This window comes from Variovorax endophyticus, from assembly GCF_025376855.1.
Lineage (GTDB): Bacteria > Pseudomonadota > Gammaproteobacteria > Burkholderiales > Burkholderiaceae_C > Variovorax.
In genome coordinates this window covers 1-171,140 of record NZ_JAHUTH010000017.1, presented here as the reverse complement: position 1 = coordinate 171,140, position 171,140 = coordinate 1, and the positions used below count along the sequence as shown (strand labels likewise).

Sequence of the window (171,140 nt, the reverse complement as noted above, 5' to 3'; positions counted from 1 at the left end):
GAACAGCGAGAGGATCAGGAGGCCGGCGATGGCGATGTCACTCATGGCGCAAGGCCTCCCCGTCGGCGCGCTGCGGGCGGCCGTTCCATTCGATGAAGAACTCGTCCACCGCCGCGACGGCGAACACCAGCGCGCCGAGCGCCATCGACAGCTGCGGAATCCACAGCGGCGTGGCGTCGTTGCTGGTCGACACGTCGTGGAAGGCCCAGGACTGCCACACCAGCCGCACGCAGTAGAAGGCGAACAGCGCCGCCAGCAGCGCACCGGCGCCCATGGCCCAGCGCTCGAGCCAGCGGCGCGCGCCGGCGCCGAGGCTGGAGAGCACCAGCGTCACGCGGATGTGCTCGCCGCGCTTGAGCGTGTGCGCCAGCGCGAGAAAGCCGCTGGCCGCCATCATGTAGCCCGCGTAGGCATCGATGCCGGGCACGTTGAAGCTCAGTTGCCGCCCGAGGATGGACAGCAGCACCATCACCAGCAAGGCGAACAGGAAGAACGCGGCCAGGGCGGCGGCGCTGTCGTAGAGGAAGTCCAGGGACCTGCGCATCGAGGCCGCCCCGGAGGCCGGCGCACTGGCCCGCATGGTGTTCGCATTCATCGGTGCAGCCCCGCGCGCTCACATCTTCCGGTAGGCGTCGACCACGGCCTGGCCCTCGGGGCCGGCCTTCTCGACCCATTCCTTGAGCATCGTGTCGCCGACCTTCTTGAGGTCGTTCTTGAGCTGTTCGGAAGGCGCGAGCACGGTCATGCCGTTCTTCTTGAGCAGGTCGAGGTACTCGACGTTCTTCTTCTTCGACAGCTCCCAGCCGCGCTTCTCGGCCTCGGCCGCCGCCTTCAGCAGGCCGTCCTGCACGGGCTTGTCGAGGGCCTCGAAGGCCTTCTTGTTCACCAGCACCGCGTTCTTCGGCAGCCAGGCCTGGGTGTCGTAGAAGTTCTTGATGTACTCGTAGGTCTTGGTGTCGTAGCCGGTGGAGCCCGAGGACATGTACGACTCGATCACGCCGGTGGCCATGGCCTGCGAGAGCTCGGCCTGCTGCACGGTGACGGCCTGCGCGCCGACCAGTTCGCCGATGCGCGCGGTGGCGGGGCTGTAGGCGCGCCACTTCACGCCCTTGAGGTCGGCGGCCGAGGCGATCGGCTTCTTCACGAAGATGCCCTGCGGCGGCCAGGCCACCGTGTAGAGCAGCTGGATGCCCTGCTCGGCGAGCTTCTTGTCGAGCACGGGCTTCTGCGCCTGGTAGAGCTTCCAGGCCGCGTCGTAGCTGTCGGCCAGGAAGGGAATGCCGTCGGTGCCGAACACCTGCCATTCGTTCTGGAAGTTCACCAGCAGGATCTCGCCGAGCTGCGCCTGGCCGCCCTGCACCGCGCGCTTGATCTCGGGCGCCTTGAACAGCGAGGCGTTCGAATGCACCGTGATCTTGAGCTTGCCGCCGGTCGCCGTGTCGACGTCCTTGGCGAACTGCGCGATGTTCTCGGTGTGGAAGTTGTTGGACGGATAGGCGGTGGGCAGGTCCCACTTGGTCTGCGCGAGCGCGGAAGCGGCCAGGCAGGAAAGCGCGACGGCGGCAAGAGACGTTCGGAACATGGAAAAAGATCCTCCAGGAAGTGGCATGGCCGGGTTGATGGAAAACGGTGCGACGTGATCCAGGCGCGGTACCCCGGCCTGCCCACCCCGATGCAAGCCTCGTGCCAAATAGATGAACAATTTCAAACTATGGAGGCATGCCGTTCACACGAATTGTTGAACAATGCTAGTGCGCATGCCCAACAATGATGCATGCTGAAAACCCGAATACGTGCGGACGGACCGCGGCGGCGCCTCGGCCGCGGCCCTGACATTTGCTAAGGGAAACCCCGTCCTGCCGCCAGGGGAGCCGCTTCGATACTCCAGTGGTCGTTCCCCCTCGGCGCGCCCCGCGGCCGCCTCCCGCAGCAGCACAACATCCAGACCCATGGCAGGCAAGAACTCGCTCCACCCGATCCCCCATCCCGCCAAGAAGCCCTTCGTGGGCAACCTGCTGTCGATCGGCTCCGACTCCCCGGTGCTGGACATGTGGAAGATCGCCCAGGAGCTCGGCGGCATCTACTGGCTGGACATGCCGGGCATGCCGGTGATCGTGGTGTCGTCGCCCGCGCTGGTCGACGAACTCTGCGAGGAGGCGCGCTTCGACAAGAGCACGCGCGGCGCGCTGCGCCGGCTGCGCGCCGCCTCGCACGGCCTGTTCACCTCCGACACCCACGAGGAGACCTGGTCGAAGCCGCACAACATCCTCTTGGCCAACTTCAGCCAGCGCGCCATGCAGGCCTACCACCCCATGATGCTGGACATCGCGGGGCAGCTCGTGACCAAGTGGGAGCGGCTGAACTTCGACGAGGAGGTCGACGTGGTGCGCGACATGACCGCGCTCACGCTCGACACCATCGGCCTGTGCGGCTTCGGCTACCGCTTCAACTCCTTCTACCGCGAGGGCTTCCATCCCTTCGTCGACGCGATGGTGCGCACGCTCGAGACGGTGCAGAACCGGCGCGGCCTGCCGCTCGAGGAGCTGATGCTCAAGAAGGAGCTGGCGCAGCAGCGCAAGGACATCCGCTACATGCACAAGATGGTGGAGGACATCATCGAGGAGCGGCGCGCGAGCGGCGCCGACATCGCGACCAAGCCCGACCTGCTGAGCTACATGATCGCGGGCGTGGACAAGAAGAGCGGCGAGCAGCTCACCGACAAGATGATCCGCGACGAGTGCATCGAATTCCTCATCGCGGGCCACGAAACCACCAGCGGCCTGCTCTCGTTCGCCATCTACTTCCTGCTGAAGAACCCCGAGGCGCTGGCCAAGGCGCAGGCCGAGGTCGACAACGTGTTCGGGCCCGACACCTCGCTCAAGCCCACCTATGCGCAGGTCAACCGGCTGCAGTACGTGATGCAGGTGCTCAAGGAGTCGCTGCGCATGTTCCCGACCGCGCCCGCGATCTCGATGCGCGCGAAGGAGGACACCAAGATCGGCGGCCAGTACACGATCAAGAAGAACAACATGGTCATCATGCATGCGCTGGCGCTGCATCGGGACAAGGGCATCTGGGGCGAGAACGCCGACCAGTTCGATCCCGACAACTTCAGCCGCGAGGCCGAGCGCGAGCGCCCGGTCAATGCCTTCAAGCCCTTCGGCAACGGCCAGCGCGCCTGCATCGGGCGCCAGTTCGCGCTGCAGGAGGCGGTGCTGACGCTGGGCATGATCCTGCAGCGCTTCACCCTGGTGGACCACACTGGCTACAAGCTCAAGATCAAGGAAGCGCTGACCATCAAGCCCGAGGGCTTCCGGATCAAGGCGCTGCTGCGCGACCCGGCGACGCGCCCGCGCGGCAACATCAACGACGCGGCCGCCGCGCCGGCGCAGCCCGTGCAGCCGGCGGCGCGCAAGCCGCAGGCCGCGCGCCACGGCACCTCGCTGCTGGTGCTGCAGGGCTCCAACCTCGGCACCGCCGAGGACCTGGCGCGCCAGCTCGCCGAAGCCGGCGAGGCACGCGGCTTCTCGACCCAGCTGGCCTCGCTCGACGACTACGCCGAGCGGCTGCCGGCCAGCGGCGCGGTGGCCATCGTCTGCGCCTCGTACAACGGCGTGGCGCCCGACAACGCGGCCGAGTTCCACCGCTGGCTCGACAAGGCCGACGACGCGCTCAACGGCGTGCGCTTCAGCGTGTTCGGCTGCGGCAACACCGACTGGGCCGCCACCTACCAGGCGGTGCCGCGGCGCATCGACGAGCGGCTCGAGGCGCTGGGCGCCACGCGCGTGCATCCGCGCGGCGAGGGCGATGCGCGCGAGGACATGGACGGCGCCTTCCAGGACTGGAGCGACGCGCTGTGGCCCGAGCTGGTGAAGGCCTTCGGCATCAAGACCGGCGCCGACACGCCCGCGCAGAGCGAGCCGCTCTACACGCTGGAGGAACTGCCGCCGCCGCAGAACAACGCCATCGTCGACGCGCTGGGCGCGGTGGCGCTGCGCGTGATCGAGAACCGCGAGCTGCAGCACGGCGCCGGCGGCGAGGCCGGCCGCTCCACGCGCCACGTCGAGCTGATGCTGCCCGAAGGCCTGGTCTACCGCGCCGGCGACCACCTGAGCGTGGTGCCGCGCAACAGCCCGAAGCAGGTCGAGCGCGCGATGGCGCGTTTCGGCTTCGACCGCACCGCCCATGTGCGGCTGCATGCGATCGCGGGCCGCAAGCCGGCGCTGCCGGTCGAGCAGGTGATCGCGGTCGACCGCCTGCTGGGCGACTACGTCGAGCTGCAGGACGTGGCCACGCGCAAGCAGATCGCCACGCTCGCGGCCTACACCGAGTGCCCGTTCACCCGGCCGAAGCTGGTGGCGCTGTCGGGCAGCGACGAGGCCTCGCAGGCGGCCTACAAGGCCGAGGTGCTGCACAAGCGCAAGTCGCTGCTCGACCTGCTCGAGGAGCACCGCGCCTGCCAGGTGCCGTTCGCCGTGTTCCTCGAGATGCTGTCGCCGCTGTCGCCGCGCTACTACTCGATCTCCTCCTCGCCCACGATGACGCCCGGCAAGTGCAGCGTGACGGTGGGCGTGGTCAGCGGCCCGGCCAGGTCGGGCCTCGGCACCTTCGAGGGCGTGTGCTCCAACTTCCTGGCGCGCGCCGAGGCCGGCGACACGGTGCACGGCGTGGTGCGCGAGACCACGGCCGAGGGCTTCCGCCTGCCCGAGGACGCGCGGCGCCCGCTGATCATGATCGGCCCGGGCACCGGGCTGGCGCCGTTCCGCGGCTTCCTGCAGGAGCGCGCGGCGCAGGCCGAGGCCGGCACCGCGCTCGGCGAGGCGCTGCTGTTCTTCGGCTGCCGTCATCCCGAGCAGGACTTCATCTACGCCGAGGAGCTCAAGGCCTGGTCGCACCGCGGCCTGATGAAGCTGCACACCGCCTTCTCGCGCGCGGGCGAGCGCAAGGTCTACGTGCAGGACCTGATCCGCGAGCAGGCGGCGCAGGTGTGGGCGCTGCTCGAAGCCGGCGCCGTGGTCTACGTCTGCGGCGACGGCTCGCGCATGGAGCCCGACGTGCGGCGCGCGCTGTCCGACATCGCGCGCGAGCACGGCCAGGACAGCGCCGCGTGGATGGACCGGATGATCGCGGACCAGCGCTACGTGCTCGACGTCTGGGCCGGCAGCTGAGGCACCCCTCGCCACGCGAAAAAAGTTGGAGCAGTTGGACTAACTTTCCGCCGGTTCTGGTTTTTCACGCCTAGACCCTACCGCTGAAGATCGGAGGCTCGCGAGATCCACGGGATCCGCGATCCGATCAACAACCGGGAGGCATGGGGCATGCTCAGGGCAGACGAACCGCCGCGCGCGGCGGTGGTGGACGGCGATGCCGTCCGGGGTGCGGCGCTCGCGCAGCGCATGGCGCGGCGCGGCTACGGCGCGATGCCGTTCCATGGCGCCACCGGCCTGCTCAAGGCATTGCAGGGCGGCTGGCGCTTCGACCTGCTGCTGCTCCATCCCGAACACGAAACCGCCTGGGCCGACCTCTCGGCCGCCTGCCGGCTGCGGCGCATGCCGGTGCTGCTGCTCGCGGAAGATTCGGCCTGGCGCACGCCGCCCGCGGTCGAGGCGCTGTGCCATGGCCACGGCCTGGTCGACTTCGCGCCGCTGCCGCTGGCCGACCACGAACTCGAATGGCGCCTGCGCGCGCTGTTGTCGCGCTCGCGCACGCCGGCGCGGCCGGGCGCCGAAGCGCGGGAGCTGGTCTGCGGCGACTACCGCTTTCTCGAGGACGAACGGCTGGTGCTGCGGCGCGGGCGCGAGGTGCGCCTCGATCCGCGCGAGTTCGACCTCGCGCTGATGCTGTTCCGCCATCTCGGCCAGCTGCTGACGCGCGAGTTCCTCTGGATCGCGCTGTGGAAGCGGCCGCCGCACGAGGGCGCCCGCGCGCTCAACATCGCGGCGGCCAGCGTGCGCAAGAAGCTCGCGCTGCAGGAGGATGGCGCTCTGGTGCTGCGCGCCGCCTACGGGCGCGGCTACATGCTGCAGGAAGTGCGCTCGCAGGCCGAGTTCGCCTGCGAGCCGGCGGGCTACGCCGAGGCCTGAAGGCCCCGGCGGCGGGCCTCAGTTCTGGCGATCGGGATCGGGATAGACCAGCGGCCCCAGCAGGCCGCGGTCGAACGGCTTCCAGCCGCCCTCGGGCTGCGACAGCCGGTCGGCCAGCGCATAGAGCACCGCGGGATGCGCGCCCAGGCCCAGATGGCTCGCGATGACCTCGATGTTCTCGGACTTCGGCCCGGTCTTCTCGATGCTGCAGCGCCAGGCCACGACACCGTCGGTGCGGCTGAAGATCGAGGTGGTGGGCACCGAGGGCGTGGGTTGCACGAACTTCATGCGGCGCGGGTCGTGCGAGCTCTGGCCGCTCACGCCTTCGTAGACGCGCCAGGCATTGGTGGCACGCGGGCTGCCCGAAAACGGGCTGCCCAGCGTGACCACGCTGCGCACCACACCGGGATGCGCCGACGCCAACAGCCGCGCATACACGCCGCCCAGGCTCCAGCCGACCAGGCTGACCTTCTGGCCGCTGTCGTCGTGCAGCTTGTGCAGCAACTCGACCATGCCGTCCTCCACGCCTTCGCGCGGACCGAAGTTGCGGCCCAGGCCCCAGCCGTGCGCGTCGTAGCCGCGGCTCGCGAGATAACGGCGCAGCACCAGCGTGGAGGCATCGCCGGCCACCAGGCCCGGCAGCACCAGCACTGGATGACCATCGCCGCGCGGCGTGAGCTGCAGCAGCGGCCACATGGCGAGGCCCGCGCCGGTTTCCCAGAGCGCGCGGCCTTCGGCCAGCAGCAGCAGGCGCGAAGGCGGCGAGATGTGTTCACGGGTGGCGGTGGTCATGAGCGGGTCCTTTCTTGCGTGTCTCTGCGCTTCTGTTGGTTCTTCGTTGCAGTCTGGGGTTCCGCCACGCGGCCCCCCGTCGGACGGTGTCGTCTGTTATCCGAGGTATTTGGCCCTCAGGTAATCGAGGTAAGCCCTCGATTCGCCCGAAACATACGGGGAAACCAGGGTCAGCGTGTAGAAGGCCGCCAGTCCCGGATCGGCCTGCGCCAGCGCGTCGCGGCCCGGCACCAGCCGTTCGAACGACAGCCAGCAGGTGGTGGTGAACACCATCTGCAGCGCGAGGATGCGCGCTTGCTCGGCGCTGGTCTCGATCACGCCCGAGGCCACCAGCCCTTCGCACAGCGACTGGGCCGCCAGCAGGTTCTGCGCGGTCAGGGCCTGTGCGCGCTGGCCCAGCACCGGGTACTCGCTCGCGAGGAAGGCCATGTCGCGATAGATGAAGCGGTACTCGTTGATCGCCTCGAAGCGCAGGTGCAGCGCGAGCCACAGGTCGTCGATGGCCGCGATGCCGGCCGAGGAGCCGTTGAGCGATTCGAGCCGCTGTTCGAAGCGCCGGAACAGCCACTCCACGATCAGCTGCTTGGCCTTGAAGTGGTAGTGCAGGTTGCCCGGGCTCATGCCGAGCTCGGCCGCGATCTTGTGGGTGGACACCGCCGCGAGCCCCTGCGCGTTGAACAGCGCGAGGCTGGTCAGCAGGATGCGGTCGCGCGTGGTGTTGGAGCCGGCCACTGGCGGTTCTGCGGGTCGTGCGGGGATCAGCGCTTGCCGCCGCGCGCGGCCTTCTCGAGCCGATCGAGCCGCTCGGCGAGCGCCGCGATCTGCGACTGCAGCGCCTGCACCTCCTCGGCCGTGGGCATGCCCAGGCGCTGCAGCGCGGTGGCCACGCGCTGGTCGAACACGTCCTCGAACTTGCGGATGCCGAAGCTGTCGAGGCCCGGGAAGCCGCGCGTCAGCACGGCCTTGGCGCCGCTCGCCTCCTCGCCGCCCTTGCCGCCGATGCCCAGCAGGCCTTCGATCACGTTGGTGACGCTGGCCTGCCGCTTGGCGACGTCGTTGCGCACGGTGTCGAGCGCCTTGAGGCCGGCGCGCAGCAGGCCTTCGCCGGAGGATGCGGGCTTGGCCTTGGCGGCGGTGCGCTTGCGCGGCGCCGCCGTTTTTCTCGCCGCGGTCCTGGCGCCGGCGGTCTTCTTCGCAGGCGTCGCCTTCTTCTTCAGTTCTGCGGGTTCATCGCGGCGGGTCGCCATGCATCGCTCCAGGGGAACTCGGTACCTTCGACGGTACCGCAAAAGAAAAAGGCGCCCGAAGGCGCCCGCGGAACTCAGGCCGCCTTGCGGGCGGCAGCGCGGCGAACCGGCTTCTTGACCGCGGCGGCCTTGGCCTTCACGGTGCGCACGGGCTTGGCTTCCTCGCTGCCCGCGACGCGGACTTCGATCTGCCTGGCACCGGCGGCGATGCGGTCGGCGATCTGCACCGACACGGTCGCGAAGGGCTGGTTCACGGCCGACAGGGCGTTGATCACCGAGGTGGCGACCGGCGACTCGACCTGGGCCACGCGGTTGGCAACCGATTCGATGCCGCTGGTGGTGCCGGTGGCGACACGGTCCATCACCGAGACGATGCGGCCGGTGTCGATCTCGAGGCGGTTGGCCAGGAAGCCGTTGACCTTGGCTTGCGCGCCGATCAGGTTGGCCTTGATCTTGTCGTTCACCAGCGGCAGCTCGCGCTGGCCGAGGAAGTCGCTGTAGCGCGAAGCGGCGCCGTCGAGCAGGCGCTGCACGCCGGTGCGGTAGGCACCGACCAGGGTCTTGCCGGCGTCATTGTACTGGCCGATGACGTGGACGGCGGCGGAAGCGATGGAGGTTTGCGAGGTGGACATGGTTTGTTCCTGGAAGTTGATCGGTCGCGGGATTCGCGATGGGGTGATCTTCTTCCCGAGGGCCTAGGCCTGGAAAACTAGAAGCGTCGGAAAACTAGTCCAACTGCCCCAATTTTCCGGACCCGGGCGGTCCTCAAGCGGCGGCGGCCGCGGCGCGTGGCGCGCTCTTGCGCGCGGGAGCCTTGCGGGCGGGGGTCTTGGCGGCGGCCTTCGGAGCGGCCTTGGCAGCCGCCTTCTTCGCGGGCGCCTTCTTCGCCACCGGTGCCGGCGTCTTCTTCGCCGCGGCCTTGCGCGCCGGGGCCTTCTTCGCGGCAACCTTGACCGCGGGCTCCGCGTCGGCGGGCGCCTCGACGACGGCCGCGGGCTTCGGCGCCGGCGCACCGGCCACCGACGGATGCTTCTGCGTCAGCTCCATCAGCAGCTTGTGCTCGGCCAGCAGGTAGTCGCCGATCTCGGTGATGTCGGGCACGGCGCGGCGGCAGGCGATCAGGCCGTAGTCCATGCGGCCGTTGTAGCTCTGCACCGTGACGTTGAGCGCCGTGCCGTGGCTCGCGATCGACACCGGGTAGTAGCAGGTGACCAGCGCGCCCGCGAAGTACATCGGGAACGGCGCGCCCGCCACGTTGGAGATCGCCACGTTGGCGGCCGGCGGCAGCATGTTGACCAGGCCCGAGCGGCCCACCATCGACGCGATGCCCGACACCAGCCAGGGCGCGGCGAAGGTCGGGAAGTCGTCGAGGATCACGGCCTTGAAGCGGTTCATGGTCGACTTCGAGGCGGTCGACGAGGCATTGATGGCCTTGAGCCGCTGCAGCGGATCGGTGATGTCGGTGGCCAGGCTCACGAGGATCATGCTGGCCTGGTTGTTGGCCGTGTCGTCGCCGGCCTCGCGCAGGCTCACGGGCACGCCCGCCACCAGCGGCTTGGCCGGCAGCTCGTTGTTGTCGGCCAGGTAGTGGCGCAGCGCGCCGGCCACGGTGGCCATCACCACGTCGTTGAGCGACACGCCGAAGTGCTTGGCGATGTACTTGGTCTCGGCCAGCGAGATGGTGCGGCCCGCGAAGGTGCGCTGGTTGGTGATCGAGACGTTGAGCGAGGTGCGCGGCGCGAAGAGGTTGAACTTCTTCGGCGCCGTGGTCGTGAGCTTCTCGGCCGCCTTCTCGTCGGGCTTGGCGAGCCCGCTGATGGCGCGCACGATGGCCGGCGCCATCTTGAACAGCTTGACGTACTGCTGCGCCGTGTTGCGCAGCGCGGCGCTCGCGAGCTCGGCCATGCCGAGCTGGTAGCCGCTGCCGCGCGGACGCGAGCGCGGCGGTTTCACCACGCGGCCCGTGGCCTCGAGGTCGAAGATGGCCTTGCCCACTTCCACGCCTGCCTGCCCATCGATGCCCGCGTGGTGCACCTTGGTGTAGAGCGCGACCTGGCCGCTCTTCAGGCCGTCGATGATGTAGAACTCCCACATCGGCCGGCTGCGGTCGATCAGCGAGGAATGCAGCCGTGCGACGTACTGCTGCAGCTGCCGGTTGGTGCCGGGCCGCGGCAGCGAGATGTGGCGCACGTGGTAGTCGAGGTCGATATCGTCGTCCTCCACCCACACCGGGTTGGTCATGTCGAAGGGCATCAGCGCGAGCTTGCGCGTGAACACGTCGGCCAGGTGGATGCGGCTGGCCATGAACTGCTTGGCGTCCTCGTAGAAGTCGCCCTTGTAGCCCTTGGGCAGGTCGAGCACGTTGAGCGAGCCCACGTGCATCGGCATCTCCGGTGTTTCCAGATGCAGGAAGGTGGCATCGAGACCGCTCAGGTGTTTCATGTGTTGTGTCTCCTAGGTCGTGGAATGCCGTCGCATTCGGCTTCGGCAGGATACCGTGCGGCCGCTGCGCCGGGGGGCCGCGCCCTTCAGTGTTTCCACCGGGGAGCGCACCCGGGTTTGCACCGAGCGATGTTCTGGGACCGGCCACGGGTAATGCGAAAGGTCCATCCGACCCGGGGCCTTCACGGTGCGTTCGTACACTGTGCCCATGACCTCTTCCCCCCGCCCGCAAGCGCAAGACCAAGACCCCTTCCTCTGGCTCGAGGACATCGACGGCACGCAGTCCCTCGACTGGGCCAAGGCCCGCAACGCCGAGACGGTGCAGCGCCACGCGCAGTCGGCGCGCTTCAAGCAGATCGAGCAGGGCCTGCTCGAGGTGCTCGACTCCGACGACCGCATCCCGATGGTCTACAAGGTCGACTCCCTTTACTACAACTTCTGGCGCGACAAGGCCCATCCCAAGGGCCTGTGGCGCCGCACCACGCTCGCCGAATACCGCAAGCCGCAGCCGGCCTGGGAGACGGTGCTCGACCTCGACGCACTGGCCGCGGCCGAGGGCGAGAACTGGGTCTGGCACGGCGCCGACTGGCTCTACCCCGGCTATGGCCGCTGCCTGGTCTCGCTCTCGCGCGGCGGCGCCGATGCCGACGTGGTGCGCGAGTTCGACCCGGTGCGCAAGGCCTTCGTCGAGGGCGGCTTCGCGCTGCCCGAGGCCAAGAACACGGTGGCCTGGAAGGACATCGACCACCTCTACGTGGCAACCGACTTCGGCCCGGGCTCGATGACCACCTCGAGCTATCCGCGCATCGTGAAGGAATGGAAGCGCGGCACGCCGCTGGCCGAGGCCGTCACGGTCTACGAGGCCGACACCGAGGACCTCTCGGCCTCGGGCTGGCGCGATGCCACGCCGGGCTTCGAGCGCGACTTCGTCTCGCGCGCCATCGACTTCTACGACAGCGAGACCTGGGTGCGCGCGGCCGACGGCACGCTCGCCAGGATCGAGGTGCCCGACGACGCGGTGGTCGACGTCACGCGCGAATGGCTGCTGATCGAGCCGCGCAGCGACTGGGAGGTGGGCGGCGCCAGCTACAAGGCCGGCTCGCTGCTGGCCGCGAACTTCGACGCCTACATGGCCGGCGCGCGCGAACTCACGCTGCTGTTCGAGCCCACCGACACCAGCGCGCTCGACAGCCATTCATGGACGCGTCATCACCTGATCGTGAACGCGATGCATGACGTGGTGAACCGCATCGAGGTGCTCACGCCGCCAGCGGACGGCAAGGGCCCGTGGCAACGCGAGAGCCTGGGCGGCGCGCCGGCGCTGTCGACCATCGCGGCCGGCGCCATCGACGAGGACGAGAACGACGACTACTTCCTCACCGTGAGCGGCTTCCTGCAGCCGACCACGCTCTACATCGGCACCCTGGGCCAGGGCGAGGCCGAGCCGCTCAAGCACAGCCCGGGCTTCTTCGACGCCTCGCGCTACACGGTCAGCCAGCACTTCGCGCGCTCGCTGGACGGCACGCGCGTGCCCTACTTCGAGATCGCGCCCAGGGACCTGGTGGCCAACGGCCGCAACCCCACCCTGCAGTACGCCTACGGCGGCTTCGAGATCTCGCTCACGCCCAGCTACAGCGGCGGCATCGGCCGCGCCTGGCTCGAGCAGGGCGGCGTGTACGTGGTGGCCAACATCCGCGGCGGCGGCGAGTACGGCCCGCGCTGGCACCAGGCCGCGCTGCAGCAGAACCGCCTGCGCAGCAGCGAGGACTTCGCCGCGGTATCGCAGGACCTGATCGCGCGCGGCATCACCTCGCCCGCGCACCTGGGCGCCATGGGCGGCAGCAACGGCGGCCTGCTGATGGGCAACATGCTCACGCGCCATCCGGAGCTCTATGGCGCGATCGTGAGCGAGGTGGCGCTGCTCGACATGCGCCGCTACACGCAGCTGTCGGCCGGTGCCTCGTGGATCGCCGAGTACGGCGATCCCGAAGTGCCCGAGGAGTGGGAATGGATCCGCCACTTCTCGCCCTACGAGAACGCGAAGCCCGGCGCCAAGTACCCGCCCTCGCTGTTCACCACCTCGACGCGCGACGACCGCGTGGGCCCGGTGCATGCGCGCAAGATGCATGCGAAGCTGGCCGCGCAAGGCCACGACACGGCCTTCTACGAGAACCTCGAGGGCGGCCACAGCGCGGCCTCGGACAACAAGCAGTCCGCCTTCATGGACGCGCTGGGCTACGCCTACCTCTGGGACCACATCGCCTGAGCGGCGACGCGCGTCAGCCGCTGTCGCGCAGCGACTCGCCCAGGCCGTAGGGCCGTTCGTCGCGCCACGGGGGCAGGCGCCGCTCGCGGCGCTCCAGCCGCTCGCGCAGCTCGGCGCAGGTCATCGGCCGGCCCGTGCTGTAGCGGCCATCCCGGCAGGGATCGCTGCGCCAGCGCTCGGAGCGGCGCAACGCCTCTTCGCGGTCGAGCTGGCGCAACAGCTCGCCGCAGCTCATCGCGCGGCCCTGGCTGTAGCGGCCATCGTGGCAGGGGTCGTGGACGGGCGGCGGCACGTCGAAACCCGACACCACCTCGGCCGCCGCGACCGAGGCGAGCATCAGCGACAGCGCCAGGACGATCGCCTCCGGCAGCAGGGTGGTCTGGACATGAAGGACATGCATGCGGTGCTCCTTGGCAGATGACCCGCGACCGCGGGCCTGACGCCAGCATCGACCGCCAACATGGAGCCAGCATTGCGTCGCGCGGGGTGCGCGCACGCAACACTCGCGCAATCCAGCCTCCCTACAGTGCGGCACGCCGGAGCTCCGGCGCCGCCCTGAAAGGAACACGCGCGTGCGCATCCTGCTGCTGGAAGACGAACCCGAAATGGCCTCGGTGCTGCTCACCGCGCTGCACCGGCGCGGCATCCTGGTCGACCATGCCGCGACGCTGGCCGACGGCGCGCGCCATGTCGAGGCCACGCCCTACGACGCGCTGGTGCTCGACCGCCGGCTGCCCGACGGCGACGGCCTCGCGCTGGTGGCGCGGCTGCGCGCCGCCGGCGATCCCGTGCCGGTGCTGATGCTCACGGCACGCGATGCGCTCGACGAGCGCGTGCGCGGCCTCGACGCGGGCGCCGACGACTACCTGGGCAAGCCCTTCGCGGTCGAGGAACTGCTGGCGCGGCTGCGCGCGCTGCTGCGGCGCCCGGCCGAAACCCGGCAGGAGCTGCTGCAGGTCGCGCGCCTGTGCTTCGACCTCGCGCACCGAGAAGCCAGCGTGGCGGGGCATCGCATGGAGCTGCCGCGACGCGAGCTGCTGGCGCTGGAGCTGCTGATGCGCCGCGGCGGCCGCACCGTGCTGCGCGAGGCGCTGGAACGCGCGGTGTTCGGCTTCGACGTCGAGATCCAGTCGAACGCGCTGGACACCCACGTCTCGCGGCTGCGCCGGAAGCTCGCGGACACCGGCGCCGGCGTGGAGATCTGCGGCATCCGCGGCGTGGGCTACCTGCTGCGGGCCGTGCCATGAGCACAGCGGCGAACGCGGCGCCCTCCTCACTGAAGCGCCGCCTGGTCCGCCGGCTGGTGCTGCTGCAGGCGGCGATCCAGCTGCTGGTGATCGGCGCCCTGGTGGCCACGGGGCACCTGATCAACTTCAGCTCGCTCGAGAACACCGTCGAGATACTGCAGGAGGCGGTGATGCGCGGGGCCGACGGCCGCCTCTCGATGCGCGCGACGCCGCGGCTCGCCGCGCTGCGCGAGGCGCAGCCGCCGCTGTGGTTCTCGGTGCGAGATCGCCAGGGCGGCCGGTTGGTCGAGGGCCGCATCCCGGACGAATTCGCCCACATCGGCGCCACGCTCGACGGCGTGGGGCAGGCCCGGCTGGGCTGGAACATGGGCGATCCGCCGCGGCAGTCGGCGCGCATGCGCTGGGTCGACTCCGCCGCCGGCCCGGTGCAGATCCTCACCGGCGCCGACAGCCCGATCACCTGGCGCAACCTCGGCCTGTCGCTGCTGCTGGTGCTGCTCGAGGTGGTGCTGCCGATCCTGGCGATCACCGTGGCGGCCACGCTGCTGGCCAGCCACGTGGTGGTGCGGCGCACGCTCTCGGGCCTGCACGCCATCGTGGCGCGCGCCGGCCAGATCGACGCCGAGCAGCGCGGCGTGCGCCTGCCGCTGGCCGAGGTGCCGGCCGAAGTGGCGACGCTGGTGGGCGCCTTCAACGATGCCCTGCAGCGGCTGGACGACGGCCATGCGCGGCAGGAGCGCTTCCTGGCCGACGCGGCGCACGAGCTGCGCACGCCGATCGCGATCCTCCACACGCGCATCGAGAACCTGGCCGAGGGCGCCGAACGCACGCGGCTGCTGGCCGATGCCGCGCGGCTGTCGGTGCTGGCGGGACAGCTGCTCGACCTGCAGCGAATGAAGGTCCATGGCACGGGACGCCAGCGCATCGACCTGGTGGCGCTGGCGCGCGAGGTGGTGGCCGAGATGGCGCCGCTGGCGCTCGCCGCGGGCTACGAGGTCTCGTTCGAGCCGCTGGCCGCGCGCGTGGAGATCGAAGGCGACCGCGACGCGATCGCGCGCGCGCTGGCCAACCTGGTGCGCAACGCGATCGAGCACGCGGGCGGCATGGGGGCCGTGACGGTGCGGGTGATGCCGCCGGGCGACATCGAGGTCATCGACGACGGCCCCGGCATCCCGGCCGCGCTGCGCGAACAGATCTTCAAGCCCTTCCACCGCGGGCATGCGACCGGGCCCGGCGCCGGGCTCGGCCTGAGCCTGGTGCAGGAGATCGCGCGCCTGCATGGCGGCGAGGTCACGGTGCACGACGCGCCGGGCGGCGGCGCGCTGTTCCGGCTGCGGCTGCGGCCCGGGCGAAGCGGCGAGGCGCCGGCATGAAGGCCGCGCGCCGCTGGCTGCCGTGGCTGCTGTGGCCGGCGCTCTACGCCGCGGGCCTGCTGGCCGCGGCGGCGGCCTTCGCGAGCGCGGCGCCGCTGGCGTGGTTCAACGCGGCCTACCTCTCGCTCGCGCTGGCCATCGCGCTGCTCGAACGCTGGCTGCCGCACGAGCCGCGCTGGCTCGCGGACGACGGCCAGACGCCCTGCGACCTGGCCCACACGCTGCTGACCAAGGGCGCGGCCCAGGTCGTGGCCGCGCTCGCGGCGAGCCTGCCGCTGGCCGGCGCGATGGCGCTGCGGCCCTCGGCGCACGGCACGGCCTGGCCCCTGCACTGGCCGCTGGCCGCGCAGGCGGTGCTCGCGCTCGCGGTGGTGGAACTGGGCCTCTACATCGCGCACCGCGGCGCGCACGAATGGCCGCCGCTGTGGCGCTTCCATGCGCTGCATCACGGCGTGCGGCGGCTGTGGGTGGCGAACACCGGCCGCTTCCACGTGGTCGACAGCGCCTTCAAGGCCCTGCTCGGGCAACTGCCGCTGTACCTGCTGGGCGCGCCGCTCGCGGTGTTCCTGTGGGTGGGCGCGGTGACGGCCGTCACGGGACTGCTGACCCACTGCAACATCGAGCTGCGCACCGGCTGGCTCGACCGCGTCTTCAGCACACCGGCGCTGCACCGCTGGCACCATTCGCGCTCGCCGGCCGAGGGCAACCGCAACTACGGCGAGAACCTGGTGCTGTGGGACCTGCTGTTCGGCACCTGGTACCGCCCGGCGCGGCGGCCGCCGGCGGACATCGGCATCGACGGCGAGATCGCGGCCGGCTTCCTGGCGCAACTGGCGCAGCCCTTCACCGCGTCGGGCACGCGGCGGATCATGGGCCTGTCACCGGTTCCTCGGCACAATGGTCCGCCGAGCCCCCCGGATGCCGGGGACCGGATCGGCAGGACATGAAGGCCCACGCATGAACCTCACCCTCGAACTGATCGGCGCTCCCACCGACGTCGGCGCCAGCGTGCGCGGCGCGGGCATGGGCCCCGACGCACTGCGCGTGGCGGGGCTGGCGGAGGCGCTGGTGCGCCAGGGCTTCGCGCTAGTCGACCGCGGCAACCTCGCGGGCCCGGCCACGCCCTGGGCGCCGCCGGCCAACGGGCTGCGCCATCTCGACGAGGTGATCGCCTGGAACCGCGCCGTGTACGCGGCGGTCGACGAGGTGCTGGGCGCGGGCCACGTGCCGCTGATGCTGGGCGGCGACCACTGCCTGGCGATCGGCTCGATCAGCGCGGTGGCCTGGCATGCGCGCAAGCGCGGCCGCAAGCTGCGCGTGCTGTGGCTCGACGCGCACTCCGACGTCAACACCGAGACCACCAGCCCCAGCGGCAACCTGCACGGCATGCCGGTGTCGTGCCTGCTGGGCCACGGGCCCGCGGTGCTGACCGGCTGGAGCGGCGAACGCGCGGCGCTGCCGCCCGAGGCGATCCGCTTCATCGGCATCCGCAGCGTCGATGCCGACGAGAAGGAGGCCATCCGCACGCTGGGCCTCCACGTGTTCGACATGCGCCACATCGACGAGCACGGCATGCGCACCACCATGACCGAGGCGCTGCAGGACGTGGACGAGGACACGCACCTGCACGTGAGCTTCGACCTCGACTGCCTCGACCCCAACATCGCGCCCGGCGTGGGCACCGGCGTGCGCGGCGGGCCGACCTACCGCGAGATGCAGCTGTGCATGGAGATGATCGCCGACACCGGCCGGCTCGGCTCGGTCGACGTGGTCGAACTCAATCCCGCGCTCGACGTGCGCAACCAGACGGCCGAGATCGCGGTGGAGCTGATCGAGAGCCTGTTCGGGAAGTCGACGCTGGTGCGTTAGGCCGCGGCGCGCGTGGCCTGCAGCGCGCGCAGATCTTCCAGCAGCAGCGCGAGCGGTGCCGCCAGCAGCGGCCGGGCCGCGTCGTCGCGCGACGCATGGCGCGCCGCGAGCCGCTCGAGCACCGAGAGATCGGGCGCCATGCCCTTGCCTTCGAGCGCATCCGCCAGCGCGGCGAGCGCGCCGGCCGAGGCGCGCGCGGCCTTCGCGGTCTCGTCGTGAGAGGCCGGCTGCTGCTGGCCGATCGCGCGGCCGAGCAGCGCCACGTCCTGCATCAGCCGCGCCATGGTGCGCGCGCGCTGCCGGTGCGCGTCCTTCGGCGCACCGACCGTGCGGTGGCGCCAGGGCCAGCGCGATTCGAGGTCGGCGCCGCCCGCCAGCACCGTGAGCCGCGCGAGCGCGGCGCGGGCGCGCTCGCCGTCGCCCTCGGCCGCGTCGCCCGCGGCCAGCGCCAGCAGCCGCTTCGCCATGCCGCGCAGCAGCGCCGCGCAGCCCGCGTCGAAGCGCGCGCCGGCCCGGTACTCGGCCGTCACCAGCGCCATCGCGAGCGCCACGCCCACGCCGATGCCCATCTGCGCCATGCGCAGCAGCGCCACCTGCAGCGCCGAATGGCCCGGCAGGCTGCCGGCCGAGAGAATGATCAGCGCCGCCACCGGCGCGCTGCGCAGCCCCGGCACGGCGGCGCCGACGAAGGCCAGCAGCAGCACGATCGCGAGCGCGTCGGCCTGCATCGGCACGCCATGGTGCGCGAGCCACACGCCCGCGAGCCCCGCCAGCGCGCCCGCGAAGGTGCCGCGCACGCGGTCCCAGCCGGCCTCGAGCGTGGAGCCGGCGCTCGGCCGCATCACGATCAGCACGCTCATCACCGCCCAGAAGCTCTCGGGCAGCCCGATCCCGCGCGACACGCCCCAGGCGATGGCCACCGCCGCCGCGAGCTGCGCCCCCGCGCGCCAGCGGCCGGGCTCGCGCAGGAAGGCCAGGCGGTCCGCGAACGGGAGGGTGGCCATGGGTCAGCCGCGGTTGGGCGACGAGGGCACCGGAAAGGTGGTGGCCGGGCCCGGGGTAGCGGCGGGTGCCGGCGGCGCGGGTTCGGGCAGGTCCTCGGGCTCTTCCGCGCCCGGCTCCTGGCCTTCGAGGAAGCGGTCGAGCAGCGCGAAGAAGCGGTCGTAGAAGCGCTCGTCGGTCAGCGTCTGGCTCGCCACCTTGACCATCGCGTCGTCGCTGCCCGTCAGCGGCAGCGACAGCGAGCCGAAGGCGCCCACGCCCAGGCTCGCCGAGTTGTTGACCTTCTTGAGGCCGTAGCGGTCCTGCAGCGCGGTCGCGAAGGCCACCGTGCTCTTCGGCCTGGCGCCCTTGCCGCCCCGGCCGCCCTCGGCCGCGCAGACCACGCGGAACTCGACCTCCACATGCACCTCGGCCGCGGGCTGGAAGCTCTTGCGGGCCGTGACCAGGTCGGCATTGGCGGCCGTGACCATGTAGCCCTGGCTCAGCAGCGCGCGGCGCGCGGCCTCGCAGGTCTGGGCCTCGGTGGCCTCGTAGCTGCGCGTATGGGTGGTGGTGGAGTCGAACTCCTCGGTGTCGTAGGAGACGCGGCGCGAGCCGCCGCTGCCGCAGCCCGCGAGCACCAGCGCCGACAGCAGCGCCAGGACGAGGACGGAAGGACGGGGGCGAAGGGAGATCGAAGGCAGGGTCGGCATGGCGTGGCGGATGCTAACCGGCGGGCTGCCGGCCCGGCTTCGAGCGCGATGAGCAGCCGCGCGTTCCCGGGGATCAGCCAGCGGTCAGGAAAGCACGACGACGTGGTGTGCCCGCGCGCGCGTGGCCGCGATCAGCCGCGCGTTCGGCGCATCGGTCTGCGCCACCCACGCGCGCGCCGCCTCGGCGCTGCGGCCGAACTGCTCGTGCCGGCGCACCAGCCGCGCCTCGCGCAGCGCATCGTCGATGTCCACGTACCAGACCTCGTCGAGCAGTGCGGCCGCGCCGGCCCAGGGCCCGCCGTCGTGCAGCAGGTAGTTGCCCTCGGTGATCACGAGTTGCGTCTCGGGCAGCACCGCGATCGCGCCCGCCACCGGCTCCTCGATCTCGCGCCGGAACTCGGGCGCATAGACGATGTCGCCGCCGAGCCGCTGTTCGCGCAGCCGCCGCAGCAGCGCCACGTAGCCGGCGCTGTCGAAGGTGTCGGGTGCGCCCTTGCGGTCGGCGCGGCCGAGCCGGCGCAGCTCGACGTTGGCGAGGTGGAAACCGTCCATCGGCACCACCTGCGCGCGCTCGGCGCCGAGCGCGTCGCGCAGCAGCGCCGCGAGCGTGGACTTGCCGGCGCCGGGGGCGCCGACCAGGCCGAGCAGCTTGCGCTGGCCGCCGGCCGTGAGGGACCGCAGACGCGCGAGGCTGTCGGCGGGGAGCGAGAGAGGAGGCTGCGAAGGGGAAATGCTCATCCCCCGAGCGTAGCCGCGCGCGCCGTCAAAAAAACATCAGGGATACAGGCCGCGCTCCTGGCGCGCCATCAGGATCCGCTCGCAGGCCACCGCGTAGGTCGCGGTGCGCAAGGTGATCTTGTGCTTGTCGGCCGTGTCCCAGATCTGGTTGAGGGCGTTCATCATGATGCGATCGAGGCGCACGTTGATCTCGTCCTCGTCCCAGAAGAAGGACGAGAAGTCCTGCACCCACTCGAAGTAGCTGACGGTCACGCCGCCGGCATTGCAGATCACGTCGGGCACCACCAGCACGCCGCGCTCGGCGAGGATGTCGTCGGCCTGCGGCACGGTGGGGCCGTTGGCGCCCTCGAGCACCAGCTTGGCGGTGGTCTTCTTCGCGCGCTCGGCCGTGATCTGGCCTTCGAGCGCGGCGGGGATCAGGATGTCGCAGCCGACGCTCCAGAAGTCCTCGTTCGGCACGATGTCGCCGCCGGCCTTGAAGCCGACCACGCCGTCGGTGCGCGAGATCGGCACCAGCTTCGCGAGGTCGAGACCCTTGTCGTTGACGATGGTGCCGGTGTGGTCCTGCACCGCGACGATCTTCGCGCCGGCCTCGGCGAACAGTTCGGCCGCGACCGAGCCCACGTTGCCGAAGCCCTGCACCGCGATGCGCGCACCGCGCAGGTCGAGGCCGAGGCGGCGCGCGGCTTCGCGGCCGGTGACGAACACGCCGCGGCCGGTGGCCTTGACGCGGCCCAGCGAACCGCCCAGGTGCAGCGGCTTGCCGGTGACCACGCCGGTGGCGGTGCCGCCGACGTTCATCGAGTACGTGTCCATCATCCACGCCATGATCTGGCCGTTGGTGTTGACGTCGGGCGCGGGGATGTCGGTGTGCGGGCCGATGATGATGCCGATCTCGCTGGTGTAGCGGCGCGTGATCTTCTCGAGCTCGTTCTGCGACAGCTTCTTCGGATCGACGCGGATGCCGCCCTTGGCGCCGCCGTACGGCAGGTTGACGGCGGCCGTCTTGATGGTCATCCAGGCCGACAGGGCCATCACTTCCTCGAGCGTGACGTCGGGGTGGAAGCGCACGCCGCCCTTGCCCGGGCCGCGGCTCATGTTGTGCTGCACGCGGTAGCCCTCGAAGTGGGCGATGGTGCCGTCGTCCATCTCGATCGGCACGTCGACGATCAGCGCGCGCTTGGGGCGCTTGAGGGTTTCGACCCAGCGGGCGAGCGGGCCCAGGTAGGGCACCACGCGATCGACCTGCGACAGGTAGGTGCCCCAGGGGCTGTTGGCCGTCGGCGCGACGAAGGAGAGTTTTTCGCTCATGAGAGTCCCTTGGTTGGAATGATGGGCGAACGATAGTCCCGTCCCGCGCGCCGCGCCATGGCTTATGCATGCCGCGACGGGCGGTTATGCAAGAGTCGCTTGACGCCCCCGCGCGGGGCTTTCCTGCTGCGGTGCGGCAGATGACGAAATCGTCATCAACGGGTTATCGATCGCCGGTTTGCGTTCCCTAGAGTCGGTGGCAAGGAAAGACGAAGACCACGCGGCCCACCGGCCCGCTTCGCTCCCACCGGGTTCAACCACCACGTCCCACCACTGAAAGGAACGACGACATGAAGACCTCGCAACACCGCACCGTCCGCACCACCCGCCTGCTGGGCACGGCCGCCTTCGCCGCGCTGCTGGCCGCCGCCGCCGCGCCGAGCTTCGCGGGCAACTACGCCGAGGGCGATCCGCGCCCCGCATCGTTCAGCTCGTCGACGACGCGCGAAGCCGTGACGGCCGAAGCGCGCCAATGGCTCAAGACCGCGCCCACGCAGGGCTACACCGACGGCACGCCGCAGCAGCAGGTGGCCACGGTGTCGGCCAACAGCCGCGCCGCGGTGGCCGCCGACACGCGGCTGTGGATGCAGTCGGGCCTGGCCGCGAAGCAGTCGGGTGAAGCGGGTGCCGACCCGACCCGCGCGGGCTATCGCCAGGCGCAGGCCGAATACACGCGGCTGCGCGCCAGCCCGGCCTACGGCGCGCTGATCGAGCAGCTCGATCGCCAGGCCGCCGCGCACGGCCAGAGCACGGTGCGCTGAGGTCGCGCGGTGGCGTGGCGCGACGGCGCTACGCCACCGTGCTCAGCAGGGCCGCATTGCCGCCCGCGGCCGCCGTGTTGACCGTCACGGTCTGCTCGGCGCAGAAGCGCGGCAGGTAGTTCGGCCCGCCCGCCTTGGGCCCGGTGCCGCTGAGCCCTTCGCCGCCGAAGGGCTGCACGCCGACCACCGCGCCGATGATGTTGCGGTTGACGTAGACATTGCCCACGTGGGCACGCACGGCCAGCGCCTGGGCGCGCGAATCGATGCGCGTCTGGATGCCGAGCGTGAGGCCGTAGCCGAGCGCGTTGATGCGCTCGATCACCTCGGCCGGATCGCTCAGCGCGCCCGAGCCCCAGCGCACGATCTGCAGCACGGGGCCGAAGATCTCGCTGCGCACGTCCTCGATGGCACCCACTTCATAGGCCGCCGGCGCGATCAGGGTGGACGATGCGTCGTCCGTTGCGGCTGGCGCCAGCACGCGCTTCGCTTCGCGGTCCAGCCGCGCCAGATGGCGGCGGATGTTGTCGGCCGCCTCGCGGTCGATCACCGGGCCGACATCGGTCGCGAGCAGCGCGGGGTCGCCGGCCGACAGCTCGGCCGCCGCGCCGCGGATCATCTCGATCGTGCCGTCGGCGATGCCCTCGTGCAGCACCAGGAGCCGCAGCGCCGAGCAGCGCTGGCCGGCCGAGCGGAAGGCGCTCTGCACGACGGCATCGGCCACCTGCTCGGGCAGCGCGCTCGAGTCGACCAGCATCGCGTTGATGCCGCCGGTCTCGGCGATCAGCGGGACGATCGGACCGTCCTTGCCCGCCAGCGCGCGATGGATGATCTTCGCCACCTGCGTCGAGCCGGTGAACACCACGCCGGCCACGCCGGGCGCGGCCACCAGCGCGGCACCCACGGTCTCGCCGGGACCGTGCAGCAGCTGCAGCGCGTCGGCCGGAATGCCCGCCGCATGCAGCAGCGCGACCGCTTCGCGCGCGATGGCCGGCGTCTGCTCGGCGGGCTTGGCGAGCACGGTGTTGCCGGTGGCGAGCGCGGCCGCGACCTGGCCCGTGAAGATGGCCAGCGGGAAGTTCCACGGGCTGATGCAGACCCAGGGTCCGCGCGCGGTGAGCCGCAGCTCGTTGCGCTCGCCGGTCGGGCCGGGCAGCAGCACCGGCTGCATCAGGCGCTCGGCCTCGTCGGCGTAGTAGCGCAGGAAGTCGATCGCCTCGCGCACCTCCGACACCGCGTCGCCCCAGGTCTTGAAGGCCTCCTTGACGAGCAGCGCGCACAGGCGCGGCAGTTGCGCCTGGAAGGCATCGGCCGCGCGGCGCAGCGCGGCGGCGCGCGTTGCCACCGGCGTGTTGCGCCAGGCGCGGGAGGCCGTCGCGCTCGCGGCCACGGCGCGCGCGGCGCTCGCGGGATCGGCCTCGGGCACGACCGGCACCGCGGTCGCGGCCAGCGCCGCGAACAGCGGCGCGCGCATGGCGTCGACCGTGAGGTCGAGCCCGTCGCTGTTGCGCCGCGCGGGCGCCGGGCCGTAGAGCAGCGGCGGCAGCGGCAGTTGCGGGCTCTCGCGCTCCAGCCACAGCGGCGAGACCAGCAGCGTGGCGATGGGCACGCCGGGGTCGCCGAGCTGGTTGACGAAGGAGGAGTTGGCGCCGTTCTCGAGCAGGCGGCGCACCAGGTAGGCCAGCAGGTCCTTGTGGCGGCCGACCGGCGCATACACGCGCACCGAGGCGCCGGTGTGCTTCATGACCTCGCGGTAGACGCCCTCGCCCATGCCGTGCAGCCGCTGCAGCTCGAACGGCGCGCCCTGGCGCTGCGCCATCTGCAGGATGGCCGCGATGGTGCCCGCGTTGTGGGTGGCGAACTGCGGATAGATCGCGTCGGGCGCGGCCAGCAGCGCCCGGGCGCAGGCCAGGTAGCTGACGTCGCTGTGGTGCTTGTGGGTGAACACGGGGTAGTGCGGCAGGCCGAGTTCCTGCGCGCGCTTGATCTCGGCATCCCAGTAGGCGCCCTTGACCAGCCGGCACATCAGCCGCAGGCCGTAGCGGCGGGCGATCGCGGTGACGTGCTCGATCAGCTCGAGCGCGCGCGTCTGGTAGGCCTGCAGCGCGAGGCCGAAGCCACGCCATTGCGGATGCTCGGCGGCGACACGGGCCGCGAGCGCGTCGAACACGTCGAGCGAGAGCTCGAGCCGGTCGACCTCCTCGGCATCGATGGTGAGGTTGAGGTTGGCCGCGGCCGCGCGCTCGCACAGCAGCCACACGCGCGGCACCAGCTCGCGCAGCACGCGCTCGCGCTGCGCGTCCTCGTAGCGCGGATGCAGCGCGCTGAGCTTGATCGAGATGCCGTCGTTGCGCTCGGGCGCGGCGGCGGGATCGGCGCCCTGGGCGATCGCGGCGATGGCGCGGGTGTAGCTCTCGAGGTAGCGCAGGGCGTCCTCGTCGGTGCGCGCGCCCTCGCCGAGCATGTCGTAGCTGAAGCACAGGGCGGACTGCTTGCGGTGCGCGGCACGGGCCTCGTCCATCGCCTCGGCGATGGTCTGGCCCAGCACGAACTGCCGGCCCAGCAGTTGCACCGCGCGCAGCGTGGCGGCGACCACGGTGCGCGCGCCAAGCCGGGCCATCAGGCCCGGCGGATGGTCGGCCTCCGGCAGGAAGCGCTTGGACATCGCGATCGCGGCCGACGACAGGCGCGACAGCGTGGAATCGGCCGCTCCCTCGAAATCGGCGCGGCCGAGCTGGTCGGCCGTGAGCGCGATGGCGGTCTCGGCATCGGGCACGCGCAGCAGCGCCTCGGCCAGCCGCATCAGCGCGAGGCCTTCGGCGCTCGAGATCGGGTATTCGCGCAGCAGGCTCTCCATGGCCCAGAACGGCGGCGGATGGTCGCGCACCGCCTGCACCCAGGGCGTGGCGACGGTCGAGGCCGCGGTCCAGTCGAGCGCACCCTCGAGCAGGGCGAGTCGATGGGCGACGACCTCGGGCTCGGGTCGGTAGGGGTCGGGCAGGCGCATGTCTTCTCCTTGGTTGGATTGGCTATGGTCCATGCCTCGATGGCGAATCTTTCACCAAAATTCGACGTCAATTCCGGATAATTCACCAGAACCCTTGCCATCCCACATTCCATGACCGACCTGGACCGCGTCGATCTCCGGCTGCTCAAGATTCTTCAGGAAGACGGCCGCATCACCAACCTCAAGCTGGCCGAGGCGGTGGCGCTGTCGCCGACGGCGGTGCTCGCGCGCGTGCAGCGGCTCACGCGCGAGGGCTTCATCCAGGGCTACGAGGCGCGGCTCGACGCCGAGCGGCTGGGTCGCGGCTTCACGGTCTTCGTCGAGGTGCTGCTGGACCGCACCACGCCGAACGTGTTCGACCAATTCAAGGCCGCGGTGCAGGTGCGCGAGGAGATCGTCGAATGCCACATGGTGGCCGGCGGCTTCGACTACCTGCTGAAGACGCGCATGGCCGACATGGCGGCCTACCGCGACTTCGCGGGCACGGTGCTGTGGCAGCTGCCGGGCGTGCGCGAGACGCGCACCTACGCGGTGATGGAGGAAGTGAAGAGCAGCGCGCGGATCCCGCTCGGGATCTGAGCCGCGCCGCTCAGGCCGCCTTCTTCGGCCGGCCGCCGAAGATCGCCGTGCCGATGCGCACCATCGTGCTGCCCGCGCTGACCGCCGCCTCGAGGTCGGCGCTCATGCCCAGCGACAGGGTGTCGAGCGCGATGCCCGCGTCGCGGATCTGGTCGAACAGCGCCGTCGCGCGCAGGAACAGCGCGCGCTGGGCCTCGAAATCGGGCGCCGGCTCGGGGATCGCCATGAGCCCGCGCAGCACCAGCTGTGGCAACGCCGCCACAGCGCGCGCCAGCGGCAGCGCGTCCTCGGGCGTCACGCCGGACTTGTTGGCGCCGCCGTCCACGTTGACCTGCAGGCAGACCTGCAGCGGCGGCAGGTGGGCCGGGCGCTGGGCCGAGAGACGCTCGGCGATCTTGAGCCGGTCGACGCTGTGCACCCAGTCGAACTGCTCGGCCACGGGCCGCGTCTTGTTGCTCTGCAGGGGGCCGATGCAGTGCCACTCGAGGTCCGCGCGCAGGTCGGCCAGCGCGGCGATCTTGTCCAGGCCTTCCTGCACGTAGTTCTCGCCGAAGGCCGCCTGGCCGGCGGCATGCGCCTCGCGCACCGCCTCGGGCCCGAAGGTCTTCGATACCGCCAGCAGCCGCACCGCGCCGGGCGCGCGGCCGGCGTCGGCGCAGGCCGTCGCGATCCGCTGCCGCACATGCTGGAGGTCGTCGCCAATCATCGTCATAATCGTCCAAATTCGTATCAAAACGTCACCGAAACCCGTTCGAGGAGCCCCGTGGACATCACCCAACTGCTCGCGTTCAGCGTCAAGAACAAGGCCTCCGACCTGCACCTGTCGGCCGGCCTGCCGCCGATGATCCGCGTTCACGGCGATGTGCGCCGCATCAATGTCGATGCGCTGGACCACAAGGCGGTGCACGCCATGGTCTACGACATCATGAGCGACACCCACCGCAAGCACTACGAGGAGTTCCTGGAAGTCGACTTCTCGTTCGAGATCGACGGCCTGGCGCGCTTCCGCGTCAACGCCTTCAACCAGGCGCGCGGGGCGGCCGCGGTGTTCCGGACCATCCCCTCGAAGATCCTCACGCTCGAGCAGCTGAATGCGCCGAAGATTTTCGGCGAACTCGCGCTCAAGCCACGCGGCCTGGTGCTGGTGACCGGCCCCACGGGCTCGGGCAAGTCGACCACGCTGGCCGCGATGATCAACTACCTCAACGAGAACGAGTACGGCCACATCCTCACGGTGGAAGACCCGATCGAGTTCGTGCACGAGTCGAAGAAGTGCCTGATCAACCAGCGCGAGGTCGGGCCGATGACGCTGTCGTTCTCGAACGCGCTGCGCTCGGCGCTGCGCGAGGACCCCGACGCCATCCTGGTCGGCGAAATGCGCGACCTCGAGACCATCCGCCTCGCGATGACCGCGGCCGAGACCGGCCACCTGGTGTTCGGCACGCTGCACACCTCGTCGGCCGCCAAGACCATCGACCGGATCATCGACGTGTTCCCGGGCGAGGAGAAGGAGATGGTCCGCGCGATGCTGTCGGAGTCGCTGCAGGCGGTGATCTCGCAGACCCTGTGCAAGACCAAGGACGGGATGGGCCGCGTGGCGGCGCACGAGATCATGTTGGGCACGCCGGCCATCCGCAACCTGATCCGCGAGGCCAAGGTGGCGCAGATGTACTCCACCATCCAGACCGGCCAGGGCCAGGGCATGCAGACGCTGGACCAGAACCTCACGGACCTGGTGCGGCGCAATACGATCTCCGCCGCGGAAGCCCGCAGCAAAGCGAAGATCCCCGAAAACTTCCCCGGCTGACCCCCCAGCCCTCCGGAGCCCCCATCATGGAACGCGATCAAGCCAGCCAGTTCATCAACGACCTGCTCAAGCTCATGGTGAGCCGCAACGGCAGCGACCTGTTCATCACGGCCGACTTCCCGCCCGCGATCAAGGTCGACGGCAAGGTCACCAAGGTCTCGCAGCAGGCGCTGGGCGCGCAGCACACGCTGGCGCTCACGCGCTCGGTGATGAACGACCGCCAGACGGCCGAGTTCGAGCGCACCAAGGAGTGCAACTTCGCGATCTCGCCGACCGGCATCGGCCGCTTCCGCGTCAACGCCTTCGTGCAGCAGGGCAAGGTCGGCATGGTGCTGCGGACCATCCCGGCCAAGCTGCCGACCATCGACGACCTGGGCATGCCGCAGGTGCTCAAGGACGTGTCGATGACCAAGCGCGGCCTGTGCATCCTGGTGGGCGCCACCGGCTCGGGCAAGTCGACCACGCTGGCCGCGATGATCGACTGGCGCAACGAGAACTCCTTCGGCCACATCGTCACGGTGGAGGACCCGGTGGAGTTCGTGCACCCGCACAAGAACTGCGTGGTGACGCAGCGCGAGGTGGGCATCGACACCGACAGCTGGGAGGCGGCGCTCAAGAACACGCTGCGCCAGGCGCCCGACGTCATCCTGATGGGCGAGATCCGCGACCGCGAGACCATGGAGCACGCGGTGGCCTTCGCCGAGACCGGCCACCTCTGCATGGCCACGCTGCACGCCAACAGCGCCAACCAGGCACTCGACCGGATCATCAACTTCTTCCCCGAGGAACGCCGCGCCCAGCTGCTGATGGACCTGTCGCTGAACCTGCGCTCGCTGGTCTCGCAGCGCCTGGTGCCGACCGAGGACGGCCTGGGCCGCGTGGCGGCGGTCGAGATCCTGCTGAACACGCCGCTGATCTCCGACCTGATCTTCAAGGGCGAGGTCGGCGAGATCAAGGAGATCATGAAGAAGAGCCGCAACCTCGGCATGCAGACCTTCGACCAGGCGCTGTTCGACCTGTTCGAGGGCCACGCGATCAGCTTCGAGGATGCGCTGCGCAACGCCGACTCGGCCAACGACCTGCGGCTGCAGATCAAGCTCAACAGCCAGCGCGCGCGCAGCACCGACCTGGCCGCGGGCACGGAGCACTTCGCGATCGTCTGAATTCGGGATCGGACAGCCGAACGCACGAGAAGGACAAAGCGCGCAGAAGTCGCAAAAGGAGAACCAAAAATTCTGGCTGTTCCTTCTGCGACTTCTGCGACTTCTGCGTAACCTTCGCGCCCTCTGCGTCCGGCTGTCCGCTTCCGCTTCGGTCAGTCGATCTGCCGCTGCCAGGCGGCGAACACGCCCGCCGCGAGCGCGACCACGGCGATCGCCGTGAAGCCGTCGAGCGAGGCCATGAAGGTGGCCTGCTGTTCGAGCGTGCGCCACAGGGTGCCGAGCGCCATCGCATGCGCCTCGCCGGCCGCATGGCCGAGCGCCGCGAAATTCCGCGTCAGCCCCTCGAGCGCCTGCATGAAGCCCGCGTTGCCGGCGTTGGCCGATTCGGCGAGCCGGGTCTCGTGCAGCGCGAGCCGGTGCTGCTGCAGCGCGATCACGCTCGAGGTGGCGAAGGAGATCGCGAGCTGCCGCACCAGGTTCTTGAGCCGGTAGCCGTGCGCGAAGTCCTCGGCCGCGAAGGGCCGGAAGGTGAGGTTCGCGACCGGCAGCACCACGAACAGCATCAGCAGGCCGCGCAGCAGCAGCGGGCCGACCAGTGCCTCGCGCCCCGACTGCGGCGTGACGCGCGCGAGCCAGGCGGACGCCAGCGCGGCGATCGCGAAGCCCGCGACGATCAGCCACTTCTTGCGCGCGAGGCGCGCCGAGTAGCGCAGGTAGACGAACACCAGCAGCCCGGTGGCGAGCGACATCGCGCCCGTGAAGTAACCGGTGTTGCCCACGCTGAAGCCGAGCCCGCCTTCCATCAGCCGCGGCAGCAGGTAGCTGAAGCCGGTCGACAGGTAGTAATAGACGACGTAGAGCGCGAGCCCGACGCGAAAGCCCGGCTGCCGCAGCGCATGCAGCCGCACCAGCGGCGCGGGATGGTGCCACTGGTGCCAGCCGAACCACGCGAGCCCCGCGAGGCCGGCCAGCGCCAGCCCCACGAGCGCGGGCGAACCGGTGAACAGCTCGAAGTGGGTGCGCGTGAGCACCACCTGCAGCGCCGCCTGCGCCAGCGCGAACACCAGGTAGGGCGCATGGTGCGGCGCGGTGCGCTCGTGCGGCTCCACGTCGCCGAGGTCGGGCAGCGCCCACAGCACCAGCAGGCCGATCAGCACCGCCGCCGGCACGGTGCAGCCGAACAGCCAGCGCCAGTCGAAGTTCGAGACCAGGAAGGCACCCGCCACCGGCGCCAGCGCGCCGCCGAAGACGATCAGCACCATGAAGGCCTTGAGCGCCCTGGCGCGGCGCTCGGCCGGCATGCCGATCTGGATCAGGATGCGGCAGGCGCCGAGCATCGGCCCCACGAAGTAGCCCTGCACGCCGCGCGCCAGCGCGAGCTGGGTGGAACTGTCGGACCAGGCGGCGCCGAGGCCGCCCGCGGCGAAGGCAAACATGCACAGCGCGAGGTAGCGGCGGTAGCCGAGCCGCTCGATCCACGCATGCTGCTGCAGGATGCCGAGCACCGCGCCCAGCGCGTAGGCGCTCGAGGCCCACACCAGTTCGTCGGGCGAGGCGTTGACGCCGCCCGCGATGTAGCTGGCGAAGAACGCGAACAGCGCGTTGTCGAAGTAGTCGACCGCCGTGACCAGCCCGATCGCCCAGGGCATCCACGCCATGGCCGAGAGGCCGTGCGGTTGCCGGGCGAGGGCCGGTGCGTTCATGACGCCGGACGCTCCGCGCGCCGCTGCGCGAGAGCCTCCTCCACCGGTTCGCCGGCCAGCCGGCGCTCGACGTAGTCGAGGTCGCGGCGCAGCTGGGCCTGCAGGGCCGCGGCTTCCTTGAGCTCGCGCCGCACCTGGGCCACGCGGGTGTCGAGCGTGGCGAGCTGCGCGCCCAGCGTGTCGCGCAGCGACTTGAGCGAGGCATTCGACAGCCGCGGCCGGCCGCCCTCGGCCGGCGCCTCCATCGGCTGGCGCAGCATCTCGGTGATGGTGGTGAGCGAGAAGCCCAGCGAGCGCATGCGCAGCACGCGCGCCAGCCGCTCGAGGTCGGCCGGTTCGTAGAGCCGGTAGCGGCCCTCGCTGCGCACCGGCACCACGATGCCCAGTTCCTCGTAGTACTTGAGCGTGCGCGGCGTCACGCCGAGCTGCGCCGCGGCATCGCGAACGGTGAGGGACTTGGGCGGGGGGGCCGGGGAGCTCATGGGTTGATTCTACTCCAACGTGTACGTTCACGTACAGGTTTGGGCCGGCACGGCCATGTCCCCCGAGTGCAGGCTGTCGCCGAATGGCTTTAAGCTCGGGCCCATGAGCAGCATCAACCCCCGCACCTACGAATCCGTTCCCGCGCAGACCGTCGCCTTCCTGGGCCTCGGCGTCATGGGCGGGCCGATGGCCGGCCACCTGGCCAAGGCCGGCCACGGCGTCACGGTCTACAACCGCACCGAGGCCAAGGCCCGGGCCTGGGTCGACGAGTTCGGCGCCCCCGGCCGCCATGCCGCCACGCCGCGCGAAGCGGTGGCCGGCGCCACCATCGTGTTCTGCTGCGTCGGCAACGACGACGACCTGCGCTCGGTGGTGCTCGGCGACGACGGCGCCTTCGCCGGCATGACGAAGGGCGCGGTCTTCGTCGACCACACGACCGCCTCGGCCGACGTGGCGCGCGAGCTCTCCAAGGCCGCGCTCGAACGCGGCCTGCAGTTCATCGACGCGCCGGTGTCGGGCGGCCAGGCCGGCGCTCAGAACGGCGCGCTCACCGTGATGTGCGGCGGCGACGCGGCCGCCTTCGATCGCATCAAGCCGGTGGCCGCGGCCTTCGCGCGCGCGGTCACGCTGCTCGGCGAGAGCGGCGCGGGCCAGCTCGCGAAGATGGTCAACCAGATCGCGATCGCGGGCCTGGTGCAGGGCCTGTCGGAGGCCATTGCCTTCGGCCAGCGCGCGGGGCTCGACATGCGGGCGGTGCTCGAGGTCATCGGCAAGGGTGCCGCCCAGAGCTGGCAGATGGACAACCGCGGCAAGACCATGATCGAGGGCAAGTTCGACTTCGGCTTCGCGGTCGACTGGATGCGCAAGGACCTGGGCCTGGTGCTCGACGAGGCCAAGCGCAACGGCGCGCGCGTGCCCGTGACCGCGCTGGTCGACCAGTTCTATGCCGACGTGCAGCAGTCGGGCGGCACGCGCTGGGACACCTCGAGCCTGATCACGCGGCTGAAGTAGCAAGCCCCTGGCTCACCCGGAAACGAACAAGGCCCCGTCGAGGGGCCTTGTTCGTTGGTGGGCGGAAAGACTTCAGCGGATCGGGCTGGTCGTCACGCCACCGGCCGGCGCGGGCGCCGGTGCCGGCAGCGGCTCCATCGGCGGCAGCGGCACGCGCGACGAGGTGCCGGGCTGCGGCTGCGAAGCCGGCGCCACGGGCGCGGGCGCGGACACGCCGGTGCCGCCGCGCTGCGCGCCGCTCAGGTCGGCCTCGCTCACCACCTCGACCACGCGCACCACCTTTTGCACGCCGGTCACGCTGCGCACCACCTCGGTCGCGCGGTCGGTCTCGCGGCGCGTGGCGATGCCCATCAGGTAGACCGTGCCGCGCTCGGTCACGACCTTGAAGGAGTTGGCGAAGATGTCCTTGGCATCGAGCAGCGAGGCCTTGACCTTGCCGGTGATGTAGAGGTCGTTGGAGCGGTCCTGGAAGGTGCTGGGCGCGCCCAGCGTGATTTCGTTGACCACCGAGCGCACGTTGTCGGCGCCGCGCACCACCTCCTCGACGCGGCGGCGGTCGGCCTCGTTGCCCACCGCGCCGGTCAGCAGCACCTGGCGGTTGTAGCTGGTCACGCTGACGTACATCTGGTCGTTGGCGATGTCGCGCACGCGGGCCGCGGCGCGCAGTTCGATGCCCTGATCGTCGAGCTGCGCGCCCGAGCTGCGGCGGTCGGTCGCCACCATGCCCACGCCCACCGCCGCCGCGCCGCCGACCACCAGCGGCACGCAGGCCGAGAGGCCCGCGACCAATGCCGCACCCGAGGCGAGTGCGAATACGAGGCGGTGCATGGCGCGAGGCGTCGAGGCGGTCTTCTGCATGTGTGATTTCCCTGGAATGGAGGTGCGAGACGGGCGCTGCCGCGAGGCCCTGGCCCGGGTTCGCGGCGAGTTTAGCCCAGCGGATTCGCCGCTCCGTTACGGCTTGTTGGTAGAAATGAAGACGGCCGCGGAGTTCCCGAGGGAACGCCGCGGCCCGCGCCGGATGCGGCCGCCGCCGCTTCTTCAGTTCGTCTTCAGCTCACGGCTTCGCGAGCGACAGCAGGAACACCTGCTGCGTCGGATCGCGCTGCAGCCGCTGCGCGTTGCGCGTGCTGGCGAACGCCACCTGCCCGCCCGCGGTCACGGGCCAGCTGTTGTTGCCGCGTGCCATCAGCAGCGTGCCGGGCTCCCAGCCGCTGTCTGGGCGGAACACCGCAGTCATCACGCGCCAGCGCCAGTCGGCCGAGCGCGAGTCGTACCAGACCGCGCGCACCGCACCGTCGGCATCGACGCCCAGGCGCGGCCGCTCGCTCATGGTCTTGTCGTCGGCGCCGACCACCACCGGCGCCGCGAAGGACCTGCCGCCGTCGCCCGAGACCGCGGCGCGCACCGAGAGGTTGCGCCCGCTCGCGGCGAGCTCCTTGCTCTCCCAGACCGCGACCAGCTCGCCCTTGGCGCCGAACGCGATCTGCGGATGGCGATCGGCGCGGTCCGAGGTGCCGATCTCGGCCGGCTTCGCGGCCCAGGCGCCACCGGCTTCGCGCACCAGCACCTGCACCTGCCAGTCGTCGGGCGTGGTGCCCTCGCCGTAGCTCGCGGCGCCGGTCCACAGCGGATCCTTGTCGCTGCGGTCGTCCTGCCAGGCCACGGCGACGCGGCCGTCGGCCGCCACCGCCACCGAGGGCAGCACCGAGGCCGGATAGCGCGGGGTGCGCGTGTCGCTGGCGATGCCGGGATCGGTCACCTTGCCGGCGGCCGACAGGTTGCGCGGCTGGACATCGGTGCCGATCTCCTGCGCCATGATGTCGAAGGCCTGATGGGCCGCGATCTCCTGCCATGCGAGCACGGGCTTGCCGCCGGCCGACAGCGCGATCGCCGGATGCTCGGCGCGTCCCTCGACCGCGCGCACGGTCACGGTGGCGTCCCAGTTGGCGCCGCCGTCGGCCGAATGCCGCAGCTTGATCTCGGGCCGGTGCGGCACCTGCACCGCGTCCTCCTCCCAGGCCACCCAGACCTCGTTGCCGCGCGCGGCCACGCGCGGAAAGCGCGCCTGGCCCTGGCCGCTGAGCGTGCGGCCCGCGTCGCGCCACACGCCCTTGGCATCGCGCTGGCGATAGACCACGGTGCTGCTCGAGGCGCCATGCAGCTCGGCCACGAAGTGCAGCGCGCCGTCGGCGACCGCGATGTCGGGGAAGCCCGCGAAGCCGCCGCGCGCACCCGCCACGCGCAGCGCGCCGTCCTCGGTGCCGGCATCGGCGGGAATCGGCGTCGCGGGCTTGGCCTCGACCGGCGCGGGCGAGACGAAGATCGGCGACACGGTGGCCTTGACCTCGTCGACCGACACCGGCGCCCAGGGCTGCGGCGTGCTCATGCCGCGCACCTCGGCGCGGTACCAGTCGGGCTTGTCGCCGGCAGCGATGTCGACGATGAAGCTCTCGGCATCGGTCTTGGGCTTGAAGCTCTTGAGCGGGCCGGCGCTCTTGCCGGGCGCGCGGTAGACGAACACGTCCAGGCCCGCGGCGCGGCGCACGTCGATGCGCAGGTGGCCGGCGGTGCCGGCCGGCACGAACACCTCGTCGCCGCCGATCGCGGTGTAGCCGCCGCCGCGCAGGTCGGTGGCGATCGAGACGAAGGGACCGTTCGGGTCGTACGAGAGGCTGGTGTGGCCGCGCTGCAGCGCCTGCACGATGGCACGCTCGTTGTAGGCCCTGGACAGCAGCTGCGTGGCCGGCATGCCGGGGTTCGAGATCGGATAGACCGTGCCCTCGCCGTCCCACAGCTCGCGCATGTGGCTGTCGCTCGCGCCCGCGATGCCGAAGCGGAAGCCCGCGTTCCACAGCTTCTCGGCATAGGCGTCGGCCAGCACGGTCTCGGGGCTCGGCGTGCCGTTCCAGGTCTCGACCAGGTCCACGCCCTGCACGTTGGCATAGGCATTGAACGAGCCGTCGGCATTGGTCTCGCCGTCGTTGGGATGCGCCACGGTCCAGTTCGCGCCCTGGCTGTGCGCGTCCCAGATCGACTGCTGCAGGTGCGTGAAGGGCTGGCGGTCGGCGCGCGCGGCGCCCTGCACGATCGAATCGACGCCGCCCTGCACCGTGGCGTGCGGGCTGCCGTTGGCTTCCTCGCCGCGCACCAGCAGCAGCGAGGGAGACTCCCAGTTCCAGTCGTAGTGCTGGTCGTAGGTGCGGTGGTCGGTCAGCGGCATGAACTCCAGGCCCATGCGCGTGCCCTGCCCGATCTGGTCGGCGATGCCGGTGTTGCCCGGACCCTTGTCGTCGTTGAGCTGGCGCGCCGCGCTGCCGTCGGACGAGTGGTCGTCGTGCACGTGCGTGTCGCCCTTGAGCCAGGTGCCGGCGGGGATCGACGGCGCGGCTTGCGTGAACTTCGCGGCGATGCGCTGCGCGGCCTTCACGGTCACGACGCAGCGCGTGTCGCCGCCCTCGCACGAGGTGCCCTGCCAACCCGCGAACACGAAGCCGTGCGCGGGCGTGGCGTTGAGCGTGACGGTGCTGCCTTCGGCGTAGTCGGCGCTGGCGCCGGTGCAGCTGCCGGGGCCGCAGGCCAGCCTGGCGTCGAGCGATTCGACGTCGCCGCTGCCCTCGACCGCGAGCGACAACGCGAAGCTCGCGGGCTGCGTGCCGCCGTCCTGGCCGTTGTCGCCTTGCGCGGGACCGCCGCCCGAGGGCGGCGCGAAGCCGAAGAAGCCGCCGCCACCACCGCTGCCGCCGCCGCAGGCACTCAGTGCCAGCACGCAGACGGCGCTCAGGGTGGCCAGCGCGGCGCGTGACGTGCGGCGCGTGGAAGGGGCCGATGACAGCCTGCCGCGGACCGCGGGCAGGGAGGGAAAGTTCGGGAGTTTCATGGGGGGCGGCGCGCCGGAGAGTTGAGGAGCGAGCGCGCTCGGCCGCGATGCTAGGAAGCCGTCATGTCAATCACATGAACTTTGTTCAACACATTTATGAAATCATTCTGAGAAAAACTCAGGCCCCGGCGCAGCAAAACGCATACCCCCGCGCGCCGGGGAGCGCCATGCGTGAAGGGTTCAGCTCGACGGCGACAGCACGTCGCTGTCGGGATCGCCGAGCAGCTGCGCGTCCACGCCGTCGCACAGGCAATGCAGCGCGAGCAGGTGGATCTCGTGGATGCGCGCGCCGCGCTCGTGCGGCACGCTGATCTGCACGTCGGTCTCGCGCAGCGCGCGGCCGATCACGCCGCCCGTGCCCGGCGCGGCCGAGGCGCCCGCGTTGGCATTGCCGAGCAGCGCCACCACGGTCATGTCGCGCTCGTGCGCCGCGTGCACCGCCGCGAGCACCGGGGCCGACTGGCCGCTGACGCTGAGCGCGAGCAGCACGTCGCCGGCCTGGCCGAGCGCGCGCACCTGGCGCGCGAAGCGGTCGCCGTCGACGGCATTCGCGCCGTCGGCCGCGGGGTCGGTGCTGTCGCCGGGCAGCGCGATGGCCGCGAGCTCGGGCCGCTCGCGCTCGAAGCGGCCGACGAACTGCGACGCGAACTGCGTGGCCAGCAGGCCCGACACGCCCGACCCGCAGGCCAGCACCTTGCCGCCGCTGGTCACGCACGCCAGGATCGCCTGCATCGCCTGCGAAATGGGTTTGCTCAGAATCGGGCCGGCCTGGTACTTGAGGTCGGCGCTGTCGATGAAGTGCTGCTGAATCCGTTGCTCGAGCATGGGGCGGGATGATAACTGCGGGCATCGCGGCCGAGCCGCGCCGCTCAGTCCGCGTCGAAGGCCGCGCGCAGCCAGGTGATGCGTTCCTCGACCAGCACCACGTCGAAACGGCACGGCGGCGGCTCGCGCAGACGCGCGAGATAGTGGCGTGCCGCGAACACGATGCGCCGCTGCTTGGCCGCGGTGATGCTGCCGGCCGCGCCGCCATGGCCGCCCGAGCTGCGCTGGCGCACCTCGACGAACACCAGCGTGCGGTCGCGCGGATCGCGCATGATCAGGTCGATCTCGCCGCCGCCGCGGCCCGGCGTCCGATAATTGCGCGCGACCAGCCGCAGCCCCGCGCGTTCCAGGTGCGCCAATGCGGCGTCCTCGGCCGCGTCGCCGCGGCCCTTGGTCGTGACGGCCGATGCCGTCGTCGTGGTCTTCATGACCGCTCCCTGTTCCCGTTTGTTCTTGTGTCGACGTCCCTCGGAGAAAAGCGCTTGGCCTCACTCGCACCCGCCTCTTTCGGTGCCGCCCTCGGGGCCGCGCGCGACGCCGCCGGTGCGCAGCATTATCCGCAGGGCACCCTCTACGTGGTCGCCACGCCGATCGGCAACCTGGCCGACATCACGCTGCGCGCGCTGCACGTGCTGCAACTGGTCGACGCCATCGCCTGCGAGGACACGCGCCACACGCAGAGCCTGCTGCGTGCCTACGGCATCGACCGCCCCGGCGCGCAATTGCTCGCGCTGCACCAGCACAACGAGGCCGAGGCCGCGCAGGCCGTGGTCGCGCGGCTCGCGCAGGGCGAGCGCATCGCCTACGTCAGCGACGCCGGCACGCCGGGCGTGAGCGACCCCGGCGCGCGGCTGGTGGCCGCGGTGCATGCCGCCGGCCTGCGCGCGCTGCCGCTGCCGGGCGCGAGCAGCGTCACCACGCTGGTCGGCGCGGCCGGGCTGGTCTCCGATGGCAGTGGCGACAGCGCGAGCAGCGCCTTCGTGTTCGCGGGCTTCCTGCCTAGCAAGGCCGGCGAGCGCGACAGCGCCGTGCAGGCGCTCGCGCGCGAGCCGCGCGCCGTGGTGCTGCTCGAGGCCCCGCACCGCATCGAGCCGCTGGCGCGCGCGCTGGCCGTGCTCGGCGAGCGCCGCGTCACCGTGGGCCGCGAGCTCACCAAGCAGTTCGAGGAGATCGCGACGCTGGCGGCCAGCGCCCTGCCCGGCTGGTTCGCGGCCGAGCGCGACCGCACGCGCGGCGAGTTCGCGCTGGTGCTGCATCCGGTGGCGGTGGCGGCCGACGACGGCGCCGAGGGCGAGCGCGTGCTGCGCCTGCTGCTGGCCGAGCTGCCGGTGAAGACCGCCGTGAAGCTCGCGGCCGAGATCACGGACGCGCCGCGCAACACGCTCTACGACATGGCGCTGCGGATCCGCAACGCATCGGACGAAGACGCCGACTAAGCGCGCTTCTTGAACAGCGCCGAGGCCCCGCTCGCCGTGGCCACCTCGGCCGCCGCCTGCATCAGCGTGGGCCCGAGCGTCTCCATGCGCTGCGCCGTCAGCCGCACCGCGGGGCCGGCGATGGTGATGACGCCGATCGCCGGGCCGGTGGGGCCGAAGACCGGTGCCGCCATCGCGGTCATGCCCGGTGCGAACACCTCGTTGATCAGGCTGAAGCCGCGCTGGCGCGCCGCCTTCACGTAGACCATCACGGCCTTGAGCGTGGTCGGCGCCTTGGGACCGAAGTCCTCGGGCTTGCCCAGGCCCTTCTTCGCGACCAGCGCCATCGCGTCGTCCTCGGGCAGGGTCGAGAGCCAGGCATGGCCGGCCGCGCTGCACGACAGCGCCACCGACAGGCCCATGTCCGGGTCGTAGCGCAGGCCGTGGGTCGCGCCCTGGGCCTTGGCCACGAAGGTGAGTTCGTCGCCGTCGACCACCGCGAGGCGCACCAGCTCGCCGGTGGCCTTGGCGAGCTGGTCGAGCAGCGGCTGCGCGACGTCGACCACGCCCGAGTTGCTGAGGAACGAGAGGCCGATCGACACCAGCTTGATGGTCAGCACGTAGTGGCCGTCGCGCTGCTCCTGTCGCACGTAGCCGTAGCGGATCAGTTCCGTCAGCAGGCGGTGCGAGGCGCTCAGCGGGATCTGCAGATCGCCCGCCAGCAGGGACAGGGGCACGCCCTCGGGATGGGACGCCAGATATTCCAGCACCCTGAAGCTGCGTCCCAGCATTTCGCTCATGTCAGTACTCCCGGTTCATGTCGCGGACCGATGCGACAGCCGAACTCTAGCAGAACAAGGGAAGGGATTTCCATAGTGGAAAGATTTTCCGATTCAATACAGAATCCGCTCCATCGCTTCGGCCCTGCCGACTTCCGTCCCTCCCTGGAGCCCTTCCGTGAAACTTCTCCGCACCTTCGCCCTCGCCAGCCTCTGCATCGGCCTCGCCGCGCCCGCCCTGGCGCAGCAGGAACGCACCATCCGCTTCGGCCACCTCAACAACACCGACCATCCGGTGAGCCTGGGCGTGAAGCGCTTCGCCGAGCTGCTCGCGGCCAAGAGCGGCGGCAAGATGAAGGTGCAGGAGTACCCGGCCAACCAGCTCGGCAACGAGATGCAGCAGCAGTCGGCGCTGCAGGGCGGCGTGCAGCAGATGTCGGCGCCCGCGACCACCTCGCTCGCGGGCATCGTCAAGGAGTTCGGCCTGGTCGACTTCCCGTTCGCGGTCGCCAGCTTCGAGCAGGCCGACCAGCTGCTCGACGGGCCGCTGGGCCAGGCGCTGATCGCCAAGCTGCCCGAGAAGGGTCTGGTGGCGCTCGGCTACTGGGACCTGGGCTTTCGCAACGTGACCAACAGCAAGCACCCGATCGCCAGGGCCGAGGACCTGCAGGGCCTGAAGATCCGCGTGATCCCGAACCCGGTGTTCCTCGACACCTTCAAGGCCTTCAAGGCCAACCCGGTGCCGATGCCCTTCGCCGAGCTCTACGGCGCGCTCGAGTCGAAGGCGGTCGACGGCCAGGAGAACCCGTTCGCCGTGATCCTGTCGAACAAGTTCTACGAGGTGCAGAAGTTCGTGAGCGCGACCAACCACGTGTACGCGGCCAACATCGTGCTCGTGAGCAGGAAGTTCTGGGACCAGCTCTCGCCGACCGAGCAGAAGTGGATGCGCGAGGCCGCCGACGAGGCGCGCGGCTACCAGCGCCAGGCCAGCCGCGCCGCGGCGCAGAAGGCCGTGGGCGAGCTGCAGGCCAAGGGCGCGCAGTTCAACGAGGTGGCGCCGAAGGAGCAGGTGCGCATGCGCGAGATCGCGCAGCCGGTGATCGACAAGTTCGCGGCCCAGTACGACCCCGCCATCGTCAAGCTCTACAACGACGAGCTCGCGCGCATCCGCGGCGGCAAGCAGTGAGTGCAAGGGAACCGCGAGCATCCATCATGAAGTTCCTCGTCCTGCACGGCCCCAACCTCAATCTCTTCGGCCGCCGCGAGCCGCACATCTACGGCCGCACCACCCTGGCGGAGATCGACGCGCGCATCGACAAGCTCGCGCGCGAGCTCGACATCACGGTGGCGACGATCCAGTCCAACCACGAAGGCGCGCTGGTCGACTTCCTGCACCAGCACATCGACGAGGCGCAGGGCGCGCTGGTCAATCCCGCGGGCCTCACGCAGCACGGCGTGCCGCTGCACGACGCGATCAAGGCCATGCCGTTCCCGACCATCGAGGTCCACATGTCGAACATCGCGGCGCGCGAGGCCTGGCGCGCGCACTCGATCATCTCTCCGGCCGTGCGCGGCACGGTGCAGGGGCTCGGTCCGCAGTCCTATCTCGCGGCGCTGCGGGCGCTGGTCGAGATCGTGCGCGACGCCAGGCAGTGAGCCCGCGCGTGCGCCCGTGCACGGCGCACGCCCCCCGACCGGATTGAAGAGGACGACATGAATCGATGGATCGATCGCGCCTGCCGCGTGGTGGAGGCGCTGATCGCGACCTTCCTGGCCGCGATGGTGGTGCTGGTGTTCGGCAACGTGGTGCTGCGCTACGGCCTCAACTCGGGCATCACCGTGTCCGAGGAGGTCTCGCGCTGGCTGTTCATCTGGATCACCTTCCTGGGTGCGCTGGTGGCGCTGCGCGAGCATGCCCACCTCGGCGTGGACATGGTGGTCGGCAAGCTGCCGCCGCTGGGCCGCAAGCTGTGCCTGGGCGCCAGCCACCTGCTGATGCTCTACATCCTGTGGCTGCTGTTCCAGGGCAGCCTGGCGCAGACGCGGATCAACTGGGACGTGGAGGCGCCGGTCACCGGCGCCTCGATGGCCGTGGTCTACGCCTCGGGCCTGGTGTTCTCGGTGCTGGCCGCGGCGCTGCTGCTGATCGAGCTGCTGCGCCTGGTCACGGGCCGGCTCGCCGACGACCAGCTGGTGGCGATCCAGGAATCGGAAGAAGCCGCCGCGCTCGCGCAGGTGCTCGACCACGAACGGGAGCGCCGCGCATGACGATCGCCGTCTTCCTCGGATCGCTGCTGCTGGCCATGGCGCTGGGCATGCCGATCGCCTTCGCGCTGCTGGCCAGCGGCGTGGCGCTGATGTGGCAGCTCGACCTGTTCGATGCCCAGATCCTGGCGCAGAACCTGATCGGCGGCGCCGACAGCTTCCCGCTGCTGGCCGTGCCCTTCTTCATGCTCGCGGGCGAGATCATGAACGCGGGCGGCCTGTCGCGCCGCATCGTCGCGCTGGCGCTCGCGCTGGTGGGCCACGTGCGCGGCGGCCTGGGCTACGTGACGATCATGGCGGGCTGCCTGCTGTCGGCGCTGTCGGGCTCGGCCGTGGCCGACGCTGCGGCGCTGACCGCGCTGCTGCTGCCGATGATGGTCTCGGCCGGCCACGACCGCGCCCGCGCGGGCGGCCTGATCGCGGCCACCGGCATCATCGGCCCGGTGATCCCGCCGAGCATCGGGCTCGTGATCTTCGGCGTGGCGGCCAATGTCTCGATCTCCAAGCTCTTCCTCGCGGCGATCGTGCCCGGCCTGCTGATCGGCGGCGCGCTGTGGATCACCTGGGCCTGGCTGGTGCGGCACGAGAGGATCGAGCCGCCGCCGCGCCAGTCCGGCCGCCAGATCGCCAGCGCCGCGCGCGAGGCCGGCTGGGCGCTGATGCTGCCGGTGATCATCCTGGTGGGCCTGCGCATGGGCGTGTTCACGCCCACCGAGGCGGCCGTGGTGGCCGCCGTCTACGCGCTCTTCGTGGCCACGGTCATCTACCGCGAGCTGCGCTTTCCCGATCTCTACAAGATCTTCGTGAGCGCCGCCAAGACCAGCGCGGTCGTGATGTTCCTGATCGCCGCCGCGATGGTCAGCGCCTGGCTGATCACGGTGGCCGACCTGCCCGCGAAGGTGGTCGCGCTGCTCGAGCCCTTCATGGGCAACAAGATCTTGCTGATGATCGCGATCATGCTGCTGGTGATGGCGGTGGGCACCGCGATGGACATGACGCCGACCATCCTGATCCTCACGCCGGTGCTGATGCCGGTGGTGGCGGCGGCCGGCATCGACCCGGTCTACTTCGGCGTGATGTTCATCATCAACAACTCGATCGGGCTGATCACGCCGCCGGTGGGCGTGGTGCTCAACGTGGTGGCGGGCGTGGGCCGCATGCGCATGGACGAGGTCACGCGCGGCGTGCTGCCCTTCATGGCGGCGGAGTTCGCGATCATGTTCCTCATGGTGCTGTTCCCCCAGCTGGTGACGGTGCCCGCCAGATGGTTCGGCGGCTGATGCGCGCGCCCACCCTTCGGCCCGCGCGCTGCCGGCTGCGCGCGCTGTGCGCGGCGCTCGCGCTCTTCGTTCCGCTGGCGGCATCGGCGCAGGACCCGGCGCGCGACGTGCTGCCCGAGCAGCTGCAGCCGCGCGCCTTCGTCGGGCCGACCGGCCTGGTGCGGCTGGGCCCGCGCGTGCTGTTCTCGGCCTTCCACGTGACCACCGGGCAGGAGCTCTGGAGCAGCGACGGCACCACCGCCGGCACCGTGCTGCTGAAGGACATCCGCCCCGGCTTTCGCGGCGCCTTCCCGAGCTGGCAGACGCGCTTCGGCGCGCACGTCTACTTCACCGCCACCGACGGCGAGCACGGCCTCGAGCTGTGGCGCAGCGACGGCACCGCGCGCGGCACGCAGCGCGTGACCGACCTCAACCCCGGCGAGGCCGACGCCATGCCGGCCGAGCTGACGGCCTGGCGCGACGCGCTGTACTTCGTCGCCAACGACGGCCGCCACGGCTTCCAGCTCTGGAAGACCGGCGGCGATGCGCGCAGCACGCGGCGCGTGTCCTCGGTCGACGCGGGGCCGGGCGCGGTGGTGCGCCAGCTCACCCCGGCCGGCCGGCGGCTGTTCTTCACCGCCACCAGCCACGCCCATGGGCACGAGCTGTGGGTCAGCGAGGGCACGCCCGAGACCACGCGGCTGGTGAAGGACATCCGGCCCGGCGCGGAGGACGGCAACCTCGAGAACCTGGTGGCGACCGGCGAGCGGCTCTGGTTCACCGCGAGCGACGGCCGGCATGGCATCGAGCTCTGGACCAGCGACGGCAGCGAAGCCGGCACGCGCATGGTCAAGGACATCCGCCCCGGCGAGGCCGCGTCGCGGCCCGCGCATCTCACGGCCGTGGGCGCCACGCTCTACTTCGCGGCCGAGGACGGCACGCACGGCATCGAGCTCTGGCGCAGCGACGGCACCGAGGCCGGCACGCAACTGGTGAAGGACATCCGCCCCGGCGCCGCGAGTTCGGTGCCCGGCCCGCTCGCGGCCTTCGGCGGCCGGCTCTACTTCGCCGCCACCGACGGCGAGACGGGCGCCGAGCTCTGGACCAGCGACGGCAGCGCGGCCGGCACCCGGCTCTTGAAAGACCTGGGGCCGGGAGCCGGCAGCGGCTCGCCCGCGCGCTTCGCGCAGGCCGGCGGCCGGCTGTGGTTCTCGGCGAACGACGGCGTGCACGGCGTGGAGCCCTGGTCCACCGACGGCAGCGCGGCCGGCACGCGCCTCGCGGCCGATGTCGCGCCCGGACCGCGCCATGCGATGCCGCTGGGCTTCGTCGCGCTCGGCGGCGCGGTGCTGTTCGTGGCCGACGACGGCCTCGGCAACGAGCGCCTGTGGTCGCGCAGCACGAAGGGCGGCGCGCGCCGCGCCACATTGATCGGCGATCCGCTGCGCGAGCGGCTGCGCTGAGCCGCGCCGGCTCGCCGGCTCCTTTCCCGCGCCAACGAAAAAAGGCCCCGGTTCGCACCGGGGCCTTCTTGCATCGCGCGCGGGCTCAGTACACGACGATCTTGCCGGTCGGTCGCGCGCTGTGGCAGTCGTTGTAGAAGTACTCGCCGGGCGTGTCGAAGCGGTGCTGCGCCGACTGGCCCGGTGCGAGCTTGAAGTCGAAGCGGCCCTCGAAGAACTGCGTGGCGCAGTGCAGGTTGGCGTTGCCGGCGGGGTTGGTGAAGGTCACGGTGGTGTTCGCGGGCACGCGCATCCAGGTCGGCGTCATCGCGTTGACCGCGGTGCTCTCGCTGGTGCCGGGCGCGTTGGCCGCGGTCTGCACGCGCGCGAGGAACACGGTGTTGGGCGTGGGCAGCGCCGCGCCTTCCACCGCCTGGCCCGACACCGGCCGGCGCACCTCGGGCGGCTTCGGCGTGGCCGCCGGCGCCACCGTGCCGCCGACCTTGAAGGCCCAGAGGTAGTCGCCGCGCGGCGCCGAGTCGCCGTAGGGGATGCTGGTGCCGCCCGCATACACCGCGATGTACTGTTCGCCGTCGACCTCGTAGGCCACCGGGCTCGCGGCGATGGCCGCGCCGGTCTGGAAGCGCCACAGCTCGCTGCCGTCGCCCGCGTCGAGCGCGAGCAGGTTGCCGTCGGGCTGGCCGATGAACAGCAGGTCGGCGGCCGTGCTCAGGATGCCGTTGCCGTGCGCCAGCGAATAGGGCATGGGCTTCTTCCACCTGACCAGGTTGGTGCTCGGGTCGACCGCCACCACCGCGCCCGTCATGTAGGTGCCCGGCGGGCGCAGGCCGTTGCTCGACTCGGTCAGCGAGTGCGCGGCCGAGACGTAGCCCATGCCGGTGTAGACCAGGCCGGTGCGCGGGCTGAAGGACTGGTGGTTCCAGTTGGCGCCGCCGCCGTGGCCCGGGATCGACAGCAGCGGCACGTCCCAGTGCGCGTCGTAGAGGCAGCCCTTGAGGTAGTTGGGCACGGCGCGGTTCGGGTCGCCGGGGATCGCGGTGCCCAGCGGCTGGTCGACGATGCAGGTCTCGGTCCAGGCGCCCTGGCGCGGGAAGGGCTGGGTCGGCCAGCTCGCCTGACGGGCGTCCTGCTTGACCGGCATCTCGTCGATGCCCAGCGGCGCGCTGCCGTCCTTGCGATCGAGGATGTAGTACATGCCGGTCTTGCTGCCGTAGATCACGACCTTGCGCTCCTGGCCCGCGATCCTCACGTTGGCCAGCACGGGCGACATCACGTTGTCCATGTCCCAGATGTCGTGGTGCACCGACTGGAAGTGCCACTTGTACTCGCCGGTCTTGAGGTCGAGCGCGACGATCGAGTTGGCGAACAGGTTCAGGCCCGGCCGCGTGGAGCCGTTCTGCGAGGAGCCGCCGCGCACGTTGCCGAAGGTCCAGTAGACGAGCCCCAGCTCGGGATCGACCGCGGGATGGATCCACGGCGTGGCGCCGGTGCGGTCCGACTCGGGCGCGCCGCCCCAGGTGTCGTAGCCGCGCTCGCCCACGCGCGGCACGCCCCAGAAGGTGGAGAGCACCTTGCCGGTGGCCGCGTCGGCCGAGAAGGCGGCGCCGCGGTTGCCGTCGTTGGTGCCCACGTACAGGCGCTTGTCGTGATAGACCAGCGCCACCTTCTGCACCGCGCCCTGGTAGTCGGCGTCGGTGGCGCTGCTCGGGTACTGCTTGATCCAGACCGGCTTGCCGGTGTTCGTGTCGAGCGCCACCAGCCGGTTGCCCGTGGCCACGGTGTAGACCAGGCCCAGGTCCTTCGCGACCGCCGCGCCGCGGCGCGTGATCGCGCCGTAGGGCGTGGTCCATTTCCACTTGGTGACCCCGGTCTTGCCGTCGACCGCGATCAGGTTGCCGAGCGCCGACTCGATGTAGATCACGCCGTCGACCACCACCGTGGTGCTCTGGCTGTTGCCGGTGTTGGTGCCGCCCTCGATGCGGTTGAGCCAGGCGCCGCCGAGCTGGCCGACGCGCGCCTTGTCGATCTTCGCGAGGCTCGAGTAGTTCTGGTTGCCGAGGTTGCCGCCCACCTTGGGGAAGTCGCGGTCGCCCGCGGTGCAGCAGTCGGCGAGCGCGGCGGCCGAGGGACCGGCCGCGGGCGGTGCCGGCGGCGGGGCCGGCGGGTTGGATGCCGGCGGGGGCGCCGAGAACCAGGGGAAGGCGCCGCCGCCCGAGTCGCCGCCGCCGCAGCCGGCCAGCAGCAGGGGTGCGCCGATGGCGCCGCAGGCGAGCAGCGTCGCTGCCAGTGATGTGAGTCGCATGGTGAAGATCTCCGCTCCGAAGAAAAGGTTGTCCGCGATGGGAAGGAGGAACGCGGCGCGCAGGGCTGCGCGCACGGCGCCAAGGCACCGTGCGGGCCGCGAGGCCGGTCGGGTCAGCTCAGGGCGTGGTGCAGAAGGGCGTCAGGCCCATGGCCGACTTCACGCCCTGCACCACCAGCTTCTGGAACTGGTCGGCGCCGGGTCCGGTCGAGCTGGCGCTGAACGAGTGGTCGTTGTGGCCCAGCGTGCTGAGCCAGGCGCGGCCGCCGTCGTAGTACTGGCACCAGGCCACGGGATGGAAGTCCGCATGGCCCGGATGCGGCGGCGAGGTCAGCGGCTTGAGCGTGGAGGTGTCGACCTTGGCGAGGAATTTCACGTTGGTCGGGAAGGGCGCGAGGTTGTACCACTCGTCCTGGAAGGTGAAGCGCCTGGGCAGGTCCACGGTGGAGGGGTCGTCGGCAATGATCTCGACGTCGCCCGAGCGGTTGGGCCCGTGGTTGTAGAAGTTGGCGTTGCCCAGCAGGCCTTCGTAGTAGGGCCAGTTGTATTCGGCGCCGAAGGCGTTGTGCAGCCCGACGAAGCCGCCGCCGCGGCGCATGTAGTTGCGCAGCGCGGTGCGCGCGGCATCGTTGCTGGTCGTGACCGCGCCGTTCCACAGCGTGTCGCGGTTCGAGCTCGCGAAGATCACGGCCTTGTAGTTGTTGATGCGGCTGCCGAGCACGGCCACGTCCTCGGTCCAGTCGGCCGCGATGGCCGCGTCCTTGAGCATGCGCACCAGGCCGGCCTGCATCACGTTGTCGGGATTCATGACGGGGTTGAGGCCCGGGCCCATCGGCGTGCCGAGGTTGGCGTGGCGCGGCCCGGCGGTGCGCGAGTAGATCAGCACGCGGTCGGGCGTGGTGGCGAAGGCGCCCCAGTCGTTGTAGCACTTGGGGTCGGTGCCGCGGCAGACGTTGTAGTAGGTGTCGAAGCTGTTGTCGGGCGCCTCGGCCACGGGATCGGTGGGCCGGTCGTCCACCGGTTCCTCGGGCGCAGCGGCCGGCGGCGGCGGTGGCGGCGCCACCGCGATCGGCACGAAGCCGCCACCGCCGCCGCTGCCGCCGCCACAGGCGGTCAGGACCAGGGCGAGCGCCGCGCTCGACACGAGGCCGAGGGTCAGGGAATGAGCTGGTTTCAACGAAGTCTCCTACTTGTAGTCGTGGCCGGGACCGCGCGGGCGCGCCCTGCCGGGATGGCTCGACTGCTTCCGATGGCCGGGGAAGCAGCCGACGAAGCACCAAGGAATGCCGGCCTCAGACGGGAAGGAAAGCGACGCCCTGCTTCGATCGGGTGCGGCAGGCCGCCCTCCCTCGGCGAGCGAAGGAAGCTGCGGTTGCGACGACGGAAGCAGGCGCGAAGGACGCGCGGGGCGCGGGCGAACGCTCAGGACGGCGCGTTCGGCACGCGCCGCAGATCGGACACGGACAACGGACGAGGCAGTGGCACGGATCGTCTCCAGGACTGGGAGTCGGGGCCGAAGGGCCCGCTGGGAGGAATCATAAGCAGAACTGGAAAATATTTCCAGTATAGAAATCCATTCCTCTCTCAAGGCTTACCCTCCTCCGCCCGGGAGGCGGCGGGCGGGAGCACCTCGGCCGCGGCCGCCTCGCCTCCTCGGTGTCGCGGGTCGCCCGTTCGAGGCCGCGGGCGGGCACGCGAAATTTCTTTATGGAATGAATTCATCGGCGAGGCCGATTGGTCAGCCGCCGGCCATTTCGCCCACTCATGCAATTCGGGATTCTTGAAATTCAATCCTCCAGGAATTGAATCGATTGCGTAAGAAGACCGTCAGCCGATCGCCAAAGACTCCCGGCTTCCAAAGGCCGCATCTTTCAAAAAATCAAAAAAAACGGCCCGCCGTATTGATCGGTAGCAAAAGGAGGCAAATCGTGAAATCACTGCGAAATATTCTGGCCTGCGCGGCCGCATGCCTGGTCCTCGCGGGATGTGGAGGCGGCGATACGAACACGCGCTTCGTCCCCGTGCCCGTTGCCGTGGCGCCCAATGGCGGCGACACCCGGGGGCCCGGGCCGGGAGGCGGCACGACGACCGATCCGGCGGTGCCGGAGACTTCCGCCGAAACCGGGTTCGACGTCTTCCTGCTCGCCGGCCAATCGAACATGGTCGGCTGGGACAAGAACTTCGATCCGGTTCTGGACGCACCGGACCCGCGCATCCTGCAATTGGGCTTCTGGAACGATCACCGCAATTTCGTCATTCCCGCAATCGATCCGCTCGACCATCCTCAGCGCGACAACGGGGTGGGTCTGGCCATGCAGTTTTCCAGGGCCTATCTCGATAACCTCCCCAAGGGGCGAGGCATCCTGCTGGTGCCCTCGGCTTTCGGCGGCACCGGCTTCTATCAACAGCGCTGGAATCCCGGAAACGACCTGTTCGAACAAGCCGTGGAGCGAGCCAATGCGGCCATGGCCACGCATCCGAACAACAGGTTCGCGGGCATCCTCTGGCACCAGGGCGAGGACGATGTCCGCTTCTGGGGCTCGCAGCCGGCGCGCTACGCGGCGGCGCTGGATGCGGCGATCTACGGGTTCCGGGCTCGCATCGCCGGGGCGGCTTCGGCACCGATGATCCTGGGGAAGTTCACCGACAGCTGGGGACTGGTCGACACGACGTTCAACGCGGCCGGCGAAACGACGGCGGCCAAGGCGAACATCATGCAGGCCATCGACGAGACGACCCAGCGCGTTCCATTCACCGCCGTGGCCTCGTCCACCGGTTTGCCGTCTCCTCCCGGCGACCCGATTCACTTCAGCGCGGCGGGCCAACGGGAACACGGGCTGCGCTATTTCGCGCAACTGCCCCATGCCCTGGCCAATGCACCGACGGCCTTCGCGCCGCCTTCGGCACCGACGGCCTTGAGCGCCACCTCGGGAGCCAGCTGGATCGAGCTGCGCTGGACTGCGCCGGCCCTCTCGGGCCGCAACGCCATCACGGGCTACCGGATCGCCTACCGCCTGTCCGGCGAGGCCGCGTGGACCGACACGGGATTCGCCACCAGCCTGGCAACCTCCATCATGCTGAGCGGCTTGAAACCCGACGCGAGCTATTCGGTGCGCATCGCCGCCGTGGGCCAGGCCGGCCTGGGCACCGCGGCCCAGCTGGATGCCGTCGCCACCTTGCCGGCGCAGACGGTCCGCGTGCCGCCGGCGGCTTTCGAATACGCCTTCGAGGCCGGCGACCTGGCGAACACCGGTTCGCTGGGCACCGCGATGAATGGCACGGCCGCCGGCAAGGGGGTCGGCTTCGTGGACGATGCCGTGCGCGGCAAGGTCATGCGGCTGTCGCAGGACACCGGCGCGCCGGGCTGGGTCACGGTGCCACGGGCGATCAATGCCACGGCCTACACCAAGTCGGTGTGGGTGAAGCTCGGCACCTACACGGGCGCCCAGAACCTCGTGTCGAGCGACAACCAGGGGCGAACGGCCGGGCAGCACACCTTCTTCCTGCCGCAGGGCAAGCCCGTGTCCGCCGGAGGACATGGCCAGGGCTTCGAACTGGTCGCGGACCCCTCCGGCCCTCCCGAGCTCGACACATGGCACCACTTCGCGGTCACCTATGACGCAGCGGTATCCGGTGGCGTGCTGAAGCTCTACAGGAACGGCGTGAAAGTCTCGGAGAGGGCCGGGGTCCCGGCCCTGCGCGACCAGGCCAGCTTCTTCACGATCGGCGCCTTCATGGGCGGCAATGGCTTGAACAACGGATTCCTCGACAACGTGCGCATCTACGACAGCGCCCTCGACGCCGGCACCATCGGCGATGTCCACGCAAAGGAACGCCGGCCCTGAGCCGCGGCGCGCGGCAAGAAAAAAGGCCGGCTCCCTGGAGAGCCGGCCCTTGCTTGCGAAGGAAGTCCCGTCGGATCAGAACGGAATGTCGTCGTCCATATCGTCGAAGCCCGACGAGGACTTGGCCGGTGCCTGGCGCGGCGCGGGCGCCGGTGCGCGTGGCGCGGCGGCCGGCGCGCGCGCCGGCGCGGGGGCGTAGCCGCCACCGCCGCCACCACCACCTTGCGAGTAGCCGCCGTCGTCGTAGCCGCCGCCCGCCGGGGCGCCCTGGCCCTGGCGGCTGCCGAGCATCTGCATCTGGTCGACGCGAATGTCGGTCGCGTACTTCTCGACGCCGTCCTTGTCGGTGTACTTGCGCGTGCGGATCTGGCCTTCGACGTAGATCTGCGAGCCCTTGCGCAGGTACTGCGCGGCGATTTCGGCCAGGCGGCCGTTGAACACGAGACGGTGCCACTCGGTGGCTTCGCGCATCTCGCCGCTTTGCTTGTCCTTCCACTTGTCGGTGGTCGCGAGGGTCGCGTTGCAGACCTGGTCGCCGCTCGGGAAGGTACGGGTTTCGGGATCGCGGCCGAGGTTGCCGACGAGGATGACTTTGTTGACCGATGCCATGTGCGCTGCCCCTGATGAATGAGTAAGAGGAGGTTTGAAGGAAAAAGAAGGACACGCATTGTGCCCGATGGACCGCGCGACGCGGCCTCCGCTGGCAAGGCATCCCGCTACCGCGCGGCAGAATGGCGGGCTGGACCGATGAATCACGAGCCCGACTTCCTGCAGAACCTGCGCGCCGAGTTTTCGGGCTGGCGCCTGTGGATCGACCGCGCCATCGTGCTCGGCTACGCGGTGCTCGCGGGCCTGTTCGTGGTCGGCTTCACGCACGCGGCCGAATGGGCCTTCGCGCTGTTCGAGGGCCTGTTCCACCGCCATCCCTGGGCCGTGTTGCTGTGGACGCCGGCGCTCACCGCCGCCATCGTCTGGGCCACGCGGCGCTGGTTCCCGGGCGCGGCGGGTTCGGGCATCCCGCAGATCAAGGCCGCGCTCGACCCCGAGCTGCCCTCGGAGCGGCGTGGCCTGTTCGCCTCGCTGCGGCTGACGCTGGCCAAGATCGGGCTCGGCGCCGCGGGCTTCGCGGCCGGCCTGTCGGTGGGGCGCGAAGGGCCTTCGGTGCAGGTGGCGGCCGGCGTGATGCAGCACGCGAAGCGCTGGCTGTCGCCCGGCAGCACGATCGACATGCGCGCGCTGCTGGTGGCCGGCGGCGCGGCCGGCATCGCGGCCGCGTTCAACGCGCCGCTCGCGGGCGTGGTGTTCGCCATCGAGGAACTGTCGGGCCGGCTGGAAGCACGCGCCAGCGGCGTGATCATCACCGGCATCGTGCTCGCGGGCCTGGTGGCGGTGTCGGCCTTCGGCAACCTCAGCTATTTCGGCGTGATCCGCGTGCCGCACCTGGACTGGAGCCTGCTCGGCCCGGGCCTGGCCGTGGCGCTGCTCAGCGGCGTGGCGGGCGGGCTGTTCGCGCGCCTGCTGATCGCCTCGCTGACCGGCGCGCCGCAGCGCCTGAACCACTGGCGCCGGCGTTACCCGGTGCGCTTCGCGGCGGCCTGCGGGCTGGCCGTGGCCGTGATCGGGCTGGCCACGGGCGGCGTCACCTACGGCGCGGGCTCGGAGGCGGTCAAGCAGATGCTGCATGGCGAGGCCCCGCTCTCGCCGCTCTATACGCTGCTGAAGTTCGTCGCCACCTGGCTCACGGCCTGGAGCGGCGCGCCGGGCGGCATCTTCGCGCCCTCGCTGTCGATCGGCGCCGGCATCGGCGATGCCATCGCCCGGCTCGCGAGCCCCGAGTTCGGGCCGGCGCTGATCGCGCTCGGCATGGCGGGCTTCCTGGCCGCGGTGACGCAGGCCCCGCTGACGGCCTTCATCATCGTGATGGAGATGGTCGACGGCCACGCCATGGTGCTGAGCCTGATGGCCTCGGCCATGCTCGCGAGCCTGGTCTCGCGCATGATCAGCCGGCCGCTGTACGAGACGCTGGCCGAGCACATGGTGGGCGTGGCCACCGGGCGGCTCGCGGCGCAGCCGCAGGAGCCCGTCGCCCGCGAGGAACCGCCCCGCTCGCAATGAATTCCCCGGCGGTCTATCATGTCCGGTTGCCCTCGGACGATCGCCCCTTGAATTCAAAAGCCACCGAAGACACTGCGAACGCAGAAGCCGAACGCGAAAGCGAGCGCGACGCCCAACGCGAAGCCTACCTGGGCGCCGTACTGGCCCAGCAGCGCATCAGCATCCGCGGCGCGCGCACCCACAACCTCAAGAACGTCGACCTCGACATCCCGCGCAACAAGCTGGTGGTGATCACCGGCCTGTCGGGCTCGGGCAAGTCGAGCCTGGCCTTCGACACGCTCTATGCCGAGGGCCAGCGGCGCTACGTCGAGAGCCTGTCGGCCTATGCGCGGCAGTTCCTGCAGCTGATGGACAAGCCCGACGTCGACGTGATCGAGGGCCTGTCGCCCGCGATCAGCATCGAGCAGAAGGCCACCAGCCACAACCCGCGCTCCACCGTGGGCACGGTGACCGAGATCCACGACTACCTGCGCCTGCTCTATGCGCGCGCGGGCACGCCCTTCTGCCCCGACCACCACCTGCCGCTGCAGGCGCAGACCGTCTCGCAGATGGTCGACGCGACCCTAGGCCTGGGCGAGGAGCCGCGATTGATGATCCTCGCGCCGGTGGCGCGCGAGAAGAAGGGCGAGTTCGTCGAGCTGTTCGCCGAGATGCAGGCCGCGGGCTACATCCGCTTCCGTGTCGACGGCCAGACCTACGAATACAACGACCTGCCCAAGCTCAAGAAGACCGAGAAACACGACATCGACGTGGTGATCGACCGGCTGCGCGCGCGCCCCGACATGCAGCAGCGCCTGGCCGAGAGCTTCGAGGCCGCGCTGCGCCTGGCCGAGGGCCGCGCGCTGGTGCTCGAGCTCGGCGCCGAGGGCCAGCCCGACCGCGAGCACCTGTTCAACGCCAAGTTCTCCTGCCCGATCTGCCACTACTCCCTGGCCGAGCTCGAGCCGCGGCTGTTCTCGTTCAACTCGCCCGTGGGCGCCTGCCCGAGCTGCGACGGCCTGGGCCACAGCGAGGTGTTCGACGCGGCGCGCGTGGTGGCCTTCCCCTCGCTGTCGCTGGCCAGCGGCGCGATCAAGGGCTGGGACCGCCGCAACGGCTACTACTTCAGCATGATCGAGAGCGTCGCGAAGCACTACAAGTTCGACGTCGACGCGCCCTTCGAATCGCTGCCGGCCTCGGTGCAGCAGGTGCTGCTGCACGGCTCCGCGGGCGAGGAGATCAAGTTCAACTACACCATGGAGTCGGGCAACTTCGCGGGCAAGAAGCTCACGAAGAAGCATCCCTTCGAGGGGATCATCCCGAACATGGCGCGGCGCTACCGCGAGACCGATTCGGTGATGGTGCGCGAGGACCTCGCGCGCTACCGCAGCTTCCAGCCCTGCCCCGAATGCGGCGGCTCGCGGCTGCGGCGCGAGGCACGCAACGTGTTCCTGGTCGACGAGTCGGCACGCCCGGCCGATGGCGGCGAGCCGCCGCGCATGGCGATCTTCGAACTGAGCCGCCTCACCCTGCGCGACAGCCTCTCTTGGTTCCAGCGCCTGCAGCTGCGCGGCGCCAAGGCCGAGATCGCCGACAAGGTGGTGCGCGAGATCGGGCTGCGCCTCAAGTTCCTCAACGACGTGGGCCTCAACTACCTGAGCCTGGACCGCAGCGCCGAGACGCTGTCGGGCGGCGAGGCGCAGCGCATCCGCCTCGCCTCGCAGATCGGCTCGGGCCTGACCGGCGTGATGTACGTGCTCGACGAGCCCAGCATCGGCCTGCACCAGCGCGACAACGACCGCCTGATCGGCACCCTCAAGCATTTGCGCGACATCGGCAACAGCGTGATCGTGGTCGAGCACGACGAGGACATGATCCACGCCGCCGACCACGTGATCGACATGGGCCCGGGCGCCGGCGTGCACGGCGGCCGCGTGATGGCGCAGGGCAGCTTCGCGCAGGTGGCGGCCAACCCCGAGTCGCTGACCGGCCAGTACCTCTCGGGCGCGAAGAAGATCGAGGTGCCGAAGCGCCGCACCCCGTGGCTGCCGGTGGTGAAGAAGGAGGCGCCCGCCGAGCCGCGCAAGGCCTCGCGCTTTCCGCAGAGCCCCGCGGCCGAGCGCCGCGCCGCGCGCGAGGCCGCGCACCTCGCCTCGCAGACCGCGCTGCAGGAGATCCGCGTGGTCGGCGCCAGCGGCAACAACCTCAAGAACGTGAGCGTGGCCTTTCCGGTCGGCCTGCTGACCTGCGTCACCGGCGTCTCGGGCTCGGGCAAGTCCACGCTGGTCAACGACACGCTCTACAGCGCGGTTGCGCGCACCCTCTACCGCGCCCACGAGGAGCCCGCGCCGCACGAGGCGGTCGAAGGCATCGAGTACTTCGACAAGGTCATCAACGTCGACCAGAGCCCGATCGGCCGCACGCCGCGCAGCAACCCGGCCACCTACACGGGTCTGTTCACGCCGATCCGCGAGCTGATGGCCGAGACCAACACCGCGCGCGAGCGCGGCTACGGGCCGGGCCGCTTCAGCTTCAACGTGGCGGGCGGGCGCTGCGAGGCCTGCCAGGGCGACGGCGTGGTGAAGGTCGAGATGCACTTCCTGCCCGACGTCTACGTGCCCTGCGAGGTCTGCCACGGCCAGCGCTACAACCGCGAGACGCTCGAGGTCCAGTACAAGGGCCGCAACATCGCGCAGATCCTCGACATGACGGTCGAGGTCGCGCACGAGTTCCTGAAGGCCGTGCCGACCATCGAGCGCAAGCTGCGCACCCTGCTCGACGTGGGCCTCAGCTACATCAAGCTCGGCCAGTCGGCCACCACGCTGTCGGGCGGCGAGGCGCAGCGCGTGAAGCTCGCGCTCGAGCTCAGCAAGCGCGACACCGGGCGCACGCTCTACATCCTCGACGAGCCGACCACCGGCCTGCACTTCGCCGACATCGAGCTGCTGCTCAAGGTGCTGCACCAGCTGCGCGACGCGGGCAACACCATCGTCGTGATCGAGCACAACCTCGACGTCATCAAGACCGCCGACTGGCTGATCGACATGGGCCCCGAGGGCGGCGCCGGCGGTGGCACGGTGGTGGGCGCGGGCACGCCCGAGGACCTGGCGGCGAACGAGGCGAGTCATACGGGGCATTACCTCAAGCGGCTGCTGCCGGCCTGAAGGCGGGACGCGCGGGCCCCTCCGCCTGCACGAAGCGCCGTGGCGCGCCACAATCGCGCCCCATGCCTTCCTTCACCCCGCGCCAGTTCGTCATCCTCGTCCTGCTGACCCTCGCCTGGGGCCTCAACTGGCCGGTGATGAAGCTCGGCGTGGCGGACTATCCGCCGCTGGCCTTCCGCGCGATCTCGATCTGGCTCGGGCTGCCGGTGCTGGGCCTGGCGCTGGCGTGGATGAAGGTGCCGTTCCGCGTGCCGCGCGGCGCCTGGCCCGAGCTGCTGTGGCTGGGCGCCACCAACATGTTCGTCTGGCACGCCTGCATCATCCTCGCGGTGAAGGCGCTGTCGGGCGGGCGCGCGGCCATCCTCGGCTACACCATGCCGGTGTTCTCGGCGGTGATCGGCGCGCTGCTGTTCTCGGCCGCGCTCTCGCGCCGTGCCTGGACCGGCGTGGGCGCCTGCGCGATCGGCGTGGGCCTGCTGCTGTGGCACGAGCTCACCGACTTCGCGGGCCGGCCCGGCTACGTCGCGCTCGCGCTGGTGGCGGCCGCCACCTGGGCGCTGGGCACGCAACTGCTGCGCCACACGCGCATCGGGCTGCCGACGCTCACGCTCTCGTTCTGGATGACGGCGCTCACCGCGGTGGTGATGACGGTGCTGTCGGCGCTGTTCGAACGCGACCAGTGGCGCTGGCCCGGCAGCGTGACCTGGGGTTCGATCCTCTACAACGCGGTGCTGATCTTCGGCTTCGCGCACGCGGCGTGGTTCTATCTCGCGCGCGGGCTGCCGCCCGTGGCCTCCACGCTCAGCGTGATGTTCATCCCGGTGCTCGGCGTGTTCAGCGGCGCCGTGTGGCTCGGCGAGGCGGTGCACTGGCAGGACTGGGTGGCGGTGGCGCTGATGATGGTGGCGATCGCCTCGGTGCTGTGGCCCTCGCGCGCCGCGCGGACCTGAGCGATCGCCGCGCGCGCATGACCCGCGAGGTCATGGACCCGGTGCAGTCGATGCGGGACAGTACGTCCAGGCATCAACCACTGGAGAAAGCACCATGAACGGCTTCAACATCCTCCCCCTCGCGGTCGCCCTGCTGATCGGCATCGCGGCACTGGGTTCGTGCATCGGCATCGCGCTGGTGGGGCAGAAGTTCCTCGAAGGCACGACGCGCCAGCCCGAGATGGTCGACACGCTGCAGACCAAGTTCTTCCTGGTCGCGGGCGTGACCGACGGGGCCTTCATCATCGCCACCGGCATCGGCCTGTGGTTCGCGACGGCCAGCCCCTTCGGCTGATCGGCGCGAGGAAAGCGGCGCACCACGCAGGCGCCGCGCCCTCTTCGAGGGCATCGCAGGCGGCATCGATCCAGGTCGATGCCGCTTCTTTTTTTGGGGACATCGGGGCCGCGCACGAGGCGGCCACTGGCACCATTCGTGCTAGCACCGTTGACACCGAATTGTTTACGGCTAAAGTATTTAGCTATCAACGGTTCGATGCCGTTTCACCCCCATCCCTGCCGGAGAACCCGATGAGCCAACCGTCCCCGAAATCGTCCGCGCTGCCGCGCACCCTGCTTTCGCTGCTGCTGTGCGGCGCCGCGGCCTCGGCCATGGCCGCGCCGGTCAAGGTCGGCCTCGCGCTCGACATCTCGGGCCCGTTCGCGGCGCTGGGCGCCGAGGCGCGCGACGGCTTCGCGCTCGGCATCAAGCAGCTGGGCGGCAAGCTCGGAGGGCAGGAGGTGGAGTTCGTGCAGGCCGACATGGCCGGCAGCCCCGACCAGGCCAAGCAGCTGGTCGACCGCATGATCCAGCGCGACAAGATCGACCTGTTCAGCGGCCCGATCGGCTCCAACGTGGCGCTGGCCGTCGGCCCGACGCTGTTCAACGCCAAGGTGCCCTACCTCTCGGCCAACGCCGGCCCGAGCCAGTTCGCGGGCGCGCAATGCAATGCCTACTTCTTCGGCACCGCCTACCAGAACGACCAGTTCCACGAGGCCGCCGGCAAGTTCGCGCAGGACCGTGCCTTCAAGAAGATCGTGCTGATCGCGCCCAACTATCCCGCGGGCAAGGACGCGCTCGGCGGCTTCAAGCGCCAGTTCAAGGGCCAGGTGGCCGACGAGCTCTACACCAAGCTCGGCCAGATCGACTACGCGGCCGAGCTCGCGCAGCTGCGCGCCTCCAAGCCCGACTCGATCTACTTCTTCCTGCCCGGCGCGATGGGCATCAACTTCATCAAGCAGTTCGTGGGCGCGGGCCTGTCGAAGGACATCACGCTGGTCACCAGCGGCTTCTCGGCCGACGAGGACGTGATCGGCGCCGTGGGCGAGCCGATGCTGGGCCTGTTCAACACCTCGCACTGGGCGCACGACCTCGACAACGCCGCCAACAAGGCCTTCGTGGCCGCGTTCCGCAAGGAATACAACGGCCGCTACCCGTCGGTCTACGCCGCGCAGGCCTACGACGCCATCCTCGCGATGGACGCCGCCGTGAAGCAGGCCGGCGGCAACGCGCAGAACCGCGAGGCCGTGATCGCGGCGCTCAAGAAAGCCAACTACGCCTCGACGCGCGGCAACTTCAAGTACGCCAACAACCACTACCCCATCGAGAACTTCTACCTGCGCGTGATCGGCAAGGATGCGCAGGGCAAGGTCACGAACAAGCTGATCAACACCGTCTTGACCAACTACGGCGACAGCTACGCCGACAAGTGCCCGATGAAGTAAGCGGCGCCCGCGCCATTCGGATTCCCGAACTTCCGGACGCAGAGGACGCGAAGAATCCGCGAAGGACGCGAAAGAGACAGGGGAAAACTTTCGAGGTTTTCTTTCGCGTCCTTCGCGAAACCTTCGCGCCCTTCGCGTACGGCTGCCCGCATTCCACTCTCATCCAATGACCCCCATCCTCGTTCTCGAGCAGCTGCTCAACGGCCTCGGCTACGGCCTGATGCTGTTCCTGCTGGCCGCGGGCCTCACGCTGGTGTTCGGCATCATGGACGTGCTGAACCTCGCGCACGGTTCGCTGTTCATGGCCGGCGCCTACGTCGCGGCAGAGGCGCACACGCGCACCGGCTCGTTCGCCGCGGCCATCGTCATCGCGGTGGCGGTCACCGTGGTGGTGGCGCTGCTGCTCGAGGTGCTGCTGATGCGCCGCCTCTACACGCGCGACCACCTCGCGCAGGTGCTCGCGACCTTCGGCGTGATCCTGGTGGCCGACGACCTGGTCAAGATGATCTGGGGCCCCTCGCCGGTGATGGCGCCGACGCCCGCCGCGCTCTCGGGGCCGGTCGAGCTGATGGACGGCCTGCCCTATCCCTCGTACCGGCTGGTGATCCTGGTCGGCGGCATGCTGGTCGCGCTGGCGCTCTACCTGCTCGTGAACCACACGCGCATCGGCATGCGGGTGCGTGCGGGCGCTTCCGACCGGCCGATGGCCGAACTGATGGGCGTGCGCGTGGGCCGCGTCTTCAACGGCGTGTTCCTGCTCGGCGCGGCACTCGCCGCGCTGGCCGGCGCGCTGATGGGCCCGATCGTCGCGGTGCAGGTCGGCATGGGCGAACAGATCCTGATCCCGGCGCTGGTGGTGCTGGTGATCGGCGGCATCGGCTCGGTGCGCGGCGCCTTCGTGGCCGCGCTGCTGGTGGGCATCGTCGACACCATCGGCCGCGCCTTCGTGCCGATGCTGCTGCGCGCCACGCTGCCGCCGGCCACCGCGGCCGACCTCGGCCCGTTGGTGGCAGAGGTCGCGATGTACGCGCTGATGGTGGCGGTCCTTCTCTTCAGGCCCTCGGGCCTCTTCTCGGCACGCGCATGAAAACCCGTCACATCGGCCTCGGGCTGCTCCTGCTGCTGCTCGCGGCCTTTCCCCTGATCGCACCGCTGTTCGGCCTCGAGTTCTACATCGGCTTCGTGCGCCGCGTGCTGATCGTCGCGCTGGCCGCGGCCAGCCTCAACTTCATCCTCGGCTTCGGCGGCATGGTCGCGCTCGGCCATGCGGGCTTCATCGGCGTGGGTGCCTACACGGTGGTGGCGCTCAGCGACGCCGGCACGACCTCGGCCTGGGTGCTGTGGCCCGCGGCCGTGGTGGCGGCCGGCCTGGCCGCCGCGCTGATCGGCACGGTGGCGCTGCGCACGCGCGGCGTCTACTTCATCATGACCACGCTGGCCTTCGCGCAGATGCTGTACTTCGTCGCGGTCTCGCTGCGCAAGTACGGCGGCGACGACGGCTACACGCTGATGAGCCGCCCCACCCTGCTGCCGGGCCTCGACCTCGGCAACGAGAGCAACTTCTACTGGGTGGTGCTGGCGTTGGTGGCGCTTGCGCTGTGGTGGCTGCAGCGCGCCACGCAATCGCGCTTCGGCCATGCGCTGATGGGCATCCGCGACAACGAGACGCGCATGCGCGCGCTCGGCTACCCGGTGTTCCGGCTGCAGCTCGCGGCCTTCGCGATCGCGGGCGCCATCGCCGGCCTGGCCGGCGCGCTGCTCGCGGGCGGCAACGGCTTCGTGAGCCCGGCCACCATGCACTGGACGCAGTCGGCCACGCTGCTGGTGATGGTGGTGATCGGCGGCCTCGGCCGCAGCTGGGGCGGCCCGGTCGGTGCCGCCGTGTGGCTGCTGCTCGAGGAGGCGCTCAAGCAGCACACCGAACACTGGCACATGCCGCTGGGCCTGCTGCTGATCGCCGTCGCCCTGTGGGCGCCCCAGGGACTGGCCGCGCTGTCGCGCCGCCGCGCACCGCTTGCAAAGGCCGCGCCATGAGCCTGTTCAGGATCGAAGGACTGGTCAAGCGCTTCGGCGGCCTGCTGGCGACCGACCATGTGAGCCTCACGGTGGAGCGCGGCGAAGTGCATGCGCTGATCGGCCCCAACGGCGCGGGCAAGACCACGCTGGTGAATCTCATCACCGGCCTGCTCAAGGCCGATGCGGGCCGCATCCTGCTCGACGAGAAGGACATCACCGGCTTCAAGGACCACCAGCGCGTGGCCGCGGGCATGTCGCGCTGCTTCCAGGTCACGCGCGTGTTCGCCAAGGACACGGTGCACGACAACCTGATGCTGGCCGCGCAGGCGCACGCGGGCAGCAGCCTGCGCTTCCTCGCGCCGCGCTCGCGCGAGAAGGACCTGGCCGACCGCGCCGCCGCGCTGGCCGAGCGCGTGGGCCTGGCGCGCGAGCGCGACCGCATCGCCGGCACGCTGCCGCACGGCGCGCAGCGCGCGCTCGACGTGGCCCTCGCGCTCGCGGCCGAACCCAAGCTGCTCTTGCTCGACGAGCCGATGGCCGGCATGGGCCCCGACGAGTCGGCTCGCATGGTGGACCTGATCGAGTCGCTGCGCGCCTCGATGGCGATCCTCCTGATCGAGCACGACATGGACGCCGTGTTCCGCCTCGCCAGTCGGCTCACGGTGCTGGTGCAAGGCCGCGTGCTGATGAGCGGCACGGCCGACGAGGTGCGCGGGCATCCCGACGTGCAGGCGGTCTACCTGGGCACCGAAGCGGAAGGTCACGCATGAGCTCGACGACATTGTTGGAAGCCAGCGCCATCGAGGCCGGTTATGGCGCGAGCCAGGTGCTGTTCGGCATCGACCTGCGCATCGGCGCGGGCGAGGTGCTCGCGCTGCTGGGCCGCAACGGCATGGGCAAGAGCACCCTGCTCAAGGTCATCACCGGCATGCTCGCGCCGATGCGCGGCGAGCTGCGCTTCGGCGGCGCGGCCATCGGTGGTCACAAGCCCGATGCCATCGCGCGCCGCGGCGTGGCCATCGTGCCCGAGGGCCGGCACGTGTTCCCCAATCTCAGCGTCGACGAGCACCTGCGCGCCTTCGCGCGCCCGCGCCCCGGCAGCGCGCCGCGCTGGACCGTCGAGGCGCTCTACGGCCTGTTCCCGCGCCTCGCGGAGCGCAAGGCCAACGCGGGCAACCAGCTCTCGGGCGGCGAGCAGCAGATGCTGGCGATCGCGCGCGCGCTGTCCACGCATCCGCGCCTCTTGATCCTCGACGAGGCCACCGAAGGCCTGGCGCCCGTGATCCGCGAGGAGATCTGGCACTGCATCGCCACACTCAAGTCCGAGGGCGAGGCGATCCTGGTGGTCGACAAGTACGTGCAGCGCCTGCTGCCGCTGGCCGACCGGCACGTGATCCTCGAGCGCGGGCGCGTGGTGTGGCAGGGCGACTCGGCCGCGCTCGATGCCGACCGTTCGCTGTGGACGCGCTACCTGGGCGTGTAGGCGGCGTTCATCCGCGCGGACGGCAGGCCAGGAAGCTGGCCCAGCGCACGTCCTCGCGGCCGATCCACTGCCGCTCCCAATCCAGTCGCAGCCCGGTCGCCGCGAGCTGCGCGGCGAACCGGTCGCGGTCCCAGTACACGGTCTGGTAATCGCCGTTGGTCTCGCCCTCGCCGATGCGCATGCCCGCGAGGAAGACGCCGCCGGGCGCGAGCGCGTCGAACACCTTGTGCAGCACCGGCGCGATCTGCGCGCGATCGACATGGATCAGCACGGCCATCGCGAGAATGGCGTCGTAGGGCCCGCCCAGCGGGTCGGTGACCACGTTGAGCAGCGCGCCCTGCTTGCCGCGCTCGGCCTGCAGGTCGAGAAAGGCCTGCGTGGCATCGGTGCGCCGCACGCTCGCGCCCAGGGACTCGACGAAGTCGGCATCGCGCCCCGTGCCCGAGCCGACCTCGAGCACGCTGCCGCCCGCGGGCATGCACGCCACCATGCGGCGCAGCGCGTCCTCGATCTCGGGCGGCGGATGGTCCGCCACGATCGCGTCGTAGTCGCGCGCGGATGCCTGGTAGGACTGGAGGGTTCGCTGCATGCTGTCGAGCACCGGGGCGGGGATGTCCATGGGAGCCTTTCCGGTCCATCGGGCGCCGACGGAACGCGCAAAGGCTAGGCCCAAGGCCGCACCTTGCTCACGGGGCAATCACTTAGAACCCCTGCATGACACCGGGCACGCGCCGCACCGGCGGCAGGGTGCGCAAGGCCAGAGTCAGCACGACCGCCGCGCAGCCGGCGATGCCCGCCACCATCGGCAGCGGCGTGCCGTCGGCGAACGGCGCGACCAGCGCCACCATCACCGCGCCGCCCGCGAAGTTCATCGTGCCGATCAATGCCGAGGCCGTGCCCGCGAGCGCGGCATGGCCTTCCATCGCGAGCACGAAGGCCCCGGGCACGATCAGGCCGTTGAGACCGAAGCCGATCATCAGCAGCGCCACCAGCACGGCGAGCCGGTCCACGCCCGCGAGCGTGAGCGCCAGCAGCAGCCCGATGGTGGCGGCCTGCGCGATCACCGCGGTGCGCAGCACGCGCCGGATGCCGAAGCGCGCCACCAGCCGGCCGTTGGCCTGCGACAGCGCGAGCAGAGACACGGCATTGAGCGCGAACAGCACCGCGTACATGCGCGGCGAGACGCCGAAGTGCGTGCTCATCACGAAGGGCGAGTTGGCCACGTAGACGAAGAAGCTCGAGACGGTGAACGAGGCCATGAAGGCCAGCGCCATGAAGTGGCGGTCGCGCAGCAGCACGCCGTAGCCGGCCATGGCGCTGCGGAAGTTGCTCGACAGCCGCGCGGTGGCGGGCCGGGTCTCGGGCAGCAGGCCCAGCAGCATCGCGAGGCCCGCGAGTCCGACGGCGGCAACGGCGACGAACACGGCGCGCCAGCCCAGGCTCTCGGCCACGAGGCTGCCGGCCAGCGGCGCGAGGATCGGCGACACGCTGTAGACCATCAGCAGCAGCGACATCATCCGCGCCGCCTCGGGCCCGGTGTACAGGTCGCGCACCACGGCGCGCGGCGTGACCATGCAGGCGCAGGCGCCGAGCCCCTGCACGAAGCGCAGCGCGACCAGCACGCCCACGTTGGGCGCGAAGGCGCAGCCGATGCTGGCGAGCATGAACAGCACGAGGCCCGCGACCATCGGCCGGCGGCGGCCGAACATGTCCGACAGCGGGCCCGCGACCAGCTGGCCGGCGCCGACCGCGATGAAGAAGGCCATCAGGCTGGCCTGCATCGCATGCGGATCGGCGCCCAGCGCGCGCCCGATGGCGGGCAGCGCGGGCAGGTACATGTCGATGGCGAAGGGGCCGATGGTGGTGAGCAGGCCCAGCACGACGGCGTGACGGAAAACTGGAGCGTTCGAGGAGGACATGCCCCGATGGTCGCGCGCAGCCGTGAATGATTGAATAATCATCAGCACGCATTTCCTATTCATTCGTACAGAATCATGGATCCCTTGTCCGATGTGCTGGCCATGCTCACGGTGAGCAGCACGCTCTCGTCGCGCTTCGAGGCGCGCGGCCGCTGGGCCTTCCGCTACGGGCACTACGCCTCGCACATCAAGCTGGGCTGCGTGCTCGAGGGGCGCTTTCGCATCGAGGTCGAGGGCACGGCCGCGCCGGTAATGCTGGAGGCCGGCGACTTCTTCCTGCTGACCAACGGCCTGCCCTTCTCGGCCGCGAGCGATCCGCCCGGGCCGCTGCAGGACGGCACGCGCCTGAGCCGCGAGCAGCGCGGCCCCGACGGGGTGCTGCGCCACGACGGCCTGGACGCGAGCGACGCGACGCGCGTGGTGCTCGCGAGCGGACGCTTCGCACTCTCGGGCGAAGCCGGCGAACTGCTGCTGCGCCACCTGCCGCCGCTGATCCACCTGCGCGCGAGCGATCCGGGCGCGCGGCCGCTCGAGGGCCTGCTCGACCTGATGGGCTGGGAAACGGCCGAGCTGCGCCCGGGCTCGACCCTGGCGCGCACCAACCTCGCGGCGCTGGTGCTGGTGCAGGCGCTGCGCGTGCATCTCGCGAACGCGCCGCAGCCCGAGGGCTGGCTCGGCGCGATGACCGATGCGCGCATCGGCGCCGCGCTGTCGCGCATGCATGCCGACATCGCGCAGCCCTGGACGGTGGAGCGGCTGGCGCAGACGGCCAGCATGTCGCGCACGGCCTTCGCGCTGCGCTTCAAGGCGCTGACGGGCTCGACGCCGCTCGACTATCTCGGCGGCTGGCGCATGACGGTGGCGCGCCATGCGCTGCGGCACGGCGACGAGGGCATCGCGCGCATCGCCGAGCGCGTGGGCTACCAGTCGGAGACGGCCTTCAGCGCGGCCTTCCGGCGCGCGGTGGGCGAAAGCCCGGGGCGCTTTCGCAGCCAGGTGCGCGCCGAGGCGGCCGCCGAAGTCTGAGCCGGCTCACTCGGGCGCCGCGTCGAGGCGCAGCACGAGGTCGCGGCTGGCCTGGTTCATGCCGCTCACGTCGACCGCGCTGCCGTGCTTGCGCAGCCGCTCGACCACCTTGCGCAGCGCCGCCACGGCGGTCACGTCCCAGAAGTGCGCCTGCGAGACGTCGATGCGCACCGGCGCGCCGTCGATCTCGCGCACGTCGAAGGCATCGACCAGCATGTCGGCCGAAGCGAAGAAGACCTGGCCGCTCACGGCGAAGCGCCAGGCGCCCTCGTCGTCCCGCCGCCCCTGCACCCGCAGCAGCCGCGCCACCTTGAAGGTGAAGAAGACGCCGCTGAGCAGCACGCCGATGCCCACGCCCGCGGCCAGGTTGTCGGTGGCGACGGTGACGGCCACGGTGGCGAGCATCACGACGCTCGACAGGCGCGGATGGCGCACCAGCGTGCGCAGCGAGCCCCAGTCGAAGGTCGAGGCCGAGACCATCACCATGATCGCGACCAGCGCCGCCACCGGCACCTGCGACACCCAGGGCTTGAGCAGCACCATGAGGATCAGCAGGAAGGCCCCGGCGAACAGGGTCGAGAGCCGGCCGCGGCCGCCATAGCGCACGTTGCTCACGGTCTGGCCGATCATTCCGCAGCCCGCGATGCCGCCGAAGCAGCTGGCCGCCACGTTCGCGAGGCCGAGGCCGCCGCACTCGCGGTTCTTCGAGCTCGGGGTGTCGGTGAGTTCGTCGACCACGCTCGCGGTCATCATCGATTCGAGCAGGCCGACCATCGCGATCGCGAAGGCGGGCAAGGCGATGATGCGCAGGGTCTCGAGGGTCAGCGGCACGGCGGGCAGCGCGAACATGGGCAAGGCATCGGGCAGCTGGCCGAGGTCGGCCACGGTCTTGAGCGGCAGGCCGAGCCACTGGCCCGCGAGCGTGACCACCACGATGCACACCAGCGGCGACGGCACCGCGGTGGTGAGGCGCGGCAGCAGGTAGATGACCGCGAGCCCGAGGCCGACCATCGCCCAGGTGGCGGCGTTGGCGCCGATGAAGTGGGGCATCTGCGCCGCGAAGATCAGGATCGCGAGGGCGTTGACGAAGCCGGTGCGCACCGACGACGACACGAAGCGCATCAGCACGCCCAGGCGCAGCAGCCCGAAGGCGATCTGCATCGCGCCCGCGAGCAGGCCGGCCGCGAGCAGATAGGCCAGGCCGTGCGCATGCACCAGCGGCGCGGCCACCAGCGCCACCGACCCGGCCGCGGCCGAGACCATGGCGGGGCGCCCGCCGGTGAAGGCGATGACGATGCCGATGACGAAGGAGGCGAACAGGCCCACCGCGGGATCGACACCGGCGACGAAGGAAAAGGCGATGACCTCGGGAATGAGCGCGAAGGTGGCGACGGCGCCGGCCATCAGTTCGCGCGGAATGCTCGGGCACCACTCGGTGCGCAGGCGGCTGTAGCGGGAAGACATGGAGAAAACGGAAAGCAGCCCGCGTGCCGGCAAGGCATCGCGGGACGTTGGAAGGCATCGCGCCGGCTGGCGGCGCAAGGGAGAAAGCGGCGGGCGCTGCCGCCGCGCTTCATTCAATGCGCCAGGATCAAGGGGGAGTCAGCCGCGAGCAGCCCGATTGCCGGGACTGGCTGTCGCGCGCGATGCGAGCGAGCGCATAGCAGGAGGCGCGCCGGCGGGCATGCCGGCTGAAGAGAAGGACGTCCGCGCGAAGCTTGTTGGGATGGCGGGACGTCCTCGGGCACATGGGCGCCGATTGTAGGCAGCGCCCATGACCGCCTCAGACGGAGCGCGTGATGCCCCCGTCGACGCGCAGGTTCTGGCCGGTGATGTAGCCCGCGCCATCGGAAGCGAGAAAGCCGATGGTGGCGGCGATCTCGTCGCTGCGTCCGTAGCGGCCCATGGGAATGCGTTCGCGGAACACTTCTTTCTCGGGCAGGCTGTCGATGAAGCCGGGCAGCACGTTGTTCATGCGCACATTGTGCTCCGCATACTGGTCGGCAAAGAGCTTGGTGAAGGCGGCGAGGCCGGCGCGGAACACGCCCGAGGTCGGAAACACGGGATCGGGTTCGAAGGCGGCGAAGGTCGAGATGTTGATGATGGCGCCGCCCCCCTGCTTGACCATGTGCGGCGTGACGAGGCGGCTGGGCCGCACGGCGCTCAGCAGGTAGACGTCCATGCCGCGGTGCCAGTCGTCGTCGGTGATTTCCAGAATGGGCGCGCGCGGGCCGTGGCCGGCGCTGTTGACGAGCACGTCGATGCGGCCCCACTCGGCGATCACGCGGTCGACGAGTTGCTTGAGGTCGTCGTTCGACTGGTTGGAGCCGGTCACGCCGATGCCGCCCAGCTCCTTCGCGAGGGCCTCGCCCTTGCCCGAGGAGGAGAGGATGGCGACACGAAAACCGTCCTGCGCGAGCTTGCGGGCCGCGGCGGCGCCCATGCCGCTGCCGCCTGCGGTGACGATGGCTACCTTTTTTTGCTCAGAAGACATTCGGGGTCCTTGGTTTCTTGCGGAGGGTGGCATTTAGCCAAGGAATTGGTTGTCTTGCCAGGTTGGGCGTTTTTTGTTCGGGGCGCGTGCACAGGACAGCGGGTACTTCCCTCCGCGAATGTCCCCCGCCTTCGGCTCCTCCTTTATTTCGCTGCGGGAAGCACCCACTGCCCTGTGCACGGAGGCGCAGCAGTGGTGCCAGCCGGTTCAACCGACCTGCTCCAGACTCACGTCGATGGGGTACTCCCCGCAGCGAAATCAAGGAGGAGGCCGAAGGCCGGGGGACATTCGCGGAGGGGAGTACCCCGTCGGCGTGAGCCCGCTCCAACCTCAAGCAGTAGGCAACGTCGCCTGCATGGAGGCCCGCCGATTGAACGCTTCGAACCACTCAGCGCTGCGAGGCGCCTGAGCACGCCAATCCACATCCGGAAACCGGAAGTCCATGTACCCCAGCGCACAGCCGAAGGCGATGGTCCCGATGTCCACCCGTTCACCGAATCCGGCCGCTTCCTTCTCGAGCCATTCGAGCCCCGTGCGCACCTTCGCGAGCTGGCCGTCGGTCCAGTCGGCCCAGCGGAATTCCTGCGGACGCAGCACGTTCTCGTAGCGCGCGAGCAGCGCGGCGGCGGTCATGCCGTCGGCCAGCGAGAGTTCGGTGAGACGGGCCCAGCGCTCCTTGCCCGAGGCGGCGAACAGCGTGCCGCCCTGCTGGTCGTTGAGGTACTCGCAGATCACGCGGCTGTCGAACAGCGCCTGGCCATCGTCGGTAAGGAAGGTCGGCACCTGGCCCAGCGGGTTGGTCGGCAGGATGGTCGCGTCGCGCTTCACCGGGCCGGCCGCGCTCGGCAGGCGCTCGATGCGCTCGGCGATGCCGAGCTCGTGCGCGACGACCATGCATTTGCGCACGAAGGGGGAAGCGGGGGAATAGAAGATCTTCATGATGGGTGTGAAGTGGGTGGGGTCAGGCGTGTTCGTCATGGCCATGGGCCAGGTGCATGCCGGCGGCCCAGCCGAAGGTCAGGGCCGGTCCGAGCGTGATGCCGGGCGCAGGATACTCGCCCCCCATCACCGAGTGCATGTCGTTGCCGGCCACGTACAGGCCCGCGATCGGCGTGCCGCGCGTATCGAGCACGCGCGCATGGCCATCGGCGCGCACGCCCAGTGCCGTGCCGATGTCGCCGGGATAGACCTTGACCGCGTAGAAGGGTGCCTTCGCGACCGGCGCCACGCAGGCATTGGGCTGGTGCTCGGGGTCGCCGAGGTAGCGGTTGTAGGCCGTGCTGCCCTTGCCGAAGGCCGGGTCCTCGCCGCGCGCGGCCGGTGGGTTGAACGCGGCCACGGTGCGCGCGAAGCCGTCGGAGTCGACGCCGGCCTGGCGTGCCAGTGCCTCGAGCGTGTCGGCGCGGTACAGGTAGCCGGCGCGCACCAGGTGCTCGCGCGAGCGCCCGCCCGGCAGCGCGAGGCCCAGGCCCCACTTCTCCATGAAGTCGCTGTCGCACACCAGCAGCGCCGGAACGCTCGTGCCGGCCTCGTTGGCCTGGTACATGCCGCGCACGAACTCGTGGTACGAGCTAGCCTCGTTGACGAAGCGCTCGCCGCGCGCATCGACCGCGATCAGCCCGGGCTTGGCGCGGTCCCACACCAGGTGCGGATAGCGCAGCATGCTGCCGTCGGGGCGCTTCATCATCGACACCGGTGCCCACAGCGCCGGGCCCGTGTGGCCGGTGCCGAGCACGCCGCCGGCCTGCCGCGCCATCGCGATGCCCTCGCCGACATTGCCCTGCGGCGACATCGAGTAGGGCCCGGTCGGCGCGGGATAGTGCTCGGCGCGCATCTGCGCATTCCACGGAAAGCCGCCGGTCGCGACCACCACGCCGCGCCGCGCCTGCAGCACGATCTCGCGGCCATCGCGCTTCACGCGCACGCCGGTCACGGCACCGCCCGCATCCTGTTCGAGCGCCAGCGCGGGCGTCTCGAGCCAGAACGGGATCTTCTCCTTCAGCAGCCCGTGGAACAGCCGCCCCGCGAGCGCATTGCCCAGCAGCAGCCGCGTGCCGCGGTGGTGGCCGCCCAGGCGGTCGGCGAAATAGCGCAGCACCAGCTTCATGCCGTGCTTCCACGACGCGAACGAGCGCGTGACCGCGAGCAGGTGCTTCACGTCGGTCATGTTGACCATCATCCCGCCGAGCACGCAGAACTCGGGCAGCGGATCGCGCAGGGTGCGGAAGTGCGGGCCGAGCAGCCGGCCGTCGAACTCGATCGGATCGAGCGAGCGCCCGCCCATCGCGGCGCCCTCGCGGTCGGGGTGGTAGTCGGGCGAATAGGTGCGCGCGGCGAGCTGCACGTCGGTGCGCTCGCGCAGGTAGCGCAGCGCGCGCGGTCCGGCTTCGAGGAAGGCATGGCGCAGCGCCTCGTCGCCGGCCGCGCCCACCGTGTTGCGCAGGTAGGTCAGTGCCTTCTCGGGCGTGTCGGGATGGCCCGCGGCCTCGGCCTGGTCGTTGAGCGGCACCCACACCGCGCCGCCCGAGATCGCGGTCGATCCGCCGATGCGGTCGGTCTTCTCGATCACCAGCACGTCGAGCCCTTCGAGCTTCGCCGTGAGCGCGGCCGCGAGCCCGCCCGCGCCGCTGCCGATCACGACCACGTCGTACTCGGTCTTCTCCTGCGATGGCGCCATCACGCCCCCGAGCCGCCGAGCGACTTGCCGCCGTCGACGAACAGCACCTGGCCCGTGACGAAACCTGTGGCCGGCGAGGCGAAGAAGGCCACGGCCTGCGCGATGTCCTCGGGCCGGCCGGCCGCGCCCGTGGGCTGCAGCGCGAGCTGCGCGGCGCGGCGCTCGGGCGTGAGCGCGCGCAGCAGCGGCGTGTCGATCAGGCCCGGCGCGATCGCGTTCACCAGGATGCCGCGCGGCGCGAGCTCCATCGCGCTGGCGCGCGTGTAGCCCACCAGCGCGGCCTTCGAGGCCACGTAGTGCGGATGGTTCTTCGCGCCCAGGTAGGCGCGCGAGGCGATGTTGACGATGCGCGCGCCGTCGGCCATCTTGCGCGCGGCCTCCTGCGTGAGCGTGGCCACCGCGAGCAGGTTCACCTCGTACATGCGACGGAAGTCGGCCGAGCTCACGTCCATGAAGGCGCGCTCGTCGAAGATACCGGCGTTGTTCACCAGCGCGGCGAGCGGCGGCAGCGACTGCACCATCGCGCGCACCGCGGACTCATCGGTCAGGTCGATGGCGCGGTAGTCGACGTCGAGGCCGGCGGCGCGCAGCACCTGGGTCTCGCGCTCGGCCAGCGCGCCGTTGTAATCGGCCATCACCACGCGCCAGCCGTCGCGCGCCAGGCGCTCGACGATGGCGCGGCCCATGCCGCTGGCGCCGCCGGTCACCAGGACCAGCGGCTTGTCTTCACTGCTGTCGTTCATCGTTGTTCCTTGAGAAGTTCAGGAAGCCAACAGCCGGACGCAGAGGACGCGAAGGTTCCGCAAAGAACGCGAAAAAGAATCCAGAGACATCTTCTTGAATTTCCCTTTTGCGACCTTCGCGGAACCTTCGCGTCCTCTGCGTACGGCTGTCCGCATTCGCGTCATGCCGCCAGATAGCCGCCATCGACCGGCAGCACCACGCCATTGACGTAGCTGGCCATCGAGGAGGCGAGGAAGACCACCGGCCCGGCGATCTCGTCGGCCTCGCCGTGGCGCTTGGTGAGCACGCGGCTCATGTACCAGTCGGTGCCGTGCTCGGTCTCGCGCTGGCCGGCCGTCATGTCGGTCACCATGAGCCCGGGCGCCACTGCGTTCACGCGCACGCCCCAGGGCGCGAGGTCGCGCGCCAGCACCTGCGTGAGCGAACGCACGCCGCCCTTGGCCACCACGTAGCCGGCCGAGGAGATGCCCGCGCCGAAGGCCACGATCGACGACAGGTTGACGATGCTGCCGTGCGTGCGCTTGAGGGCGGGCACGAAGGCCTGCGTGACGTTGAACACGCCCTGCAGGTTGACCGACAGCACGCGGTCCCAGGCCTCGCGCGCGCCGGGCTCGTCGAACTTCGAGCGCGCCGAGATGCCGGCGTTGTTCACCAGCACGTCGATGTCGCCGTGCGCCGCGGCGATGCGCGCGGCGAGCGCGTCGACCGCCGCCGCGTCGCTGACGTCGACGCTGTCGGCATCGGCGCGCCCGCCCGCGGCGCGGATCGAGGCCGCCACCCGTTGCGCGGGCTCGAGGTCGCGGTCGACCGCCAGCACGTGCGCGCCTTCGGCCGCCATGCGGCGCGCGATGGCCTCGCCGAGGCCGCGCGCGGCGCCCGTGACGAGCGAGAGCTTGTCCTTCAGAAGCATGGGAATTCCTTTGCGAAAGCGGCGCCGTTCAGACGCCGAGGTAGGCGCGGCGCACGGCCTCGTCGTTGGCCAGCTGCGCGGCGGGGCCGTGCAGCGAGATCTCGCCGTTCTCGAGGATGTAGCCGTAGCTCGACACCGCGAGCGCGAGCTGCACGTTCTGCTCGACCAGCAGGATGGTGATCTTCTGTTCGCGGTGCAGCCGCTCGATGATCTCGAACATCTGCTCCACCAGCAGCGGCGACAGGCCCATCGAGGGCTCGTCGAACAGCATCACGCGCGGGCGCGCCATCACGGCGCGGCCGATCGCGAGCATCTGCTGCTCGCCGCCCGAGAGCGTGGCCGCCATCTGGCCCTGGCGCTCCTTCAGGCGCGGGAACATCGCATACACGGCCTCGAGGTCGTTGCGGATGCCCGCGCGGTCGCGCCGCAGGTAGGCGCCCAGGTCAAGGTTCTCGCGCACGCTCATGTCGCGGAACACCTGCCGCCCCTCGGGCACCTGCACGATGCCGCGCTTGACCAGCGCGTCGGAGCCCAGCCGGTCGATGCGCTCGCCGGCCAGCCGCACCTCGCCCTCGGTGCAGTCGACGATGTTCGAGATGCAGTTGAGCGTGGTGGTCTTGCCCGCGCCGTTGCTGCCGAGCAGCGCGACGATCTCGCCCTCGGGCACGTCGACCGAGACATGGCTCAGCGCCTGGATGCGGCCGTAGGCGGCCGAGATGGCGCGCAACGACAACAGCGATTCAGCCATGCGCGGCCCCCTTTGCACTTCCCTTGCCCAGATAGGCCTCGATCACGCGCGCGTCGCTGCCGATCTGCGCGGGCGTGCCCTCTGCGATCTTCTCGCCGAAGGCCATGACGGTGATGCGGTCCGAGATCGACATCACGAGCTGCATCACGTGCTCGACCAGCAGCACCGTGATGCCGTCGCGCGCCACCAGCTCCTTGAGCAGCCGGTCCAGGCTCTCGATCTCGCGGTTGCGCAGGCCGGCCGCGGGCTCGTCGAGCAGCAGCAACTTGGGGCGGATGGCCAGCGCGCGCGCCAGCTCGAGCAGCTTCTGGCGGCCGAAGTCGAGGTCGCGCGCGGGCTGGTGGCGCTCGTCGGCCAGGCCCACGCGCTCGAGCAGGTGCAGCGCGAAGTCCTCGGTCTCGCGGTCGGGGCGGCGCAGCAGCCGGCCCAGCGTGCCGGTGCCGCGCGCATGGGTGCCGAGCAGCACGTTCTCGAGCACTGAAAGTTCGGCGAACAGCTCGAGGTTCTGGAAGGTGCGCGCGATGCCCAGCGAGGCCATGCGGTAGGGCGACACGCGCGTGAGTTCGCGGCCCTCGAAGACGACGCTGCCGCTGCTGGGCGTGTAGAAGCGCGAGATGCAGTTGAAGGTGGTCGACTTGCCCGCGCCGTTGGGCCCGATCAGCGCGTGGATGCGGCCCTGCTCGACCTGGAACGACAGGCCGTTGACCGCCTTGAGGCCGCCGAACACCACGCTGATGTCGCGCACGTCGAGGAAAGCGGCGGCATTGGTCGTGCTCATCGCGCGCCTCCCGCCGGGGCCGCGCGGCGCGTGGCCTTGCGTGCCGCGAACAGCGAGGCCATGCCCTTGGGCAGGAACATCATGAACAGCATCAGGATGCCGCCGTAGATGATCTCCTGGTAGGACGGTGCCTGGCGCAGCAGCTCCGAGGCCAGGCCGAACACGATGGCGCCCGCCACCGCGCCGCGCACCGAGCCCAGCCCGCCGACCACCACCATGGTGAGGATCAGGATCGTGGTCTGGAAGCCCAGGCTCTCGGGATGGATGAAGGAGGTGAACAGCGTGTACATGCCGCCGGCCACGCCCGCGAAGGCGGCCGACAGCACGAAGGCCGTGACCTTGACCGCGCGCGTGTTCACGCCCATCGCGATCGCCGCCACGTCGCTCTCGCGCACCGCGCGGAACGACGAGCCCAGCCGCGAGCGCGACAGCGCCACCGTGAGCCACAGCATCAGCGCCGCGATCGCGACCACGAAGGGATAGGCCTGCAGGTCGTTCATCAGCCGCAGGCCGCCGAGCGCGGCCGGCTTCATCTGCAGGCCGTTCGAGCCGTTGGTCACTTGCTCCCAGTTGAGGAACACCCATTGCATCGCCTCGCCGAAGGCGAAGGTGGCGAGCGCCAGGTAGATGTCGCGCATGCGCAGCGCCAGCAGGCCGATGACCCAGCCCAGCGCGGCCGCGAGCAGCGCGCCCGCGAGGATCGACACCACGAACGGCGGCTGCCACTGGTTGTTGATGAGCCCGGCCGTGTAGATGCCGATGCCGAAGAAGGCCGCGTGCGAGAGCGCGAACTGGCCGGTCTCGCCGATCACCAGGTGCATGCCGAGCGCGAGCACGCTGAACACCATCAGCAGGTTGACCACGTACAGCACGTAGCCGCTGGCCGCGAAGGGCAGCACCGCGAGCACCACGGCCATGGCGATCAGCACGCCGCGATCCCACCAGGGAGAAGTGGTCTGCATGCTCATACCTTCTTCACCTGCGGCTTGCCGCCGAACAGACCCTGCGGCCGCACCAGCAACACCACCATGATCGCGACGAATGGCGCGACCACGATGGCGTTGGACGAGATGAACAGCCCCACGAGGTTCTCGACGATGCCGATGACGAAGCCGCCGACCACCGCGCCCGGCAGGCTGGTGAAGCCGCCGACGATGGCGGCCGCATAGGCCAGGATCGCGATGTGGCCGATGTCGGGCGTGATCAGGATCTTGGGCGTGATCAGCAGCGCCGCGATGGCCGAGAGCAGCCCGGTCAGGGCCCAGATCTTCATGCGGATGGTGCCCAGCTTCACGCCCACGATCTGCGCGCCGCGCGGGTTCATGCCGACCGCGCGCATGGCCTGGCCGGTGCGGGTGCGCGTGAACATCAGGTACAGCAGCACCATCACCACCACGGCGGTGCCGAAGATCGCGAGGTCGAGCAGCGTGAGCGAGGCCTGGCCGATGGTGATCGGGTCCTGCGGCACCAGCGAGGGCAGCGAACGCGGCGTGTCACCCAGCCCGGTCTTGCGCACCAGGCCCTTGAGCAGGTAGGCGAAGCCCAGCGTGGCGATCACGAGCTGCACGCCGACGCCGCGCGAGGCGGTCACGCGCTGCATCACCACGCGCTGGAACAGCGCGGCCACGAGCGCCGTGACCGCGAGGCTCGCGAGCACCGCGCCCCAGTAGGGCCAGCCCCACACCACCAGCGGGAACAGCGCGAGGTAGCCGCCGGCCATGAAGATCTCGCCCTGCGAGAAGTTCGGCACGTCGGTGGTCTTGAAGACCATGACGATCGCCACCGCGAGCAGCGCGTAGACGCTGCCGGTGACGATGCCGGACAGCACGCCCTGCTGCACGAACAGCCAGATGTCGGAAAGGCTCATGGGATTGCAGCCGCCCTCAGGGCTTGTACTTCCACACGCTCTTGTAGCTGCCGGGCACGAGCGTCATGTTGGTTGCGTCGAACTTGATGTAGATGGCCGCCTCCTGCGCCGCGCGGTCGTCGGGGCCGAACTCGATCGGGCCGGCCATCACGCCGGAGTCGAACTTCATGGTCGACAAGGCCGTGAGCACCTTCTCGCGCGTGGGGCTGGGGCCGGCCGCCTTCAGCGCATTGACCACCGCCATGGCCGAGGGAATGCCGTAGGGCATGTAGGTCTGCGGGTAGCCGGGCTTGGCGGCCAGCTCGGGATAGGCGGCCTTGTACATGTCGTAGACCCACTTGAGCTTGGGGCCGCCGGGCACGTCGGCCAGCACTTCCTGGATGTAGACGTTCTTGAAGGCGTCCTTGTTGCCCACGTTCTCCACCAGCTGCTTGAGGTCGGCGGTGGAGTTCACGGCCAGCACGATCGGCTTGTTGAAGCCGAGCTCGAAGGCGCGCTTGACGATCAGGCTCACGGGCCGCGCGTAGGTGGTCAGCAGCAGCACGTCGGGGTTGGCGGCCTTGATCTTGAGCATCGGCGCCGTGACGTCGGTGATGTTCGGGTTGACCGACTGCACCTGCAGGTCGACGCCGCCGAGCGCCTTGGCCTGCGCCTGGGCCGACTCGAGGTTCCAGCCGCCGTAGGCGTCGTCGTGGTTGATGTAGCCGATCTTCTTCGCCTTCAGGTGCTCGCTCGCGAACTGCACCATCGAGCCGCCCACCGCATGCTGCGAGATCGAGAACGCGCCGTAGATGTACTTGGAAGGCGGATACAGCGCGCCGTCGCCCGAGGCGTTGAGCATCACCAGCGGGATCTTCGCGCGCTCGACGTATTCGCGCGCGCCGACCACGGCCGCCGAGCAGGAGCCGCCGTTGAGCAGGAACACCTGGTCCTGCTCGGTGAGCTTCTTGACCGCGGCCAGCAGGTCGTTGGCGTTGCAGCGGTCGTCCTCCACCACGAGCTCGATCTTGCGGCCGTTCACCCCGCCTTCCTTGTTGATCTTGTCGTAGTACATCTTCGCGGCGTTGATGACGTCGAAGCCGTAGTTCATCGACGCACCCGACATCGGCGAGAACATGCCGATCTTGATGGTCTTGTCGGTCAGGCCGGGCTCGGCCTGCGCGGCGGCGGTGCCCGCCAGGGCGCACAGCGCGGCGCCGAATGCCAGGGCGAGAAAGTTCTTCTTCATGACGTGTCTCCGTTGGTATGGGTGAGTGAAAGGCGCCGCCCGGTCGCTGGCGCCGGGCGTTACTGCATGCGGTAGCCGCCGTTGACGTCGATCACGTTGCCCGTGATGTACGCCGCCTGCTCCGACACCAGGTAGTCGACCGCGCCGGCCACGTCGTCCACCGTGCCGATGCGCCCGAGCGGGATGTTGGCGGCCGCGGCCGTCAGTGCGCCGCTGCTCTGCACGGTGCCGCGCAGCATCTCGGTGTCGATCAGGCCCGGCGCGACCGAGTTGACGGTCACGCCCAGGTGCGCCGACTCGCGCGCCATGGCCTTGGTCAGGCCCAGCACCGCGGCCTTGGCGCCGATGTAGGTCGCGCTCGAGCGGTAGCCGCCGAGCTGCGCGGCCACCGAGCCGAAGGTGACGATGCGCCCGTGCGCCACCGGCCGCGCCTCGCGCCGGCGCAGGTAGGCGCGGCCGCAGAGGAACACGCCGCGCGCGTTCACGGCGAAGGTGCGCTCCCAGTCCTCGAGCGAGGTGTCCTTGATCGGCGAGCGTTCGCCGCCGGGCATCAGCAGCAGGCCGGCCACGCAGACCACCACGCCGACCGGCCCGATGCCGGCCTCGATGTCCTCGAAGGCAGCCTCGACCGCGGCCTCGTCGCTCACGTCGAATTGGCGCGCATGGTGGCCCGCGCCGAGCGAGGCGGCCACGGCGCGCGCGTTGTCGCCGTCGATGTCGGCCACGACGACGCGCAGGCCGCTGGCCGCGAGGCGCCGGCACACGGCCTCGCCGATGCCGCGGCCGCCGCCGGTCACGAGGGCCAGCCGGCCGGGGGCTTGTGCATGATGTTCCGCCATGGGATGCGAGGTCTCCGAAGCCGCGTCGGATGCGGCGTGAAAGTGAATCGAGGACCGCATTGTGTATACATGCCCATCTTTGCACGCCCTCGTTTTCCCTTATTCGACGACTATTGAACCAGTTTCCACGGCATCATGTATACCTGACATGGACACACTCTCCCAACAAGTCACCGAGACGCTGCGCACCTGGATCCTGCACGGACGGCTCACGCCGGGCACGCGGGTGGAGGAGGTGCCGATCGCCGAGACCCTCAAGGTGTCGCGCACGCCGGTGCGCGCCGCGCTCGCCGCGCTGGCGATGGAAGGGCTGATCGATCATCAGCCGAAGAAGGGCTATCTGGTGCGCGCCTTCGCGCTCGAGGACATCCTGGCCGCCTACGAGGTGCGCTCGGTGCTCGAGGGCCTGGCCTGCCGGCGCTTCGCGGCGCTCGGCGTGGACGACGCGACCGCCGCGCTGCTGCGCGACTGCCTGCGCACCGGCGACGAGATCCTGGCCAAGGGACAACTGCTGCTCGACGACCTCGCGCCCTACCAGCAGATGAACGTGACGCTGCACAACGCGCTGATGCAGGGCGCGCGCAACCCGTGGGTGGTGCGCTTCGGCGCGCAGGCACAGGCCGTGCCCTTCGCCTCCGACCGCATCATGCTGTGGCACGACCACGGCGTGATCCTGCGTTCGCACGACGACCACCACCGCATCGTGCAGGCCGTGATCGACGGCGACGCGGCGCGCGCCGAGCAGCTGATGCGCGAGCACGTGTACTACGCGGGCATCCTGCTGCGCGACAACTACCAGCGCGTGCTCGACGAGCGCGCGGGCAGCGCGGTCACGCAGGATCCGCCGCTGGCCCTGAGCAGCGGCGCCTAGGAGGCGCCCGCGTTCACGAGGACTTGGCCGCCGGCTTGCCCAACACCGCGCCCACGCCGTCGAGCAGGCTGGCCACGCTGGCCTGGATCACGGGTTCGATCTCGGGCACCGGCAGGCCGTAGACCCACTGGCGGATGCCGTGGTACTGGATCTTCTCGACCACCGTCTTCGCGAGCTCGATCTCCTGCACCGCGAAAGACTGGCCATCGCGGCCGGCGCCCGTGTACTGGCGCAGCGAGAGCGCGATCGGTTCGTAGACGCGCTGGCGCATGACACGGAAGTACGGCGACATGTCCCAGCCGTGCAGGGCGAAGAACAGCGACAGTCGCACGCGCTCGCGCCGCAAATGCACGCGCGCGAAGTCGCGGTGGAAGTCGAGCAGGCGCTGCGCGACCGCCTGCTCGGGCGCGAGGATCATTTCCTCCCACAGCGGATTCCAGTTCGACAGGAAGGTCTCCTGGAACACGCGCTCGATCAGCGCCTCCTTGTTCTGGAAGTAACGGTAGAGCAGCGGCTGCGCCACGCCGAGCTGACGCGCCAGGCCCGTGGTGTCGCCTGCGAAGCCGACGTCGGCGAAGTACTGGATCGCGCCCTGCACGATCTCGCGCTCGCGGTCGGCGCGCCGCAGGCGCACGACGCCGCCGGTTGCGGGGGCCGCGGAATCCGAAGGGCTGGAGGCGGAAGGAGCGCGTGGCATGCGAGGTCGCTGGGAAGGTGGCCGGTGCCGGTGCGGCGGGAGCCGGCACGATACCAGTTCACCCGGGCGCGCCCGCCGCCTCCGCATGGGCCCGCGTGACCAGGTAGCGGCCGCCGCCGAAGGCCAGGCCCTCGGAGGCCGAGCGCTCGAAACGCTCGATCAGCCCGAGGAACACCGCGTGGTCGCCGCCGGGCCAGGTCGTGACCTTGCGGCATTCGAAATGCGCGCAGCAGTCCGCGAGGACCGGCAGGCCGCCGATGCCCGGGCGGCAATCGACGCCGGCGAACTTGTCGGCGCCTGGAATCGCGAAGCGCTGCGAGAGCTCGAGCTGGTGCTTCGCGAGCACGTTCACCACGAAGCGCTCGTGCCGGCTGAAGGCGGGGAAGCTGCGCGCATTGAGCGCCTGGCTCCAGAGCACCAGCGGCGGATCGAGCGACACCGAGCTGAACGAGTTGGCCGTCACGCCGCAGGGGCGCCCCTCGGCGTCGAGCGTGGTGATGACGGCGACGCCCGTGATGTAGGCGCCGAAGACGTCGCGCAACTGCCGGCGGTCGACGGCGGAAGTGGTGGCTGCGTGCATGGCGTGACGGCTCAGCGGTAGTTGAGTTCGATCGAGATCCCGTTGGGATCGGTGACGAAGATCTGCCGCAGGTCCAGCGCCGCGACCAGGCGCTCGCGGTACGACACGCCGAGCGCCCGGCAGCGCGCGATGGTTTCCTCGTAGCCCTCGGCCAGCAGCGCCACGTGGTCGATGGCGCCGCTGCCCTGCAGCGAATCGGGATCGCGCGGGCCCAGGTATTCGTCGATCCATGCCAGCCGCTGCGCGTCGTTGCGGTCGAAGGCCGTGACGTGGACCACGGGCACGTCGTCCGCGTCGTAGAGCCAGGCGCCGGTCGCGCGCGGCGGATTGCCGGGCCGTGGCCCGTCGCGCAGCAGCAGCACGCGCGTATAGAAATCCAGCGTGGCCTCGAGCCGTTCGGTGCGGATGTTGAAGTGTTCGAGTCTGCGAATGCCCATGAAGAACTCCTGTGAGTGGCCTGGGGCGCGATTGCCGGCCTCGGTCGATCGTATCGATCGGTTGTTTTATTATTTATAGGGTTATCACCAAAATTCCATGACGCTGTTCATTGCATCGGCAAGTTTGGCTGCCACTATGGCGTTAATGATTGATTAAGGATGCGTTGGATGCCCGCACGCATGGTGATAACCCTATCAATAAATGATAGTTCTATCACTAGCATTCGGTCGCAATGACTCACCACCCGCCGCATCCGACCATGCAAACACAGGCCCTCCTCCGCACTTCATCCGAAGCCGTCGCCAGCGAACTGCTGCGGCGCGCGCGCGAACTCCAGCCCGTGCTGCGGCAACGCGCCGCGCAGGCCGAGCGGCTGCGCCGCGTGCCCGACGACACCGTCGCCGACTTCCATCGCGCGGGCCTGTTCCGCGCCCTGCAACCGGCGCGCGTGGGCGGCGCTCAGCTGCATCCCGCCGAGTTCTTCGACATCTGCGCGGAGATCGCGCAGGGCTGCGCGTCGAGCGCCTGGGTGCTGTCGAACCTGGCCTATCACCACCAGTTCCTCGCGCTCTGGCCGGACGAGGCGCAGCAGGAGGTCTGGGGCCCATCGCCCGACACGCTGGTCGGCTCCTCGTACATCTTCGCGCGCGGCACGGCGCGCCAGGTCGACGGCGGCTACGAGCTCGAGGGCCAGTGGCCGTTCTCCAGCGGCATCGATCCCTGCGGCTGGTGCGTGCTCGGCGCCATGGCCAGCGACGCGCCCGGCGAGCCGCCGCGGCCGCGCTACTTCCTGCTGCCGCGCGAGGACTACGAGGTCATCGACACCTGGCACGTGGTGGGCCTGCGCGCCACCGGCAGCAAGGACGTCGCCGTCGGCAAGGCCTTCGTGCCCGGCTACCGCAGCCTGTCCTTCGACGAGGTCGCCGCCGCGCAGGCGCCGGGCCTGGCCCTCCACGCGGCGCCGCTGTTCCGCGTGACCATGCAGGGCGTCGGCGGCTTCGTGCTGCTGCCCGTGCTGCTCGGTGCCGCGCGCGCGGCGGCCAACGAGTACGTCGAACGCACGCGGCAGCGCAAGACCACGGTCGGCGCGCGCAGCCAGGCCGAGCTGCCGGGCGTGCAGGACCGCGTCGCCCATGTCGAGGCGCTGCTCGACACGGCGCAGCTCGTCGCGCGGCGCAGCTGGTGCGATGCGATGGATTCGCTCGAGAGCCATCCCGCCATCCCCGGTGCCCTCGGAGCGCGCCTGCGCCGCGACTCGGCCTTCTGCGCGCGCCTCGTCACCCAGGCCGTCGACCTGGTGTTCGCGGGCACCGGCGGCGCCGGCCTGCAGGAGGCCGATCCGATCCAGCGCATGTGGCGCGACGTGCATGCCGGCGCCGCGCAGTTCGGCCTGCAGTGGGACGTGTCGGGCCCGGCCTACGGCCGCGTGCGGCTGGGCCTGCCGAGCGGCATGCCGGGGCTGGGCGTCTAGACCTTCGATCCATCGATTCATCCCGACCGGCAGCCTCGATGCGCCGGCAACCACAAGGAGCAGGAGACATGATTTCTTCGACGCAACGCCGGGGCTGGCTTCGCGCCGGTCTCACGGCACTCGCGCTCGGCCTTCCCCCGCTGGGCTGCTGGGCCCAGGCCTACCCGGCCAGGCCCGTACGGCTGATCCTGCCGTTCCCGGCCGGCGGCACGGCGGATGCGGTCACGCGCCACTTCGCCCACAAGATGAGCCTGGCGCTCGGCAAGCCCTTCGTGGTCGACAACGTGGTCGGCGCGGCCGGCACCATCGGGTTGGCCCAGGGGCTTCGCGCCGCGCCCGATGGCTACACGATCACGCAGATCTCGAACACCAACACGGTGGCGGCGCTGCACATGTTCAAGCGCCTGCCCTTCGATCCGCGCAAGGACATGGTGCCGGTGGCGAGCCTGTTCCAGATACCGTCGGCGGTCGTCACGAATCCGCGAGGCAGCGCGTTCGGCAGCTTCGCCGAGATGCTGGCCCACGCCCGCGCGAACCCGGGGAAGCTGTCGTACGCCTACTCGCATGCCACCGGCGCGGTGGCGGGCGCGAGCGCGAAGCAGGCCGCGGGCATCGACATCGTCGCCGTGCCCTACAAGAGCGGCCCGCAGGCGGTGGTCGAAACCCTCTCGGGCGAGATGCCGCTGCTGTTCACCGACCTCGGCGCGGTGCTGCCGCAGATCCGCGCCGGCAAGCTCAAGGCGCTGGCGGTCACCTCGGCGCGCCGCTCCGCGTTGCTGCCCGAGGTACCCACCCTGCGCGAAGTGCTGCCCGGCGCCACCGAGTTCACGGGCTGGAGCGGCTTCGTCGTGCCGGTCGGCACCCCGAAGGCCGTGGTCGACAAGCTGCACGAGACCCTGCAGCAGATCCTCGCGAGCGAGGACACCGCGAGCTTCCTGCGCGGCCTCGGCGGCGAGCCGATGCCGATGTCGAGCGACGAGTTCGCCCGCTTCATCCGCGAACAGGAACCGCTGTGGGCCAGGGCACTGGCTGCGGCCGGCATCGCGCCCGAATGAACAACCCCATCCCCCACGAACCCCACCTCGGAGACCTCCATGCATCGCAAGTTCGTCGACCTGTCCATCTACCTCGAGAACGACGTGCTCTCGGACCCGCCCGGCAAGGGTCCGAAGATCGAGTACTTCCACCACCAGAACTCGCACCACCAGCTCGGCAACTTCTTTCCCAAGCTGCGGAAGGAAGATCTGCCCGACGGCGAGGCGTGGGCCGTGGAGCGCGTGTCGCTGTCGACGCACAACGGCACGCACCTCGATGCGCCCTATCACTTCCACAGCACGATGGACAAGGCGCTCGGCGAGCCCCGGCCCTCGATCACCATCGACGAAGTGCCGCTCGAGTGGTGCTTCCAGCCCGGCGTGAAGCTCGACTTCCGCCACCTGCCCGACGGCTACGTGGTCCAGCCCCAGGACGTGGAGGCCGAGCTGGCGCGCATCGGCCATGCGCTGCGGCCGCTCGAGATCGTGATGATCAACACGCGCGCCGGTGCGCTCTACGGCGATCCGGTCTACGTGAGCTCGGGCTGCGGCATGGGCTACGAAGCCACCATGTACCTGCTGGAGCGCGGCATCCGGCTCACGGGCACCGACGGCTGGAGCTGGGACGCGCCCTTCGTCCACACCGCGAAGAAGTACGAGGCGACCGGCGACGCGGGCCTGATCTGGGAAGGCCACAAGGCCGGCCGCGACATCGGCTACTGCCACCTCGAGAAGCTGCACAACCTCGAGGCACTGCCCGCCGACGGTTTCCACGTCGCCTGCTTCCCGCACAAGATCCGCAGCGCCTCCGCCGGGTGGACCCGCGCCGTCGCGATCTTCGACGAACGCCTGAACGCGGGCTGATCGTCGTCCACGCACCGTCCATCCACTCCAGCGAGGATTCCATGGCACTCGACTTCACCCACGATCCCGCACGCCGCTGCATCGTCGCGTCCGCGCATGCGCCCGGGTGCGACTTCACGTTGCAGAACCTGCCGTTCGGCGTGTTCCGCCGCAAGGGCGGCAACGGCCCGTTCCAGGGCGGCATCGCGATCGGCGACCAGGCCCTGTGCCTGGCCGAGGCGCAGGCGCGCGGCTGCTTCGACGGCCTGGCCGGCCAGGCCGCGAGCGCCGCGGGCGGCTCGACGCTCGACGAACTGCTCGCGCTGGGTCCGCTCGCGTGGCGCGCGCTGCGCCATGCGCTGGTGCGCCTGCTTGATGCGCAGGAGCCGCATCCGAAGGCGGCGGCGCTGCAGGCCGCGCTCGTTCCGCTCGCTGACATCGAGCATACGCTGCCGATCAGCGTCGGCGACTTCACCGACTTCTACACCTCGATCCACCATGCCGAGAACGGCGGCCGCCTGCGCAATCCGCCCGCGGCCCTCGCGCCCAACTTCCAGTGGATGCCGATCGCCTATCACGGCCGCAGCTCGTCGCTGGGCGTGAGCGGCGAGCGCATCCATCGCCCGTGGGGCCAGGCCAGGCCCTCGAGCGACGAGCCGCCGGTGCTGCGGCCCTGCGAGATGCTCGACTACGAACTCGAGCTCGGCGTGGTCATCGGCCGGGGCAACGCGCGCGGCACGCCCGTTGCGCTGGCCCATGCGATGGACCATGTGTTCGGCCTCACCCTGCTCAACGACTGGTCGGCGCGCGACGTGCAGGCCTGGGAGATGACGCCGCTGGGCCCGTTCCAGGCCAAGAACTTCGCGACCACGCTCTCGCCCTGGATCGTCACGCTCGATGCGCTGGCGCCGTTCAGCGTGCCCTGGCGCCGGCCGGCCGATCATCCGCAGCCGCTGCCCTATCTCGAGTCGGCGGGCCATCGCGCCGCGGGCGCGTTCGACATCGAGCTCGAGGCCTGGCTCGAGCCCGCAGGCAAGCCGGCCTCGCGCCTGAGCCGCACCAACTTCCGCCACCAGTACTGGAGCATCGGCCAGATGATCGCGCACCACACGGTGGGCGGCTGCAACCTGCGCGCGGGCGACCTGATCGGCACCGGCACGATCTCGGGGCCGACCGCGCCCGAGGCCGGCAGCCTGATCGAGCTGGGCCGGCGCGGCCGCGAGCCGGTCGTGCTGGCCGACAGCGGCGAACGGCGCGCCTTCCTGCATGACGGCGACCGCGTGATCCTGCGCGGTTGGTGCGAGGCGCCGGGGCGCGCGCGCGTGGGCTTCGGCGAAGCGGCCGGCACCGTGCTGGCCGCCCATCCGGCGGGGAGCCTCTGACATGGCGCGCTATGCACGCGTGACGCCCGCGGACGGCGTCCTCCAGTGGGCGGTAGAACGCCATGGCGAACTCTGGGGCCTCGGCGCCGAGGTGCCGGCCGGCGCGCACGACACGGCCTGGCAGGACCTCGTGGCCTCGGGCCCGGGCGCGGCCATGCTGTCGCGCGCCACCCTGCTCGACCCCGCGCGGGTGCGCTGGGAAACGCCGGTGGCGCGCCCCGGCAAGGTGATCTGCCTGGGCCTGAACTACGCCGCGCACGCGGCCGAGGGCGGCAATGCCGCGCCCGACTATCCGAGCTTCTTCCTGCGCGGCGCCACCTCGCTGATCGCGCACGAGGCACCGCTGGTGCGCCCGCGCGTGTCCGACAAGCTCGACTTCGAGGCCGAACTGGCCGTGGTCATCGGCCGCCGCGCCCGGCACCTCACGCTCTCGCAAGCACTCGACGCCGTGGCCGGCTACGCCTGCTTCAACGACGGCACGCTGCGCGACTACCAGCGCCGCACCGCGCAATGGACCATCGGCAAGAACTTCGACGGCACTGGTGCCTTCGGCCCGTGGCTGGTGCCGGCCTCGGCGCTGCCGCCCGGCGCGAGCGGGCTGCGGATCGAATCGCGCCTCAACGGCGGCGTCATGCAGAGCGACCGTACCGACCACATGCTCGTGACGGTGGCGCAGGCTCTGGTGCTGCTGAGCGAGGCGCTGACGCTCGAGCCCGGCGACGTGGTGGCCATGGGCACGCCCTCGGGCGTGGGCTATGCGCGCAACCCGCCGGTGTGGATGAAGCCCGGCGACCGCATCGAGATCGAGATCGAAGACGTGGGCCTGCTGTCGAACCCGGTGGCCGCCGAGGCCGCGCCCGGATGAAGGCCCGCGCCTTCCCGAAGCCGGAACCCTAGCGCCGCGCAGGCGCCGCCTTCCCCACCCACGGCCCGCGGGCCGCGAAGAACAGCACCCCAGGGGCCCATCGCCCCTGGGCGGAGCGCTGTCGCCCATTCCACGCCACCCCAAGGAGGAGATCATGAAGTTCGGAGCTTTCCGGTTCGCGCTGCCCTTGTGCGCGGGCCTTGCATCGCAGGCCCATGCGCAGTCGTCGCTCACGCTTTACGGCATCGTCGACGCGGGCTTTCGCCACGTGAGCAACAGCGGCGTCGGCTCGATCGACAGCCTGTCCAGCGGCGGCTACCGCACCAGCCGCCTCGGCATCCGCGGCTCGGAGGACCTCGGCGACGGCCTGCGCGTGGGCATCAAGCTCGAGACCCTGGTCGGCGTCGACACCGGCAATGCCGGCTCGACCAGCATGCCGGGCCAGTTCTGGAACCGCGGCTCCTACGTGGAGATCCTCGGTCCCGGCTGGGGCACGCTGCGCCTGGGCTACGACCTCCATCCGGTCTACGTCACCTGGATGGAGAACGATCCCTGGCTCAACATCGGCATGGGCAGCTCGGGCAACCTCTACGACACGCTGCAGAACGGTCCGCTGCGCTCGGTGTTCGGCCCGCTCTCGAAGAACGACACCACGTTGCATTACGCGCGCAACATGCTGCAGTACTTCAGCCCCAGGGTGAACGGCTTCTCGGGCACGCTCGCCCTTGCCCTGCGCGAGAACGAGGTCGTCGCCACCGGCGCGGCGCGGCTGCGGCAGATCCGGCTCGCCTACAACGCCGGCGGGCCCTTCAGCGCGGCGGTCGCGCACTCGGTCTCGGACGTGCAGCTGCGCGCCGGAACGCCGACGAACCGGCTCGACGATTCGGTCGCCACCCTGGCCTGGGACTTCGGTGCCGTGCGGCTGGCCGGCACTTGGCGCCAGTTCCGCGCGGCCGGCAGCCGGCAGGCGAACTGGATGCTGGCCGCGACGGTGCCGGTCCAGACCGGCAAGGTGCAGCTCTCGCATGGCCGCACGCGGCTGTCGGGCGCGGTCACGACCCAGCTCGCGCCCGGCACCGTGGCCGGTCCCGTCGACGGCAACGGCGGTGCGATGTGGGTGGTGGGCTACGCGCACTCGCTGTCGAAGCGAACCACGCTCTACACCCAGGCGGCGCGCATCGAGAACCGCGGGCGTTCGTTCATGGCGCTGCCCGGCGGGCCCGCGGTCAACGCGGGCAACTTCGCGGGCGGCCGGTCGACGGGCTTCGAGCTCGGCATCGCCCACACCTTCTGAGGCTGGGGTCTACCCCTTCTTCAGCGCCCTGATGCGCAGCATGCCTTCCTGCGCCGTCGAGGCCACGAGCCGGCCGTCGCGCGTGTAGATGCTGCCGCGGCACAGGCCGCGCGCGCCACTCGCGCTCGGCGAGTCGAGCACGTAGAGCAGCCAGTCGTCGAAGCGGAAGTCGCGGTGGAACCACATCGCGTGATCGAGGCTCGCGGGCCGCACCTGGCCGGTCATGAAGCTCAGGCCGTGCGGCAGCATCGCGGCGCGCAGCAGGCCGTGGTCGGAGGCATAGGCCAGCAGCGCGCGGTGCACCATCGGGTCGTCGGGCAGCGGCGCGATCGCGCGCATCCAGATCGCGCTGTCGGACGCGGGCCGCGGCACCGGCGCGAGCAGGTCGTCGGGCTGGACTCGGCGGTACTCGATGCCGTGCGGCTCGATCGCCTTGCTGCGCCAGGGCTCGGGCAGCCGGTCGCCGAGCGCGATGCGCTGGTCGAGCTCGCTGACCAGGCCCTCGGGGCCGGCCACCTCGGGCATGTCGATCTGGTGCTCGACGCCCTCGTCCACGGTCTGGAACGAGGCCGACATCTCGAAGATGATGCGCTCCTGCTGGCGCGCCACCACGTGGCGGGTGGTGAAGCTGCGGCCGTCGCGCACGCGGTCCACGCTGTACTCGATGGGCGCATGCTCGCCCGGCAGCAGGAAGTAGGCGTGCATCGAATGCACGGGCCGGTCGGCGCCGACCGTGAGGTTGGCCGCCATCAGCGACTGGCCCAGCACCTGCCCGCCGAACACGGCCGGCGTGCCGATGTCCTCGCTCTGCGCCAGGAAGCGGTCGCCGCCCAGCGGTTCGAGCTGCATGAAGGCGACGAGGTCTTGGACGAGGCGGGCGGCGGTGGCGGGATCGGGGGTCATCGGAAGCGGTCTGGACGGGAAAGAACCGCAAACGATAGCAAACATGGGGCCAGGGGGCTGTCGCGCAGGAAGCCCGAAAGCGGGAACCGTACGCAGAGGACGCGAAGGTTTCGCGAAAGACGCGAAAGAACAGCCGAAATGATGTGGGCCGCGCCCGATCGACCGCGGCGCCCCGAGCAAGGCTCGCCTCGAAGGGAGCGCGGCGGCGCCTCGACGACAGCCCACCTTTTTCAGGTTTCTTTTTTGCGTCCTTCGCGAAACCTTCGCGCCCTCTGCGTCCGGCTGTCCGATCCCGCTCCCTCAGCGATCCAAATCGACCCCGTCCGCCGCCAGCTTCGCCTGCAGCGCGGCCACGTCCACGTTCGCAAACGCTCCGCTGCCCAGCGACGCGGCCGCCGTGCCCGCGGCCTGTCCCATCACGAAGCAGCCGCCGCTGGCGCGCGCGGCCGACTGGCCCTCGTGCGTCATCGAGGCGCAGCGGCCCGCCACCAGCAGGTTGGCGACGGTGCGCGGCACCAGCATGCGCCAGGGCAGGTGGTTGTAGGCGTTGTCGGCATCGCGCGGGAAGGCCCACTCGATGCGGCCATCGGCATGCATCTCCATCGGCCAGGCATTGAGGCCGATGGTGTCGTCGAACTTCGCCGACGACAGGATGTCCTCGCGCTCGAGCGCGTACAGGCCCTGGATGCGCCGCGTCTCGCGCAGGCCGACCTGCGGCGCGATCTCGACGATGGCCGACTGCGCGAAGCCCGGCACCTCGGCCTTGAGAAAGCGGAAGTACTCGGCGATCTGGCGCCGGCCCTCGAGCTCGCCCTCGGTGAGCTCGCGCGCATCGACGCCGTTCATCGCGCGGCCCTCGGCATTGCGGATCTGCGTGACGTTGGCGCGCCATTCGCGCGGGTCCTTGTTGGGCCGCAGGATCGCGCCCTCGCGCGGGAAGCGGTAGGCGCCGGGCTTGCTCGCCTCGGCGCGCGCCATGAAATCGTTGATGGCCTTGAACTCGCCCACCGCCTCGAGCGCGGCCGGCGCGTCGACCTGGCCGATGCGGAACATGGTGGTCGGGAACAGGCCGCTGCCGTGGCCGTCGCCGACCTCGAAGGGCACGCCCGCGAAGGCCGCCACGTCGGCGTCGCCGCTGGCGTCGACGAAGGCATTGGCGCGGATCGCCTGCCGGCCCGACTTGGTCTCGACCACCAGCGCCGCGATGCGCTCGCCCTCGAGGATCACCGAGGCCGCGAAGGCATGGAACAGCAGCTTCACGCCGGCCGCCTCGAGCAACTGGTCGGCCGCGAGCTTGTAGGCCGAGGTGTCGTACGAGCGCACGCGGATGCGCCCGCCCATGCCGTCCTGCGGATCGTTCATGCCGTTGAGCGCGGCGATGCGCTCGACCAGCTCGTCGACCACGCCGCGCACCAGCTGCGTCATCTGGCCGCGCCGCTTGCCGTACAGGCCCGCGAAGTTGGTGACGCCGCCCGCCGTGCCCATGCCGCCGAGGAAGCCGTAGCGCTCCACCAGCAGGGTGCTCGCGCCGTGGCGCGCGGCGCTCACGGCGGCGGCGATGCCGGCGGGACCGCCGCCGACCACCACCACGTCGTAGCTGCCGAACACCGGCAGCGAACGCGACGGCTCGGCCATCGTCATTGCAGCCGTCATTGGAGGGTGATGCCCTTGGTCGAGATGATCTTGGTCATGATCGCGGCCTCGTCGTTGACGCGCGCGCGCATGCCGTCGGGCGAGGTGCCCACGGCCTGCCAGCCCTGCTCGAACAGCTTCTGGCGCACCTCGGGCTGCTTCATCACGGCCTCGAGCTCGCGCCCGATGCGCGCCTGCGCGGTCTTCGAGAGGTTGGCCGGGCCCAGGAGCGCCACCCACACCTCGAGGTTGAAGTCGCGCACGCCGGCATTGGCCAGCGGCGGCACCTCGGGCACCAGCGCGCTGCGGCCGGCGGTCAGGCCGATGGCCTTGAGCTTGCCGGCCTTGACCTGCGGCATGGCCACGCCAGGCGGGATCAGGCCCATCTGGATCTGGTCGCCGAGCATGCCGGTGATGACCTGCGGATTGCCCTGGTAGGGCACGTGCTCGGGGTTGAAGCCCGGCACGCGGCTCTTGAGCAGCTCCATGCCCAGGTGGCCGACCGAGCCGATGCCCACCGAGCCGTAGTTCCACTTGTTGCCCGCCTTGCGGCCGGCATCGAAGAAAGCCTCGCCCGAGGGCAGGTTGTTCTGCGCCACCAGCACCAGCGGCGCGGTCGCGAGCAGCGAGAGGTAGGTGAAGTCCTTGGCCGGGTCGTAGGGCAGCTTCGGGTAGAGCAGCTTCGACGAGGTCAGGTTGCCGTTGATGACGACGCCCAGCGTGTGGTCGTCGCTGGCCTTGGCCACCGTGTCGGCCGCGATGTTGCCCGAGGCACCGGGCTTGTTGTCGACCACGATCGGCTGGCCCAGCGCCTTCGACAGCGGCTCGGCGATGGTGCGCGCGGCGATGTCGGGCGTGGAGCCCCCGGGGAAGCCCACGAGCAGGCGGATGGGCTTGGTGGGCCAGGCGGGCGTCTGCGCGCTCGCGGCCAGCGGCAGCGAGGCGGCAGCCAGGCCGCAGGCGATCAGGAGGGCTCTCTTGGTGGCGTGCATGGAGGAAGAAATGTCAAAAAGTGTCAAAACAGGCGGGCAGCTTAACTGCCCCAAGCAAGGCACGGGCCGCTATTCGAGGCTGATGTTGCCCCTGCGCACCAGCTCGCCGTAGACCTTGGACTTGGCCTCGGCCTGGCGCTCGATCTCCTCGGGCGACCAGGCCAGCGGCTCGAAGGCGAAGGTGTCGAAGCGGGCGCGGATCTCGGGGTCGGCGATGACCTTCGCCACGTCGGCGTTGATCTTCGCCTTGATGGCCGCCGGCACGCCCTTGGGCGCGAGCAGCGAGACGAAGGAATTGACCTCCAGCCCGGCCGGGCCGCCGGCCTCGGCCATGGTCGGCACGTCGGGCATCTGCGGGATGCGCTTGGGCGCGGCCACGGCGATGTAGCGCAGCTTGCCGGCCTTGTAGATGCCCTGGCTCGAGGGAATGCTCGCGAAGGCCCACGGCACCTCGCCGGTGCCCACGTTCGAATACAGCTGCGAGACCTCGCGGTAGGGCGCGTGGCGCATGCGGATGCCGCTCAGCGCCTCGAGCTGCTGCGCGCCCAGGTGGCCCGGGCTGCCCACGCCCCAGGAGCCGTAGACGATGGCGTCGGGGTCGGCCTTGGCGGCGGCGATCAGGTCGCCCATGGTCTTCCACTTGGAATCGCTGCCCACGGCCACGAAAAAGGGCGTGCGGAACAGCGAGGCCACCGGGTCGAAGTGCTGCAAGGTCACGAAGTTGCGCGACTTGTACAGGTGCGGCAGCGCGGCCACGTGCTCGCTGTCGAGCTGCAGCAGGGTGTAGCCGTCGGGCGCGGCGCGCCGGGCCTGGTCGATGGCGATGAAGCCGCCGCCGCCGGGCCGGTTGTCGATCAGCACGCGCTGGTTCCACAGCCGCGAGAGCTTGTCCGAGACCAGCCGCAGCACCGCGTCGGGGCCGCTGCCGGCCGCGAAGGGCGTGACCAGGGTCACGGGCTTGTTCGGATAGTCGCCGGCCTGGGCCGCCGCGCCGCCGGCCATGGCCAGCGAGGTCAGGGCGAGAAGGCCGGTCAGCAGTGCGCGCGGGAAGTTCATGGTCGTTTGTCTCCGGTGGGCCTGGGGCCTCGATGGTTGTGGATCTTGAAGGCGTCGGGTGTCAGTGCGGCGAAAGCGCGGTGGCCTGGGGCCGCAGCGCCTCGGGCGCGTCGCCCAGGCAGCGCTCGGGCCGCCAGGCATAGAGCCACTCGACCGCATCGTAGAAGCGCTCGGGCGTACGGCCCGGCCAGAGGCTGTTGCGCACCAGGCGCTCCACGCCCTTGGCATGGTAGAGCCGGCCCATCTCGCGCACCGACAGCACCACGCGGGCCGTGCGCGCCACGCGCGCCGCCTCGTAGAGCCGGAAGGCGGCCGGCAGGTCGAAGTCGCAGGCCTTCACGGCCTCGCCGAGCGTCACCGCGTCCTCGAGCGCCATGCAGGCGCCCTGCGCCAGGTACTGCATCATCGGATGCGCGGCATCGCCCAGCAGCGTGGCAGCGCCCTCGCTCCAGCGCTCGACCGGATCGCGGTCGGCGGTGCTCCAGCGGCGCCACGAGGTCGGGCGATCGAGCAGCTGGCGCGGGCGCGCATGCACGCCCTCGAAGTACGACAGCACCTCTTCCTTGCTGCCGTCGGTCACGCCCCATTCCTCGCGCTCGCGGCTGTGGAAGGTGACGACCAGGTTGTATTGCTCGCCATGGCGCAGCGGGTAGTGCACCAGGTGGCAGTTCGGGCCGGCCCAGACCACGGGCGCGTTCCAGCGCAGATCGGCCGGCATGTCGGCCGCCGGCACCACCGCGCGGTAGACCACGTGGCCCGAGACGCGCGGCGCGTCGCCGATCAGCGCGGCGCGCACCACCGACTTCACGCCGTCGCAGCCGACGATGGCATCGGCCTGGAAGCGTCGGCCGTCGCGCGTGACTGCCACCACGCCCTGCCCCCGGGTGTCGAGGCTCTCGACCTGCGCCGAGGTGTGGAAGCGGATCAGCGGATGCTGCTTCACGGCCTCGTGGATCGCGCCGTGCAGGTCGGCGCGGTGGCTCACGGCATAAGGGTTGCGAAAGCGCGCGCGGAAGGCCTCGCCGACCGGCACCGAGGCCACCTCCGAGCAGTCGACCGCGTCCATCATCACCAGCCGGTCGGTGAACACCGAGCCCCGGCGCACCGCCTCGCCCACGCCCAGCGCGTCGAGCGCGGCGAAGGCATTGGGGCCGAGCTGCAGGCCGGCGCCGATCTCGCCGATGGCGGCGCTCTGCTCGAGCAGGTCGATCGACACGCCCAGGCGTGCCAGCGCCAGCGCGGCGGCCATGCCGCCGATGCCGCCGCCGACCAGCAGCACGGTGGGGGAAGGGGTCGGGCTCATGCGCGGCTCGCTCAGTCGATGCGAACGCGGAGCGACGGCAGCCGCTCGATGCTGACCTTGATCGTCTGGCCGGCCTTCACCGCGCCCACGCCCTCGGGCGTGCCGGTGAAGATCAGGTCGCCGGGCTGCAGTGCGAACAGGGTCGACAGGTTGGCGATCACTTCGTTGACCGACCAGATCAGGTGCGTGATGTCGCTCTTCTGGCGCACCTCGCCGTCGACCTCGAGGCGGATCTCGCCGGCATCGATCTCGCCCACCTCGGCCAGCGTGCGCAGCGGCGCGATCGGCGCCGAGAAGTCGAAGGCCTTGCCGATCTCCCAGGGCCGGCCCTGCTCGCGCATCTTCATCTGCAGGTCGCGGCGCGTCATGTCGAGGCCGACGGCATAGCCGTGGATGTGGCTCGCGGCCTGTTCCACCGGGATGTCGCGGCCGCCCTTGCCGATGGCCACCACCAGCTCGGCCTCGTAGTGGTAGTTGGCGGTCAGCGCCGGATAGGGAATGGCGCCGGTCGCGCCCTCGGCCACCGGCACCACCGAGGCGTCGTCGTTGGGCTTGCAGAAGAAGAACGGCGGCTCGCGGTCGGGATCGAAGCCCATCTCGCGCGCATGGGCCGCGTAGTTGCGGCCCACGCAGTAGACGCGGCGCACGGGGAACTGCTTGTCGCTGCCGACGATGGGCAGGCCGACGATGGAAGGGGGCGTGAAGACGAAGGACATGAGGGCTCCTGCCGCGTGGGGCGGCAACGGTCGAGGGAAAGAAAAAAACGAAAAGGGCCGGGACTCAGGCGTTCTCGAGGAAGGCTTCGCGCAGGATCCCCATGGCCTGCTGCACCGGCCGGTCCGAGAAGCTGAAGAGCACGCAGTCGCCGTTGGGCGCGTGCAGCCGCAGCGGCGCCCACGAGGGCACGACGAAGGTGTCGCGCGGCCCGAACTCGAAGCGCTGGCCCGCGATCTCGGCGCTGCCATGGCCTTCGACCACGCTGTAGACGCTGCCGTCGGTGGCACGGTGCGTCTTGCCCGCGAAGCCCTTGGGCAGCAGCTGCAGGTTGGTCGAGATGGTCGGCATCGGCGAACCGCCGGTCAGCGGGTTGATGTAGCGCAGCTTGTGGCCCAGCCAGGCATCGGGCGCTTCCTGCTTCTGCAATTGCGCCAGCGCCTCGCGGCTGCGTGCATAGGGATAGTTGAAGATCGGCGAGGTCTGCGACGCGTGGTCGTGCCGCACCGGCACCATGTTGTGGCCGAAGCGCGCGAGGCTGTGGCCCTCGGGCCGCGCCACGTGCTGCACCTTGGCGTCGTCGTTCTCGGCGAAGCCGGCGTCGAAGAAGCGCAGCATCGGGATGTCGAGGCCGTCGAGCCAGACCACCGGCTCCACCACGCCCTCGATGCCCTCGTTGCCATGGTCGTGCCAGGCCCACGAGGGCGTGATGATGAAGTCGCCCGGGTACATGGTGGTGCGCTCGCCGCCCACGGTGGTGTAGGCCCCCTGGCCGTCGACGATGAAGCGCAGCGCCGACTGCACGTGGCGGTGCGAGGGCGCCACCTCGCCCGGCATGATCAGTTGCAGCCCGGCATAGATCGACTGCGTGATCGAGGAGTTGCCCGGAAGCGCCGGGTTCTCGAGCACCAGCACGCGGCGCACGGCCTCCTCGGCCGTGATCAGGTCGGCCGACTCCATCAGCAGCGGGCGGATCTCGTCGTAGCGCCACAGCGCGGGCACGCAGGGCGTCTGCGGCTCGCGCGGCACCAGCGCGTGCAGCGATTCCCACAGCGGCGTGAGGTGCAGCGGGCGGATGCGGTCGTAGTAGTCGCGGCGCTCATCCGCATTGGAGGGCGCTGCGCGGGCGGTGGAGGGGTTCATGGCGTGTCTCTCGCGGTGCATGGCGCGGCGACGACATGGGGCGCCGGCCTTCTGGTTAGAACTTCCGAATCAACGGGATCATCCGCCCGCACTACTATTGGCGCAATGGGGGACCGGCGATAGCTCCGATCCTGTTTTTCGATAATGGTGGCCCGCGGGCCGCACACCGCGAGGGCCGCGCCCATGGCACAACTCGATCTGGAATGGCTGCTGGTGTTCGACGAGGTCTACAAGACCGCCAACGTCTCGAGCGCCGCCGAGCGGCTCGGCATCTCGCAGTCGGCCGCGAGCACGGCGCTCGCCAGGCTGCGCACCCACTTCGGCGACAAGCTGTTCGTGCGCACCTCGCGCGGCATGGAGCCCACGCCCTATGCGCGCCAGACCCAGCCGCTGGTGCTCGACATCCTCGACCGCCTCAACCGCGCCAAGGGCGGCCGCGCGGTGTTCGACCCCGCCACGGCCGAGCGCAGCTTCCGCATCTGCATGACCGACATCAGCGAGGTGGTGCTGCTGCCGGGCCTGCTCGGCCACCTGCGGCAGGTGGCGCCGGGCGTGCGCATCGAGACCGAGATCATCTCGACCGAGAGCGGCCGCCGGCTCGAGGATGGCGCGGTCGACCTCGCGGTGGGCTTCATGCCGCAGCTCGAGGCCGGCTTCTACCAGCAGACGCTGTTCATGCAGAACTTCGTCTGCCTGGCGGCGCGCAACCATCCGCGCGTGGGCGCCCGGCTGACGCGCAAGCGCTTCGAGGCCGAGGCGCACGCGGTGGTGGCCTCCTCGGGCACCGGCCATGCGATCGTCGACAAGACCATCGCGCGGCTCGGGCTGCGGCGCCACGTGGTGACGCGGCTGTCGAGCTTCCTCAGCGTGGCGCGGATCGTGGCCCACACCGAGCTGCTGGTGGTGGTGCCGCGCATCCTCGGCCAGGTGCTGGCCACGCAGGAACCGGTGCAGCTGCTCGAGCCGCCGTTCGAACTGCCCTCGTACGCGGTCAAGCAGCACTGGCACGAGCGCTTCCATGCCGACGCCGGCAATGCCTGGCTGCGGCGCACGCTGGCGCAGTTGTTCAACGAGGGCGAGGCGGCGGGCCCGGCCTGAGCCGATGGCATGGCGCTTGCAGCCCGGCGGGCATGCCGGGACGACGGGCGGCGGTCGAACCGTCATGCGCGCCCTCGCATAATCGCCTCCCCCCGTTCCGGCCCCCACGGCCCCTTCCGAAAGCAAAAGGCACAGCATGTCTTCCATCACCCTGCGATTCCTCGCCGAGCCCAACACCGTCAACTTCGGCGGCAAGGTCCACGGCGGCACGGTCATGAAGTGGATCGACGAGGCCGGCTACGCCTGCGCCACGAGCTGGGCCAAGCGCTACTGCGTCACCGCCTTCATCGGCAGCATCCGCTTCCACCGCCCGATCATGATCGGCGACCTGGTCGAGGTCGAGGCGCGCATGGCCTACACCGGCAAGACCAGCATGAACATCTCGGTCGAGGTGCGCAGCGGCGACATGAAGGGCGGCGCGATGGAGAAGACCACCGAGTGCCTGATCGTCTTCGTCTCGGTCGACTCGCACGGCCGGCCGCTGCCGGTCGAGGCCTACGTGCCGGGTACGCCGGGCGAGATGGCGCTGGCCGAGCGCGCGCGGGCGCACCTCGACGCGAGTCGCGCGGCCTCGGGCACGCCCTGAGCGGTCCGCCAAAGACCTGAATAGGCAAAAGGCTCTAACCGCGCGCGGCCCGCGCGGCTAGAGTTCGGCGGTTTCCGGCAGACCGCCCCTCCCCCTCCCTCCTCCATTCGGACCGCACATGGCCACCCAGGACGACGACCGCTTCGACAAGACCTCCGACCGCATCAAGGATTCCGCGCAGCAGATCTGGCTGGCCGGCCTCGGCGCCTTCGCCAAGATGCAGCAGGAGGGCAGCAAGGCCTTCGAGTCGCTGGTCAAGGACGGCGCCGGCATGCAGAAGCGCACCCAGCAGGCGGCCGAGGAAACCCTGTCGCAGGCCCAGGCCCGCATGGCCGGCTTCGCGAACGAGTTCGGCACCAAGGCCGCGGGCCAGTGGGGCAAGCTCGAGAACATCTTCGAGGAACGCGTGGCGCGCGCGCTCGACAAGCTCGGCATGCCGCCGCCGGCCGAGGTGGCCGCGCTGCAGGCGCGCGTGACGGCGCTCGAGGCCGAGCTGGCCGCCCTGCGCGGCGCCGCGAAACCCGCCGCCAGTCCGGCGCGCGGTGCCCGCGCCGCGCGCCACGCCAAGTCGGCCGAGACCCCGGCACGCAAGGCCACGGTGCGGCGCAGCAAATCGAGCGGCACCGAATAAAGCCGCTTTCCGGCCTCGAAGCGGCCGATTCCGGCGCCGAATGCGCGAAGAGGCGTTGCACGACGCCATGCGCATGCGGCACTGCACAAACGCAGTGCCTCGCAAATCAATGTCCCCCTGCGCGCTTCGCGCGGCGTTCCTGCGCTAGAGTGTTTCCAAGAGACAACCCGGGAGCACCGACATGGCCAGGAAAGCGCCACGCCGCACTGCACAACGCATTCTCGAAGCCGCGCTGGACCTGTTCAACCGCTTCGGGGAGCCGAACGTCTCCACCACGCTCGTGGCCGGCGAGCTCAACATCAGTCCCGGCAACCTCTACTACCACTACCCGGCCAAGGAAGAGCTGATCAACAAGCTCTACGAGGGCTACGAGACCGAGCTCGGCGAGCTGCTCCATGCGAGCGAGGGCATCCACGACGTGGAGGACGCCTGGTTCTTCATGCACAGCCTGTTCGAGCTGATCTGGCGCCACCGCTTCCTCTACCGCGACCTCAACGACCTGCTGAGCAAGAACCGGCACCTCGAGACCCAGTTCCAGCTCGTGCTCAAGCACAAGGTGCGCGCCATGCGCCAGCTGATCGCGGGCCTGGGCCGCGCCGGCCACCTCGAGATCGACGCCCACGAGGTCGACACGCTGGCGCAGAGCATGGTGGTGGTGCTGACATACTGGCTCAGCTACGAGTACGTGCGCAACCCGCGCCAGGCGCTCGAGCCGGCCCATGCGCAGGCCGCGCTGCTGCGCGGCGCCCGCCACACCCTGCACCAGCTCGCGCCCTACCTGGGCGCCGAGCAACGGCGCCATTTGCTGACACTGGGCCGGGCCTACGGCGGCGAAGATGCCGCCAGCAGCCCGCCCACCGCGACCCCCGCCGATCTGGCTGCCTGAACCATGTCCCCCCACGATTTCAAACCGCTCCCGCCGACGTCCGCCGCGCCCGCCGGCGGCGCCTCCGGCCACGCCGGCCCGTGGGCGCCCCTGCCCTACGCCGACGTGCCGCGCTTCGATGCCAGCAGCCTGATCGCGCACTGGAGCCGGCTGCATGCCGGCCACGCGATGCCGGCCCCCGAGCACAACGCGGCACTGGCCGAAGGCTGGGCGCTCTATCACAGCGGCGAATTCGAACGCGCCGCGGCCATCGGCCTCCTGCACGGCGCCGAAGGCCTCGCGCTGGCCAACCAGGCGACCGCGATCTACGCCAACTACCTCGAGCCGCGCGAGGCGGTGCGGCTCTCGATGTTCCGCCAGGTGGTGGAGCGCGCGGGCGCGCGGGCCGCGGCCGAGCCCGACGACTGCCAGGCCCTGTACTGGCAGGCCTACGCGATGGGCCGCTACAGCCAGGGCATCAGCGTGGCGCGCGCGCTCGCGCAGGGCCTGGGCACGCGGCTCAAGGAGGCGCTCGAACGCGTGATCGCGCTCGAGCCGCGCCATGCCGACGCCCATGTCGCGCTGGGCGCCTTCCATGCCGAGGTGATCGACAAGGTCGGCGCGCTGGTCGGCCGCATGACCTATGGCGTGCGCGCCGAGACCGCGGTCGAGCTGTTCGAGCACGGCATCGCGCTGCATCCGCATTCGGCCAGCGCGCTGATGGAGTACGCGCGCGCGCTGCTGATGCTGCATGGCGACGCGCGCATGGGCGAGGCCACGCGGCTCTACGAGAAGGCCGCGGCGCTCCAGCCGGCCGACGCCAAGGAGCGGCTGGACGTGGAGCTCGCGCGCGCCGGGCTCTCCGAATAGGTTGCGGCCACGGGCAGGGGATCCAGTCGGCTCGCTGCCGCGTACTGCCCGGATGACCCGCCTTCCACACCCCCACCCCGAACGCGCCCCCGCGGCGCGCCCCAGGCACCCGCTCGGCTGGCTCGCCCTGTGCGCGTGCGCCGCGCTCACGGCCTGCGCCACGCCGGCACCGACGATCGCGCCGCTGCCGGCGGTCGACATCGCGCGCTTCATGGGCGACTGGTACGTGATCGCGAACATCCCGACCTTTCCGGAGAAGAACGCGTTCAACGCCGTCGAGTCCTACGCGCTGCGGCCCGACGGCCGCATCCAGACCGACTTCCGCTACCGCGACGGCAGCTTCGAGGCGCCGGTCAAGACCCTGCATCCGGTGGCCACCGTGCGGCCCGGCACCGGCAACGCGGTCTGGGGCATGCAGTTCATCTGGCCGATCCAGGCCGAGTACCTGATCGCCGACGTCTCGCCCGACTACCAGAGCACCATCGTCGCGCGCAGCAAGCGCGACCACGTCTGGCTGATGGCACGCACGCCCGAGCTCGCGCCCGAGGCCTACGCGCAGGCGCTGCGCAAGATCGAGGCCCTGGGCTACGACCTCGCGAAGCTGCGCCGGGTGCCGCAGCGCTGGCCGGAACGCTGACCCGGCCGTCGGCGCGCCGGGGTTCGCGAGGCCTGGGCACAATCGCGGGCATGCACAGTCCGCTCGTCCCCGGGATCGCCTACAGCGTGCGCAACTACGCGGGCGAATACGCCGGCCACGACCATGCGCACGCGCAGATCATGTTCGCGCTCGACGGCCGCATGGAGCTGGAGATCGGCGGCCGCGCCGCCTTCACCGACACCTCCTGCGGAATGATCATTCCGGCGGGCGTGGCCCACACCTTCATGTCGCCGCGCGGCGTGCGCATGGTGGTCATCGACACGCCCCCCGCCACGGGCGTCGACCGCATCCGGCGCTTCGCGGTCACGGCCGCCTGCAGGAACGACGTCGATCCGGCCCGGGCCGCGCAGCACCTGGCGCACGTGCTCGAGGCGCCCTCCATCCTCGCGCGCCGCGGCATCGACCTGGCACGGCTCGACACCGCCCTCGGCGGCGCGCTGCACGAGCCCTGGAACACCGCGCGCATGGCGGCCCTGTTCTTCCTGAGCCCGCAGCGCTTCCATGCGCGGCTGCTCGAACTGACGGGGCTGTCGCCGCAGGCCTACCTGCGCGCGCGCCGGCTCGACGCCGCCCAGCGCCTGCTGCGCGGCGGCCTGCCGCTCAAAGCGACCGCCCTGCGCACGGGCTACCGCTCGGCCAGCGCCCTCGGCTTCGCACTGCGACGCGACCGCCAGTCGGGCGCCCGGCACGCGCGCGCGGGCTGACGAGGTCGAGAGTCTCTCGACAGTTGCCGCGGTCGCGGCGCTGGAGGATGCGCGCATGACAAAGCACGCTTCCCTCACCGGCGCCGCCATGGTGCTTGCCGCCGCCGCGCTCTGGGGCACGACCGGCACCGCCCAGAGCTTCGCGCCCCTGGACACGTCGCCCTTCTGGATCGGCACGCTGCGCATGGCGATCGCCACGCTGTTCTTCGCGGCCTTCATCGGCTGGCGACGGCAGCGCGGCGAGCGCGTCGCGCTGTCGATGGCGCGGCCGACGTGGCGCTGGGTGCTGCTCGCGGGCCTGTGCATGGCCGGCTACAACCTGAGCTTCTTCGCGGGCGTCAGGGCCACGGGCGTGGCCATCGGCACCGCGATCGCCGTGGGCAGCGGGCCGGCCTGGGCCGGATTGCTGCAGGCGCTCGTGTCTCGCACACCGCCCGCGCCGGCCTGGTGGGCCGGCACGCTGCTCGCGATCGGCGGTGGCGGCCTGATGGTGATGTCGGGATCGGGCGATGGCTCGCGCGTCGACCTCGGCGGCCTGGCGCTGTGCCTGGGCTCGGGGCTCTGCTACGCGACCTACACGCTGGTCAGCCAGCGCCTGGTGCGCCGGTCGCCGCCGGCGACGGTCACGCTGTGGCTCTTCGCGACGGCCTCCGTGGCGGCCATGCCGGCCGCGCTGCTGATCTCCGGCCCCTTCTCGGCCACGCCCGCGGGCTGGGTCCTCGTGGCCTACCTGGGCCTCGTGTCGACCGGCATCGCCTACCTGCTGTTCAGCCATGCGCTGCGGCACATCTCCGGCGCCTCGGGCGTCACGCTGGCACTGGCCGAGCCCGTCACCGCCTTCGGGCTCGCCCTGGTAGTGCTGCACGAGCGCCCGGGCCCCTGGGCCTTCGCGGGGCTCGCGATGGTGCTGGCCGGCCTGCTGATCGTGGTGTGGACCGAAGCGCGCAGGGTGCGGTAACACCGCCCCCGCGCGCTACCGGCCGCCCGCTCAGGGCAGCTGGGTCCAGTTCTGGTTGTTGCCCCCGTTGCAGGTCCAGGTGATCAGCGCCGTGTCCTGCGTGGTGGATCCGTTCGGGACGTCGAGGCAGGATCCGGAGGCGCGGTTGCGCAGGGTCGAGCCGACCACCGTCCACTGCGTCGCGTTGCCGGCCGTGCAGGCCAGCTGCACCACCGCCGCGTTGGTGGTCGCGTTGCCGCTCTGCGCCAGACACAGGCCGCTGTGCTGCGCCACGAACTGCACGTAGCCGCCGCTGCTGGTCACGGTGAACTTCTCGTTGGCGTCGTTGCCGCAGGGCCACTGCACCGCGGTGGCGCCGCTGGCGGTCGACACGCCCTTGATGTTCACGCACAGGTTGCTGCTGTCCGAGCGGATGCGCGCGACCAGCGGCGGCGCGGTGTCGAGCGAACGCACGTACTCGCGCAGCGCCACCACGTCGGCCGGCGGCAGGCCGTTGGCGTTGCCGTGGCCGCTGTCGAGCACCGCCTGCAGCGAGGCGGCCTGGCCGTTGTGGAAGAACGAGGTCACGCTCCAGGTGCCCGACAGCGTCGGCGTGTCGAAGCCCACGCCCGCCAGCGGCTGGTTGCTTCCCTTGCCCGACGAGAGCTGGATCGTGCCCACGTCGTGCCGCTGGCCGTCGCGGAAGGTGCCGCCGGTGTGGCAGGTCGCGCACTGCGCGGTGTTGAACACCGTCTGGCCGCGCGCGGCCTCCACGCTGAGGTTGCCGTCGGCCGTGCGGGCCGGGCTGCGCATGAACTTGTCGAGCGACGACAGGTAGGCCGCGAGGTCGTCGAGCTGCGCGTTGCGTCCGGCCTTGGGCGTGCCCAGCGGATTGGAGGTGGCCGCGTAGTCGGCATTGCTCAGGAAGCCGGTGCCGCCGAACTCGTTGCGGATGTCGTTCTCGAAGTCCTGCACCTCGTCGAAGTTGGCCGTCCAGTGCAGCTTGCCGTGGCTCGTGCCGCGCCGCCCCTGCAGGCTGATGGTGCGGCGCAGGCCCTCGCCGCGCTGGGTGAAGTCCCACACCATGCCGTCGTCGCCGCCATCGGCATGGCAGCTCGCGCACGAGATGTAGTTGTCCTTGCTCATGCGCCGGTCGGCCGCGTTGTAGAACACCTGCTTGCCGCGCAGCGCGGCCGCGGCCAGCGGCTCGGTCGCCACGGTCTGCACATTGCGCAGAAAGGTCGCCGCGTTGCTCTCCGAGGCCAGCACCGCCGCCACGTCGTGCACCGACACCGAGCGCGCGAGGAAGTTGTTGACGTAGAGGCGCTTGCGCGCGGCATCGAGGAACAGCCCGTGCGGCGCGCTGCTGGTGTCGATCTCGCCGCGCACCGAGCGCGTGTAGGAATCGACGATCGCGACCCGGTTGCCTTCCATCTGCGCCACGAAGATGTAGTCGCCCGCGGGCGAGAACAGCGCGGCGCGCGCCGGCGCGCGGTCGTCGAAGTCGATCTGCTCGCCGGCCACGTGGGCCGCCGACTGCAGGTCGACCTGCGACAGGATCGAGCGCACGGTCTGGTCGTGCACCAGGTCGCGGCCGTCGCGGAAGCGGCCGCGCACGATGTTGTCCTTCTTCGAGGGCAGGATGGCGCGCTTGCCGTCGGGCGAGATCACGACCTGGCTCAGGTAGTTGGCCACGCCGCGCGCGCCGGCCTCGGTGTCGACGGTGGTGGTGTCCACCGGCAGCGCGATGGTCGGCAGCGTGCTCATCGAGGCCAGGTTGACCTTGTAGAGCTCGCCGCCGGTCATCTTCGACTTGAAGCGCGTGACGTAGGCGATCTGCGCATCGCCGGTGACCGCGATGCCGCGCACCGTGCCGTCGAGCGGCAGGGTGGCCGTGACCGCCCCGGTGGAGGGATTGAAGCTCACGAGGCGCGACTTGCTCTCCAGCGTCAGCAGGCCCTTGGTGCCGTCGGGCGTGAAGACCACGCCGTAGGGACCGCTGCCGTAGTCGAAGGGCACGGTGACCGAGACGCTGCCGTCGGCGGCGTTGAGCGCCACCAGCTTGTCCTCGCCCTGCACCGCGACCCAGACCCGGCCGTCGGGACCGAGCGCCAGCGTCTTGGCCTCGCTGCCCACCGACACCTCCCACAGCTTGGCCAGGCTCTGGGCGTCGATCGCCGCCACCGTGCCGCTGTCGGGATTGACCGCGTAGACCCGGTTCGCGTCGCCCGCGATGTTGCCGGTGTGCCGCGGCGCGCTCGCGGTGACGGGCGCAATGATGGTCACGTTGTAGGTGTAGTAGGTCTCGCGGCCCGCGCTGTCCTTCACCGTCAGGGTCACGGTGTAGTGGCCGGGCGTGGTGTAGGTGTAGCTGTAGCCGGCCTGGCTCGAGAAGGCCGTGACGGTGCCGTTGCCGAAGTTCCAGCGGAACTGCGCGCCGCCGCTGCCGAGCGTTGCCGGGTTGAAGTTCAGCGCGCCGTTGACCACCTTGGGCCCGCTGCCGATGCCGGGGTCGCCGATGACCGCCTGGCCGCGCAGGGTCGCGACCTCGGCGTCGCCGAGCACGCGGCTGAACACCCGCACGTCGGCCAGCGTGCCCTTGAAGAAGTCGGCATTGCCCTGGATCTGGCCCAGCCACTGGAACTTGTTCGCGAGGCCCTTCACGCCGGTGAGGCCGGTCGAGCTGGTCTTGGCGCCGTCGATGTACATGGTCTGCGCGCCCGAGCCCGCGTCGCGCGTGAGCACCACGTGGTGCCAGTTGCCGTCGTTGACCGGCGAGGTCGAGCGCGTGCCCGGGTTGTTGGTGGCCGCGTTGGCCACCGACAGGTTGAGCCGGCCCGTGTTGTCGAGCCAGCCCCAGAACACGTCGTCGGCGCCGCCGGACTGGTCGCGCCCGAAGATGCCGGGCGCGGTCCAGGCATTGGCGCTGCCGTTCTGCGTGGTCTTCATGTAGAAGCTCAGCGAGGCGGTGCCGCCCAGCACGGTGGCCACGCCGTCGTTCTTGAGCTGCACGCCGCCCGCGCGGTTCGCGAAGTTCAGGCCGATGCTCTCGAAGGCGTCGCCGGATGCCGGCGTGCCGTCGTTGTTCGAGATCGGGTCGCTGAGCTTGCCGTTGAGCGCCCAGTGATAGCTCAGGCCCACCTCGGCCGCGTTGCCGGTGTTGAAGGTGGACTTGAAGTCGGCGCCGATGGCGTTGCCCGCATAGTCCTTCACGCCGTTGGCCGGCAGGAACACCTCGTAGCTGGTGCCCGGCTGCAGCGGCTGCGTCGGATGGAAGTTGACGATGCCGAGCTGCACGCTGTAGGTGCCGGCCAGCGTGTTACCGCCCACGGGCCGCACGATGAAGGTATTGGCGTTGACGCTCTCGGGCCGGATGTTGTCGGTCATGCCCAGGCCGATGCGCGAGGTCAGCGCCTGCTGCTTCGCGCCGTTGGCGGGGGAGACCTGCTTGACCTCGGGCCGGGTGGTGTCGGGGTCGACCTGGTGCACGACGAATCCGCTGCCCGAGCCGTGGTCGTTGCCCACGAACACGAGGTTGCCGAACATCGCGACCTGGCCGTTGTCCGAATGCGAGAAGTTCGGATCGTCCTCGCGCAGGATGCTGCCGCGGCCCACCTCCACGTGATTGAGCGGATTGCTCACGTCGACCTTGTGGATGCGCGTCTGCGCGCCCTGGATCACGTAGTGGTCCTGCGTGGCGCAGTACAGCTGCTCGTCGATGACCAGGCGGTTGTCCTCGGCCACGAATTTCGAGCGGTCGCTCAGGTCGTAGCTGTACATCTTCGCGCCGCTGTTGCGGGTGGAGACATGCAGGTTCCGGCCGTCGAAGCAGGTCGCGTAGTAGAACGGCGTGCTGCCCACGATGGAGTCGAGCACCTTGGGATTGAGCGGATCGGAGATGTCGAGGCTCGCGAAGCCGCCGTTGCTCTCCATCGCGGTCAGCACCATGTGGTTGCCCATCGTGAAGATCGGGCCGATGCGAAAGCCGCCGAGTTCGCCGGTGGACACCGGGTTGGACTTGCCGGCGCCGCGGTTGGCGAGCACGGCGTTCGCGGGGTCGGCGGCATCGACGATGAAGATGCCCCGGCCCGCCGAAGCCACGTACAGATAGGGCGCCTGCCACCAGAGCTGCCAGGCGACGTTCTCGTAGTCGCCGCCATTCACGCCGGGCAGCGCCAGCTTCTTCACCTGCTTGATGTCGTTGACGTCGGTGAAGTCCCAGAACTCCACGCCGTTGATGCTGGGCAGCACCACGTAGGTCTTGTCGCCGATCTTCGCGGTGCCGAAGGAGTGGGTTTCGCGGAACTCCTTGGTGCGGGCCTCGGGCTCGTAGATCTTCTTGACGAGCTTGATCTGGCGCGGGTTCGACACGTCGTACAGCAGGAAGCCGCCCGGGCCGAGGCCGCTGTCGGGAGCGAAGGACGTGAGGAAATAGCCGTTGACCATGATGCCGGCGTTCATGCCGTAGTCCTTGCGGCCCGGATAGGTGGCGGGCACCTCGCGCGACTCGTAGGCGTTGCTGTGCGCGGGGTCGAGCGGATGCGCGGGGCTGGTGATCATCGACACCGGCTTGAACAGTTCCTCCGAGGTGTAGGTGAGGTTGCCCAGCCCCGGCCCCTGCAGCGGGAGGGGATCGGCGACGGCCTCGGACACCGCGGTCGCCATGTTGCCGAGGGTCGTCATCGGACTGACCCCGGTGATCGCCGCGTGCGTCAACAGGGTGACGAACGGCACCATCAATGCCATCAGGTAATACCGGATCTTCATCGTTTGCCTCCAAGTGTTGTTGGAAGTTCGCAGGGGAATCTGCTGGCTCGTTCTTCTCTGGCTCGAATCACGACATGCGCGCGCAGCGCGCACCCCGGCGGGCGACGGGCATCGCCTGCCGTGGCAAAAAAAACCTGTTCGCCGGAAGCCGCGCGAAAGCCGCGCAGCCTTTGCGCTATGGGCTTCGCGCCGCGCCGCCCGATTCGTACAGGGCCCAGGCCGCTTCCGCGCTGGCGCCCTCGTGGATCATCGCCATCAGCGCGCTCACCACCGCGGACGGGTTGGCGTGCTGGTAGACGTTGCGCCCGTAGACCATGCCCACCGCGCCCTGGTCGAGCAGCACGCGCGAGCGCGCGAACACCTGCTGCAGGTCCTCGCGGCCGCCGCCGCGCACCAGCACCGGGCAGCGCGCGGCCTGCACCACACGGTGGAAGTCCCTGGGGTCGCTGGTCGGGTCGGCCTTGACGATGTCGGCGCCCATCTCGCGCGCGAGCCGCACCAGGGTCACGATCTTCTCGGCATCGCCGTCGACCATGTAGCCGCCGCGGCCCGCGCCGTGCGCCTGCATCACCAGCGGCTCGATCATCAGCGGCATGCCGTAGCGGTCGCAGTCGGCGCGCACGCGCGCGATGTTCTGCACGCACTGGCGGAACAGCTCGGGCTCATCGGGCAGCATGAACAGGTTGACGACCACGCAGGCTGCGTCCATCTGCACCGCGGGCAGCACGGGGTCGTGCTCGTTCTGCAGCACGGCCCACATCGAGCGGTGGCGCGTGGCGTTGTAGGGATTGCCCATGTCCAGCCGCATCACGAGCGCCGGCCGCTCACGGCCCGGGCGCAGCTGCAGCAGGTCGGCCTGGCCGTAGTTGAGCTGGATCGCATCGGGCGCCGCGGCCACCAGGCGGTCGATGACGCCCGGCATGTCCTCGAGCCCGTCGAGGAAGCTGGGCTCGTTGCACACGCCGTGATCGAGCGCGATGTCCAGGCCGCGGCCGGCCTTCAGCAGGCGGGCGATGCGGACCTCTTTGCCTTTCGACATACGAAAGAACTCCTTGAAGGTGGAAGATGGTTCGAGGGGGCGGGACGCGTCTCAGCCGAGCGCGCCCAGGTGCCGCTTCGCGGCGGTGTCGATCTGCAGCAGCGCGTCGGCGCCGAGCGCGACCGAGCCGGCCGCGGCGTTCTGGATCGCCTGCTGCCGGTTGCGCGCGCCGCACAGCGACAGCGAGACGGCGCCGTGCTCGAGCGTCCAGGCGATCATCATTTCGGAGAACGAGCAGCCCAGCGCGGCGCGCAGCGGTTCGAGGTCGGCGAAGAAGGCCGCGAGCCGCGCGCGGTTGTCGGCGCTGAAGCGCGGATTGCTCGCGCGCTGGTCGTCGCCCGTGAAGGCGCGCGCGGGATCGATCGGCCCCGCGAGCAGGCCCAGCGCGAGCGAGGAATAACCCATCACCGCCACGCCATGCTCCTTGCACAGCGGCACCAGCGTGGCCTCGATCTCGCGGTCGATCAGGCTGTAGCGCTCCTGCGCCGCGTCGACCGGACCGTGGCGCAGGTACTCGGCGAGCGTGGCGGCGTCGATGTTGCTCACGCCGATCGCGCGGATCTTGCCCTGCTTCTTCAGGTCGAGCAGCGCGCCCATGGTCTCGGCCACCGGCGTGGTGGCGTCCTGCCAGTGCGTGATGTAGAGGTCGATGTAGTCGGTCTGCAGGTTCGCGAGGCTCTGCTCCACCTCGTACGCGATCGCATCGCGGCCGAGGTAGCGGTAGACGGGGTGGCCGTCCTCCTCGAAGAAGTGCGTGCCCTTCTGCGTATGCCACACCAGCCCGCACTTGGTGGCGATCACGGCCTCGTGGCGCCGGCCCTTGAGAGCGGTGCCCACCAGCCGCTCGGAGCGGCCCAGGCCGTAGGCCGGCGCGGTGTCGATCAGCGTCACGCCCGCGTCGAGCGAGGCCTGGATCGCCAGCGTCGCGCCCGCGTTGTCGCCGCCACCCCACATCCATCCGCCCATGGCCCAGGTTCCCAGGCCGATCGCCGAGCAGCGTATGCCCGACGGTCCCAGCGTCGTCGTCTTCATCTCTTGGTCTTCCTCACGTTGAGCAGGTGGTCGATGGTCACGGCCACGAGCAGGATCAGTCCCTTGATCACGTCCTGCCAGTAGGGCGAGACGTCGAGCAGGATCAGCGAGCTCGTCACCACCGACAGCAGCGCCAGGCCGAGCACCGCGCCGAGCACGGTGCCCGAGCCGCCCTTGAGGCTGGCGCCGCCGATCACGGCGGCGGCGATCACGTTGAGTTCCATGCCCATGCCGAAGGTGGGTGTGGCGGCGCCGAAGCGCGCGGTGTAGATCACGCCGGCCAGGCCGGCCGAGGCCGAGCACAGCACCGTGACCCAGAACTTCACGCGGCCCACGCGGATGCCCGAATAGAGCGCGGCCTTCTCGTTGCTGCCGACGTAGAACACCTTGCGCAGCAGGGTGGCGCGGCGCAGCACGAAGTCGCTGATGGCGACGATCGCGACGAAGATCAGGATCACGGCCGGGATGCCGAACAGCGTGCCCTGGCCGATGAACTTGAACTCGGCCGGCAGCGAGAACAGCGACTGCGGCGTGCCCTGCGTGAAGGCCAGGCACAGGCCGCGCACGATCACCATGAAGGCCAGCGAGGCGATGAAGTGGTTCAGCCCGATGCGCGTGACGCAGCCGCCGATCATGGCGCCGATCATCGCGCTGGCGCCGATCGCCATCGCGCTCGCGAGCCAGGGGTCGACGCCCATGAGGAACAGCTTGCCGGTGATCACCATCGCGAGGCACACCACCGAGCCCACCGAGAGGTCGATGCCGCCCACGATCAGCAGGATGGTCATGCCGACCACCACGATGCCCTCGATCGAGAACGACAGCAGCATCGCGCGGATGTTCTCCCAGGTGAGGAAGTACGGCGACGCGAAGCTCATGCCCACGCACAGCACCGCGATGATCAGCAGCAGGCCGGCCTCCCGCATGCTGCCGAGTCGAAAGGGTAGGTTCACGGCGTCTCCTTTGGCCCCCGCCGCCGTGCCGGTGCCGGCGGTGCTCGCGGGGTTGGTGCCGTCCATTCTGAATTGGTAGCTCACTGCATCTCCTGTTCGCCCAGTCCCGAGGCCAGCCGCAGCAGGCCCTCTTCCGTCATCTCGGCCGTGCCGAGCTCGCCGGCCAGCCGGCCTTCGCGGATCACCAGCGCGCGGTCGCACAGGCCGATGATTTCCGGCAGTTCCGACGAGATCACGATCACCCCCACGCCCTGGTTCGCGAGCGCGCGCAGGATGTGGTGGATCTCGGATTTCGCGCCCACGTCGACGCCGCGCGTGGGCTCGTCCATCAGCAGCACCGATGGCTTCGTGGCCAGCAGCTTGGCGATCGCCACCTTCTGCTGGTTGCCGCCCGACAGGCTCGCGACCTCGATCGCCACGCCGTCGGACTTGAGGTTGAGCTGCGCGCCGAGGTCCTGCGCCAGCTTGCGCTCGGCCGCGCGTTCCATCAGGCCGAAGCGCGAGCTCACGCGCCGCAGCGCCATCGCGCAGACGTTCTGCGCGATCGGCAGGTCGAGGAACACGCCCGCGGCCTTGCGGTCCTCGCTGAGGTAGGCGATGCCATGGCGCAGCGCGTCGGCGTACTTGCGGATCGCGAGCGTCTTGCCGCGCAGGCGCACGCTGCCGCGCCGCGCGGGCCGCAGCCCGCACACCGTTTCGGCCAGCTCGCTGCGCCCGGCGCCCATGAGGCCCGCGATGCCGAGGATCTCGCCGCGCCTGAGCGCGAAGGAGATGCCCTGCACGCGCTCGCCGTCGGCGATGTCGTCGACCTGCAGCAGCGTCTCGGGCGCCTCGGGCAGCGTGGCGCGCGGCGGGTAGTAGTTGCCGAGGTCGCGGCCCACCATGCGGCGCACCAGCTCGTCGGGCGTGGTGCCGGCGAGCGGGCCGCAGTGCACGTTGCGCCCGTCGCGCAGCACGGTGGCGCGGTCGCAGTTGGCGAAGATCTCGGCCATGCGGTGGCTGATGTAGATGATGCCGATGCCCTGCGCCTTGAGGTCGTGCAGCACTCGGAACAGCGCGGCCGACTCGAGCTCGGTGAGCGCGGCCGTGGGCTCGTCGAGGATCAGCACCTTGCAGTCGAGCGTGAGCGCCTTGGCGATCTCCACCAGTTGCTGGCTCGAGATGCCGAGCTCGTCGACGCGCGCGGCCGGGTCGATGTCCTGGCCGAGCCGGCGCAGCACCTTCGCGGCGCGCGCGTTGAGGCCGCCGTAGTCCATGAAGGCGCGGCCGCCCGCGTTGATCTCGGGCATGAAGATGTTCTCGGCGACGGTGGCGTCGCCGCACAGCGCGATCTCCTGGTGCACCAGGCCGATGCCCAGCCTCATGGCATGGGCCGGGCCGTCGATGCGCACATCCAGACCGTCGAGCGCGATCGTGCCCTCGTCGGGCTGGTGGATGCCGTCGATGATGTTCATCAGCGTGGACTTGCCGGCGCCGTTCTCGCCGCACAGGGCGTGGATCTCGCCGGCACGCAGCGAGAAGTCCACGCCCGCGAGCGCGCGCGAAGCGCCGAAGCGCTTGCTGATGCCGCGCAGCGAGAGCAGCGGCTTCGGGTCGTCGCTCACTCGCCGATTCCCTTGGTGCCGCGGCGCGCCAGGTACTTGTCCCAGTAGAAGTCGTCGGCGTTGGCCTTGCTCACCACCGACAGGCCGTTGTCGAGGAAGGGCACCGACATCGGGTTGGTGCCGTTGCGCTTGGCGTCGTTCATCGGGTCGATGAGCTGCGGGTTCTTGGCCAGGAACAGCATCATCATCCCCATGTAGCCCTGCATGCCCTGGTTGGGATTGATGGCGCCGAACACGTCGCCGGCCTTGATCATGTCGAGGATCTTGGCGTTGACGTCGCAGCACATCACGCGGATGTTCTTCTTCGACTCGATCTTGGCCTGCGCCGCGCCGAGCGCCGAGTTGGCCTCGGGCATGAACAGCGCGCCCAGGTTCGGGTTGGCCTGCGCCAGGCTCAGCACCGCCTGGTAGGCCTTGCTCGGGTCCTGGTTGCTGGCCGCGCGGCCCGCGAGCTTCATGCCCGGGTGCTTGGTCTTCATGCGATTGACGAAAGCGGCGATGCGGCGGTCGTGGTTGTCCTGGCCCGGGTTCTCGAGCACCGCGTACTCGCCCTTGCCGCCGAGCGCGGCGGCGATCGCGTCGGCCGCCTGCGTGCCCTCGCGGTCGTTGTCGGAGGTGATGAACGAGGCGCGCTTGGAGTTCGGCGAGTCGGCCGCGAAGGTCACGACCGGGATGCCCGCCGCCACCGCGCGGTTGATCGGCTCGATGAACGGGTCGGGGTTCATCGGGTGCAGCAGGATGCCCGCGGGCTTGCGCGCGAGTTCCTGCTCGAAGGACGCGAGCTGCTTGTTCACGTCGTACTCGGGCGTGCCCGTGTAGCGGGTGCGCACGCCCAGCGTGCGGCCCAGCTGTTTCATCATTTCGTAGACCGGAAACCAGTACTCGACGCCCGAGACCATCACGTTCATCACGTAGACGTCGTTCGGGTTGCCGCGCAGGCCGGTGGCGGCCGGTGCGGCGGGCTGCTGGGCGAAGGCGCTGGAGCCGGCCAGGCCCAGGCCGGTGGTGGCTGCGGCGGCCGCCGCGGACTTCAGGAAATCTCTTCTCACTTCTGTCTCCTCGTGTTGCTCTGACCTGGCAGATGGGCCGCCTTGGCGGGTGGCTTTGGATCTCTAGTCGTCATGCACGTTGTCATGACAGGTCAGAATGTATGCGGCTCGTTTTGCCCAGAATACTAGGGGAAACGCTACTGCGATCTGAACCAAATTGCCCGAAGCTGTTATGACATGACAACGAACATCTACCTGGGTATAGACATGGGGTCGAGCAGCCTGAAGGCGCTCGCGCTCGATGCCGACAGCGGCCGCACGGTGGCGCTGGCGCGCGCCGCGCTGCCGCACGACCGGCGCCCCGGCGGCGGTTGCGAGGTGGCGGAGGCGGCGATCCATGCGGCGCTGGGCCGCGTGCTCGGCGCCATCGCGGGCCAGCTCGGCCCGCTGGCCGCCGCGGTGCGCGCCATCGGCTGCACCGGCCACGGCGCCGGCCTCTATGCGCTCGACGCGACCGGCCGGCTGGTCGGCGGCAGCGCGGTCGCCTCCACCGACCAGCGCGCCACCGCGCGTGCCCTGAAGCTCGCACGCAGCCACGGCGCGGCGCTGTTCGACGACGTGGGCTGCGGGCCCTGGCCCGGACAGCCGACGCTGATCGCGGCCGAGCTGTTCGGCCACGACGCGGTGCAGCGCGGCGAGCTGCAGCGCCTGCTGTTCGCCAAGGACTACCTGGGCTTCCTGCTGACCGGCGAGGCCGCCACCGACCTCAGCGATGCGAGCACCGCCGGGCTGGTGTCGCTGGCCAGCGGCCGCTGGTCGCAGCAGGCCTTCGACGCAGCGGGCCTGTCGGACCTGTCGCCGCGCACGCTCGGGCGCATCGTGCCCAGCGGCGAGGTGTACGGCCGGCTGCTGCCCGCGCAGGCCGCGGCCTGCGGCCTGCCCGCGGGCGTGCCGGTGGCCATGGGCGCGATCGACCTGCTGGCCTCGATGACCGCGATCCGCGCCGAGGCGCGCGGCCATGCGGTGGCGGTGTTCGGCACCTGGAGCGTGAACGCCGCGATCGGCCCGGCCACGCCCGCGGGCGCGCCCAAGCCGCCGGTGGCCGCGGTGGTGAACTTCGGGCCGGCCGAGCGCCGGCTCTACATGGAGAACAGCCCCTCGTCGATGGCCAACATCGCCTGGGCCGCCGAGGCGCTGGGCTTCGGCAGCGAGCAGGCCGTGATCGATGCCGCCATGGGCTCGCCGCTGGGCGCGCACGGCGTGCGCTTCCTGCCCTTCGTCAACGGCGGCAGCGCGCCGCCGGGCGCGAGCGCGGGCTTCGTGGGCCTGCGCAGCCACCATGGCCGCGCCGACATGGCGCGCGCGGTGGTCGACGCGGTGGTGGCGCTGCATGCGCGCCACCTGGGCCGGCTCGCGGCGCACGGCCTGCTGCCCGAAGCGCTCACCATGCTCGGCGGCGGCGCGCGCGACGCGCGGCTGGCGCGGCTGCTGGCCGGCTTCCTCGGCCGGCCGGTCGCGCGCTGCGGCGACGACGAGACCGGCGCGCGCGGCGCGGCGCTCTACGCCGCCATCTCGCAGGGCCTCGATCTCGACGCGAGCGCCAACGCCCATCTGCTCGCGCCCTGCGAGACCCTCGCGCCCGAAGCGGGCGACATCCCGGCCTGCGCCGATTTCCTGGCCGGCTTCGATGCGCTGCTCGACAGCCTCGCACCGGCCTTCACCCTGACCACCGGCACCACCCGCATGCCGGATTCCGCACGATGAGCGCCTGGCAACTGCCCTTCACCCGTCCCGCCTCGCTCGCCGGACGCCATTTCTCCACCGTCATCGTCGGCGCCGGCATCAACGGCGTGGGCGTGTTCCGCGACCTCTCGCTGCAGCGCGTGGATTGCCTGATCGTCGACAAGGGCGACTTCGGCGCCGGCGCGAGCAGCGCGCCCTCGCGCATGATCCACGGCGGCCTGCGCTACCTTGAGAACGGCAGCTTCTCGCTGGTGGCCGAGGCCACGCGCGAACGCAACCTGCTGCTGCGCAACGCGCCGCACCTGGTGAAGCCGCTGAAGACGGTGGTGCCGCTCGCGAGCCTGTTCGGCGGCATGCTCGGCAGCGCGCTGCGCTTCCTCGGCCGGCCGGCCTCGCCGCGCACGCGCGGCCTGCTGGCGGTGGCGCTGGGGCTGCGGCTGTACGACCTGCTGGGCCGGCGCCAGCGCGTGATGCCGGGCCACCGCATCGACCGCGTGCCGCCGCGCGACCGCCAGCTGTTCCGCGCGGCGATCCGCTGGACCGCGACCTTCTTCGACGCCTGGATCAGCCATCCCGAATGGCTGATCCTCGAGCTGATCGCCGATGCCTGCCGCGACCAGCCGCGCTCCACCGCCGTCAACCACTGCCGCGTGATGGGCTGCGCGGGCAACATCCTCACCCTGCGCGACGAGATCACGGGCGAGCTGGTGCGCGTGACGGCCGACACGGTGGTCAATGCCAGCGGCGCCTGGCTCGACCGCAGCACCGCGGTGCTCGGCGGCAGCGGCCCGCGCGTGATGGGCACCAAGGGCTCGCACCTGGTGCTCGACCATCCCGCGCTGCGCGACGCGCTCGACGGCCGCATGGCCTACTTCGAGGCGATGGACGGACGCGTGTGCATCGTCTATCCCTTCCTCGACCGCGTGCTGGTCGGCTCGACCGACATCCCGGTGGAAGATCCCGACCAGATCGCCACCGAGCCGGAGGAGGTCGACTACCTGCTCGAGGTGCTGCGCGAGGTGTTCCCCAACCTCGCCTTCGACCCGGCCGACGTGGTCTACACCTATGTCGGCGTGCGGCCGCTGGCGCGCTCCGATGCCGACAAGCCGGGCCAGATCTCGCGCGACCACTCGGTGGCCGTCGATCCGCCGAACGCCACGCGCGACATCCCGATCGTCTGCCTGGTGGGCGGCAAGTGGACCACCTTCCGCGCGCTGGCCGAGGAGGCCACCGACGCGGTGCTGCGCCACCTCGGCCGCGCGCGCACCGCCTCCACCGACATGCTGCCGATCGGCGGCGGCGCCGAGTTCCCGGCCGACGCGGCCGCCACCGAGCGCCTGCTCGAGCGCCTGATGGCCACCGGCGCGAGCCGCCGCCGCGCCCAGGCGCTGTTCGCGCGCTACGGCGCCAAGGCGCTGCCGCTGGCGCAGCGGCTCGCGGCCTCGGGCGACGTGCCGCTGCGGCATGCGCCCGACTACTCGGTGGCCGAGCTCGGCTACCTGTGCCTCGAGACCGGCGTGATCCACCTGTCGGACCTGGTGGTGCGCCGCACCCTGCTGGCGATCCGCGGCCAGGTCACCGACGCCGCGCTGGCCGAGATCGCCGGCATCGCGGCCGAGGCCCTGGGCTGGGACGCGCAGCGCCAGCGCGAGGAGCTCCATGCCTGCGCCACCGCGCTGCGCGAACGCCACGGCGTGCGCCTGCAGACCGCCGCCCCGGCAGCGGACTCCCCTTTGGATGCATCATTGATGGCCTCGAAGCCCGTCCTCACGTGAACAGCCCGACCTTGACCGCGCCCGCCCTCGACCGGAATTCCGAATCGCCCCTGTGGGCCCAGTTTCGCGACGCCGTCCGCCTGCAGATCCTGCAGGGCGAACTGCCGATCGGCGCCAAGCTGCCGTCCGAGGCCGAACTCGGCGACCAGTACGGCATCTCGCGCATCGTGGTGCGCGAGGCGCTGGCCGACCTGGTGCGCAACGGCCTCATCTACAAGATCAAGGGCCGCGGCGCCTTCGTCGCGGCGCGCGAGCGCGACGAGGACTTCGTCTCCACCGTGCTGGGCTTCTCCGACGAGATGGAGCGCAAGGGCCGCTCGGTGCGCACCCAGATCCTGACCCAGGAGCTGCGCCTGCCCACCACCCTCGAGGCCGGTGCGCTCGGCCTCACCGAAGACACGCAGGTGGTCGCGCTCAAGCGCCTGCGCAGCGTGGACGGCGAGCTGCGCCTCCTGGTCGAGACCGTGGTGCCGGCCGACATGGCGCCGGGCCTGCACCGCATCCGGCTGGAAGACCGCTCGCTCTACGACGTGCTGCGCCGCCAGTACGGCCTGCGCCTGGTGCGCGCCGAGCGCTGGATCGACGCCGTGCTGCCCGACGCCCAGACCTGCGAGCTGCTGAACCTGCCCGCGCCCGAGCCGCTGCTGCGCATCGAATCGATCGCCTACGGGCTCAACGGAAGGCCGCTCGAGCACTACCGCGCGCTGCACCGCTGCAAGTCGAGCCGGCTGCACGTGCAGACCACGACCTGAGGCCCTTCACGCGGCGCGGGCTCGAACGCGGGTGACTGTCGGGTCAGTAAGATGCCCGACTCCTTCCACCTACCTACGTATCCCCCGCCATGTCCGACCTCGACGAACGCTTCCAGACCGCCCAGGCCAATTCCAAGCTGCTGGCCGAGCGCCCCGACAACCCCACGCTGCTGAAGATCTACGGCCTGTTCAAGCAGGCGACCGAGGGCGACAACACGGCCAAGAAGCCCAGCTTCAGCGACATCGTCGCGCGCGCCAAGTGGGATGCCTGGACCTCGCGCAAGGGCCTGAGCGGCGACGAGGCCAAGGAACAGTACATCGCGCTGATCGAGTCGCTGCGCGGCTGAGTGCCGGCTCCCCTCACGCCCCGCCGATGATCCCGCGCTCGCGCAGCGCCGCGATCTGGCCGGCGGTCAATCCGATCTCCTCGAGCACCGCGTCGGTGTCCGCGCCCAGCGCGGGCGCGTTCAGCCGGTGCGCGGCCGGCGTGCGCGAGAGCTTGGGCACGAAGCCCGGCACCGACAGCTCGCTGCCGTCGTCCATGCGCAGCCGCTGCAGCATGCCGCGCGCCGCGTAGTGCGGGTCGGCCGCGATGTCGGCGATGGTGTAGATGCGCCCGGCCGGCACGTGCGCGGCATCGAGCGCGGCCAGCACCTCGTCGACGGTGCGGCTGGCGGCCCAGTCGCCGATGGCGGCGTCGAGCACTTCCACCCGAGCCACGCGGCCGGCGTTGTTCGCCAGCGCGGGATCGGCCGCCAGATCGGGCCGGCCGATGCAGCCCATGAGGCGGCGGAAGATGCTGTCGCCATTGCCCGCGACGATCGCGTAGCCGCCGTCGGCGCAGCGGTAGGCATTGGTCGGCGCGATGCCCGGCAGCGCGCTGCCCGCGGCCTCGCGCACCGCGCCGAAGGCGCCGTACTCGGGCAGCAGGCTCTCCATGCAGTTGAAGACGGCCTCGTAGAGCGCCACGTCGACCACCTGGCCCAGGCCCTTCGGATGCTCGGCGCTCACGGTGGCATGGCGATGCTGCAGCGCCATCAGCACGCCGACCACGCCATGCAGCGAGGCCAGCGTGTCGCCGATCGACACGCCCACGCGCACCGGCACGCGGCCCGGCTCGCCCGTGAGGTGGCGCAGCCCGCCCATGGCCTCGGCCACCACGCCGAAGCCGGGCCGGTCGCGGTAGGGACCGGTCTGTCCATAGCCGCTGATGCGCAGCATCACGAGCGCGGGATTGGCCGCCAGCAGCGCCTCGGGGCCCAGGCCCCAGCCCTCCATCGCGCCGGGGCGGAAGTTCTCGATCAGCACGTCGGCCTCGGCCGCGAGCTGGCGCACGATGGCCTGGGCCTCGGCCTCGCGCAAGTCCAGCGCCAGCGAGCGCTTGTTGCGCGACTGCACCTGCCACCAGACCGAGGTGCCGTCCTTCATCAGCCGCCAGCTGCGCAGCGGATCGCCCGCGCCGGGCGGCTCGATCTTGACCACCTCGGCGCCGAAGTCGGCCAGCGTGCGGGCCGCGAAGGGGCCGGCGATCAGCTGGCCGAGCTCGATGACCTTGAGGCCGGCGAGCGGGCCGGCGGCGGGAACGGAGGAGGAAGCAGTGGATGTCGTCATGGCCTGCGAGTGTGCCGCGCGCCGCGCCGGGGCTTGCGGGGCGGGAAAACACCTATGAATTCTTGACGCCCGCACGGCCTCGAGACGCCCGGCTTTCCGCAGCGCAGCAATCCGGGCCGTCGCGGGCCGTTTCCCTCGGGGAGAAAGCTTCTTGCTGCGCCGCAGCGCGGATCGCGGTGCGCCCCGCGCGCCCGACACCGCGCATCAAAAAAGTATCGATTCGGGCCGCCATCTCTGGTTGTTGGCGTCGGGAGCGGTTCGTACAGTCCGCCCCACGCTGTCACGCACCATCCGAACACTGCCCGAGGAACAACGAGCGCCATGCAACCCGATCTGGAAATCGTCGAAGTCCGCGGTGACGAATCCTTCGCCTGCTGGGCCCACGGCTACCCCTACCGCACCGTGCGCTGGCACTTCCATCCCGAGTACGAGATCCAGCTCATCGTCGAGACCCAGGGCGTGTACTTCGTGGGCGACCACGTCGGCCACTTCGAGCCCGGCAACCTCGTGATGATGGGCCCCGACCTGCCGCACAACTGGATCAGCGACGTGCCCGCGGGCCAGAGCGTGGAGCGGCGCGGCATCGTGATCCAGTTCCCGGCCGGCCTGGTGCGCAACATGGCCGCGAGCTTCCCCGAGTTCGCGCGCATCGCGCCGCTGATCGCCGAGTCGGGCGCGGGCCTGCTGTTCTCGGCCGAGACCGCGGCCGCCGCCAAGCCGCTGATGGAGGCGCTGCTCGAGGCGCGCGGGCTGCGCCGCGTGATCCTGCTGCTGTCGCTGCTCGAGCTGCTGGCCGCGAGCCAGGACCGCCAGCGGCTCGCGAGCCCGGCCTTCAAGCCCGATCCCAAGGCCTTCATGTCGCACGCCATCAACAACGTGCTGGCCCACATCGCGGCCAACCTCGGCGACGAGCTGCGCGAGCCGATGCTGGCCGAGCTGGTGGGCCAGAGCCCGAGCGCCTTCTCGCGCGCCTTCCGCAAGCACACGGGCCAGTCCTTCGTGCGCTACGTGAACCGGCTGCGCATCAGCCGCGCCTGCGAGCTGCTGACCAGCAGCGAGAAGCCGGTGCTCGACGTCTGCATGGACGTGGGCTTCAACAACGTGTCGAACTTCAACCGGCAGTTCCTGCTGCACAAGCGCATGCCGCCGACCAAGTTCCGCAACTTCCACCGCATGCAGGCGGCGCAGGCCGCGCACCTGCGCGGCGCCAGCCCGCCGTAGGCGGCGCGCCCCCGTTTCCCGCATCGCCATCGGCGCGGGCCCGTTCGGGCACCGCGCGGGGCGAAGCCTTGCCCGCGTCCTTTCCACCGTCATCACCCAAGGAGACATGCCATGAAGAAGAACATCCTCGCCACCGCCACCCTCGCCGCGCTGCTGTGCGCCGCCTCCGCCGCGCAGGCCCAGGCGCCGAAGCAGCCGCTGCGCATCGGCATGAGCTTCCAGGAGCTCAACAACCCCTACTTCGTGACCATGAAGCAGGCGCTCGAGGAAGCGGCCGCGAGCATCGGCGCCAGCGTGGTCGCGACCGACGCGCGCCACGACGTGGCCAAGCAGATCGGCGACGTGGAGGACATGATCCAGAAGAAGGTCGACATCCTGCTCTTGAACCCGACCGACTCCACCGGCGTGCAGTCGGCGGTGCGCTCGGCCAAGAAGGCCGGGCTGGTGGTGGTGGCGGTCGATGCCAACGCACAGGGCCCGGTCGACTCCTTCGTCGGCTCGAAGAACACCGACGCGGGCCGGCTGGCCTGCGAGCACCTGGCCAAGGCCATCGGCGAGAAGGGCGACGTGGCGATCCTCGACGGCATCCCGGTGGTGCCGATCCTCGAGCGCGTGAAGGGCTGCCGCGAGGCGCTCGCCAAGTACCCGGGCATCAAGGTGGTGAGCACGCAGAACGGCAAGCAGGAACGCGCCACCGCGCTCACCGTGACCGAGAACATCCTGCAGGCCAACAAGGACCTGAAGGGCATGTTCAGCGTCAACGACGGCGGCGCGATGGGCGCGCTCGCGGCCATCGAGGCCAGCGGCAAGGACGTGAAGCTCACCAGCGTCGACGGCGCGCCCGAGGCCATCAAGGCGATGCAGAAGCCGGGCTCGAAGTTCATCGCCACCACCGCGCAATACCCGCGCGACCAGATCCGGCTGGCCATCGGCATCGCGCTCGCGAAGAAGTGGGGCGCCAACGTGCCGGCGGCGGTGCCGGTCGACGTGAAGCTGATCGACGCAGAAGGCGCGAAGAGCTTCAGCTGGTAAGGCGCGGACGGACCCTGGCCGTGACCATGAACGACACCGCCGAGATGCTGCGGCTGGAGGGCGTCTCGAAGCGCTTTCCCGGCGTGCAGGCGCTCTCGGGCATCGACCTCTCGATCCGCAAGGGCGAGGTGCATGCACTGCTCGGCGAGAACGGCGCGGGCAAGTCGACGCTGATGAAGATCCTCTGCGGCATCCACCAGGCCGACGAGGGCCGCATCTACATCGACGGCAGCGAGCGCCGCTTCGCGGGCTATGCCGACGCCATCGCGGCGGGCGTGGGGATCATCTTCCAGGAGTTCAGCCTGATCCCGCACCTGGACGCGGCCGAGAACATCTTCCTGGGCCGCTACCCCACGCGCCGCTTCGGCCTGATCGACCGGGCCGCGATGCGGCGCGCGGCGCGGCAGCTGTTCGACGAGCTCGGCGTGCGCATCGACCTGCGCGTGCCGGTGTGCCGGCTCTCGGTGGCGCAGCAGCAGTTCGTGGAGATCGGCAAGGCGCTGTCGCTGAAGGCGCGCCTGCTGGTGCTCGACGAGCCGACCGCCACGCTCACGCCGAACGAGGCGGACCACCTGTTCCGCATCATGCGTTCGCTGCGCGAGCGCGGCGTGGCGATGATCTTCATCTCGCACCACCTCGACGAGATCTTCGAGGTCTGCGACCGCATCAGCGTGCTGCGCGACGGCGCCAACGCGGGCCATGCGGAGGTCGGCGCGACCGACATCGACGCGCTGGTCGAGATGATGGTGGGCCGGCGCATCGAGCAGAGCTTTCCGCCCAAGCCGCAACCGGCACCGCATGCGGCCGGCGCGCGCAAGCTGCTCGAGGTGCCCGCCATCCAGCTCGCGAAGGGCGGGCCGGTCAATGCCTTCGAACTGCATGCGGGCGAGATCCTCGGCTTCGCGGGCCTGGTCGGCTCGGGCCGCACCGAGCTCGCGCTCGGCATGATGGGCGCCGACCGCGCGCACCGCAAGACGGTGCTGCGCAACGGCAAGCCCGTGCGGCTCGACGATCCCACGCAGGCGCTGGCGCACGGCATCGGCCTCCTGCCCGAGAGCCGCAAGGTGCAGGGGCTGATCACCGACTTCACGATCCGCTTCAACATCACGCTCAACAACCTGGGCCGGCACCGCCGCGCGGGCCTGGTGCGCGAGGGCGCCGAGAAGCGCGAGGCGGCCGAGCTCGCGCGCCGCGTGGGCGTGAAGGCGCCGGACCTCGAGACCCGCGTGGCCACGCTCTCGGGCGGCAACCAGCAGAAGGTGGTGATCGCGCGCTGGCTCGGCCACGCCTGCGAGGTGCTGATCTTCGACGAGCCCACGCGCGGCATCGACGTCGGCGCCAAGGCCGAGATCTACGCCCTGATGCGCGAGCTCACGCGCCAGGGCAAGGCGGTGCTGATGATCTCGAGCGAGCTGCCCGAGATCGTCGGCATGTGCGACCGCGTCGCGGTGTTCTCGGGCGGGTCCATCGTGGCCACGCTCGAGGGCGACTCCATCCACTCCGGCGACATCATGCGCCACGCAACCACAGGGGGTTCGCCATGAACGCCACCGCCAGCCATCCCGCGCCGCCCGCTCCCGCCGGTGGATTCCTCACCGAGCTGCGCCGCTCCACGGCCTTCCTGCCGCTGGTCGGGCTGGTCGCGATCTCGGTCTTCATGATCGTCGCGACCGACAACTTCCTGTCCTGGGGCAACCTGCAGAACATCGCGCTGCAGTCCTCGATCAACGCCATCATCGCGGTCGGCATGACCGCGGCCATCCTCACCGGCGGCATCGATCTCTCGGTGGGCGCGGTGGTGGCGCTGTCGGGCACCTTGGCCTCGGGGCTGATGGTGCAGTTCGGGTTGCCGCCGCTGCTCGCGGTGCCGCTGGGCCTGGCCGTGGGCGCGGTCATCGGCCTGTTCAACGGCTACTGCGTGGCCTACCTGCGCATGCCGCCGATCATCGTGACCCTGGCCACCATGGGCATCGCGCGCGGCATCGCGCTGATCTACACCGGCGGCTACCCGATCGACGGCCTGCCCGAGTCCTTCGCCTTCCTCGGCGGCGGCACGCTGGCGGGCATCAAGGTGCCGATCCTGCTCATGCTCGCCACCTACCTCGCGGCCTACGTGCTGCTGAACATGGCGCCCTTCGGCCGCTACGTCTACGCCATCGGCGGCAACGAGGAAGCGACGCGGCTGTCGGGCGTGCGGGTGGCGCGCTACAAGCTGCTGGTGTATGCGCTCAGCGGCTTCACGGCCGCGGTCGCCGGCATCGTGCAGGCCTCGCGCGTGACCAGCGGCCAGCCCGGCGTGGGCGTGGGCTTCGAGCTCGACGCCATCGCCGCCGTGGTGATGGGCGGCACCTCGATCGCCGGCGGCCGCGGCGCGATCGTCGGCACCCTCGTCGGCGCGCTGCTGCTGGGCGTGCTCAACAACGGGCTCAACATGATCGGCGTGTCGCCGTACCTGCAACTGATCATCAAGGGCGGCATCGTGCTGCTCGCGATCTTCATCAGCCGGGAAGCGAAGCGCTAGCCCTCCCTCTTCTGCCTTGCTCCTTCCCCCTCCCCCCACAAGGAACCCATGTCTTATCAAAAGCTCCAGTCCGGCAGCACGGGCGCCATCGCCCGGCTCGCCATGCAGGCCGTCGTCTGCCACGGCCCCAAGGACTACCGCCTCGAAACCGTCGACGTACCCGCCATCGGCGCCAACGAACTGCTGATCTCGATCGCGGCCTGCGGCATCTGCGCCTCCGACTGCAAGTGCCACTCGGGCGCGAAGATGTTCTGGGGCGGCGACGGCCAGCCCTCGTGGGTCAAGGCGCCGGTGATCCCGGGCCACGAGTTCTTCGGCTACGTCGAGGCGCTCGGCGAAGGCGCGGCCGAGCACTTCGGCGTGAGCAAGGGCGACCGCGTGATCGCCGAGCAGATCGTGCCCTGCGGCAAGTGCCGCTTCTGCACCTCGGGCAAGTACTGGATGTGCGAGGTGCACAACATCTTCGGCTTCCAGCGCATCGTGGCCGACGGCGGCATGGCCGACTACATGCGGCTGCCGCCGACCGCGCGCGTGCACAGGATCCCCGACGGCATCCCGCTCGAGGACGCGGCCATCATCGAGCCGCTGTCGTGCGCGATCCATACCGTGAACCGCGGCGACATCCAGCTCGACGACGTGGTGGTGATCGCGGGCGCCGGCCCGCTCGGCCTGATGATGACGCAGGTGGCGGCGCTCAAGACGCCCAGGCAGCTGATCGTGATCGACCTCGTGCCCGAACGCCTCGCGCTCGCGAAGCAGTACGGCGCCGACGTCGTCATCAACCCGAAGACGGAGAACGCCGACGCCATCGTCAAGGGCCTGACCGAAGGCTATGGCTGCGACGTCTACATCGAGACCACGGGCGCGCCGATCGGCGTGACGCAGGGCCTGGAGATGATCCGCAAGCTCGGCCGCTTCGTCGAGTTCAGCGTCTTCGGCTCGGAGACCAGCGCCGACTGGTCGATCATCGGCGACCGCAAGGAGCTCGACGTGCGCGGCGCCCATCTCGGGCCCTACTGCTACCCGATCGCCATCGACCTGCTGGCGCGCGGGCTCGTGACCTCGAAGGGCATCGTCACGCACGACTTCCCGCTGACCGAATGGGAACGCGCCTTCGCGCTCGCCAACTCGCTCGACTCGATCAAGGTGCTGCTCAAGCCGCAGCCACGGACCGCCCCATGAAGTGCGTGATCGGCGTCGACATCGGCACGCAGAGCACCAAGTGCCTGCTGGTCGGCATCGACGGGCGCGTGCGCGCGCAGGCCGGCGTGGCCTACCAGCCCGAGACGCCGAAGCCGCTGTGGGCGCAGCAGGACTGCGCCGTGTGGTTCGATGCCGTGTGCGAGAGCGTGCGCGCCTGCGTCGCGAAGAGCGGCATCGCGCCCGCCGACATCGCCGCGATGTGCGTGAGCAGCCTCTATGGCGGCGCCGGCATCCCGGTCGACGAGGCCATGCAGCCGCTGCACCCCTGCCTGATCTGGATGGACCGGCGCGCCACCGCGCAGGTCGATGCGGTGAACGCGACGGTCGACGTCCAGAAGCTGCAGGCGATCACGGGCAACGGCGTGGACAGCTACTACGGCTACACCAAGATGCTGTGGATCCGCGAGCACCGGCCCGAGGTGTGGAACAGGACGCGCTGGTTCCTGCCGCCCAACAGCTACGTCAACTGGCGGCTGACCGGCGAGCTCGCGGTCGACCACAGCTCGGCCGGCAACATCGGCGGCGTCTACGACGCGGCGCGGCGCGGCTGGTCCCACGAGGCGCTCGGCATGCTGGGCATTCCGGCGCGCATGATGCCGCCGCGGTTGGTCGAATCGAGCGACGTGGTCGGCGGCCTGAAGGCCGAATGGGCCGCGCGGCTCGGCCTCGCCGAAGGCATGCCCCTGATGGGCGGCGGCGTGGATGCCGCGGTGGCCACCTTCTGCGCGGGCGTGACCGGCAGCGGCGACCACGTCGCGATGATCGGCACCAGCATGTGCTGGGGCTTCGTGAGCCCGAGCGTGGACGCGCGCCACCGGCTCATCGGCATGCCGCACGTGTACCGCGGCGCGGACCGCAGCTACGTGTTCGGCGGCGCCATCGCCGCGGGCGCGGCCGTCACCTGGTTCCGCGAGACCTTCTGCCAGGCCGAGCTGACCGAGGCCGCGCGCACCGGCGAGGACGCGCATGCGCTGATCGAGCGCCAGGCCGTCGACGTGCCGCCCGGCGCGCAGGGCCTGGTGTTCCTGCCCTACCTGATGGGCGAGCGCAGCCCGATCTGGGACGCGCAGGCCAAGGGCGCCTTCATCGGCCTCTCGCTCGCGCACGGCCGTGCCCACCTCTACCGTGCCGTGCTCGAGGGCGTGAGCTTCGCGCTGCAGCACAACATCGAGGCCGGGCGCCAAAGCGGCCAGCCGCTGGACCCGCGCCTGATCGTGGTCGGCGGCGCGGCCCACTCCGACCTCTGGATGCAGATCGTGGCCGACATCACGGGCTACCCCGTGTTCACCATCGAGGAAGAGGTCGAGGCTGCCCTCGGCGCGGCAATGCTCGCGGCGCTGGGCGCGGGGCTGGTCGATGCGGCGACGGCCGAACGCGGCTGGGTCACGCTGGTGGAACGCGCAAGGCCGGAGCCCCAGGCGCAGGCCGTCTACCGCGAGCGCTTCGATATCTACAAGTCCCTCTACCCCGCATTGCGCGATGCGATGCACCGGCTGAAATGAACGCACAACCACGGCACCGGCCGCACACCCCGGCGTATCCAGTGCACAGGGCAGTGGGTGCTTCCCGCAGCGAAATAAAGGAGGAGCCGAAGGCGGGGGACATTCGCGGAGGGAAGTACCCGCTGTCCTGTGCACGCCCCCCGAACAAGAGCCACCCGACATGACCCTCACCTTCGATTTCAGCAACCGCAAAGCCCTGGTCACCGGCGCCAGCAGCGGCATCGGCCACGCCGTGGCCACGCAGCTCGCGCGCTCGGGCGCCGCCGTGACGGCCGTGGGCCGCGACGCCGAGGCGCTTCAGAAACTGGCAGCGCAGACAGGCTGCACACCGCGAGTGCTCGACGTGGCCGCCCCCCAAGCCCTCGACCAGGCATTCGCCGAGCTCCCCGCCTTCGACCTCGTGGTGAACTGCGCCGGCATCGCGCTGCTCGAACCGGCGCTCGAACTGCAGGCCCACAGCTTCGATGCCGTCATGGCCGTCAATGCGCGTGCCGCCGCGCTGGTCGCCGCGCGCTGCGGCAAGGCGATGGCCGCGGCCGGCGTGCGCGGCAGCATCGTCAATGTCTCGAGCCAGGCCGCGCTGGTCGCGCTCGACGACCACCTCTGCTACTGCGCCTCGAAGGCCGCGCTCGATGCGATCACGCGCTCGCTGTGCCTCGAGCTCGGGCCGCACGGCATCCGCGTCAACAGCGTCAATCCCACCGTCACGCTCACGCCCATGGCCGAGCAGGCCTGGGCCGATCCGGCCAAGAGCGCGGCCGCCATCGCGGGCATCCCGCTCGGGCGCTTCGCGCGCGTGGAGGAAGTGGTCGCGCCGATCCTCTTCCTGCTGAGCGAGGGCGCGTCGATGATCAGCGGCGCATCGCTGCCGGTGGACGGCGGCTACACCATCGCCTGAAACGGCCGCGCTTCAGGCGAAGCGGTTGCCGCCCTCGGCCGGCCCCAGCAGCGCATCGAGGTTGCGGCTGATCTTCTGCTCGATCATTTCGCTGAAGCTGCTGAAGAGGAAGCCCAGCGTGGCATCGAAGGTGAGCGTCTGGGCCGTCACCTCGACCGTGCCGTCGATGCCGGCGCGCGTGAAGGTCGCCACGTCGCGCTCCTCGCCCTCGGTGTAGACGCAATCGAGCCCGAACTCCTGCTCGGCCTGCCGCACCCACTTGCGTGCCACCTGGCGTGCGCGGGCGATGCCCAGGGTGTGTTGGCGTTCGATATGGATGTCAGGCACCGTCGTGTTCTCCGTTGTTGTCGTGGCCGCGGCCGCGCCGCGTCTGCAGGATGCCGCTGGCCGTGGCGAGCGCCTGGCGGCGCTCCTCCATGGTCGGCAACCGGCCGATGCGGCGGACCTCAGTGTAAAAGCGCGGCCAGCTCCGGCCCTCGCGTTCGAACAGCGCCTCGAAACTCGGCACCAGGTCGTCGTAGGCGCCCTGCGCGCCGAAGGCCGCGTTGTTGGCGCGCGCCACCCAGCCGTCGTAGGCATGCTGGCGCGGGCCGGCCCAGCCCTCGCGCAGCGCCGCGTAGCGGGCGCGGAAGTCGTCCATCGCGGCCTGCTTCATCGCGGCCACGGCCTTCCAGTCCTGGGCCTTGGCCTCGGGCGATTCGTAGACCCGCGTGAGCGCGCGCCGGGTGTCGAGCGCGAGCGCGCGGAACTGCTGGCGCTGGGCATCGAACTGCGCGTACTCACGGCGCGCCGGCTCGCCGGCCTCGCGCTGCAGCCACAGCGCGCCGCCGATGCGCTCGACCGCCGTCGCATAGGACTCGTTGAACACCGTGTCGCCCGCCACGTAGAGCACCTGGTGCGCGAGCTCGTGGAACACCAGCCGCGCGAGCTCGCCCTCGGGGTAGCCGATGAAGGTCGACAGCAGCGGATCGCCGCCGGCCCAGTTCATCCAGCCCAGCGTGGAGTAGGCGGGCACCGGGTAGACCGAGACCTCGAGGTCCTGCCGCTTCTGCGCCTCGGCCTCGGCCTTGGCCGCCTCCTCGCTGTAGTAGCCGCGGTAGCCCACGCAGCCCGCCACGGGGAAGCACCAGCTCTTGAGCGTGAGCGAATACGGCGGCGCCGCCACCACGTTCCACACCGCGGCCGCGCGGTGCAGGTCGGCGTAGGCGGTGTAGCTGGGGTTGTCGGGCAGCCCCAGCTCGTCGCTCGCGAAGCGGCGGATGCGCTGCGTGAGCTCGAGCTTGGCCTTGAGGGCCGCGGGCACCGCCGGATCGGCCAGCCAGTCGGGCACCGGCTTGGCGGCGCGCATGATGCCGATGTGGCCGCTGGCCGACTGCCAGTAGTAGCGCAGGTCGGCGCAGCCGCCGAGCAGCAGCGCGCCGGCCAGCGCCACGATGGAGGCGGCCTTCACGCCGCCGCCGCCTGCGCGCCGGCCACGCGCTCGACCTCGACCAGGCAGTCGTAGAAGGTCGGGCCGCGACCGATGTCGGTCAGGCGCTGGCTCGTGAGCTGGTTGACGTTGGTGCCGTCCATGCCGAGCTTGCGCCACCAGATGCCCATGCCGTTGACCACGCCGGGGCGCGCGCGGCGCGAGACCTCGGCGCGGCAACGGTGCTCGCCGCGGCCGTTGAACACGCGCACCAGCGCGCCGTCCTCGATGCCGCGCACGGCGGCGTCGTCGGCATGGATCTCGAGCAGCGGCTCGACCTCGATCGCGCGCAGGCTGGTCACGTTGACGAAGGTGGAATTGAGGAAGTTGCGCGCCGGCGGCGAGATCATCGCGAGCGGGAATTCGGTGGAGCTGCCCGCCGGCTCCCAGTTGGGCACATGGTCGGGCAGGCCGTCCATGCCCATGGCCGCCAGGCGCGCGCTGTGGAACTCGCAGCGGCCCGAGGGCGTGGGGAAGCAGCCCTCGGCGAACGGCGCCTCGGCCAGCTTCACGCTGGTGAAGCCCTGCGCCAGCAGCTGCGCGAAGTCGATGCTCCCCTCGGCGAAGGCGGTGCGGCACAGCGACTCGTCGCTCTCGGCGAAGCAGGGCTCGTCGAAGCCCAGGCGGCGCGCCAGCTCGCGGAACACCCAGGCATTGCTGCGCGCCTCGCCGCGCGGCGCCACGGCCGGGCGGTTCAGCAGCACGTCGGTGTGGCCGTAGCTGCAGTGGATGTCCCAGTGCTCGAGCTGCGTGGTGGCCGGCAGCAGGTAGTCGGCGTAGTCGGCGGTGTCGGTGCGGAACTGCTCGAGCACCACGGTGAACAGGTCCTCGCGCGCGAAGCCCGCCGCCACCTTGGCCGATTCGGGCGCCACCGCCACCGGGTTGCTGTTGTAGACCACGATCGCCTGGATCGGCTTCGCGGTGTCGAGCAGCGCGTCGCCGATGGTGCTCATGTTGATGGTGCGCGGCCGGCGGCCGGCCAGCAGGTCGGGCCGCTGCAGCGCGGCGCGGTCGACCGGGTAATGGCCCGAGCTGCTCAGCAGCAGCCCGCCCGCACGGTCGCGCCAGGCGCCCACCAGCGCCGGCAGGCAGGCGACCGCGCGCGCCGCGTTGCCGCCGCCGCGCACGCGCTGCATGCCGTAGTTCAGGCGGATCGCGGCCGGCTTCGTGGTGCCATAGGCCCGGGCCAGCGCCACGATCTGTTCCTCGGGCACGCCGCACACGCGTGCCGCGCGCTCGGGCGGCCATTGCAGCGCGCGCTCGCGCAACTGCTCCCAGCCCAGCGTGTGGTTCGCGATGTAGTCGTGGTCGAGCCAGTCGTGCACGATCAGCTCGTGCATCAGCGCCAATGCCAGCGCGGCATCGGTGCCCGGCAGCAGCGCGATGTGCTCGTCGCACTTGTCGGCGGTCTCGGTGCGCCGCGGGTCGATGCACACCAGCCGCGCGCCGGCGCGCCGGGCCGCCTGGGCGTGGCGCCAGAAGTGCAGGTTGCTCGCGATCGAGTTGCTGCCCCAGATCAGGATCAGCTTCGCCTCGGCGAAGAACTCGATGCGCATGCCGACCTTGCCGCCCAGCGTGTGGACCATGGCCTCGCCGCCGGCCATCGAGCAGATGGTGCGGTCGAGCAGGCTGGCGCCGAGCTTGTGGAAGAAGCGCCGGTCCATCGATTCGCCCTGCACCAGGCCCATGGTTCCCGCATAGCTGTAGGGGAGAATGGCCTCGGGATCAGCCTGCAATGACCGAAGATGCGCGGCGATGCCGTCGAGCGCGGCCTCCCAGCTCACCGGCTCGAAGCGGCCGCTGCCCTTGGGGCCGACCCGCTTGAGCGGCTGGACCAGCCGTTCGGCATGGTCGTTGCGTTCGATGTAGCGGGACACCTTGGTGCACAGCACGCCGCCCGTGTGCGAATGGGCCGGATTTCCCTGCAGCTTGACCGCCACCCCGTCCTTGACGGTGGTGACGAGCGCGCAGGTGTCCGGGCAGTCGTGGGGGCAGGCGCCGAGCACCGTGGCGGCAGTGGCGGGCGAGGAGTCGTGGGGGGTGTCGTTCGAGGCGTGGGCCATCGGGCGAGTCTAAAGTTTTTAAGGTTTTCGGGGCATGCACGGGGTCCGTCGCATGACGCATGACAGGAGGGGGTTTTCGCCATGATCAATCGCAGGCATTTCTCGCTGGCGGCCGGTGCCGCCACGCTCGGCGGTTTCGCCGCCGTCGCCCGGGCCCAGGGCGATGGCCCGATCGTGCTCGGCCAGTCGGCGCCGTTCACCGGCCCGGCGGCGCAGCTGGGCATCCAGTTCCACCAGGGTGCCAAGGTGTTCCTCGACGCCTACAACGCCCAGTCCGGCCGCCGCCCGGTGCAGATCAAGACGCTCGACGACGGCTACGAGCCCGAGCGCTGCGCCGCCAACACGCAGAAGCTGATCGACGAGGACGTGTTCGCGCTGTTCGGCTACATCGGCACGCCCACCAGCCTGGCGGCGCTGCCGCTGGCGGTGAAGGACAAGGTGCCGTTCGTGGCGCCCTTCACCGGCGCGATGGCGCTGCGCGAGCCCTTCCACAAGAACGTGTTCCACCTGCGCGCCTCGTACAACGACGAGACCGCGCTGATGGTCAGGCAGCTCACCCACCTGGGCCTGAAGAAGATCGCGGTGTTCCACCAGAACGACGCCTACGGCAAGGCCGGTCTCGACGGCGTGACGCTGGCGCTCGCCGAGCAGCAGCTCAAGCCGATCGCGCAGGCCACGGTGGAGCGCAACTCGGCCGAGGTGGCGCCGGCCGTGAAGACGCTGCTGGCGGCGCGGCCCGACGCGGTGGTCCAGGTCGGCGCCTACAAGGCCTGCGCGGCCTTCATCCGCGAGGCGCGCAAGGCCGGCTTCGGCGGCACCTTCTTCAACCTCTCGTTCGTCGGCACCCAGGCGCTGTCGGACGAGCTCGGCAAGGAGGCCGCGGGCGTGCTCGTGACCCAGGTCGTGCCCTCGCCCTACAGCCAGGCCAACGCGATCGCGCGCGAGTTCACCGAGGCGGTGCGCAAGGCCGGCAACGGCGCCAGCGCCAATTTCTCGAGCCTCGAGGGCTATCTCGCGGCCAAGGTGCTGGTCGAGGGCCTGCGCAAAGCGCCGGGCAAGCTGTCGCGCGAGGGGCTGATCACCGGCCTCGAGAGCATCGACCGGCTGCAGCTCGGCGGCTTCGAGGTCTCGTTCTCGGCGAAGAACCACGTGGGCTCGAAGTTCGTCGAGCTCTCGATGCTCACGGGCGACGGCAAGGTGCGGACCTGAAGCGGGTCCGCCCGGCTCGAGCGGCTCAGCGCCCGCTGAGTCCGTCGGCGGCCTGGAACATGGCCTGCCGCGCCTGGCTCACGATCTGGCCGCGCCAGGCATCGGTGTCGGTGTAGAAGGCCTCGAGCGTGCGCCGGCGGATCGCGTCCGACAGGTCGGCCGGCGCCTCGGGATGGCGATGCAGCCAGTGGTCGCCGCGCAGCGCGGTCAGCACGTCGAGCACCGGCACCGTGCCGTACTCCATCGCGATGCCCGTGTACTCGGCCTGCGGGCATTCGTCGTAGACGGCATCCCACATCAGGCCGCGCAGCAGCGCCGAGGTCGAGGAGCCGTCGTAGATCGAGGTGACGGGCGCCGCGTCGGCCTGGCCGGCACCGTTGCCCCACCAGGCGTTGGCGCGCTCGTAGGCGGTCTTGTCGTCGCGGCAGGCGAAGATGCGCTCGCCGATGCCGTTCGGTCCCAGGCCGGTGTGCAGGTCGATCCAGGCCAGCCGGCGCGTGCGCCGCGTGTGGCGGCGCAGCACGGCGCGGATCATCCGGTGGCTCCAGGTCGGGGCCTTGCCGCCGAAGAACAGGCCGTCCTCGAACTGGTACTGGCCGCCGCTCACCGCGGTCTGGTAGGCACCGATGCCGTTCTTCTCGATCCAGGCCTGGACCGCGGCCTGGTTCTCGGCCGTGGGCGGCCAGGTGTCGGGCACCAGCAGCGCATGCAGCTCGGCATAGGCGGCATTGACCGGCAGCGGCTGCGTGAAGTCGACGAAGTTGCGGTTCAGGTCGACGTTCTCCTGCGTCACGCGGCGGCCGAACGAGAAGCCGTGCGGATTGAGCGCATGCACGTAGAGCACCGCCACGCCGGCCGAGCGCGCCTTCTCGCGCCACTCGGCGTCGTGCAGCGCGAACACCTGCACGCCGCTGCCGCAGTGGCCTTCCACGCCGTGGCAGCCGCTGCTGAGGATCAGCAGCCGGTCGGCGTCGGGCGCGCCGTCGAAGGCCACGTCGCACGAGAGTTCCTCGCCGTCGCGCCCGCGCATCGGCAGCAGGTGGGGTTCCACGGTCAGGCCCGCGCTCAGGCAGGCCTGCAGGAATTTCTGGCGCGCCTGCGCATAGCGCGGCGCGAATGCCTCGCCGATGCCGATCATTTCTGCACGGCGCCGGTGGCGAGGAACTGCTCGGCGATCTGCACCCAGCAGGTGGCGCCCAGCGGGATCAGGTCGTCGTTGAAGTCGTAGCTGGCGTTGTGCAGCGTGCACGGGCCCTCGCCGTGGTGCACGTCGCGGTGCGCGCCGTCGCCGTTGCCGATGAAGGCATAGGCGCCGGGCTTGGCCTGCAGCATGAAGGCGAAGTCCTCCGAGGTCATGGCGGCTTCCTGCTTGAGCACGTTCTCGGGACCGACGATGCCGCCCATCACGCGGCGCGCGAAGTCGGCCTCGGCCTCGGTGTTGATGGTGGGCGGGTAGTAGCGCTCGAAGCGGAACTCGCAGGTGGCGTCGTGCGCCGCGCAGATGTGGTCGCAGATCTGCTTCATGCGCGCCTCGATCATGTCGAGCACCTCGAGCGAGAAGGTGCGCACCGTGCCCGACAGCTCGCAGTTGTCGGGGATCACGTTGTTGGTTTCGCCGGCATGGATGGTGGTGACCGAGATCACGGCCGAGTCGGTCGGCTTCATCTTGCGCGTGAGGATGGTCTGGAAGGCCTGCACGATCTCGCAGGCGATCGGCACCGGGTCGATGCCGGTCTGCGGCAGCGCCGCATGGCCGCCCTTGCCCACCACGTTGACGTAGAACTTGTTGCCCGAGGCCATCACCGGGCCCGGGCTCACCGCGAACTGGCCGGCCTTCATGCCGGGCCAGTTGTGCATGCCGAACACGGCGTCCATCGGGAACTGCTCGAACAGCCCCTCCTTGATCATCTCGCGCGCGCCGCCGCCACCCTCCTCGGCCGGCTGGAAGATCAGGTAGACGGTGCCGTCGAAGTTGCGGTGCTTCGCCAGATGCTGCGCCGCGGCAAGCAGCATCGCCGTGTGCCCGTCGTGGCCGCAGGCGTGCATCTTGCCGTGGTGCTTGCTCGCATGCGCGAAGGTGTTGAGCTCGGTGACCGGCAGCGCATCCATGTCGGCACGCAGGCCGACCGCGCGGTTGCTGGTGCCGTTCTTGACGATGCCCACCACGCCGGTCGTGCCGAGGCCGCGGTGGATCGGGATGCCCCATTCGGTGAGCTTGCCCGCGACCACGTCGGCGGTGCGGACTTCTTCGAAGCAGAGTTCGGGGTGGGCGTGGAGGTCACGTCGGACGGCGGCGATGCCGGCCGCCTGCGTGACGAGCGAATCGATGAGTTTCATGGCTTGCTCTCAAAACGCCAGTCTATCCACTAAGCCATTTCCGGGCACGCCGGAAAACACCGATCCACGGGCTTCAGTGGCCGTCGGTCCAGAAGCCATGGTGCGGCGCGGCGGCCTCGTCCTCGAGCAGCGGTCCGATCACTTCGATGCGGCGCTGGCCGCGCACGAAAACCTCGCGGCAGGGCAGCGAAAAGGTCGGGTTTTCCGGATGGTCGCCCGTGAGGCCGAGCAGTGCGTGCTCCGACAGCGCATAGACCACGCGGCCGATGTTCGTCCAGTAGATCGCGCCGGCGCACATGCAGCAGGGCTCGGCGCTGGTGTAGAGCGTGCAGCGCGCGAGCGCTTCGGGCGCGAGCAGCCGCGCCGCCTGCGCGGCCGCGACCAGCTCGGCATGCTGCGTGGGATCGCCCTCGGGCGGCATCGAGTTGTTGCCGGCCGTGACGACGACCTCGCCATGCTCGTTCGCCACCAGCGCGGCGAAGGGATGACGACCGCGGGCCTTCGATTCCCCGGACAGCGCGATCGTCATGCGCAGCAGTTCGAGGTCGCGTGGGGACAGGGAGGGAGCTGTGTTCATGTGGGTCGAATTCATTGTGAAGGTCTGGGATCAGTGAGTCGCGTTCGCCGGCGCTTCCTGCTCGGCGGCACCGCGGTTGAGCAGCAGGTTCAGCAGCACCGCCGTGATCGCGGCCAGGAAGATGCCGCTCTCGAGCACCAGCTTGAGCGGCCCGGCGGCCTGCGCGAACAGCGCCGGGAACGACATCGGCAGCACGCCCACGCTGACCGACACCGCCACCACGATCGCATTGCGCGTGCCTTCGAAGCGCACGCGCGAGAGTTCCTGGATGCCCGCCACCGTGGTCATGCCGAACATCACGATCGCGCAGCCGCCGAGCACCGGCCGCGGCACCGAGGCGATCAGGGCACCGAGCTTGGGAAACAGCCCCATGAGCACCATGATCGCGCCGGCCGAGGCCACCACGTAGCGGCTCCTGATGCCCGACAGCGCGATCAGCCCGGTGTTCTGCGTGAAGGCGTTGTACGGAAAGCTGTTGAAGACGCCGCCGATCATGGTCGACAGCCCGTCGGCGCGGAAGGCGTTGCCGAGCGTGGCCGGCGTCGCGGGGCGGCCGACGATCTGGCCGATGGCCAGGCAGTTGCCGGTGGTCTCGGCCATGATGACCATCATCGCGAGCGTCATGATCAGGATCGGTGCCAGCCCGAACGCGGGCAGGCCGAAGGCGAAGGGCGCGCTGAATTCGAACCATGCCGCGTGGCCCACCTGCGCGAAATCGGTGAGCCCGAAAACCGCAGCAATCGCCGTGCCCGCCACCAGCCCGAGCAGCACCGCGAGGTTGCCGACGAAGCCGCCGAAGCGCGCATAGATGCCCAGCGTGATGGCGACGGTGGCGAGGCCCAGCAGCAGGTTCGGCGCGCTGCCGAAGTCGGGCGCGTCGGGGTTGCCGCCGCCGAGCCAGATCGCGGCGGCCGGCATCAGCGAGATGCCGATCACGGTGATCAGGCTGCCGATCACCACCGGCGGGAAGAAGCGCAGCAGCCGGCTGATGGCCGGTGCCAGCAGCACCGTGATCGCGCCGCCCGCGATGACGGCGCCGAACACGTGCGGCAGCCCGTATTCCTTGCCGATCATGATCATCGGCGCCAACGCGATGAACGAGCAGGCCTGCACCAGCGGCAGCCGCGCGCCGAACTTCCAGAAGCCCAGGGTCTGGATCAGGGTGGCGATGCCCGAGGTCAGCAGGTTGGCGTTGATCAGGGTCACGACCTGCGCGGGCGTGAGGCCGAGCGCGCCGCCCAGGATCAGCGGTACCGCCACCGCGCCCGCGTAGAGCACCAGCACGTGCTGCAGGCCGTAGCTGGCCATCTGCTGCGGGGGCAGCACTTCGTCCACGGGGTGGACGCCGGAAGAGGGGGTCATCGAAAAGTCTCCGCGTTGGTGTTGTGGGTCGGGTCGCGGCCGGACGATCGATTTCCTCCGTCATGGGTCAAAGTTAATATCAATCGTTTTTTTCGATGGAAGACGGACCGTGCGCTATTCGCTGGACCAACTCGAGACCTTGGCGGCCGTGGCGCGCGCCGGTTCCTTCTCGGCGGCGGCGCGTCAGCTCGGCAAGACGCAGTCGACCGTGAGCGCGGCCATCGGCAACCTCGAGGTCGACCTCGGCGTGGCGCTGTTCGACCGCGCGACCAAGATCCCCGCGCTGACCGAGGCCGGCCGCCGCCTGCTGCGCGAGGCCCACGGCGTGCTCGACCGCTGCCTCGCGCTCGAGGGCCATGCGCAAAGCCTCGCCGACGCGGTCGAGCCCAGCCTCACGCTGGCGATCGAGATCCCCTACAACGTGCTGATGCCGGTGTTCTCGGCCTTCGCCGAGCGCTTCCCGCATGTCGACCTCGAGGTGCGGCATCCGCTGCACGGCGACGTCAGCGTGCTGGTGCGCCAGGGCGAGGCGCAGCTGGGCATCGGCTTCGCGCAGCCCGGCTATGCGCGCGAGCTGGCGTTCGTGCAGATGGGCAAGCTGGTGATGGCGCACGTCGCGGCGCGCACGCATCCGCTCGCGGCCCTGCCCACGGTGAGCTTCGGCGAGCTGCACCGGCACCGCCGGCTCGCCTTCAGCGCGCACAGCGAGCGGCTGCCCACCACCGAGTACCTCGACGCCACGCGCTGCTGGCGCGCCGAGAGCTACCTCGCGCTGCTCGAGATGACGCACGCGGGCCTGGGCTGGGCCACGCTGCCGCGCCTGCTGGTGCGGCGCGAACTGGCCGCGGGCGAGCTGGTCGAGCTGCAGCTCGAGGCCTACCCGCACACCGACTGGCTGCTGGGCGTCGACCTGCTGTGGAACAAGGCGCGCCCGCTGGGCCGGGCGGGCGGCTGGCTGCGCGACGAGCTCGCGCGCCTCAAGGTGTCGGAGACCGACAGCGGCGGCCATCCGACCGCTTTCTGAAGCCTCCGGCGCCGAGTTCCGGGACAATGCGCCGCATGTCCCTCACGCTTTCCCCCCGCAGCCTGGAACTGGCCCAGGCCCTGGTGCGCATGAACACCATCAGCGCCAACAGCAACCTCCAGCTGATCGAGCTGGCCCAGTCGCATCTCGCGGCCCTGGGCGTCAAGAGCCGCATCACCTACAACGCCGAACGCACCAAGGCCAACCTGTTCGCCACGCTGGGCGAAGGCAAGCCGGCCGGCGTGATCGTCTCGGGCCACACCGACACGGTGCCCTGGGACGGGCAGGACTGGAGCGTCGATCCGCTCTCGGCCACGGTGCGCGACGGGCGCCTGTACGGCCGCGGCTCGGCCGACATGAAGAGCTTCATCGCGGTGGCGCTGGCCAACGCCGAGCGCTTCCTCGCGAGCGAGGCGCCCTTCGCGGTGCACTTCGCCTTCAGCTACGAGGAGGAGATCGGCTGCTTCGGCGTGAAGGAGCTGATCGCAGACATGCGCGACGCGGGCATCAAGCCGCTGGCCTGCATCGTGGGCGAACCCACGAGCATGGTGCCGGCCATCGCGCACAAGGGCGTGTACCGCTACCGGTGCTGCGTGCGCGGCAAGGAGGCGCACTCCTCGCTCACGCCGAAGTCGGTCAACGCCATCGAGATGGCCGCGCGCGTGATCGGCAAGGTGCGCGACATGGCCGAGGGCTTCGAGCGCGAAGAGCCGCGCTACGAGGGCTTCGACGTGCCCTTCAGCACCGCCAGCGTGGGCCAGTTCCACGGCGGCATCGCCGACAACGTGGTGCCGCGCGACGCCGAGTTCCGCTACGAGTTCCGCGACCTGCCGACCGCCGACGCGAAGCGCATGCAGCAGGAGGTGCTGGCCTATGCGGGCTCGCTCGAGCCGGCGATGAAGAAGGTCGCGCCCGAGGCAGGCTTCAGCTTCGACACCATCTGCGAGATCCCGAGCTTCCTCGGCAGCGCCAATGACGCGATCACCAAGCTGGCCCAGCGGCTCTCGGGCGAGGAGCGCACCACGCTGGTGGCCTTCGGCACCGAAGCGGGCCTGTTCAAGAACGCCGGCATCCCCACCGTGGTGTGCGGCCCCGGCAGCATCGAGCAGGCGCACCAGCCCGACGAGTACGTGAGCCTCGAGCAGCTCGCACGCTGCGAACTCTTCATGCACCGCCTGGCGTCCTCGCCGGCCATCGGCTGAACAGGCGCTCGTTGACGACCCCGGCGGCCGAGGGCGACGACGCGCTGCGGCGCATGAAGCGCGTGGCGCTGGGCCTGCTGTGCGCCGCCGCGGCGCTCTATGCGGTCGCCACGGTGCTGCACGACCGGCATCCGGTGTTCGGCTACCTCGCGGCCTTCGCCGAGGCCGCGATGGTCGGCGCCATCGCCGACTGGTTCGCGGTGGTGGCGCTGTTCCGCCATCCGCTGGGGCTGCCGATCCCGCACACCGCGATCATCCCGAGCAACAAGGACCGCATCGGCGCCAAGCTCGCGGGCTTCATCTGCAACAACTTCCTGAGCACCGCGCAGGTGCTCGCGAAGCTGCGCGAGTTCGATCCGGCCGGCCGCATGGCCGAATGGCTCGCGCGGCCGGCCAGTGGCGAGCGGCTCGGCGAATGGGGCGTGGCGGCCACGCGCTACGGGCTCTCGGCCTTCGACGACGCGCGCGTGCGCGACTTCATCGGCAAGGCCGCGGCCGCCGGGCTCGAGAAGATCGACCTGTCGCAGCTCATGGGCCAGACGCTGGGCGCGCTGACCGCGGGCGGGCGCCACCAGGCGCTGCTCGACGGGGTGCTCGAACAGATCGCGGGCGTGCTCGACGGCGAGGAGGTGCAGGCGCACATCACGGAGGCGATCGCGCGCGAGATCAAGACGCTGCGCTTCGTGGGCCTCGACCAGGTGGCGGCGCGCCTGGCCACGCGCAAGATCGTGGCGGCCGTGGCCCACACCATCGCCGAGCTCGCGGCCGAGCCCGAACACCCCATGCGGCGGCGCTTCGATCATTTCGTCGACGACTTCATCGTGCGGCTGCAGCACGACCCCGAGTTCCATGCGCGCGGCGAGCGCATCCGCGCCGAGCTGATCGCGCACCCCGCGCTGGGCGACTACCTGCACGGGCTGTGGGGCGAGCTGCTGGCCTGGCTGCACGAGGACCTCGGCCGCGGCGATTCGACGATCCGCCGGCGCATCGCCTCGATGGCCGCCGCGCTCGGCCAGCGCCTGCAGGGCGACGAGGCGATCCGGCGCTGGATCAACGAGCAGATCGAGGCCGCGGCGCCGCTCGCGATCGAGCGCTACCGCGAGGACATCCGGCGCTACATCGTGGAGCGCGTGGCGCAGTGGAACACCGAGGAGATGACGGCCGAGCTCGAGCGCAACATCGGGCGCGACCTGCAGTTCATCCGCGTCAACGGCACGCTGGTGGGCGGGCTCGTGGGGCTGCTCATCCACGCGGCGACGCAGCTTCTGCGCGCCTGAGCGGCGAGCTTCAGAAGGTGTGAAGGAACCGTCGCGAGCGCCCCGAGGTCGCGTCGAGGACCGGAGCCGTACTGACGTACGGCGAGGACCGCAGATGCGAGATCGGGGCGCGCAGCAGGTTCATTCACACCTTCTCAGCCGGCGCGCTGCTGCGCGATCACCAGCAGCCCGTCCATGATCAGGCTCTCGACCAGCTCGAAGTGGCCGTTCATCACGGGCGCCATCTTCCAGCCCGCGCCGCCGGTCATGTAGCAGGCCGGCTCGGCGCCGCAGTGCGAGCGCACGTGCTGCACCATGCGCTCGACCGCGCCGGCAATGGCGTAGGTGCCGCCGCTGGTCAGCGCGTCGCTGGTGTTGGTGGGGAATTCGCGCACCTCGCCGGTGGGCACGTGCAGGCCCGCGGTGCCCGACTCGAGCGCGCGCAGCATGATGCCGTGGCCCGGCAGGATCAGGCCGCCGAGGAACTTGCCGTCGGCATCGACGGCCTCGACGGTGACCGCGGTGCCGATCAGCACCACCACCATCGGCCGCGGCGCGCCTTCGCCCAGCATGCGGTGGCGCGCGCCGATCATGGCGACCCAGCGGTCGGCGCCGAGGCGCGTTGGATGGTCGTAGCCGTTGACGATGCCGGCCTCGGCGAGGCTGGGCATGACCCAGCGTGGCGTGCAGTCGAAGCGCTCGACCACCTGCTCCTCGGCACGGCGGCGCAGTGCGTCGCCGGCCACGACGCAGCCGAGCATGCTCGACGGCGATGGAAGATCGGCCCAGGGGCCGTCGGCGAGCCGCTCGATGTGATCGAGGAACTCGGCACCCTGCGCCAGCAGGGCGGCGCCGGGGCGAGCCGCATCGTAGAGCGCCCACTTGAGGCGCGTGTTGCCGATGTCGATCGCGAGGAAGGGAGCGGTGGCTGCGGACATGCGCGGCATTATTGCGACTTTGTGACTATTCCTGCTGTCGCGGTGTTGTCGGTCGCGGTCCGGGACTACGCGGGGCGCCCATGGCGCGCCGCTACATTCGCGGATTCCATCGACCACCCGATCAAGGAGAGAACCATGGGATTGCTGAGTTTCATCAAGGAAGCGGGCGAGAAGCTGTTCGGCGGCTCGTCGGCCCAGGCGGCCGAACCCGATGCCAACGACAAGGCCGCGGCCGCCATCAAGACCTACATCGAGACGCAGAACCTCGGCCTCACGAACCTCGTCGTGACCTATGTCGCGAGCACCGGCATCGTGACGCTCGCGGGCAATGCGCCCTCGCAGGAAGCCAGCGAGAAAGCCTCGCTCGCGGCCGGCAACGTGGCCAACGTGACGAGCGTGGAGAACAACCTGGTCGCCCCCGCCGCACCACCCGCGCAGTACCACGACGTGGTCAAGGGCGACACGCTGTCGGCCATCTCCAAGAAGTACTACGGCGACGCCAACAAGTACAACGCGATCTTCGAGGCCAACAAGCCGATGCTGTCGCATCCGGACAAGATCTATCCGGGGCAGAAGCTGCGGATTCCTCCGTTGAACTGATCTTTCGCGACTCGTACAGGAAAAGGCCTGCGGCTTGCCCGCGGGCCTTTTTACTTGGGCTCGACGACTTGCCGAATGTCGCCTCAATAGCAACAATCGTCGCCCAATGAGCAACGATTCTTCCTTGATGGACCTGCTGTTCCCCGCCGCGCGGCAGCGCGTGCTGGCGGTGCTGCTGCTGCAGCCGCAGTCCGCATTCCATCTGCGCGAGCTGGCGCGCCTGACCGACAGCCATGCGGGCACGCTCGCGCGCGAGGTGGACAAGCTGGCGCGCACCGGCCTGCTCAAGCGCAGCGAACAAGGCAACCAGGTGCGCTACAACGCCGACACCCGCCATCCCCTGTTCGAGGACCTTGCGGCGATGTTTCGCAAGACACATGGCGTGGTGCCTGCCGTGCGCGAAGCGCTGGCACCGCTGGATGCGCAGATCCGGTTCGCACTGGTGTTCGGCTCGATCGCGCGCGGCACGCCGTCTCCGGGCAGCGACGTGGACCTGCTCGTGCTGGGCAGCGTCGACTTCATGACGCTCGCGCAGGCGGTGTTCCCCCTGCACGCGACGCTGGGCCGCGAAGTGAACACGGTGCTCTACACAACCGAGGAATTTGCACGGCGCGCACGCGCCGGCGATGCCTTCGCACGCGACATACTCGCCAAACCCAAACTGCTCGTGAAGGGAGGAGCGGATGAGCTTGCAGAACTTGCAGGCGATCGGGCGGCTGCAGGTCCATCAGTCTGACGCCGCGGGCATCGCCAAGCTGCTTCAGGCGGCGCGTCGCAACCTGGCCGACGCGCATGTCGCACAGGTCAGCACCGACAACCGCTTCGATGCGGCCTACAAGTGCATCATGCAATGCGCGATGCTGGGCCTGTGGGCCAATGGCTACCGCACGGCCACCAGCCAACCGGGCCATCACCAGACGGCCATCCAGAGCCTGGGGCTGACGATCGGCGTGGCGCAACCGGACATCATCGTGCTCGATGCGCTGCGCCGGCAACGCAACGTGAGCGACTACGAGGGCGACCCGATCTCCAATGCCGCGCTCCAGGCCTGCATCGACCAGGCCGCGCAATTGCTGGCCGGTGCCGAGGGTTGGCTGCGCGCTCACCGGCCCGATCTGCTGCCCCCTTAGCAGCTCAGTTCTGCTTCCAGGGCAGCCCCCGCTTGCGCCACCCCCCGATAAAACCCCGGTGCCCGTTCTCGTCCGGATTCCCCTCGAACCCCTCGAGGATGTTGTAAGCCTCCACCCCCAGCTCAGTCGCCCGCTTCGCCGCCGCGATCGAACGCACCCCGCTGCGGCACAGCAGCACCACCTTCTTCCCACCCTCGCCAGCCGCGCGCACGCCCTCGTCGAAGCCCGGGTTCAGCGCCATCCCCGGCCACTGCTTCCACGCCAGCGGCACCGCGCCCGGCACGAAGCCGACCCACTCGCGCTCGGCGTCGGTGCGCACGTCGACCAGCACGGCCTCGCCGCTGGCCATCCATTGCGCCGCCTGTTCGGGCGTCACGTCGCCGGCATAGCCTTTTTCACCCACGGGTTCGGTCATCTTCTGCGTTCCTTCCAATTCGATCGATGGCAAGAGGGTTCCCACGAAGCGGCAGCATCTTTACCGGTTCCCGGTGGCCGCCGGATGGTGGAATTTTTCACCGGTTCGTGAAAACCCTGTTTGTCGTGTTTTGCTGCGCGCCAAAGATGGCGGCTTGGGCCTGTCAACCATAACTCCAAGACGGCGGCCTGGGATTTCCCCAGTCAGACCTATGGAGAGAGACAACATGACAGACAGCAAATCGACCCGCCGCCGCAGCCTGCTCAAGGGCGCCGCGGTGGCCGCGGGCGCCATGTCGGCGCCGATGGTCGCCATGGCCCAGACCACCACCCTGCGCTTCCAGAGCACCTGGCCAGCCAAGGACATCTTCCACGAGTACGCGCAGGACTACGCCAAGAAGGTCAACGACATGGCCGGCAACCGCCTCAAGATCGAGGTGCTGCCCGCGGGCTCGGTGGTGCCGGCCTTCCAGCTGCTCGACGCGGTTGCCAAGGGCACGCTCGACGGCGGCCATGGCGTGGTCGCCTACTGGTACGGCAAGAACTCCGCGCTCGCGCTCTGGGGTTCGGGCCCGGGCTACGGCATGGACGCCAACATGATCCTGGCCTGGCACACCTACGGCGGCGGCAAGGCGCTGATGGACGAGATCTACAAGAGCCTCAACCTCGACGTGGCCTCGTACCTCTACGGCCCGATGCCCACGCAGCCGCTGGGCTGGTTCAAGAAGCCGGTGGCCAAGGCCGAGGACATGAAGGGCCTGAAGTTCCGCACCGTGGGCCTCGCGGTCGACGTGTTCACCGACATGGGCGCGGCCGTGAACCCGCTGCCCGGCGGCGAGATCGTGCCCGCGCTCGACCGCGGCCTGATCGACGCGGCCGAGTTCAACAACGCCTCGAGCGACCGCGTGCTGGGCTTCCCCGACGTGGCCAAGAACTGCATGCTGCAGAGCTTCCACCAGTGCGGCGAGCAGTTCGAGGTGCTGTGGAACGGCCCCAAGCTGCGCGCGCTGCCGCCCGAGCTCAAGGCCGTGATCGAGTACGCGACCCAGGCCGCGAGCGCCGACATGAGCTGGAAGGCGATCGACCGCAATTCCAAGGACTACGAGGAGCTCAAGAAGAGCGGCATCAAGTTCTACAAGACGCCCGACTCGGTGCTGCGCGCGCAGCTCGCCTCGTGGGACAAGACCATCGCGAAGAAGTCGGCCGAGAACCCGCTGTTCAAGAAGGTGCTCGACTCGCAGCGCGCCTTCGCCGAGCGCGCCGGCCAGTGGCAGAACGACTACTCGGTCGATTTCAAGATGGCCTACAACCACTACTTCGGACGGCAGGCGAAGAAGACCTGAGCGGGTCTTCCGGCCAGAGAAAGAACGCGAGGGCACCCCGAGGCGGGTGCCCTCTTCTCATTCCCGATTTCGCCCGGCGCGGGCCGCGCACGACGCGCGCCGCGCCCGGCGAGGAGTTCGTCCCGATGCAATCCTTCCTGTTGGCGGTCGACCGGTTCTCGACATGGATCGGCAAGACTTTCGCCTGGTGTGCCCTGCTGCTCACGCTGCTGATCAGCTGGGAGGTGTTCTCGCGCTACGTGCTCAACCGGCCGCATGCCTGGGTACTCGACGCGCAGATCATGCTCTACGGCGCCATGTTCATGACCGCCGGGGCCTACACGCTCTCGAAGAACGGCCACGTGCGCGGCGACGTGCTCTACGGCTTCTTCATGCCGCGCACGCAGGCGCTGGTCGACCTGGTGCTCTACATCGTCTTCTTCCTGCCCGGCATCGTCGCGCTGACCTGGGCCGGCTGGATCTACGCGAGCGAGGCGCTCGCGATCCGCGAGCAGACCTTCTCGGCCGAGCCGCTGCCGCTGTACCCGTTCAAGTTCATCATCCCGCTCGCGGGCTTCACGCTGCTCCTGCAGGGCATCGTCGAGATCATCCGCTGCGTGCAGTGCATCCGCGACGGCGCCTGGCCTTCGCGCGAGCAGGACGTCGAGGAGGTCGACGTCGAGAAGCTCAAGGAGATGGTGCACGTGAAGGACGCCGACATCGCCGCGCTCGACCGGGTGGTGGTCGCCAACGAGGCACGGGAGGGCGCGCGATGAAGATCCGCCGCGAACTCTGGTTCGGCCTCACCTTCATGGCGCTGATCGTGATCGCCGGCGCCGCCATGCTGCTGAGCGCCGAGACCATCACCAACGGCCACCTGGGCCTGCTGATGCTGTCGCTCGTGGTGGTGGCGATCATGCTGGGCTTCCCCACCGCCTTCACGCTGATGGGCATGGGCATGCTCTTCACCTTCCTGGCCTACGAGCGCGACTGGCACCGCACGCTCGACCTGATGGTGCAGTCGGCCTACAAGACCATGGCCAACGACGTGCTGATCGCCGTGCCGCTGTTCGTCTTCATGGGCTACCTGGTCGAGCGCGCCAACCTGATCGAGTCGCTGTTCAAGAGCCTGCACCTCGCGCTCGCGCGGCTGCCGGGCGCGCTCGCGGTCGCCACGCTCGTGACCTGCACCATCTTCGCGACCGCCACCGGCATCGTCGGCGCGGTGGTCACGCTGATGGGCCTCTTGGCGCTGCCCGCGATGCTGCGCGGCGGCTACAGCGTGCCGCTGGCCGCGGGCGCGATCACGGCGGGCGGCTGCCTCGGCATCCTGATACCGCCCTCGGTGCTGCTGATCGTCTATGGCGCCACCGCCGGCGTGTCGGTGGTGCAGCTCTACGCGGGCGCCTTCTTCCCGGGCCTGATGCTGGCCGGCCTCTACGTGCTCTACGTGATCCTGATCGCGAAGCTCAAGCCGCAGTGGGCACCGCCGCTGTCGGCCGCCGAGCGCGTGGTGCCGCTGCCGCCGCTGACGCAGCGGATCGCCGCCAGCCCGTCGGCGCATGCGCTGCTGGGCCTGCTCAAGGGCAAGCGCAATGCCGAGGTGCCGCTCTCGCACGTGCTCAGGCAGCTCGGCATCGTGGCGCTGCCCGCCGTCGTCTACGCGCTGCTGGCGCTGGGCAGCTACAAGGCCGTGACCACGGTCGAGGCCGAGGCACGCTACGACATCGAGGAGATCGGCGCATCTAGAAGCAGCAGCGGTGGCAGCTCGAGCGGATTGCAGGAACCTCCCGCCGAAGGTGGCCTGCAGGAGCCGCCGAGCGAAGGCGGGCTGCAGGAACCGCCGGGCGAGGAGCCCGCGGCCGGTGCCGTCGCCGAACCGCCGGGTGCCGAAGCACCACCGGCGGCGCCCGCGCCCGCCACCGAGACCGCGCAGACCGCGCCGGCCGGCGCCACCACCAAGCCGCCGCCCACCTGGTGGGTCGCGACCTTCTCGGTGCTGGGCGCGCTCACGGCGCTGTTCTACCTGTTCCTGAGCTTCGCGCGGCTCGAGATCTTCAAGATGCTGCTGGCCTCCTTCTTCCCGCTGGTGCTGCTGATCCTCTCGGTGCTGGGCTCGATCGTGCTGGGCCTGGCCACGCCCACCGAGGCCGCGGCCATGGGCGCGCTCGGCGGCATGCTGCTGGCGGCGGCCTACCGGCGGCTCAACCTCGCGGTGCTCAAGGAGTCGGTGTTCCTCACCGCCAAGACCTCGGCGATGGTGTGCTGGCTGTTCGTGGGCTCGGCCATCTTCTCGGCCGCCTTCGCGCTGCTCGGCGGCCAGGCGCTGGTCGAGGAATGGGTGCTGAGCATGAACCTCACGAAGGTGCAGTTCCTGCTGCTGAGCCAGGTGATCATCTTCCTGCTCGGCTGGCCGCTCGAGTGGACCGAGATCATCGTGATCTTCATGCCGATCTTCATCCCGCTGCTCGACAACTTCGGCGTCGATCCGCTGTTCTTCGGCCTGCTGGTGGCGCTGAACCTGCAGACCGCCTTCCTGTCGCCGCCGGTGGCGATGGCGGCCTTCTACCTCAAGGGCGTGAGCCCGCCGCATGTCACGCTGAACCAGATCTTCCTCGGCATGCTGCCCTTCATGGGCATCCAGATCCTCGCGATCTTCCTGCTCTACATGTGGCCGCAGATCGGCCTGTGGCTGCCGCAGCTGCTTTACAAGTGAGGAAGACGACGGCGGAGGGGAAACGCATGGCGGCGGCCGACCACCGGCCGCCGCCATGCGCGCGGGCTCACTCGCCCTCGATCTTCGCGGCCTCGACCACCTTGCCCCAGCGCAGGTACTCGGCCTTGCTGTAGTCGGCGAGCTTCTGCGGGTTCATGTAGTCGGCCGTGGCGCCGAGCTCGGCGGCCTTCTGCTGGAAGGCCGGCGTGGCCACCACCTTGGCGATCTCGGCGCTGAGCTTGTCGATCACGGGCTGCGGCGTCTTCGCGGGCGCGAACACGGCGAACCACGAGGTCGCGTCGAGGTTCGGCAGCCCGACCTCGGCCGCGGTCGGCACGTTCGGCAGCGAGGCCACGCGCGCCTTGCCGGTGACGGCCACCGCGCGCAGCTTGCCCGACTGGATGAAGGGCATGAACGGCGGCGGCGTGCCGAAGGTCATGTCGACCTGCGCGCCCAGCAGGTCCTGCAGCGCCGGGCCGGTGCCCTTGTAGGGGATGTGCGTGAGCTGGATGCCGGCCTGCTGCTCGAGCATGGCGCCGGTCACGTGCTGCAGCGAACCCGGGCCCGAGGAGGCATAGGTCAGCTTGCCCGGGTTGGCCTTGGCATAGGCGATCAGCTCGGCCATGGTCTTCACCGGCAGGCCCTCGCGCACCACCACCACCTGCGGCGCGCTCAGCACGTTGGCCACGGCGCGGAAGTCCTCGGGCACCCACTGCGCCTTCTGCTTCGTGACGTGGGGCGAGATCACGTGATAGCCCGAGTACTGCATCAGCAGCGTGTGGCCGTCGGCCTCGGCGCGCTTGACCGCCACCGCCGCGATCACGCCGCTGGCGCCGCCGCGGTTGTCGACCACCACCGGCTGGCCCAGCGCCTTGCCCAGCGGGTCGGCGAGCATGCGCCCCGCGATGTCGGTGGTACCGCCGGCGGCCGTGGGCACCAGCATCGTGATCGGCTTGGAGGGATAGGTCTGGGCCAGGGCCGGGCCGGCGAGCAGCGCGGCCGCGGCCAGCGCGGCGATGAAGCGAAGGGGTTGCATGCGAATGTCTCCTGGTCTTGTGGGATGAAAGGGAAGCAAAGCGGTCTCAGTGCGCGCGCGCGGCCTCGCGCGCCAGCGCGCGTTCGCGCGTGGCCTCGAAGTCCGCGGGCGGCGCATGCAGGTCGAGCCGGCGGCCGGCCTTGACGATCTGGCTCGGGATGTCGTGGCCGATCAGTGCCGGCAGCCGACGCGCGGCATCGATCACGCGCTCGAGGTCGACGCCGGTGTCCCAGCCCGAGAGCTCGAGCGCATGCACGATCTCCTCGCTGCAGACGTTGCCGGTGGCGCCCGGCGCATAGGGGCAGCCGCCGATGCCGCCGATCGAGGCATCGAAGCGGCGCGCGCCGGCGTCGATGCCGGCCAGCACGTTGGCCAGGCCCATGCCGCGCGTGTTGTGGAAGTGCAGCGTGAGCTCGGTGCCGGGCCAGCGCTGCAGGAAGGCGCGCGCGAGCCCGTGCACCTGGCCGGGCCAGGCCATGCCGGTGGTGTCGCACAGCGTGACGCCGCCGGCGCCGAGCTCCTCGACGAAGCGCTCGCACCAGCCGAGCACGCCGGCCTCGGGCACGTCGCCCTCGATCGGACAGCCGAAGCTGCACGACAGCGAGACATTGACCGCCACGCCGGCCTGGCGCGCGAGCGCCGCCACCTCGGCCAGCGCGCGGAACGACTGCTCGCGCATCATGCGCAGGTTGGCGAGGTTGTGGCTCTCGCTGGCCGACATCACGAGGTTCATCTCGTCCACGCGCGCATCGATCGCGCGCTCGGCGCCGCGCACGTTGGGCACCAGCGCGGTGTAGGCCACGCCGTCCACGCGCTCGATCTCGCGCAGCACCACCTCGGCGTCGCGCAGCGCGGGAATGGCCTGCGGCGAGACGAAGGCCGAGACCTCGATCTTCGCCATGCCGGCGCGCGAGAGCGCGTTGCACAGCGCGATCTTGTCCTCGGTCGGCACGAAGGCCGCCTCGACCTGCAGGCCGTCGCGCAGGCCCACCTCGCACATCCGCACGCGGCGATCGCCATCGAATGTTCTTCCGTTCCAGACCGCGTCGTTCATGCAACCACCTTCCTGCCGCGCAAGGCGGCGATGTCTTCCGATGTGAATCCGATCTCGCCGAGCACCGCGTCGGTGTCGTCGCCCAGCCGCGGCGCCGAGGAGCGCACCGTGCCCGGCGTGCCCATGAGCTTGGGCACCACGCCGGGCACCTCGATCTCGTGGCCGTCGCGCGTGGACTGGCGCAGCAGCATCCCGCGCGCGCGGTAGTGCGGGTCCTCGGCGATGTCCTTCGCGGTGTAGACCTTGCCCGCGGGCACGCGCGCCGCGCCGAGGACCTCGAGCACCGTCGCCACCGACTGCGGCAGCGTCCAGGCCTCGATCGCCTGGTCGATCTCGGCCACGCGCGCCACGCGGCCCGCGTTGTTCGCGAGCGCGGGATCGGCGCCGAGGTCGTCGCGGCCGATGCTTTGCATGAGCCGGCGGAAGATGCTGTCGCCGTTGCCCGCGATCAGCACGTAGCCGTCGGCGCAGCGGTAGGCGTTCGAGGGCGCGATGCCCGGCAGCGCGCTGCCCGCGGCCTCGCGCACCGCGCCGAAGGCGCTGTACTCGGGCACCAGGCTCTCCATCACGTTGAACACCGCCTCGTTGAGCGCCACGTCGATGACCTGGCCCTGGCCGCCGTTGACCTTGCGGTGGTAGAGCGCGGTCAGCACGCCGATGGTGCCGTGCAGCGCGGCCAGCGTGTCGCCGATCGAGATGCCGCAGCGCACCGGCACCCGGCCCGGTTCGCCCGTGAGGTGGCGCAGCCCGCCCATGGCCTCGCCGATGGCGCCGAAGCCCGGCAGGTCGCGGTAGGGGCCGGTCTGGCCGTAGCCCGAGATGCGCAGCATCACCAGGCCCGGGTTGCGCTCGCGCAGCACCTCGTAGCCCATGCCCCAGCCCTCGAGCGTGCCGGGGCGGAAGTTCTCGATCAGCACGTCGGCCTCGGCGATCAGCCGGCGCGCGATCTGCTGGCCCTCCTCGCTGCGCAGGTCGAGCGCCAGCGAGCGCTTGTTGCGCGACTGCACCTGCCACCAGACCGAAGTGCCGTCCTGCAGCAGGCGCCAGTTGCGCAGCGGGTCGCCGCTGCCGGGTGGCTCGATCTTGATCACGTCGGCGCCGAATTCGCCGAGCGTCTTGCCGGCGAAGGGGCCGGCGATCAGCTGGCCCATCTCGATGACGCGCAGGCCTTGCAGCGCGCCGGGACTCAGGGGAAGGTTCATGGCTTGGAGGCTTTCTCGGCGAAGGCGACGGCGGACGCATGCAGCGCGCCGCTCGCGGGGGAACGTGAAGCGGCCGATGGACGCGGCTCGCGCCGGCGCAGCGATTCGGGCAGCGCGAAGGCCAGCAGCGCCGCGCACAGCAGCGCCAGCGCGCCGATGACGTAGAGCGCGGGCGTGGTGCTGCCGCTCAGGTCCTTGATGCGGCCCACCATCACCGGGCTCACGATGCCGCCGAGCTGGCCCAGCGTGTTGATCAGCGCGATGCCACCGGCCGCGGCGGCGCCGCTCACCAGCTTGGGCGGCAGCGCCCAGAAGGCCGGGATCGAGGCGATCACGCCCGCGCCCATCACGGCCAGCGCGAGCACCAGCAGGTCGGTGTGGTGGTCGAACAGGCCGGCCGCGAAGAAGCCGATGGCCGCGAGCAGCAGCAGCGCGATCACGAAGCGGCGGCGCTCGCCGCTGCGATCCGACAGCCGCCCGACCACCACCATCGCGATCGCGCCGCACAGGTAAGGCACGGCCGTCAGCAGGCCGATCGCCGTGGGATCGGTGCTGCCCGAGGCGCGGATCAGGTGCGGGGCCCAGAAGTTCAGGCCATAGGACGCGACCTGGATCAGGAAGTAGATCAGCCCGAGCATGAGGAAGCCCGGCGTCTTCAGCGCGTCGAGCAGCGAGCCATGGGCGCCGGCCGCGCCGCCCTGCTCGGCGATGCACAGCGACAGCCGCGTGCGCTCGCCGGGCGTGAGCCAGTGCGCGTCTTCGATGCGGTCGTCGAGCCGCACGAACACCAGCAGGCCGAGCACGATGCACGGCAGCCCGCCGACCAGGAACAGCCAGTGCCAGCCGGCCATGCCGAGCAGGCCGTCGAAGTGCGCGAGCACCAGGCCCGCGGCCGGCGCGCCGAACAGGCCCGCGAAGGCCGAGGCGAGGAACAGCATCGAGGTGATGCGGCCGCGATGCGCGGCGGGGAACCACAGCGTGAGGTAGAACAGCACGCCGGGCGCGAAGCCCGCTTCCATCGCGCCGATCACGAAGCGCAGCGCATAGAACTGCCACTCGGTCTGCACGAACATCATGAGCGCGGTGGCCACGCCCCACGAGACCATGATGCGCGCGATCCAGCGCCGCGCGCCGACCTTGTAGAGCATCAGGTTGCTCGGCACCTCGAACAGCACGTAGCCGACCACGAACAGCCCGGCGCCGAAGCCGTAGGCGGTGTCGCTCAGGCCCAGGTCGCTCTGCAGCGCGAACTTGGCGAAGCTGATGTTGATGCGGTCGAAGAAGGCGAAGAGATAGCACACCATGATGAGCGGCATGATTCGCCACGCGACCTTGCGCACGATGGCGCCGTCGTCGTCGAGGAGGGAGGTGGGGGTAGCCATGGGAGCCTTTGTCTGCGCGGCTCGCCAGCACGACGCCGCATTCGTTGCCCGGATTCTGGGCAGCGCGGCCGCGCGGGAGAACGACAAAGGCGAGCACGCAGCTTTCGCGGAACGCGAAAGCGCTCGAGGGTTAACCCTGGCAAAGGTGGTCGATCAGGGTGCGCACGTGGCGCGGCACCACGCCGGCGTCGCGCAGGCCGATCAGCAGCCGGCGCTCGGCCCAGGCGTCGTCGAGCGCGATCTCGCGCAGGCCCATCGAGCGCAGGTGCGGCTGGATCGCCGCGTGCGGCAGCACGGCCACGCCCATGCCGGCGGCCACCATCTGGCACACGGCATCGAAGCTGCGCACCTGGATGCGCAGCCGCAGCCGCCGGCCCAGCGCCTCGGCCGCGGCCTGCAGCCGCTGCGCGAGCGAGGTCTCGGCCGGCAGGCTCACGAAGTCGTACTCGGTCGCCTCCTCGAGCCGCACGCTGCGCCGGCGCGCCAGCGGATGGCCGCGCGGCACCACCATCACCAGCCGGTCGACGCGGTAGTTGACGATGTGCAGCCCGAGGCTCGGCGTGCCCTCCGCGAAGATGCCCGCGTCGGCGCGGCCGTCGAGCACCGCGAGCACGATCTCGCTGCTGTTGCGTTCCTCGAGCTCGATGCGGATGCCGGGATTGGCCGCCACGAAGCCCGACAGCCCGCGCGGCAGGAACTGCGTGACGGCCGAGGTGTTGACCCACAGCCGCACCACGCCGAGCACGCCCGAGGCGTAGTCGGACAGGTCGGCCGCGAGCTGGTCGACGTCGTCGAGGATGCGCTGCGCATGGCGGTGCAGCGCATCGCCCGCTACCGTGAGCGTGACGCCGCGCGAATGGCGCTCGAGCAGCGGCGTGCCCACGGCGGCCTCGAGGTCGGAGATGCGCTTGCTGGCCGCGCCCACCGCGAGGTGCGCGAGCTCGGCGCCCTTGCTGATGCTGCCGGTGCGCACCACCAGGTTGAACAGCGACAGCGAGACCAGGTCGAGGCGGTGCAGGTTCATGGCGCCGGTCCCTGCTTCAGCGGCGGCGCTCGACGTAGGGCCGCGCCTGCAGCAGCACGATGCGCTCGCCCACGGTGGCCCATTCGATGTCCTGGTCGACGCCGCCGAAGCCGCGCTTGACCGCCGCGCCGACGTTCGCGAGCCGCACCACGAGTTCGTCGGTCAGCACGCTGCGGCCGGCCTCCAGCGGCACCTCCTTCACGCCACCGTCCTTGTCGAGCTGCAGCGCGCTGTCCTCGGCCGAACGGCTCAGCACCTGGATCGCCTTCGACCAGCTCGAGTACATGAGCTGCTCGGCCACGCGCCGGCCCTCGACCACGCGGATGCCGATGCCGCGCTTGGCCGAGATGTAGGTGACGTGCGGATGGCCCGCGTCGAAGGGGTCGCGCGTGATCATCACGCCCGCGCTGGTGGCATCGATCGCGGTCTGCACGAACACGCCCATCAGCACCGACTCGGCGCCGAAGCCCGCGGCGCCGCGCGCCTCCCAGGCCTCGGCATTGAAGACCGAGGCCCAGACCTTCTTCACCGCGAGCTCGAGCGCGTCGCCGCTCTTCACGTTGGGCACGGTGGTGTAGAGGCCGGCGCCGCTGAAGCCCGGCAGGTCCTCGGAGTTGGACGAGCTGCGCACGAACACGCCGCCGCCGCCGAGCTGCGACTGCCAGGCCGCACGCCACGCGGCCGCGGTGGCGGGATCGACCGGCCACTGCACGATCTCGGCGCGCAGCGCCTCGAGCGCGCGCTGGCGCACCAGTGGATCGGCCGCGAAGCCCGGCGCTTGCTGCATGCGCGCGATGCGCTCGGCGAGGCCGTGGGCGCGCATGAAGCGGTCGTAGTGCGCGAACGGGATGCAGAAGCCGTCGGGCACGCTGGTCGACGGGATGCGCGCGGCCTGCAGCGCGCCGAGGTTGGCCGCCTTCACGCCGCACTGCGCGCTGTGGCGAGCGCGCAGCGAAGCCAGCGGCAGCAGCCGCGCCTCGCGCAGGTCGGGCCGCACGGCCGCGGCGCCACCCGGCGCGGCCGCACCGCGGCCCATGGCGGCCGTGCGCGCGGCGCGCGTGGGCAGCGCCGCGATCTCTTCCGGCGTGAGCGGGCGCACCTGGTAGCCCGAGGCCGCGACCTTGAGCGCCACCCACTGGCCCGCATGCGCGCGCAGCGCCTCGGCCGCGTCGCGCACGTAGGCGTTGGGAATGCCCCAGCCCTTGGCCAGCAGGTTGACGTGCGACAGCGCCGTGGACGGCCGCTCGGTCAGCACGCCCGCCACCGGCGGCAGCGCGATCGGCACCTGGCGCAGCACCGCGATGTCCTCGGGCAGCAGCGCGTTGACCGCGCCCTCGTCCTCGACGATGCGCACCCGGCCGCTGGCCGTGCCGAGGTTCATCGGCAGGTAAGGCTGCTCGCGGATCAGCGCCTCCTGCGTCACGAAGTCGACGCCGGCCTCGCGTGCCACGCGTTCGTGCAGCGTGGAGTTGGTCTTGAACTTCACGGGCGCGAAGAAGCTGGCCTTCACCGCGCGATCGGCCTCGCGCAGCAGCGGCGCGGTGAGGCGGTCGCCTTCCCAGAATTCGTAGCCGAAGCCCGCGACGTTCTGCTGCCAGCTCAGCGTGCCGAACAGGAAGCGGCGGTCGGGCACGAGGTAGTTGCGGTCGATCTCGCGCTTGCCCGCGTGGGGCGCCAGGCCGGTGTCGCGCACGAAGCGCACATGCAGCTGCCAGCGCGGCGTGTCGAGGTAGTACACGCGCGGCGCCGGCTTCGCGCGCCGGTCGATCACGAACAGCACGTGCGGCAGCGCCATCGGCGTGCCGGCGTCGTAGGTGCGCGCGAGCGCGTCGAAGTCGGCGCGGCTGGCGAGCGCGGGCAGCGACGAGGCACCGCCGGCGGGGCGCACGGGCGAGGCCGGCGCCTCCACGCGCTTTTGCGCGTCATAGAACGAGGGCTTGCGCGCGAGCTGCGCATCGGCGGGCAGGGGCGCGAGAACGGACAGGCACGCCACGAGCAGCGCAAGCCGGCGCGCGACCGCGCCGCGTGGAAGGTGCCTGGGGTCGTTCTTCATGCGCTTGTCTCTGTCCTTCGATGCCGACAAGCGCGGATTCTCGCTCCACCGCCGCCGGCGCGCGCGACGCCTCGCAGAGTGTTCCAAGCCCCGTACCCGGCAGCGGTCATCGACGCGGGCTACAGTGCGCTCGCAAAGGAGCGCCTTTATTCCATGTCCACCCCTTACGACTTCGATCTCTTCGTCATCGGCGGCGGCAGCGGCGGCGTGCGCGCCGCGCGCATGGCCGCGCAGACCGGTGCCCGCGTCGGCCTGGCCGAGGCCGCCGAACTCGGCGGCACCTGCGTCAACGTCGGCTGCATTCCCAAGAAGCTCTACAGCTACGCGGCCGGCTATGCCGAGTCCTTCGAGGAAGCCGCGGGCTACGGCTGGCAGCTGCCCGGCGAGCCGGTGTTCGACTGGTCGCACCTGAAGTCGCAGCGCGCCAAAGAGATCTCGCGGCTCAACGGCATCTACGCCTCGCTGCTCAAGAACGCGGGCGTCACGCTGGTCACGGGCTGGGCCCAGCTCGCCGACGCCCACACGGTGGAGGTCGACGGCAAGCGCTACACCGCGCGCCACCTGCTGGTGGCCACCGGCGGCATGCCCTTCGTGCCCGACATCCCGGGCCGCGAGCACATCGTGACCTCCGATGCGATGTTCGACCTTGACCCGTTCCCGCGCCGCCTGCTGGTGGTGGGCGGCGGCTACATCGCCTGCGAGTTCGCCTCGATCTTCAACGGGCTCGACGCGAAGGTCACGCTGCTGCACCGGCGCGCGCACCTGCTGACCGGCTTCGACGACGACGTGCGGCAGTTCCTCGCCAACGAGATGGGCAAGGCCGGCGTCGACGTGCGCCTGAACTGCGAGGTGGCCTCGGTCACGCGCACCGCCGACGGCCTGGTGGCCACGCTCGCGCGCGGCCAGCAGATCGAGGCCGACACGGTGCTGTTCGCCACCGGACGCGTGCCCAACACGCAGGGCCTGGGCCTCGAGGCCGCGGGCGTGGCGCTCGACGAGCGCGGTGCGATCGCGGTCGATGCGCACTACCGCAGCTCGGTGCCCTCGATCTATGCGGTGGGCGACGTCTCCACGCGCGTGCAGCTCACGCCGGTGGCGCTGGCCGAGGCGATGGTGGTGGTCGACGAACTGTTCGGCAAGGGCAAGCGCCGGCTCGACTACGAGTTCATTCCCACCGCCGTGTTCACGCACCCGAACATCGGCACCTGCGGCTACGGCGAGCTCGACGCGCGCGCGAAGTTCGGCCAGGTCACGGTGTTCTCGAGCGAGTTCAAGTCGCTGCGCCACACGCTCTCGGGCCGCAGCGAGCGCACCTTCATGAAGCTGGTGGTCGACACCAAGAGCGACCGCGTGGTGGGCCTGCACATGGTGGGCGCCGACGCGGGCGAGGTGGTGCAGGGCTTCGCGGTCGCGATGCGCGCGGGCGCCACCAAGGCGATGTTCGACAGCACGGTGGGCATCCACCCGACCGCGGCCGAGGAGTTCGTGACGATGCGCGAGCCGATGCCGGGCTGAGGCCCGGTTCAGGCCCGCGCCGGCTTGTCCTCGAGCAGCCGCACCAGCGTCCACAGCAGCCGGTTGGCCGGCACCGGCACGCCCAGCGCCTCGCCGCGGCGCAGCACGAAGCCGTTGAGATGGTCGATCTCGCTGCGCTTGCCGCGCGCGAGGTCCTGCGCGGTCGAGGAGAACTGCGCGGGCATGGTGCGCGCGATGCCCGCCACCGCGGCATCGATGTCGCCCGGGATCGTCACGCCCTCGGCCCGCGCGACCGCGAGGCATTCGGCCACCACGTCGCGCAGCACGCCGGGCACGCCCTCGTTCTTCACCAGCACGCCGTAGGGCAGCTGCGTGATCGCCGACAGCGCGTTGTAGGCGCAGTTGAGCACCAGCTTGGCCCACAGCGCGCCACGCACGTTGTCGGAGATCTCGGTCGGCACGCCGGCCGCGCGCAGCGCCTGCGCGACTTCCTCACCGCGGGCCGAGGGCGCGATCACGAGTTCGCCGCGGCCGTTGTGCTTGACGTGGCCCGGGCCCGCCATGCCGGTCGCGACATAGACCACGGCCGCGGCCACCTCGTGGTCCCGCAGCACGGAGCGCGCGCGCTCGTCGTTGTCCACGCCGTTCTGCAGCGTGAGCACCAGCGCGCCGGGCGCGAGGTGCGGCGCGATCTGCGCGGCGGCGGCCTCGGTGTCGGTCGACTTGACGCAGAACAGCACGAGGTCGGCGCCCCGCACGGCGTCGGGCTCGGTGCTCGCGGCCATGGGCACGTGCTCGTCGAAGGTCTGGGCCTCGAGGCGCAGGCCGCGGGCCCGCACGGCCTCCACGTGCGCGGGCCGGCCGATCAGCACCACCTCGTGGCCCGCGCGCGCCAGCATGGCGCCGTAATAGCAGCCGACCGCGCCGGCGCCCATGACTGCGACTTTCATCGATGCATCGTCCTTGTCGTGAGAAGGGATGGCGAGCGTAACCACTCGCGCGTTTTCATGCCTCGGCCTCCACGCCGCGCGACTTCTGGCCCTCGTCGAGCAGCCAGGCGCGAAAGGCCGCGAAGGCCGGCAGGTCGAGCCGGTCGGGCCGGTAGCAGAGGTAGTGGCCCTGGTTCACGCCGACCGGCGTGCCGCAGGGACTGAGCAGCGAGCCCTCGGCGAACTCCTCCTGCACCAGCAGCTTCGGCACCAGGCCGATGCCCAGGCCGTTGAGCGCGGCCTGGATCAGCGCCGAGTACTGCGCGAAGCGCGGGCCGGCCACGGTCTGCACCTCGGGCACGCCGTGCTGCGCGGCCCATTGGCGCCACGCGGTGGGCGCGCCCTCGTGGTGCAGCAGCGTGTGGCCGAGGATGTCGGCCGGCTGCGCGATGCGGTGCCGCCCCTCGACCAGCGAGCGCGCCACGATCAGCACGAACTCGCGGCCCGCGATGTATTCGGACACCACGCCGGGCCAGCCGTCGGGGCCGTAGCGGATCGCCGCGTCGACCCCGGCCGGGATGCCGTCGCTGGGCTCGAGATGGCGGCTGAAGCTCAGCATGACGTGCCGGCTCTTCTGGCTGAAGGCCGGCAGCCGCGGGATCAGCCACTTGGTGAGGAAGGTGGGCACGCTCGCGAGCGTGAGCAGGCCGGCGCCGGCATCGCCCGAGCGCGCCTCGAAGGTGGCGGTCTCGATCGCGCGCAGGCCGCCGGCGATCTTCTGCCAGTAGACGCGGCCCTGCGGCGTGAGCTGCACGCCGCGCCCGTTTTTCTGCAACAGGGCGCGGCCGAGGAAGGCCTCGAGCCCCGCGATCTGCTTGCTGACCGCGCTCACGGTGATGCACAGGGCGCCGGCCGCGAGCGTCAGGCTCTCGTGGCGCGCCACCGCGTCGAAGGCCAGCAGCTCCTGGATGGTGGGGCAGTCGCGCTTCATGCATGGCTCCGGTTGATGAAAGTTCGGTGAAAAACAGTTGCCAACAGCTCAAGTGTCGTCATCCAACTTTCACCCATGAATACCAAGGCGCTTCCTAGAATTCAGGCCGATGCGGCGGAGGACCCGACGCAGACAGTAGCGCATCCGGAAAGTATGCCGGCCGCGCATGACACGGAGACATACCCTTGGTTCGCGGCATCTCGCTCCTCTACGGCCTGTACCTGCTGCTGCCCATCGCCCTGCTGCTGGTCGGCAGCGTGGGCGGCAACTGGACCAACACGCTGCTGCCCACCGGTCTCACCGGGCAGTGGTATGTCGACCTCTGGCTCGACACCTCGTTTCGCAAGGCCTTCGTAAGCAGCCTGGTGGTGGCGCTCTCGGCCTGCGCGATCAACACCGTGCTGGCGCTGCCGCTGGCCTATGCGCTGTATCACGGCGCGCGGCGCGGCGGCAGCCTGGCGGCGCGCATCGTGAGCGCCACGCCGGTGGCGGTGCCGGCGATCACGCTGGCCTTCGGCTACATGATCGTGTTCAACACCGACCTCGCGCCCTGGCTGGGCTCGATGCCGCTGTTGATCGCGGCGCACGCGATCCTCACGCTGCCCTACCTCACGAACACGCTGCTGACCGACCTGCGCCACCTCGACCTGGACCGGCTCGAGCAGGCCGCGGCCACGCTCGGCGCCACGGGCTGGCAGCAGTTCAGCGGCATCGTGCTGCCGAGCCTGCGCCAGAGCCTGATCAGCGGGCTGGTGATGGTGGCGGCGATCTCGGTCGGCGAGTTCGGCGTGTCGAACCTGCTCACCAGCTTCCAGAACCGCACCTACCCGGTGGTGCTGCTGCAGGCCTTCTACGGCGCCACGGGCTTCGCCTGCGCGGCCACCGTCATCCTCCTGGTGCTGGCGAGCGCGTCGGCGCTTCTTTCCTCCTCCCTGGTGAAGCAACGCGCCGTCACGCCATGAGCCTCCTCCTCGACACGGTCAGCTACAACTACCCCGGCAGCACGCACGGGCTGCACGAGGTCTCGCTCGACGTGCGCACCGGCGAGCTGGTCGCGGTGATCGGGCCCAGCGGCTCGGGCAAGTCCACGCTGCTCAAGCTGGTGTCGGGCCTCGAGACCGGCCACACGGGCCGCATCGCGCTCGACGGCGAGGACATGTCGCGCACGCCGGTGCACCGGCGCCACATCGGCATGGTGTTCCAGAGCTATGCGCTGTTCCCGCACCTGAGCGTGCTCGACAACGTGGCCTACGGCCTCAAGCTGCGAAAGGTGGCGACCGCCGAGCGCCGCCAGCGCGCGCAGGCGCTGCTCGACACCGTGGGGCTGGGCGAGTACGCGCGGCGCGCCGTCGCGCAGCTCTCGGGCGGGCAGCAGCAGCGCGTGGCGCTGGCGCGCGCGCTCGCGATCGACCCGCGCGCGCTGCTGCTCGACGAGCCGCTGTCGGCGCTCGATGCCAGCGTGCGCGGCCACCTGCGCGACCAGATCCGCGCGATCCAGCAGCGCTTCGGCGCCACCACCTTGCTGGTCACGCACGACCAGGAAGAGGCGCTCGCCATGGCCGACCGCGTGGCGATGCTCAAGGATGGGCGGCTGCTGCAGATCGCCACGCCGCGCGAGATCTACGAAGAGCCCGCGAGCCGCGCGGTGGCCGAGTTCGTCGGGCTCTCGACGATCCTGCCGGCCAAGGTGGCGGGCCTCAACAAGCTGGACCTGGGCTTCGCCCAGCTCGCGGCGCCCACCGGCATGCGCGCGCCCGGCACCGCGCTGCACGTGCTGGTGCGGCCCGAGCACATCGCGGCCGATCCCGCGCCCGGCACGCCGAACCGCATCGCGGGCCGCTGCGGCGCGCAGCGCTACCTGGGCTCGCTGACGCGCTACGACTTCGAGGTGCCGGGCGCGCCCAGGCCCTTTCTCGCCGAATCGGCGCGGCCGGCCACCGAGGCCATCGCGATCGCGCCCGAACACCTTCGCCTGCTCGACCACTGACATCCCTTCCTCCCAAGGAGCCACTTCCATGCAACGCAGACATCTGATCCAGGCCGCCGGCGCCCTGCCCGTGCTGGCGCTCGCGCGCACCGCCTTCGCCTTCGACGGCCCCGAGCTCTACGCGGGCGAGAAGGCGCTCTATGCCGAGGCGCAGAAGGAAGGCCTGTGCGTCTCCTTCGACACCGGCCCCGAATGGGCCAACTGGAAGTCGCTGTTCCGCGACTTCAAGAAGCGCTATCCCGAGATCGAGCTGACCTACAACGACATCGGCTCGGCCGCCACCGTGGTCGCGCTGGAAAAAACGAAACGCCGCCCGCAGGCCGACACCGCCTACTACTTCGCGGCCTCGGCCGTCGATGCCGCGAAGAAGGACGTGGTCGCGCCGTTCAAGCCCGTCAACTTCGACAAGCTGCCGGCCGTGTTCCGCGAGGCCGAGGGCCGCTGGTTCACCATCCACACGCTCAACATCGCGTTCCTCGTGAACAGGAAGCTGGTGAAGAACGTGCCCACCGGCTGGGCCGACCTGCTCAAGCCCGAGTTCAAGAGCACGGTGGTCTACCTCGACCCGCGCTCCACCGGCATCGGCCAGGTGCTGACCTTCGCCGCGGCCTATGCCAACGGCGGCGGCGTCGACAACGTGCAGCCCGGCACCGACTACCTCGGCAAGCTGCATGCGGCCGGCAACGTGCTGCGCGTGGAAGGCACCACGCCGTACGCCAAGTTCCTCAAGGGCGAGATCCCGGTCTGGATCAGCTACGAGAACGACGGCCTCAAGGCCAAGCATGTCGACGGCATGGGCGACGCGGTCGAGGTCGTGATCCCGAAGGAGGCCAGCGTGGCCGCGCCCTATGCGATCAGCCTGGTGAAGAACGGCCCGAACCCGAACGCCGGCAAGCTGTGGCTCAACTTCATCATGAGCGAGGCCGGCCAGTCGCTGTTCGCGCAGGGCTTCGTGCGGCCCGCGGTGCCGGGCACGCCGCTGTCCGCCGACGTCGCCGCGAAGATGCCGGCCGCGCCGCAGATCCGCCCGCTCGACGTGGTGAAGGCCTCGGAGCGCAAGGCCGAGCTCGACAAGCTCTGGGCCCAGGCCGCGCTGGGGAAGTAGGCGCTTCGTGATGAGACGCTTCGGTGCCTGGCCCGCCTGGGCCTTCATGGCGCTGTTCTTCGCGGTGCCGCTGGCGGCGCTGCTGCCCGAGGCCTTCGCCGAGCGCGGCAGCGCCTTCGGCCGGCTGGTCGGCAACCCGCTGTTCTTCGGCGCGCTGCGCAACACGCTGGCGCTCGGGCTGGCGGCGGGCGCGGTGTCGGCGCTGGTCGGCACCTGCATCGCGATCGAGCTCGCGCGCCAGCCGGCCGCGCGGCGCCAGTGGCTGATGACCCTGCTGGGCCTGCCGCTGGCCTTCTCGGGGCTGGTGATCGCCTACGGCTTCATCCTGGCCTTCGGCCGCGCGGGCTTCGTGACCCAGCTCATGGCCGGGCTCGGCGCCGATCCCGCCGTGCTCGGCAGCTGGATCTACAGCGTGTCGGGCCTGGGCTTCGCCTATGCCTACTACCTGATCCCGCGCGTGGCGCTGTCGCTGTACCCGGTGTTCGCCAACCTCGACCCGCGCCCGGCGCAGGCCGCGCGCACGCTCGGCGCCTCGCGCGCGCGGGCCTTCTGGGACACGGTGCTGCCCGAGGTCGCGCCCTCGGTGCTGTCGAACGCCTGCATGGTGGCCGCGATCGCGATGGGCACCTACGGCACGGCGCTGGCGCTGGTGGGCACGCAGCTCAACATCCTGCCGCTGATGCTCTTGGCGCAGGTGGGCGACGGCGGTTCCGATTTCGCGGTGGCGGCGGCCCTGTCGCTGGTGTTGATGGTGGTGTGCGTAATCGTGATGGGAGTGGGCGATGTGCTTGCGCGAAGGCGTGAACGCGGTGCGGTCGGCGCCGGTCATTGAGGCGCTCGCGCGCCTCGCGCAGCGGCAGCGCGGGCCCGAACGCCATCGCCAGCCGGTGGCGATCATCGGCCCCGGCGATGGCGGGCCCGCCGAGTGCGAGGCCGCCTATGCGGTCGCGCATGCGCTGGCCGGCGCGGGCATGGCGGTGGTGTGCGGCGGACGCGGCGGCGTGATGGCCGCGGCCTCGCGCGGCGCCGCCGAAGCCGGCGGCATCGCCGTGGGCATCCTGCCCGAGGACGACGACCGCAACGCCAACGAATGGCTCGGCGTGGCCATACCCACCGGCATGGGCGAGCTGCGCAACGGCATCGTCGCGCGCAGCGGCCTGTGTCTGGTCGCCATCGGCGGCAACATGGGCACGCTGTCGGAGATGGCGATGGGCCTGAAGTGGGGCAAGCCGGTGTTCGTGATGCACGGCGACATCGCGCTGCCGGGCGCGGTGCCCGCGGCGGATGTGGACGACATGCTCGCGAAGGTGCTGGGCTGCCTGCTGGCCTGAGGCTCCAGCCCGCGAGCGGTCATGACGGCATTGCACAATGCCGCCATGCCCTACATGCCCCCCTTCGTCGCACCCGCCCGCTTCACCGACGCCGCCGCCGCGCTCGACCAGGTGAAGGCCATCTACCAGGGCGGACTCGCCCATCTGCGCGAATCGATGCTGCGCTTCGTGGACGGCGACGAGCTGCCGGGCCGCGTGCGCGCCTGCTATCCCTTCGTGCGGGTCCACACCCACACGGTGGCGCGCCACACGCCGCCGGCCAATGCCGGCCTGAGCTACGGCTTCGTGGCCGGGCCCGGGCGCTACGAGACCACGCTGACGCGGCCCGACCTCTATGCGCGCTACTACCTCGACCAGTTCCGGCTGCTGCTCGAGAACCACCAGGTCGAGCTCGAGGTGGGCACCAGCACGCAGCCGATCCCGATCCATTTCTCGTTCGCCGAGAACGACCACATCGAGGGCACGATGAGCCCCGAGCGGCGCGCGCTGATGCGCGACGTGTTCGACCTGCCCGACCTCGGCGCGATGGACGACGGCATCGCCAACGGCACCTTCGAGGCGCTGCCCGGCGAGGCGCAGCCGCTGGCGCTGTTCACGGGCGCGCGCGTCGACTACTCGCTGCACCGGCTGCGCCACTACACGGGCACCCTGCCCGACTGGTTCCAGAACTTCGTGCTGTTCACCAACTACCAGTTCTACATCGACGAGTTCGTGCGCCTGGGCCACGAGGCGATGGCCGACGAGCACAGCGAGTACATCGCCTTCATCGAGCCCGGCAACGTGGTGACGCGCCGGCGCGGGCTCTCGGCCGGCGCCAGCGCCACCTTCGGCCACCTGCTCGACGGCAGCCAGGGCACGGCGCCGCCGCGGCTGCCGCAGATGCCGGCCTACCACCTGGTGCGCGAGGACTGCAGCGGCATCACCATGGTCAACATCGGCGTCGGCCCGGCCAATGCCAAGACCATCACCGACCACATCGCGGTGCTGCGCCCGCATGCCTGGATGATGCTGGGCCACTGCGCGGGCCTGCGCAACACGCAGCAGCTCGGCGACTACGTGCTGGCCCACGCCTACGTGCGCGAGGACCACGTGCTCGACGAGGAGCTGCCGCTGTGGGTGCCGATCCCCGCGCTGTCGGAGATCCAGCTCGCGCTCGAGCAGGCGGTGGCCGACGTCACCAAGTGCGAGGGGCCCGAGCTCAAGAAGATCATGCGCACCGGCACGGTGGCGAGCACCGACAACCGCAACTGGGAGCTGCTGCCCGGCAACCAGCCGCAGCGCCGCTTCAGCCAGAGCCGCGCGGTGGCGCTCGACATGGAGAGCGCGACCATCGCGGCCAACGGCTTCCGTTTCCGCGTGCCCTACGGCACCCTGCTGTGCGTCAGCGACAAGCCGCTGCACGGCGAGATCAAGCTGCCCGGCATGGCCAACCACTTCTACCGCGAGCGCGTGGAGCAGCACCTGCGCATCGGCATGCGCGCGATCGAGATCCTGCGCCAGGAAGGCTCGACCCGGCTGCACAGCCGCAAGCTGCGCAGCTTCGCGGAAGTGGCGTTCCAGTGAGGCCGCGTCGGCCCAAAGCGTGACTTAGTTCCGCATTTGGCAGGGCCGAGGGCCCATTCCCCGGGTTTTCCCCTGGATGCCTGTCACCGACACGACAGGCGCCTTGCGCCATCATTTGTTTACCTTTTTAGACAATCGGAAACAAGCATGCCGCACCCGACCGCCCTGCCGCCTTCGCCCGGACGCCGGCGCTTCCATGCCTGGCTGGGCGCGATGGCCGTGCTGGGAACGGGGGCCGCGCGCGCGGCCGAGCCGCAGCTGACCGCGAAGCTGCGCATCGTGATCCCCGCCAACGAGGGCGGCGGCTGGGACCAGACCGGCCGCGCGCTCGGCGCCGCGATGCTGGCCTCGGGCGCGGTGGGCGACGTGGTCTACGAGAACATCGGCGGCAAGGGCGGCACCATCGGCCTCGCGAAGTACGTCGAGAAGTACGACGCCGACCCCGACGCGATCCTGATGAGCGGCATGGTGATGGTCGGCGCGGTGGCGCTGCAGAAGCCGGCCGTGACGCTGGCCCAGGTGGCGCCGGTGGCGCGCCTCACGAGCGACTACGAGGTGGTGGCGGTGCGCGCCGATTCGCCGATCAAGACGCCCAAGGACCTGATCGCCCAGTTGCGCGCCGACGCCGCCAGGACGGTGATCGCTGGCGGTTCGGCTGGCGGCGTGGACCACATGTATGCCGGCATGCTGGCGCGCGTGGCGGGCAACACCGCGGCGCTGGTCTACCAGCCGCACCCGGGCGGCGCGCAGGTGGTGGAGTCGCTCGAGTCGGGCAAGTCGGCGGCCGGCATCTCGGGCTACAGCGAATTCAGCGAGGCCCTCGCGAGCGGCAAGCTGCGCGCCATCGGCGTGTCGGCCAAACGGCCCTTCCTCGGCATCCCCTCGGTGCGCGAACAGGGCGTGGACGCCGACCTCGCCAACTGGCGTGGCGTGCTCACCGGCAAGAAGGTGACGCCCGAGCGGCGCGCGGTGCTGCTCGAGGCGGTGCGCCGCGCGACCGTGGCCGACCTCTGGCAGAAGACCATCCGGAAGAACAACTGGGACGCCTACTGGATGGCGGGCAAGGACTTCGAGGGCTTCCTCGAGCTCGACACCGCGATGGCGGGCCCGCTGATCTACCTGCTCAAGCTCAAGGCCTGATTCGAGACCTGATCAGGCACCCGCGAACAGCTCGGGCATCTCGCGCACGGCCTTGGGCGTGAGCGCCAGCGCGCGGCCGTCGAGCTCCTGGCGCACCCAGCCGCGTTTCAGCGAGAGCTGCAGCCAGGCGGCGCCGAGCGCGCCGCCCAGGTGCGGGCGGCGCTCGCTCCAGTCGAGGCAGGCGCAGGCGAAGCGGCGGCGCGAACGCCGCACCGCGTCGACCTCCACGCCCAGGCTCTCGAGCGCGACCGCGCCCTCGGTCGTGAGTTCGTAGGAGCCGCTCGCGAGGCCGCTGAGCCAGCCCTGCGCATGCAGCCGGTCGTGCAGCGCGACGCCCGCCGTGCCGGCCATGTGGTCGTAGCAAGTGCGCGCGCTGCGCAGCCGGCTCGGCGTGCTGGGCTTGAACCCGGCCACGCGCGGCGCGCCGGCCACCACCATCAGGCCTTCGAGCGCGGCCGCCACGTCGTCGTCGGCGAGCCGGAAGTAGCGGTGCTTGCCCTGCACCAGCAGCGCGACCAACCGTTCCTCCTTGAGCCGCGCGAGGTGCGCGCTTGCGGTCGAGGGCGCGACCTCGGCCACGGTCGCGAGCTCGGTGGCGGTGCGTGCATGGCCGTCCATCAGGCAGCTGAGCATGCGGGCGCGCGCGGGCTCGGCGATGGCGCCGGCGAGGCGGGCGAGCTGGAGGTCCGGGTTCGCGGAGGCGGCGGTGTTCATGCGGCGATCCTAAGGCGCCATGCCATCCCACACTTCGGCCGCGAGCGAAGTGTGGCGGACACGGGCGGCGCAGACTTCGGCCATGAGCACGCCGCACCCCACCCTCGAGACGATGCCCCCGGCCGACCCCGTCAAGGCCGTCGTGCATCCCGATCCCTATCCCTACTACGCCACCCTGCGCGACGGCCCGCCGCTGGCCTGGAACGCCACGCTGCGCCTGTGGGTCGCGAGCCGCGCCGAGGTCATCGAGACGCTGCTGCAGGTCCACGGCGCGCTGCGCGTGCGCCCGGCCGCCGAGCCGGTGCCGCGCGCCATCGTCGGCCAGCCCGCGGGCGAGGTCTTCGGCCACCTGGTGCGCATGAACGAAGGCGCGGCGCACCAGGCGCACCGGCCCGCGCTGCAGCGCGCGCTCGCGGGCCTCGACCTGCAGGGCGCGCATGCCACCGCGCTCGAAACGGCCGCGCTCACGCGCGCGCTGCCGCTGTCGGACGCGCTGTTCTCGATCCCGCTGCGCGCGGTGGCGCGGCTGCTGGGCTTCGGCGATGCGGCGCTGCCGCGGGTCGATGGCTGGATGCGCGACTTCGTGGCCTGCCTGTCGCCGCTGTCGAGCGAAGCGCAGCTGCGTGCGGCGAGCGTTGCGGCGGCCGCGCTGATGACGCGCTTCGAAGCCCTGGTGGCCGACGCACCGGCCGCGCGCGGCACGCTGCTCGCGGCGGTGCGCGAGGCCGACCCCGCGGGCACGCCGCCCTCGCGTGCGCTGCTCGCGAACCTCGTCGGCCTGCTGTCGCAGACCTGCGATGCCACGGCCGGCCTGCTCGGCAACGGCCTGATCGCCTGGCGGCGCGAACCGGCCGCGCGCGAGGCCGCGGCCACGCGCGACGGGCTGCAGTTGGTGGTGCAGGAGACCGCGCGCCACGATCCCTCGGTGCACAACACGCGGCGCTTCGTGGCCGAGCCGGTGGACATCGCGGGCACGACGCTGGCCGCGGGCGATGCGGTGCTGCTGGTGCTGGCGGCCGCGAACCGCGATCCGGCCTTCAATCCCGAGCCCGATCGCTTCCAGCCGCTGCGCGCGCGGCGCCGTATGCTGGGCTTCGGGCATGGCCTGCATGCGTGCCCGGGACAGGCGCTGGCCTGCACGCTCGCGGCGGCCGGGCTCGAGGCCCTGCTGCGCGAGCGCCGCGCCGAGGTCGAGCGGCTGCTCGAGCGCGGCTGGCGCTATCGGCCGTCGGTCAACGGGCGCATTCCGCAGTTCGACTGAACACGGCGCCCGGTACTCAGGCCGCTGCCTCGGCCCACTGCCCCATGCGCTCCAGGAACGGCGACAGCTGCGCCGCGCCCCAGCGCAGCGGCAGCGCGCCGGGCCGGCGCAGCACCTGCTGCACGCGCAGCCGCAGCAGCCGCTCGGCGCCCTTGAAGGACGCGAGCTCGGGCCCGTCGATCACGATCTCGGCCGTGGCCGCGACATGCAGCATCTCGCCGCTGTCGAAGTCGACGAACAACAGACCCGCGCGCGGATAGGCCAGCAGGTTGCCCAGGGTGTTGAAGAAGCGGTTGCCCGTGAAGTCGGGCACCGTCAGCACACCGCCGCCGATGTCGTCCACGCGCACGAAGCCGGGCCGGCCGCCGCGGTGCGAGACGTCGACGCCGCGCGCGCTGGCATCGACCTCGTCGCCGGCGATGGCCGCGCTCGCGGGATGGGCACTCGCGATGAACAGCGTGTCGGCGCGCCGGATCAAGGCGCGTGCCGCGTCGTCGAGCCCATCGAGCCGCTGCACCGCCGCGGGCGCCGAGGCCGGCGGCCGGTAGGCGGGCTCGCGCGCCTGGATGTACTTCGGGCAGTTGCCGAAGCTCTGCTGCACCTCGAGCGTGAAGCCCGCCGCGTCGAGCGCCTCGACCGTGCCGTTCATGCGGTTGCGCCGCCGCGTGTGCGGCTGGATGCCGAGCAGCCCGAGCGTCGCGCCGTCGCGCAGCGAGGCCGCGAGCGGATCGTCGGCATCGGGCAGCGCATCGATGCGCAGGTGCGCCGGGTCGGGCGAATGCGCGAAGCCCGCCGGCGCGGCCAGCATGCTGGCCCAGGGCTGGCCCTGTGCGTCGATGCTGCCGGTGACGAGGAAGGGCAGCAGCGCGAAGAAATCGCGGTGCTGGTCGGGCATGAAGTCGCGGATCACGCGCGGCCCCGCCATGGCCATGACCTCGCGCGAGCCGGCCTGCAGCTGCATCGCGCGCTCGCCGGCGTGGAAGGGGATGTCGATCATGGCGAAAGCTCTCAGGCGGCCCGCGCGACCGGCGAGCGCACCATCGGCACGAAGCCCGGCAGCGCCTCGACGCGCGCGAGCCACCGCCGCACGTTCGCATAGGCATCGAGCGGCACGCCGCCCTCGGGCGCATGGGCCACATAGGCGTAGTTCGCGATGTCGGCCAGCGTGACCGATTCGCCGGCCAGGAAGGGCTGGGCCGCGAGATGCTGCTCCATCACCTCGAACAGCGCATGGGCGCGCTTGCGCACCTCGCTCGGATCGTCGGGCCGGCCGAACAGCGCGTAAACGCGCGCGGCCGCCGGCCCGAAGGCGAGCTGGCCCGCGGCCACCGAGAACCAGCGCTGCACCTGCGCCGCGCCGTAGGCATCGCGCGGCATCCAGCGGCCGGGGTCGGGGGCATAGCGCTCGTTGAGGTAGACCAGGATCGCGTTCGAATCGGCGAGCGTGAGCTCGCCGTCCTCGATCACCGGCACCTGGCCGAAGGCATTGCGCGCGAGGAAATCGGGCGCGCGGTTGGCGCGGGCGCGCATGTCGATGTCGATGGCCTCGAAGGGCAGGTCGAGCAGCGTCAGGAACAGGCGCACGCGATGCACGTGGCCCGAGACCGGCGTGCCGTAGAGCTTGATGGGCCGGGCCGGTTGGCGGGGAGCGGTCATGGGCGGAATCCTCGAAGTGATGGCGTCGGCATCGATTCTTCGCTCTTGCGTCGATCGGATAAATACGCATCCCCGGATTTGACTGCTGCGTTTTTTGGATGAATCCGATCTAATCGCCCGATGGATCGCTTCAAGGCCATGCAGACCTTCGTGCAGATTGCCGACCAGGGCAGCCTGACCCGCGCCGCCGAGGCGCTCGGCAGCTCGCTGCCCGCGGTGGTGCGCGCGCTCGCGGCGCTCGAGGCGCACCTGGGCGTGCGGCTGTTCCATCGCACCACGCGGCGGCTGTCGCTGACCGAGGAAGGCCGCCACTACCTGCCCGCCGCGCGCGAGGTGCTGCTGGCGGCCGATGCCGCCGACCTCGCGCTGCAGGCCGAGGCGCGCGAGCCCGAGGGCCGGCTCGCGATCACCGCGCCGGTGCTGTTCGGCCACATGTACGTGGCGCCCGCGATCACGCGCTTCATGCAGCGCCATGCGCGTGTGCGCTGCAGCGTGCTGCTGTACGACCGCACGGTGAACCTGCTCGAGGAAGGCATCGACGTCGGCATCCGCATCGGCAGCCTCGAAGATTCCTCGCTGGTCGCGCAGACCCTCGGCAGCATCCGCCGCGTGGTGGCCGCGAGCCCCGATTACCTGAAGCGCCACGGCACGCCACGCCATCCGCGCGACCTGGCCGGCGCGCCCGCGGTGCGCGGCCGGATCGACGCGCCCGCGCAATGGAGCTTCCACGAAGGCAGCCGCACCATCCATGTGGCGACCGTCACGCGGCTCGAGTTCAACCACCTCGCACCCGCCGTCGAGGCCTGCGCCGCCGGCATGGGCTTCGGCACCTTCTTCTCCTACCAGGTGCTGCCGCTGGTGGCGCGGGGCCGGCTCGCGCTGGTGCTCGAGGACTTCGAACCGCCGCCGCGCCCGGTCAGCGTGGTCTATCCGAACGCGCGGCTGCTGCCGGCGCGCACGCGTGCCTTCATCGACTGGATGAAGGACGAGTTCACCGGGCTGCGGATGTAGCCCTGTCGCTCAGGGTGCCTCGGGCGGCAGCGGCCGGCCGTCGCACAGCCGCTCGGCGTCGTTGACCATGCCGCGCACGGCTTCCTCGAGGCCGAGGTTCAGCACCGTCATGAACTCGCCGTTGGCGCTGGCCCAGTTGGCGCGCGTGCCCATGCCGTGGTACTGGCGCGAGACGGTGGCGCCGCCCGGCAGCCGGTAGTCGACCTTGATCGCCACGTGCGACACCAGGTTGAGGTCGACCGACCAGGCATGCGCGAGCCGCAGCGAGACCTCGGCGCCGAGCTGGCGGCGCGCCAGGCCCGCGGCCGGCGGCGCGGCCGCGAGCGTGTCGAAGCCGTAGCGGCGCGTGGCCAGCAGCGCGTCGCGCACCCAGGGCACGGCATCGCCGCCGCGCAGCGACTCCACGCGGCGCGGCGTGGCATGCACCGTCGGCATCATGCGCGTGAGGTTGCCCATGTGGCTCTTGTTGCGGCGGATGTCGTCGACGCGAGCGACGAACAGCGTGCAGCGCTGCGCGATGCGGAACGCCAGCACCGGTGCCTCGTCGGGCCGCTGCCCGGGCTCGGGCGAGGACTCGAAGACCATGCTCAGCGGCTCGTTCTCGTCGACCGCGTGCGCCCAAGGCGTCAGCGCGCAGGCCAGCAGCACGAGCGCCGCGGTGCGATGGAAGCGAAGCCGCGTCATGGCACGGTGCTCCGGATCGAATACAGCGCCTTGTCCTCGTCGCGGAACAGCACGCGCGGCGCGCCGGCCTGCGTGTCCTCGATGCCCTGGCCGCCGATCACGACCCAGGTGCCGTTGACGTTGAAGCGCGCGGTCTTCACCGGCCCCGCGCGCGCGCCCGCGATGTCGAGCGCGAACAGGCGCAGGGTCTGCATCACCGAGTCGCGCATCACGGCGCGCAGCGCCTGCCCATCGTTGGCGACCAGACGCCGCACCACCGTGGGCCGCGTGCCGCCGCCGATCGGCGACTGGTAGATCGCGCCCGCGCGGTAGACCGGCTCGCTGCCGCCACCCTGCCACAGCAGCGCGGTGGTGCGCGTGGTGAAGGCACCGAGCCCCGGTTCGAGCGCGTACTGCAGCAGCAGCACGAGGTAGGCGGGCCCGTTGCGCGTGGCCGCGATGCGCGCCTCGTGCTGCGCCTTGGGCGGCATCGCGGGCAGCACCTGCGCCGAGGCGATGCGCAGCGGCGGATGGAGGCCGGTGGCACCGATCTCGCCGAGCGCGATGCCGGCCTCGGTGCGGTAGTCGTAGTCGAGCAGCGGCCCGACCGTGGCGCCGACCTCGGCGCTCATCTCCTTCTGCCGCGCCTGCTGCACCGAGGAGTCGATCAGCGCGCCGATCATGCCGCCGCCGAGCGCCGCGGCCGCGCCGGGCGGCTGGGCCGAGAACATGAAGCTCTCCTGCGCGACCACCACGCGCACGTCGACCTCGGGCAGCTTCGCGCGCTCCGCCGCGCCGATCGAACGATGGAAGGGCGCGCAGGCCGCGAGCAGCGCGCTGCACAGCACGAGCAGCAGCGCGCGCCAGGGCCGCGACGCGGTCGACGCCGTCATCGGCCGCGGCCCCGGAGGAAGAAAGTGCACGGCCTGTGGCGGGTCTGCATGGAAGTTCGGACGAAAGGATGCGTGGACGGAACGCGGCCGGGGCCGGCGAAGCCGCGATTGTGTATCGCTCGCGCGCGCCGTGGACTCGCGATGAACCCTGGTCCTCCGACGGACGGCGCCGCGCGCCGGCCTGCGTCAGAATCGTCGCGTTCCGCGGCCCTCCTCGTCTTTCTCCTTCCAGGTCCAGCCCGTGTACTCCTCCTCCCAAGCTGCCGTTCCCCCCTCGCCGACCGCCGCGCCCGCCGCGCCGCTCTTTCGCGTGGCGAACCTGCGCAAGCGTTACGGCGACACCACGGTGGTCGACGATCTCTCGTTCGACATCGCGCCCGGCGAATGCCTGGGCGTGATCGGCCCGAACGGCGCCGGCAAGACCACCACCATCCGCATGTGTCTGGGCCTCACCGCGCCCGACGGCGGCAGCATCGAGGCGCTGGGCCTGCAGATGCCGCGCGACGCGCTCGCGATCAAGGCGCAGCTCGGCGTGGTGTCGCAGTTCGACACCCTCGACCCCGACTTCAGCTGCGCCGAGAACCTCGTGGTCTACGGCCGCTACTTCGGCTTCGCGAAGAAGCAGGTGCGCGAGCGCGTGCCGCAGCTGCTCGAGTTCGCGGCGCTCTCGCACAAGGCCGATGCCAAGCCCGGCGAGCTCTCGGGCGGCATGCGGCGCCGGCTCTCGCTGGCGCGCGCGCTGGTCAACGACCCCAAGCTGCTGCTGCTCGACGAGCCCACCACCGGCCTCGACCCGCAGGCGCGCCACCTGATGTGGGAGCGCCTGCAGGTGCTGCTGCAGCAGGGCAAGTCGATCCTGCTGACCACCCACTTCATGGACGAGGCCGAGCGCCTGTGCTCGCGCCTGCTGGTGCTCGACCACGGCCGCAAGATCGCCGAGGGCCGCCCGCGCGACCTGATCGCCGAGCACCTCGAGCCCGACGTGGTCGAGGTCTACGGCAACGGCGCGCTCGCGCTGGCGAACGTCGACGCTCTGCGCGCCCTGGCCGCGCGCGTCGAGGTCAGCGGCGAGACGGTGTTCTTCTACACGCAGGACGCGCGCCGCCTGCTCGAGGCGCTGTCGCAGCACCCGGGCCTGCGCACCTTCCACCGGCCCGCGAATCTCGAGGACCTGTTCCTCAAGCTCACGGGGCGGCAGATTCGCGAGGACGGCTGACGCCTGTGACGCGCCACGCCACGAGAACATCAGAGACACCCACCGATCGCATCGCATGACCACCTCGACCCTCGCCACCGAGCCCTCCTCTTCTTCTTCGCCACCCTCGCCTTCCGCGTGGCGGCCGCCCCAGCTGTCGATGCGCTGGTGGCCCGTGTTCCTGCGCAACCTGCTGGTGTGGCGCAAGCTCGCGATCCCGAGCCTGATCGGCAACATCGCCGAGCCGCTGATCTGGCTCGTGGCCTTCGGCTACGGCATGGGGGCGCTGGTGGGGCAGGTGAGCGTGGGCGAGACGAAAGTGCCCTACATCCTGTTCCTGGCGAGCGGCTCGATCTGCATGAGCGCGATGAACGCGGCCTCGTTCGAGGCGCTGTATTCGGCCTTCTCGCGCATGCACGTGCAGAAGACCTGGGACGGGATCATGAACGCGCCGGTGGGGCTCGACGACATCGTGCTGGCGGAGATGCTGTGGGCGGCGTTCAAGTCGATCTTCACGGTGACGGCGATCCTGTTCGTGATGCTGGGGCTGGGGATCAGCCACAGTCCGAAGCTGTTCGTGGCGTGGCTGGTGTTGGCGGGAGCAGGGGTCACGTTTTCATCGATCGCGCTGATCTTCAATGCGATGGCGAAGGGGTATGACTTCTTCACCTACTACTTCACCTTGTTCATGACGCCGATGATGTTCTTGAGTGGGGTGTTTTTTCCGCTCGAGCAACTGCCTGGGGCTGTGCAGGTGGTGGCGGGGTGGTTGCCGTTGGCGAATGCCGTGGCGTTGGTTCGGCCATTGTTCATGGATCAGTGGCCTGTGGGGTGGGGTCGGCATGTTGCTGTGCTGGTGGTTTATGCGGGGGTGGCGTTTTGGGTGGCGTTGGCTTTGACTCGGAAGAGGTTCAGGGCTTGATGTTTTTTTGAGGGTGCGCTTTTTGGTTAGGCCGTTGGCCGGGTCTCGCCCCGGCGGGCGACTTACTTTTCTTGTCTCGCCAAGAAAAGTAAGCAAAAGAAGGCGACCCCGCTGTCTGTGTCCCTCCGCTTCGCTGCGGGCAACCTGCGGTGCTCGGAGAAAGCGGGGGTCCGCAGAACTCGCTTCGCTCAGACAGCTGCGGCCCTTATCCCGCTTTCTCCTGCGCTCCTCGGCACAGCCAGAGGGGACTAGGGTCAACGCGCCACGGCGCGTCCTTGTGTGTGGGGTGTGCGGGCGCGTAAGCCTTGGATCTTTCACCCGGGCCGAGCAACGCGAAGGCCCGTTGGGTCTGCTGGGCCGAGCATCGCGATGGCCCGACCCACCCCCTCTGGCTGCGCCGAGGAGCGCAGCGTTTCGCGGA

Annotated in this window: 154 protein-coding genes; 77 read left to right on the top strand and 77 right to left on the bottom strand. The window is 70.5% G+C overall.

What is annotated here, in order from left to right; all coding sequences use genetic code 11:
• Nucleotides 1-37: 37 nt before the first annotated feature.
• Both KV106_RS22490 and KV106_RS22485 read right to left on the bottom strand, forming a co-directional pair.
• Nucleotides 38-544: a TRAP transporter small permease gene (locus KV106_RS22490; RefSeq protein ID WP_057594036.1), complete on the bottom strand. Its 507-nt coding sequence runs from the start codon at nt 542-544 to the stop codon at nt 38-40.
• Nucleotides 545-613: 69 nt separating this feature from the next.
• Nucleotides 614-1,582 carry a TRAP transporter substrate-binding protein gene (locus tag KV106_RS22485; RefSeq protein WP_057594033.1) on the bottom strand — a complete coding sequence of 323 codons (969 nt, stop codon included), beginning with the start codon at nt 1,580-1,582 and terminating at the stop codon, nt 614-616.
• Between the two features lie 367 nt (nt 1,583-1,949).
• Here KV106_RS22485 and KV106_RS22480 point away from each other — a divergent pair, with 367 nt between their 5' ends.
• Nucleotides 1,950-5,168 carry a bifunctional cytochrome P450/NADPH--P450 reductase gene (locus tag KV106_RS22480; RefSeq protein ID WP_261212447.1) on the top strand — a complete coding sequence of 1,073 codons (3,219 nt, stop codon included), beginning with the start codon at nt 1,950-1,952 and terminating at the stop codon, nt 5,166-5,168.
• Between the two features lie 150 nt (nt 5,169-5,318).
• Complete coding sequence (locus KV106_RS22475; RefSeq protein ID WP_261212445.1) at nt 5,319-6,083, top strand: response regulator transcription factor; 765 nt, start codon at nt 5,319-5,321, stop codon at nt 6,081-6,083.
• Nucleotides 6,084-6,101: 18 nt separating this feature from the next.
• Here KV106_RS22475 and KV106_RS22470 read toward each other — a convergent pair whose 3' ends face one another.
• The 5 genes from KV106_RS22470 to KV106_RS22450 all read right to left on the bottom strand — a co-directional run bounded on the left by KV106_RS22470 (nt 6,102) and on the right by KV106_RS22450 (nt 10,564).
• Entirely contained in the window at nt 6,102-6,875 is a 774-nt protein-coding gene (locus KV106_RS22470; RefSeq protein ID WP_261212443.1) for an esterase/lipase family protein, read from the bottom strand.
• A 96-nt stretch (nt 6,876-6,971) separates the two neighbouring features.
• Nucleotides 6,972-7,607, bottom strand: a complete 636-nt coding sequence (locus KV106_RS22465; protein ID WP_057594029.1) for a TetR/AcrR family transcriptional regulator — start codon at nt 7,605-7,607, stop codon at nt 6,972-6,974.
• Nucleotides 7,608-7,633: 26 nt separating this feature from the next.
• Entirely contained in the window at nt 7,634-8,122 is a 489-nt protein-coding gene (locus KV106_RS22460; protein ID WP_057594028.1) for a phasin family protein, read from the bottom strand.
• 74 nt (nt 8,123-8,196) lie between these two features.
• Nucleotides 8,197-8,754, bottom strand: a complete 558-nt coding sequence (locus KV106_RS22455; RefSeq protein WP_057594027.1) for a hypothetical protein — start codon at nt 8,752-8,754, stop codon at nt 8,197-8,199.
• Nucleotides 8,755-8,887: 133 nt separating this feature from the next.
• The gene (locus KV106_RS22450) at nt 8,888-10,564 is read right to left on the bottom strand and encodes a WS/DGAT/MGAT family O-acyltransferase (protein WP_261212439.1); all 1,677 of its coding nucleotides are present in this window, start codon (nt 10,562-10,564) and stop codon (nt 8,888-8,890) included.
• 208 nt (nt 10,565-10,772) lie between these two features.
• Here KV106_RS22450 and KV106_RS22445 point away from each other — a divergent pair, with 208 nt between their 5' ends.
• Nucleotides 10,773-12,830, top strand: a complete 2,058-nt coding sequence (locus KV106_RS22445; RefSeq protein WP_261212437.1) for a prolyl oligopeptidase family serine peptidase — start codon at nt 10,773-10,775, stop codon at nt 12,828-12,830.
• 13 nt (nt 12,831-12,843) lie between these two features.
• Here KV106_RS22445 and KV106_RS22440 read toward each other — a convergent pair whose 3' ends face one another.
• Nucleotides 12,844-13,230 (bottom strand): hypothetical protein, encoded by a 387-nt coding sequence (locus tag KV106_RS22440; RefSeq protein ID WP_261212435.1) that lies wholly within the window; start codon nt 13,228-13,230, stop codon nt 12,844-12,846.
• 172 nt (nt 13,231-13,402) lie between these two features.
• On the opposite strand from KV106_RS22440, the gene KV106_RS22435 reads away from it, so the two are divergent.
• The 4 genes from KV106_RS22435 to rocF are packed head-to-tail and all read left to right on the top strand — an operon-like array spanning nt 13,403 to nt 17,319.
• A complete protein-coding gene (locus KV106_RS22435; protein WP_261212433.1) occupies nt 13,403-14,077 on the top strand; it encodes a response regulator transcription factor in 675 nt (224 codons plus the stop codon).
• Complete coding sequence (locus KV106_RS22430) at nt 14,074-15,450, top strand: sensor histidine kinase (RefSeq protein ID WP_261212431.1); 1,377 nt, start codon at nt 14,074-14,076, stop codon at nt 15,448-15,450. Before KV106_RS22435 ends, KV106_RS22430 begins: the two co-directional genes overlap by 4 nt.
• Complete coding sequence (locus KV106_RS22425) at nt 15,447-16,397, top strand: sterol desaturase family protein (protein ID WP_261212429.1); 951 nt, start codon at nt 15,447-15,449, stop codon at nt 16,395-16,397. Before KV106_RS22430 ends, KV106_RS22425 begins: the two co-directional genes overlap by 4 nt.
• A 10-nt stretch (nt 16,398-16,407) precedes the next feature.
• A complete protein-coding gene (gene rocF / locus KV106_RS22420) occupies nt 16,408-17,319 on the top strand; it encodes an arginase (protein WP_261212427.1) in 912 nt (303 codons plus the stop codon).
• Here rocF and KV106_RS22415 read toward each other — a convergent pair.
• The 4 genes from KV106_RS22415 to KV106_RS22400 all read right to left on the bottom strand — a co-directional run bounded on the left by KV106_RS22415 (nt 17,316) and on the right by KV106_RS22400 (nt 21,062).
• Nucleotides 17,316-18,323 (bottom strand): FUSC family protein, encoded by a 1,008-nt coding sequence (locus KV106_RS22415; protein ID WP_261212425.1) that lies wholly within the window; start codon nt 18,321-18,323, stop codon nt 17,316-17,318. The genes rocF and KV106_RS22415 overlap by 4 nt on opposite strands.
• 3 nt (nt 18,324-18,326) lie before the next feature.
• A complete protein-coding gene (locus tag KV106_RS22410) occupies nt 18,327-19,013 on the bottom strand; it encodes a DUF2242 domain-containing protein (protein ID WP_057594019.1) in 687 nt (228 codons plus the stop codon).
• 84 nt (nt 19,014-19,097) lie between these two features.
• On the bottom strand, nt 19,098-19,751 hold the full coding sequence (locus KV106_RS22405; protein WP_261212423.1) for a nucleoside/nucleotide kinase family protein: 654 nt from the start codon (nt 19,749-19,751) through the stop codon (nt 19,098-19,100).
• A 36-nt stretch (nt 19,752-19,787) separates the two neighbouring features.
• A complete protein-coding gene (locus KV106_RS22400; RefSeq protein ID WP_057594017.1) occupies nt 19,788-21,062 on the bottom strand; it encodes a Glu/Leu/Phe/Val family dehydrogenase in 1,275 nt (424 codons plus the stop codon).
• A gap of 290 nt (nt 21,063-21,352) precedes the next feature.
• On the opposite strand from KV106_RS22400, the gene KV106_RS22395 reads away from it, so the two are divergent.
• On the top strand, nt 21,353-21,823 hold the full coding sequence (locus KV106_RS22395; protein WP_093354401.1) for a hypothetical protein: 471 nt from the start codon (nt 21,353-21,355) through the stop codon (nt 21,821-21,823).
• Nucleotides 21,824-21,851: 28 nt separating this feature from the next.
• On the opposite strand, the gene KV106_RS22390 is transcribed toward KV106_RS22395, so the two are convergent.
• On the bottom strand, nt 21,852-24,827 hold the full coding sequence (locus KV106_RS22390; RefSeq protein ID WP_261212420.1) for an L-glutamate gamma-semialdehyde dehydrogenase: 2,976 nt from the start codon (nt 24,825-24,827) through the stop codon (nt 21,852-21,854).
• Between the two features lie 111 nt (nt 24,828-24,938).
• Here KV106_RS22390 and KV106_RS22385 point away from each other — a divergent pair, with 111 nt between their 5' ends.
• Nucleotides 24,939-25,406: an Lrp/AsnC ligand binding domain-containing protein gene (locus KV106_RS22385; RefSeq protein WP_057594014.1), complete on the top strand. Its 468-nt coding sequence runs from the start codon at nt 24,939-24,941 to the stop codon at nt 25,404-25,406.
• A 10-nt stretch (nt 25,407-25,416) separates the two neighbouring features.
• On the opposite strand, the gene KV106_RS22380 is transcribed toward KV106_RS22385, so the two are convergent.
• A complete protein-coding gene (locus KV106_RS22380) occupies nt 25,417-26,118 on the bottom strand; it encodes a YggS family pyridoxal phosphate-dependent enzyme (RefSeq protein ID WP_261212419.1) in 702 nt (233 codons plus the stop codon).
• Nucleotides 26,119-26,169: 51 nt separating this feature from the next.
• Here KV106_RS22380 and KV106_RS22375 point away from each other — a divergent pair, with 51 nt between their 5' ends.
• Both KV106_RS22375 and KV106_RS22370 read left to right on the top strand, forming a co-directional pair.
• Nucleotides 26,170-27,213, top strand: coding sequence for a type IV pilus twitching motility protein PilT (locus KV106_RS22375; protein ID WP_057594012.1), 1,044 nt, complete (start codon nt 26,170-26,172; stop codon nt 27,211-27,213).
• Between the two features lie 26 nt (nt 27,214-27,239).
• Complete coding sequence (locus tag KV106_RS22370) at nt 27,240-28,376, top strand: PilT/PilU family type 4a pilus ATPase (protein ID WP_057594011.1); 1,137 nt, start codon at nt 27,240-27,242, stop codon at nt 28,374-28,376.
• Between the two features lie 152 nt (nt 28,377-28,528).
• On the opposite strand, the gene KV106_RS22365 is transcribed toward KV106_RS22370, so the two are convergent.
• A complete protein-coding gene (locus tag KV106_RS22365; RefSeq protein WP_261212418.1) occupies nt 28,529-30,079 on the bottom strand; it encodes an MFS transporter in 1,551 nt (516 codons plus the stop codon).
• A complete protein-coding gene (locus tag KV106_RS22360) occupies nt 30,076-30,561 on the bottom strand; it encodes a MerR family transcriptional regulator (RefSeq protein WP_057594009.1) in 486 nt (161 codons plus the stop codon). The genes KV106_RS22365 and KV106_RS22360 overlap by 4 nt, the downstream gene beginning before the upstream one ends.
• A 103-nt stretch (nt 30,562-30,664) precedes the next feature.
• Here KV106_RS22360 and KV106_RS22355 point away from each other — a divergent pair, with 103 nt between their 5' ends.
• The gene (locus KV106_RS22355) at nt 30,665-31,573 is read left to right on the top strand and encodes an NAD(P)-dependent oxidoreductase (protein WP_261212416.1); all 909 of its coding nucleotides are present in this window, start codon (nt 30,665-30,667) and stop codon (nt 31,571-31,573) included.
• A 72-nt stretch (nt 31,574-31,645) separates the two neighbouring features.
• On the opposite strand, the gene KV106_RS22350 is transcribed toward KV106_RS22355, so the two are convergent.
• The 4 genes from KV106_RS22350 to KV106_RS22335 form a co-directional block, all read right to left on the bottom strand.
• On the bottom strand, nt 31,646-32,431 hold the full coding sequence (locus KV106_RS22350) for a BON domain-containing protein (RefSeq protein WP_261212414.1): 786 nt from the start codon (nt 32,429-32,431) through the stop codon (nt 31,646-31,648).
• 199 nt (nt 32,432-32,630) lie between these two features.
• The gene (locus KV106_RS22345) at nt 32,631-35,453 is read right to left on the bottom strand and encodes a CehA/McbA family metallohydrolase (RefSeq protein WP_261212412.1); all 2,823 of its coding nucleotides are present in this window, start codon (nt 35,451-35,453) and stop codon (nt 32,631-32,633) included.
• A gap of 180 nt (nt 35,454-35,633) precedes the next feature.
• Entirely contained in the window at nt 35,634-36,278 is a 645-nt protein-coding gene (locus KV106_RS22340) for an SIS domain-containing protein (RefSeq protein WP_057594006.1), read from the bottom strand.
• Between the two features lie 44 nt (nt 36,279-36,322).
• Entirely contained in the window at nt 36,323-36,706 is a 384-nt protein-coding gene (locus KV106_RS22335) for a YraN family protein (protein ID WP_057594005.1), read from the bottom strand.
• Between the two features lie 54 nt (nt 36,707-36,760).
• On the opposite strand from KV106_RS22335, the gene rsmI reads away from it, so the two are divergent.
• Entirely contained in the window at nt 36,761-37,714 is a 954-nt protein-coding gene (gene rsmI / locus KV106_RS22330) for a 16S rRNA (cytidine(1402)-2'-O)-methyltransferase (RefSeq protein WP_261212409.1), read from the top strand.
• Here rsmI and KV106_RS22325 read toward each other — a convergent pair.
• The gene (locus KV106_RS22325; protein ID WP_261212407.1) at nt 37,711-38,493 is read right to left on the bottom strand and encodes an IclR family transcriptional regulator; all 783 of its coding nucleotides are present in this window, start codon (nt 38,491-38,493) and stop codon (nt 37,711-37,713) included. The two genes, rsmI and KV106_RS22325, sit on opposite strands and share 4 nt — an antisense overlap.
• Before the next feature lie 157 nt (nt 38,494-38,650).
• On the opposite strand from KV106_RS22325, the gene KV106_RS22320 reads away from it, so the two are divergent.
• The 5 genes from KV106_RS22320 to KV106_RS22300 are packed head-to-tail and all read left to right on the top strand — an operon-like array spanning nt 38,651 to nt 43,459.
• Nucleotides 38,651-39,658, top strand: a complete 1,008-nt coding sequence (locus KV106_RS22320; RefSeq protein ID WP_261212405.1) for a TRAP transporter substrate-binding protein — start codon at nt 38,651-38,653, stop codon at nt 39,656-39,658.
• 26 nt (nt 39,659-39,684) lie between these two features.
• Nucleotides 39,685-40,128: a type II 3-dehydroquinate dehydratase gene (locus KV106_RS22315; protein ID WP_057594001.1), complete on the top strand. Its 444-nt coding sequence runs from the start codon at nt 39,685-39,687 to the stop codon at nt 40,126-40,128.
• A gap of 57 nt (nt 40,129-40,185) precedes the next feature.
• Nucleotides 40,186-40,740: a TRAP transporter small permease gene (locus KV106_RS22310; protein WP_261212404.1), complete on the top strand. Its 555-nt coding sequence runs from the start codon at nt 40,186-40,188 to the stop codon at nt 40,738-40,740.
• Nucleotides 40,737-42,017 (top strand): TRAP transporter large permease, encoded by a 1,281-nt coding sequence (locus tag KV106_RS22305; protein ID WP_261212403.1) that lies wholly within the window; start codon nt 40,737-40,739, stop codon nt 42,015-42,017. The genes KV106_RS22310 and KV106_RS22305 overlap by 4 nt, the downstream gene beginning before the upstream one ends.
• A complete protein-coding gene (locus KV106_RS22300; protein WP_261212402.1) occupies nt 42,017-43,459 on the top strand; it encodes an ELWxxDGT repeat protein in 1,443 nt (480 codons plus the stop codon). Before KV106_RS22305 ends, KV106_RS22300 begins: the two co-directional genes overlap by 1 nt.
• Before the next feature lie 85 nt (nt 43,460-43,544).
• On the opposite strand, the gene KV106_RS22295 is transcribed toward KV106_RS22300, so the two are convergent.
• Nucleotides 43,545-45,761 carry an outer membrane protein assembly factor BamB family protein gene (locus KV106_RS22295; RefSeq protein WP_261212401.1) on the bottom strand — a complete coding sequence of 739 codons (2,217 nt, stop codon included), beginning with the start codon at nt 45,759-45,761 and terminating at the stop codon, nt 43,545-43,547.
• A gap of 118 nt (nt 45,762-45,879) precedes the next feature.
• Nucleotides 45,880-46,938 carry a ThuA domain-containing protein gene (locus KV106_RS22290; protein WP_261212399.1) on the bottom strand — a complete coding sequence of 353 codons (1,059 nt, stop codon included), beginning with the start codon at nt 46,936-46,938 and terminating at the stop codon, nt 45,880-45,882.
• Nucleotides 46,939-47,689: 751 nt separating this feature from the next.
• Here KV106_RS22290 and KV106_RS22285 point away from each other — a divergent pair.
• Nucleotides 47,690-49,606, top strand: coding sequence for a sialate O-acetylesterase (locus KV106_RS22285; RefSeq protein WP_261212397.1), 1,917 nt, complete (start codon nt 47,690-47,692; stop codon nt 49,604-49,606).
• Between the two features lie 75 nt (nt 49,607-49,681).
• Here the strand turns inward: KV106_RS22285 and ssb are convergent, their stop codons facing one another.
• Nucleotides 49,682-50,215, bottom strand: a complete 534-nt coding sequence (ssb, locus tag KV106_RS22280; RefSeq protein WP_057594677.1) for a single-stranded DNA-binding protein — start codon at nt 50,213-50,215, stop codon at nt 49,682-49,684.
• A 138-nt stretch (nt 50,216-50,353) separates the two neighbouring features.
• On the opposite strand from ssb, the gene KV106_RS22275 reads away from it, so the two are divergent.
• The 9 genes from KV106_RS22275 to KV106_RS22235 all read left to right on the top strand — a co-directional run bounded on the left by KV106_RS22275 (nt 50,354) and on the right by KV106_RS22235 (nt 61,074).
• Nucleotides 50,354-51,721 carry a chloride channel protein gene (locus KV106_RS22275; protein ID WP_057594678.1) on the top strand — a complete coding sequence of 456 codons (1,368 nt, stop codon included), beginning with the start codon at nt 50,354-50,356 and terminating at the stop codon, nt 51,719-51,721.
• A 47-nt stretch (nt 51,722-51,768) separates the two neighbouring features.
• Nucleotides 51,769-54,864, top strand: coding sequence for an excinuclease ABC subunit UvrA (gene uvrA / locus KV106_RS22270; protein ID WP_409976548.1), 3,096 nt, complete (start codon nt 51,769-51,771; stop codon nt 54,862-54,864).
• 62 nt (nt 54,865-54,926) lie between these two features.
• Complete coding sequence (locus KV106_RS22265) at nt 54,927-55,814, top strand: DMT family transporter (protein WP_261212394.1); 888 nt, start codon at nt 54,927-54,929, stop codon at nt 55,812-55,814.
• A 94-nt stretch (nt 55,815-55,908) separates the two neighbouring features.
• Nucleotides 55,909-56,148, top strand: a complete 240-nt coding sequence (atpE, locus tag KV106_RS22260) for a F0F1 ATP synthase subunit C (protein WP_057594681.1) — start codon at nt 55,909-55,911, stop codon at nt 56,146-56,148.
• A 233-nt stretch (nt 56,149-56,381) separates the two neighbouring features.
• Nucleotides 56,382-57,575 (top strand): ABC transporter substrate-binding protein, encoded by a 1,194-nt coding sequence (locus tag KV106_RS22255; RefSeq protein WP_261212392.1) that lies wholly within the window; start codon nt 56,382-56,384, stop codon nt 57,573-57,575.
• Between the two features lie 166 nt (nt 57,576-57,741).
• Entirely contained in the window at nt 57,742-58,662 is a 921-nt protein-coding gene (locus tag KV106_RS22250) for a branched-chain amino acid ABC transporter permease (RefSeq protein WP_261212390.1), read from the top strand.
• Nucleotides 58,659-59,609, top strand: coding sequence for a branched-chain amino acid ABC transporter permease (locus tag KV106_RS22245; RefSeq protein ID WP_261212388.1), 951 nt, complete (start codon nt 58,659-58,661; stop codon nt 59,607-59,609). Before KV106_RS22250 ends, KV106_RS22245 begins: the two co-directional genes overlap by 4 nt.
• Nucleotides 59,606-60,361 carry an ABC transporter ATP-binding protein gene (locus KV106_RS22240; protein WP_057594685.1) on the top strand — a complete coding sequence of 252 codons (756 nt, stop codon included), beginning with the start codon at nt 59,606-59,608 and terminating at the stop codon, nt 60,359-60,361. Before KV106_RS22245 ends, KV106_RS22240 begins: the two co-directional genes overlap by 4 nt.
• Nucleotides 60,358-61,074, top strand: a complete 717-nt coding sequence (locus KV106_RS22235; RefSeq protein WP_203203123.1) for an ABC transporter ATP-binding protein — start codon at nt 60,358-60,360, stop codon at nt 61,072-61,074. The genes KV106_RS22240 and KV106_RS22235 overlap by 4 nt, the downstream gene beginning before the upstream one ends.
• 7 nt (nt 61,075-61,081) lie before the next feature.
• Here KV106_RS22235 and KV106_RS22230 read toward each other — a convergent pair whose 3' ends face one another.
• Together KV106_RS22230 and KV106_RS22225 are read right to left on the bottom strand one after the other, a co-directional pair.
• Nucleotides 61,082-61,693 (bottom strand): class I SAM-dependent DNA methyltransferase, encoded by a 612-nt coding sequence (locus tag KV106_RS22230; protein WP_261212384.1) that lies wholly within the window; start codon nt 61,691-61,693, stop codon nt 61,082-61,084.
• Between the two features lie 82 nt (nt 61,694-61,775).
• Nucleotides 61,776-62,993, bottom strand: a complete 1,218-nt coding sequence (locus KV106_RS22225; RefSeq protein WP_261212382.1) for a multidrug effflux MFS transporter — start codon at nt 62,991-62,993, stop codon at nt 61,776-61,778.
• Between the two features lie 75 nt (nt 62,994-63,068).
• Between KV106_RS22225 and KV106_RS22220 the strand changes: the two genes are divergently transcribed.
• Complete coding sequence (locus tag KV106_RS22220) at nt 63,069-64,019, top strand: AraC family transcriptional regulator (protein ID WP_261212380.1); 951 nt, start codon at nt 63,069-63,071, stop codon at nt 64,017-64,019.
• 6 nt (nt 64,020-64,025) lie between these two features.
• Here the strand turns inward: KV106_RS22220 and KV106_RS22215 are convergent, their stop codons facing one another.
• The 12 genes from KV106_RS22215 to KV106_RS22160 all read right to left on the bottom strand — a co-directional run bounded on the left by KV106_RS22215 (nt 64,026) and on the right by KV106_RS22160 (nt 76,304).
• On the bottom strand, nt 64,026-65,483 hold the full coding sequence (locus KV106_RS22215) for a SulP family inorganic anion transporter (protein WP_261212378.1): 1,458 nt from the start codon (nt 65,481-65,483) through the stop codon (nt 64,026-64,028).
• A 319-nt stretch (nt 65,484-65,802) separates the two neighbouring features.
• Nucleotides 65,803-66,513 (bottom strand): SDR family oxidoreductase, encoded by a 711-nt coding sequence (locus KV106_RS22210; RefSeq protein ID WP_093354325.1) that lies wholly within the window; start codon nt 66,511-66,513, stop codon nt 65,803-65,805.
• A gap of 330 nt (nt 66,514-66,843) precedes the next feature.
• Entirely contained in the window at nt 66,844-67,452 is a 609-nt protein-coding gene (locus tag KV106_RS22205) for a glutathione S-transferase (protein ID WP_261212454.1), read from the bottom strand.
• A 22-nt stretch (nt 67,453-67,474) separates the two neighbouring features.
• Nucleotides 67,475-69,190, bottom strand: a complete 1,716-nt coding sequence (locus KV106_RS22200) for an FAD-dependent oxidoreductase (RefSeq protein ID WP_261212376.1) — start codon at nt 69,188-69,190, stop codon at nt 67,475-67,477.
• Nucleotides 69,190-69,933, bottom strand: coding sequence for an SDR family NAD(P)-dependent oxidoreductase (locus KV106_RS22195; RefSeq protein WP_261212374.1), 744 nt, complete (start codon nt 69,931-69,933; stop codon nt 69,190-69,192). The genes KV106_RS22200 and KV106_RS22195 overlap by 1 nt, the downstream gene beginning before the upstream one ends.
• 161 nt (nt 69,934-70,094) lie before the next feature.
• Entirely contained in the window at nt 70,095-70,844 is a 750-nt protein-coding gene (locus KV106_RS22190; RefSeq protein ID WP_261212372.1) for an SDR family NAD(P)-dependent oxidoreductase, read from the bottom strand.
• A 28-nt stretch (nt 70,845-70,872) separates the two neighbouring features.
• On the bottom strand, nt 70,873-71,592 hold the full coding sequence (locus KV106_RS22185; RefSeq protein WP_203203133.1) for an ABC transporter ATP-binding protein: 720 nt from the start codon (nt 71,590-71,592) through the stop codon (nt 70,873-70,875).
• Entirely contained in the window at nt 71,585-72,370 is a 786-nt protein-coding gene (locus KV106_RS22180; RefSeq protein WP_261212371.1) for an ABC transporter ATP-binding protein, read from the bottom strand. The genes KV106_RS22185 and KV106_RS22180 overlap by 8 nt, the downstream gene beginning before the upstream one ends.
• A complete protein-coding gene (locus tag KV106_RS22175) occupies nt 72,367-73,332 on the bottom strand; it encodes a branched-chain amino acid ABC transporter permease (RefSeq protein WP_057594711.1) in 966 nt (321 codons plus the stop codon). Before KV106_RS22175 ends, KV106_RS22180 begins: the two co-directional genes overlap by 4 nt.
• A gap of 2 nt (nt 73,333-73,334) precedes the next feature.
• Nucleotides 73,335-74,237: a branched-chain amino acid ABC transporter permease gene (locus KV106_RS22170; protein WP_057594695.1), complete on the bottom strand. Its 903-nt coding sequence runs from the start codon at nt 74,235-74,237 to the stop codon at nt 73,335-73,337.
• A 16-nt stretch (nt 74,238-74,253) separates the two neighbouring features.
• Nucleotides 74,254-75,465 (bottom strand): ABC transporter substrate-binding protein, encoded by a 1,212-nt coding sequence (locus KV106_RS22165; protein WP_208507743.1) that lies wholly within the window; start codon nt 75,463-75,465, stop codon nt 74,254-74,256.
• A 59-nt stretch (nt 75,466-75,524) separates the two neighbouring features.
• Nucleotides 75,525-76,304: an SDR family NAD(P)-dependent oxidoreductase gene (locus KV106_RS22160; protein ID WP_203203137.1), complete on the bottom strand. Its 780-nt coding sequence runs from the start codon at nt 76,302-76,304 to the stop codon at nt 75,525-75,527.
• A gap of 148 nt (nt 76,305-76,452) precedes the next feature.
• Between KV106_RS22160 and KV106_RS22155 the strand changes: the two genes are divergently transcribed.
• Nucleotides 76,453-77,175 (top strand): GntR family transcriptional regulator, encoded by a 723-nt coding sequence (locus KV106_RS22155; RefSeq protein ID WP_261212370.1) that lies wholly within the window; start codon nt 76,453-76,455, stop codon nt 77,173-77,175.
• 13 nt (nt 77,176-77,188) lie between these two features.
• On the opposite strand, the gene KV106_RS22150 is transcribed toward KV106_RS22155, so the two are convergent.
• From KV106_RS22150 to KV106_RS22140, 3 genes are read right to left on the bottom strand one after another with little or no spacing between them, the layout of a single operon-like run.
• A complete protein-coding gene (locus KV106_RS22150) occupies nt 77,189-77,872 on the bottom strand; it encodes a TetR/AcrR family transcriptional regulator (protein WP_261212369.1) in 684 nt (227 codons plus the stop codon).
• A 58-nt stretch (nt 77,873-77,930) separates the two neighbouring features.
• Entirely contained in the window at nt 77,931-78,452 is a 522-nt protein-coding gene (locus tag KV106_RS22145; RefSeq protein ID WP_261212367.1) for a flavin reductase family protein, read from the bottom strand.
• An 11-nt stretch (nt 78,453-78,463) separates the two neighbouring features.
• The gene (locus KV106_RS22140) at nt 78,464-78,889 is read right to left on the bottom strand and encodes a VOC family protein (RefSeq protein WP_261212366.1); all 426 of its coding nucleotides are present in this window, start codon (nt 78,887-78,889) and stop codon (nt 78,464-78,466) included.
• Between the two features lie 260 nt (nt 78,890-79,149).
• On the opposite strand from KV106_RS22140, the gene KV106_RS22135 reads away from it, so the two are divergent.
• From KV106_RS22135 to KV106_RS22110, 6 genes are all read left to right on the top strand, one after another.
• Nucleotides 79,150-80,361, top strand: coding sequence for an acyl-CoA dehydrogenase family protein (locus KV106_RS22135; RefSeq protein WP_261212365.1), 1,212 nt, complete (start codon nt 79,150-79,152; stop codon nt 80,359-80,361).
• A 68-nt stretch (nt 80,362-80,429) separates the two neighbouring features.
• Nucleotides 80,430-81,416, top strand: a complete 987-nt coding sequence (locus KV106_RS22130; RefSeq protein WP_261212364.1) for a Bug family tripartite tricarboxylate transporter substrate binding protein — start codon at nt 80,430-80,432, stop codon at nt 81,414-81,416.
• Nucleotides 81,417-81,455: 39 nt separating this feature from the next.
• Complete coding sequence (locus tag KV106_RS22125) at nt 81,456-82,259, top strand: cyclase family protein (protein WP_261212363.1); 804 nt, start codon at nt 81,456-81,458, stop codon at nt 82,257-82,259.
• A 41-nt stretch (nt 82,260-82,300) separates the two neighbouring features.
• Nucleotides 82,301-83,620: a fumarylacetoacetase gene (fahA, locus tag KV106_RS22120; protein WP_261212362.1), complete on the top strand. Its 1,320-nt coding sequence runs from the start codon at nt 82,301-82,303 to the stop codon at nt 83,618-83,620.
• Nucleotide 83,621: 1 nt separating this feature from the next.
• Nucleotides 83,622-84,485 carry a fumarylacetoacetate hydrolase family protein gene (locus KV106_RS22115; RefSeq protein WP_261212361.1) on the top strand — a complete coding sequence of 288 codons (864 nt, stop codon included), beginning with the start codon at nt 83,622-83,624 and terminating at the stop codon, nt 84,483-84,485.
• A 154-nt stretch (nt 84,486-84,639) separates the two neighbouring features.
• Nucleotides 84,640-85,779 (top strand): porin, encoded by a 1,140-nt coding sequence (locus KV106_RS22110; RefSeq protein WP_261212360.1) that lies wholly within the window; start codon nt 84,640-84,642, stop codon nt 85,777-85,779.
• A 9-nt stretch (nt 85,780-85,788) separates the two neighbouring features.
• Here the strand turns inward: KV106_RS22110 and KV106_RS22105 are convergent, their stop codons facing one another.
• From KV106_RS22105 to gtdA, 7 genes are all read right to left on the bottom strand, one after another.
• Nucleotides 85,789-86,682 (bottom strand): acyl-CoA thioesterase, encoded by an 894-nt coding sequence (locus KV106_RS22105; RefSeq protein ID WP_261212359.1) that lies wholly within the window; start codon nt 86,680-86,682, stop codon nt 85,789-85,791.
• Between the two features lie 300 nt (nt 86,683-86,982).
• Nucleotides 86,983-88,335 (bottom strand): FAD-dependent oxidoreductase, encoded by a 1,353-nt coding sequence (locus tag KV106_RS22100; protein WP_261212358.1) that lies wholly within the window; start codon nt 88,333-88,335, stop codon nt 86,983-86,985.
• Nucleotides 88,332-89,306, bottom strand: a complete 975-nt coding sequence (locus tag KV106_RS22095) for a Bug family tripartite tricarboxylate transporter substrate binding protein (RefSeq protein WP_261212357.1) — start codon at nt 89,304-89,306, stop codon at nt 88,332-88,334. The genes KV106_RS22100 and KV106_RS22095 overlap by 4 nt, the downstream gene beginning before the upstream one ends.
• A 69-nt stretch (nt 89,307-89,375) precedes the next feature.
• Entirely contained in the window at nt 89,376-90,362 is a 987-nt protein-coding gene (locus KV106_RS22090; protein ID WP_261212355.1) for a Bug family tripartite tricarboxylate transporter substrate binding protein, read from the bottom strand.
• Between the two features lie 61 nt (nt 90,363-90,423).
• The gene (locus tag KV106_RS22085; protein WP_057594702.1) at nt 90,424-91,665 is read right to left on the bottom strand and encodes a 3-hydroxybenzoate 6-monooxygenase; all 1,242 of its coding nucleotides are present in this window, start codon (nt 91,663-91,665) and stop codon (nt 90,424-90,426) included.
• Nucleotides 91,666-91,676: 11 nt separating this feature from the next.
• Nucleotides 91,677-92,381 (bottom strand): fumarylacetoacetate hydrolase family protein, encoded by a 705-nt coding sequence (locus KV106_RS22080; RefSeq protein ID WP_261212353.1) that lies wholly within the window; start codon nt 92,379-92,381, stop codon nt 91,677-91,679.
• Between the two features lie 64 nt (nt 92,382-92,445).
• Nucleotides 92,446-93,522: a gentisate 1,2-dioxygenase gene (gene gtdA / locus KV106_RS22075; RefSeq protein WP_261212351.1), complete on the bottom strand. Its 1,077-nt coding sequence runs from the start codon at nt 93,520-93,522 to the stop codon at nt 92,446-92,448.
• A 183-nt stretch (nt 93,523-93,705) separates the two neighbouring features.
• On the opposite strand from gtdA, the gene KV106_RS22070 reads away from it, so the two are divergent.
• The 8 genes from KV106_RS22070 (at nt 93,706) to KV106_RS22035 (ending at nt 99,892) form a co-directional block, all read left to right on the top strand.
• The gene (locus KV106_RS22070; RefSeq protein ID WP_057594712.1) at nt 93,706-94,620 is read left to right on the top strand and encodes a LysR family transcriptional regulator; all 915 of its coding nucleotides are present in this window, start codon (nt 93,706-93,708) and stop codon (nt 94,618-94,620) included.
• Between the two features lie 136 nt (nt 94,621-94,756).
• The gene (locus KV106_RS22065; protein ID WP_057594705.1) at nt 94,757-95,206 is read left to right on the top strand and encodes an acyl-CoA thioesterase; all 450 of its coding nucleotides are present in this window, start codon (nt 94,757-94,759) and stop codon (nt 95,204-95,206) included.
• Between the two features lie 118 nt (nt 95,207-95,324).
• On the top strand, nt 95,325-95,837 hold the full coding sequence (locus tag KV106_RS22060) for a phasin family protein (protein WP_057594706.1): 513 nt from the start codon (nt 95,325-95,327) through the stop codon (nt 95,835-95,837).
• Nucleotides 95,838-96,018: 181 nt separating this feature from the next.
• The gene (locus KV106_RS22055) at nt 96,019-96,723 is read left to right on the top strand and encodes a TetR/AcrR family transcriptional regulator (protein WP_057598999.1); all 705 of its coding nucleotides are present in this window, start codon (nt 96,019-96,021) and stop codon (nt 96,721-96,723) included.
• Nucleotides 96,724-96,726: 3 nt separating this feature from the next.
• Entirely contained in the window at nt 96,727-97,572 is an 846-nt protein-coding gene (locus KV106_RS22050; RefSeq protein WP_172705849.1) for a tetratricopeptide repeat protein, read from the top strand.
• 52 nt (nt 97,573-97,624) lie between these two features.
• Entirely contained in the window at nt 97,625-98,209 is a 585-nt protein-coding gene (locus KV106_RS22045) for a lipocalin family protein (RefSeq protein ID WP_261212346.1), read from the top strand.
• Nucleotides 98,210-98,259: 50 nt separating this feature from the next.
• Nucleotides 98,260-98,934 carry a helix-turn-helix domain-containing protein gene (locus tag KV106_RS22040; RefSeq protein ID WP_261212344.1) on the top strand — a complete coding sequence of 225 codons (675 nt, stop codon included), beginning with the start codon at nt 98,260-98,262 and terminating at the stop codon, nt 98,932-98,934.
• Between the two features lie 55 nt (nt 98,935-98,989).
• Nucleotides 98,990-99,892, top strand: coding sequence for a DMT family transporter (locus KV106_RS22035; RefSeq protein ID WP_261212343.1), 903 nt, complete (start codon nt 98,990-98,992; stop codon nt 99,890-99,892).
• Nucleotides 99,893-99,922: 30 nt separating this feature from the next.
• On the opposite strand, the gene KV106_RS22030 is transcribed toward KV106_RS22035, so the two are convergent.
• The 6 genes from KV106_RS22030 to KV106_RS22005 all read right to left on the bottom strand — a co-directional run bounded on the left by KV106_RS22030 (nt 99,923) and on the right by KV106_RS22005 (nt 110,315).
• Nucleotides 99,923-104,638: an RICIN domain-containing protein gene (locus tag KV106_RS22030; RefSeq protein WP_261212342.1), complete on the bottom strand. Its 4,716-nt coding sequence runs from the start codon at nt 104,636-104,638 to the stop codon at nt 99,923-99,925.
• Nucleotides 104,639-104,813: 175 nt separating this feature from the next.
• Nucleotides 104,814-105,677, bottom strand: a complete 864-nt coding sequence (locus KV106_RS22025; RefSeq protein WP_057592538.1) for a class I fructose-bisphosphate aldolase — start codon at nt 105,675-105,677, stop codon at nt 104,814-104,816.
• A gap of 51 nt (nt 105,678-105,728) precedes the next feature.
• Nucleotides 105,729-106,709, bottom strand: coding sequence for an aldo/keto reductase (locus KV106_RS22020; protein ID WP_261212341.1), 981 nt, complete (start codon nt 106,707-106,709; stop codon nt 105,729-105,731).
• On the bottom strand, nt 106,706-107,635 hold the full coding sequence (locus tag KV106_RS22015; protein WP_208509805.1) for an ABC transporter permease: 930 nt from the start codon (nt 107,633-107,635) through the stop codon (nt 106,706-106,708). Before KV106_RS22015 ends, KV106_RS22020 begins: the two co-directional genes overlap by 4 nt.
• A 107-nt stretch (nt 107,636-107,742) precedes the next feature.
• Nucleotides 107,743-109,266: a sugar ABC transporter ATP-binding protein gene (locus KV106_RS22010; protein ID WP_261212339.1), complete on the bottom strand. Its 1,524-nt coding sequence runs from the start codon at nt 109,264-109,266 to the stop codon at nt 107,743-107,745.
• Nucleotides 109,263-110,315 (bottom strand): substrate-binding domain-containing protein, encoded by a 1,053-nt coding sequence (locus KV106_RS22005; protein WP_057592540.1) that lies wholly within the window; start codon nt 110,313-110,315, stop codon nt 109,263-109,265. The genes KV106_RS22010 and KV106_RS22005 overlap by 4 nt, the downstream gene beginning before the upstream one ends.
• Nucleotides 110,316-110,492: 177 nt before the next feature.
• Here KV106_RS22005 and KV106_RS22000 point away from each other — a divergent pair, with 177 nt between their 5' ends.
• The 4 genes from KV106_RS22000 (at nt 110,493) to KV106_RS21985 (ending at nt 114,872) form a co-directional block, all read left to right on the top strand.
• Nucleotides 110,493-112,019 (top strand): FGGY family carbohydrate kinase, encoded by a 1,527-nt coding sequence (locus KV106_RS22000; RefSeq protein WP_261212338.1) that lies wholly within the window; start codon nt 110,493-110,495, stop codon nt 112,017-112,019.
• Entirely contained in the window at nt 112,016-113,773 is a 1,758-nt protein-coding gene (locus tag KV106_RS21995) for a glycerol-3-phosphate dehydrogenase/oxidase (RefSeq protein WP_261212337.1), read from the top strand. Before KV106_RS22000 ends, KV106_RS21995 begins: the two co-directional genes overlap by 4 nt.
• A complete protein-coding gene (locus KV106_RS21990; RefSeq protein ID WP_057592543.1) occupies nt 113,770-114,525 on the top strand; it encodes a GntR family transcriptional regulator in 756 nt (251 codons plus the stop codon). The genes KV106_RS21995 and KV106_RS21990 overlap by 4 nt, the downstream gene beginning before the upstream one ends.
• Before the next feature lie 89 nt (nt 114,526-114,614).
• On the top strand, nt 114,615-114,872 hold the full coding sequence (locus KV106_RS21985; RefSeq protein WP_057592544.1) for an acyl-CoA-binding protein: 258 nt from the start codon (nt 114,615-114,617) through the stop codon (nt 114,870-114,872).
• A gap of 13 nt (nt 114,873-114,885) precedes the next feature.
• Here the strand turns inward: KV106_RS21985 and KV106_RS21980 are convergent, their stop codons facing one another.
• Nucleotides 114,886-116,136 carry a CaiB/BaiF CoA transferase family protein gene (locus KV106_RS21980; RefSeq protein ID WP_261212334.1) on the bottom strand — a complete coding sequence of 417 codons (1,251 nt, stop codon included), beginning with the start codon at nt 116,134-116,136 and terminating at the stop codon, nt 114,886-114,888.
• Between the two features lie 321 nt (nt 116,137-116,457).
• Here KV106_RS21980 and KV106_RS21975 point away from each other — a divergent pair, with 321 nt between their 5' ends.
• The 7 genes from KV106_RS21975 (at nt 116,458) to KV106_RS21945 (ending at nt 124,513) form a co-directional block, all read left to right on the top strand.
• Entirely contained in the window at nt 116,458-117,357 is a 900-nt protein-coding gene (locus tag KV106_RS21975; protein WP_261212332.1) for an AraC family transcriptional regulator, read from the top strand.
• Between the two features lie 111 nt (nt 117,358-117,468).
• Nucleotides 117,469-118,389, top strand: coding sequence for an ABC transporter substrate-binding protein (locus KV106_RS21970; protein WP_057592548.1), 921 nt, complete (start codon nt 117,469-117,471; stop codon nt 118,387-118,389).
• 26 nt (nt 118,390-118,415) lie between these two features.
• Nucleotides 118,416-119,933, top strand: a complete 1,518-nt coding sequence (locus KV106_RS21965) for a sugar ABC transporter ATP-binding protein (protein ID WP_261212329.1) — start codon at nt 118,416-118,418, stop codon at nt 119,931-119,933.
• Nucleotides 119,930-120,910 carry an ABC transporter permease gene (locus KV106_RS21960; protein ID WP_057592549.1) on the top strand — a complete coding sequence of 327 codons (981 nt, stop codon included), beginning with the start codon at nt 119,930-119,932 and terminating at the stop codon, nt 120,908-120,910. The genes KV106_RS21965 and KV106_RS21960 overlap by 4 nt, the downstream gene beginning before the upstream one ends.
• 48 nt (nt 120,911-120,958) lie before the next feature.
• A complete protein-coding gene (locus KV106_RS21955; RefSeq protein ID WP_261212326.1) occupies nt 120,959-122,092 on the top strand; it encodes an alcohol dehydrogenase catalytic domain-containing protein in 1,134 nt (377 codons plus the stop codon).
• Nucleotides 122,089-123,615 (top strand): FGGY-family carbohydrate kinase, encoded by a 1,527-nt coding sequence (locus KV106_RS21950; protein ID WP_261212324.1) that lies wholly within the window; start codon nt 122,089-122,091, stop codon nt 123,613-123,615. The genes KV106_RS21955 and KV106_RS21950 overlap by 4 nt, the downstream gene beginning before the upstream one ends.
• A gap of 160 nt (nt 123,616-123,775) precedes the next feature.
• Complete coding sequence (locus tag KV106_RS21945) at nt 123,776-124,513, top strand: SDR family oxidoreductase (RefSeq protein ID WP_261212322.1); 738 nt, start codon at nt 123,776-123,778, stop codon at nt 124,511-124,513.
• Between the two features lie 12 nt (nt 124,514-124,525).
• Here KV106_RS21945 and KV106_RS21940 read toward each other — a convergent pair whose 3' ends face one another.
• From KV106_RS21940 to KV106_RS21930, 3 genes are read right to left on the bottom strand one after another with little or no spacing between them, the layout of a single operon-like run.
• Entirely contained in the window at nt 124,526-124,840 is a 315-nt protein-coding gene (locus KV106_RS21940) for a polyhydroxyalkanoic acid system family protein (protein WP_057592553.1), read from the bottom strand.
• A complete protein-coding gene (locus KV106_RS21935; RefSeq protein WP_261212319.1) occupies nt 124,833-125,963 on the bottom strand; it encodes an aminopeptidase in 1,131 nt (376 codons plus the stop codon). The genes KV106_RS21940 and KV106_RS21935 overlap by 8 nt, the downstream gene beginning before the upstream one ends.
• On the bottom strand, nt 125,960-128,044 hold the full coding sequence (locus KV106_RS21930) for a molybdopterin-containing oxidoreductase family protein (protein WP_261212317.1): 2,085 nt from the start codon (nt 128,042-128,044) through the stop codon (nt 125,960-125,962). Before KV106_RS21930 ends, KV106_RS21935 begins: the two co-directional genes overlap by 4 nt.
• Before the next feature lie 81 nt (nt 128,045-128,125).
• On the opposite strand from KV106_RS21930, the gene KV106_RS21925 reads away from it, so the two are divergent.
• Nucleotides 128,126-129,253, top strand: coding sequence for an ABC transporter substrate-binding protein (locus KV106_RS21925; protein ID WP_261212315.1), 1,128 nt, complete (start codon nt 128,126-128,128; stop codon nt 129,251-129,253).
• 25 nt (nt 129,254-129,278) lie between these two features.
• Here the strand turns inward: KV106_RS21925 and KV106_RS21920 are convergent, their stop codons facing one another.
• From KV106_RS21920 to KV106_RS21905, 4 genes are all read right to left on the bottom strand, one after another.
• Nucleotides 129,279-130,391, bottom strand: coding sequence for a M14 family metallopeptidase (locus KV106_RS21920; protein ID WP_261212313.1), 1,113 nt, complete (start codon nt 130,389-130,391; stop codon nt 129,279-129,281).
• A complete protein-coding gene (locus tag KV106_RS21915) occupies nt 130,388-131,590 on the bottom strand; it encodes a M20 aminoacylase family protein (protein ID WP_057592558.1) in 1,203 nt (400 codons plus the stop codon). Before KV106_RS21915 ends, KV106_RS21920 begins: the two co-directional genes overlap by 4 nt.
• 73 nt (nt 131,591-131,663) lie before the next feature.
• Nucleotides 131,664-132,167 carry a nucleoside deaminase gene (locus KV106_RS21910; protein WP_261212311.1) on the bottom strand — a complete coding sequence of 168 codons (504 nt, stop codon included), beginning with the start codon at nt 132,165-132,167 and terminating at the stop codon, nt 131,664-131,666.
• Nucleotides 132,168-132,197: 30 nt separating this feature from the next.
• Nucleotides 132,198-133,529: a nucleobase:cation symporter-2 family protein gene (locus KV106_RS21905; protein ID WP_261212310.1), complete on the bottom strand. Its 1,332-nt coding sequence runs from the start codon at nt 133,527-133,529 to the stop codon at nt 132,198-132,200.
• A gap of 109 nt (nt 133,530-133,638) precedes the next feature.
• Between KV106_RS21905 and KV106_RS21900 the strand changes: the two genes are divergently transcribed.
• The 3 genes from KV106_RS21900 to KV106_RS21890 are packed head-to-tail and all read left to right on the top strand — an operon-like array spanning nt 133,639 to nt 137,032.
• Nucleotides 133,639-134,553 (top strand): LysR family transcriptional regulator, encoded by a 915-nt coding sequence (locus tag KV106_RS21900; RefSeq protein ID WP_057592561.1) that lies wholly within the window; start codon nt 133,639-133,641, stop codon nt 134,551-134,553.
• Nucleotides 134,554-134,588: 35 nt separating this feature from the next.
• Entirely contained in the window at nt 134,589-135,755 is a 1,167-nt protein-coding gene (gene argE, locus KV106_RS21895) for an acetylornithine deacetylase (RefSeq protein ID WP_261212308.1), read from the top strand.
• 11 nt (nt 135,756-135,766) lie between these two features.
• On the top strand, nt 135,767-137,032 hold the full coding sequence (locus tag KV106_RS21890; protein ID WP_261212306.1) for a DUF445 domain-containing protein: 1,266 nt from the start codon (nt 135,767-135,769) through the stop codon (nt 137,030-137,032).
• A gap of 134 nt (nt 137,033-137,166) precedes the next feature.
• Here KV106_RS21890 and KV106_RS21885 read toward each other — a convergent pair whose 3' ends face one another.
• Nucleotides 137,167-137,949 (bottom strand): type III pantothenate kinase, encoded by a 783-nt coding sequence (locus tag KV106_RS21885; RefSeq protein ID WP_057592596.1) that lies wholly within the window; start codon nt 137,947-137,949, stop codon nt 137,167-137,169.
• A gap of 135 nt (nt 137,950-138,084) precedes the next feature.
• On the opposite strand from KV106_RS21885, the gene lysM reads away from it, so the two are divergent.
• From lysM to KV106_RS21870, 3 genes are all read left to right on the top strand, one after another.
• Nucleotides 138,085-138,549, top strand: a complete 465-nt coding sequence (gene lysM, locus KV106_RS21880) for a peptidoglycan-binding protein LysM (protein WP_057592562.1) — start codon at nt 138,085-138,087, stop codon at nt 138,547-138,549.
• 106 nt (nt 138,550-138,655) lie between these two features.
• Entirely contained in the window at nt 138,656-139,285 is a 630-nt protein-coding gene (locus KV106_RS21875; protein WP_261212305.1) for a nucleotidyltransferase domain-containing protein, read from the top strand.
• Nucleotides 139,233-139,679: a DNA-binding protein gene (locus KV106_RS21870; RefSeq protein WP_261212304.1), complete on the top strand. Its 447-nt coding sequence runs from the start codon at nt 139,233-139,235 to the stop codon at nt 139,677-139,679. Before KV106_RS21875 ends, KV106_RS21870 begins: the two co-directional genes overlap by 53 nt.
• 4 nt (nt 139,680-139,683) lie before the next feature.
• On the opposite strand, the gene KV106_RS21865 is transcribed toward KV106_RS21870, so the two are convergent.
• Nucleotides 139,684-140,094 (bottom strand): rhodanese-like domain-containing protein, encoded by a 411-nt coding sequence (locus KV106_RS21865; protein WP_057592565.1) that lies wholly within the window; start codon nt 140,092-140,094, stop codon nt 139,684-139,686.
• A 226-nt stretch (nt 140,095-140,320) separates the two neighbouring features.
• Between KV106_RS21865 and KV106_RS21860 the strand changes: the two genes are divergently transcribed.
• The 3 genes from KV106_RS21860 to KV106_RS21850 all read left to right on the top strand — a co-directional run bounded on the left by KV106_RS21860 (nt 140,321) and on the right by KV106_RS21850 (nt 144,131).
• Nucleotides 140,321-141,436: a TRAP transporter substrate-binding protein gene (locus KV106_RS21860; protein WP_057592566.1), complete on the top strand. Its 1,116-nt coding sequence runs from the start codon at nt 140,321-140,323 to the stop codon at nt 141,434-141,436.
• A 125-nt stretch (nt 141,437-141,561) separates the two neighbouring features.
• Complete coding sequence (locus tag KV106_RS21855) at nt 141,562-142,191, top strand: TRAP transporter small permease subunit (protein ID WP_057592567.1); 630 nt, start codon at nt 141,562-141,564, stop codon at nt 142,189-142,191.
• The gene (locus tag KV106_RS21850) at nt 142,188-144,131 is read left to right on the top strand and encodes a TRAP transporter large permease (protein WP_261212303.1); all 1,944 of its coding nucleotides are present in this window, start codon (nt 142,188-142,190) and stop codon (nt 144,129-144,131) included. Before KV106_RS21855 ends, KV106_RS21850 begins: the two co-directional genes overlap by 4 nt.
• 67 nt (nt 144,132-144,198) lie before the next feature.
• On the opposite strand, the gene KV106_RS21845 is transcribed toward KV106_RS21850, so the two are convergent.
• The 6 genes from KV106_RS21845 to KV106_RS21820 all read right to left on the bottom strand — a co-directional run bounded on the left by KV106_RS21845 (nt 144,199) and on the right by KV106_RS21820 (nt 151,882).
• Nucleotides 144,199-145,167 carry a Bug family tripartite tricarboxylate transporter substrate binding protein gene (locus KV106_RS21845; protein WP_057592569.1) on the bottom strand — a complete coding sequence of 323 codons (969 nt, stop codon included), beginning with the start codon at nt 145,165-145,167 and terminating at the stop codon, nt 144,199-144,201.
• A 46-nt stretch (nt 145,168-145,213) separates the two neighbouring features.
• Nucleotides 145,214-146,221: a hydroxymethylglutaryl-CoA lyase gene (locus tag KV106_RS21840; RefSeq protein WP_057592570.1), complete on the bottom strand. Its 1,008-nt coding sequence runs from the start codon at nt 146,219-146,221 to the stop codon at nt 145,214-145,216.
• Nucleotides 146,218-147,423, bottom strand: a complete 1,206-nt coding sequence (locus KV106_RS21835; protein WP_261212301.1) for a CaiB/BaiF CoA transferase family protein — start codon at nt 147,421-147,423, stop codon at nt 146,218-146,220. The genes KV106_RS21840 and KV106_RS21835 overlap by 4 nt, the downstream gene beginning before the upstream one ends.
• Nucleotides 147,420-148,805, bottom strand: a complete 1,386-nt coding sequence (locus KV106_RS21830) for an MFS transporter (RefSeq protein WP_261212299.1) — start codon at nt 148,803-148,805, stop codon at nt 147,420-147,422. The genes KV106_RS21835 and KV106_RS21830 overlap by 4 nt, the downstream gene beginning before the upstream one ends.
• Nucleotides 148,806-148,935: 130 nt before the next feature.
• Nucleotides 148,936-149,829 (bottom strand): LysR family transcriptional regulator, encoded by an 894-nt coding sequence (locus KV106_RS21825; RefSeq protein WP_261212297.1) that lies wholly within the window; start codon nt 149,827-149,829, stop codon nt 148,936-148,938.
• A 16-nt stretch (nt 149,830-149,845) separates the two neighbouring features.
• Entirely contained in the window at nt 149,846-151,882 is a 2,037-nt protein-coding gene (locus tag KV106_RS21820; RefSeq protein ID WP_261212295.1) for a PEP/pyruvate-binding domain-containing protein, read from the bottom strand.
• A gap of 153 nt (nt 151,883-152,035) precedes the next feature.
• On the opposite strand from KV106_RS21820, the gene gorA reads away from it, so the two are divergent.
• Nucleotides 152,036-153,397: a glutathione-disulfide reductase gene (gorA, locus tag KV106_RS21815; RefSeq protein ID WP_261212293.1), complete on the top strand. Its 1,362-nt coding sequence runs from the start codon at nt 152,036-152,038 to the stop codon at nt 153,395-153,397.
• Between the two features lie 8 nt (nt 153,398-153,405).
• Here the strand turns inward: gorA and KV106_RS21810 are convergent, their stop codons facing one another.
• Together KV106_RS21810 and KV106_RS21805 are read right to left on the bottom strand one after the other, a co-directional pair.
• A complete protein-coding gene (locus tag KV106_RS21810; protein ID WP_314733649.1) occupies nt 153,406-154,308 on the bottom strand; it encodes a ketopantoate reductase family protein in 903 nt (300 codons plus the stop codon).
• Between the two features lie 55 nt (nt 154,309-154,363).
• Complete coding sequence (locus KV106_RS21805; protein WP_057592576.1) at nt 154,364-155,278, bottom strand: LysR substrate-binding domain-containing protein; 915 nt, start codon at nt 155,276-155,278, stop codon at nt 154,364-154,366.
• Between the two features lie 185 nt (nt 155,279-155,463).
• On the opposite strand from KV106_RS21805, the gene KV106_RS21800 reads away from it, so the two are divergent.
• The 7 genes from KV106_RS21800 (at nt 155,464) to KV106_RS21770 (ending at nt 162,404) form a co-directional block, all read left to right on the top strand.
• Complete coding sequence (locus KV106_RS21800) at nt 155,464-156,240, top strand: ABC transporter permease (RefSeq protein WP_057592577.1); 777 nt, start codon at nt 155,464-155,466, stop codon at nt 156,238-156,240.
• Nucleotides 156,237-157,265: an ABC transporter ATP-binding protein gene (locus KV106_RS21795; RefSeq protein WP_057592578.1), complete on the top strand. Its 1,029-nt coding sequence runs from the start codon at nt 156,237-156,239 to the stop codon at nt 157,263-157,265. Before KV106_RS21800 ends, KV106_RS21795 begins: the two co-directional genes overlap by 4 nt.
• Before the next feature lie 28 nt (nt 157,266-157,293).
• A complete protein-coding gene (locus KV106_RS21790) occupies nt 157,294-158,370 on the top strand; it encodes an extracellular solute-binding protein (protein WP_064262350.1) in 1,077 nt (358 codons plus the stop codon).
• Nucleotides 158,371-158,380: 10 nt separating this feature from the next.
• On the top strand, nt 158,381-159,202 hold the full coding sequence (locus KV106_RS21785) for an ABC transporter permease (protein WP_057592579.1): 822 nt from the start codon (nt 158,381-158,383) through the stop codon (nt 159,200-159,202).
• On the top strand, nt 159,153-159,701 hold the full coding sequence (locus tag KV106_RS21780; protein ID WP_261212290.1) for a TIGR00725 family protein: 549 nt from the start codon (nt 159,153-159,155) through the stop codon (nt 159,699-159,701). Before KV106_RS21785 ends, KV106_RS21780 begins: the two co-directional genes overlap by 50 nt.
• A gap of 45 nt (nt 159,702-159,746) precedes the next feature.
• Nucleotides 159,747-161,264 carry an AMP nucleosidase gene (locus tag KV106_RS21775; protein WP_057592580.1) on the top strand — a complete coding sequence of 506 codons (1,518 nt, stop codon included), beginning with the start codon at nt 159,747-159,749 and terminating at the stop codon, nt 161,262-161,264.
• A 147-nt stretch (nt 161,265-161,411) separates the two neighbouring features.
• Nucleotides 161,412-162,404, top strand: coding sequence for a Bug family tripartite tricarboxylate transporter substrate binding protein (locus tag KV106_RS21770; RefSeq protein ID WP_409976547.1), 993 nt, complete (start codon nt 161,412-161,414; stop codon nt 162,402-162,404).
• Between the two features lie 12 nt (nt 162,405-162,416).
• Here KV106_RS21770 and KV106_RS21765 read toward each other — a convergent pair whose 3' ends face one another.
• Nucleotides 162,417-163,118 (bottom strand): ArsR/SmtB family transcription factor, encoded by a 702-nt coding sequence (locus KV106_RS21765; RefSeq protein ID WP_057592581.1) that lies wholly within the window; start codon nt 163,116-163,118, stop codon nt 162,417-162,419.
• A gap of 82 nt (nt 163,119-163,200) precedes the next feature.
• Between KV106_RS21765 and KV106_RS21760 the strand changes: the two genes are divergently transcribed.
• A complete protein-coding gene (locus KV106_RS21760) occupies nt 163,201-164,379 on the top strand; it encodes a cytochrome P450 (protein ID WP_261212287.1) in 1,179 nt (392 codons plus the stop codon).
• 16 nt (nt 164,380-164,395) lie between these two features.
• Here the strand turns inward: KV106_RS21760 and KV106_RS21755 are convergent, their stop codons facing one another.
• A complete protein-coding gene (locus KV106_RS21755) occupies nt 164,396-165,376 on the bottom strand; it encodes a pyridoxamine 5'-phosphate oxidase family protein (protein ID WP_261212285.1) in 981 nt (326 codons plus the stop codon).
• A gap of 11 nt (nt 165,377-165,387) precedes the next feature.
• Nucleotides 165,388-166,035: a glutathione S-transferase family protein gene (locus KV106_RS21750; protein WP_261212282.1), complete on the bottom strand. Its 648-nt coding sequence runs from the start codon at nt 166,033-166,035 to the stop codon at nt 165,388-165,390.
• Nucleotides 166,036-166,155: 120 nt separating this feature from the next.
• Here KV106_RS21750 and KV106_RS21745 point away from each other — a divergent pair, with 120 nt between their 5' ends.
• Nucleotides 166,156-167,046 carry a LysR family transcriptional regulator gene (locus KV106_RS21745; protein WP_261212280.1) on the top strand — a complete coding sequence of 297 codons (891 nt, stop codon included), beginning with the start codon at nt 166,156-166,158 and terminating at the stop codon, nt 167,044-167,046.
• A 9-nt stretch (nt 167,047-167,055) separates the two neighbouring features.
• Here the strand turns inward: KV106_RS21745 and KV106_RS21740 are convergent, their stop codons facing one another.
• Together KV106_RS21740 and KV106_RS21735 are read right to left on the bottom strand one after the other, a co-directional pair.
• Nucleotides 167,056-167,730 (bottom strand): hypothetical protein, encoded by a 675-nt coding sequence (locus KV106_RS21740; protein ID WP_057592586.1) that lies wholly within the window; start codon nt 167,728-167,730, stop codon nt 167,056-167,058.
• The gene (locus tag KV106_RS21735) at nt 167,727-168,602 is read right to left on the bottom strand and encodes a hypothetical protein (protein ID WP_261212277.1); all 876 of its coding nucleotides are present in this window, start codon (nt 168,600-168,602) and stop codon (nt 167,727-167,729) included. The genes KV106_RS21740 and KV106_RS21735 overlap by 4 nt, the downstream gene beginning before the upstream one ends.
• Nucleotides 168,603-168,843: 241 nt before the next feature.
• On the opposite strand from KV106_RS21735, the gene KV106_RS21730 reads away from it, so the two are divergent.
• Together KV106_RS21730 and KV106_RS21725 are read left to right on the top strand one after the other, a co-directional pair.
• Nucleotides 168,844-169,818: an ATP-binding cassette domain-containing protein gene (locus KV106_RS21730; protein ID WP_261212275.1), complete on the top strand. Its 975-nt coding sequence runs from the start codon at nt 168,844-168,846 to the stop codon at nt 169,816-169,818.
• A gap of 55 nt (nt 169,819-169,873) precedes the next feature.
• Complete coding sequence (locus KV106_RS21725) at nt 169,874-170,719, top strand: ABC transporter permease (RefSeq protein ID WP_261212273.1); 846 nt, start codon at nt 169,874-169,876, stop codon at nt 170,717-170,719.
• Nucleotides 170,720-171,140 lie beyond the last annotated feature (421 nt).

Excerpts from the sequence above, each read along its gene's own strand:
- KV106_RS22070 (WP_057594712.1), top strand. The coding sequence starts at position 93,706 with ATGGCACAACTCGATCTGGAATGGCTGCTGGTGTTCGACGAGGTCTAC.
- KV106_RS22205 (WP_261212454.1), bottom strand. The coding sequence starts at position 67,452 with ATGAAGATCTTCTATTCCCCCGCTTCCCCCTTCGTGCGCAAATGCATG.
- KV106_RS22410 (WP_057594019.1), bottom strand. The coding sequence starts at position 19,013 with ATGCCGACCCTGCCTTCGATCTCCCTTCGCCCCCGTCCTTCCGTCCTC.
- KV106_RS21750 (WP_261212282.1), bottom strand. The coding sequence starts at position 166,035 with ATGACCGCTCCCCGCCAACCGGCCCGGCCCATCAAGCTCTACGGCACG.
- KV106_RS21845 (WP_057592569.1), bottom strand. The coding sequence starts at position 145,167 with ATGCAACCCCTTCGCTTCATCGCCGCGCTGGCCGCGGCCGCGCTGCTC.
- KV106_RS21955 (WP_261212326.1), top strand. The coding sequence starts at position 120,959 with ATGTCTTATCAAAAGCTCCAGTCCGGCAGCACGGGCGCCATCGCCCGG.
- KV106_RS22385 (WP_057594014.1), top strand. The coding sequence starts at position 24,939 with ATGACCGACCTGGACCGCGTCGATCTCCGGCTGCTCAAGATTCTTCAG.
- KV106_RS22455 (WP_057594027.1), bottom strand. The coding sequence starts at position 8,754 with ATGTCCACCTCGCAAACCTCCATCGCTTCCGCCGCCGTCCACGTCATC.
- KV106_RS22180 (WP_261212371.1), bottom strand. The coding sequence starts at position 72,370 with ATGAGCACGACCAATGCCGCCGCTTTCCTCGACGTGCGCGACATCAGC.
- KV106_RS22140 (WP_261212366.1), bottom strand. The coding sequence starts at position 78,889 with ATGGGCATTCGCAGACTCGAACACTTCAACATCCGCACCGAACGGCTC.
- KV106_RS21925 (WP_261212315.1), top strand. The coding sequence starts at position 128,126 with ATGATCAATCGCAGGCATTTCTCGCTGGCGGCCGGTGCCGCCACGCTC.
- KV106_RS22110 (WP_261212360.1), top strand. The coding sequence starts at position 84,640 with ATGAAGTTCGGAGCTTTCCGGTTCGCGCTGCCCTTGTGCGCGGGCCTT.
- KV106_RS22300 (WP_261212402.1), top strand. The coding sequence starts at position 42,017 with ATGCGCGCGCCCACCCTTCGGCCCGCGCGCTGCCGGCTGCGCGCGCTG.
- KV106_RS22040 (WP_261212344.1), top strand. The coding sequence starts at position 98,260 with ATGCACAGTCCGCTCGTCCCCGGGATCGCCTACAGCGTGCGCAACTAC.
- KV106_RS22225 (WP_261212382.1), bottom strand. The coding sequence starts at position 62,993 with ATGTCCTCCTCGAACGCTCCAGTTTTCCGTCACGCCGTCGTGCTGGGC.
- KV106_RS22170 (WP_057594695.1), bottom strand. The coding sequence starts at position 74,237 with ATGAGCCTTTCCGACATCTGGCTGTTCGTGCAGCAGGGCGTGCTGTCC.
- KV106_RS22305 (WP_261212403.1), top strand. The coding sequence starts at position 40,737 with ATGACGATCGCCGTCTTCCTCGGATCGCTGCTGCTGGCCATGGCGCTG.
- KV106_RS21785 (WP_057592579.1), top strand. The coding sequence starts at position 158,381 with ATGAGACGCTTCGGTGCCTGGCCCGCCTGGGCCTTCATGGCGCTGTTC.
- KV106_RS21770 (WP_409976547.1), top strand. The coding sequence starts at position 161,412 with ATGCCGCACCCGACCGCCCTGCCGCCTTCGCCCGGACGCCGGCGCTTC.
- KV106_RS22195 (WP_261212374.1), bottom strand. The coding sequence starts at position 69,933 with ATGAACGACAGCAGTGAAGACAAGCCGCTGGTCCTGGTGACCGGCGGC.
- KV106_RS22240 (WP_057594685.1), top strand. The coding sequence starts at position 59,606 with ATGAGCCTGTTCAGGATCGAAGGACTGGTCAAGCGCTTCGGCGGCCTG.
- KV106_RS22175 (WP_057594711.1), bottom strand. The coding sequence starts at position 73,332 with ATGCAGACCACTTCTCCCTGGTGGGATCGCGGCGTGCTGATCGCCATG.
- gtdA (WP_261212351.1), bottom strand. The coding sequence starts at position 93,522 with ATGAACCCCTCCACCGCCCGCGCAGCGCCCTCCAATGCGGATGAGCGC.
- ssb (WP_057594677.1), bottom strand. The coding sequence starts at position 50,215 with ATGGCATCGGTCAACAAAGTCATCCTCGTCGGCAACCTCGGCCGCGAT.
- KV106_RS22135 (WP_261212365.1), top strand. The coding sequence starts at position 79,150 with ATGCAAACACAGGCCCTCCTCCGCACTTCATCCGAAGCCGTCGCCAGC.
- KV106_RS21985 (WP_057592544.1), top strand. The coding sequence starts at position 114,615 with ATGTCCGACCTCGACGAACGCTTCCAGACCGCCCAGGCCAATTCCAAG.
- KV106_RS21805 (WP_057592576.1), bottom strand. The coding sequence starts at position 155,278 with ATGAAGCGCGACTGCCCCACCATCCAGGAGCTGCTGGCCTTCGACGCG.
- KV106_RS22425 (WP_261212429.1), top strand. The coding sequence starts at position 15,447 with ATGAAGGCCGCGCGCCGCTGGCTGCCGTGGCTGCTGTGGCCGGCGCTC.
- KV106_RS22200 (WP_261212376.1), bottom strand. The coding sequence starts at position 69,190 with ATGGCGCCATCGCAGGAGAAGACCGAGTACGACGTGGTCGTGATCGGC.
- KV106_RS22325 (WP_261212407.1), bottom strand. The coding sequence starts at position 38,493 with ATGAGCGAAATGCTGGGACGCAGCTTCAGGGTGCTGGAATATCTGGCG.
- KV106_RS22490 (WP_057594036.1), bottom strand. The coding sequence starts at position 544 with ATGCGCAGGTCCCTGGACTTCCTCTACGACAGCGCCGCCGCCCTGGCC.
- KV106_RS21850 (WP_261212303.1), top strand. The coding sequence starts at position 142,188 with ATGAAGATCCGCCGCGAACTCTGGTTCGGCCTCACCTTCATGGCGCTG.
- KV106_RS22000 (WP_261212338.1), top strand. The coding sequence starts at position 110,493 with ATGACAACGAACATCTACCTGGGTATAGACATGGGGTCGAGCAGCCTG.
- KV106_RS22350 (WP_261212414.1), bottom strand. The coding sequence starts at position 32,431 with ATGCAGAAGACCGCCTCGACGCCTCGCGCCATGCACCGCCTCGTATTC.
- KV106_RS22265 (WP_261212394.1), top strand. The coding sequence starts at position 54,927 with ATGCCTTCCTTCACCCCGCGCCAGTTCGTCATCCTCGTCCTGCTGACC.
- KV106_RS21965 (WP_261212329.1), top strand. The coding sequence starts at position 118,416 with ATGAACGACACCGCCGAGATGCTGCGGCTGGAGGGCGTCTCGAAGCGC.
- KV106_RS21870 (WP_261212304.1), top strand. The coding sequence starts at position 139,233 with ATGAGCTTGCAGAACTTGCAGGCGATCGGGCGGCTGCAGGTCCATCAG.
- KV106_RS22210 (WP_093354325.1), bottom strand. The coding sequence starts at position 66,513 with ATGTCTTCTGAGCAAAAAAAGGTAGCCATCGTCACCGCAGGCGGCAGC.
- KV106_RS21735 (WP_261212277.1), bottom strand. The coding sequence starts at position 168,602 with ATGACGGCGTCGACCGCGTCGCGGCCCTGGCGCGCGCTGCTGCTCGTG.
- KV106_RS22400 (WP_057594017.1), bottom strand. The coding sequence starts at position 21,062 with ATGAGCGAAAAACTCTCCTTCGTCGCGCCGACGGCCAACAGCCCCTGG.
- KV106_RS22440 (WP_261212435.1), bottom strand. The coding sequence starts at position 13,230 with ATGCATGTCCTTCATGTCCAGACCACCCTGCTGCCGGAGGCGATCGTC.
- KV106_RS22365 (WP_261212418.1), bottom strand. The coding sequence starts at position 30,079 with ATGAACGCACCGGCCCTCGCCCGGCAACCGCACGGCCTCTCGGCCATG.
- fahA (WP_261212362.1), top strand. The coding sequence starts at position 82,301 with ATGGCACTCGACTTCACCCACGATCCCGCACGCCGCTGCATCGTCGCG.
- lysM (WP_057592562.1), top strand. The coding sequence starts at position 138,085 with ATGGGATTGCTGAGTTTCATCAAGGAAGCGGGCGAGAAGCTGTTCGGC.
- KV106_RS21960 (WP_057592549.1), top strand. The coding sequence starts at position 119,930 with ATGAACGCCACCGCCAGCCATCCCGCGCCGCCCGCTCCCGCCGGTGGA.
- KV106_RS22460 (WP_057594028.1), bottom strand. The coding sequence starts at position 8,122 with ATGGCGACCCGCCGCGATGAACCCGCAGAACTGAAGAAGAAGGCGACG.
- KV106_RS22275 (WP_057594678.1), top strand. The coding sequence starts at position 50,354 with ATGAATCACGAGCCCGACTTCCTGCAGAACCTGCGCGCCGAGTTTTCG.
- KV106_RS21865 (WP_057592565.1), bottom strand. The coding sequence starts at position 140,094 with ATGACCGAACCCGTGGGTGAAAAAGGCTATGCCGGCGACGTGACGCCC.
- KV106_RS22165 (WP_208507743.1), bottom strand. The coding sequence starts at position 75,465 with ATGAAGAAGAACTTTCTCGCCCTGGCATTCGGCGCCGCGCTGTGCGCC.
- KV106_RS22430 (WP_261212431.1), top strand. The coding sequence starts at position 14,074 with ATGAGCACAGCGGCGAACGCGGCGCCCTCCTCACTGAAGCGCCGCCTG.
- KV106_RS21780 (WP_261212290.1), top strand. The coding sequence starts at position 159,153 with ATGTGCTTGCGCGAAGGCGTGAACGCGGTGCGGTCGGCGCCGGTCATT.
- KV106_RS22235 (WP_203203123.1), top strand. The coding sequence starts at position 60,358 with ATGAGCTCGACGACATTGTTGGAAGCCAGCGCCATCGAGGCCGGTTAT.
- KV106_RS22115 (WP_261212361.1), top strand. The coding sequence starts at position 83,622 with ATGGCGCGCTATGCACGCGTGACGCCCGCGGACGGCGTCCTCCAGTGG.
- KV106_RS22150 (WP_261212369.1), bottom strand. The coding sequence starts at position 77,872 with ATGCCACGCGCTCCTTCCGCCTCCAGCCCTTCGGATTCCGCGGCCCCC.
- KV106_RS21995 (WP_261212337.1), top strand. The coding sequence starts at position 112,016 with ATGAGCGCCTGGCAACTGCCCTTCACCCGTCCCGCCTCGCTCGCCGGA.
- KV106_RS21980 (WP_261212334.1), bottom strand. The coding sequence starts at position 116,136 with ATGACGACATCCACTGCTTCCTCCTCCGTTCCCGCCGCCGGCCCGCTC.
- KV106_RS21820 (WP_261212295.1), bottom strand. The coding sequence starts at position 151,882 with ATGAAGAACGACCCCAGGCACCTTCCACGCGGCGCGGTCGCGCGCCGG.
- KV106_RS21755 (WP_261212285.1), bottom strand. The coding sequence starts at position 165,376 with ATGATCGACATCCCCTTCCACGCCGGCGAGCGCGCGATGCAGCTGCAG.
- KV106_RS21945 (WP_261212322.1), top strand. The coding sequence starts at position 123,776 with ATGACCCTCACCTTCGATTTCAGCAACCGCAAAGCCCTGGTCACCGGC.
- KV106_RS21975 (WP_261212332.1), top strand. The coding sequence starts at position 116,458 with ATGCAACCCGATCTGGAAATCGTCGAAGTCCGCGGTGACGAATCCTTC.
- KV106_RS22345 (WP_261212412.1), bottom strand. The coding sequence starts at position 35,453 with ATGAAACTCCCGAACTTTCCCTCCCTGCCCGCGGTCCGCGGCAGGCTG.
- KV106_RS22295 (WP_261212401.1), bottom strand. The coding sequence starts at position 45,761 with ATGCGACTCACATCACTGGCAGCGACGCTGCTCGCCTGCGGCGCCATC.
- KV106_RS22095 (WP_261212357.1), bottom strand. The coding sequence starts at position 89,306 with ATGCACGCCACCAAGAGAGCCCTCCTGATCGCCTGCGGCCTGGCTGCC.
- KV106_RS22030 (WP_261212342.1), bottom strand. The coding sequence starts at position 104,638 with ATGAAGATCCGGTATTACCTGATGGCATTGATGGTGCCGTTCGTCACC.
- KV106_RS22395 (WP_093354401.1), top strand. The coding sequence starts at position 21,353 with ATGAAGACCTCGCAACACCGCACCGTCCGCACCACCCGCCTGCTGGGC.
- KV106_RS21905 (WP_261212310.1), bottom strand. The coding sequence starts at position 133,529 with ATGACCCCCTCTTCCGGCGTCCACCCCGTGGACGAAGTGCTGCCCCCG.
- KV106_RS22065 (WP_057594705.1), top strand. The coding sequence starts at position 94,757 with ATGTCTTCCATCACCCTGCGATTCCTCGCCGAGCCCAACACCGTCAAC.
- KV106_RS22055 (WP_057598999.1), top strand. The coding sequence starts at position 96,019 with ATGGCCAGGAAAGCGCCACGCCGCACTGCACAACGCATTCTCGAAGCC.
- KV106_RS22310 (WP_261212404.1), top strand. The coding sequence starts at position 40,186 with ATGAATCGATGGATCGATCGCGCCTGCCGCGTGGTGGAGGCGCTGATC.
- KV106_RS22485 (WP_057594033.1), bottom strand. The coding sequence starts at position 1,582 with ATGTTCCGAACGTCTCTTGCCGCCGTCGCGCTTTCCTGCCTGGCCGCT.
- rocF (WP_261212427.1), top strand. The coding sequence starts at position 16,408 with ATGAACCTCACCCTCGAACTGATCGGCGCTCCCACCGACGTCGGCGCC.
- KV106_RS22415 (WP_261212425.1), bottom strand. The coding sequence starts at position 18,323 with ATGGCCACCCTCCCGTTCGCGGACCGCCTGGCCTTCCTGCGCGAGCCC.
- KV106_RS21760 (WP_261212287.1), top strand. The coding sequence starts at position 163,201 with ATGAGCACGCCGCACCCCACCCTCGAGACGATGCCCCCGGCCGACCCC.
- KV106_RS22355 (WP_261212416.1), top strand. The coding sequence starts at position 30,665 with ATGAGCAGCATCAACCCCCGCACCTACGAATCCGTTCCCGCGCAGACC.
- KV106_RS21930 (WP_261212317.1), bottom strand. The coding sequence starts at position 128,044 with ATGGCCCACGCCTCGAACGACACCCCCCACGACTCCTCGCCCGCCACT.
- KV106_RS22250 (WP_261212390.1), top strand. The coding sequence starts at position 57,742 with ATGACCCCCATCCTCGTTCTCGAGCAGCTGCTCAACGGCCTCGGCTAC.
- KV106_RS21840 (WP_057592570.1), bottom strand. The coding sequence starts at position 146,221 with ATGAACGACGCGGTCTGGAACGGAAGAACATTCGATGGCGATCGCCGC.
- KV106_RS22020 (WP_261212341.1), bottom strand. The coding sequence starts at position 106,709 with ATGAAGACGACGACGCTGGGACCGTCGGGCATACGCTGCTCGGCGATC.
- KV106_RS22160 (WP_203203137.1), bottom strand. The coding sequence starts at position 76,304 with ATGGCGGAACATCATGCACAAGCCCCCGGCCGGCTGGCCCTCGTGACC.
- KV106_RS22080 (WP_261212353.1), bottom strand. The coding sequence starts at position 92,381 with ATGTCCTTCGTCTTCACGCCCCCTTCCATCGTCGGCCTGCCCATCGTC.
- KV106_RS21825 (WP_261212297.1), bottom strand. The coding sequence starts at position 149,829 with ATGAACCTGCACCGCCTCGACCTGGTCTCGCTGTCGCTGTTCAACCTG.
- KV106_RS22215 (WP_261212378.1), bottom strand. The coding sequence starts at position 65,483 with ATGTCTTCCCGCTACAGCCGCCTGCGCACCGAGTGGTGCCCGAGCATT.
- KV106_RS21835 (WP_261212301.1), bottom strand. The coding sequence starts at position 147,423 with ATGAACCTTCCCCTGAGTCCCGGCGCGCTGCAAGGCCTGCGCGTCATC.
- KV106_RS22245 (WP_261212388.1), top strand. The coding sequence starts at position 58,659 with ATGAAAACCCGTCACATCGGCCTCGGGCTGCTCCTGCTGCTGCTCGCG.
- KV106_RS22340 (WP_057594006.1), bottom strand. The coding sequence starts at position 36,278 with ATGCTCGAGCAACGGATTCAGCAGCACTTCATCGACAGCGCCGACCTC.
- KV106_RS22130 (WP_261212364.1), top strand. The coding sequence starts at position 80,430 with ATGATTTCTTCGACGCAACGCCGGGGCTGGCTTCGCGCCGGTCTCACG.
- KV106_RS22450 (WP_261212439.1), bottom strand. The coding sequence starts at position 10,564 with ATGAAACACCTGAGCGGTCTCGATGCCACCTTCCTGCATCTGGAAACA.
- KV106_RS21765 (WP_057592581.1), bottom strand. The coding sequence starts at position 163,118 with ATGAACACCGCCGCCTCCGCGAACCCGGACCTCCAGCTCGCCCGCCTC.
- KV106_RS22100 (WP_261212358.1), bottom strand. The coding sequence starts at position 88,335 with ATGACGGCTGCAATGACGATGGCCGAGCCGTCGCGTTCGCTGCCGGTG.
- KV106_RS21810 (WP_314733649.1), bottom strand. The coding sequence starts at position 154,308 with ATGAAAGTCGCAGTCATGGGCGCCGGCGCGGTCGGCTGCTATTACGGC.
- KV106_RS21775 (WP_057592580.1), top strand. The coding sequence starts at position 159,747 with ATGCCCTACATGCCCCCCTTCGTCGCACCCGCCCGCTTCACCGACGCC.
- KV106_RS22190 (WP_261212372.1), bottom strand. The coding sequence starts at position 70,844 with ATGCTTCTGAAGGACAAGCTCTCGCTCGTCACGGGCGCCGCGCGCGGC.
- KV106_RS21790 (WP_064262350.1), top strand. The coding sequence starts at position 157,294 with ATGCAACGCAGACATCTGATCCAGGCCGCCGGCGCCCTGCCCGTGCTG.
- KV106_RS22125 (WP_261212363.1), top strand. The coding sequence starts at position 81,456 with ATGCATCGCAAGTTCGTCGACCTGTCCATCTACCTCGAGAACGACGTG.
- KV106_RS22335 (WP_057594005.1), bottom strand. The coding sequence starts at position 36,706 with ATGAAGACCACGACGACGGCATCGGCCGTCACGACCAAGGGCCGCGGC.
- KV106_RS22085 (WP_057594702.1), bottom strand. The coding sequence starts at position 91,665 with ATGAGCCCGACCCCTTCCCCCACCGTGCTGCTGGTCGGCGGCGGCATC.
- KV106_RS22480 (WP_261212447.1), top strand. The coding sequence starts at position 1,950 with ATGGCAGGCAAGAACTCGCTCCACCCGATCCCCCATCCCGCCAAGAAG.
- KV106_RS21920 (WP_261212313.1), bottom strand. The coding sequence starts at position 130,391 with ATGATCGGCATCGGCGAGGCATTCGCGCCGCGCTATGCGCAGGCGCGC.
- KV106_RS21860 (WP_057592566.1), top strand. The coding sequence starts at position 140,321 with ATGACAGACAGCAAATCGACCCGCCGCCGCAGCCTGCTCAAGGGCGCC.
- KV106_RS22360 (WP_057594009.1), bottom strand. The coding sequence starts at position 30,561 with ATGAGCTCCCCGGCCCCCCCGCCCAAGTCCCTCACCGTTCGCGATGCC.
- KV106_RS22470 (WP_261212443.1), bottom strand. The coding sequence starts at position 6,875 with ATGACCACCGCCACCCGTGAACACATCTCGCCGCCTTCGCGCCTGCTG.
- KV106_RS22045 (WP_261212346.1), top strand. The coding sequence starts at position 97,625 with ATGACCCGCCTTCCACACCCCCACCCCGAACGCGCCCCCGCGGCGCGC.
- KV106_RS21725 (WP_261212273.1), top strand. The coding sequence starts at position 169,874 with ATGACCACCTCGACCCTCGCCACCGAGCCCTCCTCTTCTTCTTCGCCA.
- KV106_RS22370 (WP_057594011.1), top strand. The coding sequence starts at position 27,240 with ATGGAACGCGATCAAGCCAGCCAGTTCATCAACGACCTGCTCAAGCTC.
- KV106_RS22015 (WP_208509805.1), bottom strand. The coding sequence starts at position 107,635 with ATGCGGGAGGCCGGCCTGCTGCTGATCATCGCGGTGCTGTGCGTGGGC.
- KV106_RS21885 (WP_057592596.1), bottom strand. The coding sequence starts at position 137,949 with ATGTCCGCAGCCACCGCTCCCTTCCTCGCGATCGACATCGGCAACACG.
- KV106_RS21855 (WP_057592567.1), top strand. The coding sequence starts at position 141,562 with ATGCAATCCTTCCTGTTGGCGGTCGACCGGTTCTCGACATGGATCGGC.
- KV106_RS21745 (WP_261212280.1), top strand. The coding sequence starts at position 166,156 with ATGGATCGCTTCAAGGCCATGCAGACCTTCGTGCAGATTGCCGACCAG.
- KV106_RS22445 (WP_261212437.1), top strand. The coding sequence starts at position 10,773 with ATGACCTCTTCCCCCCGCCCGCAAGCGCAAGACCAAGACCCCTTCCTC.
- KV106_RS22050 (WP_172705849.1), top strand. The coding sequence starts at position 96,727 with ATGTCCCCCCACGATTTCAAACCGCTCCCGCCGACGTCCGCCGCGCCC.
- KV106_RS21795 (WP_057592578.1), top strand. The coding sequence starts at position 156,237 with ATGAGCCTCCTCCTCGACACGGTCAGCTACAACTACCCCGGCAGCACG.
- KV106_RS22380 (WP_261212419.1), bottom strand. The coding sequence starts at position 26,118 with ATGACGATGATTGGCGACGACCTCCAGCATGTGCGGCAGCGGATCGCG.
- KV106_RS21830 (WP_261212299.1), bottom strand. The coding sequence starts at position 148,805 with ATGGCTACCCCCACCTCCCTCCTCGACGACGACGGCGCCATCGTGCGC.
- KV106_RS22185 (WP_203203133.1), bottom strand. The coding sequence starts at position 71,592 with ATGGCTGAATCGCTGTTGTCGTTGCGCGCCATCTCGGCCGCCTACGGC.
- gorA (WP_261212293.1), top strand. The coding sequence starts at position 152,036 with ATGTCCACCCCTTACGACTTCGATCTCTTCGTCATCGGCGGCGGCAGC.
- KV106_RS22405 (WP_261212423.1), bottom strand. The coding sequence starts at position 19,751 with ATGAGCATTTCCCCTTCGCAGCCTCCTCTCTCGCTCCCCGCCGACAGC.
- KV106_RS21875 (WP_261212305.1), top strand. The coding sequence starts at position 138,656 with ATGAGCAACGATTCTTCCTTGATGGACCTGCTGTTCCCCGCCGCGCGG.
- KV106_RS22105 (WP_261212359.1), bottom strand. The coding sequence starts at position 86,682 with ATGACCCCCGATCCCGCCACCGCCGCCCGCCTCGTCCAAGACCTCGTC.
- KV106_RS22060 (WP_057594706.1), top strand. The coding sequence starts at position 95,325 with ATGGCCACCCAGGACGACGACCGCTTCGACAAGACCTCCGACCGCATC.
- KV106_RS22025 (WP_057592538.1), bottom strand. The coding sequence starts at position 105,677 with ATGTCGAAAGGCAAAGAGGTCCGCATCGCCCGCCTGCTGAAGGCCGGC.
- KV106_RS22220 (WP_261212380.1), top strand. The coding sequence starts at position 63,069 with ATGGATCCCTTGTCCGATGTGCTGGCCATGCTCACGGTGAGCAGCACG.
- atpE (WP_057594681.1), top strand. The coding sequence starts at position 55,909 with ATGAACGGCTTCAACATCCTCCCCCTCGCGGTCGCCCTGCTGATCGGC.
- KV106_RS22390 (WP_261212420.1), bottom strand. The coding sequence starts at position 24,827 with ATGCGCCTGCCCGACCCCTACCGACCCGAGCCCGAGGTCGTCGCCCAT.
- KV106_RS22475 (WP_261212445.1), top strand. The coding sequence starts at position 5,319 with ATGCTCAGGGCAGACGAACCGCCGCGCGCGGCGGTGGTGGACGGCGAT.
- KV106_RS21950 (WP_261212324.1), top strand. The coding sequence starts at position 122,089 with ATGAAGTGCGTGATCGGCGTCGACATCGGCACGCAGAGCACCAAGTGC.
- argE (WP_261212308.1), top strand. The coding sequence starts at position 134,589 with ATGTCCCTCACGCTTTCCCCCCGCAGCCTGGAACTGGCCCAGGCCCTG.
- KV106_RS22090 (WP_261212355.1), bottom strand. The coding sequence starts at position 90,362 with ATGAACTTCCCGCGCGCACTGCTGACCGGCCTTCTCGCCCTGACCTCG.
- KV106_RS21915 (WP_057592558.1), bottom strand. The coding sequence starts at position 131,590 with ATGAAACTCATCGATTCGCTCGTCACGCAGGCGGCCGGCATCGCCGCC.
- KV106_RS22145 (WP_261212367.1), bottom strand. The coding sequence starts at position 78,452 with ATGCACGCAGCCACCACTTCCGCCGTCGACCGCCGGCAGTTGCGCGAC.
- KV106_RS21740 (WP_057592586.1), bottom strand. The coding sequence starts at position 167,730 with ATGACGCGGCTTCGCTTCCATCGCACCGCGGCGCTCGTGCTGCTGGCC.
- KV106_RS21970 (WP_057592548.1), top strand. The coding sequence starts at position 117,469 with ATGAAGAAGAACATCCTCGCCACCGCCACCCTCGCCGCGCTGCTGTGC.
- KV106_RS22315 (WP_057594001.1), top strand. The coding sequence starts at position 39,685 with ATGAAGTTCCTCGTCCTGCACGGCCCCAACCTCAATCTCTTCGGCCGC.
- KV106_RS22035 (WP_261212343.1), top strand. The coding sequence starts at position 98,990 with ATGACAAAGCACGCTTCCCTCACCGGCGCCGCCATGGTGCTTGCCGCC.
- KV106_RS22255 (WP_261212392.1), top strand. The coding sequence starts at position 56,382 with ATGAGCCAACCGTCCCCGAAATCGTCCGCGCTGCCGCGCACCCTGCTT.
- KV106_RS22155 (WP_261212370.1), top strand. The coding sequence starts at position 76,453 with ATGGACACACTCTCCCAACAAGTCACCGAGACGCTGCGCACCTGGATC.
- KV106_RS21910 (WP_261212311.1), bottom strand. The coding sequence starts at position 132,167 with ATGAACACAGCTCCCTCCCTGTCCCCACGCGACCTCGAACTGCTGCGC.
- KV106_RS22230 (WP_261212384.1), bottom strand. The coding sequence starts at position 61,693 with ATGGACATCCCCGCCCCGGTGCTCGACAGCATGCAGCGAACCCTCCAG.